This window comes from Enterococcus sp. AMC1623 (assembly GCF_058216495.1).
Genome location: NZ_CM177096.1, coordinates 15,001 through 245,686, shown reverse-complemented (window position 1 = coordinate 245,686; position 230,686 = coordinate 15,001). Strand labels below are relative to the sequence as shown.

223 protein-coding genes, 11 tRNA genes, 5 pseudogenes, 1 CRISPR repeat array, 1 riboswitch and 1 other annotated feature (2 of these 242 running past the window's edge) are annotated in these 230,686 nt (G+C 34.7%); of the genes and pseudogenes, 52 read left to right on the top strand and 187 right to left on the bottom strand.

Features of this window, described 5'->3' with window-relative positions:
• The 4 genes in view from AC4BC7_RS01265 to AC4BC7_RS01250 are tightly spaced (at most 34 nt apart) and all read right to left on the bottom strand, a layout consistent with a single transcriptional unit that may run on beyond the window.
• Positions 1–112: the 5' portion of a hypothetical protein gene (locus AC4BC7_RS01265; RefSeq protein WP_490503577.1), read on the bottom strand. It extends 98 nt beyond the left edge of the window; only the first 112 of its 210 coding nucleotides appear in the window; its start codon is at positions 110–112; the stop codon falls past the left edge of the window.
• Positions 109–285: a hypothetical protein gene (locus AC4BC7_RS01260; protein ID WP_490503575.1), complete on the bottom strand. Its 177-nt coding sequence runs from the start codon at positions 283–285 to the stop codon at positions 109–111. Before AC4BC7_RS01260 ends, AC4BC7_RS01265 begins: the two co-directional genes overlap by 4 nt.
• A 34-nt stretch (positions 286–319) precedes the next feature.
• Positions 320–613: a DNA-binding protein gene (locus AC4BC7_RS01255; RefSeq protein ID WP_490503573.1), complete on the bottom strand. Its 294-nt coding sequence runs from the start codon at positions 611–613 to the stop codon at positions 320–322.
• On the bottom strand, positions 610–810 hold the full coding sequence (locus tag AC4BC7_RS01250; RefSeq protein WP_490503572.1) for a helix-turn-helix transcriptional regulator: 201 nt from the start codon (positions 808–810) through the stop codon (positions 610–612). The genes AC4BC7_RS01255 and AC4BC7_RS01250 overlap by 4 nt, the downstream gene beginning before the upstream one ends.
• A gap of 84 nt (positions 811–894) precedes the next feature.
• Between AC4BC7_RS01250 and AC4BC7_RS01245 the strand changes: the two genes are divergently transcribed.
• A complete protein-coding gene (locus AC4BC7_RS01245) occupies positions 895–1,065 on the top strand; it encodes a hypothetical protein (protein WP_490503571.1) in 171 nt (56 codons plus the stop codon).
• On the opposite strand, the gene AC4BC7_RS01240 is transcribed toward AC4BC7_RS01245, so the two are convergent.
• Entirely contained in the window at positions 1,062–1,202 is a 141-nt protein-coding gene (locus tag AC4BC7_RS01240) for a hypothetical protein (RefSeq protein WP_490503570.1), read from the bottom strand. The two genes, AC4BC7_RS01245 and AC4BC7_RS01240, sit on opposite strands and share 4 nt — an antisense overlap.
• Before the next feature lie 52 nt (positions 1,203–1,254).
• Between AC4BC7_RS01240 and AC4BC7_RS01235 the strand changes: the two genes are divergently transcribed.
• Complete coding sequence (locus AC4BC7_RS01235) at positions 1,255–1,458, top strand: hypothetical protein (protein ID WP_490503569.1); 204 nt, start codon at positions 1,255–1,257, stop codon at positions 1,456–1,458.
• Here the strand turns inward: AC4BC7_RS01235 and AC4BC7_RS01230 are convergent.
• On the bottom strand, positions 1,450–1,662 hold the full coding sequence (locus tag AC4BC7_RS01230; protein WP_490503568.1) for a hypothetical protein: 213 nt from the start codon (positions 1,660–1,662) through the stop codon (positions 1,450–1,452). The genes AC4BC7_RS01235 and AC4BC7_RS01230 overlap by 9 nt on opposite strands.
• A 295-nt stretch (positions 1,663–1,957) precedes the next feature.
• Between AC4BC7_RS01230 and AC4BC7_RS01225 the strand changes: the two genes are divergently transcribed.
• The 4 genes from AC4BC7_RS01225 to AC4BC7_RS01210 all read left to right on the top strand — a co-directional run bounded on the left by AC4BC7_RS01225 (position 1,958) and on the right by AC4BC7_RS01210 (position 4,819).
• Entirely contained in the window at positions 1,958–2,302 is a 345-nt protein-coding gene (locus AC4BC7_RS01225; protein ID WP_490503567.1) for a helix-turn-helix domain-containing protein, read from the top strand.
• Between the two features lie 9 nt (positions 2,303–2,311).
• Positions 2,312–2,725, top strand: a complete 414-nt coding sequence (locus AC4BC7_RS01220) for a M78 family metallopeptidase domain-containing protein (RefSeq protein WP_490503566.1) — start codon at positions 2,312–2,314, stop codon at positions 2,723–2,725.
• Between the two features lie 97 nt (positions 2,726–2,822).
• A complete protein-coding gene (locus tag AC4BC7_RS01215; RefSeq protein ID WP_490503565.1) occupies positions 2,823–3,470 on the top strand; it encodes a DUF4352 domain-containing protein in 648 nt (215 codons plus the stop codon).
• Between the two features lie 170 nt (positions 3,471–3,640).
• Positions 3,641–4,819 carry a site-specific integrase gene (locus AC4BC7_RS01210; protein WP_490503564.1) on the top strand — a complete coding sequence of 393 codons (1,179 nt, stop codon included), beginning with the start codon at positions 3,641–3,643 and terminating at the stop codon, positions 4,817–4,819.
• Positions 4,820–4,946: 127 nt separating this feature from the next.
• Here AC4BC7_RS01210 and ptsP read toward each other — a convergent pair whose 3' ends face one another.
• The 3 genes from ptsP to ykzS all read right to left on the bottom strand — a co-directional run bounded on the left by ptsP (position 4,947) and on the right by ykzS (position 7,307).
• Positions 4,947–6,677, bottom strand: a complete 1,731-nt coding sequence (gene ptsP, locus AC4BC7_RS01205) for a phosphoenolpyruvate--protein phosphotransferase (RefSeq protein WP_207940180.1) — start codon at positions 6,675–6,677, stop codon at positions 4,947–4,949.
• Entirely contained in the window at positions 6,677–6,943 is a 267-nt protein-coding gene (locus AC4BC7_RS01200; protein WP_016175407.1) for a phosphocarrier protein HPr, read from the bottom strand. The genes ptsP and AC4BC7_RS01200 overlap by 1 nt, the downstream gene beginning before the upstream one ends.
• A 172-nt stretch (positions 6,944–7,115) precedes the next feature.
• Positions 7,116–7,307, bottom strand: coding sequence for a protein YkzS (ykzS, locus tag AC4BC7_RS01195; RefSeq protein ID WP_490503563.1), 192 nt, complete (start codon positions 7,305–7,307; stop codon positions 7,116–7,118).
• A gap of 205 nt (positions 7,308–7,512) precedes the next feature.
• On the opposite strand from ykzS, the gene AC4BC7_RS01190 reads away from it, so the two are divergent.
• Together AC4BC7_RS01190 and AC4BC7_RS01185 are read left to right on the top strand one after the other, a co-directional pair.
• On the top strand, positions 7,513–9,726 hold the full coding sequence (locus AC4BC7_RS01190; protein WP_207940178.1) for an ATP-dependent Clp protease ATP-binding subunit: 2,214 nt from the start codon (positions 7,513–7,515) through the stop codon (positions 9,724–9,726).
• Between the two features lie 142 nt (positions 9,727–9,868).
• Entirely contained in the window at positions 9,869–10,177 is a 309-nt protein-coding gene (locus AC4BC7_RS01185) for a DUF1827 family protein (protein ID WP_207940177.1), read from the top strand.
• Between the two features lie 58 nt (positions 10,178–10,235).
• Here AC4BC7_RS01185 and AC4BC7_RS01180 read toward each other — a convergent pair whose 3' ends face one another.
• The 5 genes and pseudogenes from AC4BC7_RS01180 to AC4BC7_RS01160 all read right to left on the bottom strand — a co-directional run.
• Positions 10,236–10,748, bottom strand: coding sequence for a hypothetical protein (locus AC4BC7_RS01180; protein WP_490503561.1), 513 nt, complete (start codon positions 10,746–10,748; stop codon positions 10,236–10,238).
• A 198-nt stretch (positions 10,749–10,946) separates the two neighbouring features.
• Entirely contained in the window at positions 10,947–12,527 is a 1,581-nt protein-coding gene (locus AC4BC7_RS01175; protein ID WP_490503560.1) for a peptide chain release factor 3, read from the bottom strand.
• A 126-nt stretch (positions 12,528–12,653) separates the two neighbouring features.
• On the bottom strand, positions 12,654–13,304 hold the full coding sequence (locus AC4BC7_RS01170) for a bifunctional 4-hydroxy-2-oxoglutarate aldolase/2-dehydro-3-deoxy-phosphogluconate aldolase (RefSeq protein ID WP_207940144.1): 651 nt from the start codon (positions 13,302–13,304) through the stop codon (positions 12,654–12,656).
• 5 nt (positions 13,305–13,309) lie between these two features.
• A complete protein-coding gene (gene hxlB, locus AC4BC7_RS01165) occupies positions 13,310–13,846 on the bottom strand; it encodes a 6-phospho-3-hexuloisomerase (RefSeq protein ID WP_490503559.1) in 537 nt (178 codons plus the stop codon).
• Positions 13,815–14,048, bottom strand: a pseudogene (locus tag AC4BC7_RS01160) (orotidine 5'-phosphate decarboxylase / HUMPS family protein); the annotation flags it as partial. The gene hxlB and the pseudogene AC4BC7_RS01160, both read right to left, overlap by 32 nt.
• Positions 14,049–14,104: 56 nt before the next feature.
• Here AC4BC7_RS01160 and AC4BC7_RS01155 point away from each other — a divergent pair.
• Both AC4BC7_RS01155 and AC4BC7_RS01150 read left to right on the top strand, forming a co-directional pair.
• A complete protein-coding gene (locus tag AC4BC7_RS01155) occupies positions 14,105–14,668 on the top strand; it encodes a helix-turn-helix domain-containing protein (RefSeq protein WP_311055572.1) in 564 nt (187 codons plus the stop codon).
• On the top strand, positions 14,554–15,498 hold the full coding sequence (locus AC4BC7_RS01150) for an IS3 family transposase (protein WP_490504395.1): 945 nt from the start codon (positions 14,554–14,556) through the stop codon (positions 15,496–15,498). Before AC4BC7_RS01155 ends, AC4BC7_RS01150 begins: the two co-directional genes overlap by 115 nt.
• A 33-nt stretch (positions 15,499–15,531) precedes the next feature.
• Here the strand turns inward: AC4BC7_RS01150 and AC4BC7_RS01145 are convergent.
• The 9 genes and pseudogenes from AC4BC7_RS01145 to AC4BC7_RS01105 form a co-directional block, all read right to left on the bottom strand.
• A pseudogene (locus AC4BC7_RS01145) lies at positions 15,532–15,951 on the bottom strand (orotidine 5'-phosphate decarboxylase / HUMPS family protein); the annotation flags it as partial.
• Entirely contained in the window at positions 15,948–16,913 is a 966-nt protein-coding gene (locus AC4BC7_RS01140) for a sugar kinase (RefSeq protein ID WP_490503558.1), read from the bottom strand. The gene AC4BC7_RS01140 and the pseudogene AC4BC7_RS01145, both read right to left, overlap by 4 nt.
• 42 nt (positions 16,914–16,955) lie before the next feature.
• Positions 16,956–18,227, bottom strand: a complete 1,272-nt coding sequence (locus AC4BC7_RS01135) for a hypothetical protein (protein WP_016175419.1) — start codon at positions 18,225–18,227, stop codon at positions 16,956–16,958.
• Positions 18,228–18,239: 12 nt separating this feature from the next.
• Positions 18,240–18,485 carry a hypothetical protein gene (locus AC4BC7_RS01130; protein ID WP_016175420.1) on the bottom strand — a complete coding sequence of 82 codons (246 nt, stop codon included), beginning with the start codon at positions 18,483–18,485 and terminating at the stop codon, positions 18,240–18,242.
• Positions 18,482–19,222 (bottom strand): sugar phosphate isomerase/epimerase family protein, encoded by a 741-nt coding sequence (locus AC4BC7_RS01125; RefSeq protein ID WP_490503557.1) that lies wholly within the window; start codon positions 19,220–19,222, stop codon positions 18,482–18,484. The genes AC4BC7_RS01130 and AC4BC7_RS01125 overlap by 4 nt, the downstream gene beginning before the upstream one ends.
• 184 nt (positions 19,223–19,406) lie before the next feature.
• Positions 19,407–20,396 (bottom strand): LacI family DNA-binding transcriptional regulator, encoded by a 990-nt coding sequence (locus tag AC4BC7_RS01120; RefSeq protein WP_207940139.1) that lies wholly within the window; start codon positions 20,394–20,396, stop codon positions 19,407–19,409.
• Between the two features lie 110 nt (positions 20,397–20,506).
• Entirely contained in the window at positions 20,507–21,934 is a 1,428-nt protein-coding gene (locus AC4BC7_RS01115; RefSeq protein ID WP_016175423.1) for an MFS transporter, read from the bottom strand.
• Between the two features lie 66 nt (positions 21,935–22,000).
• On the bottom strand, positions 22,001–23,374 hold the full coding sequence (locus tag AC4BC7_RS01110) for a hemolysin family protein (protein WP_207940138.1): 1,374 nt from the start codon (positions 23,372–23,374) through the stop codon (positions 22,001–22,003).
• 115 nt (positions 23,375–23,489) lie between these two features.
• Positions 23,490–24,617 (bottom strand): AI-2E family transporter, encoded by a 1,128-nt coding sequence (locus tag AC4BC7_RS01105; RefSeq protein ID WP_207940137.1) that lies wholly within the window; start codon positions 24,615–24,617, stop codon positions 23,490–23,492.
• Between the two features lie 111 nt (positions 24,618–24,728).
• On the opposite strand from AC4BC7_RS01105, the gene AC4BC7_RS01100 reads away from it, so the two are divergent.
• On the top strand, positions 24,729–25,163 hold the full coding sequence (locus AC4BC7_RS01100; RefSeq protein ID WP_207940136.1) for a GNAT family N-acetyltransferase: 435 nt from the start codon (positions 24,729–24,731) through the stop codon (positions 25,161–25,163).
• A gap of 24 nt (positions 25,164–25,187) precedes the next feature.
• On the opposite strand, the gene AC4BC7_RS01095 is transcribed toward AC4BC7_RS01100, so the two are convergent.
• From AC4BC7_RS01095 to recX, 4 genes are all read right to left on the bottom strand, one after another.
• Positions 25,188–25,886 carry a hypothetical protein gene (locus AC4BC7_RS01095; protein WP_490503556.1) on the bottom strand — a complete coding sequence of 233 codons (699 nt, stop codon included), beginning with the start codon at positions 25,884–25,886 and terminating at the stop codon, positions 25,188–25,190.
• Between the two features lie 210 nt (positions 25,887–26,096).
• Complete coding sequence (gene ntdP, locus AC4BC7_RS01090) at positions 26,097–26,630, bottom strand: nucleoside tri-diphosphate phosphatase (RefSeq protein WP_207940133.1); 534 nt, start codon at positions 26,628–26,630, stop codon at positions 26,097–26,099.
• 93 nt (positions 26,631–26,723) lie between these two features.
• Entirely contained in the window at positions 26,724–27,887 is a 1,164-nt protein-coding gene (gene mutY / locus AC4BC7_RS01085) for an A/G-specific adenine glycosylase (protein WP_490503555.1), read from the bottom strand.
• Positions 27,877–28,659: a recombination regulator RecX gene (gene recX, locus AC4BC7_RS01080; protein WP_207940131.1), complete on the bottom strand. Its 783-nt coding sequence runs from the start codon at positions 28,657–28,659 to the stop codon at positions 27,877–27,879. The genes mutY and recX overlap by 11 nt, the downstream gene beginning before the upstream one ends.
• Before the next feature lie 228 nt (positions 28,660–28,887).
• On the opposite strand from recX, the gene rlmD reads away from it, so the two are divergent.
• Entirely contained in the window at positions 28,888–30,264 is a 1,377-nt protein-coding gene (gene rlmD, locus AC4BC7_RS01075) for a 23S rRNA (uracil(1939)-C(5))-methyltransferase RlmD (protein ID WP_207940130.1), read from the top strand.
• Positions 30,265–30,308: 44 nt separating this feature from the next.
• Here the strand turns inward: rlmD and AC4BC7_RS01070 are convergent, their stop codons facing one another.
• The 10 genes from AC4BC7_RS01070 to rpsB form a co-directional block, all read right to left on the bottom strand.
• Positions 30,309–34,646: a PolC-type DNA polymerase III gene (locus tag AC4BC7_RS01070; protein ID WP_490503554.1), complete on the bottom strand. Its 4,338-nt coding sequence runs from the start codon at positions 34,644–34,646 to the stop codon at positions 30,309–30,311.
• A gap of 112 nt (positions 34,647–34,758) precedes the next feature.
• Positions 34,759–36,465, bottom strand: coding sequence for a proline--tRNA ligase (locus AC4BC7_RS01065; RefSeq protein WP_207940128.1), 1,707 nt, complete (start codon positions 36,463–36,465; stop codon positions 34,759–34,761).
• A gap of 33 nt (positions 36,466–36,498) precedes the next feature.
• Entirely contained in the window at positions 36,499–37,761 is a 1,263-nt protein-coding gene (gene rseP / locus AC4BC7_RS01060) for an RIP metalloprotease RseP (protein WP_490503553.1), read from the bottom strand.
• Positions 37,762–38,217: 456 nt separating this feature from the next.
• On the bottom strand, positions 38,218–38,565 hold the full coding sequence (locus AC4BC7_RS01055) for an SRPBCC domain-containing protein (RefSeq protein ID WP_490503551.1): 348 nt from the start codon (positions 38,563–38,565) through the stop codon (positions 38,218–38,220).
• 198 nt (positions 38,566–38,763) lie between these two features.
• Positions 38,764–39,567: a phosphatidate cytidylyltransferase gene (locus AC4BC7_RS01050; protein WP_490503550.1), complete on the bottom strand. Its 804-nt coding sequence runs from the start codon at positions 39,565–39,567 to the stop codon at positions 38,764–38,766.
• Positions 39,564–40,364 carry an undecaprenyl pyrophosphate synthase gene (gene uppS / locus AC4BC7_RS01045; RefSeq protein ID WP_490503549.1) on the bottom strand — a complete coding sequence of 267 codons (801 nt, stop codon included), beginning with the start codon at positions 40,362–40,364 and terminating at the stop codon, positions 39,564–39,566. Before uppS ends, AC4BC7_RS01050 begins: the two co-directional genes overlap by 4 nt.
• A gap of 185 nt (positions 40,365–40,549) precedes the next feature.
• Positions 40,550–41,107, bottom strand: a complete 558-nt coding sequence (gene frr / locus AC4BC7_RS01040) for a ribosome recycling factor (protein ID WP_207940123.1) — start codon at positions 41,105–41,107, stop codon at positions 40,550–40,552.
• A gap of 272 nt (positions 41,108–41,379) precedes the next feature.
• Positions 41,380–42,102, bottom strand: a complete 723-nt coding sequence (gene pyrH, locus AC4BC7_RS01035; protein WP_207940122.1) for a UMP kinase — start codon at positions 42,100–42,102, stop codon at positions 41,380–41,382.
• A 134-nt stretch (positions 42,103–42,236) separates the two neighbouring features.
• Entirely contained in the window at positions 42,237–43,118 is an 882-nt protein-coding gene (gene tsf, locus AC4BC7_RS01030) for a translation elongation factor Ts (protein ID WP_207940121.1), read from the bottom strand.
• Between the two features lie 105 nt (positions 43,119–43,223).
• A complete protein-coding gene (gene rpsB / locus AC4BC7_RS01025) occupies positions 43,224–44,006 on the bottom strand; it encodes a 30S ribosomal protein S2 (protein WP_207940120.1) in 783 nt (260 codons plus the stop codon).
• Positions 44,007–44,421: 415 nt separating this feature from the next.
• Between rpsB and AC4BC7_RS01020 the strand changes: the two genes are divergently transcribed.
• Together AC4BC7_RS01020 and AC4BC7_RS01015 are read left to right on the top strand one after the other, a co-directional pair.
• The gene (locus AC4BC7_RS01020; RefSeq protein WP_490503548.1) at positions 44,422–44,883 is read left to right on the top strand and encodes a GNAT family N-acetyltransferase; all 462 of its coding nucleotides are present in this window, start codon (positions 44,422–44,424) and stop codon (positions 44,881–44,883) included.
• Positions 44,884–44,974: 91 nt separating this feature from the next.
• Positions 44,975–45,439, top strand: coding sequence for an arginine repressor (locus tag AC4BC7_RS01015; RefSeq protein WP_490503547.1), 465 nt, complete (start codon positions 44,975–44,977; stop codon positions 45,437–45,439).
• A 69-nt stretch (positions 45,440–45,508) separates the two neighbouring features.
• Here AC4BC7_RS01015 and AC4BC7_RS01010 read toward each other — a convergent pair whose 3' ends face one another.
• The 8 genes from AC4BC7_RS01010 to AC4BC7_RS00975 form a co-directional block, all read right to left on the bottom strand.
• Positions 45,509–47,140 carry a DUF2334 domain-containing protein gene (locus tag AC4BC7_RS01010; protein WP_490503546.1) on the bottom strand — a complete coding sequence of 544 codons (1,632 nt, stop codon included), beginning with the start codon at positions 47,138–47,140 and terminating at the stop codon, positions 45,509–45,511.
• Between the two features lie 143 nt (positions 47,141–47,283).
• The gene (gene argS / locus AC4BC7_RS01005; protein WP_490503545.1) at positions 47,284–48,975 is read right to left on the bottom strand and encodes an arginine--tRNA ligase; all 1,692 of its coding nucleotides are present in this window, start codon (positions 48,973–48,975) and stop codon (positions 47,284–47,286) included.
• 73 nt (positions 48,976–49,048) lie between these two features.
• Positions 49,049–49,242 (bottom strand) — a binding site (T-box leader).
• A 60-nt stretch (positions 49,243–49,302) separates the two neighbouring features.
• Positions 49,303–50,310, bottom strand: coding sequence for an ornithine carbamoyltransferase (gene argF / locus AC4BC7_RS01000; protein ID WP_207940115.1), 1,008 nt, complete (start codon positions 50,308–50,310; stop codon positions 49,303–49,305).
• A gap of 18 nt (positions 50,311–50,328) precedes the next feature.
• Positions 50,329–51,072: an acetylglutamate kinase gene (argB, locus tag AC4BC7_RS00995; protein ID WP_207940114.1), complete on the bottom strand. Its 744-nt coding sequence runs from the start codon at positions 51,070–51,072 to the stop codon at positions 50,329–50,331.
• Between the two features lie 12 nt (positions 51,073–51,084).
• Positions 51,085–52,281 carry a bifunctional ornithine acetyltransferase/N-acetylglutamate synthase gene (gene argJ, locus AC4BC7_RS00990; RefSeq protein WP_490503544.1) on the bottom strand — a complete coding sequence of 399 codons (1,197 nt, stop codon included), beginning with the start codon at positions 52,279–52,281 and terminating at the stop codon, positions 51,085–51,087.
• A gap of 16 nt (positions 52,282–52,297) precedes the next feature.
• Positions 52,298–53,326: an N-acetyl-gamma-glutamyl-phosphate reductase gene (argC, locus tag AC4BC7_RS00985; protein WP_490503543.1), complete on the bottom strand. Its 1,029-nt coding sequence runs from the start codon at positions 53,324–53,326 to the stop codon at positions 52,298–52,300.
• Positions 53,327–53,503: 177 nt separating this feature from the next.
• Positions 53,504–54,592 carry an acetylornithine transaminase gene (argD, locus tag AC4BC7_RS00980; RefSeq protein WP_490504394.1) on the bottom strand — a complete coding sequence of 363 codons (1,089 nt, stop codon included), beginning with the start codon at positions 54,590–54,592 and terminating at the stop codon, positions 53,504–53,506.
• A gap of 174 nt (positions 54,593–54,766) precedes the next feature.
• Positions 54,767–55,687 carry a LysR family transcriptional regulator gene (locus AC4BC7_RS00975; RefSeq protein ID WP_490503542.1) on the bottom strand — a complete coding sequence of 307 codons (921 nt, stop codon included), beginning with the start codon at positions 55,685–55,687 and terminating at the stop codon, positions 54,767–54,769.
• Between the two features lie 130 nt (positions 55,688–55,817).
• Between AC4BC7_RS00975 and metE the strand changes: the two genes are divergently transcribed.
• Positions 55,818–58,064 carry a 5-methyltetrahydropteroyltriglutamate--homocysteine S-methyltransferase gene (gene metE, locus AC4BC7_RS00970; RefSeq protein WP_490503541.1) on the top strand — a complete coding sequence of 749 codons (2,247 nt, stop codon included), beginning with the start codon at positions 55,818–55,820 and terminating at the stop codon, positions 58,062–58,064.
• Positions 58,065–58,068: 4 nt separating this feature from the next.
• Positions 58,069–58,935, top strand: a complete 867-nt coding sequence (gene metF, locus AC4BC7_RS00965) for a methylenetetrahydrofolate reductase [NAD(P)H] (protein WP_207940629.1) — start codon at positions 58,069–58,071, stop codon at positions 58,933–58,935.
• Between the two features lie 48 nt (positions 58,936–58,983).
• Here the strand turns inward: metF and tsaD are convergent, their stop codons facing one another.
• The 8 genes from tsaD to AC4BC7_RS00925 all read right to left on the bottom strand — a co-directional run bounded on the left by tsaD (position 58,984) and on the right by AC4BC7_RS00925 (position 66,478).
• Positions 58,984–60,000 (bottom strand): tRNA (adenosine(37)-N6)-threonylcarbamoyltransferase complex transferase subunit TsaD, encoded by a 1,017-nt coding sequence (gene tsaD, locus AC4BC7_RS00960; protein ID WP_207940108.1) that lies wholly within the window; start codon positions 59,998–60,000, stop codon positions 58,984–58,986.
• Complete coding sequence (gene rimI / locus AC4BC7_RS00955; protein WP_207940107.1) at positions 59,997–60,464, bottom strand: ribosomal protein S18-alanine N-acetyltransferase; 468 nt, start codon at positions 60,462–60,464, stop codon at positions 59,997–59,999. Before rimI (AC4BC7_RS00955) ends, tsaD begins: the two co-directional genes overlap by 4 nt.
• Complete coding sequence (gene rimI / locus AC4BC7_RS00950) at positions 60,461–60,994, bottom strand: ribosomal protein S18-alanine N-acetyltransferase (protein WP_207940106.1); 534 nt, start codon at positions 60,992–60,994, stop codon at positions 60,461–60,463. The genes rimI (AC4BC7_RS00955) and rimI (AC4BC7_RS00950) overlap by 4 nt, the downstream gene beginning before the upstream one ends.
• Positions 60,978–61,691: a tRNA (adenosine(37)-N6)-threonylcarbamoyltransferase complex dimerization subunit type 1 TsaB gene (gene tsaB, locus AC4BC7_RS00945; RefSeq protein ID WP_207940105.1), complete on the bottom strand. Its 714-nt coding sequence runs from the start codon at positions 61,689–61,691 to the stop codon at positions 60,978–60,980. Before tsaB ends, rimI (AC4BC7_RS00950) begins: the two co-directional genes overlap by 17 nt.
• Positions 61,692–61,779: 88 nt before the next feature.
• Complete coding sequence (locus AC4BC7_RS00940; protein WP_207940104.1) at positions 61,780–62,781, bottom strand: substrate-binding domain-containing protein; 1,002 nt, start codon at positions 62,779–62,781, stop codon at positions 61,780–61,782.
• 17 nt (positions 62,782–62,798) lie between these two features.
• Positions 62,799–64,277 (bottom strand): UDP-glucose--hexose-1-phosphate uridylyltransferase, encoded by a 1,479-nt coding sequence (gene galT / locus AC4BC7_RS00935; RefSeq protein WP_207940103.1) that lies wholly within the window; start codon positions 64,275–64,277, stop codon positions 62,799–62,801.
• An 11-nt stretch (positions 64,278–64,288) separates the two neighbouring features.
• Positions 64,289–65,278, bottom strand: coding sequence for a UDP-glucose 4-epimerase GalE (galE, locus tag AC4BC7_RS00930; protein WP_207940102.1), 990 nt, complete (start codon positions 65,276–65,278; stop codon positions 64,289–64,291).
• A gap of 42 nt (positions 65,279–65,320) precedes the next feature.
• On the bottom strand, positions 65,321–66,478 hold the full coding sequence (locus AC4BC7_RS00925; protein WP_207940101.1) for a galactokinase: 1,158 nt from the start codon (positions 66,476–66,478) through the stop codon (positions 65,321–65,323).
• Between the two features lie 161 nt (positions 66,479–66,639).
• Between AC4BC7_RS00925 and AC4BC7_RS00920 the strand changes: the two genes are divergently transcribed.
• Entirely contained in the window at positions 66,640–66,807 is a 168-nt protein-coding gene (locus AC4BC7_RS00920; RefSeq protein ID WP_207940100.1) for a DUF3042 family protein, read from the top strand.
• Between the two features lie 91 nt (positions 66,808–66,898).
• Here AC4BC7_RS00920 and AC4BC7_RS00915 read toward each other — a convergent pair whose 3' ends face one another.
• The 6 genes from AC4BC7_RS00915 to AC4BC7_RS00890 all read right to left on the bottom strand — a co-directional run bounded on the left by AC4BC7_RS00915 (position 66,899) and on the right by AC4BC7_RS00890 (position 71,192).
• A complete protein-coding gene (locus AC4BC7_RS00915) occupies positions 66,899–67,294 on the bottom strand; it encodes a rhodanese-like domain-containing protein (protein ID WP_207940099.1) in 396 nt (131 codons plus the stop codon).
• Between the two features lie 17 nt (positions 67,295–67,311).
• Positions 67,312–68,280 (bottom strand): ROK family glucokinase, encoded by a 969-nt coding sequence (locus AC4BC7_RS00910; RefSeq protein ID WP_207940098.1) that lies wholly within the window; start codon positions 68,278–68,280, stop codon positions 67,312–67,314.
• A 1-nt stretch (position 68,281) separates the two neighbouring features.
• Positions 68,282–68,488, bottom strand: a complete 207-nt coding sequence (locus AC4BC7_RS00905; protein ID WP_207940097.1) for a YqgQ family protein — start codon at positions 68,486–68,488, stop codon at positions 68,282–68,284.
• An 18-nt stretch (positions 68,489–68,506) separates the two neighbouring features.
• Entirely contained in the window at positions 68,507–69,196 is a 690-nt protein-coding gene (locus AC4BC7_RS00900) for a rhomboid family intramembrane serine protease (RefSeq protein ID WP_207940096.1), read from the bottom strand.
• The gene (locus AC4BC7_RS00895; RefSeq protein ID WP_490503540.1) at positions 69,189–69,752 is read right to left on the bottom strand and encodes a 5-formyltetrahydrofolate cyclo-ligase; all 564 of its coding nucleotides are present in this window, start codon (positions 69,750–69,752) and stop codon (positions 69,189–69,191) included. Before AC4BC7_RS00895 ends, AC4BC7_RS00900 begins: the two co-directional genes overlap by 8 nt.
• A 372-nt stretch (positions 69,753–70,124) precedes the next feature.
• The gene (locus AC4BC7_RS00890) at positions 70,125–71,192 is read right to left on the bottom strand and encodes an IS30 family transposase (protein ID WP_490502703.1); all 1,068 of its coding nucleotides are present in this window, start codon (positions 71,190–71,192) and stop codon (positions 70,125–70,127) included.
• A 220-nt stretch (positions 71,193–71,412) separates the two neighbouring features.
• On the opposite strand from AC4BC7_RS00890, the gene rpmG reads away from it, so the two are divergent.
• On the top strand, positions 71,413–71,562 hold the full coding sequence (gene rpmG, locus AC4BC7_RS00885; RefSeq protein ID WP_002356321.1) for a 50S ribosomal protein L33: 150 nt from the start codon (positions 71,413–71,415) through the stop codon (positions 71,560–71,562).
• A 193-nt stretch (positions 71,563–71,755) separates the two neighbouring features.
• A complete protein-coding gene (locus tag AC4BC7_RS00880) occupies positions 71,756–72,094 on the top strand; it encodes a hypothetical protein (protein WP_490503539.1) in 339 nt (112 codons plus the stop codon).
• Between the two features lie 52 nt (positions 72,095–72,146).
• Here AC4BC7_RS00880 and AC4BC7_RS00875 read toward each other — a convergent pair.
• From AC4BC7_RS00875 to AC4BC7_RS00855, 5 genes and pseudogenes are all read right to left on the bottom strand, one after another.
• Positions 72,147–72,356 (bottom strand): annotated as a pseudogene (locus tag AC4BC7_RS00875) (hypothetical protein); the annotation flags it as partial.
• Positions 72,357–72,604: 248 nt separating this feature from the next.
• A complete protein-coding gene (locus AC4BC7_RS00870; RefSeq protein WP_490503538.1) occupies positions 72,605–73,369 on the bottom strand; it encodes a DNA/RNA non-specific endonuclease in 765 nt (254 codons plus the stop codon).
• Positions 73,370–73,433: 64 nt separating this feature from the next.
• Entirely contained in the window at positions 73,434–73,889 is a 456-nt protein-coding gene (locus tag AC4BC7_RS00865; protein ID WP_207940092.1) for a hypothetical protein, read from the bottom strand.
• A gap of 122 nt (positions 73,890–74,011) precedes the next feature.
• The gene (locus tag AC4BC7_RS00860) at positions 74,012–75,229 is read right to left on the bottom strand and encodes a CCA tRNA nucleotidyltransferase (protein WP_207940091.1); all 1,218 of its coding nucleotides are present in this window, start codon (positions 75,227–75,229) and stop codon (positions 74,012–74,014) included.
• A 9-nt stretch (positions 75,230–75,238) separates the two neighbouring features.
• On the bottom strand, positions 75,239–75,592 hold the full coding sequence (locus tag AC4BC7_RS00855) for a MazG nucleotide pyrophosphohydrolase domain-containing protein (protein ID WP_207940090.1): 354 nt from the start codon (positions 75,590–75,592) through the stop codon (positions 75,239–75,241).
• A gap of 131 nt (positions 75,593–75,723) precedes the next feature.
• On the opposite strand from AC4BC7_RS00855, the gene AC4BC7_RS00850 reads away from it, so the two are divergent.
• Positions 75,724–76,623, top strand: coding sequence for a YitT family protein (locus AC4BC7_RS00850; protein WP_490503537.1), 900 nt, complete (start codon positions 75,724–75,726; stop codon positions 76,621–76,623).
• Between the two features lie 143 nt (positions 76,624–76,766).
• Here the strand turns inward: AC4BC7_RS00850 and AC4BC7_RS00845 are convergent.
• The 17 genes and pseudogenes from AC4BC7_RS00845 to AC4BC7_RS00765 form a co-directional block, all read right to left on the bottom strand.
• Positions 76,767–77,404 (bottom strand): annotated as a pseudogene (locus AC4BC7_RS00845) (IS3 family transposase); the annotation flags it as partial.
• A 414-nt stretch (positions 77,405–77,818) separates the two neighbouring features.
• A CRISPR array of direct repeats spans positions 77,819–80,249; the repeat unit is 29 nt; unit sequence ATTTACATTTCATTATTTTAAATTAAGAC.
• Positions 80,250–80,439: 190 nt separating this feature from the next.
• On the bottom strand, positions 80,440–80,721 hold the full coding sequence (cas2, locus tag AC4BC7_RS00840) for a CRISPR-associated endonuclease Cas2 (protein ID WP_016175470.1): 282 nt from the start codon (positions 80,719–80,721) through the stop codon (positions 80,440–80,442).
• Between the two features lie 3 nt (positions 80,722–80,724).
• Complete coding sequence (gene cas1b, locus AC4BC7_RS00835) at positions 80,725–81,717, bottom strand: type I-B CRISPR-associated endonuclease Cas1b (RefSeq protein WP_490503536.1); 993 nt, start codon at positions 81,715–81,717, stop codon at positions 80,725–80,727.
• A 12-nt stretch (positions 81,718–81,729) separates the two neighbouring features.
• Positions 81,730–82,218, bottom strand: coding sequence for a CRISPR-associated protein Cas4 (cas4, locus tag AC4BC7_RS00830; protein WP_490503535.1), 489 nt, complete (start codon positions 82,216–82,218; stop codon positions 81,730–81,732).
• 10 nt (positions 82,219–82,228) lie between these two features.
• A complete protein-coding gene (gene cas3 / locus AC4BC7_RS00825; protein WP_490503534.1) occupies positions 82,229–84,460 on the bottom strand; it encodes a CRISPR-associated helicase Cas3' in 2,232 nt (743 codons plus the stop codon).
• A 15-nt stretch (positions 84,461–84,475) separates the two neighbouring features.
• A complete protein-coding gene (cas5b, locus tag AC4BC7_RS00820; RefSeq protein ID WP_490503533.1) occupies positions 84,476–85,204 on the bottom strand; it encodes a type I-B CRISPR-associated protein Cas5b in 729 nt (242 codons plus the stop codon).
• Positions 85,191–86,066, bottom strand: coding sequence for a type I-B CRISPR-associated protein Cas7/Cst2/DevR (cas7i, locus tag AC4BC7_RS00815; protein ID WP_490503532.1), 876 nt, complete (start codon positions 86,064–86,066; stop codon positions 85,191–85,193). The genes cas5b and cas7i overlap by 14 nt, the downstream gene beginning before the upstream one ends.
• Entirely contained in the window at positions 86,053–87,741 is a 1,689-nt protein-coding gene (cas8a1, locus tag AC4BC7_RS00810; protein ID WP_490503531.1) for a type I-B CRISPR-associated protein Cas8b1/Cst1, read from the bottom strand. The genes cas7i and cas8a1 overlap by 14 nt, the downstream gene beginning before the upstream one ends.
• Positions 87,742–87,760: 19 nt before the next feature.
• Complete coding sequence (cas6, locus tag AC4BC7_RS00805) at positions 87,761–88,489, bottom strand: CRISPR-associated endoribonuclease Cas6 (protein ID WP_490503530.1); 729 nt, start codon at positions 88,487–88,489, stop codon at positions 87,761–87,763.
• 302 nt (positions 88,490–88,791) lie between these two features.
• Positions 88,792–89,067, bottom strand: coding sequence for an HU family DNA-binding protein (locus tag AC4BC7_RS00800; protein WP_016175478.1), 276 nt, complete (start codon positions 89,065–89,067; stop codon positions 88,792–88,794).
• A 229-nt stretch (positions 89,068–89,296) separates the two neighbouring features.
• On the bottom strand, positions 89,297–90,607 hold the full coding sequence (gene der / locus AC4BC7_RS00795; protein WP_207940079.1) for a ribosome biogenesis GTPase Der: 1,311 nt from the start codon (positions 90,605–90,607) through the stop codon (positions 89,297–89,299).
• A 224-nt stretch (positions 90,608–90,831) separates the two neighbouring features.
• Entirely contained in the window at positions 90,832–92,043 is a 1,212-nt protein-coding gene (rpsA, locus tag AC4BC7_RS00790) for a 30S ribosomal protein S1 (RefSeq protein ID WP_207940078.1), read from the bottom strand.
• A 229-nt stretch (positions 92,044–92,272) separates the two neighbouring features.
• Complete coding sequence (locus tag AC4BC7_RS00785) at positions 92,273–92,668, bottom strand: DUF4430 domain-containing protein (protein ID WP_207940077.1); 396 nt, start codon at positions 92,666–92,668, stop codon at positions 92,273–92,275.
• Complete coding sequence (cmk, locus tag AC4BC7_RS00780; protein WP_207940076.1) at positions 92,668–93,339, bottom strand: (d)CMP kinase; 672 nt, start codon at positions 93,337–93,339, stop codon at positions 92,668–92,670. Before cmk ends, AC4BC7_RS00785 begins: the two co-directional genes overlap by 1 nt.
• Positions 93,340–93,416: 77 nt before the next feature.
• Positions 93,417–94,118: an SAG1386/EF1546 family surface-associated protein gene (locus AC4BC7_RS00775; RefSeq protein ID WP_207940075.1), complete on the bottom strand. Its 702-nt coding sequence runs from the start codon at positions 94,116–94,118 to the stop codon at positions 93,417–93,419.
• Positions 94,119–94,193: 75 nt separating this feature from the next.
• A complete protein-coding gene (locus tag AC4BC7_RS00770) occupies positions 94,194–95,588 on the bottom strand; it encodes a RecQ family ATP-dependent DNA helicase (protein WP_490503529.1) in 1,395 nt (464 codons plus the stop codon).
• Positions 95,585–96,574: a helix-turn-helix domain-containing protein gene (locus AC4BC7_RS00765; protein ID WP_207940073.1), complete on the bottom strand. Its 990-nt coding sequence runs from the start codon at positions 96,572–96,574 to the stop codon at positions 95,585–95,587. The genes AC4BC7_RS00770 and AC4BC7_RS00765 overlap by 4 nt, the downstream gene beginning before the upstream one ends.
• A gap of 27 nt (positions 96,575–96,601) precedes the next feature.
• On the opposite strand from AC4BC7_RS00765, the gene AC4BC7_RS00760 reads away from it, so the two are divergent.
• Positions 96,602–96,814: a ferredoxin gene (locus tag AC4BC7_RS00760; RefSeq protein ID WP_490503528.1), complete on the top strand. Its 213-nt coding sequence runs from the start codon at positions 96,602–96,604 to the stop codon at positions 96,812–96,814.
• A 71-nt stretch (positions 96,815–96,885) separates the two neighbouring features.
• Here the strand turns inward: AC4BC7_RS00760 and AC4BC7_RS00755 are convergent, their stop codons facing one another.
• The 14 genes from AC4BC7_RS00755 to AC4BC7_RS00690 form a co-directional block, all read right to left on the bottom strand.
• Positions 96,886–97,488 carry an ECF transporter S component gene (locus tag AC4BC7_RS00755; protein ID WP_207940071.1) on the bottom strand — a complete coding sequence of 201 codons (603 nt, stop codon included), beginning with the start codon at positions 97,486–97,488 and terminating at the stop codon, positions 96,886–96,888.
• Positions 97,489–97,645: 157 nt separating this feature from the next.
• Positions 97,646–97,769, bottom strand: a riboswitch (FMN riboswitch).
• A gap of 69 nt (positions 97,770–97,838) precedes the next feature.
• Positions 97,839–98,558: a pseudouridine synthase gene (locus AC4BC7_RS00750; protein ID WP_207940070.1), complete on the bottom strand. Its 720-nt coding sequence runs from the start codon at positions 98,556–98,558 to the stop codon at positions 97,839–97,841.
• Positions 98,558–99,139: an SMC-Scp complex subunit ScpB gene (scpB, locus tag AC4BC7_RS00745; RefSeq protein WP_207940069.1), complete on the bottom strand. Its 582-nt coding sequence runs from the start codon at positions 99,137–99,139 to the stop codon at positions 98,558–98,560. Before scpB ends, AC4BC7_RS00750 begins: the two co-directional genes overlap by 1 nt.
• Positions 99,132–99,884, bottom strand: coding sequence for a segregation/condensation protein A (locus AC4BC7_RS00740; protein ID WP_490503527.1), 753 nt, complete (start codon positions 99,882–99,884; stop codon positions 99,132–99,134). Before AC4BC7_RS00740 ends, scpB begins: the two co-directional genes overlap by 8 nt.
• A gap of 13 nt (positions 99,885–99,897) precedes the next feature.
• Entirely contained in the window at positions 99,898–100,788 is an 891-nt protein-coding gene (xerD, locus tag AC4BC7_RS00735; RefSeq protein WP_207940067.1) for a site-specific tyrosine recombinase XerD, read from the bottom strand.
• Between the two features lie 109 nt (positions 100,789–100,897).
• Positions 100,898–101,359: a ferric iron uptake transcriptional regulator gene (fur, locus tag AC4BC7_RS00730; RefSeq protein WP_207940066.1), complete on the bottom strand. Its 462-nt coding sequence runs from the start codon at positions 101,357–101,359 to the stop codon at positions 100,898–100,900.
• A gap of 102 nt (positions 101,360–101,461) precedes the next feature.
• The gene (locus AC4BC7_RS00725) at positions 101,462–102,325 is read right to left on the bottom strand and encodes a CvfB family protein (RefSeq protein WP_207940065.1); all 864 of its coding nucleotides are present in this window, start codon (positions 102,323–102,325) and stop codon (positions 101,462–101,464) included.
• Between the two features lie 31 nt (positions 102,326–102,356).
• Complete coding sequence (locus AC4BC7_RS00720; RefSeq protein ID WP_490503526.1) at positions 102,357–102,677, bottom strand: AzlD domain-containing protein; 321 nt, start codon at positions 102,675–102,677, stop codon at positions 102,357–102,359.
• A complete protein-coding gene (locus AC4BC7_RS00715) occupies positions 102,670–103,413 on the bottom strand; it encodes an AzlC family ABC transporter permease (RefSeq protein WP_490504392.1) in 744 nt (247 codons plus the stop codon). The genes AC4BC7_RS00720 and AC4BC7_RS00715 overlap by 8 nt, the downstream gene beginning before the upstream one ends.
• 43 nt (positions 103,414–103,456) lie before the next feature.
• Positions 103,457–105,235, bottom strand: a complete 1,779-nt coding sequence (locus tag AC4BC7_RS00710) for a cell division site-positioning protein MapZ family protein (RefSeq protein WP_490503525.1) — start codon at positions 105,233–105,235, stop codon at positions 103,457–103,459.
• Positions 105,236–105,446: 211 nt separating this feature from the next.
• On the bottom strand, positions 105,447–106,553 hold the full coding sequence (rpoD, locus tag AC4BC7_RS00705; RefSeq protein WP_207940061.1) for an RNA polymerase sigma factor RpoD: 1,107 nt from the start codon (positions 106,551–106,553) through the stop codon (positions 105,447–105,449).
• A gap of 23 nt (positions 106,554–106,576) precedes the next feature.
• Positions 106,577–108,406, bottom strand: coding sequence for a DNA primase (gene dnaG / locus AC4BC7_RS00700; protein ID WP_490503524.1), 1,830 nt, complete (start codon positions 108,404–108,406; stop codon positions 106,577–106,579).
• Positions 108,407–108,624: 218 nt separating this feature from the next.
• Positions 108,625–109,470, bottom strand: a complete 846-nt coding sequence (locus AC4BC7_RS00695) for a DUF368 domain-containing protein (RefSeq protein ID WP_490503523.1) — start codon at positions 109,468–109,470, stop codon at positions 108,625–108,627.
• A gap of 27 nt (positions 109,471–109,497) precedes the next feature.
• Positions 109,498–110,130: a lysozyme family protein gene (locus AC4BC7_RS00690; RefSeq protein WP_207940058.1), complete on the bottom strand. Its 633-nt coding sequence runs from the start codon at positions 110,128–110,130 to the stop codon at positions 109,498–109,500.
• 203 nt (positions 110,131–110,333) lie between these two features.
• On the opposite strand from AC4BC7_RS00690, the gene AC4BC7_RS00685 reads away from it, so the two are divergent.
• Positions 110,334–111,068 (top strand): alpha/beta fold hydrolase, encoded by a 735-nt coding sequence (locus tag AC4BC7_RS00685; RefSeq protein ID WP_490503522.1) that lies wholly within the window; start codon positions 110,334–110,336, stop codon positions 111,066–111,068.
• On the top strand, positions 111,055–113,592 hold the full coding sequence (gene mprF, locus AC4BC7_RS00680; protein ID WP_490503521.1) for a bifunctional lysylphosphatidylglycerol flippase/synthetase MprF: 2,538 nt from the start codon (positions 111,055–111,057) through the stop codon (positions 113,590–113,592). The genes AC4BC7_RS00685 and mprF overlap by 14 nt, the downstream gene beginning before the upstream one ends.
• Positions 113,593–113,703: 111 nt before the next feature.
• On the opposite strand, the gene AC4BC7_RS00675 is transcribed toward mprF, so the two are convergent.
• Positions 113,704–114,339: a hypothetical protein gene (locus tag AC4BC7_RS00675; RefSeq protein ID WP_490503520.1), complete on the bottom strand. Its 636-nt coding sequence runs from the start codon at positions 114,337–114,339 to the stop codon at positions 113,704–113,706.
• A gap of 107 nt (positions 114,340–114,446) precedes the next feature.
• Complete coding sequence (locus AC4BC7_RS00670; protein WP_490503519.1) at positions 114,447–114,713, bottom strand: hypothetical protein; 267 nt, start codon at positions 114,711–114,713, stop codon at positions 114,447–114,449.
• Positions 114,714–114,829: 116 nt separating this feature from the next.
• Between AC4BC7_RS00670 and AC4BC7_RS00665 the strand changes: the two genes are divergently transcribed.
• Positions 114,830–115,834 (top strand): nucleoid-associated protein, encoded by a 1,005-nt coding sequence (locus tag AC4BC7_RS00665; RefSeq protein ID WP_490503518.1) that lies wholly within the window; start codon positions 114,830–114,832, stop codon positions 115,832–115,834.
• Between the two features lie 38 nt (positions 115,835–115,872).
• Here AC4BC7_RS00665 and AC4BC7_RS00660 read toward each other — a convergent pair whose 3' ends face one another.
• Together AC4BC7_RS00660 and AC4BC7_RS00655 are read right to left on the bottom strand one after the other, a co-directional pair.
• Entirely contained in the window at positions 115,873–116,415 is a 543-nt protein-coding gene (locus tag AC4BC7_RS00660) for a hypothetical protein (RefSeq protein ID WP_490503517.1), read from the bottom strand.
• A gap of 151 nt (positions 116,416–116,566) precedes the next feature.
• A complete protein-coding gene (locus AC4BC7_RS00655; protein WP_490503516.1) occupies positions 116,567–118,975 on the bottom strand; it encodes a hydroxymethylglutaryl-CoA reductase, degradative in 2,409 nt (802 codons plus the stop codon).
• A 179-nt stretch (positions 118,976–119,154) separates the two neighbouring features.
• Between AC4BC7_RS00655 and AC4BC7_RS00650 the strand changes: the two genes are divergently transcribed.
• The 4 genes from AC4BC7_RS00650 (at position 119,155) to AC4BC7_RS00635 (ending at position 123,433) form a co-directional block, all read left to right on the top strand.
• The gene (locus AC4BC7_RS00650) at positions 119,155–120,309 is read left to right on the top strand and encodes a hydroxymethylglutaryl-CoA synthase (RefSeq protein WP_207872103.1); all 1,155 of its coding nucleotides are present in this window, start codon (positions 119,155–119,157) and stop codon (positions 120,307–120,309) included.
• Positions 120,310–120,689: 380 nt separating this feature from the next.
• Positions 120,690–121,670 (top strand): ABC transporter substrate binding protein, encoded by a 981-nt coding sequence (locus AC4BC7_RS00645; RefSeq protein WP_490503515.1) that lies wholly within the window; start codon positions 120,690–120,692, stop codon positions 121,668–121,670.
• Positions 121,671–121,733: 63 nt separating this feature from the next.
• Entirely contained in the window at positions 121,734–122,633 is a 900-nt protein-coding gene (locus tag AC4BC7_RS00640) for an ABC transporter permease (protein WP_490503514.1), read from the top strand.
• Complete coding sequence (locus AC4BC7_RS00635) at positions 122,630–123,433, top strand: ABC transporter ATP-binding protein (RefSeq protein WP_207872094.1); 804 nt, start codon at positions 122,630–122,632, stop codon at positions 123,431–123,433. The genes AC4BC7_RS00640 and AC4BC7_RS00635 overlap by 4 nt, the downstream gene beginning before the upstream one ends.
• 89 nt (positions 123,434–123,522) lie before the next feature.
• Here the strand turns inward: AC4BC7_RS00635 and AC4BC7_RS00630 are convergent.
• Both AC4BC7_RS00630 and AC4BC7_RS00625 read right to left on the bottom strand, forming a co-directional pair.
• Positions 123,523–123,594: transfer RNA gene (locus AC4BC7_RS00630), tRNA-Gln, on the bottom strand.
• An 18-nt stretch (positions 123,595–123,612) separates the two neighbouring features.
• Positions 123,613–123,685 (bottom strand) — tRNA-His (locus AC4BC7_RS00625).
• Between the two features lie 213 nt (positions 123,686–123,898).
• On the opposite strand from AC4BC7_RS00625, the gene AC4BC7_RS00620 reads away from it, so the two are divergent.
• Positions 123,899–124,870: a diaminopimelate dehydrogenase gene (locus AC4BC7_RS00620; protein ID WP_490503513.1), complete on the top strand. Its 972-nt coding sequence runs from the start codon at positions 123,899–123,901 to the stop codon at positions 124,868–124,870.
• Positions 124,871–124,919: 49 nt separating this feature from the next.
• Here the strand turns inward: AC4BC7_RS00620 and AC4BC7_RS00615 are convergent, their stop codons facing one another.
• Both AC4BC7_RS00615 and AC4BC7_RS00610 read right to left on the bottom strand, forming a co-directional pair.
• Positions 124,920–125,714, bottom strand: a complete 795-nt coding sequence (locus AC4BC7_RS00615) for an SDR family NAD(P)-dependent oxidoreductase (protein ID WP_490503512.1) — start codon at positions 125,712–125,714, stop codon at positions 124,920–124,922.
• Between the two features lie 12 nt (positions 125,715–125,726).
• The gene (locus AC4BC7_RS00610) at positions 125,727–126,566 is read right to left on the bottom strand and encodes an aldo/keto reductase (protein ID WP_490503511.1); all 840 of its coding nucleotides are present in this window, start codon (positions 126,564–126,566) and stop codon (positions 125,727–125,729) included.
• A gap of 130 nt (positions 126,567–126,696) precedes the next feature.
• Between AC4BC7_RS00610 and AC4BC7_RS00605 the strand changes: the two genes are divergently transcribed.
• Positions 126,697–127,053, top strand: coding sequence for a winged helix-turn-helix transcriptional regulator (locus tag AC4BC7_RS00605; RefSeq protein ID WP_207872080.1), 357 nt, complete (start codon positions 126,697–126,699; stop codon positions 127,051–127,053).
• A gap of 40 nt (positions 127,054–127,093) precedes the next feature.
• Here the strand turns inward: AC4BC7_RS00605 and AC4BC7_RS00600 are convergent, their stop codons facing one another.
• The 4 genes from AC4BC7_RS00600 to AC4BC7_RS00585 all read right to left on the bottom strand — a co-directional run bounded on the left by AC4BC7_RS00600 (position 127,094) and on the right by AC4BC7_RS00585 (position 132,221).
• Positions 127,094–128,299: a M20 family metallo-hydrolase gene (locus AC4BC7_RS00600; RefSeq protein WP_490503510.1), complete on the bottom strand. Its 1,206-nt coding sequence runs from the start codon at positions 128,297–128,299 to the stop codon at positions 127,094–127,096.
• 78 nt (positions 128,300–128,377) lie between these two features.
• Positions 128,378–129,613, bottom strand: a complete 1,236-nt coding sequence (gene efeB, locus AC4BC7_RS00595) for an iron uptake transporter deferrochelatase/peroxidase subunit (RefSeq protein WP_490503509.1) — start codon at positions 129,611–129,613, stop codon at positions 128,378–128,380.
• Positions 129,614–129,625: 12 nt separating this feature from the next.
• A complete protein-coding gene (efeO, locus tag AC4BC7_RS00590) occupies positions 129,626–130,807 on the bottom strand; it encodes an iron uptake system protein EfeO (RefSeq protein ID WP_490503508.1) in 1,182 nt (393 codons plus the stop codon).
• Positions 130,797–132,221: an FTR1 family iron permease gene (locus AC4BC7_RS00585; protein ID WP_490503507.1), complete on the bottom strand. Its 1,425-nt coding sequence runs from the start codon at positions 132,219–132,221 to the stop codon at positions 130,797–130,799. The genes efeO and AC4BC7_RS00585 overlap by 11 nt, the downstream gene beginning before the upstream one ends.
• Positions 132,222–132,382: 161 nt before the next feature.
• On the opposite strand from AC4BC7_RS00585, the gene AC4BC7_RS00580 reads away from it, so the two are divergent.
• Together AC4BC7_RS00580 and tatC are read left to right on the top strand one after the other, a co-directional pair.
• A complete protein-coding gene (locus AC4BC7_RS00580) occupies positions 132,383–132,634 on the top strand; it encodes a twin-arginine translocase TatA/TatE family subunit (protein WP_207872064.1) in 252 nt (83 codons plus the stop codon).
• A complete protein-coding gene (tatC, locus tag AC4BC7_RS00575) occupies positions 132,631–133,329 on the top strand; it encodes a twin-arginine translocase subunit TatC (RefSeq protein ID WP_207872061.1) in 699 nt (232 codons plus the stop codon). The genes AC4BC7_RS00580 and tatC overlap by 4 nt, the downstream gene beginning before the upstream one ends.
• 29 nt (positions 133,330–133,358) lie before the next feature.
• Here the strand turns inward: tatC and AC4BC7_RS00570 are convergent, their stop codons facing one another.
• From AC4BC7_RS00570 to AC4BC7_RS00525, 10 genes are all read right to left on the bottom strand, one after another.
• Positions 133,359–134,549, bottom strand: a complete 1,191-nt coding sequence (locus tag AC4BC7_RS00570; protein ID WP_490503506.1) for an NAD(P)H-dependent oxidoreductase — start codon at positions 134,547–134,549, stop codon at positions 133,359–133,361.
• 14 nt (positions 134,550–134,563) lie between these two features.
• Positions 134,564–135,172: an NADPH-dependent FMN reductase gene (locus AC4BC7_RS00565; RefSeq protein ID WP_490503505.1), complete on the bottom strand. Its 609-nt coding sequence runs from the start codon at positions 135,170–135,172 to the stop codon at positions 134,564–134,566.
• Between the two features lie 20 nt (positions 135,173–135,192).
• Positions 135,193–136,116, bottom strand: a complete 924-nt coding sequence (locus tag AC4BC7_RS00560) for an FAD:protein FMN transferase (RefSeq protein ID WP_490503504.1) — start codon at positions 136,114–136,116, stop codon at positions 135,193–135,195.
• Positions 136,117–136,134: 18 nt separating this feature from the next.
• The gene (locus AC4BC7_RS00555) at positions 136,135–136,989 is read right to left on the bottom strand and encodes a helix-turn-helix domain-containing protein (RefSeq protein ID WP_490503503.1); all 855 of its coding nucleotides are present in this window, start codon (positions 136,987–136,989) and stop codon (positions 136,135–136,137) included.
• Between the two features lie 231 nt (positions 136,990–137,220).
• Positions 137,221–138,303, bottom strand: coding sequence for a vancomycin resistance histidine kinase VanS (gene vanS, locus AC4BC7_RS00550; protein WP_490503502.1), 1,083 nt, complete (start codon positions 138,301–138,303; stop codon positions 137,221–137,223).
• Complete coding sequence (vanR, locus tag AC4BC7_RS00545) at positions 138,287–138,985, bottom strand: VanR-ABDEGLN family response regulator transcription factor (RefSeq protein ID WP_207872043.1); 699 nt, start codon at positions 138,983–138,985, stop codon at positions 138,287–138,289. Before vanR ends, vanS begins: the two co-directional genes overlap by 17 nt.
• Positions 138,986–139,059: 74 nt before the next feature.
• The gene (locus AC4BC7_RS00540; RefSeq protein ID WP_490503501.1) at positions 139,060–139,704 is read right to left on the bottom strand and encodes a C39 family peptidase; all 645 of its coding nucleotides are present in this window, start codon (positions 139,702–139,704) and stop codon (positions 139,060–139,062) included.
• Between the two features lie 404 nt (positions 139,705–140,108).
• Positions 140,109–142,133 carry a putative bifunctional diguanylate cyclase/phosphodiesterase gene (locus AC4BC7_RS00535; protein WP_490503500.1) on the bottom strand — a complete coding sequence of 675 codons (2,025 nt, stop codon included), beginning with the start codon at positions 142,131–142,133 and terminating at the stop codon, positions 140,109–140,111.
• A gap of 128 nt (positions 142,134–142,261) precedes the next feature.
• The gene (dapF, locus tag AC4BC7_RS00530) at positions 142,262–143,086 is read right to left on the bottom strand and encodes a diaminopimelate epimerase (RefSeq protein WP_207872032.1); all 825 of its coding nucleotides are present in this window, start codon (positions 143,084–143,086) and stop codon (positions 142,262–142,264) included.
• A gap of 17 nt (positions 143,087–143,103) precedes the next feature.
• Positions 143,104–144,258 carry a M20 metallopeptidase family protein gene (locus AC4BC7_RS00525; protein ID WP_490503499.1) on the bottom strand — a complete coding sequence of 385 codons (1,155 nt, stop codon included), beginning with the start codon at positions 144,256–144,258 and terminating at the stop codon, positions 143,104–143,106.
• Between the two features lie 238 nt (positions 144,259–144,496).
• Between AC4BC7_RS00525 and dapD the strand changes: the two genes are divergently transcribed.
• The gene (gene dapD, locus AC4BC7_RS00520; protein ID WP_207872027.1) at positions 144,497–145,198 is read left to right on the top strand and encodes a 2,3,4,5-tetrahydropyridine-2,6-dicarboxylate N-acetyltransferase; all 702 of its coding nucleotides are present in this window, start codon (positions 144,497–144,499) and stop codon (positions 145,196–145,198) included.
• Between the two features lie 74 nt (positions 145,199–145,272).
• Here dapD and AC4BC7_RS00515 read toward each other — a convergent pair whose 3' ends face one another.
• Complete coding sequence (locus AC4BC7_RS00515; protein WP_490503498.1) at positions 145,273–145,887, bottom strand: uridine kinase family protein; 615 nt, start codon at positions 145,885–145,887, stop codon at positions 145,273–145,275.
• A 133-nt stretch (positions 145,888–146,020) separates the two neighbouring features.
• Between AC4BC7_RS00515 and AC4BC7_RS00510 the strand changes: the two genes are divergently transcribed.
• Positions 146,021–146,767: a DeoR/GlpR family DNA-binding transcription regulator gene (locus AC4BC7_RS00510; RefSeq protein ID WP_207872022.1), complete on the top strand. Its 747-nt coding sequence runs from the start codon at positions 146,021–146,023 to the stop codon at positions 146,765–146,767.
• A 13-nt stretch (positions 146,768–146,780) separates the two neighbouring features.
• Positions 146,781–147,635 (top strand): HAD family hydrolase, encoded by an 855-nt coding sequence (locus AC4BC7_RS00505; protein ID WP_490503497.1) that lies wholly within the window; start codon positions 146,781–146,783, stop codon positions 147,633–147,635.
• Positions 147,636–147,721: 86 nt separating this feature from the next.
• Here the strand turns inward: AC4BC7_RS00505 and AC4BC7_RS00500 are convergent, their stop codons facing one another.
• A complete protein-coding gene (locus AC4BC7_RS00500; RefSeq protein ID WP_490503496.1) occupies positions 147,722–148,492 on the bottom strand; it encodes an ankyrin repeat domain-containing protein in 771 nt (256 codons plus the stop codon).
• A gap of 17 nt (positions 148,493–148,509) precedes the next feature.
• Positions 148,510–149,451 carry a DUF4822 domain-containing protein gene (locus AC4BC7_RS00495; protein WP_490503495.1) on the bottom strand — a complete coding sequence of 314 codons (942 nt, stop codon included), beginning with the start codon at positions 149,449–149,451 and terminating at the stop codon, positions 148,510–148,512.
• Positions 149,452–149,624: 173 nt separating this feature from the next.
• Here AC4BC7_RS00495 and AC4BC7_RS00490 point away from each other — a divergent pair, with 173 nt between their 5' ends.
• On the top strand, positions 149,625–151,100 hold the full coding sequence (locus AC4BC7_RS00490) for a sensor histidine kinase (RefSeq protein WP_490503494.1): 1,476 nt from the start codon (positions 149,625–149,627) through the stop codon (positions 151,098–151,100).
• On the top strand, positions 151,093–151,782 hold the full coding sequence (locus tag AC4BC7_RS00485; protein ID WP_490503493.1) for a response regulator transcription factor: 690 nt from the start codon (positions 151,093–151,095) through the stop codon (positions 151,780–151,782). The genes AC4BC7_RS00490 and AC4BC7_RS00485 overlap by 8 nt, the downstream gene beginning before the upstream one ends.
• A 45-nt stretch (positions 151,783–151,827) precedes the next feature.
• On the opposite strand, the gene AC4BC7_RS00480 is transcribed toward AC4BC7_RS00485, so the two are convergent.
• The 5 genes from AC4BC7_RS00480 to AC4BC7_RS00460 form a co-directional block, all read right to left on the bottom strand.
• Positions 151,828–152,580 carry an iron ABC transporter ATP-binding protein gene (locus tag AC4BC7_RS00480; RefSeq protein WP_490503492.1) on the bottom strand — a complete coding sequence of 251 codons (753 nt, stop codon included), beginning with the start codon at positions 152,578–152,580 and terminating at the stop codon, positions 151,828–151,830.
• Positions 152,577–153,602: an iron chelate uptake ABC transporter family permease subunit gene (locus AC4BC7_RS00475; RefSeq protein ID WP_490503491.1), complete on the bottom strand. Its 1,026-nt coding sequence runs from the start codon at positions 153,600–153,602 to the stop codon at positions 152,577–152,579. Before AC4BC7_RS00475 ends, AC4BC7_RS00480 begins: the two co-directional genes overlap by 4 nt.
• Before the next feature lie 9 nt (positions 153,603–153,611).
• Positions 153,612–154,622 carry an ABC transporter permease gene (locus tag AC4BC7_RS00470; RefSeq protein ID WP_490503490.1) on the bottom strand — a complete coding sequence of 337 codons (1,011 nt, stop codon included), beginning with the start codon at positions 154,620–154,622 and terminating at the stop codon, positions 153,612–153,614.
• Between the two features lie 19 nt (positions 154,623–154,641).
• Positions 154,642–155,673: a siderophore ABC transporter substrate-binding protein gene (locus AC4BC7_RS00465; RefSeq protein WP_490503489.1), complete on the bottom strand. Its 1,032-nt coding sequence runs from the start codon at positions 155,671–155,673 to the stop codon at positions 154,642–154,644.
• A gap of 161 nt (positions 155,674–155,834) precedes the next feature.
• Complete coding sequence (locus AC4BC7_RS00460; protein WP_490503488.1) at positions 155,835–156,518, bottom strand: response regulator transcription factor; 684 nt, start codon at positions 156,516–156,518, stop codon at positions 155,835–155,837.
• A 260-nt stretch (positions 156,519–156,778) separates the two neighbouring features.
• Here AC4BC7_RS00460 and AC4BC7_RS00455 point away from each other — a divergent pair, with 260 nt between their 5' ends.
• Complete coding sequence (locus tag AC4BC7_RS00455; protein ID WP_490503487.1) at positions 156,779–157,807, top strand: saccharopine dehydrogenase NADP-binding domain-containing protein; 1,029 nt, start codon at positions 156,779–156,781, stop codon at positions 157,805–157,807.
• A gap of 58 nt (positions 157,808–157,865) precedes the next feature.
• Here the strand turns inward: AC4BC7_RS00455 and AC4BC7_RS00450 are convergent, their stop codons facing one another.
• The 17 genes from AC4BC7_RS00450 to AC4BC7_RS00370 form a co-directional block, all read right to left on the bottom strand.
• Entirely contained in the window at positions 157,866–158,771 is a 906-nt protein-coding gene (locus AC4BC7_RS00450; protein WP_490503486.1) for an ABC transporter substrate-binding protein, read from the bottom strand.
• A gap of 10 nt (positions 158,772–158,781) precedes the next feature.
• Positions 158,782–160,506 (bottom strand): ABC transporter ATP-binding protein, encoded by a 1,725-nt coding sequence (locus tag AC4BC7_RS00445; RefSeq protein WP_490503485.1) that lies wholly within the window; start codon positions 160,504–160,506, stop codon positions 158,782–158,784.
• Entirely contained in the window at positions 160,490–161,299 is an 810-nt protein-coding gene (locus AC4BC7_RS00440) for an ABC transporter ATP-binding protein (protein ID WP_207871984.1), read from the bottom strand. Before AC4BC7_RS00440 ends, AC4BC7_RS00445 begins: the two co-directional genes overlap by 17 nt.
• A 9-nt stretch (positions 161,300–161,308) precedes the next feature.
• Positions 161,309–162,322 carry a FecCD family ABC transporter permease gene (locus AC4BC7_RS00435; protein ID WP_207871980.1) on the bottom strand — a complete coding sequence of 338 codons (1,014 nt, stop codon included), beginning with the start codon at positions 162,320–162,322 and terminating at the stop codon, positions 161,309–161,311.
• The gene (locus tag AC4BC7_RS00430) at positions 162,319–163,347 is read right to left on the bottom strand and encodes a FecCD family ABC transporter permease (RefSeq protein ID WP_207871977.1); all 1,029 of its coding nucleotides are present in this window, start codon (positions 163,345–163,347) and stop codon (positions 162,319–162,321) included. The genes AC4BC7_RS00435 and AC4BC7_RS00430 overlap by 4 nt, the downstream gene beginning before the upstream one ends.
• A 69-nt stretch (positions 163,348–163,416) precedes the next feature.
• Positions 163,417–164,337 carry an ABC transporter substrate-binding protein gene (locus AC4BC7_RS00425; RefSeq protein ID WP_490503484.1) on the bottom strand — a complete coding sequence of 307 codons (921 nt, stop codon included), beginning with the start codon at positions 164,335–164,337 and terminating at the stop codon, positions 163,417–163,419.
• Between the two features lie 153 nt (positions 164,338–164,490).
• Positions 164,491–165,651: a CobW family GTP-binding protein gene (locus AC4BC7_RS00420; RefSeq protein WP_490503483.1), complete on the bottom strand. Its 1,161-nt coding sequence runs from the start codon at positions 165,649–165,651 to the stop codon at positions 164,491–164,493.
• Entirely contained in the window at positions 165,648–166,328 is a 681-nt protein-coding gene (locus AC4BC7_RS00415; protein WP_490503482.1) for an ABC transporter ATP-binding protein, read from the bottom strand. Before AC4BC7_RS00415 ends, AC4BC7_RS00420 begins: the two co-directional genes overlap by 4 nt.
• A complete protein-coding gene (locus AC4BC7_RS00410; protein ID WP_207871964.1) occupies positions 166,318–167,031 on the bottom strand; it encodes an ATP-binding cassette domain-containing protein in 714 nt (237 codons plus the stop codon). Before AC4BC7_RS00410 ends, AC4BC7_RS00415 begins: the two co-directional genes overlap by 11 nt.
• Positions 167,028–167,807 carry an ABC transporter permease gene (locus AC4BC7_RS00405; protein WP_490503481.1) on the bottom strand — a complete coding sequence of 260 codons (780 nt, stop codon included), beginning with the start codon at positions 167,805–167,807 and terminating at the stop codon, positions 167,028–167,030. The genes AC4BC7_RS00410 and AC4BC7_RS00405 overlap by 4 nt, the downstream gene beginning before the upstream one ends.
• A complete protein-coding gene (locus AC4BC7_RS00400; RefSeq protein WP_490503480.1) occupies positions 167,804–168,742 on the bottom strand; it encodes an ABC transporter permease in 939 nt (312 codons plus the stop codon). Before AC4BC7_RS00400 ends, AC4BC7_RS00405 begins: the two co-directional genes overlap by 4 nt.
• 1 nt (position 168,743) lies before the next feature.
• Positions 168,744–170,303: an ABC transporter substrate-binding protein gene (locus AC4BC7_RS00395; protein ID WP_490503479.1), complete on the bottom strand. Its 1,560-nt coding sequence runs from the start codon at positions 170,301–170,303 to the stop codon at positions 168,744–168,746.
• A 3-nt stretch (positions 170,304–170,306) separates the two neighbouring features.
• Positions 170,307–170,987, bottom strand: coding sequence for a class I SAM-dependent methyltransferase (locus tag AC4BC7_RS00390; RefSeq protein ID WP_490503478.1), 681 nt, complete (start codon positions 170,985–170,987; stop codon positions 170,307–170,309).
• A 28-nt stretch (positions 170,988–171,015) separates the two neighbouring features.
• Positions 171,016–172,131 carry an NAD(P)/FAD-dependent oxidoreductase gene (locus AC4BC7_RS00385; RefSeq protein ID WP_490503477.1) on the bottom strand — a complete coding sequence of 372 codons (1,116 nt, stop codon included), beginning with the start codon at positions 172,129–172,131 and terminating at the stop codon, positions 171,016–171,018.
• Positions 172,128–172,658, bottom strand: coding sequence for a dCTP deaminase (gene dcd, locus AC4BC7_RS00380; protein ID WP_207871946.1), 531 nt, complete (start codon positions 172,656–172,658; stop codon positions 172,128–172,130). The genes AC4BC7_RS00385 and dcd overlap by 4 nt, the downstream gene beginning before the upstream one ends.
• An 18-nt stretch (positions 172,659–172,676) precedes the next feature.
• Positions 172,677–174,344 carry a nucleoside recognition domain-containing protein gene (locus AC4BC7_RS00375; protein WP_207871943.1) on the bottom strand — a complete coding sequence of 556 codons (1,668 nt, stop codon included), beginning with the start codon at positions 174,342–174,344 and terminating at the stop codon, positions 172,677–172,679.
• Between the two features lie 13 nt (positions 174,345–174,357).
• Entirely contained in the window at positions 174,358–175,368 is a 1,011-nt protein-coding gene (locus tag AC4BC7_RS00370) for a CobW family GTP-binding protein (protein ID WP_207871940.1), read from the bottom strand.
• Positions 175,369–175,528: 160 nt separating this feature from the next.
• Between AC4BC7_RS00370 and AC4BC7_RS00365 the strand changes: the two genes are divergently transcribed.
• Complete coding sequence (locus tag AC4BC7_RS00365) at positions 175,529–175,888, top strand: Fur family transcriptional regulator (protein WP_490504391.1); 360 nt, start codon at positions 175,529–175,531, stop codon at positions 175,886–175,888.
• Between the two features lie 156 nt (positions 175,889–176,044).
• Here the strand turns inward: AC4BC7_RS00365 and AC4BC7_RS00360 are convergent, their stop codons facing one another.
• The 5 genes from AC4BC7_RS00360 to AC4BC7_RS00340 are packed head-to-tail and all read right to left on the bottom strand — an operon-like array spanning position 176,045 to position 179,723.
• Positions 176,045–176,431 carry a PTS sugar transporter subunit IIA gene (locus tag AC4BC7_RS00360; protein ID WP_207871936.1) on the bottom strand — a complete coding sequence of 129 codons (387 nt, stop codon included), beginning with the start codon at positions 176,429–176,431 and terminating at the stop codon, positions 176,045–176,047.
• A gap of 13 nt (positions 176,432–176,444) precedes the next feature.
• The gene (locus AC4BC7_RS00355) at positions 176,445–177,644 is read right to left on the bottom strand and encodes a M20 family metallopeptidase (RefSeq protein ID WP_490503476.1); all 1,200 of its coding nucleotides are present in this window, start codon (positions 177,642–177,644) and stop codon (positions 176,445–176,447) included.
• Positions 177,645–177,660: 16 nt separating this feature from the next.
• Complete coding sequence (locus tag AC4BC7_RS00350) at positions 177,661–178,479, bottom strand: PTS system mannose/fructose/sorbose family transporter subunit IID (protein ID WP_207871932.1); 819 nt, start codon at positions 178,477–178,479, stop codon at positions 177,661–177,663.
• Entirely contained in the window at positions 178,479–179,231 is a 753-nt protein-coding gene (locus AC4BC7_RS00345; RefSeq protein ID WP_207871930.1) for a PTS mannose/fructose/sorbose/N-acetylgalactosamine transporter subunit IIC, read from the bottom strand. The genes AC4BC7_RS00350 and AC4BC7_RS00345 overlap by 1 nt, the downstream gene beginning before the upstream one ends.
• Before the next feature lie 12 nt (positions 179,232–179,243).
• Positions 179,244–179,723, bottom strand: a complete 480-nt coding sequence (locus AC4BC7_RS00340) for a PTS sugar transporter subunit IIB (protein ID WP_207871928.1) — start codon at positions 179,721–179,723, stop codon at positions 179,244–179,246.
• Between the two features lie 189 nt (positions 179,724–179,912).
• Between AC4BC7_RS00340 and AC4BC7_RS00335 the strand changes: the two genes are divergently transcribed.
• Positions 179,913–180,746, top strand: a complete 834-nt coding sequence (locus AC4BC7_RS00335) for a MurR/RpiR family transcriptional regulator (RefSeq protein WP_490503475.1) — start codon at positions 179,913–179,915, stop codon at positions 180,744–180,746.
• A 314-nt stretch (positions 180,747–181,060) separates the two neighbouring features.
• Here the strand turns inward: AC4BC7_RS00335 and AC4BC7_RS00330 are convergent, their stop codons facing one another.
• Positions 181,061–181,444, bottom strand: a complete 384-nt coding sequence (locus tag AC4BC7_RS00330) for a phage holin family protein (protein ID WP_490503474.1) — start codon at positions 181,442–181,444, stop codon at positions 181,061–181,063.
• Positions 181,445–181,853: 409 nt separating this feature from the next.
• On the opposite strand from AC4BC7_RS00330, the gene AC4BC7_RS00325 reads away from it, so the two are divergent.
• The 4 genes from AC4BC7_RS00325 to AC4BC7_RS00310 all read left to right on the top strand — a co-directional run bounded on the left by AC4BC7_RS00325 (position 181,854) and on the right by AC4BC7_RS00310 (position 185,032).
• A complete protein-coding gene (locus AC4BC7_RS00325) occupies positions 181,854–182,204 on the top strand; it encodes a helix-turn-helix domain-containing protein (RefSeq protein WP_207871906.1) in 351 nt (116 codons plus the stop codon).
• A gap of 9 nt (positions 182,205–182,213) precedes the next feature.
• Positions 182,214–182,627 (top strand): ImmA/IrrE family metallo-endopeptidase, encoded by a 414-nt coding sequence (locus AC4BC7_RS00320; RefSeq protein WP_207871904.1) that lies wholly within the window; start codon positions 182,214–182,216, stop codon positions 182,625–182,627.
• Positions 182,628–182,783: 156 nt separating this feature from the next.
• Positions 182,784–183,734 carry a 2-hydroxyacid dehydrogenase gene (locus AC4BC7_RS00315; RefSeq protein WP_490503473.1) on the top strand — a complete coding sequence of 317 codons (951 nt, stop codon included), beginning with the start codon at positions 182,784–182,786 and terminating at the stop codon, positions 183,732–183,734.
• 341 nt (positions 183,735–184,075) lie between these two features.
• The gene (locus AC4BC7_RS00310; protein WP_207871900.1) at positions 184,076–185,032 is read left to right on the top strand and encodes a D-2-hydroxyacid dehydrogenase; all 957 of its coding nucleotides are present in this window, start codon (positions 184,076–184,078) and stop codon (positions 185,030–185,032) included.
• 1,167 nt (positions 185,033–186,199) lie between these two features.
• Here AC4BC7_RS00310 and AC4BC7_RS00305 read toward each other — a convergent pair.
• From AC4BC7_RS00305 to AC4BC7_RS00230, 16 genes are all read right to left on the bottom strand, one after another.
• Positions 186,200–186,361 (bottom strand): hypothetical protein, encoded by a 162-nt coding sequence (locus AC4BC7_RS00305; RefSeq protein WP_207871898.1) that lies wholly within the window; start codon positions 186,359–186,361, stop codon positions 186,200–186,202.
• A gap of 26 nt (positions 186,362–186,387) precedes the next feature.
• Positions 186,388–187,092 (bottom strand): ABC transporter ATP-binding protein, encoded by a 705-nt coding sequence (locus AC4BC7_RS00300; RefSeq protein ID WP_490503472.1) that lies wholly within the window; start codon positions 187,090–187,092, stop codon positions 186,388–186,390.
• On the bottom strand, positions 187,079–187,810 hold the full coding sequence (locus AC4BC7_RS00295) for an ABC transporter ATP-binding protein (protein WP_207940626.1): 732 nt from the start codon (positions 187,808–187,810) through the stop codon (positions 187,079–187,081). The genes AC4BC7_RS00300 and AC4BC7_RS00295 overlap by 14 nt, the downstream gene beginning before the upstream one ends.
• Positions 187,803–188,789 carry a branched-chain amino acid ABC transporter permease gene (locus AC4BC7_RS00290; protein ID WP_490503471.1) on the bottom strand — a complete coding sequence of 329 codons (987 nt, stop codon included), beginning with the start codon at positions 188,787–188,789 and terminating at the stop codon, positions 187,803–187,805. The genes AC4BC7_RS00295 and AC4BC7_RS00290 overlap by 8 nt, the downstream gene beginning before the upstream one ends.
• A 9-nt stretch (positions 188,790–188,798) precedes the next feature.
• Positions 188,799–189,650, bottom strand: a complete 852-nt coding sequence (locus AC4BC7_RS00285) for a branched-chain amino acid ABC transporter permease (RefSeq protein ID WP_490503470.1) — start codon at positions 189,648–189,650, stop codon at positions 188,799–188,801.
• 16 nt (positions 189,651–189,666) lie between these two features.
• Entirely contained in the window at positions 189,667–190,941 is a 1,275-nt protein-coding gene (locus AC4BC7_RS00280; RefSeq protein WP_490503469.1) for an ABC transporter substrate-binding protein, read from the bottom strand.
• Between the two features lie 196 nt (positions 190,942–191,137).
• Positions 191,138–191,833, bottom strand: coding sequence for a beta/alpha barrel domain-containing protein (locus tag AC4BC7_RS00275; protein WP_207871890.1), 696 nt, complete (start codon positions 191,831–191,833; stop codon positions 191,138–191,140).
• A gap of 14 nt (positions 191,834–191,847) precedes the next feature.
• Positions 191,848–192,831 carry an aldo/keto reductase gene (locus AC4BC7_RS00270; protein ID WP_279381631.1) on the bottom strand — a complete coding sequence of 328 codons (984 nt, stop codon included), beginning with the start codon at positions 192,829–192,831 and terminating at the stop codon, positions 191,848–191,850.
• Positions 192,824–193,798 carry a carbohydrate kinase family protein gene (locus AC4BC7_RS00265; protein WP_207871889.1) on the bottom strand — a complete coding sequence of 325 codons (975 nt, stop codon included), beginning with the start codon at positions 193,796–193,798 and terminating at the stop codon, positions 192,824–192,826. The genes AC4BC7_RS00270 and AC4BC7_RS00265 overlap by 8 nt, the downstream gene beginning before the upstream one ends.
• Positions 193,799–193,815: 17 nt before the next feature.
• Positions 193,816–194,868 carry an NAD(P)-dependent alcohol dehydrogenase gene (locus AC4BC7_RS00260; protein WP_490503468.1) on the bottom strand — a complete coding sequence of 351 codons (1,053 nt, stop codon included), beginning with the start codon at positions 194,866–194,868 and terminating at the stop codon, positions 193,816–193,818.
• 26 nt (positions 194,869–194,894) lie between these two features.
• Positions 194,895–196,301: an MFS transporter gene (locus tag AC4BC7_RS00255; protein ID WP_490503467.1), complete on the bottom strand. Its 1,407-nt coding sequence runs from the start codon at positions 196,299–196,301 to the stop codon at positions 194,895–194,897.
• 269 nt (positions 196,302–196,570) lie between these two features.
• Positions 196,571–197,329, bottom strand: coding sequence for a DeoR/GlpR family DNA-binding transcription regulator (locus AC4BC7_RS00250; RefSeq protein WP_207871886.1), 759 nt, complete (start codon positions 197,327–197,329; stop codon positions 196,571–196,573).
• Between the two features lie 156 nt (positions 197,330–197,485).
• Complete coding sequence (locus AC4BC7_RS00245) at positions 197,486–198,325, bottom strand: class II fructose-bisphosphate aldolase (protein WP_490503466.1); 840 nt, start codon at positions 198,323–198,325, stop codon at positions 197,486–197,488.
• Positions 198,326–198,365: 40 nt separating this feature from the next.
• The gene (locus AC4BC7_RS00240) at positions 198,366–199,448 is read right to left on the bottom strand and encodes a zinc-binding dehydrogenase (protein ID WP_207871884.1); all 1,083 of its coding nucleotides are present in this window, start codon (positions 199,446–199,448) and stop codon (positions 198,366–198,368) included.
• A gap of 30 nt (positions 199,449–199,478) precedes the next feature.
• Positions 199,479–200,882 (bottom strand): MFS transporter, encoded by a 1,404-nt coding sequence (locus AC4BC7_RS00235; protein ID WP_490503465.1) that lies wholly within the window; start codon positions 200,880–200,882, stop codon positions 199,479–199,481.
• A 566-nt stretch (positions 200,883–201,448) separates the two neighbouring features.
• Positions 201,449–201,526, bottom strand: coding sequence for a JAB domain-containing protein (locus AC4BC7_RS00230; RefSeq protein ID WP_490504390.1), 78 nt, complete (start codon positions 201,524–201,526; stop codon positions 201,449–201,451).
• 654 nt (positions 201,527–202,180) lie between these two features.
• Between AC4BC7_RS00230 and AC4BC7_RS00225 the strand changes: the two genes are divergently transcribed.
• Positions 202,181–202,288: a putative holin-like toxin gene (locus AC4BC7_RS00225; protein ID WP_243430387.1), complete on the top strand. Its 108-nt coding sequence runs from the start codon at positions 202,181–202,183 to the stop codon at positions 202,286–202,288.
• Between the two features lie 193 nt (positions 202,289–202,481).
• Here the strand turns inward: AC4BC7_RS00225 and AC4BC7_RS00220 are convergent.
• From AC4BC7_RS00220 to AC4BC7_RS00210, 3 genes and pseudogenes are all read right to left on the bottom strand, one after another.
• A pseudogene (locus AC4BC7_RS00220) lies at positions 202,482–202,743 on the bottom strand (type II toxin-antitoxin system PemK/MazF family toxin); the annotation flags it as partial.
• 1,151 nt (positions 202,744–203,894) lie between these two features.
• Positions 203,895–204,104 carry a nitronate monooxygenase gene (locus tag AC4BC7_RS00215; protein WP_490504389.1) on the bottom strand — a complete coding sequence of 70 codons (210 nt, stop codon included), beginning with the start codon at positions 204,102–204,104 and terminating at the stop codon, positions 203,895–203,897.
• 155 nt (positions 204,105–204,259) lie between these two features.
• Positions 204,260–205,135, bottom strand: coding sequence for a MurR/RpiR family transcriptional regulator (locus AC4BC7_RS00210; RefSeq protein ID WP_490503464.1), 876 nt, complete (start codon positions 205,133–205,135; stop codon positions 204,260–204,262).
• A 162-nt stretch (positions 205,136–205,297) separates the two neighbouring features.
• Here AC4BC7_RS00210 and AC4BC7_RS00205 point away from each other — a divergent pair, with 162 nt between their 5' ends.
• Genes AC4BC7_RS00205 through AC4BC7_RS00195 form a run of 3 tightly spaced genes read left to right on the top strand, consistent with a single transcriptional unit; the run spans position 205,298 to position 209,338 of the window.
• Positions 205,298–207,121: a beta-glucoside-specific PTS transporter subunit IIABC gene (locus AC4BC7_RS00205; protein WP_490503463.1), complete on the top strand. Its 1,824-nt coding sequence runs from the start codon at positions 205,298–205,300 to the stop codon at positions 207,119–207,121.
• Between the two features lie 23 nt (positions 207,122–207,144).
• Positions 207,145–208,563, top strand: a complete 1,419-nt coding sequence (locus AC4BC7_RS00200) for a 6-phospho-beta-glucosidase (RefSeq protein ID WP_490503462.1) — start codon at positions 207,145–207,147, stop codon at positions 208,561–208,563.
• Positions 208,564–208,576: 13 nt separating this feature from the next.
• On the top strand, positions 208,577–209,338 hold the full coding sequence (locus AC4BC7_RS00195; RefSeq protein ID WP_207871879.1) for a formate/nitrite transporter family protein: 762 nt from the start codon (positions 208,577–208,579) through the stop codon (positions 209,336–209,338).
• Between the two features lie 330 nt (positions 209,339–209,668).
• Here AC4BC7_RS00195 and AC4BC7_RS00190 read toward each other — a convergent pair whose 3' ends face one another.
• Entirely contained in the window at positions 209,669–210,490 is an 822-nt protein-coding gene (locus AC4BC7_RS00190; RefSeq protein WP_490503461.1) for a pyruvate, water dikinase regulatory protein, read from the bottom strand.
• A gap of 13 nt (positions 210,491–210,503) precedes the next feature.
• A complete protein-coding gene (locus tag AC4BC7_RS00185; RefSeq protein ID WP_207871877.1) occupies positions 210,504–211,133 on the bottom strand; it encodes a helix-turn-helix transcriptional regulator in 630 nt (209 codons plus the stop codon).
• Between the two features lie 179 nt (positions 211,134–211,312).
• On the opposite strand from AC4BC7_RS00185, the gene ppdK reads away from it, so the two are divergent.
• Positions 211,313–213,922: a pyruvate, phosphate dikinase gene (gene ppdK / locus AC4BC7_RS00180; protein WP_490503460.1), complete on the top strand. Its 2,610-nt coding sequence runs from the start codon at positions 211,313–211,315 to the stop codon at positions 213,920–213,922.
• A 449-nt stretch (positions 213,923–214,371) separates the two neighbouring features.
• On the opposite strand, the gene AC4BC7_RS00175 is transcribed toward ppdK, so the two are convergent.
• The 5 genes from AC4BC7_RS00175 to AC4BC7_RS00155 form a co-directional block, all read right to left on the bottom strand.
• Positions 214,372–214,500 carry a hypothetical protein gene (locus AC4BC7_RS00175; protein ID WP_279381630.1) on the bottom strand — a complete coding sequence of 43 codons (129 nt, stop codon included), beginning with the start codon at positions 214,498–214,500 and terminating at the stop codon, positions 214,372–214,374.
• Between the two features lie 16 nt (positions 214,501–214,516).
• Positions 214,517–217,078: a cation-translocating P-type ATPase gene (locus tag AC4BC7_RS00170; protein ID WP_490503459.1), complete on the bottom strand. Its 2,562-nt coding sequence runs from the start codon at positions 217,076–217,078 to the stop codon at positions 214,517–214,519.
• A 585-nt stretch (positions 217,079–217,663) separates the two neighbouring features.
• Entirely contained in the window at positions 217,664–219,127 is a 1,464-nt protein-coding gene (locus AC4BC7_RS00165; protein ID WP_490503458.1) for a glycoside hydrolase family 1 protein, read from the bottom strand.
• Entirely contained in the window at positions 219,120–220,571 is a 1,452-nt protein-coding gene (locus AC4BC7_RS00160; RefSeq protein WP_490503457.1) for a glycoside hydrolase family 1 protein, read from the bottom strand. The genes AC4BC7_RS00165 and AC4BC7_RS00160 overlap by 8 nt, the downstream gene beginning before the upstream one ends.
• The gene (locus AC4BC7_RS00155; protein ID WP_490503456.1) at positions 220,568–222,445 is read right to left on the bottom strand and encodes a beta-glucoside-specific PTS transporter subunit IIABC; all 1,878 of its coding nucleotides are present in this window, start codon (positions 222,443–222,445) and stop codon (positions 220,568–220,570) included. The genes AC4BC7_RS00160 and AC4BC7_RS00155 overlap by 4 nt, the downstream gene beginning before the upstream one ends.
• Before the next feature lie 142 nt (positions 222,446–222,587).
• On the opposite strand from AC4BC7_RS00155, the gene AC4BC7_RS00150 reads away from it, so the two are divergent.
• Positions 222,588–223,391, top strand: a complete 804-nt coding sequence (locus AC4BC7_RS00150; protein ID WP_207871870.1) for a MurR/RpiR family transcriptional regulator — start codon at positions 222,588–222,590, stop codon at positions 223,389–223,391.
• 82 nt (positions 223,392–223,473) lie between these two features.
• On the opposite strand, the gene ilvC is transcribed toward AC4BC7_RS00150, so the two are convergent.
• The 3 genes from ilvC to AC4BC7_RS00135 form a co-directional block, all read right to left on the bottom strand.
• Complete coding sequence (ilvC, locus tag AC4BC7_RS00145; RefSeq protein WP_490503455.1) at positions 223,474–224,457, bottom strand: ketol-acid reductoisomerase; 984 nt, start codon at positions 224,455–224,457, stop codon at positions 223,474–223,476.
• A 1,027-nt stretch (positions 224,458–225,484) separates the two neighbouring features.
• The gene (proB, locus tag AC4BC7_RS00140) at positions 225,485–226,282 is read right to left on the bottom strand and encodes a glutamate 5-kinase (protein WP_490503454.1); all 798 of its coding nucleotides are present in this window, start codon (positions 226,280–226,282) and stop codon (positions 225,485–225,487) included.
• Positions 226,283–226,284: 2 nt separating this feature from the next.
• The gene (locus tag AC4BC7_RS00135) at positions 226,285–226,824 is read right to left on the bottom strand and encodes a YbaK/EbsC family protein (protein WP_490503453.1); all 540 of its coding nucleotides are present in this window, start codon (positions 226,822–226,824) and stop codon (positions 226,285–226,287) included.
• Positions 226,825–226,957: 133 nt separating this feature from the next.
• Here AC4BC7_RS00135 and AC4BC7_RS00130 point away from each other — a divergent pair, with 133 nt between their 5' ends.
• Both AC4BC7_RS00130 and AC4BC7_RS00125 read left to right on the top strand, forming a co-directional pair.
• A complete protein-coding gene (locus AC4BC7_RS00130; protein ID WP_207871857.1) occupies positions 226,958–227,824 on the top strand; it encodes a LysR family transcriptional regulator in 867 nt (288 codons plus the stop codon).
• Positions 227,825–228,995: 1,171 nt separating this feature from the next.
• Positions 228,996–229,103, top strand: coding sequence for a putative holin-like toxin (locus AC4BC7_RS00125; RefSeq protein ID WP_243430387.1), 108 nt, complete (start codon positions 228,996–228,998; stop codon positions 229,101–229,103).
• A gap of 224 nt (positions 229,104–229,327) precedes the next feature.
• Here AC4BC7_RS00125 and AC4BC7_RS00120 read toward each other — a convergent pair whose 3' ends face one another.
• The 10 genes from AC4BC7_RS00120 to AC4BC7_RS00075 all read right to left on the bottom strand — a co-directional run.
• Positions 229,328–229,495 (bottom strand): hypothetical protein, encoded by a 168-nt coding sequence (locus AC4BC7_RS00120; RefSeq protein ID WP_207871856.1) that lies wholly within the window; start codon positions 229,493–229,495, stop codon positions 229,328–229,330.
• Between the two features lie 391 nt (positions 229,496–229,886).
• Positions 229,887–229,971: transfer RNA gene (locus tag AC4BC7_RS00115), tRNA-Leu, on the bottom strand.
• 17 nt (positions 229,972–229,988) lie between these two features.
• A tRNA-Cys gene (locus tag AC4BC7_RS00110) sits at positions 229,989–230,059 on the bottom strand.
• Positions 230,060–230,094: 35 nt separating this feature from the next.
• A tRNA-Gln gene (locus AC4BC7_RS00105) sits at positions 230,095–230,166 on the bottom strand.
• Between the two features lie 14 nt (positions 230,167–230,180).
• Positions 230,181–230,253 (bottom strand) — tRNA-His (locus tag AC4BC7_RS00100).
• A 2-nt stretch (positions 230,254–230,255) separates the two neighbouring features.
• Positions 230,256–230,329: transfer RNA gene (locus tag AC4BC7_RS00095), tRNA-Trp, on the bottom strand.
• Positions 230,330–230,337: 8 nt separating this feature from the next.
• A tRNA-Tyr gene (locus tag AC4BC7_RS00090) sits at positions 230,338–230,418 on the bottom strand.
• Between the two features lies 1 nt (position 230,419).
• Positions 230,420–230,495 (bottom strand) — tRNA-Phe (locus AC4BC7_RS00085).
• 44 nt (positions 230,496–230,539) lie between these two features.
• Positions 230,540–230,613 (bottom strand) — tRNA-Asp (locus AC4BC7_RS00080).
• A 4-nt stretch (positions 230,614–230,617) separates the two neighbouring features.
• Positions 230,618–230,686, bottom strand: a tRNA-Val gene (locus AC4BC7_RS00075) (it continues 4 nt past the right edge of the window).

Sequence of the window (230,686 nt, the reverse complement as noted above, 5' to 3'; positions counted from 1 at the left end):
GATAAGTTAACCATTTAATGTAATCAGTTGACGTATCAAGCCTTTTTGCACAATTTTCCAAAGTATCGATGAATAGAAATGTATCGCCTTTGTAGATAGCATATTCGATCATCTACTTCTCACCTCCTTTTCGTCATACTCATACGAAATACGATCGTAATCCATCATTGCCCAAGCCAGCGCCCCACCTAATACCATAAGCGACAAAACAACATGAACTTGATTTAAGATAAAAACTAAAAATGGCAATGTGACAAACAACCACAGATTAAAATGCTTTTTCATTGCTCCACCTCTATCTTTTTACGCCCCACACGTTTTATGATTTATGTTTTTCCATGAACGCATCTGCATCTTTTTGATCAATTTTTTCTTCTCCGTCAATAGTGATGACTCGCAAACCATTAGGCATATACTTTTTCGTCAATGTAGGAAAAGACGTATTCATATACTGACAAGCTTGCTTTTTATTCATGTATCTAGGCAATTCTTTTTGTTTCATGTAATTAGCCATTAAATTATTGAAAAGACTCTCAACAATTTCACGTGCCATCTTCTCAAATTCAGCGCGTAGTTTTGGCAATATATCAATTGCATCAACTTGTAATTTCATTTGATTGCCTCATCTCCTTTCTCCAACTCTTTTAGCACGGCTTCAATAGGTGCAATTTGTTTAGCTGGACTACGACGACCATTCATAATATCAGACATGTAAGGTTTGGAAATTCCTATTTTTTCAGCTAACCAATTTTGTGTTTTATCGTGCTTCGCCAATGCAACACGAACTTTAATAATAAAATCTTGTGACATACAATCACTTCCTTTCTGTTTATTGATATAATCTCCTTATCAGCAAGTGGTCTGCTGAAATAACTGATAAGGAGGTGTGTTCGCATGGGTAAAGTTTTAGATGTTACAGAATCAAAGGTACTTGAAGTTTCAAAAGACTTAACAATTGCTTGGATACAAAAATACGGAAACAACAGTTCTTTTTATCCTGAACCTGAACAAATTGCTGAAGCTTTTGACAAAATTTATAAAGAAACTATGAAAACTATAAATTAATATTGCTTGAGGATTTCTGCTATGGCTGCAACCATGGCAGAATCTTTTTCTTTTAATGCAGTTAGAAGCGCATTTTTTGTGTCTTTCAAAATTTCCATCTTTATTTCCCAGATTTCTGTTTGCACCGAATTATCCATCTCGATTTCTCCTTTCTTTGGTATAATTCACTTATGAAAGCGAGGTGAAAATATGAGTAGAATAGACCCTAAAGAATTTGCATTTTCTGTTGTTTCTGGAAATCCTTGCCCAGGAAATAATCCAAAAGAAATTTCAAAAAATGCCATTCAACTTTACCTATCCGCTTTAGAAGAAGCTAGAGAGTTCAATGAAGCAGAGAAAGAAAAGCCATCACCTAAAGCCAAAATAGTTAAGAAATCCGATTGGTTATACTGATTTATATTTAGTGACTAGAAGTTCTGTAATTAGCAGAGCTTCTTCTTCATCTTCAGTTACGCGTCTTAAATTTGCTTCTGCTTCTAATGCTTTTAGTAAAATATTGTCTTTAGGAACAACTAAGATTTGACCATTAATAGGTATAATCGCAACATTTTCAATTCTTCTCCTGTGCCCTCTTTGGTAAGAAAATTTCTTTTTCATTTCGAATCCTCCTCTCTTTTATAGATAAGCTAATTTAATTAGCTAATTTATGTTGACAATAACTAATAAATATATTAGTATAAATTCATAGCTAAATAAGCCTAGAATATCCTTGTTAAATAAACGTTTCTAAGTTTGCCGACCTCGAACTGTTTAATTTTATTAGGTGTCTTTCTTGCACTGTTTAGCGTATTAAATTAGCTTATGAACATAGTATACTAACTATTTTATTAGTTGTCAACACGAAACTAATATTTTTATTAGTTTACTTTGATAAGCACTAAAGGTGATATTAATGGAGATATTATTAGAGCGAATTAAAGAGTTGTGTAAATCAAGAAGTATTACTGTTTCAAAGTTAGAAGAAATAATAGGGTTACCATCTAATACAATTTATCAGTGGAAAAAAAGAGTTCCTGGAACGGAAAGACTACAGTTAGTTGCTGATTACTTTCATGTATCTATTGACTACCTATTAGGTCGAACAGATAATCCTTCAACTAGTACAGATGAAACTAAAAAAGAATTAACTGTAGAAGAAGCCCTAAAATCAGTCATGAGCTATGATGGTAAAGAAGTCACTGATAACGATAGAGAAATTTTGAAAAGTATCATTGAAGCGTATTTGGATAAAAAGTAGGTGCTGTATTTGGATAGTCGTATTAAACGTATTATTAAAGAATTAGATGTGAAAATTGAGTATCGTTATGATATAGATAAACCAGGTTACTATATTCCTGTTCTAAATATTATTATCTTATATAGTGGGTTAAATGAATTAGAGGAAGCTTGTGTACTGTTACATGAACTAGGTCATGCTGCAGAACATCAAAAAAATTATAATCTATACAATCAAACGGCCGCACTCCACTCGAAAATGGAGACACAAGCAGATCGTTATATGGTAAAAAAAGTGTTAGATTTTTATTTAGAAGATCCCATGTTGCAACCTGAAACATTTAATGTTGTACGATTTTTAGAAAATAATGATTTAGGCTTAGAGCATGAAGTTTATGTAAAAGAAGTTTTATCAACTTATGTAACACATACAAAATTTGCATAAAAAATACCCCTACCAGTGCTGGAACACTGACAAGGGCCTGTCTCTTTCGAGTTTATAATAAACATACCTATATTATATCAAAAATGGAGTGAATTTAATGAAAAAAACAATTGTTAGTGGTTTGTTATTGAGTCTTTTAATACTATCAGCATGTGGAAACGAACCCAATGAGGAAAAAACGACTACACAAGGAACAGCTACCTTAAGAACAGAACAAACATCAAATGTATCAATAGATAGTGAGACTATCTCAAGTAAAGAAATTTCAACTGAACAGACGTCACAAGTCTCAAGTAAGCAAGATGGTGTAATTAAGCGTGCAGAATATACTGCTAGTTTTTCTGAAGACTGGAATGGATTGATTTCATCTATTAACAAAGTAGTTATTGTAGAGATCACTGATGAAGAAGCAGAAGAATATATGTTTGATAGTAATTATATTGTTCAAGTGTATTTTGAAATACAAAATTCTTCCGATACAGATTACAACACATACCCTGATCAATCAGTTTTAGTAATCGAAGGGCAACAAGTAGATGCTGATATGTTTGTAAGTGATTCTTTAGGGGGAGAAATATTAAGCGGTGTAACTAAAGATGGTGTCGTTACTTTTGTAGTTCCTCAAATAAACGATGTTGAAAATGTCACAGACATTAGATTAAAATGGTCTGCCGATTTTGATACTGATAACTATGAAATAGAATCTTACAAAGAATTTGATGCCACATTTGACTTAATCAAGTAATAAAAAAACACGCCCCTCACTTTGGCCGGCGAGAGCGTGTTTACCATAAATAATAATCACAATTATGTGATGCTATTTGTGTACTCTATTTTACCAAATTGAAAGGAGTGATGCAAAATTTTTTAACCTCTTAATAATACGCCCCACACGTAATACTAGGAGGAAAAGAAATGGCTACATTTAAACAATATACTAAAAAAGATGGGTCAAAACGCTGGAAATTCCAAGCGTATCTAGGGACAAATCCAGCAACAGGAAAACCCATCAAAACTACCCGTAGTAATTTTAAAACAAAAAAAGCAGCTCAGTTAGAACTTTCAAGATTAAAAGTAGAATTTGATAAAAAAGGATTACAGAAAAAATCAAATGAAACATTTCAAAATTTATATGAAATTTGGTTTGAATCGTACAAATCAACTGTTAGAGAAGCTACGAGTTTAGTTACAGAAATGAATATAAAAAACCATGTACTTCCTGTAATTGGACGTATGAGAGTGTCTCAAATATCACCAATCGTTGCACAAGACTTAGTAAATTCGTTATCGAAAAAGCTGAAACAATACAAGGTAATTGTTCAATATCTTGTGAAAATTATGGAATTAGGAGTAACCTTAGAAATAATTGAAAAGAATCCTTTTATTCGTGTCACTCGCCCAAAAGAAATAACTGATGATCCAGAAGTGAAGAAAATCAAATTTTATACGATGGATGAAGTTGAAAAAGTTTTTACTCACTTGAATAATAAAGTTTCAGAAGTAAAAAGTAATAATCCTTTGTACAAGTATTTTGCTGAATGGGATTTAGTTATGTATAGAGTGCTAGCATTCACAGGAATTCGTGGTGGCGAAGCTCTTGCACTCGATTGGGAAACAGATATTGATTTCAATCAACAAACACTTAGCATTTCCAAGACTGTCACCCGTACAAAAGATGGCTTTGAGATTGGTCCCCCAAAGACGAAAAGTTCCTATCGCACAATTCGTTTAGATAATAAGACATGTCAAATATTAAAAAAATGGCGATTGCATCAGAAAGAATTCTTTTTCCAATCGAATATTAAAAATAAGAACATTGTCTTCGCTAGCTTTGAAGGTGAATATGCTACACGCCAATCATTGTATATGCGCTCTAAAAGGCTCTCAGAAGCAGTTGGTCTTCCTAACATTGGAACACACGGTTGGAGACATACGCATGCTTCTATGTTGTATCAAGCTGGCATAGATATGAAAGAAGCTCAAGAAATCCTTGGGCATGCTTCTATCGAAATAACCAATAATATCTACACGCATGTTAGTCAAAAACAAAAAATTGCCACAGCGGATAAGCTAGCAAATTTCGCTAGTTTCTAAAAAAAGAATCAAATGGCATTTAATTTGGCATTTAGTTGTTTTTTCAGAACAAAAAAAGGCTCTACCCCCCGCTGAAAATTAGAGAGGTAGAGCCTTTCAATTTTTGAGAATAAAAGCTTAAAAAGCCTTATTCAGCAACGTATTCTTCAACTAAAGCAACGACTTCTTCCATTGTGTCGCAATCTTTAAGCGCACGATTTGCAAGTTCTTGCATTTTAGTAGTGTCTAAACGTTTCATTAAGCTACGAGTTTTTAGAATAGATGTTGCGCTCATTGAGAACTCATCTAAACCAATCCCCATTAATAATGGAACAGCCATTTGATCGCCGGCCATTTCTCCACACATACCAGCCCATTTACCTTCAGCGTGTGCTGAATCAACCACGTTTTTAATTAAACGTAAAATTGATGGGTTATATGGTTGATACAAGTAAGAAACTTGTTCGTTCATACGGTCTGCTGCCATTGTGTATTGAATCAAGTCATTTGTTCCAATACTGAAGAAGTCAACTTCTTTAGCAAAACGGTCAGCTAAAACGGCTGCTGCAGGGATTTCAATCATGATACCTACTTGGATACCATCAGCAACTGCGATACCTTCGTCAACTAATTTTTGACGTTCTTCGTCATACATTTTTTTAGCAGCGCGGAATTCTTTCAGCGTTGCAACCATTGGGAACATGATACGTAATTGTCCATGAACAGAAGCACGTAACAATGCACGTAATTGTGTACGGAACATGCCATCGCCTAATTCAGATAAACTGATACGTAATGCACGGTATCCCAAGAATGGGTTCATTTCATGTGGTAATTGTAGATATGGTAGTTCTTTATCGCCACCGATATCCATTGTACGAACAACTACAGGTTTACCATCCATGCCTTCCAATACCGCTTTGTAAGCTACATATTGGTCTTCTTCAGATGGGAAATCTGGAGCATCCATGTATAAAAATTCTGTACGATAAAGTCCAACAGCTTCAGCACCATTGTTATGGACACCAGTTAAATCTTTTGGTGTACCAATGTTTGCTGCTAGCTCAATGTGTTTACCGTCAGCTGTAACAGTTTGGGCATTTTTAAGTTTTTCCCATTCTGCTTTTTGTGCAGCGAAAGCTTCTCCAGCTTTATGGAATTCTGTAGCTTGTTCTTCAGTAGGATTGACGATAACATCGCCTTCGATACCGTTAACAGCTATAATATCACCTGCTTTTACTTTTGCAGTGATATCTTTTGTTCCCACGATTGCTGGAATCTCTAAAGAACGAGCCATAATCGCTGAGTGAGAAGTACGTCCACCAATATTAGTTACGAATGCTTTAACGAAATTACGATCTAATTGCGCTGTATCACTCGGTGTTAAGTCATGTGCAATCACAACAACTTCTTCATTAATCATAGATGGATTAGGTAAAGTTACTTGCAATAAATGTGCTAATACACGCTTCGCAACGTCACGGATATCCGCAGCACGCTCTTGCATATAAGCATTATCTTCCATTGCTTCAAACATGCCAATATACATGTCTGTAACTTCTTTTAACGCAGATTCAGCATTAACTTTATTGTCTGAAATATTTTGCTTAATTTGACCAATCATTTCTGGATCGCTAAGAACCATTAAATGAGCGTCAAATACTTGCGCTTCTTCTTCGCCTAAAGCTTGAGCAGCTTTATCACGAATTTGTTTTAATTCTTCAGTAGATTTAGCTAGTGCATCATCTAGACGAGCTTCTTCAGCAGATATGTCTTCAACTGTAACTTTTGTAAAAGTTAAGTCAGGTTGAACTAATAGGTATGCCTTCGCAACTGCTACGCCATCACTTGCCGCAATTCCCTTTAGCATTTCAACCATTATTCAGACAATCCTTCCTTTTGCATTGTTTCAACGATAGCAGCAATTGCTTCTTTTTCGTCAGCACCTTCTGCAGTAATTGTAACGTCAGAACCTTGACCAACGCCTAAAGACATAACGCCCATGATTGATTTAAGGTTAACTGATTTACCTTTGTACTCTAAGTTAACATCAGAGTTAAATTTGCTCGCTGTTTGAACTAATAAAGTCGCTGGACGTGCGTGAATTCCTGTCTCAGCAATTACGTGAAAATCTTTCTTTTCCATATTATCAATCTCCTTTAGTGATATCTAAATTTTTTGTGAGGGCTTACTTTTGTCAACTCTTGTCTAACAGACAGAATTTAACCACCCTTTCAATTGTTAAGATTACCATTTTTTTGTTAGTTAGACAACCGTTTTCCCAAATAAATCATCAAATACTTACGAAAATTACTTTTTATTTCGCATCCATTTCATAGCGATAAATTATTTTCCCATTTAAACCAGCTTCCCCAACAAAGGATGTGCGGTCTTCTCGATTAATCCACACTTCACGAAACACAAAAAAATCGTCTCTTTCTATTACAATTTCTTCAATCTCTCCATTTTGCAATTTATCTAATAAATCAACATAAGGGTTGTTTTCCATAGTTAAGCTCCTTTATTTAATTGTAATTCTTCTACCTTAAAAATTATAATTCTTTTTAAGAAAACTGCAAATTCAAATACTTGCACATCATTAAAAAGATTGTATAATAGTGTTAAAGGTCAAAGTTGGTCAATGGATTAATTGCCCTTCTTTTCCTGATTACTCACTACAAAAGACAAAACTGTATGAAAGGTCGTGAGACACTATGCTTTGCCAAAACTGTGGAAAAAACGAAGCGACAATTCATTTATATGCAAATGTCGGCGGACAAAGAAAACAAATTGATTATTGTCAAAGTTGTTATCAAAAAATTAAAGGTCAACAAACAACAAATGCGATGCCTCAAGATCCATTTGGCTTTGGTAGTCTAGATGATTTGTTTAGACAAATGTCTCAACAAATGCAACAAGGAACTCCTTCCTATAATCAGACGCCTCCTACCCAAGCAGGTGGAAATCAAAATAATTTTAATGGTGGGCAACCACCTATCAACAATACACCTGGAATTTTAGGTGAATATGGTATTAATATTACGCAACAAGCTCGAGATGGTGAAATCGATCCTGTTGTTGGTCGCGATTCAGAAATTAAACGTGTCATTGAAATTCTCAATCGACGAACAAAAAACAATCCGGTATTAATCGGTGAACCAGGTGTCGGTAAAACAGCTGTTGTTGAAGGATTGGCACAAAAAATCGTCGATGGTGATGTTCCTCAAAAACTTTTGGATAAAGAAGTAATTCGTCTAGATGTTGCTTCATTAGTTCAAGGAACAGGTATCCGTGGTCAATTTGAAGAACGCGTCCAAAAACTAATTGAAGAAATTAAGCAAGCGGAAAATATTATCCTATTTATTGATGAAGTGCATGAAATCGTAGGTGCTGGAAGTGCTGGGGATGGTAACTTGGATGCCGGTAATATTTTGAAACCAGCATTAGCTCGTGGCGAAATACAAATGGTAGGCGCGACTACACTTAGTGAATATCGTATCATTGAAAAAGATGCTGCGTTAGAACGTAGAATGCAGCCTGTTCGTGTGGACGAACCATCTGTTGAAGAAACAGTTACCATTTTAAAAGGTCTCCAACCACGTTATGAAGATTATCATCATGTAAAATATACAGATGAAGCAATCCGTGCTGCGGCTGTTCTTTCAAATCGTTATATCCAAGACCGTTTCTTACCAGATAAAGCAATCGATTTATTAGATGAATCTGGTTCAAAAGAAAACTTAACTATTCAATTTGTTGATCCAAAAGTTATCGATAAAAAATTAGCAGATGCCCAACAACAAAAACAACTAGCTTCTCAGGAAGAAGATTTTGAAAAAGCAGCTTATTATCGAGACCAAATCAATAAATTACAAAAAATGAAAGAACGTCAAATTACTGAAGAAGAAACACCTGTAATCGATGAAAAAACTATGGAACAAATCGTTGAAGAGCGGACAGGTATTCCAGTCGGTGAACTAAAAGAAAAAGAACAAGCCCAATTGAAAAACTTAGCCATTGACTTAAAAGAACATGTGATTGGTCAAGATGAAGCAATTGATAAAGTAGCCAAAGCGATTCGTCGCAATCGTGTCGGTCTTGGCAAGAAAAATCGTCCGATTGGCTCTTTCTTATTTGTAGGTCCAACCGGTGTCGGAAAAACAGAACTTGCCAAACAACTAGCTTATGAAATGTTTGGTTCAGAAGATTCAATGATTCGTTTTGACATGTCGGAATATATGGAAAAACATAGTATTTCTAAATTAATTGGTTCCCCTCCTGGTTATGTTGGTTATGAAGAAGCTGGACAATTAACTGAAAAAGTGCGCCGTAATCCGTATAGTCTCATTTTATTAGATGAAGTAGAAAAAGCTCATCCGGATGTATTGCACATGTTCTTACAAATCTTAGATGATGGACGTTTGACAGATGCTCAAGGACGTACAGTCAGCTTCAAAGACACATTAATCATTATGACAAGTAACGCTGGGTCAGGCAAAGTAGAAGCCAATGTAGGTTTTGGCGCTGCTCGAGAAGGCATCACTCGTTCTGTCTTAAATCAATTGCATCATTATTTCACACCAGAATTCTTGAACCGTTTTGACGGTATCATTGAATTCAAAGCGTTGAGTAAAGAAAATCTATTGAAAATTGTTGCGTTGATGTTAGATGAAGTAAATGGCATGTTAGAACAACAACATTTACACATCGATGTCACACCAGAAGTGAAAGAAAAACTCGTAGAACTGGGCTTTGATCCAGCAATGGGTGCTCGTCCACTACGTCGAACAATCCAAGAACAAATTGAAGATGGGATTGCCGAATTCTACCTCGATCATCCAACCGAACATTCACTTGAAGCAACTTTAAATGATGAGGGTAAAGTAATTATCGCAACAAAAAACGTTGTCGTCGATGAAAAAGAATAAACTAGATTTACTATCTAAAAAAAAGTTGGTCAAATATCATTTTTTGACCAACTTTTTTTAATTTTTTAAGAGATAATACTTTCTATTTCTTTGAAAAGAAAATATAATTATCCTATAGACAAGAGAATGTGAGGTGAGCGATATGAAGTTGGTAAATGTAACAAACAGCCACTCTCGATTAGTCAAACAACAACTCGAGAATACCGATGCTTCATTAGTTAAAGTTTTCACTGCTGGTAATACCACTGTTATTTATACTGAAGCACCGCTCCATAATGAAATTTTAATTGTAAATAATAAGAGGAAAATCCATCCAGAAGAAATCGAAGAAATCAAAAAACACTTTTTAGCTAAGATTCCTTCTGAATTGTACTCTGATAAAGATATAACCATTATTGAAGACAATGAGTTTATTGAAATATCGATTCCTAAAGCGTTACCTGTAGAATAAAGAAAAAATATCCAAACTATGGAGAGATTGTACATCATCTCCTATAGTTTGGATATTTTTATTCATAAAATCCTTTAAGTTCAGCAATTTCTTTATTATGCTTTGGATAACCTTTATCTCCTAAAACCATCACCGCAAATTCTAAACGTTCTTTTCTTCGCGGACTATTTTCTACGATGTGTTTAGCGATTGCTCGTTCATACCCTTCATGTTCCAAATCGGTGATTAATTGATAATAATTTGCAATATTTTCTTTTGCCAAACGAACTGCCTGAGCTTTTTCCATATTCGACTCTTTCAGGTAGCTCTGGAATAAATCATAAATTTCTTTTGAATGAGTAGCACTATATTTATCTTCTTCATTCATTTGTTGAAACTCTTCTTTATTCCAATATGAATCTTTACGAACTTTTTGTGCGAACAAATCATTTAATTTATATCTTTGAATAAAGGTTTCGATTGTCTCATTCACAATTTTTTCTGCTTCTTCAATGCTATCAATAGTTGCGGGATCTAGACTATTAGAAATTTCTTTACCATTAAAAATGATGGTTACTTTTAATTGATTCATTACTCTGTTCACTCCTTTAACGTTATTTTAGAATATTTGTGGCAATGTCGCAATGAATGAAAAATAATATTTTCCCTTTAAGTTCCCTAGCTACTTTTTGTTCTCTCTATATAATGTAGTTACTTTTACATAAACACAAAGCCCCCTTTATGCCTAATCAGACATAAAAGGGGACTTTAATCATTTTTCAGTAAATATTTACATCAAACCCTTCAATTTCACATCTGGATACTTGTCGGCAAACCAACGCATCGCGAATTGGTTTTCGAACAAAAACAATGGTTGATCAAAACGATCTTTTGCCAGAATATTACGACTAGAACTCATACGCTCATCTAAGTCTTCGGGTTCAATCCAACGTGCAATTTTATTGCCCATAGGCGTCATAATTACTTCGGAGTTGTATTCATTTAACATACGATGTTGGAAGACTTCAAATTGAAGTTGACCAACGGCACCAATAATATATTCATCTGTTAAATATGTTTTATATAATTGAATAGCTCCTTCTTGGACTAATTGATAAATACCTTTATGGAACGATTTTTGTTTCATCACGTTTTTAGCAGTGACTTTCATAAATAATTCAGGCGTAAATGAAGGTAACTCTTCGTAAGCTACTTTTAATTTTCCTTCATATAAAGTATCCCCAATTTGATAATTTCCAGTATCGTATACCCCAATAATGTCACCAGAAACAGCTTCTTGGACATTTTCACGAGCGTCAGCCATAAATTGAGTCACATTACTTAATTTCATTTTTTTGCCTGTGCGTCCTAAAACAACGTCCATACCACGCTCAAACGTTCCTGAACATATTCGTACAAATGCAATTCGGTCACGGTGCGCAGGGTTCATATTGGCTTGAATTTTAAAGACAAATCCAGAAAACTCTTCTTCATATGGGGTCACTATTTGGTCATCCATTGTTTTATGCCCGTATGGTGCTGGCGCAAATTGTAAGAACGTTTCTAAGAATGTTTGCACACCAAAATTCGTTAAAGCCGAGCCAAAGAAGACCGGTGTTTGTTCGCCATGAGCAATTTTATCTGTATCAAATTCATCGCCGGCTTCTTTTAATAATTCAACTTCTTCCAAAACTTGCGAATAAATACTTTTTTCAGTAAGTGGATGGGTAGATGGAATTTCACCGTTCTCATCTAGAGGAATTAAACGTTCGCCATCATAATTTTCTGGACGATATAATTCCACACGTTGATTGTAAATATCGTATAATCCTTCCATTCCTTTCCCCATACCAATCGGCCAATTCATTGGATAAGATTCAATATCTAACAATTCTTCTAGTTCTTCCAATAATTCTAATGGTTCACGGCCATCACGGTCTAATTTGTTGATAAAAGTAAAAATAGGAATCCCTCGACGTTTAACAACTTGGAAAAGTTTTTTTGTTTGTGCTTCAATCCCTTTTGCGCTATCAATAACCATGACTGCACTATCTACCGCCATTAAAGTACGATAGGTATCTTCAGAGAAGTCCTCATGTCCAGGTGTATCTAAAATATTGACGCGTTTATTTTGGTAATCAAATTGCATAACGGAACTGGTTACCGAAATTCCACGTTGTTTCTCGATTTCCATCCAGTCAGACTTAGCAAAATTCCCTGTTTTCTTCCCTTTAACAGTTCCTGCTTGGCGAATGGCTCCTCCAAAAAGCAATAATTGTTCTGTAATGGTTGTCTTACCTGCATCTGGATGGGAAATAATCGCAAAGGTACGACGGCTATCTACTTGTTCTTTTAAATTTGGATTATTCATTACTAATTTCCTTTCACTATCTAGTTAAATATGTCAGACATATTCACGAACTTTTTCAGTATACCATGAATTGTCGTATTGAAAAAGAGTCTGCAACCGTAGCTACAAACTCTTTTTCAAACATTTTTATAATTGATTGATGACTTCTTGATAACGTTTCTGATATTGTTTTGCTAAAGCTGTCATTTTATCAAAATTACCATCTTTAGCAGGTGCTAATAAATTGCCACCAACGCCTACCGCAATACTTCCAGCTGCAACCCATTCATGTAAATTTTCTAAATTTACGCCTCCAGTAGGCATGATGTCTACAGTCGGTAAGGGACCATGAAACGCTTTGATTGCATTTGGTCCCGATAAACTGCCTGGAAACAATTTGATAATATCTGCTCCATAAGTAAGTGCAGTTTTCATTTCAGTAATTGTCATACATCCAGGCAAATAAGGAATTTGATATAAATTACATAGCTTAGCTGTTTCTTTATCAAAACATGGACTCACAATAAATTGTGCGCCTGCGCTAATAGCGATTCTGGCAGTAGTTGCATCTAATACTGTACCGGCACCTAGTACGACTTCCGAATATTCTTGGTAACGCTGATGTAGTTCATAAATCACTTGCTCCGCTTGCGGAACCGTAAAAGTCACTTCTATCCCTTGAATCCCTCCAGCAAGAATCGCTTCACTGCTTTGAATAGCTTCTTTTGCTGTCTCTCCACGAATCACGGCAATAATTCCAGCACGTTCAATTTTTTTGAGAATTTCTATTTTTTTCATAATACTTACTCCACATTTACATGTTCATGCAACGCATCTTCATTAGACGTTTCATCTCTTTGTGCTAGTTTTAAGGTCAAAGCATCTAAAGTGATATGAACCGTTTGATCAAACAGCGTCGATAAGAGTTGAACTGATTTGATTCCTGCACCTGTTTTAGTCGCACCTGGAATCACGATAACGAAATCAGCTAGTTGTGCCAAAGGCGAAGTTGCATCGCTCGTTAAAACAATAATATCTAAGCCTAATTTTTTGGCAGCCTGTGTATCCGTAACAATGCCTTTAGTGGTACCCGATCCTGAAATAGCAATCCAAGTATCTCCTTTTTGAATCGATGGCGTAATCGTTTCACCCATCACATAATCTTGATAACCAATATGCATCAAACGCATTGCAAATCCTTTTGCTTGAAACCCGCTACGACCTGCACCTGTAATAAAAATTCGTTTATCTTTTTTGAAAAATGGTAACGTTGCATCAATTTGCTTTTCATCCACCAAATTCATTACTTCATTTATTTCGTTCATAATTGTTTGAATCATAACCTTTAATCTCCTTCATAAATTCATTTACTGCTTCGTTCATTGAAGAAGCTTTTGTAATTTTTGACCCAACAATGACAACTTCTACTAAATTTTGTTGTGCCAAAGCCGTTGCTTGTTTTAAATCAATTCCACCTGCAATCGCTAAACGATTGATTTGCGGAAACTTTTGATGGAAATCAGCGACACTTGCAACTGCATCTTGGGTACCGACCCCCGAAAGTTAGAGTAATAAATCTAACTTTCGGGGGTATTTTTATGGCTAAATATAGTGAAGAATTTAAAATAAAGCTTGTTACGGAGTATTTGGATGGAAATATTGGTTATAAATTATTGGCGAAGAAATACAATATGCCTTCTGCAACACCATTACAAAATTGGGTAAGAGCTTATAAAACACAAGGGATGGAGGGATTAAAACGAAGAAAAAGGAAGGAAGTATATCCTGTTCAATTTAAATTAAATACGATACAATTTATGTTAGACACAGGTGCTTCTTATCAGGAAACGACTGAACAATTCGGATTAAATAATCCTTCATTAATTTATCGTTGGATGAAAGATTTTAATTCTCAAGGGATAGAAGGCTTGAAACCAAAATCAAAGGAGCGACCTTCTATGACTAAGAAACTAAATAAACAAACGAAAAAGGAAGAAAACAAGTTCACACGTGAAACGGAGTTAGAACGAGAGAATGAACTACTGAGATTAGAAATTGCCTATTTAAAAAAGCTGAGAGCTTTTCGGGAAAATCCGAATGTCTTACTCGAAAAGCGCAAGCAAAATGGGCATTCGAACTTAAAGAAGAAGGGTTCCGATTAAAGGATATTATCCTAGTTGTGGGAATTCCCGAAGCAACCTATCACTATCATGTCAAGAACTTCGGAAAAGAAGATCTGGATATCGAACTAAAAGAACGCATTACTCACCTATTTAAGGCGTTTTATGAACGTTATGGATATAAACGGATTACAGACGAGTTAAAGAAATTAGGATACTGTATTAATCATAAAAAGGTGTATCGCATTATGCGAGAGCTAGGATTAAAGTGTGTAAAATTCATGCGAAAATCCCGTAAATACAATTCATATAAAGGAACTACTGGAAAAATAGTGAAGAATCGATTGTCACGTCGGTTTAGTACACCTATCCCATTTCAGAAACTAGTAACTGACATTACGGAATTCAAATGTCTAGGGGAAGAAAAGTTGTATTTAAACCCTATTCTTGACCTATATAATGGAGAAGTGATTGCGTTTGGAATTAAGAAACGCCCAACATTAGATTTAGTCATGGAGCCACTAAATGAAACAATAGAGATAATAAAGAATCACGCAACCTACCGTACAACTATCCATTCGGATCAAGGTTGGCATTACCAACATAATAAATGGGTAAAAACATTAAATAAAAACAATGTATTCCAGAGTATGTCACGTAAAGCAACGTGTGCAGACAATGCTTCGATGGAGAATTTCTTTGGCATATTAAAACAAGAAATGTATTATGGAGAGAAACTAGTCAGTTATGAAGAATTAAAACGACGAATTAAAGAATACATCTACTGGTATAACCACGTACGATCAAAAGTAAAATTGGCTGGACTGAGTCCGGTCGAATACCGAATTCAATCCAGCCAATCAGCTGCATAATAAAAACTCTAACTTTTAGGGGTCGCCACCTTGTTGGTCTTTTTTATCAATCGAATGATGCAATGTATAAATAGCTTGCGGAAAATCAAGAATTTGTTTTATTTTTTCATCCGAAACTTCTAATAAATCAATCATCATGGTCTTGTTTGTTTGCTGGCTAACTTCATAACACACTTGCAAAGTATCATAGGAAGCTGCTCCCATCACGGTGATAATGTCGGCACCAAATTTGAATCCTTGATTAAATTCATATGCACCTTCATCAATTGTTTTACTATCTACTAATAATTCGCTGTGATGTATGATACCTCGTAACTTTTCAATCGCTAAATTACCATAATCTTTAACTAAGGAAGTGCCCATTTCGATAATATCCGTTTTGCCATCAAGTTGCTCTGCTAAATGACACGCTTCTGTCAAACTTACACGATCAATTGCTGTTTGTAATTTCATTTATTTGCCACCTTATTTTTTGTTAAAAATTCTGTTAATTCTGTTGGTGTTGGATAACCATCATTATCACCAGGTGATTGCACTGCCAAGGCACCAATTGCGTTGGCACGAATAACTGCATTTTCTAAACTTTCTCCTTCAATTAAAGCCGTGATTAATCCTGCTGCAAAACCATCTCCAGCTCCTACAGTATCCACTACATGCTCAACTTTAAAACCTGGAATTGTAAATGAAGTCCCATCTTTTTGTTTGACATACGCCCCTTCTATTCCTAATTTGACAACTACCGTTTGGGTTTTTTCACTATTATTTAAATAAAAGTCCGCAATATCTTCTGGATTACGACTACCCATTAAAATTTCACCTTCATTAATCCCCGGTAAAATAATATCTGCATGTGAAGCTAGTTCATTAATGGTAGCGACCATGTCTTCTTGGCTTGCCCAAAGTTGCGGACGTAAGTTTGGGTCAAAAGTAGTTTGAATCTGGTGTTGTTCTAACAATTCAACAAAATGACGAAAAGCTGTTAACGCTTCAGAAGAAATCGCTGGAAAGATGCCCGAAAGATGCGCCAATTTTACTTCTGAAAAATCAATTGTATCTAAAACAGATGCCTCAAAATGTGCAGCTGCCGATCCTTTGCGGAAATAAAAAATACTCGGATCTCCATGACTAACACGATCTTTTAACTGGAAAGCTGTCCAATAATCGGATGTTTCATCAATATAATCTGTTCCAATCTCGTTTTCTTTTAATTGGTCGATAATAAATTCACCAAAGGGGTCTTTTCCTAAACGCGTAATGTATTGTGTACTGTGTCCCAAGCGAGAAACTCCTACGGTTACATTCACTTCTGCTCCGGCTAAAAATTTTTGAAAATGTTTGGCCTCTTTTAAATTTTTATCTACCTCTTTTGATCCAAATAATGCTATAGGTTCACCAATTGTTAAAAATTCACTCATTGTTCATTCTCCTCATTCGTTTTTTGTACGCGTTTACAATTTTTATAATAGATATAAAGCTGCGATTAAATTCAAAACAGTAGCACCCCACGCCCATGGAATTCCAGTAGACAAGAACGTTTTCGTATCTAATCTAGCATATTGAACTGCCCATAAATTCCAAGATTGAGTGATACATGCTGACACTCCCATCATGGATGGAACCACGAGCAAACCATATAAGAAATACTGATCAAATTTTCCTGTGCCGACTAAGACTGCTGCTGTCGCTGCACCTGCTCCATATAACATTAACGGTCCTCGGAAAAATGATAATGGTGCTAAGATGGCTATAATAATTATCATGATCACTTTACTGCTTGGAATAATTTGTTGGAAAACTTCTGTGAATCCAGACATCGCATGCACTGCTGCTGATTGAAACATTGTTAAAACAAATAACATAATCAATAAGCCTGAAATGTCACTAATAGCATGAGTTGCTGTTTCATTCATCATTTTGACAAAACGTGTATACGATTTCATATTTCCAGTTGCTAAAAAAGCAATAATTGTTGAAAGTAATAAAGCTGGCACTGCATCCCATTTAGCAAAAATGCTTAAAGCAACGGGTAATACCGGTAACACATAAGTCCAAATTGGAACTTCTGCGATTGCTTCACTTGAATCAGTTGCTACAATTTCTGGTTTTCCATTACGAATTTTCTTTGCGTTAAATAGAATAAATAATAAAACGATAAGCATTTGGATAATCATTGCTACAAAACCAAATCGTTGGTAATGCGCATCCCAAGAAACTTCTGGGAAAAATACTTGAAATTGAACAAATAAAACGTTATTAACATACATTGCTGCCCCAATCGACATCGTAAAAACACTAACGGCGATAGGTTTAGGTACACCGATTGAAAACATGATTGGGAATAAAATCACTCCTACTGCAATTGCAGAACCAACACCATATGAACTGGTGAAGATTAATGCAATAACTAAAGCAATCAAAATGGTCGCTAAAACTGGATTTTTCTTGCCAACTTTTTCGGTTCGTCGGCTAATACTTCCTGCAATTCCTGTATCAACTAACACACGACCAAACCATGATCCAAAAATAATATATGATGCAGTTTTCCCATAATTTAATACTGGGTCTGTAAAAATTTCTTTAATTGCTTGATTAAACGGCACTAAGCCTATCATCGTCCATAAAACAGCCATTACAAAAAATCCAACTGTTAAATTTCCACCCTTCATTGCATATACAACAAATGCAACAAAAGTAATCGCTAACAAAATACCTGTAATTGCTCCACCCATTTAATTTGCCTCCTAATACTGATTCAATTCACTTAAAATTCGTTGGTATGCTGAAGTACGTTGTTGATGATTTTCTTCAAAAAAAGTGTTCTCTAAATTATTGAAACGTTGTGCTAAATAATATGCTGTTAAGTATGCAGCCAAAGATTCTTTTGCTGCTGTCTCCATTTCTTCTGTTTGCACTTCAGGTCGTTGAAGACTATTCATAAATTGATAAGCAAATTTTTCCGCGTTAATTTGTGTTTGTTTTTCTATCATGCAGACCACTCCTCTAAAAGTTTTTTTGCTTGTTTAATTTCTAAATCATTTGTCGTCGGATATTCGATAGCCACAGGAACATCTTGTGGTAATTGAGCTAAAATAGTTCGCCAATCAATTTCGCCATCATCTAGTTTGGTGGCTTGTGGTTTATCCGCTTGATAGCGCACATCTTTCACATGGATATAACGAACGTATTCTTTTAATCGTTTAGCAGCATCATCTTCGTTTTCTCCTACAAAACGCCAATTTCCTAAATCATAGACATATCCAATTGGAAGCTGTTCTTCTTCCACTTTCTCCATAAATTGTCTAATTGCTTGAATCGTTCCCGATGTTTGCGTCTGATCATTTTCAATATTAATGTTGATATCGGTATGCGTTAATTTTTCTAATTCATCCAATGATGTAGAAGGTTGGAAATCACCAATATTCCATTTGATATGTTTGACGCCCATTTCTTTAGCTTCATCTAAATAGCTTTGCAAAGAGTCATTTAATTTTCCAGTAACAAATACTTCATCAGGTACACTATAAAACAGCTCAATTCCTAAGTCCGAAGCAAGCTGTTTAATAACATGCTTCTCTTGATGAATATTTTGAAAATATTCTCTTCTTATTTCGACTTTTTTAAATCCCAACTCTGCTGATTTCTGCAATATTTCGGCTTGCGAAACGCCATTTTCTACTTTTTCAGCAAATACTAATAAATTTAATACAATATTCTCTTTATCCATAAACACTATCCTCTCAATAAGTTAACCGGTTTCTATAAACAAATAGTAAACCGGTTTCCTAAAAATGTCAACGCTTTCTTAAATTAAAAACACCTGCTCAAAAAAACAAAAAGAAAAAAACGCTTTAGGAAACCGATCCCCAAAGCATCTTTTAAATAAAATATTTTTTATAAAATAACAAAAATTAAATTGATTTTCTCCATTGAACTTTTGCTGGCACGATGATTTCTTGTTCTAATTCTTCTGAATTTTTCAAAAAATTTACTAGTTTCTCTGCAGCAACCTCTCCAATTTGTTGAGATTGTTGTTCAATACTGGTAATTCCAGGTCCAACCAAAGCTGTTAGATTCCAATCATCAAATCCGGTAATTCCAATTTGTTGCGGAATATCAATCTTATTTTCGATTAGAATCGTTAATAATTCCATTAATACCCGACCATTAGAAGCAAATAATAACGTTCGTTCAGGATTCTTTAGTTCTGCAAAAATGAGTTGTTTTAAATTAGTCTCAGAGGTTACTTCAAGCAACTCTTGTTTTTTCCCCATTTTTTCAGTCACATTTTTGACTGTGTCATAACGAACTTCACGGGTAGTAACATCTTGTAACGGTTCACTAACTACCAGCACTTTTTGATAATCTTTTTGCAGTGCTTGATGTAAAATCTCTTCCACTGTTTCTTGATTATTTGTTGTGACTAATGGCCAAATAACTGGTTCAGTTTGTCTGTCCACTAACAGCAATGGAATATTGTAATCTTGAATAAATTGATAATTTTCAGCATTTCTAGAGGAAGCTTGTAAGATAATCGCCTCTACTCCTTGATCCAGTAATTTTTCTAACAAACTGCGCTCTTGTTTGACAGAATTTGCAGCATCCATAATAATCATCTGATAACCATTGCGTTCTAAAACAGCCCCAATTCCTTTCAGCAATAAAGAAGAATACATATTGGAAATATCTGCTACAACAACACCAATCAAATAACTACGTTTTGATTTTAAGGCCTGCGCTTGCCGACTAGGACGGTAATTCAATTCTTCAATTATCGAAGCGATACGTTCTTTCGTTTCTTTGGACATGTTTCCATATTGACCATTTAAAAAACGAGAAATCGTCGTTTTTGAAACACCTGCCTGTTCAGCTACTTGGCTAATTGTGACTTTCTTTTTCATCTGACAACTCCTTTGCTTTTCTCTATTTTATATGAACAATTGTTTTTTGAGAAGTTGCTCGATCGATTTCATAAAAAAAGAAGGATCTTTCTTCAAAGATCCCTCGCAAATTAGTTTGCTGGATTTTTACGAATACGCCAAACAGTTACTATTAGAGAAAAAAGACATAATAACAATGAACATAAAAAGGTAATTTTCATCCCATAGACAAAGACATCTGGTCGCTCATTTAGATAAGTGGTGACTTTTTCTCCCATTTTTTGACTCATCGCGGCATATAATACGGTTGTCGATAATGCAATTCCGATAACCATCCCTAAATTACGAGCAAAAGCATTCATACTACTCGCAACACCTAAGTCCTCCTTAGCCACGCTGCTCATGACTAACATATTATTTGGCGATTGGAATAAAGAATTTCCTAGTCCCATAATGGCTGTCGCTATCACATAATACCAAAGTGGTGTCTGTACATCCATAAACATATACATTAATTGCGTAATCGAAAGTAAGGATAATCCTGTCAACACTAATTTTGTTGGGCCAATTTTATCGGTTAAATACCCACTTAATGGTGAACCAATGACCATGACCAACGGGAAAATCATCATTAAAATTCCCGCTTGACTAGGTCCTAAACCACGCGCTTTTTGTAGATAAAATGGAATGACCACATTCACAAAAAAGTTAGAAGAAAAAATAATTACCGCACTAATTAAACTTAGCGTAAAAATTTTGTTTTTAAAAATGGAAAAAGCAATTAAAGGAATTTTTACTTTCTTTTCAATCAAAATAAATAAAACAAATGAAATAAGCGCTAAAATAAATAATGTTACTGGAACAATGTGTAGAAATCCTTCTTCTTGTCCAATAAATACTGCACCAAAAAATGTTACGATGAAAGATGCAAAACTCAAGAATCCTAATTTATCAATTTTTTTCTTCGTCATGGTAATATCTTTTGGTAAAAATTTAGTGCCCGCTATCATCGTAATGATGCCAACAGGTACATTAATCCAAAATATATATGGCCAAGAAAATTGGGACAAAATTAAGCCACCTAAACCAGGGCCGGCAATTGAACCTAAAGATACAAATGCCCCAATTGAGCCTAACGCACGTCCTCGTTCATTCATAGGAAAAACTTCTGTAATAATTCCTGAGTTCGTTGCCATCGTCATGCTAGCACCAATCGCTTGAACTACACGAGCAAACAATAAAAATGAAAGAGAATGATTAAAACCACACAGCAACGAACCAATCGTAAAAATCAAGGTACCAATTTGATACACTTTAATTTTTCCAAAACTATCACCGATTTTTCCAAATAACAATAAACACGCACACACAACAATTAAATAAATGGACACAATCCATTCTGCTTGGTTCATAGGAACATTCATGTCTTTAGAGATTGTGGGTAACGCAATATTGATAATACTACCATCTAGTGTTGACATAAACGTAAACATAGAAACCGATACTAAAATCCACCACCGATTCTTTTGCACTTCGGGATTTAATTGATAACTATTCATAAAAATAATTGCCTTCTTTCTTCAAATTAAAGAGTCTATGATCGAAATCATAGACTCCATAGTTTACTATCGTCTTGGTTCATCCTCTTCAAAATCTTTACGGAAGAAGCGTCGTTCCTCTTCAGGTTCAATATCCACTTCTTCTTCACGGAATTTTGCACGTAGCTTCAAGACACGCGTGCCTTCCATTTCCTCTGAAGTTAAAGTGACATTATCTACATCAAAGGATAGTTTATCGTCTTCATCAGGAATCGTTCCTAATGCAGTAATAAAGTAACCTGCCATTGTATCTACATCTGACATATGTAGATTTGTATGGAAAAGTTCATTAAAGTCATCGATTAACATGCGACCTTGAATAATGTATTCATCTTCAGAAATTTTTTCATATAATGATTCAATTTCATCTGACTCATCATCAATTTCACCAACAATTTCTTCTAATAAATCTTCCAGTGTGACTAAACCAACCACACCACCATATTCATCTAAAAGAATCGCCATTTGGTTTTGCGTCTTTTTCAATTCATACAATAAATCATCAATAAAGACTGTTTCAGGAACAAATAAAGGTTCTTGTAACAATTCTTTTAAATCAAGATTATCAAAACCAACATTGTATGCACTTTTTAGTAAGGTTTTTGTATGCAGAACACCAATCACTTTATCTTTGTCTTCATTGTAGACTGGAATACGTGAGAAGTTTTCAGCTAAAATTTTATCCATATTTTCTTTTACGTCATCATGAATATCAACCATAAAGGCATCGGTACGTGGAACCATTACTTCTCTGGCAACTTTCGTATCCAAAGAAAAAATCCCTTGTAACATTTCCAACTCGCTGTCTTCAAACACACCTTCAGTTTCCATCATGTAACGCATTTCATCACGCGTCATTTTTGCATCTTCATCGTCAAATGTCATTGGTGTTAATCGTGAAAGTAAGTTTGTCGAAGCCGACAACAACCATACGAACGGTTTGGCAATAATTCCAATATAACGAATTACACCAGAAGTAAATTGAGCAACCTCTTCAGACTTGTTTAAAGCGATTCGTTTAGGATATAATTCACCAAATACAATTGAGACATACGTCAAAATTGCCAAGACAATGATACTTGCTAAACTTTTTGCCGCTGCTCCGCCACCTAAATACGGTGCAAGATAGCTAGACAAACTGTCAGCTAACGAAGCCCCTGACAAGATATTGACTAACGTAATTCCGACTTGGATTGTCGATAGAAAATTCGTTGGATTTTCTAATATTTTTAATAATTTTTGGGATTTTGTATCTCCCTCTTCTGCCTTTTGTTCAACACGATTTCTATTAATCGAAACAAGCGACATTTCTGATGCTGCTAAAAAAGCATTCACCAATGTTAAAACAATTAACAACAATATTTGCGCTAATAGCGACTGACTCTCGGGGTCAGCATTCATAGTTGCATTCTCTCCTTATTTTTACAAATTATTGAAAAAAAAGCGTGGCAATCGCCACGCTAAAATCGTATCATAAAGGGGTTTTCTTTGCAATAAAAAGTAATTGAATTCTTTTTTATCCTAATAATTCCCCTTGTTTTTGCTTCGTTTTATCTTCTTTTATAACCTGAATTATAAATAAAACAATTGTACGACATACTGCATAGAAAGGTACACCTAGGAAAATTCCTAGCAAACCAGCAATATTTCCAGCAACTAATAACACAATAATAATAGTCAATGGATGGATAGCTAAACTCTTACCAATAACGTTTGGATAGATAATATTACCATCTAATTGTTGAACAATTAACACGACTACACAACATAACAATGCCTTAAACGGATCATTGAAAATGGTTACTGCTACTGCTGGTAATAAACCTAAATAAGGACCTAAATAAGGGATTAAATTAGTAATACCCGCAATAACACCAAACAAGAACGCGTAGTCTACGCCAATAATTAAATAACCTAAGAAAGTAAATGTAGCAACAAAAATACATTCAATTGCTTGACCACTAATATAATTAGACAACGTTTTGTTTAACTTCCCTAATAATTCTTCCACTTGACCACGTCGTTTTTCGGGAATTGCTTTTTCAATATTCGGAACCACTTTATCGCCATCTTTTAACATATAAAACAAGATAAACGGAGCAGTTACTAACGTCATCGTTGCAGAAGCAATTGAACCTACAATCGAACCTAGGCTACTAGATAAACCACCTAAGAAACGTTGGATAAGCGCCCCATAGGATAAATTCATTTTTTCCAATTGTTCCATAATGTCCACTTGTTGGAACATCTGTTTAACAACTTCTGTATTTGCTATACCATATGCCCAAGTCTCAACTTGCTCTACAAAATTTGGAATATTTTCAGCTAATTGTGAGATTTGAATAACCAAATTTGGAATAATACTACTAATCATTAAAACTAATGCCAGAATTAATATGAAAAACACAATAACAATTGCTATAATTCTTTTGACTTTCAATCTCTTTGTTAATAGTTCGACCATCGGATTTAACAGATAATACAAGAAACCTGCAATTAAAACCGGAGCAAACAATGTTGTAAAAAATGTAACGACTGGTTGAAAAACAAAACCAATTTTTGATAAAACTAAAATTAATGTAGCCAAGACTAATAATTCCAGCGACCAAAAAAATAATTTCGACTGTTTTACTCGTTCAAACATAACTAACCTCCTTCTAATCTGAATTAATTATATGCTATTTGACAAAAAAAATCCTCTTTTAAACTATCCAACCATTTAAAAGAAGCTTATAATAATGACGAGGTGATGAAAATGTTAGTTGCACACACAAGAGATACCATGAGCGATATTTATTTAGACGCATTAAAAATCCGTAATCAAGTCTTTGTGGTTGAACAAAATGTTCCTTTAGATTTAGAAATCGATCAATACGAAGCTCTTACAGTTCATTTTGTCTTATATGATGAAAATAGACTTCCGATGGCAACTGTTCGTTTACTGCCAATGGAAGATCAAAAAATAAAAGTTCAACGTATGGCAGTTTTAAACGAACATCGTCAAAAAGGTTTAGGCAAAATCATCATGCAAGCTGCTGAAACATTTGCAAAAGAACAAGGCTATCATAGCTTAATCTTAGGCGCGCAGTTAACAGCCGTACCCTTTTATGAACGCGTTGGATATCAAGCAGAAGGCGATGTCTTTTTAGATGCTGGGATTGAACATGTAACGATGACAAAAGAGATTTGATGGAAGGAATGATTTATAGCTAGACTATGAATCATTTCTTTTTTTATTATGCTTAATATAATGATATTTTACTGTCGAATCTTCCAGTAATTTATATGAGTTTCTTTTTATAATAATATACATTCTAACACTACGTCGTCTGAATAAAATTTCTTGTAAAGCTATTTTTATTTTCTCTTCTATTTTTTGTTTAGCTAATAATGAGTCATACACCAAAAAAAGTATAAACAAAAGTATCATTATCACAATAGTAATAGAAAGTAATGTGATCGCCCCGGTGATTAAAGCTTCATGTCCTTTGAATTCATAACTGTTCCAAATTGATACTCCAATACCTATTCCAAAAGAAACAATAGTTACTGAGATGCATTTTCCAAATATATCATATTTCCTTCTATTCTCTTCTCTATTTCCTTTTATATTTTCATCAATATATTTTATCATCCGTTCAATATCAATAATATCAAATTTATATGCCAATAGAAGATTATCAAAATTATTTATTTCATGTAACCAACTTTTTCTAGAACGAATATCATTTTTATTAAACTTGCCTAGTACTATAGCTGCTAAAGAAAATAGTATTGTTAAAATGTAAGCAGATGCCATAATCCAAAAAAATATTTTAATAAAAAATTGTAGAACTGCACTAACCACCAAGACTAAAATTGACATCATCATACCTGTCAAAATAATATACACCCATTTTATTTTTTGCCCCATATTTCTTTCAGACTTCTTTTAACACGACTTTTTTCATATAAATCTTTGATAACATAATAATATCTATTCATAAAAATACCTCTTTCTACATAAAAAATAATATTTCCAAAAAATATTATAACATTAGATATTTTAAGTATATAACATTCAATACATAAAAGGAGCTAGAAACCTTATGAAGATTTCTAGCTCCTTTTTGTGTTGTTACTCTCACTTTTGCGACAATTGCTTGTAGCGGTTATACCATATATCGACATAACCCTCGGAGAATGGTCCTTTTCCATTATTGATCCAATCAACTAAAATTTTGACATTTTCCTTTAGAATAAAATCGATGTCTTGTGGATAATGCATGATTTTGCTGTGCAATTCATATTCATCGACATCTAATAATCGTTTTTCTCCATCAGGAAATACTTTGATATCTAAATCGTAATCAATATATTTCAGTGCTTCTTCATCTAATAAATAAGGTGAAGCTAGGTTACAATAATAGGAAACCCCCTTTTCTCGAATCATTGCTATTACATTAAACCAGTATTTTTTGTGGAAATACACAATAGCTGGTTCTCGGGTTACCCAACGTCTTCCATCTGATTCAGTTACCAACGTGTGATCGTTCACACCAATCATAGAATGTTCGCTGGTTTTCAATACCATAGTATCTCGCCACGTACGATGCAAATTGCCATCATGCTTGTAGCTTTGAATGCTGACAAACTCTCCTTCTTTTGGAACTCGCATAGCAACCCTTCCCTCAGCGAACCTCATTCGCATTTGTTTGGGTGTTCATTACACCGACATCGTTAATATTATAGCAATAAAAAACGTCCTTGCCTAGAAATGTTTATCAAGTTTCTGATATTTATTGAACTGTGTAACGAGTTTTTGTTGCGGTTTTGGAAAAACAAACGTTGAAAAATCCGTTGGTTGAACCCACTGACCGTTTTCTGATGTAAAAGATTCTTTTGTTCGTCCATAAAATAAAAGAACGTGCCATTTTAAATGGCTAAAAACATGGGTTACTTCGCCGAAATGTTTTCTTTGCCAAATGACAGGCAATTCCTCAAAGACTTGTGGCGATAAATCTTCTGCCACTAAATCTAATGTCAGCTGTTGTTCCTCATCTTTTTGCCATGTACGCAATAATTCCGTATAGTCTTCTTTGGTTACCTCCTGTAATGGAAAATGCCACATTTTTGCTAATAATCCCGTTTCGGGACGTTGAACCAATAAAAATTCTTCTTTAGAATTTTCAATCGCTCCAGCAATATAATAAACATCTTTGGGTTTTACTTTTTTCGACTTTACAGGAAATGCAGTGGGATGATTATTTTTATGTGCTAAACAAAATTCTTGGATTGGGCATTCTTCACATCTCGGTGCGGTCGGATTACAAATATTTGAACCTAAATCCATAAATGCTTGGTTCATTTCACCTGGTTGTGTGTGTGAAATGATTTTTCGTGTGGCTGCATCAAATACTTTACGACTGCTTGCTTTAGCGATATCCTCTTCTATTTCGAATAAACGACTAACGACTCGCATGATATTTCCGTCAATCGCTGGTTCCGGTAAACCAAAAGCAATACTACTAATTGCGCCAGTTGTATACGGTCCAATCCCTTTTAAGGTACTAATTTCTTCTGGCGTGCTCGGAAATACACCTCCAAATTCATCCATAATTTGTTGTGCAGCTACTTTTAAATTACGAGCACGTGAATAGTAACCTAAGCCTTCCCAAATTTTTAATAGTTTTTGTTCATCGGCGTTTGCTAAATCTTGAATGGTCGGAAATTCTTCCATAAATCGATAATAATAACCAATTACCGTGTCAACGCGCGTTTGTTGCAACATAATTTCAGAAATCCAAATATTGTAAGGATGCGTATTGGCACGCCATGGTAAATTACGTTTTTCTTGGTGGTACCACGTTAAAAATATATCTTGAAAAGAGTGAAGCGTTTCTTCATCCCATTCTAGCCAGTTTTCAGTCTTCATCTAGTACTTCCTCATCAATAAATCGTTGGATTAAATCAAAATCAAATCCTTTTTGATATAATTTTTGTTTTATTTTTTGTTTATCTGTTCGATGTCTCCGAATCAATTTCGCGCCTTCTTTTTGCAACGCGTCCCATTCGTCGTCCTCATCTTTTTCATTAGGAATTTCTTCCATCACCATCGAAATAATATCGCTAGAAAACCCTTTTTGCATTAATTTCATGCGCAGTTTTTGTAACGTCTCGCGATGGCTTTTACCACGAATGGTGTTTAGCATTTTAGTTGCTGTTCGCACGCCAATTTCAAATTGATCTTCAGGTGTATACAATAATATCACCTCTTGAATGACCTCATCTTTTAATCCTTTTTTACGTAACTGCTGCATCAACGCTTGGGGGCCTTTGTCACTTAAGCGTAGCTGTGTCCGAACGTAGCTTTTACCATAACCAATATCATCTATTAATTGTAACTCTTTCAAGCGTTGAATAATTTTTTGACTATCATCGCTAGTTATTTCTTTGTCTTTTAAATAAATTCGCATCTCTTGCTCCGTTCGCAATTGATAACTGATATAGTTCATTGCCAACTGTAAGCCGATATCATACCCTGCACTTTTTTTAATTTCTTCAAAAATTTTTTCATCGATCTCTGTGCCTTTTAATAAACGATAGCGAACTAATAAATCTTCAGATACACGAAGTTCTCGTTTATCTTCAAATTTCACTTGATAAAAAGCACCTTTTTCTTTACGAATAGTAGTTATTTTCAACATGTCATCACCTCACGAACATACATTCTATTTTAAACAAAATATTCTTAAATCACCAATAAAAAGTATACCATTTTATCGAAACGTTTGTATAAGAGAAGGCAACTTCTGACTGATCTGTCTTAGCTTTTAATTGAGAAAGCATCTATCTTTTTTAAATTTCCTCATTTTTAGGCAAGTGAACTGAATTGTGTTAAAATGTATAAGATTAATTTACATAAAGGAGTACTTATGTCAACTATACAATTAAATACTGGACAAACATTACAACTGAAAATTAAACGTCTAGGAATCAATGGCGAGGGAATTGGTTATTATAAACGACTAATTGTCTTCGTTCCGCGAGCTTTACCAGGAGAAGAAATTATTGCCAAAGTGACGAAAGCAACCCCAACTTTTGCGGAAGCTGCTTTAACAAAAATCGTTAAAAAAAGTCGGGATCGTGTACAGCCACCGTGTAACTTTTATGACCGTTGTGGCGGTTGTCAGCTACAACATTTGTCGTATAACAAACAATTGGATTTCAAAAAAGATTTATTAGCACAAGCACTAGCAAAATTCAAACCGAAAAATTATCAAAAATATGAATTGCGCGACACATTAGGCATGGATGATCCTTGGCATTATCGTAACAAAGCTCAATTTCAAATACGTTATAATCCAAAACAAATGCGGGCTGAAGCAGGTTTATATGAGCAAAATTCACATCGCTTAGTTGCGATTGACGATTGCTTAGTTCAAGAAGAAACCACACAAAAAGTAATCAATACTGTTATGCAATTGGTAAATAAATATCAAATTCCAATTTATGACGAACGCAAAAATTCAGGAATTTTACGTACATTAATGGTTAGAATTGGGATTGAAACAGGTGAAACACAATTAGTATTTATTACCAATTCACCAAAATTGCCACAAAAAAATGCACTTATTCGTGAAATCAATCAGCGATTACCAGAAGTCGTGTCTATCATGCAAAATGTGCAAAGCAAAAAGACTTCTCTTATTATGGGCGATGATACTATGCACTTGTGGGGAAAAGAAGCTATTGAAGAACATTTAAATGGGTTAATTTTTGATTTATCGGCACGTGCCTTCTTCCAATTGAACCCAAAGCAAACAAGTGTCTTATATAACGAGGCAATAAAAGCACTCAATATTACAGAAAATGAAACAGTGGTCGATGCGTATTGTGGTGTAGGAACGATTGGCTTAAGCATTGCTGACAAGGCGAAAGAAGTCCGTGGCATGGATATCATTCCACAAGCTATTGAAGATGCTAAACGTAATGCCAAACGTATGGGGTACGAAAATACTCACTATGAGACTGGAACAGCCGAAGATTTGTTGCCTAAATGGCTAAATGAAGGGTTCTCACCTGATAGTATTGTCGTCGATCCTCCTCGTACAGGGTTAGATGACAAATTATTGCAAGCCATTTTGAAACATACCCCCAAAAAACTTGTGTACGTTTCATGTAATGTCTCAACTTTAGCGAAAGATTTGAAAAAATTATCAACCGTTTTTAAAGTCGATTATTTACAATCAGTTGACATGTTTCCACAAACAGCTCGTTGTGAAGTCGTCGCTAAATTAACCCGTATTTAAAAAAGGCGAACCGTCGAATATTCTTTGACGGTTCGCTTCTTTATTTATAACATATCAAATAATGATAATTGATTTTCATCTGGTAAATCTTTTAACACACCATTGTCTGTCATATATTCAATCAATGTTTTCGAAACTTTACCACGATTAGCTAAATCTTCTTTCGAAAGAAATGGACCATTTTTACGCGCTTCAACAATTTGTTTTGCTACGTTAAGTCCTAAACTTGGTACCGCACGAAACGGTGCAATTAATTTATTGCCATCAATGACAAAATTTTCTGCATCTGATTTATATAAATCAATCATGCCAAATTCATATCCGCGCTCAATCATTTCATTACATAATTCCAGAACAGTTAAAAGGTTTTTCTCTTTAGTTGAAGCATCCATACCTTTATCTGTAATTTCCTTCATCCGTTCTTTGACTGCTTCTTTCCCTTTAGCCATTGCAACCAAATCGAAGTCATCTGCACGAACAGAAAAATAAGCACAATAATATAAAATTGGGAAGTAAACTTTGAAATACGCTACACGTAGTGCCATTAATACATATGCTGCCGCATGGGCTTTCGGGAACATATACTTGATTTTTAAGCAAGAATCAATGTACCAATCAGGAACATTTTGTTTCTTCATTTCTACTTGCCAGTCATCAGGAATCCCTTTTCCTTTACGAACACTTTCCATGATTTTAAATGCTAAACCGTCATCAAGCCCCGCATGCATCAAATAAACCATAATATCATCACGACAACCAATTACGTTTGCTAGATCAGCTGTTCCTTGTCGAATCAATTCTTCGGCATTCCCTAACCATACATCGGTTCCATGTGATAGTCCGGAAATTTGCAGTAATTCGGCAAAAGTGGATGGATGCGTCTGTTCTAACATTCCTCGAACAAAGCGCGTCCCAAACTCTGGAATGCCTAAAGTTCCTGTTTTTGAATAAATATTTTCAGGATTAACGCCTAATACGTCCGTTCCTTCAAAAATACGCATAACTTCTGGATCATCTGTCGGAATTGTTTTAGGATCAATTCCTGATAAATCTTGTAACATCCGAATCACGGTTGGATCATCATGTCCTAGAATATCTAGTTTTAAAATATTATCATGGATGGAATGGAAATCAAAATGAGTTGTTCGCCATTCTGACTCTAAATCATCAGCTGGATATTGAATAGGCGTAAAATCATAGACATCCATATAATCAGGAATAACGATAATTCCCCCTGGATGCTGACCAGTTGTACGTTTAACCCCTGTAGCACCTTTGGCTAAGCGATCGACTTCAGCTCCTCTAAAATGAAGATTATGATCGCGTTCATAGCCCTTCACAAAACCATAAGCAGTCTTATCGGCGACTGTACCGATTGTTCCTGCCCGATAAACATACTCTTCTCCAAATAACACTTTGGTATAATTATGCGCTTCAGGTTGATATTCCCCTGAAAAGTTCAAATCAATATCGGGAACTTTATCCCCATGGAATCCCAAGAACGTCTCAAACGGAATATCGTGACCATCTTTTTTCAAACGAGTGCCACATTTTGGACAAGATTTCTCAGGCATATCAAAGCCCGAACCATAGGAACCATCTTCATAGAACTCAGAATATTGGCATTCTGGGCAAAAATAATGGGGAGCTAAAGGATTTACTTCAGTGATTCCTGTCATCGTTGCGACAAAACTTGAACCTACCGAACCACGAGAACCTACTAAATAACCATCTTGATTACTCTTGTGTACTAGCTTTTGTGAAATAAGATAAATAACTGAGAAACCATTTCCGATGATAGAATTTAATTCCTTTTCCAAACGTTTCTCAACAATATCTGGTAATGGATTACCATATAATTCTTTGGCGCGATTATAACTTAAATCGGTAATTTCTTGTTCTGATCCAGGAATTTTTGGTGTATATAATTCATCTTTTACAGGAACGACAACTTCACAACTATCGACTAAATTATTCGGATTTTCCACAACTATTTTCTTCGCCAGATCATTTCCTAAAAATTGGAACTCTGTCAACATTTCATCTGTCGTTCTAAAATGAACTTTTGGTAAGCTATGACGATTTAACGGATTCGCTCCACCCATTGAATTAATTAAGATTTTACGATAAATTGCATCTTCTTCATTCAAATAATGAACGTTCCCAGTTGCGACAACTGGTTTTCCTAATTCGTCTCCAATGGCGATTAATTTTTGAATAATATCTTCTAAGTCTTTTTCACTTTTAACTAATTCTTGTTCAATCAATGGAGCATAAACGGGTTTTGGCATCACTTCAATATAATCATAGAATTTCGCTTTTTCTTTTGCTGCTTCATACCCTTTTTGCATCATTGCAACAAACACTTCGCCTTTATCACATGCCGTTCCTACAAGCAAGCCGTCACGTAATTTTCCTAATTCTGAACGAGGAATACGTGGTGCTTTGTCATGAAAATAAGTGATATTCGACATGGAAATTAATTTAAAAAGATTTTTTAAACCTTCTTGAGTTTTCACTAAAATCGTTGCATGAAACGGTCGGGCTGCTTTAATCGAGTTTGCGCCACCTACATGTCGGTTTAAATCTTCATGTAATAACATTTCGTGTTTTTCTATGGCTTCTTTTACAAAAATCCACGCCAAATGACCAGTTGCTTCTGCATCATAAATCGCTCGGTGATGTTGTTCCAATGAAACACCAAATTTTTTCGATAAGACACCTAAACCAAAACGTTTAAATTCTGGATACAAATACCGTGCCAATTCTAAAGTATCAATCACGGGATTGTCAGCTTCAGGAATCCCATATTTTTTATAACTCATATTTAAGAAGCCCATATCAAAGGACGCATTATGAGCTACTAAAATAGCTCCTTCTGAAAATTCGCGGAAAAGACGTAACACTTCTTCTTCTGATTTTGAACCACGAACCATTTCATCAGTAATCCCTGTTAAATTCACAGTTGTATTTGATAAACGATGTCCCGGATCAATGAATTCATCAAAAGAAGCTTCCACATTACCTTTATTCATTTTCACTGCGGCTAATTCAATAATCGTATCGTAAACAGCCGATAGACCTGTTGTCTCCACGTCAAAAACAACATAAGTTGCATCAGTTAGCGGAACAGGTTGTGCATTATAAGCCACTTCGACCCCATCATCCACGACATTTGCTTCAACGCCATATATGATTTTAACACCTGCTTTTTTCCCTGCTTGATGCGCATCAGGAAAGGCTTGTGCGCCACCATGATCGGTAATTGCAATGGCTTTGTGTCCCCATTTACCTGCTTGTGCAACTAAATCACTAATATTATTGGTCGCATCCATCGTACTCATGTTTGAGTGCAAATGTAACTCCACTCGTTTTTCGTCCTCAGGAGCATAGTCTTTACGTGTATCATGTTTAATTTCCATTAAATCTTGCGCATTCATTACTAAATCACGCATAAATGTATCTTCTTGAATACTTCCACGAACTTTTAACCAGCTACCTTTTGAAATAGCATCGAATATTTGTTCATCTTTTTCACCATTCGAGAATTTTTTAACAATAAACGAAGATGTATAATCAGTAATTTTTAAAATTAAGATTTTTCGTTTTGAGCGTAATTCACGAACTTCTTTATCAAAGACGTATCCTTGAATTGTCACACGACGTTCTTCTTCTAAAATATTTCCCATTGGTGTCACTAATTCATCTGCCGGGATGTTGCGCCCTAACATAATTGGACCTTCCAACGCAGCAGGTGCTTGTTTTTTCTCTTTTTTGCGTTGTTCATGTGACGCAATATTTTCAGCAGCTTGTTGCATAAACGCTTCTTGTTGCTCTTGTTGGCGTTGTGCTAATTCTTGTAAATCAGCTTCTGCTTGTTTATGGTCTAAAATCGGCTGAATGCGGAAACGGTCAAACCCAAAACGTTGATAGTTGGCTTCAATAACTGGCAAATACTGCTGTTGTAAAATGGAAATCACTGCATCATTGGTTACAGGCAACACAATTTTTTTCTCCTGCATTTTGGGAAATTGCGATTTTAGCACTTGCTTGACAAGTGGCGTATCACAATTTTGGTTGGCTAACGCTAATGACCAATAGTCTTGCAGTAATTGCTCGTCAAATTGTTTGTCTTCTGTTTCGAGTTGTAATCGGACAGCTGCAATATCTTTAAAAGCAAGTTCCAAATGTTGATAAAAATTTTGATACAACTCTGCTGGCAATATTTTTTCAAATCCCAAGGTAAATGACCAACATTTAGACTGGCGATGAACCACGACTTGGGTCATTTTTCCTGTTTGTAATAAGGGATGTTTTTGTAACTCTGGATCTAAATTCATCTGATCCAATAATATTTCAAACTTCTCTCTTTCTTTAGACAAGCTGACTCCTCCCTTTTTGTTTCGTACATTTTAGTATACTCTTTTTTTCTTTAGTTTTCATTAAAGAAGTCTAGGACATTCATCATTTGATGAGTATCCTAGACTTCAATTTTTATTCTGTACTTAATAAAATACTTAGCGTCGAGGGTAATTCCTCTTTACGAACTTCTATTGCAGCACCTGTTTTTCTGATTTTAATTTCTACAATGCCTTCAACAGCCTTTTTACCCACTGTAATACGAATTGGACAACCAATTAAATCTGCTTCAACAAATTTTACTCCTGGTCGTTCCGCACGATCATCCGTTAAGACTTCATAACCAGCGACTTGTAAAGCAAGTTCAACTTCACTTGTCAAATGAGCTTGATAATCATCTTCCATATCCATTTGTAATAAATGAACATCAAAGGGTGCAATTTCTCTAGGCCAAGTAATTCCGGTATCATCGCTGTGCTGTTCAGCAATTGTTGCCAACAAACGACTCACACCAATGCCATAACTACCCATTAAAACAGGAAGTTTCGTTCCAGTTTCATCTGTTATTCTAGCATCCATTTTTTCACTATAATAGGTTCTTAATTTAAAAATATGGCCTATTTCGATTCCTCGATGAAAAACAATCTCTCCAGCACCATCTGGCGAAAGGTCGCCCTCTTGAACCAAATGCAAATCAACGTATTCAGTGACTTTAAAATCACGACTAGCATTTACATTGATGAAATGGTAATTATCTTCATTTGCACCAGTTATACTATTTACCAAATCTTGAACATATAAATCAGCAAAAATACGCACCTCTTCTGGTACACCTACTGGACCAAGGGAGCCAAAAGAAGCACCAAAAATCTGCTGTGCTTCTTCTTGAGTCCCTTCACGTAATGTTTGGCTACCTAAATAATTTTTTAACTTCACTATATTTAATTCATGATCGCCACGCATTAACGCAAGAATCGGTTGTTCATCCGCCATGAAAAAGAGTGATTTAATTATTTTTTCTGGCGCAACTTCTAACAACTCAGATACTTCTCGAATGGTGTGTACATTTGGTGTCGCTACCTTCTCTTTTTCTAAAAAGGTTGCATGTGATTTTTTAGAAGTATACAAACTAGTCGCCATTTCACGATTGGCTGCATAATCACTTTCTGTCGATGAGCAAATAACATCTTCACCCACTTCAGAAATTGCTAAAAACTCTTTGGAGTCTTTTCCCCCCATAGCACCACTGTCTCCCAAAACACTTTTGAAGACAATCTCACAACGTGTAAATATTTCACGATACGCCTGTTCATATTGACGATACTGTATTTCTAGGCTCTCTTCAGAAGAGTGAAACGAATACCCATCACACATTAGAAATTCACGGCTACGCAATAAACCAAAACGTGGACGAATTTCATCACGATATTTATTTTGAATTTGATAAAGATTCAGTGGTAAATCTTTGTATGAAAAAATCTCATTCCCAATTAATTCGGTGAAAATTTCCTCATGAGTTGGACTTAAAATGTATTCACGTTGATTTCGATCTTCCAAACGATACAATGCTTCGCCATATGAAGCATACCGACCAGATTCTTCCCATAACTCTTTTGGAAGAAGGATCGGCATAGTCATTTCGACTGCATTAATTTTTGCAAATTCTTCATGAATGATTTTCTTGATTTTTTCGATTACTCGATGAGCTAAGGGTAGATACATGTAGACTCCACTAGAAACTTGACGAATAAATCCCGCACGGACTAAAAGCTGATGACTTCTTATGTCTGCTTCTGAAGGCGTTTCTCGTAATGTTGGAATCAAAAGTTTCGACTGTTTCATTTTTATCTCCTTTACTAACTTCAACTGTTTTCATTAAAAGAAAAAGCGCTGAATATCATTCCAAGTAACAAGAACCATCAATAACATCAATAAACCAAAACCAACTAATGTGATGATTCCTTCTTTTTCTTGACTCAAAGGTTTCCCCCGAACACCTTCAATGATATTTAATAATAGTTTACCGCCATCCAAACCTGGAATTGGCAATAAATTAAAAATACCTAAGTTGATTGAAATCATGGCTGTCATCATTAGCACAGTCATCGGCCCTTGTTTAGCAGCTTCTGATGATAGTTGGAAAATTGCAACCGGTCCGCCCAACTGATCAATACTAAAATTGGTTAGTAATGAACGTAAGGCATCGATAATTTGGAAAAATGATGCGATACTATCTTGGAAACCACCAATAATTTTATCGAAAAAGCCCGTTTTCATTGGGGCTTGAATGCCCAATTGTCCCACTTTTTGTTCACCAGCTTCCACTGTTTTGGGTATAGCTGTGATTGTTTGTGTTTGATTGTCACGTTTAATTTCAATTTGTAATTCTTTGTCAGGATTCTGTTGAACAATTTGACTGATTTGTGCCCAATTGTCTACAGACTCCTGGTTAATCGCAACAATTTCATCACCATCTTTTAAACCAGCAGTTGCTGCAACATCATTTTCAATCACATTAATAGTTGTTGAATTTCTATCGACAACACCTCCGTTTAAGAACGCGATTAAAATAAAAATAGCAATCGTCAATAAGAAATTGTTCATTGGTCCGGCAAAATTAGTTAGCATTCGTTGCCATAATTTAGCAGATTGAAATTGGACATCACGTGGTGCAATACGCACTTCTGTTCCATCTTCTTCAATAAGAATCGCATCATGAGCAACAGCATACGTAACAGTTTGACGCTCATCACCGTTTACAAAACCTGTAATCGTTAATGCATCAACTAAATCTTGGTTGGCGACCTCTAAAGGAATGGCATTTGTCAGTTGTACTTTATGACTGGTATTAATTTTAATAACTGTATCATTTTCATCAAGCACTAAACCAACTTGCATTCCTGCCTTGATTTCCTCTTCTTCTTCGTAACCAGCCATGCGGACGTAACCGCCCATTGGCAAAGCACGAATTGTATATGTCGTACCGGCTTTTCCTTGATGACTGAATAATTTTGGTCCCATTCCAATCGCAAATTCTCGAACTAAAATCCCTGCTCGCTTTGCAAAATAAAAATGACCAAACTCATGAATAACTACCACGACCGAGAAGACAATTAAAAATACTAAAACAGTCTTCATCTGTTTGCTCCTCTCTTTGTTTTCCGTCTACTAATAGTAAATGGGAATTGTTTAAACACTCCACTATTTTATCATATCTTCATCAATTCACAATTGTTCCCCCACTTTGTAACAAGAATTTAACTTTAGCTTTCTTAAATAACCCACTATAAGTATAATTAAGCTTGATAAATTAACATTTTTAAAATAAAGTTAGCAAATCAATCGTGTTATTTTTTATACAAAACATCTACGCTACTAAATTGAAATAAGAGCAGACAAGGTTATCTACTCTTATATATAGCATTATTTCATTTCAATTTGCCAATTTGTAAATCAAAATGGTCCTTACTTTTCTCTATTAAATGCTTCGCTATAAATCTTAAGAAGTTTGCTTGAGTCATCAGGCCATGTAATTGGCTGCCCATGAACAATCTGAACAAATACCTCTAAACAATTATGCCACCCTATCGCAGTTTACACTGTCCATGCAACATCATCAAATGTATGGGTAAAAACCATTCGACATCCTTTATATTCTAGCAATTCTATGCGTATCAAATCATCCATTTCACTGAAAGCCAATAAATATGACTCTTCTAATGCTGTGATAGTTGCTGTATATTGTGAACCTTCACCATCATCGAAGGAAATTTTCCCACCAATTCTTAAATCCATTTCTCCTGTTGCAAAAGGATACCACTGTGAAAAATAATTAGAATTTGTAACAAATTGGAAAATAGCTTCCGGTTTATCAGAAAAAAAATGTTCAAAACGTATAACATAGCGCCCATTCAATTCATGTAGTGTTCCCAATTCATTCATCGTATCACCTTCCTTAATTTTTTTAAATCGCATGTCTCTCATTAAATTATCTTCAAGCTTGGTCAAAACTTTTCTCTAGTCATTAGCTACTTCCACTTTATCATAAATCTAGAAATGAATACAGATGGTTAAGGTCCATGCTGTACCGCTTGAATGCAAAAAAACGAAGTAGCCAAAATGGTTACTTCGTTTCTTTGATTAAAATACGCCTAAAAGACTCATAATTGGAAATACAAATAACAAACTATCAAAACGATCTAAAATACCACCGTGTCCAGGTAAAATCGTTCCTGAATCTTTAACTTTATAATGACGCTTAATAGCAGATTCTACTAAATCACCAAATTGACCGACAATAGAAAAAATAATGGTTAGTAAAATCATAACAAATGAATTATAGCCAAAATAGTCGCTTCCATGAAAAATTGCTAGATACACTGCTGCAACAACCACGGCACTTAAAATGCCACCGAGAGCACCTTCTACTGTTTTATTAGGCGAAATTTCTGGCCATAGCTTATTTTTACCGTACTGTCTTCCGACCATGTATGCGCCAATATCGGTTGCCCAAACAATAAACAATCCAAAACATAGAACAATTAAATTTTCTATACGTGCATTAACAAAACTTTCAAAACCTACACCAGTATACAAACTAACAATGACTGGAAACGCTGCTTCATCAATTGTATACGTATTTTTTGAAATTACTGAAATTCCCAATAATAACATCACAATCAAATAAAACAACATAAATTTATCAGTTTTTTCTGGTAAAAAAACAAACCATTCTCTAGGTAAAACTAAAATGACTGCACCCAGTCCTGAAAGTACACCTTCAAAGCTTAACATCGCTAGTCCTTTCATGCGGAATAGCTCATACACACCTACAACGGCTAACGCTGCGCCTAATAAAGCAACTGAAACACCGCCAAAATCAAAATAAATGATTGGTAAAAATAGTGCTAGCGCAACAACAGCTGTAATCACACGTTGTCTCATTTTTTCTCCTCCTTATGTTTCAACCCGCCAAAACGGCGATCTCTATTTTGAAAACTAGCAATTGAAGTTTCCAATAATAACTCGTTAAAATCTGGCCATAAAGCGTCAGTGAAAAATAATTCACTGTAAGCAATTTGCCAAAGAAGAAAATTACTAATACGCTCCTCACCACTGGTTCGAATTAACAGTTCTGGATCACGCAATTCAACTGGTAGAAAACCCGTCATTAAATGTTTAGCAATCATCTCTTCATCAATCAGCTCAACATCGCCTGAGTTATCAGCAACTTCCTGATAAACGTCTTTCACAGCGGAGACAATTTCAGCTCGACTACCATAATTTAATGCAAAATTCAAAATCATACCTGTATTGTTTTTGGTTTGTTCAATGGCTCGTGCTACAGCATCTTGCGTATGGATAGGTAAAAATTCTTTGTAGCCCATCACATTGACACGAACATTCTCTTTAATTAATTCAGGTACAAAAGCATCAAAAAAATCCACCGGCAGCTGCATCAAAAAGTCTACTTCTTCTGTCGGACGTTTCCAATTCTCTGTCGAAAACGCATAAAGAGTTAGTACTTTTACACCTAGATGAGAGGCATGTTTGGTAATTTTTTTGACTGTTTCCATTCCTTCCTTATGCCCCGCTACTCGAGGCAAACGACGGTTTTGGGCCCATCGTCCATTTCCATCCATAATAATTGCTATATGCTTGGGGATCGGTAATTCTTTTTGAAACTCAAACTCCCCTTCTTCCTGGATGTATTTGTTCTTTTGTGGAAAAAAACGTAGCATCTTGTTCTCTCCTATCATCCCAATTTAAAAAATTCATCCTTTACATTATAGCAATAATAAGAAATATTGCCTATCAAAAAAAGAAGTTCCGTTCATTTATTAATAGAAAACGAATAATTTCAGCTGTTTTTTAATAGAATAATAAAAAAGGTGAAACTATTTTTTACATAGTCTCACCCAAAAAATTAAACTTCTAATAGTTCTTTTTCTTTTTCTGCTGCGATTGCATCTAAGTTTTTGATGCTTTCGTCTGTTGCTGCTTGAACTTCTTTTTCTGAATCTTTCAAATCATCTTCTGTAATTTCGCTTGCTTTTTGTTGTTTTTTGTATGCATCGATTGCATCACGACGAGCATTACGAACAGCAACTTTTGCATTTTCAGCTGCTTTTTTAACATCTTTTGCTAATTCTTTACGACGTTCTTCTGTTAATTGAGGAAGCACTAAACGAATCACATTTCCGTCATTTGTTGGTGTAATTCCTAAATCAGATGCCATAATTGCTTTTTCAACTTCTTGTAATATTGTTTTATCAAATGGTGTAACCATTAATACACGCGCTTCTGGGATTGTAATTGAAGCCATTTGATTTAATGGCGTTGGTACACCATAATAAACGACTGATACGCGGTCTAAAAGGCTAGCATTCGCACGGCCTGCACGAATTTGTCCTAAATCACGTTGTAAGCTATCTGCTGCTTTTTGCATCTTTTCTTTTGCTTCTGTTAAAATTTGATCTGCCATTTTATTTCCCCTCACTAATAATTTCCAAACGTTTGCATGGAAACCCTAAATTTTATTTTAGAATAATTTCTTTGCACAAAACTTGATAAATAATGCCCTCATTTTGCGTAAAATATCGTTTATTAATGAAATACTCAAGCTTTGCCAATATCTTTATTATACGTGATTATCGGTCGAATATACAACCTTAAACCATTAAAAACTCAATTCTTCTATTTTTTAATTTTAAAAAAATCGTTAACTACCTTGTGAGTAATTAACGATTTTTCGTATTATTTTCCACGCACAGTTGTACCAATATTTTCGCCTAAAATAGCACGTTGAATATTGCCAGCTTCGTTTAAGTTAAATACAACTAATGGAATATCGTTATCCATACTTAAAGAACTTGCAGTAGAATCCATTACTTGCAATCCTTTAGCAATCACATCCAAATGTGTTAATTCTTCAAACTTAACCGCATTTGTATCTAATTTAGGATCGGCAGAGTAGACACCATCAACATTATTTTTTGCCATTAAAATAACATCAGCATTAATTTCAGCTGCTCTTAATGCTGCAGTTGTATCTGTTGAGAAATAAGGATTTCCTGTTCCTCCAGCAAAAATAACTACGCGTCCTTTTTCTAAGTGACGTTCGGCACGACGACGAATATATGGCTCTGCAATTTGGCGCATATCAATGGATGTTTGCACACGAGTTGGCACACCAGCATTTTCTAATGTATCTTGTAACGCTAATGCATTCATTACTGTAGCAAGCATCCCCATATAATCTGCTTGCGCACGTTCCATGCCCATTTGTGCGCCAATTTGTCCACGCCAAATATTTCCACCACCAACAACGATAGCTAATTCTACGCCTAAATCATGAACTTGTTTCAACTCTTTAACAATTTCTTGAATAGTTGGTGGTTTAATACCAAACCCTTCATCTCCTGCTAAAGCTTCCCCACTTAATTTTAAAACAACACGTTGATATTTTGGTTTTACCATGATGATTCCTCCGTAAATTCTCTATTCCTAATAGTAGCAATCTGCTCAGCTATGAGCGTCTTATTGATTAATCTAATTTTGCTTAAAAAAAGGGAGCGCATTTCCATGCGTTCCCATCTGCTCTAGGAACAGATTTATTTATTTACTTGGCTCATAACTTCTTCTACAAAGTTATCTTCACGTTTTTCGATACCTTCGCCCACTTCAAAACGAGTGAATGATTTCACAGTAGCGCCTTTTGAAGCTACATATTTAGCTACTGTCATATCTGGATCTTTAACGAATGGTTGGTCTACTAATGAGATTTCAGCTTTAAATTTATTTAAGCGTCCAACTACCATTTTTTCAACGATATTTGCTGGTTTGCCTTCATTTAATGCTTGTTCAGTTAATACTGATTTTTCATGATCTAATTCTTCTTGAGGAATTTGAGATTCGTCAACATAACGAGGGTTGATTGCTGCAACGTGCATAGCTACGTCTTTAGCAACTTCTTCATCAGTTGTTCCTTCTACAACAGTTAATACAGCGATACGTCCACCCATGTGTAAGTATCCACCGAATGCTGCGTTATCTTCTTTTTCAACAACGTCAAAACGACGGAAGCTGATTTTTTCACCAATTACTTGAGTAGCTTCAATCAATGCATTTTTGATCACGCCAGTAGAAATTTCTAATTCCATTGCAGCGTCCATGTCAGCTGGTTTGTTTACAGCTACAGCTTCAGCGATTTCTTTTACTAAAGTTTGGAATTTTTCGTTTTTAGAAACGAAGTCTGTTTCAGAGTTTACTTCTACGATTGCAGCAGTGTTTCCATTAACTGCAACTGCAGCTAAACCTTCAGCAGCGATACGGTCATTTTTCTTAGCAGCTTTTGCCATACCTTTTTCACGTAAAAAGTCAACTGCTTTATCGATGTCGCCTTCTACTTCTACTAATGCTTTTTTAGCATCCATCATACCTACGCCAGTCATGTCGCGTAATTCTTTTACTAATTTAGCTGAGATTTGAGCCATTTTTGAATTTCCTCCTGAAATATATGTTAGTTTTTTAAAAAAAGCTGTTTCAAAGGAGAGTACGGCTTTTCGCCTAGCCTTTGAAACAGCTCCGTCGTTTAAAAATTATTCAGCTGATGCGTTGTCGCCTTCTACTACATCAACAATTTCTTCAATTGAAGTTGCAGCTTCTTCAGCTACGAAATCTTCTTCAACTACTTGATCTTCACCTTGGTTGCCTTCGATGAAAGCATCTGCCATTTTAGAAGTAATCAATTTAACGGCGCGGATAGCATCGTCATTTGAAGGAATTACTACGTCGATTTCGTCTGGATCACAGTTTGTATCAACCATAGCAACGATTGGGATATTTAATTTGTGTGCTTCTTGAATTGCAATACGTTCTTTACGAGGGTCAACCACGTACATTACGTCTGGAATTCTTGGCATATCAGCGATACCACCTAAGAATTTTTCTAAACGTTCACGTTCTTTGTTCAAACCAGCAACTTCTTTTTTAGGTAAAACATCAAATGTTCCATCTTGTTCCATTGCATTGATTTGTTTCAAACGAGCAATACGTTTTTGGATTGTTTCCCAGTTAGTTAAAGTTCCACCTAACCAACGGTGGTTTACATAGTATTGACCAGCGCGGATAGCTTCTTCTTTGATAGCTTCTTGAGCTTGTTTTTTAGTTCCTACGAACAATGCGATTCCGCCATCTTCAGCGACTTCTTTCATGTAATCGTAAGCAGCATCTACTAATTTAACTGTTTTTTGTAAGTCAATGATGTAGATTCCGTTTCTTTCTGTGAAGATATATTTCTTCATTTTTGGGTTCCAGCGACGTGTTTGGTGACCAAAGTGTACGCCGGCTTCTAGTAATTGTTTCATAGAAATTACTGCCATTTTGTGTTTCCTCCAATTTGGTTTTTATTTTTTCCCTCTCCTACTTCATAGCTCTTTGGAGAACTGATTTTCAGCACCGCTCCGCAGATAAAGTAAGATGTGGATTGTTGACACAGCAATATTTTATTAAAGTGCCTCAACTATTATAATATGACACAAAAATAATTGCAATCTATTTACAAATCTTTTTGAGCCATCTGTAATTATATAGGATTGGACAACGCTTTTCAACTAAAAGCTTTTAGATTACTAGCATATATTATCTTTTTGCTACTATTTTTCATCAGATGCGAATTTTTCTTTTTTATAAAATATGTTTTCTTAGTTCGCTTGTATCTCATTATTTGTTTATATTAAGATTAAAAGACTGCTGATATGTTATAATTTTTATTAGTTGAAAATGGAAGGTGATTGCATGAAACAAATTGAAATTGTTACGTACGAAGAAAAATATCATGATGATTTTAAACGGTTAGGATACGAGTGGCTGGAAAAATATGTCACCGTTGAACCAGAAGATATTAAAATTTTAAATTCTCCTAAAGAGGTTATTTTAGATACAGGCGGCTGTATCTTTTTTGCAAAATATCAAAATGAAATAGTCGGCACTGTTTCTTTGATTAAAGTAGATGAAACAACTTACGAGTTAGCAAAATTAGCAGTAACAGAAAAATACAAAGGGCTCAAACTAGGAAACTTACTAATGGAAACAGCCATCCAACAAGCCAAAGAACAATATGCAACGAAAATTATTTTGTATACAGACCATAAATTAGCTACGGCACTTGCGCTTTATCAAAAATTTGGTTTCCAAGAAATTCCTATGATTAATAACAAATATATAGATTCTGATCTCATGATGGAATTATCTATTTAATTCTCAATTTTACACACCTTAAAGCTATCTATTTTAAGTATCTTTTGCTATGATAAGAAATGAATTTATATGCAAAAAGGAGCTGAATCATGTGCGTAAAGCGGATCGCCATGTATTAATTAAACAACTTGTGAATAACCATACCATTCGTACACAAGAAGAGTTGTTACATCTTTTAGAAAAAGAAGGAGTAACTGCAACTCAAGCAACCATTTCACGTGATATTCGTGATTTGCAAATTGTGAAATCACCAGATGGAACTGGACAAGCAAAATTTGAGTTGTTTCAAGAAAGTCAAGGTCAAAAAGAAGAAACCGAAAATCAACGCTTAACTCATATCATTCAGGATGTGGTAACTAAAGTTGACCGTGTACAATTTTTAACATTAATTAATACAATTCCTGATAATGCCCCTATCTTATCTGCAGCCATTGATGAAGTTTCAATGAAGGAAAAAATCTGTACATTAGCTGGTTTTGACGTTGTGGTTGTTATCTCGCGTACCGAAGAAGATGCACAAGTTATCGAAAATTATTTCAAAACACATGCTGTCTAATAAAAATACCCGACGATAGAATACGCTTTCTATCACCGGGTATTTTTTTTAACCGCTAGATATCACCTTTTAATTTCTTTTCTTAAAAAATAAGACCAGAATCCCCACAAATACCACAATACCTGCGATACCATAATACATGAACTGTTTCTTGTGTGTGTTTAATTGTGAAACATCTGTGTGATTAACACGAACTTGACCTTTTTGCGAAGTAATTAAATAGTCCTCTATTTGAACTTGATTGTTTTCTTCTTTCAAATCTAACCATGTGGCTTGTTCTGCCGATTCTAATATACTTACTACTTTTTTTAATCCATCCAATCCTAAATAAGGATGATAAAACGCTGAAATATAAGCTTGACGATAATTGGAAAGCACGTGTACCCGTCCTTCCATAGCAGAAAATGCTTGTTTATCCCCTTCTTCAATAAAACCAAGTGTCTCTGGATAAACAGTCATACCGTGTAAAAAGGATGGTTGTGAGACATATGTCGGCTGATATTCGCTTTGATAAGTTTGATCCGTTAATTGAAGACGTCCAATATATGAACTAAAGTGTTTTGCAACAACTTCATATCCTTGTTGAGAAATAGCATAATGTGGCGCTTCAAACCCTAGCGGATATAAACCTTGCTCAACTAGTTCAGATACACCTTTAGTGATAGCTTCTTCTATATAGCCTCTTTCAAATTCTTCTCCAGATTTTATAAATTCTTGGTATTCTTGTTCCGTTGAAAAATCACTTTGTTTTTTTGCAGGTGCTTCATCCTCTTGATAAATAGGTCGGTCATTTTCGACATCCCAAAATTCAAAGCCTTCACCTGTTTCCGAACTGCGATATTGATGTTTGTAACCGTGTAAGATAATGCTTGCTCCGTTTTCTTGCATGTATTTGAGCGTATTTAATAATTGGGGTGAATCAGAAAAATGAATCGTCTCACCATCTTTATTCGTATATATAGGAATAACCGCCACCATGTAAGGAATATTTTTGTCCTTTAAATATTCTGCTTGCTCGCGTAATTGCTGGGCATCTACTTTGGGATGAACATCTTCCAAACGTAAATAACGAACAAATCCTTGTTGACTTTCACCTAAAAAATCATATAGAGAGTCTGCTACTAATGGACCAAATGGCGCAAACATTGTTTCTGCAGCAAAAAAATAATTCCCATCATTTTGAACGATTAAAGGTACTTGCTGTTCTTTTTCAAAGGTAGCCAACGCTTTTTGCTCAACCTCATCTTTTGATGCTTGCACATGATAAATAATCCTTTGTTCAGGTAATTTTTGAATGAAATCGGCTAAAATAATCTGATCAACCAATAGCTCGCCTTCTATTTGAAATACGTTCATTTTAGCCAATTGCTCTGCATTATGGCCTATCACATAAAGCTTTCCCTCAAATGTGTCTAATGCTTTTTTTGTTTCTAAAGAAAAAGTCGTTTTGTCTAATCCAAAATAAATAATATGTGAACTATTTTGAATTGCATCACTTTGGATGTCTGATTCATTAATAAATTGATAGTTTATATTAAATCGACCTAAAATAGTATCTAACATGCGTAATTCATTTAGCTTTTGCTCGTCTTTTGTTGAATAAATGACTAAAACGTCTTGTTTTACATTTTCTTGAGCAAAAATTTCTTTAGAATAAAAAAAGCAGATTGGTATTAAAAAAAATAATATTATTTTACGCATCCGTTTCTCCCTCGACAATAGTATTGACTAAATCTATAATACATCCAAATTAAGTTTTGCATGATTTTAAATAATTGTCCATACAAAAAAAATTATGCCATAAATTTGTTTAAAAACAAACTTATGGCATAGACTATTTTTACTTACATTTTTTCTGGTGCATGTAAACCTAAGAGACGTAAATCTTCTTTTAACAAGACAGTAACAGCAAAAACTAACGCTAAGCGCGCTTCTTTTTGCTCGTCTTCTGCTAAGATTTTCGTATTGGCATAATATTTGTTAAATGCTTGTGCCAATTTAATTGAATGTTTCGCAATAACAGATGGCTCATACTTATCTGCTGCTTGTTGGATTGTTTCTGGGTAACGTTGAATTAATTTAATCACTTCCCAGCTTTCTTCATCATTTAAAGCATACGTTTTGGTTTCGTCTGGTGTAAATGCAGCTTTTGCTAAGATACTCATCGCACGCGCATGTGCATATTGAACATACGGTCCTGTTTCACCTTCAAAACGAACAACTTCCTCTAAAGTGAAGTCAAAATTGTTTAGACGATCATTTTTCAAATCATGGAAAACAACTGCGCCTACCCCTACTTGTTTAGCTACTTCTTCTTTATTTTCTAAAGTTGGATTTTTTTCACTAATTTGTTCTTTGGCTGAATCAATTGCTTCATTCAATACTTCTTCTAATAAGACAATTTTCCCTTTACGTGTGGATAATTTTTTACCATCTTTGGTAATTAAGCCAAATGGAATATGATACATATCATCAGCCCAATCAAAGCCCATTTCTTTTAATACAGCTTTTAATTGTTTGAAATGATAACTTTGTTCATTCCCAACAACGTATAATGATTTGCCAAAATTATACGTACGTTTACGATATAACGCAGCGGCCATATCACGTGTAATATACAATGTTGCACCATCTGATTTACGAATTAATGCAGGATTCAAGTCGTAATTCGTTAAATCAACAATCTCTGCACCTTGGTCTTCTTTTAATAAATGTTTTTCTTCTAACATTTCAACAACTTCATCCATCTTGTCGTTGTAGAAAGCTTCGCCATTTAATGAATCAAAAGATACTTCTAACATGTCATAAATTTTGTTAAATTCTTTCATTGATTCATCGCGGAACCATTGCCATAATGAAATAGCTTCTTCATCGCCATCTTCTAATTTTTTAAACCATGCACGTGCTTCATCTTCTAACGCTTTATCTTCTTCAGCTTTTTCATGGAATTCTACATATAAACGCAATAATTCAGTGATGGGTTCATTACGAACAGCTTCTTCTGAACCCCATTTTTTATAAGCTACAATTAATTTCCCAAATTGTGTTCCCCAATCTCCTAAGTGGTTAATACGAATTGGTTGGTAGCCTACTTTTTCTAAAATAAAGCCAATTGAATTCCCAATGACAGTTGAACGTAAATGTCCCATTGAAATTGGTTTAGCAATATTAGGAGAAGACATATCAATTGGGACACTAGCGTTGTTTCCTTCGCTACTATCACCAAAATGATTTTTTTCTTTTACAACGGTTGCTAAAACGTTTTGACTAATTACTGCTTTATTCATAAAGAAGTTTAAATACGGTCCAACTACCTCAATTTTTTCAAATGATGAACCATCAATTTTTTCAGCTAAATCAGCAGCAATTTGTTGTGGTGCTTTACGGTAAACTTTTGCCAAGGCAAATGCCGGAAAAGCCACGTCTCCATGATCGGCTGATTTGGGGTTTTCTAATAGCTGTTGAACTTGTTCTAATGACAAATCTTCTTTGACCACATCAAAAATTGCTTTTGATACGATATCTTTGTTATTCATAAATTATTTCCTCCTAAAGTAGTCTCATTGATTTTTATGCGACAGCAAACAAAAAGTCTCTAGTGTAAAAAACACTAGAGACGAGAATTCCCGCGGTACCACTCTGATTGTTCGACAAATCGAACCCACTTTATCTGATAACGGTAGATGCCGTTTGCTTAGCAAATTTTCACAAGTGCGCTTCACTTCTCTTCTTTATTTCGGCTTCCACCTTCCCGAATTCGCTAGTAAAAAATGAAAAGTTACTCTCTTGATCACTAAATCATGTATGAAATGTACACTGATTATAGCAAATCTTTTTTTATTGCGCTAGTCTTGTGTTTAATTTTAACTATTCGGAATAAATAAATGTCCTAAAGTTGCTGCCATAACCGCTTTAATTGAATGCATGCGATTTTCAGCTTGTTCAAATTGTTTGGCATGTTTACTACGGAAGACTTCATCGGTTACTTCCATTTCACTTAGATTGAATTTTTCTTGAATATCTTGACCGTAATCTGTTTCTGCATCATGAAAAGCAGGTAAACAATGCAAGAAAATGACTTGCTCGTTTTTGGTTTTCTCAATCATCATTTGATTCACTTGATAAGGAAGTAATAATTCAATTCGCTCAGCAAATTTATCTTCTTCACCCATTGATACCCAGACATCGGTATATAAGACATCAGCGCCTAAAACGCCTTCATCTACATTGTCTGTCACCAAAATTTCAGCACCTGATTGTTGCGCATACTCTTTTGCCAAAGCAATTAATTGTTCGTCAGGATGCAATTCTTTTGGTGCAACAATTCGCACATTTGTCCCTAAAATAGCCCCAGTGACTAACAATGAACGTGCCACATTGTTACGACCATCGCCACAATAAACGAGATTAATGCCTTTGACTTTTCCAAAGCTTTCTTGAATCGTTAGATAGTCAGCAATCATTTGTGTTGGATGCCATTCATCAGTGAGACCATTCCATACAGGGACACCCGAATGTTCAGCCAATGCTTCAACTACTGCTTGACTGGATCCACGAAATTCAATCCCATCAAACATACTACCCAACACTTTTGCCGTATCTTCCACGGATTCTTTTTTACCCAATTGAATATCATTTGCGCCTAAAAATTCTGGATGAGCGCCTAAATCGACCGAAGCCACTGTAAAAGCTGCCCGTGTTCGCGTTGATGTTTTTTCAAACAATAAGGCAATATTTTTCCCTTCTAAATAACGATGTGTAATCCCTTGTTTTTTTAGTTTTTTCAAATGCTGGGATAAATCAATTAAATACTGTAATTCTTGTTGTGTAAAATCTTTTTCTGCTAAAAAACTTTTCCCTTGAAATTCCATCGTTTTCCTCCGTTCAGTTCAACCTACAGCTACTTTTATTTCTGTTCCAAATGAATCAATCGTATTACTGATAAAGACTGATTTCACGCCTGCTAACAGCGCTTTATGTGCACTGTCTAATTTTGGTAACATGCCACCTGTAACTACTTTTTCTGTTTTTAATTGAGAGATTTCTGCTACAGAAATTTCTTTTAGCCATTCAGATTCTTTTTTTATTCCTGGAACATCTGTTAATAGATATAACTTTTCTGCTTTAATACTTGCCGCAACTTTACAAGCTACTTCATCAGCATTGATATTTAACCATTGTCCTGATTCAGTAATCCCTAATGGCGCAATGATGGGAATGTGATGTTTTTCAATTAAGGTATTTAAAAGCTCGCTGTTCACTGCCGTCACTTCACCAACAAAACCTAATTTTTCTTCATCAATAATTTTTCCTTGAATCAATTGATCACAACCAGCATTCATACCTAGTGTAGGAAAACCTGCTTGTTGAAAATGAGTGGTAATCATCGGCTGTACTTGTCCTAATAAAACCATTCGCGTAATTTCTAATGTTTTTTCAGAAGTAACACGTAGTCCTTGCTTCACTTCTACTTTAATTCCTAAAATATCCATCATTTTAGAGATATAGTGTCCCCCTCCATGAACAATAATCACACGATAACCTTGGTTTTGCCAAGAAGAAATTTTTTGAAAAAAAGCATCATTTAAGTTATCTGAAGCAACGCCGCCCATTTTTACTACGATTGTTTTCATATTCATTTCCTCCTATGTGTGATAAAGTGCATTGATTTTAACGTAGTCATACGTCAAATCACAGCCCCATGCTTGTCCAAATGCATCGCCTTCATTTAGATAAACAGCGATTTTAATCTCTTCTTCACTTAAATTATCTTCCATTTGTTCTACATCAAATCCAAGTGGTTCACCCGCTTTAAATACTGGAATCCCTGCAAGCTCAATCGTTACGTTTGTTGGGTCAAATTCAACGCCACTATAACCAATCGCACATAAAATACGTCCCCAGTTTGGGTCTTTTCCAAAAATAGCTGATTTTACTAACATTGAACCAACAATTGCTTTTGCAATCATTCGAGCATCGCTAGCTGTTTTTGCTCCAGTTGCATCTACTTCAATTAATTTAGTTGCCCCTTCGCCATCTTTCGCAATTAATTTGGCTAATTCTGTCAAAACGATTGTTAGCATTTCTTTAAATTGTTGATAATCGGTATTTTTTTCAGTGATTTCTTGATTTTTAGCTAATCCATTTGCCATCACAACGACCATATCGTTTGTCGAAGTGTCACCATCCACTGTAATTTGATTAAACGTTACTTCTGTTAATTCTTTTAATAAGTCTTGCAACAACGTAGATGAAATCGCCACATCTGTAGTAATAAAGCCTAACATAGTTGCCATATTGGGATGAATCATCCCTGAACCTTTACTACAACCAGAGATTGTTACTTGCTTACCATCAATGACTGCTGTAATAGTGATAGCTTTTTCAGTCGTATCTGTCGTTAAAATGGCTTTTTGAAAATTTTCTGGTTGTTGTTCTGTCGATTGATCTAACAATTCAATGCCTGCTACAATTCTTTCCATGGGTAATTGATGTCCAATCACACCCGTGGAAGCAACAGCCACTAATGAAGCATCAATCCCCAATTTTTCGCTGGCTAACTGTTGTATTTGTTGCGCATTCGCAAAACCTTCTTCACCCGTACAAGCATTGGCATTTCCTGAATTAACAATAATTCCTTGAATTTTACCACCTTGTATAACTGCTTTACTTAATTTAATAGGAGCTGCCTGTACTTGATTCGTTGTAAAAACCCCAGCAACACTCGCTGGTACTTCTGAATAGATCCAACCTAGATCTAATTTTTTTCTTTTTAATCCACAATGAATGCCATCCGCATAAAAACCAATTGGACTAGCAATTGTACCTTTAATTTTTTCCATTTAGTTCACTCGCTCCTTACGGGAACAATGGGACTTGCGTTAAACCGCAAGTCTCTTCAAGTCCCGCCCATAAGTTAAAATTCTGAATTGCCTGACCAGCAGCACCTTTCATCAAATTATCGATGACTGCCACTACAGTTAATGTTTGATTTTCTTCGTTTACACCAAAACCGATATCACAAAAGTTTGTTCCTGTTACTTGGCGTAGTTCTGGTAAACAGCCAGTTGGTTGTACTCGGACAAACGGTTTGGATTGATAATGTTTATCAAATGCTTGTTGGATTTGTTCACTTGTTACGTTTGGTTTGATTTTGGCATAAAGAGTCATAAAAATACCACGCTTAATTGGAATCAAACTCGTTGTAAATTGAATCGTTGATAAATTTGAATCAAATGTTTGTAAAAATTGAATAATTTCTGGAATATGTTGATGTTGGTTTAATTTATACATTGTCATATTTTCGTCAACTGTCACGTAATGACTACTATCTGATAATTGTTTACCTGCACCAGATAAACCCGATTTCCCATCCAAAATAATGGTATCTAAATCAATAAGTTGTTCTTTAAGTAATGGCACCAAAGAAAGAATCGCTGCCGTAGCATAACAGCCTGGGTTCGATAATAAATTTCCTTTGATTGCTGAAAATTCTGGTAAAGCATAGATTGCTTTATCTACGATATCTTGAGTAGTGGGGTCTTTTTTATACCACTTTTGATAACTCTCTAAATCCTTTAAACGAAGATCGCCAGATAAATCAATAACTGGAAAATCTTGTGCCACAAATTCATGGACTAAGTCTTTACTAATTCCTGAAGGAGTAGCAAAAAAGACAATATCATTATTTTTCATGATTTTTTCTGCATCGTATGCTTCAACTTCTTGCTCACAAAGCTGTTGTAGATGTGGATATAACTCTGAAATTGAGTTTTTATGCATCGAGTGACTATGTAAGGTCCCCAATGTCAATGAGGGGTGTTGATGAATCAAACGCACCAATTCTATTCCTGTATATCCTGTCACACCAACGATTGCTGCTTTCATCCTCTTCACTCCTTCTATAAAGTAATTAGAATTATAGAGAGTTATTCGTTAAAGGTCAATGGTTTTTTATAAAAAAATATGTATTTTTTTGTAAATATATGTAAAAAGACGAATATTGACTACATTTTTATACAAAAAAGAGTTATTTTGCGTATATATACAAAACAACTCTTTTTCTTATTTTTCTAAAACCTTAGTTAATTTTTCAAGTCCTAAAGTAACCTCTTCTTCAGAAATAATTAATGGTGGTAATAAACGTAAGGTATTAGCACCTGCCCGTAGAGCTAACAATCCTTCTGCTTCTAAATCTTCTACTATTTCAGCAACAGAAATATCCGGTTGAAGTTCAATACCAATCATTAATCCTTTCCCACGAATTTCACTAATTTTGTCTGACTTAATTTTATTTAAACCAGCAAATAATTGCTGACTTCTTTGTTGACTAGCAACCAAAATCTCCGAAGACAAACTATCTAGGATTTCACTTGCTACGACCATTCCTAATTTATTTCCGCCAAAGGTTGTACCGTGACTACCTGGGCCAAAAGCTTCACCTAAAGCCGTTTTTCCTAGCATTGCTCCGATTGGAAAACCATTGCCTAATCCTTTTGCTAACGTAAAAATATCTGGCTCAATGCCAAATTGTTCAAAAGCAAATAAACTACCCGTCCGGCCAATTCCAGTTTGGACTTCATCAACAATCAATAGAATCTTTTTCTCTTGACACAGTGTAACAATCTGCTGAATCCATTCTTGGTTAGCAACCGTTACGCCACCTTCGCCTTGAATGAGTTCAAGCATAATCGCTGCTGTCTGATCTGAAATTTGCTCTTGTAATGCTGAAAAATCATTATAAGGAACATATATAAAACCAGGAACTAATGGTTCAAATCCAGTATGAATGGCTGACTGTCCAGTCGCTGACATAGCACCATATGTTCGTCCATGGAACGAATTGGTAAACGTAATAATCTGAGATTTACCTGTTGCTTTACGAGCTAATTTAATCGCTGCTTCGTTTGCTTCTGCCCCCGAATTACAAAAGAATGCTAAATAATCTTTTTCTTGAATCAATTTTTCTGCAACAACTTCTTGTAAATGATTTTCATAAAGATTAGGCGTATGCCAAATCTTTTGCGCTTGCTCTGCTAAAACTTGATTTAAGTGAGCTTGATTATAACCTAAATTCATAACTCCAATTCCACTGGTAAAATCTAAATATTTTTTTCCATGATTATCGGTAACGTAACAACCATTGCCTTCCATAATCTCAAAAGGTTTTCTTGCATAATTTGAAAATAAATAATTACCCACTATCCATCACTCCTAATTTGTATTAAAGTATCGCCTCTAGCTCTTCTTAAGAAACGCATATTTTATTAATTAGACGGCATCTTTTGAATAAATATACACTTATTATCCAAATTAAGCAACTCCTCTTTATAAAATTTCAAAGCCATATCCCTGAATATGGTCTTCTAACATTTGTAGATATTGTTGAGCGATTGGCGATAATTCCTTTTGTTTATGCTTTAAATAGCCAATCGTCATTTCATCTTTGATATTTAAAGGGACAGCAATAATCTTGTCATCATTTAATTTTTTGCTTAAAACTCCTGAACTAATTGTATAACCATTCACTCCCACCATTAAATTAAAAATAGTTGCCCGATCACTCACTTTAATATCTTTTCGATGCTCTAAGGTACTTAAAATTTCTTCAGCAAAATAAAATGAATTACGTTCGCCTTGCTCATAAGATAAATAAGGATAATCTTCTAAATCCGATAATTCTACTAAGTCTTTCTGCCCTAAAGGCGAGGTATTACTTACAAAAACATGCGGTTTCGCATGAAAAAGAGGTTGAAAAACTAATTCGCGCTCTTTAAAAAGCTTCATCATAACTTTTTCATTAAAAGAATTTAAATATAAAATACCTAATTCACTTTTAAAATGACTTAAATCCTCTAAAATATTTTCAGTCTCTGTTTCTCGCAATTTAAACTGATATTCTTCTACATCTAAGCTATTGATTAATTCGACAAAGGCATGGACAACAAAAGCATAATGTTGTGCTGAAACTGAAAAAGTTTGCTTACGAGGACGTGTATCTTTATATTTTTCTTCTAATAATTGAACTTGATCCATAATCTGTTGTGCATAGGACATAAACTCACGTCCTTCTTCTGTCAAACGGACACCCGTCTTACTTCTAACTAAAATTTGAATATTCATTTCATTTTCTAATTCTTTAATCGCGCTAGACAAGCTTGGTTGTGTCATATACAAGGCTTTAGCCGCTTCATTCATTGAACCCAACGCGACAATTTTTTCTAAATATTCTAATTGTTGTATCCTCATCATTACTCCTCCTTATATAAACCCTATATGTTATAGATTTTATTTATAACCTACCATAGAAATCTTCACTTATCCAATCTTTTTCTTTCATGATACATTATCTTCAACACAAAAAAAGGAGTGTTGGTTAATGACAACAACAATTATCGGATTTCCTCGTTTAGGCGAATTTAGAGAATTAAAATTTGAAACAGAAAAATATTTTAGAAATGAAATTTCCGCAGAAGATTTAAAAGCTTTTGCGAAAGATTTACGCAAGAAGCATTGGAATGTTATCAAAGAAGCTGGCATCGATCAAATTCCAAGCAATGATTTTTCTTTCTATGATAATACATTAGATACATCGGTTTTATTTAATATCATCCCTAAAAAAGTGAAAGACTTAGATTTTGATGAGCTAGAAGAATATTTTGCCTTAGCCCGTGGTTATCAAGGAGATAAAGGTGATGTTCATGCCTTGCCAATGAAAAAATGGTTCAACACAAATTATCATTATTTAGTGCCTCAATTTGAAAAAACAACCAAAATTCAATTAAATACAACTAAAATTGTCGATGAATTTATCGAAGCAAAAGAATTAGGAATTATTACTCGTCCAGTAATCTTAGGACCATTTACGTTATTGCAATTAGGTCAATACCACGATGGCACAACAAGTGCAGATTTTTCGGCAGATTTATTAGCAGCTTATCAAGAAGTATTTTCAAAATTAGCTGAAGCTGGAGCAGAATGGATTCAAATTGACGAACCTGGTTTAGTTTTAGATTTAACAGCTGATGATATTGCTCGTTTTAAAGAGTTTTATCAAACATTACTAGCAAATAAACAAGGATTAAACGTCTTATTACAAACTTACTTTGGTGATATTCGTGATATTTATGAAGAGGTCATTGCTTTAGACTTTGATGGCGTTGGTTTAGATTTTGTTGAAGGCAAAGAAACACTAAACCTAATCACGAAAACATCTTTCCCAGAAGATAAAATATTATTCGCTGGTGTGGTAAATGGTAAAAATATCTGGACGAACAACTATACAAGTACCTTTGATTTATTAGCTAAATTACCAAAAAATGTAGTCTTAACAACGTCATGTTCTTTGTTACATGTTCCATATTCTGTTGAAAATGAAGTTTTCTCAGACGAAATCAAGCAATATTTTGCTTTTGCGAAAGAAAAATTAGCAGAATTAGTGGCTTTAGACAAAACCGATCAAGCAGCAATCGAGAAAAATAATCGTATTTTCAAACAGGAACGAATTACTGCTAATAAGGCCTTACAAGAAAAAATTACGCAACTAACAGACGCTGATTTCGTTCGTTTACCTGCATTTGCAGAACGTGAAGCTTTACAAACTGATTTATTACAATTGCCAACATTACCAACAACAACCATTGGTTCCTTCCCACAAACAAAAGAAGTTAAAATTACGCGTGGGAAATTTAAACGTGGTGAAATCAATCAAGAAGAATACGATGCCTTTATTGCGAAGAAAATCGATGACTGTATTACTTTCCAAGAAAAAGTTGGCTTAGATGTTTTAGTTCATGGAGAATTTGAACGTAATGATATGGTTGAATTCTTTGGTGAAGCGTTAGATGGGTATCTTTTCTCTAAAAATGGTTGGGTACAATCTTATGGAACTCGTGGTGTAAAACCACCAATCATTTGGGGCGATATTGCTCGTTCAAAAGCAATTACCGTGCAATGGTCTAAATACGCACAAAGTAAAACGGATCAAATTGTTAAAGGAATGCTTACTGGTCCTGTAACGATTTTAAACTGGTCGTTCACACGTGAAGATATTTCTATTAAAGAAAGTACCTACCAATTAGCTCTTGCCATCCAAGAAGAAGTTTTAGATTTAGAAGCAAATGGCATCCGCATCATCCAAATTGATGAAGCTGCCTTACGTGAGAAATTGCCTTTACGTCAAACAGACTGGTACAGCGAATATTTAGACTGGGCTATTCCAGCATTCCGTTTAGTTCACAGCAAAGTGCAACCAGAAACACAAATTCATACACATATGTGTTATAGCGAGTTTGAAGATATCATTAAAGCGATTGATGATATGGACGCTGATGTTATTAGTTTTGAGGCTTCTCGTTCAAACTTAGCCTTATTAGATGCCTTAAATCGTAATAATTTCCAAACACAAGTTGGACCTGGTGTTTATGATATTCATTCACCGCGTATTCCATCAATCGAAGAAATTAAACAAACTATTGGTAAAATTTTAGAGAAAATCCCAACAAATAAAGTTTGGGTAAATCCTGACTGTGGATTGAAAACACGTGGTGAAAAAGAAACCTATGCTAGTTTAGAAAACTTAGTATTAGCTGCCAAAGAAGTACGAGAGGAGCTTGTGAATGACTGATAATGTGGAGAGGCAACGTCCTTCCCTTTCTTTTGAAATTTTTCCACCAAACACCAAGTCGTCAAACGAGCTACTTTTAGACACACTAGATGAATTGCAGGACTTAGGTCCGCATTTCATCAGTGTGACTTGTAGTAATAAAAATGCTGATTTAAAAACGACTACGTTGAAATTAGCAGGTTACATTCAAAAAAACTTGAATGTGCCAAGTATCGCTCATTTAACAGCAGCTTATTCCTCAAAAGAAGATATTCGGGAAGCAATTAATATTTTAAAACGCTCTAACACGAATCGAATTTTAGCCTTACGTGGTGATATTTATGCAGATAAACCACCTTTGGAAGATTTCAAACATGCAAGCGATTTAATTCATTTTATTAAAGAAGAAGAACCCACTTTCCAAATTAGTGGTGCATGTCATCCTGAAGTTCATCCTGAAGCTAAAAATCGCGTAGAAGATTTACAAAATTTAAAGAAAAAAGTAGATAGCGGCTGTGATGATTTAATCACACAATTATTTTTTGATAATGATACTTTTTACCGCTTTCGTGAAAACTGCGACATTGTAGGTATTGATGTCCCCATTTATGCAGGGATTATGCCCATTGTTAACCGTAACCAAGCGCTACGATTAATAAAAACAACTAAAACTGCGCTACCACGTAAATTTATTGCTATTTTGGAAAAATATGAACACGATCCAGAATCATTGCGAGCGGCAGGGTTAGCTTATGCTATTGATCAAATTGTCGATTTAGTTACACAAGATACAGCTGGGATTCATTTGTATACAATGAATCAATCTCAAACAGCACTCAATATTTATCGTGCGACCAAAACGCTATTTAAGGAAGAAGTAATTGTTGTTTAGATAAAAAGAACAAGCCTAATCAACTAGACTTGTTCTTTTTATCTGATTCTATTTTTTTACAGGAAATGCTAAACTTGGAACAGCATTTAAGGACATCTTCGCAAAGTTGCCTTTCGCTAGTTCAACATGCGCAGCTGCGCCAATCATCGCAGCATTGTCACCACACAAACGTAGCGGTGGGACTACTAACGTAACATCTGGTAATTGTTTAACAGCTTCTTCTAACGCTTGTCTTAATCCCTGATTAGCTGCTACTCCCCCAGCAACAATTAACTGTTTGACTGGATATTGCTGGCACGCATGTATGGTTTTATGAACAAGTACATCAATGACACTTGCTTGAAAACTAGCCGCTAGGTCCTCTGTCGATAATGCTTCACCACGTTGCTCAGCATTATGCACTAAATTAATAAAGGCACTCTTCAAACCGCTAAAGCTAAAATCAAAATTATCCTCATGAATCATAGCTCGTGGAAAATGATAGGTATCTTTTCCAATATGAGCTAAACGATCTATCTCTTTCCCACTTGGATAGGGTAAACCTAAAACACGCCCCACTTTATCATATGCTTCTCCTGCGGCATCATCGCGTGTTTCTCCAACAATTTCATAAGACCCGTCTTCTTCCATCAACACTAATTCCGTATGTCCACCACTAACTAATAACGCCATTAATGGAAATTCTAATGGTTGAACAAAACGTGCTGCATAAATATGCCCGGCCATATGATTGACTGGAATCAATGGTAATTGATGCGCCCAAGCAAAGGCTTTTGCTGCTGCTATTCCAATTAATAATGATCCCACTAAGCCTGGACCTTGTGTCACAGCCACAGCAGATAATTCTTCAATTGAAATTTCCGCCTCAGCTAGTGCTTCTTCAATACATAACGTAATTTGTTCAACATGATGACGGCTAGCCACTTCAGGAACAACACCGCCAAAACGTTGATGACTTTTAATTTGTGATGCAACAATGTTACTTAAAATTTTAGCACCATTTTCAATGACTGCCACGCTTGTTTCATCACAACTGCTTTCAATTGCTAAAATCAATTCTCTCATTTGACCAACGTTGGCCTCACTTTCTTTATCATAATCAATGCATCTTCTGTAGGTGCTTGGTAATAATTTTTTCTTCGAGCAATAATCTCAAACCCATGACTCAGATATAAATTTTGAGCTGAAAAATTAGAAACTCGGACTTCTAATAAAATCTGAGCAATTTGCTCTTCATTCGCCACTCGGAATAACTCTTTTAATAACGCCGCACCGTATCCTTGTTTTTTCTCTTGTGTATGCACAACTAAATTAAAAATCTCCATCTCATCTAAAAATTGATGATAGCCTAAAAAACCAGCAATATACCCTTTTTCTAAAATCAGATAGTCACTTTGCTCATTATGGATATCTTCTATAAATTGCGCCATCGTCCATGGTGAACCATGCGTATAACTTGTTTCTGCTAATTGATGTAATTCAGACGCTAATGTTGTTGTTTCGAAAAAATGTTTACTTGTTATCTTCATTTTAATTCTTTCACCATATCTAAGGCATCTTCCTTGCCTTCACTATAATATTCCGTCAAAACTTGACGTGTTGTATATCCTAATTTTGTATATAGTCGTTGGGCATCTACATTGCTGATACGCACTTCTAACGACATTGTTTGACACGCATACTGATTAGCAAACTTTTCCGCTTCCATCAATAAATAATTACCCAAACCTTGATTTTGATAATCAGGAATCACGGCAATATTCGTAATATGTGCATCTGTTGCAACCACACGGATACCAATAAATCCAATAATTTGGTTATTGCTAACGATACATAAATAACGATGACTATGCACCGAATACAATTCGGACAAAAAAGCGCCTCGATGCCACGGTTGATAGTCTTTATATACCAACTGTTGGACACGCATCAATGCCCTAATATCTTTTGGAAAAACCTCACGAATTTGATAAACACTTGCATCAATGGTAATTGTTTTTTCTTGATAGCCACTTTGTTCACGTAAAAAAGAAAGAAAAGTCTTAAATCTTTTCAACATAACTTTCTTCTCCAATTTCGTGGGTTTCCAACCATTTTTCTTCTGCTTCCACACGTTTTAAGTAGTTTGGCAAGAAAGGATGGCTTGCTACAGTAGGTGCTTGTTTACCAAGCTCAGACAGTGTAACGCCACTTGGGTAATTCCAGGAAATAATCGAATTACAAATGGCATTGGGTAATGTCTCTGTAATGATTTCTTGAAATTTTTGAACATCCTCTCCTACAAAATAGACTTCCTGTCCTTCTAATTGAGCCAATAATGTAGCTAACGCAATGTGCTGATCTGCCAAAACGTTCACTAATTGTCCATTCTGCCATTGATAGGCTCCTGCATAAACATTTTGACGACGAGCGTCAAAAAGAGGAACAATCCATTCTTTTCGTCCATAACAGTTGCCCGCAATTGTTTTTAGGCTAGAAATACCGACTAATTCAGTTTTTAACGTATTTGCCAATGTTTTGGCGGTTGTCACACCAATGCGTAAGCCTGTATACGAACCAGGACCTTGTGCCACAACAATGCGATCAAGCTCTTGGGGCGTTAATTCAAGTTCTTTCATCAATGTCTCAATAGCAGGCATCAACGTTTTACTATGATTTTTATTGACAGTTGTTTGCAATTGTCCCAACAGACGATTGTCATCGGTAACAGCGACTGCCATGGTTTGATTAGATGTATCTATTGCAAGTATCTTCATGTTTATTCCCTACCTTATTCAAGTTCTCTCATATTCTACCACAAAAGTTAGAATTGAGACCAAAGTTTCTATTCAAAATAAAAAGAGTCTATAACAGACTCTTTTGCGTTTTTAATGTTGATTGGCGTAAGATCAATTCGGTCGCTAAGACACTTCGCTTTGAAACAGGTGGTTGCTCTTTAATCAAATCAATCAAGGTTAAGACTGCCAGTTCTCCCATCCATTCTGTATAGACACGAACAGTTGATAATGCTGGACTAACGTATTTTGCTACACTGACATCGTTAAATCCAATGACAGAAATATCCTCTGGCACTTTCAGACCGTGCTCCTGAATGGCACGCATTGCACCAATCGCCAACGCATCACTTGAAGCAAATAAAGCGGTTGGATACTCCTTTTCTTGTTTCAAAAATTCTTGCATCGCTTGATACCCACCCTCTACCGTAAAAGCTCCTTGTAGATGATAGTTTTCTTGATACAATTTTAATTGAGTCAAACGCTCCTTAAAAGCACTGAAACGCGGATCATTAATTTCATAATTACTGCGTTTGGTATATTCGATTCCTGATAGAATCCCAATTTTTTCGTGCTTTTCTTGAATAAAATGATCCAGCACTTGTTCGATGCTTTGAGTAAAATCAACCACAATGGAATCATGCCCATGAATGGTATCGTTTGTGTCCACAAATAATAAGGTTCCTTCTAATTCCTCTAACAAACGAATCTGTTTAGGATCAAATTTCCCTAATGCAATCGTTCCCGCAGTAGTCGTTTCCGACAATTGATCAAGCGATTCTTTTAGCAACTGAATATTTAACTCTTCTGCTTTTTTCTCAATCCCTAAACGAATCGATAAATAATATAAATCTTCCAGTTCTTCCGCTGTGTCATACCATTGAACCAAACGAATCACAAACTGTTCACGCCGTTTTTTCTTATGTTTGGTATAATTCAATGATTCAGCTACTTCAAAAATCTTTTGCTTCGTCTCTTGTCCAACAGACAAATCTGGGTCGTAATTGAGGACACGTGAGACCGTAGCAGGAGAAACCCCTGCTTTATCTGCAATATCTTTAATGGTTGCCACGATCTCTCCTCCTTTTATTAAAGTGTTTGGGTAAAGGCTATAAAAGCTTGTTGCCCTTGTTCGTCTCGTTTAAAAACACCGGCATCTTCTAACACGCGTATAAATATCTGGCCAATTTCTTTTTCCATTATAGCCCGAACATTTTCTTCAGAAATTGTATAGCTTACTTTCATTCGTTCTGCCCAGATACGGTGACTTTCTGCTAAATGATTTTCTTGATTTAATAAGAATTTTTCTACTTCTTGCAGCTCTTTTTCCAGACGAGGTGGTAAAATGGCTAGTCCCATCACTTCAATTAAACCAATATTTTCTTTTTTAATATGGTGAACATCTTGGTGAGGGTGAAAGATTCCATCTGGGTATTCTTCTGATACATTATTATCACGTAAAACTAAATCCAACTCAAAGAATTCACCTTTTTTACGAGCAATTGGTGTAATGGTATGATGCAATGTTCCATCTTCAGAAAATGCCACAATGTCTAATTCTGGTACAGAATAGGTACGCCAATTGGCTAACACATGTGACGCAGCAGCAATCAATTGCTCTTTATCTGTTGCTTGTAACCGAATAACTGACATTGGCCATTGAACTGTTCCAGCAACAATCGTTGGAAAATCTTTTAAGGCAAATAAATGTTCAATTGGCGCCTCGGCCATCGCAAACGTATGGTTACCGCCTTGATAGTGGTCATGAGATAAAATTGACCCACCGACAATTGGCAAATCAGCATTTGAACCTGCGAAATAATGTGGTAAGACTTCGACAATCTGTAACAAACGTTCAAAAGTTTGGGAGCTAATTTCCATTGGACGATGTTCTTCTGATAAGATAATACAATGTTCATTATAATAGGCATATGGTGAATATTGAAAGCCCCACGATTCACCAGCTAGATTCATTCTAATTATCCGATGATTGGTTCGTGCTGGATAATTCACGCGACCTTGATAGCCTTCGTTTTCCATACAAAGCATGCATTTCGGATAATGACTCGTCGTAGCAGTACGTTCTGCCGCAATTTGTTTTGGATCTTTTTCAGGTTTGGATAAGTTAATAGTGATTTCTAATTCACCATAAGATGTTTGCACAGGAAAATAAATATTCTTCGCAATGGCACGTGTTTTGATGTAATCATTATTTTTACATAGCTCAAAAAAGTAATCGGTTGCTTCTTTAGGCTTTTTAGCATAATGCTGAGCAAAAAAAGCATTGACCACAGAAGGCGGTGGCGTTAGGAAATCCATCAACTCTCCTTCTAAAATTTCAATAGCCGATAACGTAGTATCAATCACTTGATTTGCTTGTGCAGTTTTTATTAATTCATCTAACAATTCAGTTGATGGACGTGTCACAGGACGCACCTCAAATTCTTCCAACTGATTTTCACCAATCATTCCTAAAATACGATTATGCAAATATAACCGATCCATTTCCATCCAACCACCTGCTGCAATCGCAAGCGTGGCAAAATCAGCAATTGTCTGACTTAACATCCCCTCAACTCCTACTCTTCATACCCATTTGGATGACTCACATGCCAATTCCAAGCAGTTTCAATAATTTTCTTCACATCTGTATACTGTGGTTCCCAACCCAATACGTCTTTTGCTTTATCACTTGAAGCGACCAATGTGCTTGGATCGCCTGCACGACGTGGGGCGATGATTGCTGGGATTTCTTTTTGCGTGACTTCTCGAGCGGCTTCTAACATTTCTTTTACAGAGTAACCATTGTTGCTACCTAAATTAAAGACATTGCTTTCATTCCCAGCTTTTAAATAATCTAAGGCTAATAAATGTGCCGCAATTAAATCTTCTACGTGGACATAATCACGAATACACGTGCCATCTGGTGTATTGTAGTCGTCCCCAAAAATAGATAATGCTTTGCGTTGCCCTAATGCCACTTGTAAAATAATTGGAACTAAATGCGTTTCGGGTGTATGATCCTCACCAATCGAAGCATCTGCTTTTGCCCCAGCAACATTGAAATAACGTAAAGCTACAAACTTCATACCATATGCGTTGTCACACCAGTTCATCATTTTTTCCATCATCAACTTACTTTCACCATATGGATTTTTCGGATTCGTTGGGGTCGTTTCTGAAATCGGTGATACTTCTGGTTCGCCATACGTAGCGGCTGTTGAAGAAAAGACAATGTGTTTCACCTCATGTTCTTGCATCACTTCTAACAAAATTTGCATGCCATAGACATTATTATTGAAGTATTTTAATGGTTTTTCAACGGATTCTCCAACTAACGAACTTGCTGCAAAATGAATGACACCATCAATCGTTTCCTTTTCAAAAACTTCTGCTACAAATGCTTTGTCACGAACATCCCCTTCATAAAAGCGTGCGTCTTGATGCACAGCCGCACGGTGCCCAGTCAATAAATTGTCAATCACTACAACATCTTCACCACGTTGAATTAATTGATTCACAGCGTGCGAGCCGATATAACCAGCTCCACCTAATACTAAAATAGACATTTGTTGTCCTCGCTTTCGTTTTTTAAATACTCTTGTCTTATCTTATAACTTTCTTGCACCATCATCAATGCTTGCTTGATAAATATCGGTCGCATAACCAATTTTGTCTAAATATTCGTTAGAAACAGTTTCTACAAAATCTTGCCAATCGGTTTGTTTGACTAAAGCAATCGCACATCCACCAAAGCCAGCACCGGTCATTCGTGCCCCCAATACACTCGGATGCTTTTGAGCCGCTGTAACCAAGGTATCTAATTCCATTCCGGTCACTTGATACGCTTCTTTCAATGATGCATGCGAAGCGTTTAATAATTCTCCAAAAGTCACTAGATCATCTTTTTGTAATGCTTGACGGGCTTTTAACGTTCGCTGGTTTTCTGTTACAGCATGTTTTGCACGTTTGATTAATGTCTCATCGCCAATTAGTTCAGTATTTGCCAAAAATGTTACTTCATCAAGCTCACCTAATGTTTGAATAGCTAACTGTGTTTGTAATCGGCGTAACGCTTCTTCGCATTCTCCACGGCGTTCATTATATTTGGAATCAGCAAGTTCTCGTCTTTTATTCGTATTCATAATAGCCACCACATATTCACCAAAAATTGCTGGAACGACTTCATACTTTAGGGTAGTTGTATCTAACAATAATGCATGGTCTTTTTTGCCCATTCCAATAGCAAATTGATCCATAATTCCTGAATTAACACCAATGAATTCATTCTCCACTTGTTTGCCGATTTTAACTAAATCTAAACGTTCGATACTTAAAGCAAACAAATCTTCTAAGATAACTCCTGTCAAAAGTTCAATCGAAGCAGAAGATGAAAGACCCGCACCGTTTGGAATATTGCCATAGAAAACGATATTTACTCCCGAATCAATCAAATGTCCTGCTTCTTTTAAAAAGCGGATCATCCCTTTCGGATAGTTCGCCCAATCATGCGCCTTTTCATAATTCAGTTCATCGATTGAAAAAGTAATCACGCCTTTCTCTGGAAAATTTTCAGAATACAAGCACACAAGCTGATCCTCTCGCTTGCTTGCTAAACCATATGTTCCTAAGGTGATTGATGCGGGAAATACATGACCGCCATTATAATCTGTATGTTCACCGATTAAATTGATACGTCCAGGAGCAAAGTAGTTGCCCGTGGCATTTGTTTCAAAAATATCATTGAAAACCTTTTCTAATTTTTCCATCTTATTACCGGCTCCTTTTTTATTAGTAAATACATTGTATAATATTTAGTAAATATTTTCAAATTTTTTATTAAAATAAATTTAACATGGTATATTACTTTGCAAAATTCCCATATTCATTCATAATGTAAGTAAGATAAATGAAGTGAGGTGAAGGAACAATGAAAAAATTTGTTACAGGATTTGTCGTAGGTTCTCTTGCTACAACTGCAGCAACAATCGGCTTGATTGCCACAATAAAAAAACAAGTCATTGATCCAATTGAAGAAAAAGAAGCAGTCAATGATGAAAAACGCCGCAAAGCAAATCGTAAAAGCTTCGCAAGATAATTAAAAACGAGAGATGTCTGTGTTTAACCCCAAAGTTAGATTTTTGATCTAACTTTTGAGTCTCACAACAAACATCTCTCGTTTTTTTATTTTAATTTTTCTGCTTAGTCTTACCCGTCCAGCTATCATAGCCATCTTTTAAGATATAAATATTTTTATATCCTTTTTTACGTAATTTATTCGCCGCACGAACACTTAATGCTTTTGAACGATCATAAAGATAAACTGGTTGATCTTTACGAATTGCTGAAATCGAAGTATCCAACACGGTATAAGGAATGTTACGGGCACCTAAAATATGTCCCGCATCAAATTCAGCTTTCTCACGAACATCAATCACTTGCGCTTTACGCATACCTTCGCGAAATTCTTCTTCTTCAATAATTGTAGCCGAACGTTTTCCTAAGATATAGTAATATAACCAATTTAATCCCATGAAAACTAGAACTAAAAGTAAAACTAGTGTTAACGTATTAAAAAAATTCATGTTTTGTTTCTACCTTTCTATTTTATAAATTGCAAAGCCAATGAAGCCGCACCAATTACACCGGCATCATTTCCTAGTTGTGCTAATTTGATTTGTGTACTTTCTCTTACTTGTGGGAATGTGTATTCATTGAAATATTTTTCAACACGGCTTCGTAAGAATTCCCCTGCAGCCGATACACCACCACCTAAAACAATACTTGATGGATTTAACGTGTTCCCTAAGTTTCCACAAGCTAGACCTAGATAGAAACAAACTTTGTCAACAACCATTAAGGCAAATGGATCATTTTGTTCAGCTAAAACAAACACATCTTTGCTTGAGATATCTTGACCATCATCTAAACGGCGTTTCAATTCAGAGTCACCTGCGTATTCTTCTGACAATTGACGAGCAACACGTACAACTCCCGTCGCACTTGCAACTGTTTCTAAACAGCCTACTTTGCCACACGTACATTCAAAACCATAAGGATCGACTGTCACATGACCAATTTCTCCCGCACAGCCTGCGACACCATGTAATAAGTTTCCTTCTGCAATAATACCGCCACCAACACCGGTTCCTAATGTCATGAAGATAACGTCTGGGTTATTTTCACCCGCACCTTTCCAACGTTCACCTAAAGCAGCCACATTCGCATCATTATCTAATGTAAATTGAATTCCTGTACCTGATTCAATTTGTTCACGAACGGATTGTAACGTTTTCCAGTTTAAGTTATAAGCACCAATAACTGTTCCTTTTTCACGATCAACACTTCCTGGAGTTCCCATACCAATCCCAACAAAGTTTTCAGCTTTCAAATCATACAAATCTAAACGATGATTAATTGATTCAATAATTTCTGGAACAATGTGTGAACCTTCATCCAAAATATTTGTTTCAATACTCCATTTTTGTTGGATTTCTCCTTCAAGTGTCACAATCGCAAATTTGACTGTGGTACCTCCTAAGTCAATTCCAATGATTTTCTTTTCTTCCATCCTAAAAACCCTTCCTGCTTTCTTCGATGCGATGTTCTCGATTTAAGATACCACGTGCTTTTAAATATGTTTCTCGGTCAATCACACGCGCTTCGAATAGCTTTTTTAATTCAATTGCCATCAGTTCAATATCATAAATACGTTTGCCGACATAAATATACAAACCGAATTGTTTAAATAACTGTTGGACATCATATAAAGTTTCCATAAAGACACTTCCTAAACATTATACAAGTATTTCGTATTTTTTGAAACCGTACACGATACAAAAAATAAGCAAAAATACTAAAATCATACCTGAAATAATTCGAAGATGAATCGAATAGCTTTTTGAGTTGTTTGGCACGCTCAAAACATTGCCCAATAACAAACCACCAAGTAAGCCGCCTATGTGTCCCCACATATCTATTGAACGGTCAAAAACGCCAAACAGTAAACTCATTCCAATAAACAAAGTAAATTGTCGAACCATCCCTTGAATTGCTGGATGTCCTTTAAAATGAACACCTAAAATAACAAATGCACCGAATAAACCAAATAACGAAGTACTCGAACCTGCTGACTGCACACCTGCTTGATTAAAAGCAAAACTCAAAGCATTTCCTGCAAAACCACTGATTAAATAAATAATTAAAAAGCGCACATGCCCATAGATAGCTTCAATTTGTTGTCCCATAAAATATAGAACCACGGAATTGACTGCAAAGTGCATCAATCCATAATGAATAAAAATGGGCGTAATAAAACGCCAATACTCATGTCCATGTACCACTAACGGTCCAAACATTGCTCCTCTAAACTCGATATATAGACTTGGAAACAGAAAAGCTAATAGATAAACGACCACCTGGATAGTTAAAAAAGTATACGTCAAAAAAGGTGTTCGTTTTAAACGATTAAACGATAAATTATTCATACGTCACTCCTTTATAGCTATCTGTAAAAATCCGCGCTACTGGAAGGTCAAAGGAATCCGGTTGCCATTGATTATTTAATTGTTCCGAAAAAACCAAGCTACACGTTTGTCCTTGATATTCTGCTAAGTATCGGTCATAAAAACCACCACCAAAACCGATACGATACCCTTCTTTGGAGAAAACAATGCCTGGAACAAGCAAGACATCAATTTCTTCTTTAGAAACATGTAAAGCACTGACTGGTTCATCAACACCAAACTTCGTCGTCCGATAAGCGGTTCTTTTATCTACTTCATAAAAAGCTAATTGCCGTTTTGGTAATGATTTAGGAATAACGACAACTTTATTTTCTGCCCATGCACGCTTCATGATTGATTCAGTATTAAATTCAAATGATGTTGAACGAATCATCCCAATAACTTTGGCTTCTTTCCAAATTCGTGAAGCAAAAAAGAGAGCTAAAATCGTTTCTTCTTTTTTTAATTTCTTTTTAGGATGTTCCGCCAGCTTTTTTAATACAACTATTCCTGACTGACGTAGTTCCGCTTTTTCCATAAATTCACACTCCTTTAACTATAATCAAAGCCTTACACACATCCTTTATTTTAACATGGAACCCCTCTTCCGCCTATAACTAACCTTCAATTAAACGCGGAAGAATCGTCAAGTAAAATTACTGCTTAATTGCAATATCAAATGCATAAAAAATTTTAAAAACCTTTATAGACAGCGAATTACTCAATAATCCAGTATTACCAATGCTTTGAAGCCATTGACGGCAGGGAGTGTTTCATCCCTTACCATTTTTCAGGTGAGTTGTTGGTGGTTCTGACCCAAGAGGATAGGTTAGCTGAGTCAAGAGAAGGAGCAAAGCGGCTCTTGACTCAGCTAATCTATTCTCTTATCCTATAGAACCAACAAAACACCTTAAGCTGCTTGTAAATCGGCCAGTTCTTCCTGAAGGCGTTCTGCAGGTGTTGTATAGCCCATTATTTTTCTTGGTTTGTGGTTGATCGTATCGGTTACTTCCAGTAAATACGAATAGGACAATGGACGCAGAGTGACTCCCTTTGGGATAAATTCTCGGAGCATGCGGTTATGCCTTTCGTTCGTTCCTTTCTCCCAAGAAGCATACGCATGAGTAAAGAAAACCTGAACGTCTTCAGCAATGCTTTCGATAAGAGACAGACTTGAAAACTCAGAGCCGTTATCAGTTGTGAGTGACTTGAACTGTTCTAGCCCCTGTTTTTTCATCAAGTCAAGCACGCCTTTTTGAACCAGCGCTGCGCCTTTTCCCCAAACTTTCTTAGTGAGGCAGTAGCGTGTTTTCCGTTCAACCATAGTGATGATGACAGGCTCATTTTTTGTTTTCTTACCTAATACTAAATCAACTTCCCAATGCCCAAATTCTTCCCTCGAGAGTACTTCTGGAGAGCGTTCTTCGATACTGCGTCCCAAGTGTTTAGCGTTATGACCTTTAGGTTCAGAAACGGTTGTTTTTCGTGGCCGCATCCTAGTCTTCATAGGCAAATCGATATTACGGATTGGAAGTACGGCAGCATTTATCAAAGCGTAAACGGTCTTCGTGCATGGTACGCGTTCGTCAGGGTGCAACTTTCTATAAGAGTGTACAAAAGTATCCACACTATAAATCCGCAACCCCTTCTTGGGTGCTAGATTTTCAGGTAAGGCAGCAAGGAAAGCCGCAGAATATTTATTATGATCCCGCGCATGCGAGTTCTCACGATTTTCTTTATAAACCCGTGCGCCTGAGGCGGCAATATACTGCTCGTAATAATTGCGCTTATAGTCAAGCTGGCGCGTTCTACCGCGTTTCAACTCACGAGAAACAGTGGGTTGGCTGACCCCTAATTCTCGCGCCATTTCAGCTTGTTTATAGGTGCCGCTTTTCGCCATCTGTTCCAGCATTCCGCGTTGGATGTCAGTAAGTTGTTTGAAGGTGCGCTTTTCTGTGATACAATTATTTTTGGTCATGTAGATACCCCTTATACTTTTGGTTTGGTTGCTAACAAGTATATCGTATCTACATGATTTTTTCGTTTATTTCCTTATGCATTTCATTTTACAATTTACCAAGTAAAATTACTTAACAAAATTTGCTAAAAAGGCTAGATTTCTCTGAACAAACGTGATATTATAGTTTGGTCTGAGAGAGAGATCTTGGAATATTCTAGATATATGGGAGGGAAAACAAATGCGCGTAAACATTACTTTAGAATGTACTTCTTGTAAAGAACGTAACTACCTAACAAACAAAAACAAACGTAACAATCCAGATCGTTTGGAAAAACAAAAATATTGCCCACGTGAAAGAAAAGTTACTTTACACCGTGAAACTAAATAATAGTTTGAAAATAAGCGTCGAATTCTTGATAAACAAGTGTTCGACGCTTTTATTTTTCAGGCTTTTCAAAAGTCTTTAGAATATGTACTTTCTTATTTTTCTAATTTATCTGATCCAAGTCTTTATTTGGTTTCATTAGCTGATAAAATAAGAAGTAATGATTACATTGTATTATGTTAAAGAAGGGATTTATATGGAACTTTTATTAGAATTTTTAAGTAACTTTGTAATTTTTGCTGATGAGCTTATTTCACCTGATTTAGAAAGCAAAAAAAAGAAACGAATCGCTGTTCTTCTCTCCCTTTTTTCTTTTCTTATATTTTTGTCCTTTACTTTATTTTTAATTTTTTTGACATTTGGACTATTAAATCTATTAATTAGTGATTTTGATATAATAATTGCTTTTTTAGCCATGCTCCTTCTTTTATGCAATTGTTTTTTGGTATATAAAAGCTACGCATATTCATTTGGAATTGTAGTCACTATAAAATTATTTATGAAAGAATCTAATATCAATAAAAAAGAAAACTAAATATTTTTAATTGCCCTTTATACATCAACCAATCTAGTCATTTTACTTGTAGATAGTCTTTCACAATTCTCGCTTGTGTAATCATTCTTCTCACATATCCACTACCATTAGTTATAGGAGTTCCCACTAGAGGATATGCTGAACCATCCCGTTGAACGATTCCATAAGTAGGTCCATGCATCTCATAGATATCCGGATCCATACTTATTCCAACTTTCCCTTGAATATTTCCTAAAATTCCAGCAATAGCTTCTTCGCTATAGTTTTTCTAATGTAAAAAATTCCTAATAACATTGACATGTTCACTACTCATAAATCTCTCCTATTTTCCCATGCGTCCATGGTAGATATATGCCTTACATAAGAAGTTTAATGCACATCCTGAAGTCAAAAAGAGTAAACCGATACTCATCTTAGATATCCTATAATTTCTTTATAAACCATTATCATTCCTTTTGACTGTGTATTCACTAAAAAAAGCCACGACTACTCATAGTAATCGTGACTTTTTTAAATTTTTCTAGAATTACCTGTAGCATAATCAATGCTATAACCATCTTGTATATTATAGATAAAAATATTAAAGCATAATTCTTGATCCTCCACACTATGCGCTTCAATTTGAATCCCTCGCGGAACAAGTTCTTCGCCTTTGAAGTACGGTGTTACCCGATAACGTACATGATTACCGGTCTCTTTCAAATAATTAGCTACTTTATCTTCATATTCTTTCATGGGTTTTTGATTCATTTGTTGCGTACCAGTAAATAAGTTTTGCCAATTATCATTTTCTCCAGTAAAACGAAAAGCAATCAAATGCGAACGATTGTATAACCATTTTCCATCATCTAGTTTCTTTTGTTTCCAACCTGATGGATAGACCCTCGAAATATCTCCTCGCTCTTCTTTTGGCATCATGCTTTTATGTAATAACGCATTTGCCGAACCAACACGGTTGAGAGAATCAAGCGGAGAAAAAGTTTGCCAGGATCCATTGGCAAGTGATAATTCTTGTTCGGTAAACGTCGTATGATTGTCATTTAGTGTCACCACAATATTTGTACCATCATACTCTGGTAACACATCAAGCTGCGGATAATTTGCTAACTGTTCTGGTGTATCATCAAACGCATCCAAAATAGTTGTTGGATCGGACCAATCCACTTTTGACAAGTCAATTTGTCCAGCTGTCGCCGTGAAAACAAGCAACGCAACAAGTGAATACAATACCCCTTTAACAGTATTTGTCGGTGTATTGTTTTTTTTCTTTGCCATATCATTCCACCTTATATTTTTTCAGAAAGAAACGAGAATTCTAAAAAGAATTCTCGCCTGTTGTTTATTCGAAGTGTTTGCCGTAGATATCATCTACAGTATTTTCTGGATCGATAACAATGTAAAGATTTTTAGTTTTTTCACTGATTTTTGTTGATTGGTATGCATTATCCAATCCATCAGTTGATTTATCTTTGTATGGGAAATAAATAACATCAGGATGACCTGTTTCGTATAATAATTCCATACGTTCGATATCTTCATATTTTAAGGCACGTGCAAACATTCCTGATTCCAAACCACCTAAGTTGATATCGTGTGTTGATACATGGTCGCCTTCTTGGAAGATTTCAATTTTAAATGCTTCACATGGGTGAATTTCTACAAAGTCACTGCCTTTAATACGACCAAAGCTTGTTGAAACCTGCTTGATCCATAAATCACCAATGTAACGACGATCGATTGTCCAAGTTTCTCCATTTCGGAAAAGTAATTTTAACGCTTTCATTTGTCTAGCCATATTGAACTCTCCTTACCTTATTGGTTAATAAATTCCACATACTTAGTGTAGCATAACAATTGTCTCTAGTAAATATAATACACAATGAGAAGAACTAGTTTTTCTCATTGTGCATCAAATTCTTAACATTCGTTTTTTTCAATTGCAGCTGCTGCATAGTTAAGCAACTCTTTTTTCTCATTAGGAATTACTTGTTCTACCACAGCTTGCTCACAAAGCGTCAAGATTTCTTTCATCCATTTTCCAGGTTTTTTATCAAAATAAGCCAATAAATCATGCCCACTAATTGCTAAATCTTGCAAAGAGTGAATAACTAATTGCCGATACGCTTCTTTTACAGCAGTTATATCATTTTCTAAACCAAAATACGGCAGTAATTCTTCTGTTAAAATAGCTTGTTCTTCACCTAATACATAAAGTAATGGTTTCGTAAAAGCTTGTGTTTTTCTAAATTGCAAGCCCATAAATACGGCTTGTGTCGTACGAATACTATCATTCGAACACTTCCATGCTTTCATAAACGGTCGAATTTCTTTATTTGATAAGCCTAGTTGGTCAATTAACAACACCCACGCATGAACTTCTTTGTTAATTTGCTGATCGGTTAATTCCGCAAAACGTAATAAGGATTCACCATACGCCCGCAGTTTAGGGCAATAACTATAACATTCTGTTTCAACAAACATCTGCAAGCCTTGTCTGCGATATTTCCCAAGCAATAATTTGATAAATTCAATATTGATACGTTCAACTGAAATTTTTTCTAATAACGCATGGTTATCATAAATCGATGCAAACGTTTCTTGCTCTAATTGAAACCCTAACTGACTAACAAATCGCAAACCACGCATCATTCGCAAAGCATCTTCATGAAAACGTTCATGAGGATTTCCAACCGCACGTAACACTTTATTTTCAAGATCAGCTAAGCCATCAAATAAATCAATAATTTCACCATCTTCTTTTAAAGCAAACGCATTGATCGTAAAATCTCTCCGTTTCAAATCTTCTTCTAAAGACCGAACAAATTCAACATGATCGGGACGGCGAAAATCTTGATAAGTAGATTCTGTACGAAATGTCGTAATTTCATATTGCTCTTCCTCATCTAAAACCAAAACCGTTCCATGTTCAATTCCTACATCAATGGTTCGAGGAAATATCTCTTTAATTTCAGCTGGGAAAGCACTTGTCGCAATATCAACATCATGAATGGCGTGGCCTAATAAGACATCACGCACACTCCCCCCTACAAAGTAAGCTTCAAATCCTGCATCTTCAATTTTCTTCAAAATAGGTAATGCTGTTTGATATTCTTGAGGAATTACTTCTAATTTCATCAGATCACCTCATTTATCTTCCGCAGTTTGTTTCCCATCTTTTCGTTCAAAACGGTAGCTATCTCTGCGATTAAATTTTTCCATATTTTCTTCAAAAACTTCTGTCAAATCAATATCTAAAGAATTCGCCATAATCATTGTCACAAATAAAACATCACCTAGCTCTTCTGCGACTGTTTTGGCAGCTTCTGTTGTTTTTTTAGATTTCTCACCGTAATGATGATTAACTTCTCGAGCTAATTCCCCAACTTCTTCTGTTAAACGCGCCATTTGTGCTAACGGGCTAAAATAACCTGATTTAAATTGTTGAATATACGCATCAACTTCCTCTTGCATTGATACTAAAGAACGTTGCTTATCCACATTCATCCACTCCTCTAAATTTCTCCTTTTCTATCTTAACAAATTGAGAAAAGAATTCATAGAAAAGAACTATTGTCTATTGAATATTTACATGCTACATTAAGAACGATTCTTTTATAAGGAGGAACAGTATGCAAACAATTTTTTCATTTCGAACTATTCGAGATATTTTAGTTATTCTTCTAGGCACAGCTATTTATGGATTTGGTATTGTTTTTTTCAATATCCCTAACGATTTAGCAGAAGGTGGCATCACCGGAATTACATTAATCTTGCGCGCCTTATTTTCAATTGATCCTGCAATTAGCACATTAGTTTTAAATATCCCTTTAATAATTATTGGTGGACGAATTTTAGGTAAACGTGCTTTGTATTACACAATTTTGGGAACTGTGGGATTATCTTTTTGGTTAAGCTTTTGGCAAAAAATCCCACTAGTCATCGATTTACAACACGACTTGCTCATTGTAGCTTTACTAGCTGGTGTCATTACAGGAATTGGTAGTGGCATGATTTATAAAGTTGGGGGAACAACAGGTGGTAGTGACGTTATCGCACGTATTGTAGAGAAAAATTTTGGAATTTCTGTTGGAAAGTCATTACTAATTTTTGACGTAATTATTTTGATTCTTTCATTATCTTATATCAATTTAAATCGTATGATGTACACCTTAATTTTCGCTTATGTCTTTACTAAAATCATTGATTCCGTTTTGGATGGCGGTTACTCAGCTAAAGGTATTTTAATCATGTCTGACAAAAATCCAGAGATTGCGCCTTTATTAATGCAGCAACTCGAACGCGGTTTAACTTATTTCAATGGTGAAGGTGGTTATTCAAACCAAACAAAAAATATCATTTATATCGTTGTCAGTCCACGTGAAATTTCTGAAGTAAAACGGATTGTCCACGAAACAGATGAAAAAGCCTTTGTTTCAGTTATCAATGTCCATGAAGTAGAAGGCGAAGGATTTAGTTATTTGAAGCCTAAAAGACAGAACTTATTATCAAGAAAATCAACATCTATTTAATCGAACAAAACACTTTTAAAGATCGTTAGAAAGGTAACTTATTAAAGTATTTTAGGTTATTACTAGCGATGATGTTACTCGTTTAATTTCTTCTGAAAAATATGAATATTAGGAAGTGGAGTTTTCAAGAAAAAACTAGACACTTAATTAAGAGAATAAGCGGAATTTTTTTCAAAGTCTCTAGGAGATTGATAGCCAAGGTCAGAATGTATACGTTTTGTATTATAGTAAGTTTCAATATATTTAAATATCTCTATTTGAGTCTGATCGATATCTCTGAATTGAGCATCATTGATCAGCTCTCTTTTTATCGTTTGGTAAAAAGATTCCATTAAAGCATTATCATAGGGGGTTCCTTTTCGACTCATACTAGAACGTGCTTCTTTTTTTCTTAACACTGCTTGGAATTTAGTACCTGTGTATTGTGAGCCTTGATCAGTGTGAATAATCAGCTCTGGTTCAGGCTGCTCTTTTCCAAATGCTTGAAGAAAAAAATCCACAACTAATTGATCTTTCATTCTAGATGACATAGACCACTCAACAATTTTTCTCATGTAGACATCAATAAATACAGATAAATAAAGTGTTCCTTCTTTCAAAGGGATATAGGTAATGTCTCCTAACCAAATTTTATTTTTTCTGTTGCCTTAAACGTTTGATTAATAAGATTGGGTCGTGAAAGAGAGGGTGATTTTCGATTAACGAGAATTCCTTTTTTGTTTAATACTTTTGTTATTCAAATCGCTCCATATCTTCCATTTTTCTTTTGGTTGGTTTTCTTTTAATGAACGTCTTGGCATAATCTAGATCCTCGCTTTCCCTTAATTTTTTGTCTAGTTTATTATACCAAGCCCAATTTCTCCACTCCAAAAAAGCCTAACTTTTTGAGGTCTCTACACTGTAGAATAACTAAATAGAACTGATTTTTCTAATTGTCTCATTTCTTTCATCATAATTACTTCACGGGCAGTATTTGGTATACACTCGAATGAATAATTAGTGATAGCCGTTGAAGCCAACCAGCAATTCATTAAGATAGTATTTAAACTTTAAGTGTTTTGACATAATATTGAACTTTTTTTATTAAATTATATCAGACTTTTTTTATTAAATTATTATGAATTAGATCCACACATGTTCCATTATTTTAAATTAAGATAAAGTAGTGAGCATATTCATCAGCATCCTGAAAAGAATTTACATTTCATTATTTTAAATTAAGACTGCCCGCAGGAGCCTATTACAAAGGGCTACGACTCGATTTACATTTCATTATTTTAAATTAAGACCTGAACGAATATGGCTCTTGCCTTCCATCAAATTTCATTTACATTTCATTATTTTAAATTAAGACCAAAGTCGGGATTTAACTTTAAAATTTATGTTGAGATATTTACATTTCATTATCTTAAATTAAGACAGTGTAGCTTGCCCTGCTCGTTAAAAAGGTCGATAATTTACATTTCATTATTTTAAATTAAGACTCACCTGTCCAAGTATAAATATCAGGGGAAACAAGATAATTTACATTTCATTATTTTAAATTAAGACTCGGCACAGCGTGACTTGTACGACGCACTAAAAAGATTTACATTTCATTATTTTAAATTAAGACTAGCGCTCCTCGGCTACGGTATAGTTCGTGATGTACATTTACATTTCATTATTTTAAATTAAGACACACCATCTTGGACACGTTCTAGTTGCTTTTCCCGGATTTACATTTCATTATTTTAAATTAAGACTGCCGTACCTTATACTTGGGAATACGCATGGAACGAATTTACATTTCATTATTTTAAATTAAGACAAGGTACTCCTTGCCAATCCGGCGAGCACTAAGTTATTTACATTTCATTATTTTAAATTAAGACTAAATAACCGACTGTTACTCTTAATCTAAATTTATCATTTACATTTCATTATTTTAAATTAAGACTAAGATGACTGAATTATTACAATCTCAAGTTTATAATTTACATTTCATTATTTTAAATTAAGACGGTGGTCATCAACGTGTTGCTGTGGCTAAAGATTTAATTTACATTTCATTATTTTAAATTAAGACGTTCATCACAGCGACTATACAACTGTGCCAGCTGAAATTTACATTTCATTATTTTAAATTAAGACGGCGTGCTGGCTTCCGTGATAACTTTCCAAAAATTAATTTACATTTCATTATTTTAAATTAAGACTCCGATGAAAAACAACACCGTATAAAACCCATGAAAATTTACATTTCATTATTTTAAATTAAGACCACTAACCCCCTTGCTAATTAAAGTTTGATAGTAGTATTTACATTTCATTATTTTAAATTAAGACATTACCAGTTTTAACACGAGCATATTTAACTTTTTTATTTACATTTCATTATTTTAAATTAAGACAGCTAGTGATCCGTTATTAAAAGCAGAAGCAACAATATTTACATTTCATTATTTTAAATTAAGACGAATTGAATGTACATTTGGTTTTAGCAAATTAATGAATTTACATTTCATTATTTTAAATTAAGACTGTACCCTCGATTCAACAACTCTTTATATTCATCTTCATTTACATTTCATTATTTTAAATTAAGACTAACGGTACTAATTTAACTAAAGGGATTGAATACAAATTTACATTTCATTATTTTAAATTAAGACAAAATCATGGAACTGACTAAAAAAGGGTTAGAGTTTATTTACATTTCATTATTTTAAATTAAGACGCAAACGACTAAATACTTTTTCATCATTTCACCATGATTTACATTTCATTATTTTAAATTAAGACCTGTGGTACGGCGCTAGCTACTGTAGTCATAATCAGATTTACATTTCATTATTTTAAATTAAGACTAAAGGCGGCCATTTAATAAATGGTCAAGCGATTGTATTTACATTTCATTATTTTAAATTAAGACTTAGAATTTTGTTTAATATACTTCATCATTACTCAAATTTACATTTCATTATTTTAAATTAAGACCACGTCGTTTAAGGTCTTACGCAACAAATGATACTTATTTACATTTCATTATTTTAAATTAAGACGTTTAGCGGTTTTCCGTAAGGCGTATCATTATCTGTATTTACATTTCATTATTTTAAATTAAGACTTGCAACCTAATTTTATAAATAGGATTGCTACGGATATTTACATTTCATTATTTTAAATTAAGACGAGGGGTAACACTAATGAGATTACTAGTAAATCAGATTTACATTTCATTATTTTAAATTAAGACAAGGTGTAGAAGAATTTTATAACTTATTGGATGGTTATTTACATTTCATTATTTTAAATTAAGACAAAAACGTGACAACTCAAATTCACACGCGCAAAGATATTTACATTTCATTATTTTAAATTAAGACTGCGCAATACAGTAAGCAAACCGATGTTATTATTGATTTACATTTCATTATTTTAAATTAAGACTATTTGTCATATACCCTAATGCTTTGCGATAGATGGATTTACATTTCATTATTTTAAATTAAGACAAGTGCTGTAACTGTCGTCACGACTTGCTCTGTGTAATTTACATTTCATTATTTTAAATTAAGACATAAATCACATATCTTATTAAGGAGCGATGACCTAATTTACATTTCATTATTTTAAATTAAGACTCCGTTGCATAAGAATATTGATACATATAGGATTCATTTCGCATTTCTGTTGATAGGTCCTTTTTTACTCGCAAATTTAATTTATTGATGGTAATATCATTAAATTTTTATAGTTAAAACCTTGATTTATCAATAGTTCAACTCATTCTGTCGAACTATTATTAATTTTACACTATTAACGATAGACAGACTAGAAAAATGTAGAAGTTTTTTCTTCTTCATTCATTCCCCAAAAGTCTTTTTTCAACCATCTGCGTTGAGTACTATTGAAAACAACTACAGAATCCATATCATCGCGAATAAATTCAGATAGCTCTATTTGTAACTTCTTTAATTTACTTTGAGTTAATTCTCCTTCAAAAACAGATTTTTGAACATGAGTTAGATATTTCTTGCAAATTTTAAAAACATTTCTAGAGATTCTTGCACCAGAACCCTCAGTAGAAATATCATATATTAAAATAATATACATCTATTACCACCATATTTTAAACCCTTCATAATTTTTATCATTCATTAAATGTTTAATTAGTTTATAACATTCTAAACGCATTAAGCGACGATAAGATATATGTCGTTTTAATTCTCTATGTTTAATTGTTTTTTCTAACCGTTCATTATATGCTTTTAAAATTTTTTGTTGTGCACTTTTTTTTAGATAACAAAAATTAGATTCTGTATCAAAATCTGATTCAGAAATAACTTTTTTATTCAATAACGAAAATATTAATCGATCTACCAATATAGGTTTAAAAATTTCTGCAATATCTAACGACAATGAAAATCTTCTATCACTTGCACTATGCAAATAACTGATTGTCGGATTGAGTTGAGAGACATAAATTTCAGAAAGACAACTAGTATAAACAAGAGAATTCAAGAATGAAATCAAAGTATTAATCATATTATCCGGTGGACGCTTTACACGTTTTTGAAAATCTATTTTTTGATTTACAATAATTGCCCAACATGTATAATAAACCTGATGGATATTTCCTTCAATTCCCATCAATTCTTGAATATTTTTTGCACGACTAATCAGTTTTCTCAACGCTTTTAGTTGATTCAACTGTGTCTCTAAGTCTTTCCCTCTCTGATGATAATAACGAACATTGCGATAAATATTATAACTTGCAGAATAAATAATTTCTTTAGCAATAATCAGTCGACGTGTTTCATCAGTGTAATGTTCTACTTGACGAATCAATAAGTTACCCGATATATTAACTTCTTTCGGATAGAAACTTCCTGTATAATAACCATAATAATTAAAAAGATGCATGGGAATTTTGTTTGTAGAAAGAAAGTTCAAACATTTAGTATTCATACTCGTTTCACCAAATAAATAAATATCTCTAGTCATTTCTATCTTTATATCCTTGAAACGTCCATCTGGTGCAGTCATTCTCACAACGTTGTCTTTCCTTTTTAATTCTCCACTGCTAAATAAATAATAACTTTCCACCATTGAATATCCTCCTTAAGAAAAACAATATTCATAAAATGCACACTTCTTACACCATTTTTTATTTATTGTAGCGGGTGCATTTTCTTGGTTACTTATATATTCAATATCTAATAATATATCTTTTAATTTCTCCTCTTCTTCATCATTCAATAATATTTCCTTGCGTTTTTTTAATAAAGGATAATCTAAGATTCCTCGTTCAACAGCTATTCCTTTTTTACGTAAATAAGAAATATAGTATCGAACTTGCCATTCTGCAGATTCTTCCATCGATTTACTTTTTTTCACTTCATGAATAATTTTCCAATCTTGTAAGAAATCAATATTCACTGTTTCGTCAATCATAATTTGCTTTTTTTCTCTGGTGTAACTTGATTGATCCAATAATTTACCCAATTGAACATTCTCATGTTGTTCTTCAAAAGATAGATGATGAACATGTAGCCATAGTTTTCTATGACAAACAAAATAATAATTAATCATTGTACCTGTAATTTTCATAAATATTCTCCTAGAAAAATTGATCCTCCACGTCAATATCTGCTTTTTTCTGTCTTTTATGCAATTCTATTCCATTGTTACTATCATAATTGCAACTGATTAAAATATTTATTTTTTCATAATCATTTATTTCCAGCTCTTCTATTTCTAAACCTTTGATTGCATACATAGGTAAATCTACTTTGTACTCATTTAATAGAATACGTCCTTTTTTCTTTTCTATTTTTTCTTGAGATGTTGCTATTTTGCTTGGAATTTTTAAAAGTTGAACAAGCTTTGTAATTACTTTTTTATTTTCTTCATAAATGCTTGAAGGGATTACACTCAAATTATGGATGTTCCGAAACTCATTCAACACCTCATTTTTACTTTTTTCTCCTTCAAATAATAACTCTAAGAATTCTAAGTGATCGTTAATCGACTGATAAAAAGTTGAGGTCTTGACTTTATCAGTTGTAAACGCTTGAGAAATTAATTTTATTTTTTCTAATTCTGTTAATGGACCCGAAACTTGTAGTAATGTATTTTTAGACAGTTCATAAATTTCTTTGTCAATTACTGTTCCAATTCCCGAACAATTTTTGCTTCCTCCATCATATACATAGACATTTATACCTATTTCTGGAATCCAGGGTCTTTTACGATAACATCTACCCATTCGTTGAAATAACCCACTCAAATCAGAAAGTTCTGTAAATAAGATATCAAAATCAATATCTAGGGAGGCTTCCACAATTTGCGTGGAAATCCAAATACCTACATCTGTATTTCCATTTTGGGCAAAATTAAGAATATCTTTTTCTTTTTGCGTACGATCTCTACGAATAAACGCACTATGCATTAAGTGTACACATTCTGTTCCTACTTCATCCGAAATTTGTTTATACATTTGTTTTGCTTGCTTTATCGTATTACAAATAACTAGAATTTTATTTTTAGAAAATGCTCGAATTATTTTTGAAGTATTCATTGTCTCATGTAAAATCTCTACACTATGGCGAATCATTAAATTTTCATCTATAAAGCCTTCTTTAGGTTGCTTAAAACGTAATCCTTCTTTAATCATTAGATCTGTAATATATGGTGGAAGTGTCGCTGTTAAAACAGCAAAACTTCCACCATAATCTGTAATCATTTTCAAACCATAAACCAAATAAGCCAATAAATCAGCAGAATACATTTGAATTTCATCAATGATCACTTTGGAATACGACAATGTAGCAATTTTTTGCTCATACCCTGGATAGCGAAAAACTATATCAAACAATTGATCTAGTGTACACACTGTTAATGGCAATGATAATTGTCTTGTTCTATTTACATAATTATCTACATCTAACAACTCTTCAAAAATGCCCTCATCTTTGGCTCGTAAATATTCTTGATGAATACTAGAATGTAATAAACCTATTTTTTGTTCTTGTTTATCTTTAACAACTTTTGTTACTATTCGATTGTATATAGCATTAATAGCAGCTTTAATTGGTAAAGTAAAAAAGCCTTTATTATTACCTAACCATAGTAGTCCTGCTTCAGTTTTCCCTAGACCAGTTTGTGCAGTAATCACAAGATTTTCCTTTTGATGTGTTAACATATATTTCTGTAACTCATTCCATTGATACCCTAAATTCCCCATCGAATCTATAAGAAAATCATTAGGATGTTCCACTTCTATATGACCACTTGCTGCATAGTCTAATCGATTAAGCAATCCTTTTAACATAACATAATCAAAGTACGCATCACCAAATTGAATAACTGTCATGTGAATATCATGTTCAAAATATTTTTTAGATAACACTCGTATATGCAATTCATCAATTCCCAATTGTTGATATGGGAAATCAGTAATATCTAAAGTGCTTATTTCTCGTTTGATATCCGCTATACTCACCTTACTAAAATCCCGCTCATGATGTCTTCCAATTGCATAAGCTAAAATTTCCACTTCTTCTTTACTAAATCCTTTATGAATCAATTCTTTTGCAGGAATAAAAGCTGTGCTTAAGAGACCGTGTGGAACTTCTCCAGCTATGGTACGTAAATTTTTGTCAACTTTATATTGAAATTTTTCGTTTAATTTTCCTAAATCATGATATATACAAGCCAATTTTAATAACTCCCAATTTACATTGATATCAGGATAAATTTCTTTTAAAATATCTAAGTTTTTCAAAAGTAACTTCGTATGTTGAATGATAGTTTCTCCATCAGATTTGGCTAAAAAATTTTTCCCTTCCATACACGTACCTCTCAATTAACTTGCAAATACTACTTCTCCATCTTCATCACAAACTATAATAGTATCTTCAACTATTGTTGTTTTAGTAACATATAATACTTCTTTTTTCGGTAACCATTTCCGAAATACTTGCGGTTTCTTTTTTGTACCATAATCAACTAGCTCATATTCTTTAGAAATAAAATACCTTGTCCCCTTTACTGCATGCTTTTCAATATCACCAAAGTATGATTTGGGAATATAAGCGGCCTGAGTAACATCTTTATCCTTTTGAAGTTCTACTTCGCTCAATTCTACTATTTTTACTTCATCAATAGTTACAAGGTCTTCTCGTCTTCCCAAAGAAGGATATTCATACGGAAATAAAAATGCTTGCTCAATAACAGATATTAATTCTTGGTTATTAGGGACAATGTGTAACATTAAATGAACATCAACTAATAATTCGGCAGTGGCGATACCACGTGAAACACCAAACTCACCAGCTTTAATTTGATGTCTCCCTTCTTCATACTTCATTCCATTACTAAACTCATAGCGTGTATATAAATCATTAACTTTTGAAAAATAGCTTCCTTGAATACTAATATCCATTTTCTGATATTCAGTAAATTGACATACCGCATGCACCATTCCGATGACTGTTGAATAAGGTGGAAGTGGATATGTCTCTTTTAATTGTGTGCTTGTTGCTTTTTTATAATTAACTAAATCTTGAGATAGTTTTAATCTAATTGCTTTCATAATACTCAGCAACTTTCTTTCTGATATTCTCTAAGCATTCTGCAATATTTACCGCAAACAATTCATTTTTTATTTCCTCTGTATTTTTAAATTCATCGTCAACAATTCCGCAAAACGTATCGTCAATAACTCGTTTGCTTAATACAGATTTAATTGGATTAATCTGAACAATTCCTTCTTCTACATTCACAACATTTTGGAAAATTGGATTCTTTACATCATAAACACCACCAATAATGAACAACGGTTTTAAATCCTCTCTTCGACCACGAATATCTCGATACAAATACTCAATGGTTCCTAATAATTTGTCTACACGTCGGTTTTTTTCTGTATTATCCAATTCAATGCCATCTACTACATCAATACCAATCTGATCTAAATCTATCGTAAGTGTATAGCGATAATACGAACGATGAATTTCAGCTTGTGCCAAATTCATTGGCTCATTATCACGATCAGCTAACCCTTTGTTTGTTAAGAAATCGGTATCATTTTTGAATGTATCTAAAGAAATTGCATTGGATAATCTAACTTTCGCAGAACGTTTTTTACCATTAGAACCTTTTTGTGTTTTCAAATAACCAAAGAAATCTAATTCTGGATACTCAGCAATAGTTGTTTCTGCCTTAAATTGCATGACTTTTTTATCCCCACTACCCTCGCCTTTTACAGGAGTCAATGGTTCACCTAATTGCTCAACAATGTTATAACGTAGAGCTTGACGAGAAATATAAGTATATTGTTCGCCTTTTCCACGAGTGATTTTTTTCAAAGATGCCACATTCCCTAATGATTCTCCATAATTAGCACTTTCTGCTTCAAAAATAATTGTAACCGTTAATCCTTTATTTTCCATCATTTTCTACCTCCGAATTTTTAGTTTCAACTGGTCCAATAATACCTGATACGAAGCTATAACCAATCGTTTTAAAGGTCTCTCGATCTCTAAAAATATATTTAAATTCAATTGGAACTGTTTGATTCATATATGCATAACAATTTAAAATAATATCCATAAAAGTATCACGGTCATTTGCTCGTAAAGCATTTAATAATTTGTGAGAAATCCCTGCTACTTTACTCGGATTGTTATAACCTTTTTTGAATAGCTGACTAACATACCATACACGATTTACAATGTTTTCATCTAATTCTGCCATTGCATTTATTCCTCCTTCTAAGAATTTTTGATTAATTTTAATTAAATTTCTAATATGAATTGATTGATAATATAAATCCGAGCGATTCGTCACTTTTAAAACAATTAACTGATGAATTAAACTGAATAAATTTTGACTGTTAAATAATCGTTCAAGAACTAATTGATAGATATAGAAACGTTCCTTATTACTTGAAAAAGTTGCTCTACGTAATAATTCTAATTCTCTCTTACTCTTAACGATAACTCTTATAATATTTTTAGAAAGAATATTAAAACGATACGTTTCATTTTGATAGCGAATTACTTGCACATCTTCTAACTCATATTCATATCCTCGTTCTTCCTTCTCATTTAACGAACGAATCAAAGCACCATAAGTATTTAAATTCAAAGTTGTTTCTTTATTGAGAACATGTACTTCTTGTTTAATTAGATTATTAGTTCTTTTCAAAACATCTAAACTTGAATTTGCATTGACAAATATCCCTTGATTCCCCACATACGTCATTCCTGCAGGTAAACAAGCATATAACAATTTGCATAGTGGACAAATAGCTAAATCATTTTGAAATTCCCACGCATGAGCATTTTTTCTTGCAACATCATAACCAGTCTTTTGTAAAAAAGATAAGGTATCATTTTTCAAACTTTTGATGGGCTGCTGGCATGAACAACACGAAAATTTATATTTACTTTTATCAACTCCTAAATATTCTTTCAAGGGTTGAACAAAATATTTTTCAAATTCAATATAACTATCCTTTTTTGAATTTCCGGTATTTAAAAAAGCTACACCGTCCCACCCTTTGTTAATTACTGTATAGATAACATTTTTAGCAGCAAGATATTTTCTACCATCATCACTAGTAATATAATCAATAATTTTTGTTAATTTTTGAAACCTATCTTTTACTTCAGTAATGACTTCATTCTTTTTATCAGCAAATTTATCTTTGGTTTTTAAAATAGATACAACAGTTAATTCTTTACCAGCTTGTTCAATATCATAATTTAATTTAATAAAAGGATATGCTGCCTTATAACTACTACTTTTCAAATAATATTTTACTGTATCACGAATATAACTATTTAAATGATTGAGACTATCTTCTGTAAAATTCTCAAAATTTGTCTGTTCAAAGTATTCTATTTGTTTTCTGTAAGATACTATTTTGTAATAAGATAAACTTTTTTCATAGATATTAATGAAATAATCGAAATATTTAGTCGAAAAATTGTCTAACATAGATTCAGAAAATATAATTCCATCCTTATTTTGTTTAACATTTTTATCTCCTACAATATTTATAAAACCTAAGATAGCAGCATTTTTATTCCATTCGTTTAGATATACATTAGTTTGCTCACTCATTTTTTCACCTCCTATATGACTAAATTTTTTCCAATAAACCAAAACCACTACCACACATAGAACCTAGTCCGTTAGATATTAATTCTTCCAATAGATATGGTTCCCCAGATAATTTCAATCTTCCAAGGGATACATTGATTTTCTTTTCATAATGACTAACTACTGTTTGTTTCATTGCTAATGGTTCAATCTCTAATTTGTCAATATCATATACGACGTGTGGGCCTAGTTTATCAGTTAATTTAATTTTTAAATTTCTTCTTAGTATTTCTTGAAACTCTTTATCGCGATAATCAAAAAACCAGTCTTTTCTGGTTTCTCTATTGTGATCTCTACATATAATAGGAGATAATGTACGACAAATTACTGTCTTTTCATTTATTTTTGGTGTAGATAATGTGTTCACTTGAACCACTTTTACCTCTCCTGTTTCGTCTCCCCAATCAATCACTTTATTCTTTAATGTCTGAAATACATTGTAAAAATGTAGCAATATCTCTGCATCATTCGTTGAAAAATTCACTAAGAGCTGTGACTTATCTTTAAGATAAACTTTATTCTGTACGAATTTAGCGTTTGGCAAAAAAACAGAAAATGTATAATGCTTCATTTGATTTGAACTGAACAAATCATGAAACAGTTCTTTATCAATTTCAGATAATGACATTTTAATCATCATCATGATTTTACGACGATAGTCAATAGGTAAGACTTTACTTGGAACATCCATTACAAGTTTAATGCGCACTCCATTGCAACCCCTTTCAATATTCGTAGTAATTGTTTTGTTATCTTCATCAAAGATTATCTATAATTTATCAAATATTTAAGTTAGAGTCAACAAGTAAATTTAAGTATGTTTATTAAGGTTTTAAAAATAACAAAAAAAGAGAAAATAAATATTCTCTCTTTTTTCTCATCACATTATTTTAGATTAATATTGCTTTGAAACTTAAGTATGTTTATTAATTTACATTACATTTTATTAAATTAACTTTCCTGTTATTTTAAACAAAAACCCCCGATTGCTCGAGGGCTTAAAAAGCTGTCTTATTTAACAGCGTCTTTCAATGCTTTACCTGGTTTGAATGCAGGTACTTTGCTTGCAGGGATTTTGATTTCTTCACCAGTTTGTGGGTTACGACCTTTACGTTCTGCGCGAGAGCGTACTTCGAAGTTACCAAAACCGATCAATTGAACTTTTTCACCGTTAGCTAAAGCTTCTTGAATAGTTGAAAATACAGCGTCAACTGCCGCAGTTGCGTCTTTTTTAGTTAAATCAGTAGCTTCTGCAACTTTTTCGATTAATTCTGCTTTGTTTGCCATGGATGGTTTCACCTCCTGAAAAATTTTATGATGCTTTCCATCAATCACAAGAACTTGAGTGGTCCAAGGCTTGCGACAAATATTGATTGTCATCATCAATATTCTGCTATAACGTTATCATAAGAACCTTATAATATCAAGGGATTTAACGTTTTCCAATCGTTTTTTTAATTTTCTCCACTAATAAACAACTATTTTTGTCAAATAACGCAAACTATGGTAAAATTTGTTATTTTCTTCTACGTGGAATAATTCGAATTGGTGTCCCTTCAAACGTGAAGGCTTTGCGAATTTGATTTTCTAAGAAACGTTCGTATGAGAAATGCATCAATTCTTCTTCATTTACAAAAATAACAAATGTTGGCGGTTTAACAGCAACTTGGGTACCATAGAAGATTTTCAATCGTTTCCCTTTATCAGTTGGTGTTGGATTGATTGCGACAGCATCCATAATCACGTCATTTAACAACGCAGATGGAATACGTAAGTTTTGATTCATACTTACTTCTTCAATCAAGTCTGGCACCTTATTCAAACGTTGTTTTGTTTTTGCTGAAACGAAAATAATTGGTGCGTAATCTAAATATTGGAATTCTTTACGGATTTCTTCTTCAAAATCGCGCATTGTGTTTGTTTCTTTTTCTACTAGATCCCATTTATTAACAACAATTAGCATACCACGGCCTGCTTCATGCGCGTAACCAGCAATACGTTTGTCTTGCTCGCGAATTCCTTCTTCTGCGTTCAAGACCATTAAGACGACATCTGAGCGTTCGATGGCACGCATCGCACGCATCACACTATACTTCTCTGTACTTTCATACACTTTTCCACGTTTACGCATTCCTGCTGTATCAATCATGGTAAATTCTTGTCCACTATCGCTGACAAAATGTGTATCAATTGCGTCACGAGTTGTTCCTTCAATCTCTGAAACAATCACACGATCTTCACCTAAAATTGCATTAATTAATGACGATTTCCCAACGTTTGGACGACCAATTAAACTAAATTTGATAACAGAATCGTCTTCCTCTTCTTGTTCAGTACTAAAATGTTTGACTGCTTCATCTAATACGTCCCCAATTCCTAAACCATGACTTCCAGAAATTGGATAAGGTTCACCCAATCCCAAACCATAAAATTCATAGATTTCAGAACGCATTTCCGGATTATCTACCTTGTTAATTGCTAAAATTACTGGTTTATTGCTCTTATACAGAATACGTGCAACTAATTCATCGGCATCAGTAATTCCTTCTTTTGCGCTTGAAACAAAAATAATGACATCTGCTTCTTCAATTGCAATTTCTGCTTGATGTTTGATTTGATCCATAAATGGTTCATCGCCCAAATCAATTCCACCTGTATCAATAATACTAAACTCTCTACCTAACCATTCCCCTGTTGCATAAATACGATCACGTGTTACTCCTGGAGTATCTTCTACAATCGAAATTCGTTCACCAGCAATACGGTTAAAAATTGTAGATTTTCCGACATTCGGACGACCTACAATCGCTATCGTTGGATTTGCCATTTTTTTACCTCCATCTTAAAACGCATAACGAATTCGTTTTTTCAAAAATACCTAGTTCTGTATATTAAGTGATTCTTATCCATTGTTATTCGTCATGCGGACATCTTTTAACCTTATTAGTTTAACCAATGAAATAAGAACTTGCAAGTATTGTGAAAAGATTTAAAGTAAATACTTAATGAAAACGGCAATAAAAAAAAGGTTGCACAAGGCAACCTCGTTTTTTATTCTTGTTCTTGGTCTTTCAAAGCATCGCCTAAAAGATCACCCATTGTGAAACCAGTTGACTCTTCAGGCAACTCATAGCTGTCTTCTTCTTCAACTACTGCTTCAGTTTCTGGTTTTTCTTCTAATGCTTTAATACTTAATGCAATACGATGTTCTTCTGGGTTTACTTCCAATACTTTCACTTGTACTTGCTCGCCTTCACTTAATACTTCATGAGGTGTAGCAATATGTTTGTGTGAAATTTGAGAAATGTGAACCAACCCTTCAACACCAGGGAAAACTTCTACGAATGCACCAAAGCTTGTTAGACGTTTTACAGTACCGTCTAAAACAGTATCTTTAGCAGCTTTTTCTTCAATATTTGCCCAAGGTCCAGGTAATGTATCTTTAATAGATAAAGATACGCGTTCTTTTGTTGGATCAACAGATAAAACTGCAACCTCAACTTTGTCACCTACATTTAAAACATCGCTTGGTTTAGCAACGTGTGCATGTGAAATTTCTGATACATGGACTAAGCCATCAATACCACCTAAGTCGACAAATGCACCAAAGTCTGTCAAACGCGCAACAGTACCTTCTAATTTATCGCCTTCTTTGATTGATTCAAGTAATTCTGCTTTTTTCGCTGTTTTTTCAGCTTCAACAACCGCTTTATGTGAAAGAATTAAACGGTTTTCTGAAGGTTCAATTTCAATAATTTTGAATGTTAATGTTTGACCTTTATAGCTTTCAAAATCATCTACAAAGTGATCTTCTACCATTGATGCTGGTACAAATCCTCGTACACCAACATCTACTACTAAACCGCCTTTAACAACGTTCGTAACTGGTGCTTCGATAATTTTTCCTTCTTGGAAATCTTTTTCAATATCTTCCCAAACTTTTTTCGCATCTAAGCGACGTTTAGAAAGTAAATAGCTTCCATTTTCTTTATCTTTGCCAATCGTAGTAATTACAACTAAGTCAAGGATGTCCCCAACTTTAATTACATCATTGATATCTTCCACAGGTAATGTTGATAGTTCTTTCGCAGGTACGACACCTTCCACGCCAGCGCCCTCGATACCAACGACTGCTTGCTTATCTTCAATAACCAATACTTCACCTTTAACGATGTCGCCAACTTTTACTTCTTGAACGCTGTTTAAAGCATCTTCCATTGTTTCGTTAGCATTTTCTACTTGGTTGTTTTCTAATTCTGTCATAACATATGTCCTCCTAACCAACAATTGTTTTATAATTGCACTACACTATCTAGTTTATGCTATTCTCGAAAAAAAATAAAGCGATTTCTATTTTTTTTATAAAAAAGCCTTGAATTTATTGGTTTTCGCTACTTTTTCTTTAATTATCTAAACACTATGTGAAAAACGAACAAACTATCGCTCAAAAAAAGCAAAACAAACATTGCTGGACGTTTGTTTTGCTTTTAATCTAGAATTTACTATAAGTAAAGACAACTTTATCGCCTTCATGAAGTTCAGTTTCGTTAGCACCTGTCATAATCATTTCATCATTAATCGTGTATGTCCAAAAATAGCTTTCTTTGGTATCTTGTTCAATTCCTTCAATAGATGTAATCATCCCATTGTCTTCTTTTATTTCGAAGTTTTCTTTGACTGCATCCATTAAATTGCTACCTTCTGCGACAGTTATTTCTTTTTCATCAATCACTTCGTCTTCTTTAATCAATGAAATAGTTAAGCTGATTTCATTTTCTTTACTTTGACTTGTTGATGTTGTTGTATCATTTGTTTCTGGTGTAGAAGTACATCCTACAAAACCTAACATACTAACAAATACCGCAACAATAACTAAACTTTTTTTCATTATTTCTCTCCTTGTTCAATCACTTCTTTAATGGCAACAACCACTTCTTCAATACTTAATCCAGTCGTATCAATCCGAACAGCATCTTCAGCTTGTTTTAGCGGAGATACTTCACGATGCGAATCTAAATAATCGCGTTGCTCAATTTCTTGTTTTAAGGTCTCAAAATCAGTATCAATTCCTTTTGATTGATTTTCTTTAAAACGGCGTTCAGCCCGTTCTGTAACACTTGCCACAAGAAAAATTTTCACTTCAGCGTTCGGTAATACTACCGTACCAATGTCACGACCATCCATCACGACACCGCCATCTTCTGCAATTTTTTGTTGTTGGCGAACCAATTCATGACGAACTTTTTCATGTGCTGAAACAATCGAAACATTGTTGGTCACTTCCGGTTGACGAATTACTTCTGTAACATCTTGACCATCTACGAAAATTAATTGTCCCGTTTCTGTTTGTTTAAATGTAATTGGATAGCGTTCAATTAATGCGACTAATTGTTGCTCATCTTCAAAATCGACTTGATGTTGAATTGCTAAATACGTCACACTACGATACATCGCACCCGTATCCGTATAAATATAACCATACTCTTTCGCTAAAATTTTTGCTACTGTACTCTTACCTGATGATGCAGGACCATCAATGGCAATATTGATTTTCTTCATACTTCGTCTCCCTATACATAAACATTGTATTCAAAATTTTGATAATTTCCATAAAAAAAACCGCCGGAGCGGTTTTTTTATTTCACTCTTAATTGATCTCCTGGGTGAATCAAGAAGTTGTTTGGATCCATTCCATTTAATTGGAATAATTCATCCAAGCTAATTCCATTACGTGCAGCAACTTGTTGAGGGCCTTCACCTGGTAACACTTCACTATATTGTCCAGCACCTTGTTGCTCTTGTGGTTGTTGTGTTTGAGCTTCTTGTGTAGGTTGTTCTGTTTGTGGTGTTTCAACTGGTTGTTCTTCTACGTAAGTATCATCTGCGTCAATTTGAACTTCAGGTTCTACAGCAACTTCCTCAGAAGAAGGTGTTGGTTCTGCAACCGTTTCGCTTGAAGCCGGTGCTTTTGATTCCTCTGTAGAAGAACTTGATTCTGAACTTTCAACAGTAGACGATTCTTTTGTTGATGATTCTTCTTTCGTTGATGACTCTTCTTTTGTTTCTTTAGTAGAAGATTCAGTTGATTCTACAACACTTGATGATTCTGCAGTAGCAGCTGTTTTTGGTTCATTGTTACGGTTCATAACTAAAAATCCAGCAACGGTTGGAACAGCAATAATAAGGAACAATAAAATCAATACAATAGTTAAAAAGGCACTATTTCCTTTTTTCTGATTATGTTGATTGGTACGAGAATTTTGTTCTTCTGACTCAGCCTCATATATTGGTTGTTCCCAAGGTTCTTGTGCATTTTGTTTCTTATTTTTTTTACTCAATTTTTTCTTACCTCCTGCTATGGTTTCCGCTGTATTATATCATAGAAAAATACTCTCTGTCTCAAAAAAACATCTTCATTTTTTTTCTTTAAACATTTTTAGTAAAATATCTTGCCAATTTATCATTTCTTTTGCTTTTTTTTCGACTTCTACTGATTTTTCAGGTAAAAGACATCCATGAAAATCACAACATTCGTCTGGAATTTCTGCTAGTGATTCTTCAAAATACTGCAATAAGTATTCTCGTCTACAACCATCGTGATGAATATACGCTAGCATTTGCTGTAATTTCAACCATTTTTCTTCTTCGTTTCGTTTTAAATGCGCTAAAAACTGTTCGGTTCCTTCACGCTTTGTTTGTTGTAACCATTTTTCTTGAATTTCACTTAATGATGCCATGGCTTGATATTGTAGTCGGACTTCAAACGTTTCTCTTGCTTCTTGGGTTGTTCGTTGTAAAAAATGATGAATTCTTTCATCACCAGTCTGATACAACAATACTCCGTAGCTTTGAATACCATCTCTTCCTGCCCGACCAATTTCTTGCATATAATTTTCTAAACTATCTGGTAATTCATAATGAACTACTAAACGGATATCGCTCTTATTAATACCCATTCCAAATGCATTTGTGGCAATTAAAAATTGCAATTGATTATCTAAAAACTGCTGTTGCAACATCCGTCGTTGATTGCTTTCCAAGCCACCATGATAATAGCCTACAGCAAATTCAGCTTGCAATTCTTCATATAATGTCTCCACTTGCCTTCTTGTCGCACAATAAATAATTCCTGGACCAAGCTGTTGTGAAAGTATTTGACGTAGTTCACTAAGCTTATCTTCTGGTTCTCTTACCATTAAAGCAATATTGGGACGATCCATTGAATATACCCACTCTGTTGCTGTAGCTGTCAGCAATACTTCTTTAATCTCTGTACGAACCTTCTCTGTTGCACTAGCCGTCAAAGCTAGCGTTAAAGGATTTCCTAGACGATGTTGGGCTTCACTTAAATTACGATATTCTGGCCGAAAATCAACGCCCCACTGTGACACACAATGTGCTTCATCAACGACAAACAGTCCTATTTTTTGGCGTTGTAAGCTACTTAAAACTTGTTCTTGTAACAACATCTCTGGACTTAAAAAAATAAATTTATATTTATCCAAATGCTTCAAAATAAACTCTTTTTCTTGTGCTTGTAAGGTCCCGTTTAAAGCAATCACACGCTTTTCACCGATGCGCAATAATGATAAAACTTGATCTTCCATCAAAGAAATTAATGGCGAAATGACAATCGTCAAACCGTCTCTTAAATAGCCTGTTAGTTGGTAACATAAGCTTTTTCCAGTCCCTGTTGGTAAAACTGCCAATGTATTTTGACCTGAAAGCAAGGTGGATACGACCTCTTTTTGCCCCTTTCGGAAAGAATCGTAATGAAAATAATGTTGTAAAGCTGCTTCTAACTTCATACGTTTTTCTTCCTCCAAATTTGATATAACCGAATCTCTAAAAAGGCGACGTCATATTGTTCCACCAGATCCTTATAACTATATTTCCAAGAATCATCAGGTAAAGTGGCTAATATTTCTTGATGTGTAATGAATTTTTCAAAAGGAAACTGCTCATCTACCAATGCCCATTCAATCACATGATCTTGAATCGTTCCTGGTTTTAATCGGCGAAGCTCCATGACTTGCTCAAATGTATACTCTTGCTTAAATAGTTTGCGTGTTTTCAACATACTGGTATTGATGTTTTGTGCTAATAATGGTTTGATAAATTGGTACAATAAAAAGTCTGGATATTGTGAAATCTCTTTAAAGAATAGATGGGTTGCACTAGCCATCGCCACATTCGACCAAGGCGGTTGTTGCACATCTTCTGGTAAAATTTGAAAAAAAACTGCACCATTTTGCTCAAGTCCTGTAAATGTTTGGGCAAGTAAATCAGCTTTGTCTTTAGGTAAGTTAGTAAAAACTGTAACTAACTCTTGATACACTGTCTCTTTCATTACCTCTCGATAGTGATAGACGAACTGGCGAACACGTTCCGTATAAAAAGGCGAACTTTCCAAAGGGATATATTTTTCGTTGCTCCCTAAATATGATGCTACTTGAACTAAAAATTGAATCGAACGCCATATTTCTTGCTCTTTACGACCAAATTTAAAAAAGTCTACTCCTGCTAAATATTTTTTTGCTTCACAATTTATTTCTTGCGACACTGTCAATAAACCATCTATTTCGATTAGTTGTTGTTCTTTTTTCAGTTGATTAATGATTGTATAAAATGCTGTTTCAGTTAATTGAGGACAGACGCCTGAAAGATGTAATAAATTATGAAAAAAAGCATAGGTCAAAACCGAAGACGTACGTTTTCCACTAAGCACTTGATAAAGAGTACTAGGCTTCAGCTTGTCTTCTGTTGAAAACAGCGATAAAATAAATGTATCCATAATAAACCTCCAGAAAGTAGTGACAACATGTCTCAATTATGTAAAATCATCCCCGAACGCTGTATCGCTTGCGGGTTATGCGCAGTCTATGCGCCCAATATATTTGATTATGATGAAGAAGGAATTGTTCTATTTGCTCAAGAACCAGCAGCACATCAGCAATTTATTCAAGATGAACAAGACGCAGTATTAAAAGCCTATCAAAAATGCCCTGTACGTGCAATCATCTTAGAAAAATAATTCTTCTATCATTATTATACGCAAAAAAAGAGTAAAGGACATCTCACGATTGTGAAATGTCCTTAATTTTTTTATTTTGAAAATGTTTGATGTTGTGAGAAAGCTTGTTTTTTTGATAACCACGGCAATAATTTTGCATGTAGGACTAAGAACACTACAGTTACAATGCCACCTTTAATTAAATTAAATGGCAAAATTCCCATTACTACATAATTTGCAAGTGGCATTCCTAAGAATGTATCTGCCGTAACACCAAAGAAAAATAAGTAAAGTGGTGTAATAACAAAATAATTTGCAACACTCATAAAAATACTCATCGATAAAATACCACTTAAAGTACCATAAATTTTGTTAATTAAGCTATTACCTTTTTTAAAGAAATAATACATTGGTAGCGTAAAAGCTGTGGTAGCAAGGAAACTTGCAACATCTCCCACCAAATTAGGTGCAGAAATCCCTGTTGTTAATAGGTGCAACGATGAACGTAAAAACGCTGTGGTGACACCAGCCAACGGACCGAATAAGAACATGCTTAACATTACCGGAATATCACTAAAATCAATTTTTAAAAAACTAAACATTGGTATAACCGGAAATGCGACATACTGTAAAACCAGCCCCATCGAAGCAAAGAGTGCAATTGAAACCATTTTTTGTACTTTGTTGTTTTTCATTATAAATCCTCCTAAGTGTAAGGACCCATCTTCAAACGAACCTATTAAATTTTCCTTTTTGTTTTCTTATCGGCGCCAGATAAGAAAAAATACCCTATTTTTCCGTAGGGGAAAAATAGGGTATCTGATTATAACAAAATTAGGTAAATCAAATACGCCCTATCTTCTTTATCCAGACTATACTGTCGGTATCGGAATTTCACCGATTCAGCCACTTATAAAAAGTGGGTCGTGGACTATAACCACCGGTCGGGAATTACACCCTGCCCCTGAAGACGAACCTTTATTAAATTATTAGTACAAATACATATACATCTTTTGTGTGTAGATTCAACCATTTCAGCTCAAAATTATTTTTTTGCTTTTCCTAATAGCTGACTCACTTCTTTTTTATTTAGTTCACGATATTCACCTGGACGTAATCCGGCTAAGGTTAAATCACCGTATTGCTCGCGTTTTAGTTTTTGTACAGGCAGCCCAACTGCTTTTAGCATATTTTTTACTTGATGGTTTCGACCTTCATGAATCGTTAATTGGACAATACTTGTTTGAGCTTTAACATCTGTTGATAAAATTTCAAATCGAGCAGGTGCGACTCTTTTACCTTCAATACGCATCCCTCTAGTTAAAGGTAGCAGCGCTTTTTTCTCAGCAATTCCTTTGACTTTAGCAACATATACTTTATCAACTTCATGTTTGGGATGAGTCAAAGTTTGTGAGAAGTTGCCGTCATTTGTCAATAGTAATAATCCTGATGTATCGTAATCTAGACGCCCTACTGGATAAATACGTTCTGAAACATCTGATAAATAATCAACTACTACTTTGCGATTTTTATCATCAGATACAGCTGAAATGACCCCACGAGGTTTGTAGAATAAGTAATAGACGGGTTCTTCTTGATAAATAGGAACATTATCGACTTCAACCCGATCTTTCGCACTTACTTGGGTCCCTAATTCTTTCACTATTTGACCGTTTACTTTTACACGGCCATCTAAAATATATGTTTCTGCTTTTCTGCGTGAAGCAATTCCCGCATGAGCAATTACTTTTTGTAATCTTTCCATTAGTTATCTCCTTCTAATTCTTGGTAACGATCAAAAAACAAATCGTTTGGCATTTCGTCTGCTAAATCATCTTCCATTGTTTGAATATCAGGTAATTCATCTAAGTTTTTCAAACCAAAAAAGTCCATAAAATAGGTTGTCGTCCCATACAAAATCGCACGTCCCGGGCCTTCTACTCGACCTTTTTCTTCAATGAGTTGGCGGGCAACTAATTTTTGAACAGAACCAGCTGATTGGACACCACGAATTTCATCAATTTCCACACGTGTGATGGGTTGCTTGTAAGCAATAATTGCTAATGTTTCTAAAGCTGCTTGCGATAAGCGATTAGACATAGGTGACTGCGCATATTTCTTTAATAGCGGGGCAAATTCTTTTTTTGTGGTTAAAATAAAATGATTTCCTACTTCTAAAATATTTAAGGCTGCATCGTTATTCTCTTGATATCTTTGATTTAACGTTTGAATATATTGATAAATTTTAGGCGTAGCTTCTTCTAACAAATAGCTTAGTTCCTCTAATCCGATGCCTTCGTCGCCAACGATAAATAAAATCGCTTCTAATTGACTTAATTTACTCATGTTTCTCTCCTACTGGGTATAACAAAATGGTTGCATAATTACCAGTCTGCTCGACTTTAATTTTTCCATTCTTCATTAATTCCAATAATGCCATAAACGTAATAACAATTTCTGGTTTATTAAAAGAAACGAAAAATGAATCTAATGCCTGACCAGAATGATTGATATCTTCTAACATTTTCTTTTCAATAAATGCCATTTTTTCTTCGATACTACTCTCATCTGCACGAATCGTCGTTTCAAACGTTTGACGTTTTTTCTTTTTTTCTAACATACTATGAAATGCTAAAAATAAATCAATCGTGTTTAAGTGATTTCCATCTAATTCTTGCTCAGTTTCTTTATAGTCATCCACGTCCATTGGATCTTTTGTAAAATATTGACTACGTTCTTCTGCTTTTTCGGACAAACATTCTGCTGCATATTTATATTTGCGATACTCTAATAATTGCGCAACTAAAGCATCTCTTGGATCTTCTTCATATACATCATCGTATTCTTCTTCCAGTTCGGCTTTTGGCAGAAGCATTTGACTTTTAATGGCCATTAAAGTTGCCGCCATCACTAAATATTCGCCTGCAACTTCCAATTCAAGTGTTTTCATCGCATGGATGTAATTCATATATTGTTCGGTCACATTTGCAATCGGAATATCGTAAATATCTAATTCCAATGATTTGATTAAATGCAGCAACAAATCTAATGGTCCTTCAAAAACATCCAATTTTATTTTAATTTCTTGCATAGACTTCCTTCCTTTATGCTCGAGGGAAATGTTGTTTATAGACATCCGTCATTCGTTTTTTTGTAATGTGTGTATAAATTTGTGTCGTTGAAATATCCGCATGTCCTAATAATTCCTGCACTGTCCGCAAATCCGCACCATTTTCTAACAAATGTGTCGCAAAACTATGTCGAAGCGTATGAGGCGTGACATTTTTAGTAATTCCAGCTTTACGCACTAAAGCTTTTAAATTTTTCCAAATACCTTGTCTAGACAAACCTGTTCCATGACTATTTACAAAAAGATGTGGTTCTTCTGGATGTTTGGCTGTTAGGAGGGGACGTGCTTCTTCTAAATAACATTCAATCCATTGAATCGCTAAATCACCAAGTGGAACAATTCGCTCTTTATCCCCTTTGCCGATAGTATGCAATAAGCCCATACTTAAATGCAAATCGTTTAATTTTAACCCAATTAATTCACTGACACGTAAACCTGTCGCATACATTACTTCTAAAATTGCTCGGTCACGAATGCCCAATATTTCGTTGGTATCTGGTGTTTCAATTAAACGTTCAATTTCATTTAAACTCAATGTATCAGGTAGCTTTTGGGCTTTTTTAGGAGAATCAATATGTTGCATTGGATCATGGTCAGTGAAACGTTCTTGACGAAGAAATTGATGAAATCGACGTAAGCTAGTTACCATGCGTGTAATCGTAGCTGGTGATTTTTTTTCTTCTTGTAATTCTTGTAAAAATTGCACAACCGTAAAACGGTCTACCTTGTTCCAGTCATCAATTTTTTGTATGTTTAGAAAAACTAAATAACGTTCTAAATCCCGTTGGTAACTTTTTCTAGTATTTTGCGCAAGTCCACGTTCAATCGTCAAAAAATGTAAATAATCAACCACTTGTTCTTCCATTTTCTTCTCCTCACTTTCGCCTTATCTATCATAACAAATTCCGTTAAGTAAGAACAGAAAATCTCCTTTAGTTTACATAAAAATTTTCTCGCAAATAAAAAACCGAGACTTACGCCTCGGTTTGCTCTTTGTTTTGACAAGCTTGACAGATACCATGGAACGTTAAGCGATGATCTTTCACTAAAAAGTGAAAACGTTGCTCAACGATTTCTTCCACGCTCCCCAACAAATCTTCTTCAATTTCTTCAATACTACCACATTCTAAACATAATAAATGATGATGAAAATGTTTAGCGCCTTCTTTACGTAAATCATAACGTGCCACGCCGTCATCGAAACTAATTTTATCAACAATTTTTAATTCGGTTAAAATCTCTAACGTTCGATAAACCGTCGCTAAACCAATGTCTGAATTTTTTCGCTTTACAAAAAAGTAAATTTCTTCTGCAGATAAGTGGTCTTTCTCATTTTCTAATAACACTAACAAGGTTGCTTCTCTTTGTGGTGTTAATTTAAATCCAGATTCATGGAGTTGTTTTTTCGTTTTTTTCAAAGCTTCAACTGTATTCATACAATCCTCCATCTTAATTATAATTATTCTAATCTAAAGAATTTCAAATCCTTTAAACATTAAAATAATTATAAATTAGAAATCAAAATTATACAAGTATTCTCAATTAGATTCCTTGATTAATTTAGTAATGCCATCTTTTTGTGTGATACGACGCTGTTTCATTAGATTTCCTAAAGCACGTTTAAATTGGCCTTTACTGATACCAAACATTTGTTGAATTTCTTCTGGTGACGATTTATCAGTATAATTCATTTGATTCTCAGGTGCACGTTCTAAAAAGGCAATAATCATCGCCGCATCATCACTAATTGCTTCATGCGCACGTGGTTTCAATGATAAATTTAGAGCGCCATCTGGACGAACCCCAATCACACGTCCATTCACACGTTCACCTAAGCGTGGTTCTTGAAAACGTTCAGAAGGATGGATAAAACCAATATAAAAATCATCTGTTAAAAGATATGTTCCTGCTAATTTCAAACGATAAACCGTTCCTGAAATATCTTGATTTTTCAAAGCTTCACTTCCACGTTTACTTAATGCTTGGAAGATTTTCTCATCTGCAAGCGTTCCCCAAATACGGTCTTTATGATCCACTCGTAAAGAAATCATAATGCGATCACCTTTTTTAGGCCATAATTCGCGCATTGTTGGCAACTCATCCAAAGACACAGCGATGTCTTTATCTGGCAACCCGATGTTTACAAAAACACCTAAATCACGACGACTATCGGTTACTTCACCGAATGCGTAATGTCCTTTACGACTTTTGGGAATTTCCGTTGTAAAACATAATTCTTGTTTTTGATTTTGATAACCAAATCCTTCGACACCTTCGCCTAGACGATGTTCGCCTTCTGATTTTGCTAATTTAAACGTTAAACCATTTTTTTGAACAAAATAATGGGTATCATTTTCATCAATAATTAATCCGCTAAACACAGATGCTAATAACTCGTTCATATTTTTCTCCTTTAGAAGTGCTCATTTTTATTCATAAAATTAAGCGAATAACCGCTATGGTAATAATACCTGTAATCACAATCTTCATCAAATCTTTCGTATAATAACCAACAATTAATGTGGGAATACATGCCAAAGTTTCTTCAAATTTTAAGACAGGCGCTTTTCCTGTTGGGACGACCAATAAGCTTTGGACAAATAACGCTGCTAAAATACATAAAGGTAAATAACTTAAAAACAAACGCAACTTCTCTGGAAACTCTAATTTCTTTGCAAAAACAAACGGCAAGATTCGTGGAATCCAAGTTACAATACAACACCCCGCCAATAATAATAAAAAGCTACTACTCATTGTGCGTCACCACCCCTACAAAACAACCAATTAAAGTCGCTACAATAACCGCAATTTCAGGCGTTGTCCACCACATAAATAAATACAAACTGATAACAACACTAGCCAAAACCAGAATTGTTTGTTTCGTTCGTCTTTTTAATGGTAATTCTGCTTGAAATAAAAATAGACCTAAAAACATCGCAACTAAGGCAAAATCTAAGCCAAATACTTCTGGATTAGGAATAAATTTACCTAATAATGCCCCTAAAACAGTCGCAATAATCCAAGAAATATAAGCACAAACATTTAAACCATTCATCCAGCTTAACGAAGGTTGTTTGCCATTTTGTAAAGCAGTCGTTAAAACACCATAAGATTCATCTGTCAATAAAGTGCCAATGCCAACATTACCAAGCATACTTTCTTTACGGAAGGCTGGTGCTACTGATAAACTCATCAAAAAATGGCGTAAATTAACTAAAAATACGGTGACAATAATTGATGAAACCGGTGCGCTGATTGCTAATAATCCACATATAATAAATTGGGCACTTCCGGCATACACTAATAAGGACATTAAAAAGATCTCAAAAACACTCAAACCAATCCCTTTTCCAACGACTCCCATTGCAAATCCAATGCCGACATAACCTAAAATTGTGGGCACGCACGCCTTGACACCATCTAAAAAACTTTCATATTTTACTTCTTGCAAAAAGAATCCCCCTTTTTTCGATTGATATTTTTCTATCATATCGAAAATAAGGGGGCGAGACAAGAGTTGCTTGCTTCTTTTTTTAGTTGCTTCCATTTCCTCGGAAGAAACCTGTTTTCGCGTTAATAGTAAATAGATACATTGGTAAAGCTGATTCTGAGGTTCCTTTTAGTAAGGACGATTTATTTGACGTTGCGTATAGATTGTAATAGCCTTCACCATTTTCAATTCGGACACGTTCAACATAGAAACCACCTTCAACAATATAACCTCGTTTAATCGATTCGTTAATTACTTTGTCATATACACCTGGCGCCCAATTCCATGCGGGATTATTCGCATCATCAATATCACTTTGACGGGAAGAGATAATTGGTTCATTGTTACTATTTTTCGGTGTATTTGGTCCTAAAATTTCTGAACCTGCATTGTTTTGTGGTGTAGTTGGTGTTTGCTCTTGAACAGGCGCTTCTGGTTCAGCTTGCGGTTGTTCAGTTTGGGCAGGTTGCTCAGTCTGTTGATTTGATGAAGCTTCATTTTGTGCTGCTTCTGCCGCTGCTTGTGCTTGCTGTTCAGCTAATTCTTGAGCTTCTGCTTCACGTTTATCGAGTGCCTTCTCAATAGTTGCTAATTGTGCCAAATAAGCTTTTTTCTCTTCGCCTTCAAATAGTTTATCAACTTTTTCTTTTGTGTCTTCATAGTCTTTACGCGTTACTGAATCGCTTAACTGTTCCTCTTTATAGTTTGATGTTAAAGATTCAACAGCAGCATTTGTTGCTTGTAATTCTTTAAATTCTTCCTTGCCTTGTTTGATTGCTTGATTAATTAACTTAGCAAACGGTGTATCTTCGGTTAATAATGCCATATCTACTGAATCTCCGTCTTTGACATGAACATTTTCTTTTAGTTCATCGCCAACAACAATTGGTTCTGCAAAATGACTATTAATTTGATCAAGAACAGCAATTTTAACTTGTAGTTTTTGACCTTTATCCTTCAATTCCTCATATTTCGGCTCTGAAGAATATTCTTCTAATTCTTGCATTAGTTTCTCAACATCTGCTGCTGTTTTGCCTGGAACTACGAATTGTTCCTCTTGATCCAAATAAAAGTTCCCTAATTCTGTTTCAATACGAGCAACTGCTGTATCGACACGCAATTGTTCTTGACGAGCCGCTTCAGCTTTTTCTTTTTGCTGATTATCGTAATACATCCACGCTCCACCTGCAACAACTACTAATGCTGCAGCAGTTAACCAATATTTTTTCTTAGATTTTTTTGGTGTTGTTGGTTGTTTTTCAGGTTGCGGTTCAATATTTTTCTCCGGTTTCACTTCTGGTTCAGATGCTTTGATTGGTTCAGGAATCGGATCTATAACAGGGACTGCTGTTATTTTTTCTTCAGAAATTTCTTTTACTTCTTCTGGTTCCTCTGCTGGTGTCTCTGCAACTTCATCAGAATCTTCCGTTACTGGTACAACAGGTATTTCTGGTTCTTCGGTTGGTTGCTCTTCAACAGGTTCTGGTTCTGGTTCTTCTACAACTTCTGCTGATTCTCCAACGGGTTCTTGCAGTTCTTCTGCAGCTGCTTCTTTATAACCATCTTTATGTTTACGAATATACTCAGCTAAAATTGGGTTATCCGCAAATTCATCCGTTTCTGCCTCTTCGTCATCATTTCCATCATGCAATTCAGAAAAATGCTCAATAACGGATTCAATTGGTACATCTTGATATTCTGACCATTTAATATTATCATTTTCTGGTTTTATTGCGATATCATCAATCAATTTAGCGCCGCAATTGGGACAAAACTTCTGATCAGCAATTAATTCAAATTCGCAATGTGGACATTTTTTCATCAATCTATTTTTGCTCCTTTTACTTTCTCAAAAATAATCTACCATATATTGAAAAGTTAGCCAATACCCCTCACATTACGTTTTTGTTAAGTTCATATTGAAATTTCCTAAAAAGCGAAAAATTACTCCTAATTTTCAGGAAATTATCTATTTTTTTAACAAAAAGACTTTTAAAAGTCTAAGGAGCTTTTAAAAGTCTTCGTATGTGTGTTTATTCTAAAAAGTCTTTCAATTGTTTTGAACGAGATGGGTGGCGTAATTTTCGTAATGCTTTTGCTTCAATTTGACGAATACGTTCTCTAGTTACCCCAAATACTTTGCCTACTTCTTCTAATGTGCGGGTACGACCATCATCGATTCCAAAGCGTAAACGTAGCACGTTTTCTTCACGATCAGTTAACGTATCTAGCACATCTTCTAATTGTTCTTTCAACAATTCATAAGCAGCATGTTCAGCTGGACTTGTTGCTTCTTGGTCTTCAATAAAATCACCTAAATGAGAATCATCTTCTTCACCAATTGGCGTTTCTAAGGACACTGGCTCTTGAGCAATTTTTAGAATCTCACGAACTTTTTCAGTAGGTAAATCCATTTCAGCACCAATTTCTTCTGGCGTTGGTTCTCTTCCTAAGTCTTGCAATAATTGACGTTGGATACGAATCAATTTATTAATTGTTTCCACCATATGAACTGGAATACGAATCGTTCTCGCTTGGTCAGCAATCGCACGCGTAATCGCCTGACGAATCCACCATGTAGCATAAGTAGAGAATTTGAATCCTTTACGGTAATCAAATTTTTCAACAGCTTTCATCAAACCCATATTTCCTTCTTGAATTAAATCAAGGAATTGCATACCACGTCCAACATAGCGTTTAGCGATACTTACTACCAAACGTAAGTTAGCTTCTGCTAGACGTTGTTTTGCTTCTTGATCGCCTTCTTCGATTTTTAGGGCTAAGTCGACTTCTTCTTCAGCAGTCAATAATGGCACACGTCCGATTTCTTTTAAATACATACGAACCGGATCGTTAATTTTCACACCTGTTGGCGCAGATAAATCTTCTTGGGTATGTTCTGGTGCTTTTTTTTCAGTTGTCTTTAGACTATGAATTGATGGTTCACCATTTTCATCAACGACGCTAATTCCAGCATCCTCAACTTTTTGGATTAATTTGTCCATTCCATCTGCATCTAACGAGTAAGGTGTTGCTAATTGATTTGACAATTCATCATAGATAACTTGTCCTTTAGGTTTGTTTGCGCGGATAAATTCGGCAACTGCTTTTTCATATGTTTTGTTTGTTTCTTCTGCCATGAAAGAAGTCCCCCTTCAATGTGCTATTTGGCTTGTTTCAATTGCTTAGTAAGATTTATTATTTCAACTGCCAATTCCAATTCCAATTGTTGATTCCCTTTTTGACTAGCTTCTTGTTGCTGAATTCGTTTTTTATTTATTTCTTCAACAATGCTAGACGTTTGGATAATGCGTACAAGGTCTTGAAACTCCTGTTCCGTACTTTCTTCCGGAACATTGAGCCTGGCAATTGTAATGACTAGATGTTTCATTTGCTCATCTTTGAGAAAATCGAGAAATTTTGAAACAATAAATTCTCCTTCCATTTCAACATAAGCGTCGAAAAGGACATATAATTCTTGATATTTCTCATGAGCAAAGGTTAATTGTAATGTTTTGAAACGACGATTCAATGAGTCTTCATTAAATAATCGATACAAAAGAAGTTCTTCCGCCTTTTCCAACTGAGTTTTGCGAACCACACTTGGTGGTGGAAGTGGAATTTGTTCTGGTTCAACATGCGTAGGTGTTCTTGCTTCATTGCGCCGTGCTTGTTTAAGCTGACGTAATTGTTGTTGCAAGGTTTCCCGACTAATTTGAAATTCAGTTGATAGTTGTGTTAAGTAACGATCTTGTTCAAGCAGTGAATCTACTTGTAACAAATCTTGTAAAAGTTCTTGCACGTATTCTAACTGTTCTTTTTCATTTGCAAGATTACGATTTAACTTGCGATATTTCATTTTAAATGAAAAAACCGTCTCACGACCATGGTAAGCTAACTCACGAAAAGCTTCACTACCATACTTTCGGACGTAATCATCCGGGTCTAAACGCTCTGGAACACTCACAATAGTTAAATTAAGATGGCTATGCTCTTGTAAAAGTTCAATGCCTCGATTGGTCGCTTCGATTCCGGCTTTATCACCATCATAGCAAAGAATTAATTCTTTTGAAACACGTTCAATCGCAGCAATTTGTTGATTCGTTAAACTTGTTCCCATTGAAGCAATACCATTTTGAATACCTGATTGCCAGGCAGCCAAAACATCCATAAACCCTTCAAATAAAAAGACAGAACCTTCTTTACGAATGGTACTACGTGCTTTATCAAAGTTAAACAATACTTCACGTTTATTAAATAAACTTGTTTCTGGACTGTTTAAATATTTGGGTTGGTCTTCACCTGGAAAAGCGTCTGTTTGTAACCATCGTCCTGAAAAGCCAATAATTTTCCCTTGAAAATTACGAATAGGAAACATAATTCGCTGATAGAAACGATCAGCTAAACCAGCATCTCTTTCAACAAATAATCCCGATTCAGCAAAATACTGAGGATCCAAGGATTCATTGTGAAAAATTCGTTCCAAAAACTCTCGTTGATTTGGCGCAAATCCGATTTGAAATTCTTCAATCAATTCTTCTGTCAAACCACGCTGCAACAAATAATCCAATGCTTCTTGACCAGCTGTCGTATGGACGAGCATATGATGATAAACTTCACTAGCTTTTTCATGCAATTTAATCAGTTGCTGTGTTTTGGATGATTCTGGATTGGTTTGTGGCGCTTGTCGGTAATTTTCAGCAACGGGAATGTCTTCAATCTCCGCAACTTTGACAACTGCTTCACTAAACGAAATGCCCTCTAGCTCTTGAACAAAACTAAAGACATTGCCACCACGTCCACAACCAAAACAATAATAAAATTGTTTATCTTCAGCGACTGAAAACGACGGTGTTTTTTCATTATGAAACGGACATAAACCAGTGTAATTTTTACTACCCGACTTTTTTAACTGAACATATTGTCCAATTACTTCAACGATATTCGTTCGACTACGGACATCATCAATCACGTGCTGTGGAATTCTTGCCACTGACACTCACCTCCTGTATTTACTGTAAGATGAGCTTATCTATCGGTAAAAAATCGCACTAATCGAAATCAGCGCGATTCTAAAATAGACAGTTTTTCACATCATTCATTCTATCACATTCTCAGTTCTTTTCAAGTTATTTGTTTCTATCTATAGAAAATAAATTAACTCTAGATAACTAAAAAACAGGAAATACCCTAAAGCATTTCCTGTTTGTCTTATTTGTATTGTTCTTCTAAACGACTCATCCAAGCACCTAATACGATACCTGCTAAACACAAGACACCACACATCACAAAATTCATCGCAGTAAAACCAGTATAATTTGTTGGTATAATCATTACAGTTGAGGCAAAAACAATACCTAAAATGAAATGAAATAATTGCGCGTAAGCTTTACTAAAGATATAATCCATTACTCGAGATAAACCTAATACGGTAACAATCCCACCAATTGCAATCGGAATAATTACACTGAAATCGACATTTTTTATACCATCAGACATCGCTTTATACATGCCCATATAAACTAAGAAATTTGAAGGACTTAGACCCGGAACAATCATTCCCAATCCAATTAAACCACCTGCAATAATCCATGTCCAAAAGTTTTGCGGCACTTCAGAGAAAAGGCTTGACCCTTGCCATAAGAAAAGAAAACCAGCAATGAAACTAACAATCATAATGATTATATCACGGGTTGAACGCCCTTTTTTTCCGGCTTCTTTCCAAAGAGCAGGAACTGTTCCAATAATACAACCGACAAAAAACCATAAAATAATTGTTTCATATGCACCTAATAGAAAGCTTACCGCAAAAGATAATAAGAAAACGCCAGTAATTCCGCCTAAACCAACGGGAATAAAATATAAGACATTTTCTTTAAAGTTTTTTGTAATATGGGCCAAAAACGAAATGATTCGTTCATAAATTCCGAAGATAGCTGCTAAGGCTCCTCCACTAACTCCTGGTAAAATAAATCCTGAGCCAATGAACATCCCTTTCACAAAGCGCAAAATCCAGTCTGCTCCACCGCTTTTTGTGTTGTGACTTTTGTTTTCCATAAATGATATACTCTCCTACATTTGTTTTTATTCAAACAAAAAATTGGTCCATTTAATTTTCTGTTCGTTTAATTTCACTAATTCTGCATAAAACAGGTTGCCCCCATTATGATATAAATAACCACCATTGTAAATAAAAGAATGCAGACCAATATAGCGGTATTTGGTTTGATCGTCATTTCCTAATAGCGGTGATAAAATATCTCGAGAATATTTTTCAGCTAATTCGAGTGTGTTTTTCCCACCATTATCCGCAACATAATCAATGTATTCCAAACCGAAATTATAAGCTTGAACAGCTGTCCATAAATCAGTGTTTGCTGCGTTGGACTTTGCAATAGCTTCAGATAAATAACTTACACCTTGTTCAATACTACGATCTGATTCTGTAATTTGGTTGGGTTGTCCATGGGCACTTTCAGAACTTTGCATAGGATCATCGCCCACTCCTTTAGTTTCAGTAAAAATAATACTTAAAGCTAAATCTTTATATTCAGGAATTCCTTGCTCTTTTACTGCTGCTTCTACTTGTGCATCATACTGATGAATCTGTTTTAGAATTCGATAATTACGATACGCTAAATAGCTACCTATTACTAATAATAAGAGGAGCACAATTTGAAATAAATAACGAATCCAAGATTTCTTTTTTAATTTCATACTAATCATCCAAACTTTTTAATATCAGATTTCAGACTACTATGTCTCAGTAAAGATGTCCATCTCCATTAAAGAAATTTACAAAATTTAAAAAAAACACAACCTTTCTCTAACTTACAGAATTGTTCGCTGGTTTTCAGTATCAAAAAAATAAAAAAATCGCTATACTTTACTCTAAGTGGAAAAGAAAACAGGTGATTAACATGGAAAGTAAAAAAAGATATTTAGAGGTAGCTGATGGTAGTCTCCTCTTTTATGAAATTTATGGACAAGGTTTCCCACTTTTTTTACTACACGGTAATAACAACGATGGAACCTATTTCCATTACCAAATTCAAAGTTTTATGAAAGAGTTTCAAGTGTTTGTCTTAGATAGTCGTGGTCAAGGGCATTCAACTAACACTGCTAGAAAAATTTCTTTCCAACAAATGGCTGATGATTTAAATGCCATTATGGAACATGAAAATATCACTCGTGCTAATATTTTAGGCTTTAGTGATGGAGCTAACATTGCAATGGTTTTCGCACATACTCATCCTGAAAAAGTAAATCGAATGGTTTTAAATGCAGGTAATACGAAAGTAACTGGGTTAAAAAATTATTGGGTTATTTTGACTTATTTACAGTATTTTGCCTACTGGTTCCTTGCTTTTTTCTTTGAACGTGCACGTGAAAAACGACCAATTATCGGGCTGATGACCCATGATATTGGATTAAGTCAAAAGGATTTAACAGAAATTACCGCTCCAACTTTGGTCATCGTAGGTAAACAGGATGACATTAAACTGAAACACACGCTAATGATTGTCAATCATCTCCCGCAAGCTAAATTTGTTTTAGTGCCAAAGCAAGGTCACACATTGGCAAGGAAAGACGCCAATAATTTCAATCAAGAAGTTCTTTCATTTTTAGGAGGAGAAGAAATTGAAAAAAATTAGTCAATGGGTCGTTCAACATAAGACCTTATTAAAAACTTTATTTGTTGCAATTTTATCAATTATTGTCAGTGCCGAGCTGTTATCAATTGCCAAAACAATTTCATTTGAACAACTAACGACATTATTTAAAGAAATACCCTTTTGGCGAATTGGTGCGATGATTTTGATTAGTCTGCTCGCTATTTTACCAATGTCTGGGTATGATTTTACCTTAAAAAGAATGCTGCAATTAGATTACAAAGCGAGTTACATTTTAGAAACAAGCTGGGTGATTAATACCATTAATAATATTGCTGGTTTTGGTGGTCTAGTTAGCATGGGCTTGCGCTCTGAATTTTATGGAAAAAAAGCGAGTAAAGAAATTTTTAGCGCCTTAACTAAAATTTTATTGTTTGTTTTATCGGGACTCTCGATTTACAGTTTCTTTTCATTTGCTGCTATCCATTTATTCCATACTAATGACTATCTCAAACAATATTGGCCTTGGTTGGTAGGTGGAAGCTTATATTTCCCAATTGTGTATTTTGTTACCAGTTTAAAAAAAGAAGGCTTGCTTGGTGGTCTCGAGCGAAAATTCCGCTTGTCATTGTTAGCCTCTTCTTTTTTAGAATGGACTGGAGTTGTCGTTAGTTTCTTAAGTATTGGTTATTTGTTAGGTGTTCATTTTTCAATATGGGAAGTCTTACCATTATTTATTTCTGCAATTATTATCGGAATTGTATCGATGATTCCGGGAGCATTAGGTAGTTTTGATGTCATGATGATTTTAGGTCTCTCGTCATTAGGAATTGAACGTGAGATGGTCGTTTTATGGCTCTTATTATTCCGTGTGTGTTATTACGGAATTCCAGTTGGGATCGGTATGGTTCTCTTCTTTAAACATATTTTCAAAAATTTTGATGAAAAATACGAAGGCATTCCTAAACAACTGACCTTAGAAATTTTCCATAAAATAGAAACTGGTTTACTGTATTTTTCTGGAATTATGATGGTACTTTTAGCAACTATTCCGCAAGCCTTTACTGATTTTCCATGGTTAAGTCACTTAAATCCTTTCCGCTTTCATTTTGTTGTCCAATTTCCGAGCATTTTAATCGGATTTACGCTTTTAATTATGGGACGAGGAATTGCTGCTCAGGTTAAACGTGCATATTGGCCAACTATTTTATTAATTAGTGCCGCTATTGTGTATTCATTTGTGATCGATTTTAGTTTTATTACTATCTTTTATCTGATTTGTTTATTGCTAATTGTAATGGTTTCAAAATCAGAATTAACTCGAGAACAATTTGTGTATTCTTGGGAATGGTTAACGATTGATGGGTTTGTCTTTGGCGTATTAACTGTTTTATATTTAATTATTGGCGTCTTTCAATTACCTGAGATTCCTCATCGTCCTCATCATTTTATGAGCTTTTTCTTATTGCCTTCTGAAAAAATTTGGCTTTCTGGCTTCGTCGTTATTAGCGTTGTCGCAGCGTGTATGTTATTGATGGTTCGCTATTTACAAGGACCTAAGAAAAAAATTGGCGATGACATCCAGCACGCCGATGTGCAAACGATTCTTGAAACATACGGTGGTAATAGCGATAGCGAGTTAGTCTTTTTAGAAGATAAATCAGTCTTTATTTATAAAAATAACGACGAACCAACTGTCTTTTTACAATTTAGTACCATTAATAATAAATGCGTCGTCATGGGCGATCCTTCTGGAAAACGTGAAGATTTTGCAGATGCTGTAGATGCGTTTATTCAAGAAGCAGATCGTTGGTGCTATCTACCTGTTTTTTACGAGTCACGTGAAGAAATGGTCATGATTTTACATGATTTTGGTTATGATTTTATTAAAATGGGTGAAGAAGCTTTAGTTGATTTAGAGACATTTACAACTTCTGGCAAAAAAATGCGGGGAACACGTGCCGTATTGAATAAAATTAACAAAGAAGGGTTTTCTTTTGATGTCTTACAGCCTCCGTTTTCAAAAGAAACTATGGTAGCCTTACAAGCTATTTCTGAAGAATGGTTAGATGGTCGCAAAGAACGAGGCTTTTCATTAGGCTTTTTCTCAGAAGCATATTTGCAAAGAAATCCGATTGCTGTCGTAAAGAATTCGGAAAATGAAATCGTCTCTTTTGCCAATATTATTCCTAGCTACACTAAAGAAATTGGCACGATTGATTTAATGCGTCACCATCCAACAAAAGCCCCTTCTGGCAGTATGGATTTCTTATTTATTCATTTATTTGATTACATGAAAGAATCGAGAATTCAGTATTTCGATTTAGGAATGGCACCGTTAGCTAATGTGGGACAATCACGGAAAAGCTTTCTACAAGAACGCATCGCCTCATTAGTCTATTCTTTTGGCAGTCACTTTTATTCTTTTCAAGGTTTACGTGACTATAAAGAAAAATATGCTAGTCAATGGATTTCTCGCTACACGTTGTATTCACGAGATAGCTGGATTGCGTATGTGATGATTGCGTTACTCATTTTAGATAATAAACCTATCGAAAACGAGTAAAACAATATTCTGATGATAAAAAAATATCCGAACTACTAGAGTAAATTTGTCGCAAATTCATTAGAATTGGCACTGTCCACTCTTGATAGTTCGGATATTTTTAGTAATTTATTAGCGATTGCCAATTGATGTTTGCGCAAAAGCTTCAATAATCGGAATTACGTCTAATTTTAGTTTGTATTTGCGTTCCAACGCAGATTCAATAACAAATTCATTTTCTTTAACAGCAGAAATAGTTGCTAGCAAGCGATTTTCTTTGGCTGTTTTTTCAATCACACGAATTTCTTCCGCTACTTGCTCAACTTGGAATTTAGGAAAAGCTTGGATTTGTTCGTTAAATTCAACAAAAGTTAGTCCATCTATTGATTTTTTTCCTTCATCTTCATTTGATTCAGGTACTTCTTTAGCCACTTTTGGAGTTGCAGGTGTCCAGTAGCTTGCTACTTCATCCGCTAAATTACTACTGAAGCGCTCTAGAAATCCCTTTTCTTGACTTTGAATACGTTTGACAGCAACATTGAAATTTTCATCTAATGGTACCGTAATCACATAATTGTTTACCGCTTCATTATCATCCACAAGTTCAATCGCTAGTTCTTGTTTGTTTTCAGATTTAATGTACACTTTTGTTGTTAAGTTGTATTTCTCAACCGTTTTTTCTTCTAAACTTTCAAAGAGCATTTTACGTGCCACTTCAAAAGAAGGACGAAATTGTTTTTTTAATTTTGCTAATTGTTTCTTTTTCATGATGTTCCCCTTTCAATACCTTTTCGATTATATGAAAAAATTTATGAATTGAACAGAGATTTTCATGAAAAAATGCAAAAAATGAGAGTAATATAAAAATAAAGCGTTTATTTTAACTGATTGATGTACTGATATTTAGGAATAATCGCTAATAAGTCGCGTGTTTTATTAATTGCCAGCACGGTGTTTTGCCATTCTTCAAGCGTATACTCACTTCCTAATCGTTCTGTTAACGATGCTAACACTTCCTCTTTCGTCCAATCACGTGCAGGATAATGTTGAATTTTATTTGCGTCAACTAAGAAAATAAAATTATCACTCAACGCATTGGTTACTGCTTCTGGAAAATTGGCTAATCGTTCTGTAATGTCCATGTAAATGGCCTCCTTTTTATTCAGTGTAGCAAGCACATCTTCTTTTGACAACTGTCATCTTTTACTTCCTAGAAAGCCATTTTTCTTGTACACTAGACTTTGAAGGAGCGAAGCAAATGGATATTTATTTAAAACGTGCCATCTTACACATCATTGATCGTGAAGCAGGTGATCCTGTTTATTCGCAAGTTGAATTAGATTTAACGGCTGAATATATACGCGATTATTTAACAAAAAAAATTCAAAAATTATCAACAGCACAAACTAAAACAGGTGTTTTAGTTGAGGACTCTACTATTGGCCAATTAGCCAACGTGGCGGAATCAGACTTCACTCAATTTAGCGAACACTTTGTTGCTCGTTGGTATGACATCTACCATCAAAGCGAAGATGCCCCTAGTGCAGACGTCTTTATCGTTTTATACGAAATGGATACAGAAATGTATGTTGCCTTTCTGAAAGTCAATTACACGGATGCTTATACGCATTTCGTTGAGGCTGATGAAACCGGCATCCAAAACAAATTAATCATTAACCGTGCTATTTTAGGTGGAAAAACACAAAAAGCAGATGAAGGCTTAACACTGAATCTAACAAGTTTAGCTTATGAGCTAATCGAAAAAAAATACAGCTTTTCAGGTGACAAAGGTTTCTATTTCTCGACGAAAGTTATTGAATCTCAACCTGTTCCTTCTCTAGAAGAAAATGTCAAAGTCATCAAAAAAGTGGCGGAAAAAATTGGGCAAAAATTTGAAGCCCCTTCTTATGATATTATAGCGGATGTAAAAGAAGCGGTCTTTGATACGATTGAAGAAACGGGACAAATTGACGCGAAAGAAATTGCCGAAAAAGTGTTCAAAGATAATATTACGGCACAAATGGCATTCCAAGAAGAAGTCGTGGATAAAGGGTTTGTTAATCGCGCGCCCATGTTACGAGAAGTGAAAGAAATCTCTGAAAAAAAATATGGCAAACAAAAACTGAAATTGTCTAACGGTATTGAATTAATTGTCCCTTTAGATGTTTACCGTAATCCTGATTTAATCGAATTCGTCAATAATCCTGATGGAACAATTTCCGTCACAATTAAAAATGTCGATGAAGTGATTAATCGTCTATAAAAAGAAAGACTGACGCAAAAAATTTAGCGTCAGTCTTTTTACTTAATTACTATTTTTTGTTTTTGAATCGTATCTTCAGTGCTGATATATTTTTCAGCATTTTCAGGATCCTGTTTAACTTTATTTAAGATTTCTTCATCTGTCGTTGTCAAAACAATCCCCACTACACCATCATTGATTTTTTCATAAGGAATAAAGGCTGTCATGCGATCAGTCGCTTGTTTTTCAGTTCCGATTTGAACAGTTTCTTTGGCATCGTATAAGCGTACAGAGTAATAGCCTACATCGGATTTATATTCTAAATAATACGTTTTTTCAATAGGTCGAGTTAAATTGGTTGTGTTGAACACTTCTTGCTCTAACTCTCGATTAGCAAGATTAATATTAATTAAATAAATACTTTTTTCTTTTGGTTCAACAATTTCATAGGTAACAACTTTCTCCTCATTACTAGGAATCGGCTTAACAATAGTCGATTCTGCACTGTTCGAATGACGATTATTATTTATGATAAAAAAGAAAGCAAACGCAATTAATAAAACAAGCGCAGCAAGTAAGCATTCTGGTTTTCTCTTTTTCATATTGTTCCCGCCCTTCTCCCGATAATTTCTTATTATATCATCTGAAATTTTTTAGAACCGTTTTTGCCCCAAACGTTAGAAATTCATGCCTGAACGTCGAAATCAAAAAAACGATTGACAATTTCTCAAGGAATTTGCCAATCGTTAGCGTTTATTTTTGAATGGATGCAAGAATCCTTCGTGCAGTTGCTTCATTCATTGTCGTTTTCTTTAATTCGTCAGCAACTTTTTGAATGTCTTCACCTTTTGCGCCAACGCTTAATGCTAAAGAGCGAGCTTGTAATGACATATGCCCTTTTTGAATTCCTTCTGATACTAAAGCACGTAAGGCCGCTAAATTTTGTGCTAAACCTACTGCAGCAATCACTTCTGCTAACTCTTTGGCCTGATCTACTGCCAATAGTTGCAATGCAATTTGTGCTTTAGGCAAAACTTTTGTTGCGCCACCTACAGTTCCTAAGGCTAAGGGAAGTTGAATCGCCCCATGCAAATGAGTATCCGTCATTGTCCATTGACTCAACCCTCGGTACTGTCCATCACGCGCCGCATATGCATGAATAGCAGCTGATGCCGCACGTGTATCATTACCTGTCGCTAAAATCACTGCTTCTACGCCATTCATAATGCCTTTATTGTGAGTGGCAGCACGATAAGTATCTAGTTGGGCAAACGTTGATGCGGCTGCAATTTTTTTAGCGACTTCCCGACCATTTTTGCCCAAAGCATCAAAAGAAATAGCACAAGAAGCATTAACTACTGCTTCTGTTGGGTAATTACTCAAAATACTGAATAAAATTTCTTCATCAAACCATTCACGAAAAACATTCGCAATACCTTCTACTATCGTATTGACTATATTAGCACCCATCGCATCTTGTGTATCCACAAGTAAATCCACGGATAGAAAACTTTCATTTTCTGGAAAATCACGAATAAGAATTTCTCGTAATCCTCCGCCACGTTTAACGATAGAAGGATAGACTGTTTGAGCTGTTTCAAATAAGACCGCTTGCTTGTTCTCAATTGTTTGGCGAATCATTTGTGCATCGTGAACATTCATAAATACAATTTGTCCACGCAATAATTTTTGTGTCATTTCACTTGTGAAACCACCGAATGAAGAGGCCATTTTAGCACCATTGCTGCATGCAGCAATCACAGAAGGTTCTTCTGTTGCCATGGGTACCACATAGGATTTTCCATTAACAATAAAGTTTAAGCCAACTCCCAAAGGCGTCGATACTTCACTAATTTGATTTTCAATCAAATGATTGGCAATCTCTTCTGATAATGCCATCGTCATCAATTCTGGTTTTTCATTGACAGTCAGCACTTTTTTTTCAATCAATTGATCTAAGCGTTCTTCTCTAGACAGCTCATAAAACTTTTTTTCAGATTTGCCTGCTCTTTCTAATAAAACAGCTAACCCTAGTCCTCCACCTACACATAAAGAAGCAATTGCATAGTGGCCATTTATCCGATTCAATTGATGCGCCGCAGTTGTCACAATACGCGTCCCACTTGCACCAATTGGATGACCTAAAGAAATGCCACCACCACAAATATTGAGTTTTTCATCAGGAATAGCCAATTCTTGTTGAACCACAATAGAAGATGCTGCAAAAGCCTCATTAATCTCAAACAAATCAATTGCATCTATCGATAAAGCGTTGCGTTCTAGAAGTGAACGAATCGCTTTAATTGGCGAAATCCCCATAATACTTGGATCAATGCCGACTTCTGTAATATCTTTAATCACAGCAAGATAGGGCAATTGATGCTTTTCAGCAAATGATTTTGATGCAAGTAAGACACCTGCTGCACCGTCGTTTAATGTAGACGCATTACCAGCAGTCACTGTGCCTTCTTCTTTAAAAACAGTGCGAAGTGTTCCTAATTTTTCAAGAGTCGTTTCAGGACGAATGCCTTCATCTTTTTCGTACACTGTCTCTGCTATTTCTACTGGTAAAATTTCTTCTACAAAATAGCCTTTTGCTTGTGCTGCTGCTGCTTTTTGCTGTGAATATAACGCAAACGTATCTTGTTGTTGGCGTGTAATAGTAAATTGTTCCGCTACATTTTCAGCGGTCAAGCCCATATGTTTGCCACTAAAAGCATCTGTTAAACCATCTTTAATCATCACTGGTTTTGGTTGGCTATAAGAGTCTGTTTGTTTATCATATTGCGACAGATAAGGTGCTTGACTCATACTTTCAACGCCACCTGCTAATACAACCTCCGCTTCACCTAATTGAATTGCTTGTCTAGCTAAGGCGATTGCTTTCAAACCAGATCCGCAAACCTCATTGATTGTTGACGCTGGAATGTCATAAGATAACCCACTATTTAACGCAATTTGGCGTGCAGGATTTTGACCATTCCCTGCTTGTAAAACATTCCCAAAAATAACTTGTTGTACTTCTTTTTGTAGCATTGGATTTCTTTTTAATAGTGCCTGTGTGACGGTTGTCCCTAACGTAACAGCCGAAACTTGATTAAATTGACCTCGATACTTTCCAATTGGCGTTCTCAAGGCATCAATAATTACAACTTCTTCCACTTTGCCACCTCCAAAATGAACTATAGCATTCTTCTGTTGAAAAAAAAACTTTCTCTTTATTATAACCATTTTTTACTAAAGATTCTTTAACAATCTTTAAATTATCTGCTATTTTTTCCCTAATTTTCACAAAAATATGTTACTTTATAAAAGTAAACTATCGTTAAAGGAGATTAACTATGACTGTTGGTATAGATAGAATCAGTTTTTTTGTTCCGCCTTATTTTATTGACATGACGGATTTAGCTCATGCTCGTGATGTTGATCCAAATAAATTCCATATTGGGATTGGCCAAGATCAAATGGCTATAAATGCCAAAACACAAGATATCGTAACTTTTGCGACCAATGCAGCCAAGCATATTTTGACAGAGGAAGATTTAGAAACAATTGATACAGTAATTGTGGCAACTGAATCAGGGATTGATGAATCAAAAGCCGCTTCTGTTGTCCTTCACCGTTTGTTAGGAATTCAACCTTTTGCTCGCTCATTTGAAATCAAAGAAGCTTGTTATGGGGGCACGGCAGGTTTGCAATTTGCAAAAAACCATGTGACTCTTCATCCTGAAAGTAAAGTCTTAGTCGTCGCAACCGATATTGCGCGTTATGGTTTAAATTCTGGTGGTGAACCAACACAAGGTGCTGGGGCAGTTGCGATGTTAATTACCGCTAATCCTAGAATTTTAAGTTTGAATGATGACAATGTGATGTTAACGCAAGATATCTATGATTTCTGGCGACCAGTTGGCCATGATTATCCACTAGTTGATGGACCACTATCAAACGAGACGTATATCAATGCCTTCCAAAAAGTTTGGCAAGAAAATACACGTCGAAATGGTTATACACTAGCCGATTATCAAGCCTTAGCTTTTCATATTCCTTACACAAAAATGGGCAAAAAAGCCTTACTTGCTATTTTAGAAAATGAAACAGAAGACGAACAAGCGCGCATTCTTGCACGCTATGAAGAAAGTATCGCTTATAGTCGCCGAATTGGGAATCTTTATACGGGTTCATTATATTTGGGCCTCATTTCACTCTTAGAGCATGCCACAAGTTTAAAAGCTGGGGATCGAATTGGGCTTTTTAGTTATGGCTCCGGTGCTGTTTCTGAATTTTTCAGTGGTCATTTAGTTGAAGGCTACGAACACTATTTGTTGGCCGATGTTCATACTGCTCTATTAGAACAACGTGTTAAATTATCAATTGAAGCCTATGAAGAATTATTTAATGACAAACTAGATACAACTATTGATGGAACATTTGATGACGATACTCTATTTAGTATCTCAGAGATTCAACATACCATTCGTTCATATCGGACAAAATAAACAGTGACATCCTTTCATGTAATATGAGGGGATGTTTTTTATTGACGAAAATTTCTGAAGATTTGAAATTTTCGATTGACTTAACGCCCCTTTTTCTCTTATACTGAATACATTCAATGTGGAGGGATTATTATGACCAATCTAAATACGCAAACACAATTGAATTACTTTTACTTTAGCTATTTTAGATAGGCTTGTAGTCGGCAATTTGGGTACAGGCGGAAAAATTATTTTCGTATCTATTTGGCTAGGGTCTTTTGTTAGCCATGTAGACACTTCCTAAATGGCTGAAAATGTTGATTTTAAGATGTTTTTCATCCATTTAGACACTTGTCTGAATGGATTTTTTATTTTTAAAAATTATTCTAGGGGGAAAAAAAATGAAAATGAAAAAATTAGTTACAACTAGCTTTGTTGCGTTGAGCGTATTTGCTTTAGCTGCTTGTGGTACACCTAACGAGGAGTCAAAGGGTGACAGCGATGCAAAAAAAGTTGGTGTTTTACAAATTGTGCAGCATGGTTCATTAGATGCAGCATACGAAGGTTTTAAAGAAGGTTTAGCTGAAGGCGGCTATAAAGAAGGCGAAAACTTAGTCATTGATTATCAAAATGCTCAAAACAATCAAGACAATTTGAAAAGTATGAGTGAAAAATTAGTCAAAGATAAATCCGATTTATTATTAGGGATTGCTACTCCTGCTGCTCAATCGTTAGCCAATGAAACCCAAGATATTCCAATTGTTGTAACAGCAGTTACGGACTTAGCAGAAGCAAAATTAGTTGATTCCAATGAAAAACCAGGTCGTAATGTGACAGGAACAACCGATATGGTCCCAGATATTAGCAAACAAACCGATCTATTATTAAGCATCATTGATAATCCAAAAACAATTGGTATCATGTACAATGCTGGTGAAGCAAATTCAAAAATTCAAGCGAGCTTAGCCAAAGAAGCCTTGGAAAAAGCTGGTGTTGAAGTCAAAGAATTAACGGCAAACACTACCAATGATGTGCAACAAGTTACTACAAGTTTAGCCAAAGACGTTGATGGCATTTACATTCCAACCGACAATACCTTTGCCAGTGCTGCAACTGTGGTTGGTGAAGTAGCGAAAGAAACAAAAACACCAATCGTTGCGGCTTCTATTGAACAAGTAGAAGCTGGCGGTTTAGCAACATACGGTATTGATTATGAATCATTAGGTAGACAAACTGGTTTAATGGCAGCAAAAATCCTTGATGGCGATGCGACACCTAGCACCACGCCTGTAGAATACGCTAATGAATTAAAATTAGTCGTAAATGAAGAGATGGCTGAAGCGTTAGGTATTGATCCAGCAAGTATTAAAGCACCTGAATAAGGCGTTTGCGAGGACGATACTCACTCGTCCTCGTTATTATTTTATAAGATTTGAGGAATGAGTATGGATATATTAATTCTAGTACAGTCAGCGACTTCCCAAGGGGTCGTTTGGGCATTGTTAGCGATTGGTGTTTTTATCACCTTTCGAATTTTAGATATTGCAGATTTAACCGCCGAAGGAAGTTTTCCACTTGGCGCGGGGATTGCGGCAATTAGTATCACAAATGGTTATTCACCATGGATTGCCACCTTATTAGGATTTTTTGGTGGTGTATTAGCAGGTTTGGTTTCTGGATTACTTCATACGAAATTAAAAATCCCTGCTTTGTTAGCGGGAATTATTACAATGACTGGCTTATATTCTGTCACTTCACGTGTAATGCAAGCTCCTAACATCGCATTATTAGGAGAAAAAACAGTTTTTAGTTGGTTTCAATCATTAGGTTTAAACAAAATTAATGCCACAATTATTGTTGGTACATTAATTGCTGCACTGGTTATTTTATTGCTATTTTTATTTTTCCGCACAGAAACTGGACTAGCCATTCGTGCAACTGGCGATAATATTGATATGAGTGAGGCAAACGGTATTAATACCGACAACATGAAAATGATTGGTTATATGATTTCAAACGGTTGTATTGCCCTATCAGGTGCGTTAATTGCACAAAATAATGGGTTCGCTGATTTGAACTCTGGTGTTGGGACAATTGTTATTGGATTAGCTTCGATTATCATTGCAGAAGTTTTATTCCGTAATCAACCGTTATTGTTCAGACTAATAACGATTGTCGTTGGTGCAATTATTTACCGATTCATTTTAGCAATTGTTTTCGAATTAAATGTCGAACCAGCCGATTCAAAAATTGCCTCTGCCATCGTCCTAGTTTTATGTTTATCGTTACCACAAATTCGTGGAAAACTAGGGCTAAATAAATCAAAAGGAGGCATGAAAAAATGACTCCCGTATTAGAAATTAAAGATTTACACCAAATTTTTGAACAAGGAACTATCAATGAAAATCACGTCTTAAAAGGCATTGATTTAACTATTCAACCTGGAGAATTTATTACGATTATTGGTGGAAACGGTGCTGGTAAATCAACTTTATTAAACAGTATTGCTGGTGCGATTCCTCCAAAACAAGGAACTATTTTACTAAATGGTAAAAATGTGACGAAAGATTCTGTCATCAAACGTTCAAAATCAATTAGTCGCGTATTCCAAGATCCAAAACTGGGGACTGCGGTTCGTTTAACAGTGGAAGAAAATTTAGCTTTGGCTTTAAAACGTGGGAAAAAACGTGGATTTAGCTTGGCTGTTAAAATGAAAAATCGTCCTTTCTTCAAAGAACAACTTGCTACGTTAAATCTAGGATTGGAAAATCGTTTAACTGCTGAGATTGGGTTACTTTCAGGTGGACAACGTCAAGCTATCACGCTATTAATGGCAACTTTGGTTCGTCCTGACTTAATTTTATTAGATGAACATACCGCTGCATTGGATCCTAAAACCTCCATTACAGTGATGGAATTAACGGATCGTTTAATTAAAGAACATCAACTAACAGCTTTCATGGTTACGCATGATATGGAAGATGCCATTAAATATGGTACTCGATTAATCATGCTCCACCAAGGACAAATTGTAGTGGATATTTCCGAAGAAGAAAAACGTCATTTAACCGTGCCACAATTAATGGAAATGTTCCAAAAAAATAGCGGTACTGAATTAAAAGATGACCAGTTATTATTAAGTTAACCAAAATTGCCCGTAGTGATTTTTTTCATCACTGCGGGTAATTTGTTATAAAAAAAAGACAATTACCAAAATGATAATTGTCTTCACAACTGGGGTAGCTGGATTCGAACCAACGCATGAGGGAGTCAAAGTCCCTTGCCTTACCGCTTGGCTATACCCCAAGATTAAATATATTAAAGGGCGACCGATGGGAATCGAACCCACGAGTGCCGGAGCCACAATCCGGTGCGTTAACCACTTCGCCACGGTCGCCATCATGTCATCTTATCTAACAAATTTACTGTTAAATTCGCAACGACTCAACTATTATAACATCGTCTACTTTATTTGTCTACCTTTTTTCTGTTATTTTCCATAAGAATTTCAGTTCTTCCGAGTAGACGCAAAAAAATATTTCATCTCCTACTCTCATGGCGATGAAACATGTTATAATTTTTTTATCTTAATAAAAGGAAGTGTGACACAATGATAGAAGTTGGAATTATTGGTTATGGTAATTTAGGACGCGGTGTGGAACGTGCGTTAAAACAAAATAAAGATATGGAATTAGTAGGTGTATTTACGCGACGTGCTCCAGAAACAGTTACAACAGAAGGTGCCTCAGCTTACACAATGGAAGATTTAACTGCTTATCAAGATAAAATCGATGTTTGTATTTTATGTGGCGGTTCTGCAACTGACCTACCTATTCAAACACCAGAATTAACACACTTATTTAATACAGTGGATAGCTTTGACACTCATGCAAAAATTCCTGAACATTTTGCTAATGTTGATAAGGTTGCCAAAGAAAATCAAACCGTTTCGATTATCTCTACAGGTTGGGATCCAGGTCTCTTTAGTTTAAATCGTTTATACGCACAAAGTATTTTACCAAATGGCGAAACCTATACTTTTTGGGGCAAAGGTGTGAGTCAAGGACATTCTGACGCGTTACGTCGTATTGCCGGTGTGGCTGATGCTACGCAATATACTATTCCCAATACAGAAATTATTGAACGTCTAAAAGCTGGTGAAAAGCTAACTTTAACAACACGTGATAAACACTTGAGAGAATGTTTTGTTGTTTTAGAAGAAAACGCGGACGCTGAAAAAATCAAAGAAGAAATCGTGACGATGCCGAATTATTTTGCAGATTACGATACAGAAGTTCATTTCATCTCGCAAGAAGAATTAAATCATGACCATAAAGCAATGCCTCATGGAGGTACTGTTTTGCATACTGGAACGACACATGAAAATACTAAGCAAGTGATTGAATACAACTTATATTTAGACAGTAATCCTGAGTTTACAGCAAGTGTTTTAGTTGCCTATGCTCGTGCTTGCGCTCGTCTAGCAAATGAACAAACATTTGGCGCATATACTGTGTTAGATATTGCACCTAAATATTTATCACCTATTTCAGATGAAGAATTAAGAAAAGAGTTACTATAAAATAGCAACAAACTGGAAAAACCGAGTGTTTTCCAGTTTGTTTTTTTATTTAAAAAATCGTAGGAATCATGCCTCCATCTAATCGCAAGGCAGCTCCTGAAAATGAACGAGATGCCTGACTTGCTACGAAGACGACAAAGCGTCCAATTTCTTCTGGACGAATCAAACGTTGAATTTGCGATAAGGGTCGATGATTTTTCATGAAATCTGCTTCCCAGTCGGCTTCATCTAAACCACTTCCTTGATACATGGTAACTAACATGTCGTGCACACCTTCAGTTAAGGTTGAACCTGGCAAGATTGTATTCACAGTGACATTGGTCTGTTTTGTTAATCTCGATAAACTTTTGGCTAAGGATAAATTCATGGTCTTCGTCATACTATATTGTGCCATTTCACCTGAAGGCATCAAAGCTTCTTCACTAGCTATAAATAAAATACGACCGAAATCATTGGCAAGCATCTTTGGTAAATAAAATTTCGCCAGAGCATTTCCAGCTAAAACGTTTGTAGTAAAATACGTTTTCCAAACTTCATCCGTAATCTCAAAGTAATCTATTGGCTGAAAAATCCCCATATTATTAATCAAAATATCAACCTCTGGAAATGCAACGAAAAGTTGTTCTCTTTGTGTGTCTTTGGATAAATCAAATGGTGCCGCTTGCGGATTAGTTTCAGGAAATTGTTGTTTTAATTCGTGAACTACCTCTGAAACAGCTTCGGTCTGTCGTCCATTAATAATCACACTAGCTCCTTCACGTGCAAATTCTATTGCAATAGCTTTCCCAATCCCTTTCGTTGACCCTGTGACTAAAACTGTCTTATTTTTTAAATATAACTCCATGTTTTCCCCTCCTTAAAAATCAAATATATCTGGATCTGGTCCCACACGTAAGTTTTCGTTCAATTCGTTCAATCGCGCCATATCTTCCAAAGCTAATTCAAAATCAAAAATTGCAGCATTGCTCAACATTCGATTGGAATGAATGGACTTTACCACTAATAAAATATCTTGTTGCACCTCCCAACGCAAAATAACTTGTGCTGCTGTTTGATGAACTTTTTCAGCAATTTCTAAAATCGTGGGATGAGTTAACAACTCGCCTTGCATTAATGGTGACCAAGCTTGAACATGAATGTCATGTTTCCGGCAAAATTCTCGTAATTCGTTTTGTGCTAACTTAGGATGTAATTCAATTTGATTCAATACAGGTTTCACTTTAGCAAAAGAAAATAACCTTTCTAAATGATGAATTTGAAAATTACTTACACCGATAGCTTTAATTTTTCCTTCATCATACAATTCTTCCAATGCAGACCAAGCTGCTTCAAATGCATTATTTCCTGGCCAATGAATCAAATACAGATCTACGTATTCCAATTGCAAACGTGCTAAACTTGCTTCGAAAGCTGCTTTTGTTTCTTGTTTTGTTAAATGATTATTCCAAACTTTAGTTGTAATGAATAAATCTTCACGTTGTAAACCAGTTGCCTTTAGCCCTTCTTGAATTCCCAAACCTGTAGCCGTTTCATTGCCATATATTTCTGCTGTATCAATTAAACGGTAGCCATTCACAATGCCAGTTTTAACAACTTCGGCAGTTTGTTCTTCAGGAATTTGAAAGACACCTATTCCTAATCCCGGTATTGATGTTCCATTATTTAGTTTTATTCTATCTGTTAACGATTGAATCATGTGTATCATCTCCTTGAAAATTTCTATGTGTATCATATAATGAAGATACTTAGATGTATAGTACGTACTTTTTTGTATGATACACACTCAAAAGTATGTATTGGATAAATAAAGGAGTTTGGAATAAAAAATGACAGAAAAAATTTATAATATTGGTGTTGAAGCAACAATGGACGTTATTGGAGGAAAATGGAAACCGATTATTTTATGTAATTTACGTGAAGCACCGTTACGTCCAAGTGACCTTCAACGCAAAATTCCTGGTATTAGTCAGAAAATGCTCACACAACAATTACGCGAATTAGAACAATCAAATATCGTTCATCGCAAATCGTACAATCAAGTTCCGCCTAAAGTCGAATATGCCCTAAGTCAGTATGGTCAAACCTTAAGTACTGTGTTAGATAGCTTGTGCGAATGGGGTAAATTACATGTCAATACCTTACAAAAACAAGGACACCAGATTATTCTTTTGGAAGAGGAATAAAAAAACTGATTTGAGTCTTGTTACTCAAATCAGTTTTTTATTAATACGCTAGGCGATAAATAAATTCTTTCAAAATTTCTTTGCCGCGTTCTAAATCTTCCGCAGTGGTATACTCATACGGAGAATGTGAAATGCCATTGCGACTTGGAACAAATAATAACGCTGTTTTGGTCACAAGATTCATGACCTGGGTATCGTGGCCAGCACCACTTGCCATTTTTTCGTAGCTACTATTTTTATCGTGGCAAATTTCTTCTAATAATGATAAGAAACCTTCATCCATTTTTTCAGAAGGTTCATTTAACCAGCGTTCTACGATAATCATTGTTTCTTGTTTTGCAACATACGCCTGTAGTTTTTCTTCAAAGTCATCCAATACCTCTGCATTGATATGACGGACATCAATAGAAAAAACAGCTTTTCCGGGAATAACATTGACTACATTAGGGCTTAACTGTATTTCTCCAACGGTATATACAAAAGGCTCTCCAATTTGTTGGGCAACATTTTCTAAATAAGTAATCAATTGAATCGCATGTTTGAAAGCATCTTTACGCATCGACATAGGAGTTGTTCCTGCATGATTCGCTTCGCCATTAATTGTTACAGTAAATTTCTTTTGAGCCACAATTCCTGTTACAAGTCCAATTTGTTTTTGTTTGAGTTCTAAAACAGGACCTTGTTCAATATGAATTTCAGCAAAACTGATAGGCATTTGTGCTTTCCCTATCGGAAATTTGGCTTTTAACGGTGCCAATGCCTTTTCACGCTCCTCAATAAAAGAGAAACCTTCTCGATCTTGCAGTTGTTTTATATCCGGTAAGGCATCAATCACATTCAATGAACCTGAGAAATTCATGGGAAAACGACTACCTTCTTCTTCAGAAAAGATCAATACTTGCAAATCATATGTCGGTTGACCATATTGCTCAACCAATTCTTTTACAGAAACAATAGCTGCTGCGACACCGTATACCCCATCATATTTACCAGCATTTACTACGGAATCAATATGACTACCTAAAGTCACAGCGCCTTCTTTTGTGCCTTTAATCGTTAAAATACCATTGCCCATTTCATCAATAGCCACATCCATACCTAATTTTTGAGCAAGTCCTAAGAGATAGTCTTGCGCTTGTGTCCAGCTTTCTTGGTAAACCAACCGCGTGATTTGCGGTACTGGATCATTCGTAAAAGTTGCTATTTTTTCGATGATGTCATGAACCGTTAATTCTGATTGAACCATTTAATCACATCCTTTTAGCACTAGTATAACGTAAACAAAAGAAAAACTCTCAAAAATTTCTTTTCGAGAATTTTTCCGTTAATTCGCAAATAATTGTTGGCCAAAGTACTCACCTTTTTTTAAGCCTTTTTGGCAAGCATACAAGCCATTACCAATCGGAATTGTGTATTCGTTTAGTTTATCTTTTCTACCCATTAGTTGTAGCATGGGAATATATTGTTCTTCAGGATTTTGAGTAAACGCAATAAATAACAAACCAGCATCAATAGTACCGGTTATCTCGTCAATCCCATTTTGATAAGAATACGCCCGCCGATGCATTTTCTTTTTAACATCTTTGGCTAATTTAACATGAGAATCAATCGGCTGTTTAGACAAAATGACCGGTTCAAACTCTTCTTGACGCCCGTAAGCTGCCCCAGATTCTTTTTTACGTCCAAAGGTATCTTCTTGATCTAATAAACTTGAACGATCCCAAATTTCCAAAAGCATCTTGATTTTCCGATAACCGAGATAGGTCCCTTCTTGAAACCACGTTGGTTCTGTCTGGTCGGCCCACACAACTGCGTCATAGCCTGTTTTTGTATCATGTTCAACATTTGCTGTTCCATCTTTGAAACCAAATAAATTACGAGGTGTTTCGTCTTTGCCACCTTTGATAAATCCGTTTTCTAAAAAACGAACTGTTGCTCGTCCCGAACTCATTCGAATTAAATTACGCACGGCGTGGAACGCAACTTGCCGATCATCAGAACAAACTTGGAATAAAATATCTCCATCCGACAACTCTGTTTGCAACGAATCGTGCGCCATCTTAGGCATTGAATTGAGATAAATAGGTTTCTTATCGCGAATGCCAAAACGGTCGACACCATCTTTTTCAAACAAAGACAGACCATAACCAATCGTAATCGTTAAATTTTGTGCATTTAAGCCTAAACTATCGCCAGTGTCATTCGGCGGCAATAGCTCATTGTTAGGGTTCTCCATAGTTTCACCTTTAGTAACGGTTTGTGCAAGCATAGTCCAATCTCTTAATAATTGTTTTACTTCTTTCACAGTGTTTAAGGTCAAATCAAATGCAACAAAATAACCATATTCTTGTTGCGGGGTAACAATCCCTGCTTGATAGGTTCCAAAAAAATCAACGACTTGCTGTGCATTTGTCTGTTTAGTCGCTTGTTGCAACAAGTCTATTGAAGTTGTCACGCCAGAAGTAGCCGCAACAATTCCTACACCAGTCAGAGCAGATAATTTTAACATGTCACGCCGAGAAATCTTTTTTTCAAATAACTTGTCTTCTTTCTTACTCATTTTTTTCAATCCTTAATTAAAAATTGCGCCGGTTTTCGCCATCAATTCAGCTAGTGTTGATAATTCTGTACTGATTTCACGAATCTGTTCTTTACTCAATTCTGTATAATCCACATAACTATCACCAGATTGATAGGCTGCTAATTTTTCTTCCATTGTGTTGAATTGCGTGTCTAATTGGTTTGCTAATTCTTCGTCATTTTCATTCAAGGCAGGAATAATTGCTTGATAAACAACTTTTGAGCCTTCTACGTTAGCTGCTAAATCGGATAAATCGGTATGTGAGTAGGCTTCTTCTTCCCCAGTAATTTTTGTTGTCGCTGCTTCATTCAGTAATTCCATCGCCCCAGCAACCATTTGTGTTGGTTCCATTTCCAACGTTTTTACTTGGTCGTCTAATTTTTTAACATCAGCATCTAATTTATCCGCAAATTCTTTCATGCCTTCTGTCGTATTATTTTCCCACAGCGCACGTTCAATTACATGGAAACCAGTCCAATCGGCTTCAGAGTCAACATCATTAATACGTGCATCAATATCAGGATCTAAATCACCAAAGCTTTCTGCTACTGGTTCAATTCGTTCATAAAATACACGTGATTTCACATATTCTGTTTTTGCTGCCTCAATGTCATTATTGCGTACCGCATCCGTGAATTTTTTTGTTGCAGTGACTAATAAATCACTTTGTTCTTGCAAATAGCTTTGATAATTTTGAACTGCTTGATCTAGAACTTCTGATGTTTTTGCTTTTGTTTGTTTGGCATTTTCTAATTTCGTTAATGAGTCTTCTAAACCAGTAACATTTTCAGCAATCACTTCAAAATCAGGTTTATCGTATTGTGCACCATAAAAGATTGGTGTTTCATATTTTTCGACCGTGCTGTATTCTAACGGATAGGCTTTACGAACATCATTTTCAAACGCTAACCAATGTTTGTGCATCGCTTTTGAATTATCAAGTAACGCTTTAGCATCTTGTTTATCTACGGCATCTTTAACTGTTGCTAATTCATCACGCATCGTTTGAATTTCTTTTTTTAAGGCTGCGTCATCGACATCGGTTGCAGCAACTTCACTAGTTGTTGTAGATGTTGCTTGTTCTTCTGTTGAATCAGCAGATTTAGTTGTGGTTCCACATGCACCTAACACCATTGTTGATACGAATAAGATACCTAAAATTTTATTTTTCATGAGAATTCTCCTTTTTTCTTTGAAGTAGATAGACAATAATAATCCCAATAATTAAGAGTTGCGGGATAAATGAAATCCATGATGGATAGATACTCAATGCCGTCACAGTTGGTAAATAGGTTTCTACCTGATTTGGCAATTGGTTGGCTAATTGTAAACTATGAATTCCCGAGCCCATAAATTTAATTGCTAAGTAAAAAATCACTAAACTAGATAATGTGAAGAAAGCTTTTAACGGTAAGCGACGTTCAAAAACAAATAAAACAATCGCAACCACAGCTAATAAAAATGTCCCCAATAAAAATCCAGCAATCAATTGTTGCATAGAAACTTTTCCTACTAAACCGATAATAAAAATAACAATTTCTAATCCTTCACGAATCACTGCTAGAAAGGCTAACGCGGCCAACCCTACAACTCCACCAGTCGCAGAATTTTGACTTTTTTCTTTGTAAAAGCTTGTCATTTTTTGTACATCCGATGATTTGTGCATCCAGATTCCAACAAATACTAGCATTACACTTGAAAAAACACCTGAATAGCCGTTAATCAACTGACTATTAGTCCCAAAGGCAACCACTGATAAAACATAATAAACCAATACACCAATCGCTAAACTCGTTAAACCACCTAAAACACTGCCTCCTAGAATCCAACGTTTTGCTTTTTTACTGTTTTCTCGTTGTTTAACAACTGAAAGCAATAAACTGATAATCAACATTGCTTCTAAACCTTCGCGAAAAGGAATCATTGCTACATCAATTATCGAATAGTCAGCTGAATCAATCGATGACAACTCTTTTTGCATGTCGTCAATGGTTGCTAGAATGGCTTCTTTATTTTTAGTTTCAGCAGCATGTTTTAAATCCAATAAATTTTTTTCTGAATGATCGTAAATCGCTTGTGAACGACTAACTACATCTCCTTCTACAGATAACCATTCGGAAGCTAATTGCTCGGTTGTCACTTGTACTTCTTCCCAAGATTCCTCTTGAACCATTGTCTTTAGTTGCACCAACTTATTGATATATGCTCCTAGCGAATGCTCTTGTTGATTCATTGCCACAATAGCTTGTTCCAGAGCAATTAGCTCTTTTTTGGCTTCAGTTGAATCCTCCAACAATAAGGCAATTGATGCTTGTCCAACTTTTAAATCAATTTGTTGAGCGACAGTTGTATTTTTCTTTTTGGCTGCTTGCTTTTCCATAGTCCACCACTTTTTTACTTCCTGGTACGTTTGCTCGGCTTTATCAAAATCAGCTTGACCCACCCAAGACAGCGTTTCCTCAATACTCGCTGTCGGTTGAGCAATATCGAACGCTATTTCGTCAGCACGATGATTTGTCGTAGTCAAAAAAGCAAAAAATAAACTCACACTAAGGAAAATTTGCACAAGCATTCTTCTCTTGTCCACGATGATTTTCTAACCTCCTATCCATTCAATTGAGAATCATTCTCATAATAATCCTTTAACATTTTATTTGTCAATACTTTTTAATCGTTGACATTAAAGTATTTTAGGATTAAAATTTCATTAATTGAGAATGATACTCACTTAGAAAGAAGGAAATTATCATGGCATTAGGACCAGGAAGTATTGCATTGATTGTCACTGCAGGTTTAATTGTTTTTGGACCAAAAAAACTACCTGACTTAGGTCGTTCAGTTGGTGAAACATTACGTGAATTTAAAAAGGCAACTTCTGGCATGTTGAGTGACGAGGAAAAAATAGCGTCCAAACAAACGTATCAATTGAAGCGAAATTCTACGAAAAAAACAGCCCACTATGTTGTAAAAAAATCAGAGAATCATGATTTAAAACAATGACCATTCTTGAACATCTCGCAGAATTACGGGGACGATTGATTCAAGTTGCTTGTTTCTTTTTTATCGGATTTTTTGGAGCTTTTTTCTTTATCAATCCAACTCTCGTTCATTATTTAAAAGCACAAATTCCCTTTTCTTTAACGTTATATACGCTACGAATTACAGAAGGGTTAGAATTATCTTTTGAATTGGCGGCTCTTTTAAGCACGATGTTCATTTTTCCCATTATTTTATGGAATATTTGGGCCTATATAAAACCTGGCTTATATCCTGAGGAACAACAGCTTGGCAAAAAATATTTTCCCTATATTTTGTTTCTATTCATCATCGGAATTGTATTTGGATATTTCGTAGTTTTCCCTGTTACAGTTGAAGCAATGTTACATTTTTCAATTAATCTAGGGCTCACACCACTGATCACCTTAAAAGATTATGTCTTACTACTAGTGAAACTAGTATTTTCATTTGGTGTCTTGTTTCAGTTACCAGTTTTATTAGTATTGCTAGCAAAAACGGGACTAATCACTTCCCTATTTATGAAGAAAAAGCGAAAATATGCCTATTTTATTATTTTAGTCATCGCAGGTATTTTAGCACCACCAGAATTGACTTCTCACCTCGCAATGACCTTACCACTCATTGGCCTATATGAATTGAGTGGCATTCTTGTACAAAAAATGGAAAAAGACTCGTAGTTTCGTGAATGAAACTACGAGTCTTTTATTTATGCATTTTCCGATGCACCTGATACTGCGTCAACGTCACCATCTTGATGATCATTAACCGTAGCGCTTGTTGCAGCATCTACATCACCAACTAATTTTTGACCCGTTTGTTGTAAATACCAATCAATCGTTGGTTTTAAATCCCAAATATATTCATTGATACCAACATAATTCCCTTCGTCATCATGAATTGCTTGATAATTGTGGACCACATATTTATCTGGACCATGTGTTGGTACATGAACTTTTACGCAATCTTGTGCGCCTGAACGTAGTTGTTGGATGACCCATTCCACACCTTTATAAACACGTTCTGGATGGCACTTAGCTAACGGGTTACCAACTTGGCCTGGCGTACGAGACGCCAGCATATCTTCTGCTTCTTTTGTATAATTGTAATATAAGAATTGATTATTATTGTCGGCATAAGTCAATTCCATCGGCATAGAGGAAAGGAAATAATTTAATTGATCTACAGTTAATAAGCCACGATTCAATTTCACATACTCGCTACCTTCTGCGGGTTGAACAATTTCTGATGCTTGTTCTAGCCAATCATCAGCATACATATCGATACCTTCAACCGTCGTATCAACGGTGCCTGTAGCGAATAAATCTTCTGGTTCTGCCACTGGTGCTCCTTGTACTACTGTTACAACATTAATAAATTGAATGAATTTTTCTAACGTTGTTTGTAAAAAATCAACGGTACGTTTTTCTTTTAACTCACCTTTTTCATCAAAAGCTTCTTTAACTTTGCCTAATAAAAATTCATTTCCTGGCATCACCATTGCATTCACACCCGGTGCATCCAAAATTTGGCGTAAATGAAGCTGCGCACGAGAGGAGCCTTGATCGTAATAGGAAGCTCCTACAATCATCACAGGTTTATTTTCTAGTGGATGAATTTTGAATGATAACCACTCTAAAACACTCTTCAACGCTGCTGGAATAGTATGATTATGTTCTGGTGTCGCGATAATAACGCCATCTGCTTGCAAAATTTTATTACTTAGTTTTTGAATTGGGGCACTATTGGTTTGATCGTCACTTTGGTTAAATAATGGGATATCTTTAATTTCTAATACTTCTAATTCAAATAGATTCCCAAAATGTTTTTTGATATACGTTAATAACTTTCGATTATACGATAATTCCGCATTTGATCCGACAATACCTACTAATTTCATATTGATTCACTCCTTTATACTTCTTCCCAAGAAAAGTTTTCTGCTGCTTTTTTGTTCATCTCATGTGCATGGGTTAATTGCTTCATAATTTCGACAAAAACTAAGAAATCAGTAAATAATCCTTCTAATTGCTCAATTTGTTCAGGATTTTTCAATTTGTTTTCATCGTCAAAAGCTTGTAAAGAATGGCTTAACAAAAATTCTGAACTTGGCATGATACGTGCCTTTAATTCTGGAGCATCTAAAATTTGACGTAAGTGAATTTGAGCGCGTGAAGAACCTAATGTACCATATGAAGCGCCTGTAATCATGACAGGTTTATCGACAAACGGATAAATTCCATACGACAGCCAACTTAATGCATTCATCAAAGATGCAGGTACTGCATGATCGTATTCAGGTGTACTGATAATTACGCCATCCGCCGCTTCAATTCTATCTGCTAATTGTTGCACGGTTTCAGGAACCTGAATTTCTGCTGGTTTATTAAAAATTGGAATGTCTTTAATCTCGACAATTTCAATTTCTGCTTTATCAGCAAAATGTTGCTGCATAAAATGTAATAACTGACGATTTGTTGAATGTTCTGAGTTTGTGCCAACGAGGCCAATAAGTTTAACCATGTAATAACTTCCTTCCTTTTTTATAAATATTTTTCAATCCCGTTTGAATACAGGATGTGTTGATTTTTAGTAATAATGATGCCATCTATAGCGGGTAATTGATTTAGTTCACTCAAAATGTCTGCTGCTGTTTTTCCGAATAAACGTGTTGTCCAAATTTCACCATCCAAGGAAATCTTAGAGACAATTGTCAAACTCACCACATCCGTTTCAGCAGGATAACCCGTTTTGGGATCTAAAATATGATGATATGTTTTGCCATCTTGCTCTAATTGCCGTTCATAGATTCCTGAAGTCACAATCGAACAATCTTTCACTTTTAAAGTCAGTGCATATTGATTTCGTGCTGCAAAAGGGTTTTGTACGCCAATTTTAAAATAGCCTGCTCTTCTCGTTGGACAAGTACCAAAAACGACTAAATTTCCCCCAAGATTGATAATTCCTGATTGTGCACCTTGTTCTTTAAAATATTGAACCAATAAATCAGCAAAATAACCTTTTGCTAAAGCCCCTAAGTCAATCGCCATCCCTTTTTCTGTTAAATAAACTGTTTGATGTTCTTCATCAAGCTGAATATGACGCGGATTGGTTTTTCGTAACAAAGCTTGAATGTCATTAGTTGTTGGGATATGTGCATCATCAAAACCGATGCGCCAGCTTTGCACTAAAGGACCAATCGCAATATTTAAGCGGCTACTGGAAGCACAGCTATGATGCGTACCAACTTTGATTAATTCATATAATTGTGGATGAACTTTTACAGGTTCAACACCTGCACATTGATTCACAAACGCTAGTTCAGAAGCCATAGAATTTGCACTAAAGCGTTCTTCATAAATCTTTAGTCGTTGATCAGCCTCTTCTAAAAGTGGTTCTGGGTTTGCGTGATTGATTGTTAATTGAATAATCGTTCCCATGCGCCGAATGATTTTCGTTTGCTGCATGTTTTCGCCTCCTTCAATCTAGCCTTGTTTCACTTGTTCTTCAAGGAGTGCAAGTTCATTTAAAGCAATTTGATTCCGATTGATTTTGGAATAGGCGCGTGCATCGTAAATTAATTCAAGAATAATGGCTTGCTCTTCACTTGTCAAAATAGCATTTTTAGCTAATTGAACAGCAGCTCTGGCTAAATAATAAGTTACGTGATTATCTGAACAAATAGTTACAGCATAGTGTAATAACGCATTACTTAACTCTAACTCTTGAATGTGTGCATAAAATACCCCACTTTGAAAAACAATGTGTAAAACACGCCAAGTATCTTCCATATCTTTAATTGGGTATTGATAAATTTGTTCTAAAACCTTGTTGAAATAAAATTCAGCTTTTTCCTCTTGCTCTTCTCTCAAATAAATCATCCCAATTCCGGTATAAGCTAATAAACGAAAAATAGGTTGGCTTTCTGTTAATAAAATTTGGTCAAAGACAAACATAATATCCATGACTGGTTCATTTTGAAAAAACATGATAAAACCTTTTAAATAATAATAGCGTAAAACGGCATTGGCTTCTTCGGCTTCAATCAATGTAATACTTGCTAACAAATCAGCAGCTTGCTGATATTCACTCGTAATTAAGAAAAATTCTACTTGATTCATTTTTTCTGTAATTTCTGAATTAGGAATTTCAACTTTCGGAAATAATTCACCTAAGGATAGGTTCAATCGTTTGCATAATTTTAATAAAATTTTCAATGTCGGTATTTGTCCATTGTTCTCAAAACGACTTAAAGTTGCTTGGGTACAAATACCATCTGCTAATTCACTTTGAGAAATCCCTAATGCTTTTCTAGCTTCAACAAAACGTTCAATATTCATTGCCTCACCTCTTTAAGAAAACATAAGATTGATAATATTTTCACATTACTTCATAAAACAAATTCTACTATTCACAAACTTATTTGTCAACGCTCTCATATAATTTTTTATATAAAAAACAATTACTATAAAGTAAAAAGTGTAAAAAAACATTATGTATCAACAAAAATCTATTATTTAATATAATTTATTATATAAAAAACGAATAATGATTTTATTCTCATTACTCGTTTAATCGATGGTATCCAAATAAATTGTGAAAATAATTTCATTTTCTTCACTTTCTACATGAATGGTTCCTCCATGTAGTTCAACCATTTCTTTCGTAATTGGTAAACCTAGTCCTGTTCCCCCAGTTGTTGTTTGTCTTGCAGTATCAATGCGATAAAAAGGTTCAAAAATACGTGTCAGCTTTTCTTTAGGGATAGTTTTCCCACGATTCGTTAATTGAATACTGATTTTCTCATCAACAATATTTAAAGATAAGTGCAATCTTGTATTTTCATAACTATAATTAATCGCATTACGAATTAAATTATCAAATGCACGTTCCATTTTTTCTAAATCAATTAAACAATGCACCTCTTTTTGCAATGATAATTCCCAGGTTAATTGTTTTTCTTGCATCACAGGTAAAAATTCATAACTTAATTGTTCTAACATCACACTCAAATCGACTTCTTCTTTTTCCAAAGTCATTGAGGTTAAATTGAATCGAGTAATTTCAAAAAATTCACCAATCAATTGTTCTAAGCGCTCGGCTTTTTCTAAAGCAATATTAGTATAACGGGCACGCAAGTCCGTCGATAATTGTGGCTCTTCACGTAATAACGTTAAATACCCGATAACGCTAGTCAACGGTGTACGTAAGTCATGTGCTAAATAAACAATCAAATCATTTTTTCGTTGTTCAGCTTCTTTCGCTGCTCGCTGGTCCAATAAATTGCGTTCACGAATTTCATTCATTTCATTTTCTACATCAACTAAATTCGTCGATAAATGAATGGGGCGCTCTGGTTCTGTCACTAATTGATTCGTGGCTTGAATCGTTTCGTCCAGATAACCTAGAGCTTTTTTGATAAAATAAGTCGTCAGGATAATCCAAGCACCTAATCCATACACCACGATACTTGGATACAAAATGGCTTCAATGAATTTCAACAATTCGTAAATAGGATCTCCATCATACCAGACACGAAAACGAGCGAAGTATTTAATAACCACAGGAACGATAATCATTGGAACGACCAGTACTATCAAACTTAAAAAGTACCTAGTCAATAAATTTTTAGCTAATTTACTTTGAATTTTCAATCATATAACCTACTCCCCAAACCGTTTTAATAAATTTTGGTTTTCGTGGTAATTCATGGAGTTTTTCTCGAAGTCGGGCGATATGTGCCATGACAGTATTGTTATTTTCTAAATATTTTTCTTGCCAAACTACTTCAAATAATTCTTCTGAAGTCACAACTTTTCCTTGCTGCTCAAAAAGATAGACTAAAATTTTAAACTCGATGGGTGTTAATTTAATTTCTTCTCCATATAACCAGCATTGATGACTTGCTGTTGAAACGATTAAGCCTTCTTTTTCAAATTCATCGATCGATTCTTGCTTTGATGAATTGTATCGTTGATAACGACGTAATTGTGTTTTAATACGCGCTACCACTTCTAAGGGGTTGAACGGTTTAGTAATATAATCATCTGCCCCTAAACTCAAGCCGGTAATCGTATCTATCGCTTCTCCTTTAGCCGTCAGCATTAATACTGGGAAAAAATATTCTTGACGAAGTTCTTGCAAAATCGAAAAACCATCTTTATCTGGTAACATCACATCTAATACTAGTAAGGAAACAGGATATTTTTTTATATAAGCAAGTGCATCCAGACCATTATAAAAAGTAACAACTTGATAGCCTTCATTTTGTAAAAACGTGGTTAATAAATTGGCAATTGCTTGCTCGTCATCGACTACTACTATTTTATCTGTCATTTTTTCACCTCATGTTTCTTCTCTAGGTCTATTATACATGAGGACCGTTCATTTGATAGTACCGATTTTTCTCATTAGCCAAATGCCCAATAAGCAATTCCTTCTTGTTGAAACGTTTCGTCTGAAAATACTTGCTGATAATGATTTTTTTCAGGTGAATCATTCGGATCAAGTACTATGATTTGTCCTTGATCATTCATCATAAGTACCATAATATGACCCGTTGTTGTAAATGTTCCAGGATTAACAGAAACGATCACTGCCTTATGATTACTCGCTTGTTCTTTTGCGGCTTGGAAATCATTACCTAATGCTTGATAATTTATTTGATAATGCCTACTAAAATCTTCAAATATTTGCCAAGATGTTCCTTGTCCAGCAACGAAATAATTATTTTGTGCCCAATCTAAAATATCTGTCGGTAAAACTTCTTTTCCTTGTACATAAGCTAATACCATCGCCAACGAAACAATTGCACAACCATTTGTTGCTAAATCATCTTGTTTTGAATCAAAACCATACGCAATATCGGCCCAACGTGGGTCTTTTTGTAAAAGTAACGGTATTTTTACGTTTAATTCTTGATTGGCTTGTTTTTGGAAAGCAATTAGCTCCTCTTTTTGATACGTTTGTTGCGTGGGCTTTTTCAAATAAAAATAACCGGCTCCCCCAATAATTAACACAATTAACCAAATGATTGGCGTTTTTTTCTTTTTCATTTGCGCTCCTCCTCTACTTCTTTAGAATAACAAAGTTTTTTAGAAGAGTTATTGCTGTTTTGCTGTGATTTTCTCCGATTTTTATGATAAATTCTTACAAATTTATGACAAAAATACGCTAAGTGTAACCCTTTTAGCTAACCTACCTCTCAATTTTTGTATTTTATAAGCTCAAGCGGAGGATGTTTTATAAATCACAAAAGTATTAATCCCATTAATAAAGGATAGTTTTATGTCAATTAGTAGGACAAGCGAATTTACTTGATGAGCAGACTGATTTTATTCATTAGTTGAACCATTATGAAAATGCCTATGAAATTTAGAAGTCTACGGGAACTATCTAAAACTTGGATGACCGACTTGCTAAAAATGATAAAAATAATGAAGCACACTAAGTTTTGCGCTTAGTGTGCTTCGTTATTTTTAGGTAGCTGTCTTTTTATTAATAATTTTTCTGTCTCTACTAAATTTAATGGTCGACTATAATAAAAACCTTGAATTTCATCGACATCATTGATAAGTAAACTGTCAAACTCTTCTTGTGTTTCTACGCCTTCTGCAACTACGTGTAAGCCTAAATCTTTTCCTAACTGAATTACTGTATGAACTAGCTTTTGTTCTTTAAAATTTTGAGAAATCCCTTGAATTAACGACTTATCAATTTTCAAAATATCTAAATCTAGTTTCAATAGATACGATAGTGAAGAATAGCCCGTCCCAAAGTCATCCAACGCAACTTTAATCCCATTTTTTTTCAAAATATCTAGGGCTACTTGAACCTGTAATTCATTGGTCATCAAAATGCTTTCAGTAATTTCAATTTGAATCCACGTTGTTTCAACATTAAATTCAGCTAAAATGTCTAAAAATTTTTCTGCAAAACATGGTTGCACAAATTGACAAGCCGATAAATTCACTGAAACAGGAATTGGTGTATAGCCTTTGTTCACCCAAAGCTTAATTTGTTTACATACTTGCCGTAAGACCCATTCGTTCAATTCACTAGACATGCCAATTTCTTCAGCAAGTGGAATAAATTCTCCCGGAGAAATACATCCTAATGTAGGATGCTGCCAACGAATTAATGCTTCTAATCCGGTGACATAATCATTTTTAGGACAAACTTTAGGTTGATAAACAATATAAAATTGTTCATCATACGAAGCTTCTCTTAAATCGTTTTGAATTTGAAATAGCCGCTGATCGGAACTGTCAATTAAACGCGTTGAAAATAGATAGGCATTTTTTCGTGTGTTTTTCACTTCATACATTGCTGCATCCGCGTTTTTCATCATATCATCTTTGGTTTCACCTGACTCTGGAAAAATGGCCACCCCCACACTACACGTCATCCAAATGGTTAAGTTTTGAATGACAAAAGGTTCCTTAAATTGTTGTAGAAGTTTTTCTGCCGCTTGTTTTAGAGAAGCGATATTTTCTGTTTGATAGACAATCATCCCAAATTCATCGCCACCGATACGAGCAACTAGTCCTGTATCCCCCACAAATTCCATTAAACGTTGCGATACTTTAATTAATAATTGATCACCAATCGCATGCCCTTTCGTATCATTGATGTATTTAAAACTATCTAAATCAATAAATAAAATACCAAAATGTTGGCCATTTTTGTGAGCTTCTTCAATACAAGTCGTTAATTTATGGTCAAACATGCGTCGATTAGGGATTCCTGTTAAAGAATCCGAATTGGCTAACTGTTGAATTTTTTCCTCATTGTTTTTTTGGCTAGTTATATCATAGCGAATCGCCATATATTGAAAAATTTCGCCTTGTTCATCAAGCATCGGAACAATCGTGGCATCTGTCCAATAGTAAGAACCATCTTTTTTTCGGTTTTTTATTTCGCCATGCCAAGTTTTTCCTTGAAGAATCGTCTCCCACAGCTCTGTAAAAAATTCTTTCGGGTGATACTTAGAATTAAGAATTCTATGTGTATGCCCAATCAATTCATTTTTTTCATAACCAGACATTTCACAAGAATGCCTGTTTGCATAAGTAATTCTGCCAGCAGTGTCTGTAATAACTAAAATAACTGAATTATTCAATGCTTGATGAAGATAGGATAAATCATCCAACGTATGGAATAATTCTTGGTCTAATTGATCGGTTTCAATGATTGTTCCAAGAATCATCCATCCTTCATTTGTATCAATGCCATAACTAAATATAATTAAAGGTATTGTCCTACCGTCATATCTATTGATAACTACTCGTTTATAACTTGCTCGTTTTTTCTTTGTCATTAATTTAGAAAAATAATGAGCAACCTCATTATTAATATAACGAGATAAAATTGAACGATAATCTTTTCCTTGAATTTGTTCAGCTTTTCCGTCAACTAATTCAAAAAAATGATTATCATAAAAATAAATGTTCCCTTTTTGAATTCGAAAGACAATTTGTTTCATCTGTGCACACTCCAAGTTAATAATTTAATTATTATAACATGCAAAAATAAAATTTATAAATCATAATATATTAAAAACTACTGAGAAATAATTCATATCACCCAGTAGTTTCCTAAAAAATAATTATTTTACAATACAAAATCCTCGTCACGGATGATTCCTTCAATAACAATGTTGGTATCGCCAATTAAATTCAATGCTTGATCTGAAACTTCAACTTTTAAGACACCGCCTAACACATGTAAAACAACAGGATCTTGTTGAATCAGTTCTCTTTTTCTTAAAGCATAAGCGGTGGAACCTGAACCAGTACCACAAGCTAATGTGAAGTCTTCCACACCGCGTTCAAATGTGCGCACGATAACTTCTTGATTATCTAAATCGTAAAAATTAACATTGGCACCTTTTGGTAATTTTTCCCAAAAACGTAATTTTTTGGCTAATTCACGAAGTTCTGCCAATTCAGTTGTTCCTAAATTTGGATAATGAACCACTAAATGTGGAATACCGGGATTTCCAAGTTCAATGTAATCAATAACTAATTCTGGATTTTCTGAAAATTCACAATCAAATTCAACGGTTGTCGGTTCATTCAATTGAACTTTATACAAACGTTCATCCAAACGCCAAGCTTTGACATCGCCTGCAATGGTTTCAATGGTCATCTCTGCTTGTGCCAGACCTTTTTCATAAGCATATCGAGCAATACAACGTGCGCCATTCCCACACATTTCAGCTTCAGTGCCATCCGCATTGTAAAAACGCATGCGGAAATCGCCCCTATTTTCAGGAAAATCAACCGCCATCACCGCATCAGAACCTACAGAAATTCGATGTTGACAGACTCTTTTAGCTAACTCTGATAATTGTTCGCCAGAAAGATTTAATTCCATGTTGTTGATGACAATAAAATCATTTCCGGTACCTTGCATTTTATAAAATGGAATATTCATAAAGGTTCCTCTTTTCTTTACTTATTTAATTCTTGAATCAAATCGACATAGCAAGCAATCCCATTGAGTAAATTTTTCTCATCAAACTGCATTTTGCCGCTGTGTAATGGATGAATATACCCTTTTTCTTCATTTCTAGTTCCTACAAAGAAAAATAGCCCTGGTACAACTTGTTGGTACATAGAAAAATCTTCTGCCAGCATATATGGAGGTGTTTCTTGATACGAATCCTTGGCTACTGTTTCAAGTGCAGTTACCATTGCTGTGTCATTTTCTACTACCCGATACATATGATTAAACAGCACTTCTGCCTCGCAATCATATCCATGAGCAATTTCTTTAGCCAGCGTCTCGATTCGTTCTGTCATTCGCTGATAAACTGCATCATCAAACGCTCGCATCGTGCCTTCTAAATGAACCTTTCCAGCAATAATATTCATTGCTTCGCCGCCGCTAATTTTCCCAAAAGTCAAAACGGCACTTTCCATCGGACTAATATTACGAGAAATAATGCTATGCAAGCCTTGTATCACCGCCGCTGCTGCTAAAATAGCATCTGCGCCTTGTTGGGGTTGCGCTCCATGTGCGCTGCGACCTTTAATTGTAATCGCAACTTCACCATTGCGAGCCATCATCGCTCCTGGACGACACGCAATCACTCCTTCTGAAAAGTCAGGAAAGACGTGTAATCCTACAATTTGATCAATCTGATAGGTTTCAATTAAACCTGCGTCAATCATCAACTGAGCGCCTCCTGGACCCTCTTCTGCTGGTTGGAAGATTAAAATAAGCGTTCCTCGACGTTTTTCTGGATGTTCGCTTAAATATTTCGCAAAGCCTAACATGGTCGCCATATGGCCATCATGACCACATGCATGCATTTTCCCAGGCGTTTTTGAAGCAAAGTCGGCACCTGTTTCTTCTGTGACTGGTAACGCATCGATATCCGTTCGAAAAGCAATGGTTTTACCAGGAATATCGCTACGTAAAACAGCGACTGTTCCTGTATGAATCATTGGATAAACTTCTGTAATGCCAAAAGAAGCTAATTTTTCACGTAGGTAATGGGCTGTTTGAATCTCTTCTAAGCCTAACTCAGGAATTTGATGCAATTCTCTGCGAAATTTCGTAACATCAGGTAATAAATCTTGAATTTCTTTGGTTATTTTCATAAAAAATCGCTTCTTTCATTAAAATAAGTGGTTTTTTTCATTATTTTTCAGTAAAAAAATCATAACAATTGATATGTGTTTATCATATAGTATATAATTCCAATATTCTACTCATAAATTTCCAAATCTACAAATTTTGTTTATGACTAGACCAATAATTAGACCTATTTATAAAATGAATCCGTCATTCTTTTTATAAGTATGCCTAATTAACTAAGAAGGAGGCGCAAAAAAACTTATGTCAGAATTACAATTTTCAGATCCTTATCAGTTAGCAAAATACATCAAAGATGCGACAAAACAAACGCCAGTTAAAGCTTACATCGATGGTGATTTAACAAATGTTTCAAGCGATACAGTCAAAATTTTTGGCAATATTGTAATTGGCGATGCGACAGACATCGAAACGTTCTTAAACGAAAATAAAGCTGTCATTAACGACTATTATTTAGAAAATGATCGTCGCAATTCTGCCGTACCAATGTTAGATATCACTAAGGTGGATGCACGTATTGAACCTGGTGCATTTATCCGTGATCAAGCGATTATTAACAAAAATGCGGTTGTAATGATGGGCGCTGTCATCAATATTGGGGCAGTTGTTGGAGAAGAAACCATGATTGATATGGGCGCAATTTTAGGTGCCCGTGCAACTGTTGGAAAACGTGCACACATCGGAGCAGGTGCTGTCTTAGCTGGCGTTTTAGAACCACCTTCAGCAAGCCCAGTCATTGTTGAAGACAATGTGTTGATTGGTGCCAATGCAGTTGTTTTAGAAGGTGTTAGAATTGGTGAAGGTGCGGTTGTTGCAGCCGGTTCAGTGGTCACAGAAGATGTTCCAGCTAATGCTGTAGTTGCCGGTTCACCAGCTAAAATCATCAAAATGAAAGATGATAAGACCTTAGCAAAAACAGAATTTTTAGACGATTTGCGCGGTTAACAATCATCAAAAACCATGGAGAACAGAAACATTCTCCATGGTTTTTTTAGTTTATGTTTATCTCTTTGACTCGATCAAGCATTTTGAACAATTAAATCAAATGTTTCTGGTGGACGTAAAAAGGTAAAATAATACTCTTCTACTGAATCCCAAAGTTGGTGCCATTCTAAATCATCGGTACCCTCTCGTTGATTATGTCTCTTATAACGCAAATCAGGTACCACATCAACAAGAATTTTCAACTGTCCCACTTCAAATAAATTCAAAAGCGAACTATAAATACCATCAAGTATAATAACTTGAGTAGGATTTACTTCTACGATTTCCGAAGACAATCCATCCCTATTTTCAAAAGAAAATGGATGATAATAGACCGTTTCTCCATTAATAACTGGATATAAAACTTCTTTTTGTAAACGTGACCAATCAATGCAACGACGGCACCTCTTTTCTAAGGAAGCTGTTTCCCATTCAGCATTAGAAATTGTTGCATCAAAAAAGTCATCGCAGTGAATAATTGTTGCATCCACTTGAGAAGCAACTTCTATTGCCAAGGTCGTTTTACCTGCACCGCTTCCTCCATCTAACGAAACCACTACTATTTTCTGATTGCTCAAACATTGACGAATTGCTTCTACAATGGCATCACTTGCTCTAAATGAGGAATTTAAAGGATTATTTTTTTTCAAGTGTATTCCTCCTTTTATTTACTTTATCATATTTCTTAAAGAAACACTAAACGCTTATAAAAACTTATAAATAATTATAAACGCTTGTAAATAATTTTATAACCTGTTACATTACTACTAAAGGAGGGAAAACATGTATCAAGAACAGCGACTTTCAAAAATATTAAGTTTATTAGATGAACACAAAGAACTTTCTAGTAAAGAGATGATGCATTATTTTAACGTCTCAAGAGATACAATTCGTAGGGATTTTACTATTTTAAGCGAAAGAAATTTAGTGAGAAGAACTCATGGAGGTATTATTCCTATTGAAAAAGATAATCAAATCCCCTCCTTTAACGATCGGATCAGTGAACTAACACAAGAAAAAAAAGCCATTGCTCAAAAAGCAACGACTTTTATCCAAGAAAATAACATCTATTTCTTTGATGTGTCTACAATTATTTTGAATGTAGCTCAATTAATTGATTCGCAAATAACCATTTATACACATTCATTAGACAATGCAATTGTATTAAGTCAACCTAAGAACCACACTGTTCATCTATTAGGAGGAAAATTTTATCCAAAAAATCGTTTTTATTATTCTCTAAATGAATCAGAACTTCTTCAAAAGACTAACTTTGACGTAGCTTTTTTTGGGGCAGCTGGCTTGAAAAATGGTGAAGTTAGTTTTGAAGATAGTGAAGATGCTTATTTGAAACAATTAGTAATGACACGTGCAAAAACAAAAATTTTATTAGCTGAACAAAAAAAATTTCAACAATCATCCAATTATGCAATTGGCACAGTTAACGATTTCGATTATTTAATTACTGATGAAAAACCACAAAAACATCTTCAACAATTATTTTCAAAAGAAATAACAATAATTTATTAAAGGACGTGTGAACATGAACTCCCCAACAATTGAGTTAATTTTAAGTGATATTGATGGAACTATATTGGATGAACAACATCGCATTGACCAGAAATTACCGCAAACAATCCAACAGTTAAAAAAACAAGAGATTCCTTTTATTTTAGCCTCCGCTCGTTCTCCTCGAGGAATATTTCCCTTAGCAGAAGAACTGCAATTAGGTGATACCCCTATTGCTTGTTACAATGGTGCGCTTATTTTAGAAGGAAACGCCACTAACTATCAAACAATTACTGAACACGCATTACAATCAGATGATGTCGTCCTCATTCTAGATGTGATTAAAAGGAATTTCCCTCAAGTTTCCATTAGTTTATATTCCGGAATAGAATGGTTTGTTGATCGTACAGATAAGTGGACAGACATTGAAGCTGCTATCACCAAAGATTCACCAACTGTTCAGGATTTACAATTGTTTTTATTAGAAAATAATCAACCTATTCATAAACTCTTACTAATCGAAGAATCTGCAATTATTCAAGAATTGCATAAATTTTTACAAAAACTGTCACTTAATGATACTTCATTCTATCTCTCAAAAGACAACTACTTGGAAGTCACTTCAAAAGAAGTCTCAAAAGAAAAAGCTTTGATTGACATTGCAAACTATTATCAAATTCCACTAGCAAAAACAATGACATTAGGTGATAATTTCAATGATATTCCAATGTTAAAACTAGCTGGCATAGGGATAGTAATGCAAAATGCACCACAAGAAGTTAAAAATAGTGCTGATATAGAAACGTTAAGTAATAATGATTATGGTGTTTCGCATGCTATTCATAAATACGTGTTGGCAAAAAAGAACGAACAGCAAAGATACACATAAAACAAAATAAATATATCCGAACGAATGAAAAGCACGTACTCTTTCAATCGTTCGGATATTTTGTATCCTATTTATATTAGAATTTTTTATTTTTGTAATTCAACTAACATTGCTTGATAGCCTAGTTCCTTGGCATAATCTTCAGCCGTTTTTCCATAGTTATCACGAAGCGTTTTATCAGCACCATAAATTAAAAGTTCTTTGACGATGTCTTGATAAACTTTTGAACCATCACGTAAAGCAACTGCTTCAATTAATGCTGTATAACCATAATTGTTTTGATGATTAATATTTACCGCCCCATCCTCTAATAAGAGCTTGACGTTATCTAAATGCCCTTTTTCAGCAGCGGGAATTAAGGTATTCCCTCCAAAACGATTATATACTTGCTGGTTTGGCTGACTATTTTCTAACATAAATGTCAAAATTTCTGTTTTTCCTTGTGCCCCTGCATATAAATAGGCGCTATCTTGAATATGGTCTTGGAGATTGACATCTGCACCTGCTTTAATCAATGCTTTGGCAATTTCTACTTGGTTATTGTGAGTCGCAATCAACAACGGGCTTTCACCTCGATCATTTTGCTCATTGATGGGATAATCCGCACTTGCTAAAATTGTTTTGACTTTTTCGCTGTCATTTGCTTCAACAGCTGTTAGTAAACTTCCTGCTTGATACATTTCAACACTCCTTTTCTCAATTTCTGTCGTTGATTCTGTGACTCTTTCGGTCGACTGAACGGTTGGACTTTCAACAACTGATGAGTCTGTTTCTTCAGTCATTGGTTTCGTTTGATTCATGCAACCGGTTAATACTAGTATACTCGTTAAAAGCAAATTTCGATAAATAGAATGCATGAAACTTCCTCCTTGATTTAAAACGTAAATTCTGGCGTGAAGTTACCTTGATAAGGCTCATGCTCAACAAAAATCTCAATTTCATTTCCAGCCTGATCTTTTCCTAAACGTTTATACGTAAATTTTTTATCATTTAATTCGGTAATTTCTAATACTGCACCATAGTTGTTTTCACCAATAGATACATGCGCTCGTAGCTTATTGTCTGCTAATACATCATAATAACCAAAATCTCCACGTGTTTCTCCTGTTTCTAAATCAAAAAATTCATATTGATTCGTAGTCACGTCAAATTTAGCCAAGCTGATAAATCCTTGGTTTTCATTTGTCACATCATTGCCATCCACGTCTAAAACTTTAGTGCCGTTCCATAATGTTTGACTAAGCAGTTCGTTACCAGGCATTTCAACGATTTCACCTGTTGTAGTTGTTAACGACTTACGTCCATTGGTAAATGTCAATTCCTCAGCAACAGGTACATGTTCTACAAAAACTTCAATATCATTACCTTCTTTGTCTTTCCCAAGGCGTTTATATGTGAAAAGATCCTCTGTTAACTCTGTAATTTCAACAACGGCTTGATAATTTAATGTTTCAGAAATCAGAATACGATGTTGACCATCATTCGTAATGAAAAATGTTCCTTCATCTTCACGTGATTCTTTTTCTTTAGTAAAAAATTCATAAAAGCCAGTTTCTGCATCGTATTTTGCTAAACCAATAAAGTTTTGATTTTCTTGCGTTAAATCAGTTCCTTCTTTATCATAGACACGTGTTCCTTCCCAATTTGTGGCAGTAAGAAGGGCTGTTAAATTAGCACCTTTAGAAGATTGTTCTTCGAATTTTTCTGACGATTGACTCATACTGGTTGTTTCTGTAGTTGTTTGTTCATTTTGTGCACAACCTACCAGCAAAGTTCCTAAAGTAATCAGTGTCATCGCTACTATTTTTGTTTTCATTTTTTTGTCGCTCCTTTTATTTTAGTAACTCTATCCTAACAAGAAATGATAACGAGCAACTTTCCAAAAAATGAACAAAAAATAAACTATTCTGAATAACTATAACTTTTGCTTCCCTAAATTCCCTACTCAGTGTATGGTTACGGTACCTTAATTAAAAAGCAGGTGAACGGATGACCATCAAAAAACGTTTTTTATTTTCTTATTTAAGCGCAATTTTAATTACTGTAGGTTCTTTACTACTGATTTTTTCTTTCATTTCTTATACTACTTTGGGAGAAGTTCCTTCCATTTCAAAAATCTATCGGATTCTAACGACACAACGTCCTCTGACATCCGAAGAAAAAGAAAGTTATATGAAAATGAATCAGTTACTTCAAAAATCACCACAATTACTCGAAGAACCCTTTAATAATGAGTTACAAACACTCATTCAACAAATTGAACAAAAACAATTAAATGTTGTGATTCGAAAAAATCAAGCATTTACGTATTATTCTTCTCCTCTAGTTGAAAAATCATTGCACGCACATGCGCCTGCATTTGAATTGAACAATTTTGAACCCACAGGAACAATTGATAACAATGGACGTTTCTTCCATTATATCAAAAATGATTTCCAATATTTAGATGGTTCCAAAGGCAGCTTTATTATTTTGAAACGAGAAAGTACCCTCTTTGAATTTTTTATTCGTTGGGGTATCTGGGTTATTTTGATTATTTTCGGCATTGCTATTTTTGCTTTTTGGTTTATTAGTAAACAATTATCCAAAACAACCATTGAGCCCTTAATGGCATTAGAAAAAAGTACACGACAACTTATACAAGGCAAAGAAATTTCGCCATTTAATACATTAACGAACCAGCAATCGTCCAAAGAAGTCGAACAACTCCAACAAAGCTTTCAGACAATGTGGCTGGATTTGCAAGCGGCACAAACTGAACAGCAAAAAATTGAAGAAAATCGCAAAGAACTTATCGCCAATATTTCACACGATTTAAAAACACCGATGACCTCTATCATTGGATATGTTGAAGGGTTATTAGACGGTGTGGCAAATACGCCTGAAAAACGTGCGCATTATCTACAAACCATTCATGAAAAAAGCTTAACGCTGAATGACTTAATCGATGAACTCTTTTTATATTCCAAATTAGACTTAGAAGCCTTGGCATTTTCTTTTGAAAAAGTAAATATAATTACGTATATGACACACCTTTTAGAGGAGGGTCAACTTGAAGAGGTCATCGTCGTAACGGATTTTCCTAATCATCCTTTGTATGCGATGATTGATAGGACGCAATTTAATCGCGTCATTAGTAATCTCATTCAAAATAGTTTAAAATTTCAACACCCTGAACGACAATTACAACTAACCATGCGTATCCAACAAAGCAATGGGATTCAACTGATTTTTACAGATAATGGTCTAGGGATCACTCAAGAAGATTTACCGCACGTGTTTGAACGTTCGTATCGCTCTGATAAAGCTCGAAGTTCTTCTATTAAAGGAAGTGGCTTAGGATTAAGTATTGTGAAACAAATTATTGACGCTCACCAAGGAACCATTGGGATTACTAGTCAACTAAACGAAGAAACCACTATCACGATTCATTTACCGTTTGCAAAGGAGTTTTACCATGAATAAAATTTTGATTATTGAAGACGATGCTAGTATTGCCAATCTACAAAAAGATTATTTAGAAATTAATCAAATGGACGTGACCATTGAAAACGATGGACAGCTTGGCTTAGAAACCGCCTTAACCAATTTCTTTGACTTAATTATCGTTGACGTTATGTTGCCAAATTTGGATGGCTTCGAAATTTGTAAAAAAATTCGGGCGAATACCCAGATTCCAATCATGATTGTTTCTGCAAAAAAGGAAGACTTTGATAAAGTACGCGGACTAGGCTTAGGCGCAAATGATTATCTCGTTAAACCATTCAGCCCGAATGAATTAGTCGCACGTGTCAAAGCCCATATTAGTCGCTATCAGTCCTTACAACCGCAAACAGCGAATCATTCAATCATTGAAACACCAGATTTACGTATTGATAAAGCAGCTCATAAAGTCTGGGCGCTTGAACAGGAAGTTTTTTTGACTCATAAAGAATTTAATTTGCTCGTTTTTCTAGCAGAACATCCCAATCGCGTATGGCGAAAAGAAGATTTGTTTGAAACACTCTGGGGCTTTGATTCGCTTGATACGGAAATGGCAACAGTTGTTGTACATATCAAACGAATTCGTGAGAAATTGAAGAAAGCTAATCTCGCAAATTCACCTATTGAAACAATTTGGGGTAGCGGTTATCGCTTTAATTTGTAAAAAAATAAACCACCTAAACAGATATCGTTTGGGTGGTTTATTTCACTAATAAATAGCTAACGGACCATATGGACCTTCAATAACATCGATTTTAGTTTCAAAAATATCTGTTAATATTTCCGACTTCATTACTTCTGTTACTGTTCCATTAGCGGCAATTTGACCATTTTTCATTGCGCAAATTCGATCTGAATATTTCGCTGCAAAGTTTATATCGTGCATAACTGTCAACACCGTTCGCCCTAGCTGATCCACAACTTCTCGTAAATAATTCATCATCTGTACTGAACGAGCAACGTCTAAATTATTGAGAGGTTCATCCAGTAAAACATATTCTGTTTCTTGACATAATACCATCGCAACATACGCCATTTGTCTCTGCCCACCAGAAAGTTCGTCAAGATAACGATTTTCTAGCGCTGTTAAGTTCAAGAAATCAATATATTTAGATATGATTTGTTCATCTGATTTCGTTAGTCTTCCTTTTGAATAAGGAAAACGTCCAAAACTGACTAATTGTCTCACGGTTAATCGCGTGATGAAGTGATTTTCTTGTCGCAAAATAGTCAATATTTTGGCTAAATCTTTCGAATTGGAAGAAGAAATATCCATGTTGGCGATTTGGATTTGTCCTTCATCCATCTTTAAAAGTCGGCCAATCATTAATAATGTCGTTGACTTCCCTGCGCCATTCGGACCTATTAAAGACGTCAAGCAAGATGTAGAAATATCAAGATTTAATGGTCCTATCTTCACTTCTTCTGTATATGTTTTTTTTACATTGTTTATTTTTATCATAATGATCGCTTCCTTAACACTACTATTAAAAAGATCATGCCCCCGAATAATTCAATAATGACTGAAACAACTCCTTGAGCATTGAATATATGGTACATAAAAAAATAAGCACTCGTTATTATCAAAAAGCCGATCGCCATCGCCATTAAAAACAAATGTTTATGATCGTAAGTTGGCGTGACTTGATAACTTAACGTTGCGACTAAAAATCCAAAAAAAGTAATTGGACCAATTAAAGCCGTTGAAATAGACATTAAAATGGCCACCAGTACCAAAACATAAATCAAATTTAATTGGTAATTCACGCCTAATGAAACAGATACATCTTTTCCAAGAGATAATAAGTTCAATTTTTTTGCTTGTAAAAAAAATAATACAGTAATCAAAATGACTACTGGTATAACAATTGGAAAGTAGCTAGACTCTGCATTATTCACTGAACCAAATAAACGGGATTGTAATAAATCAAATTCAGAAGGAGCTAAAAGACGGCGCATAAAACTTGATACAGAGCTCAATCCTACACCAATAATAATCCCTACTAGAAGCATTAATTGTAAATTACCGTATTTCCCTGACAATAACCATCCATACAGTACTAAACTTAATAGCACCATCATAAAAACTTGAAAGATAAAAACACCGATTCCTTTAAAATTAATTAAAGCTGTTGCGCCAAACAAAAAAATGACACTGGTATTAATTGTAGAATAGAGTGCTTCAAATCCTAAAAGCGATGGCGTGATAATCCGATTATTAGTGACAGATTGAAATGTTACTGTCGACAAACTATGACAAACAGCCGCTATCAGCATAGCGATTAGCGCCACGATTCTTCTTTTCACAATAGGAACAAATGACGGTGAATGAATAGGAACAGGATTATTAAAAACCAATAATCCATAGGAAGCAAACAATCCTAAAGCAATAAAAATTAATAGCCATATCCAATATCGTTTTTGTTCTTTTTTTGTACGAAAAACTGAAGATGAGCGATTTTCTAGTGTTTTGTTTTTTTCCATTAACTCAAATCAGCTCCTTAACTTTCGTTGACTAAATAATATAACGATAAATAAAATGGCGCCTACTGTTCCTAAAATTAGTGATACTGGTACTTCAAAAGGCATGATAATTGTTCGAGAGATGATGTCGCAAATAATGATTGTTGCCATCCCTATCAGACAAACCCACGGTAAGTTACTTCTTAAATCATCGCCTCGAAACATCGAGACAATATTAGGTACGATTAAGCCTAAAAATGGCAGATTTCCAATTACAGCAGCCACAATTCCCACTGTAAAAGAAATCAATAATGTTCCTACAAGAACAATCCCATTATAATTCGCGCCCAAATTCGTAGTAATGTCTTCACCTAACCCCGCTAAAGTTAATTGATTTGCAAAAAGATAAATTAAACCAGCCGCTAAGACAATTAACCATAGATATTCATACCTACCAATTTGGACAGCTGCAAAAGAACCGATATACCATGTTTCAATATTTTGTGTCATTTGAAACAATAAACCAATAAAAGTTGAAATAGCAGAGATTACGCCTTTTAACATCATACCAATAATAGGTACGATTAAAGACGAGCGTAGTTTCACGCGTCGTAAAAATAAAAAGAAAACCATTGTTCCTATAAAAGAAAAAATGATTGCTCCAGTCATTCGCAAGACTAAACTAGGAGAAGGAAACAACAAATAAACCAATAACAAGCCTAGACCTGACCACTCAATTGTCCCAGTTGTTGTTGGCTCAACAAAACGATTTTGTGTCAGCAACTGCATAACTAAACCCGAAATCGCCATTGCTGCTCCTGTCAGCATTAATGCAAAAGTTCTTGGTACTCTTGTAATAAAGAACATGTCTAAGCCATCTTCTTGTCCACGAATGTCATAAACTCCTGTAAATAAAGACACTACTGCTAATCCTAGAACTGCAATCAAAGTTAAAATAAAAGATTTTGTCCATAATTTCCTAGGATGATAAAACTGGGGTTGAGAGAAACTCTCAACCCTAGTAAATTTATTTTTTGACACTTTGATACGCTCCTTTACACTACTTCGCTAAAGTAGTTGCAAGATTTTCAAACAATTCTAAATAAGTTTGAATAGATTCATTTGTATAAGTATCTGCCGGTGCATAAACGATTTGTTTTTCAGTAATAGCGGTTGTATTTTGAAGTGCAGGTGATTCATCAATCACATCTTGTGCGGGTACTGATTCACTTGCTTCAGACGTTGCAGCATCTCGATCTAAGACAAAAATCCAATCTGGGTTGCTTTGAGCAATAGCTTCAACTGAAACTTCGTCACCTTGATGATCAGAAGTCGAACCATCTGCTTCTAATGCTGGTACCCAACCAAAGATTTCATACATTGGCCCCCAGACACGACCAGAATGTGGTGCAGAAAATCCAATATTTCCACCACTCACAATTACACTCATTATAGTATCAGTTCCGTTATAAGCATCCTTTGCTTTGGCAATAGCCTCGTCAAAATCAGCATTCAATTGTGTTGCTTCTGCTTCTTTATCAAAAATCTGTCCTAAACTCACCGTTGCATCTTTTAAGCCGTTTACTAAATTTTCTCCAGGTTTATCTGCTTCTTCAGATACATCAAAGGTTAAATCAATCACCGTTGCATTTGGAACTAATTCTTTGATTTCTTCATAATATCCAGCAAATCTTTGACCAACAATTACTAAGTCTGGTTCAGCAGCAGCTAAGATTTCTAAGTTTGGTTCACGATGATTACCAATATTTTGAACAGCTTCATCACTGACATAAGGCGAATCTGCATACATAACATCTTTAGGAGCTGCAGCTAACTCAATTCCCCAATCTGATAATGTTTCAAAAGTTCTATTATCCAATGAAATGACTGTTTCAGGATTGACAGGAACCGTAACTGTTCCATGAGCATCCGTAATTTCGACAGTCTTATTGGTATTTTCTGATGTTTCAACAACCGCGCTTGAACTTGATTCCTTGCTTGTGTCGCTTTTTGTATCATTTGTATTTGTACAAGCTGCTAATACTAAAACAGATAATAACCCCATTACTTTTAAACCCAAACTTTTTTTCATAGACATTCTCCTCAACTTTCTATCTATACTTGTGAACGAACACAACAATCACTGATAGTGATAATCATTTTCATTTAGTATAATTAAAAGTATAATCGGTAATTCTGTGAAAATCTTGTGAGACAAACAATCAATAAAAAAAAGAGAAATAGTCGATTTCTCTAAATCTGTTCAAGCATGGCATAGCCACGACCATGAACTGTTTGAATATAGCGATTGCTTTTTTCGCAATTGATCTTTTTCCTTAAATAGCCAACATATAAATCAACAACATTCGGATTGACAACAACTTCATATCCCCATACTTGATTTAAAATTAATTCTCGACTTAAGACACTATTTTTATTTTTTATTAGAAACAATAGCAATTCATATTCTCGCTGTGTCAATGAAAGATTTTCGCCATTTTTTATCGCTAAATTACGTGCTTCATCAATAAATATATCTCTAAAATAATAAAAGTTTGTAGTGTTCAAATTTGCAAAATTTCCTCTACGTAAAATCACTTTTATTCGTTCAATTAATTCTTCTATTACAAAGGGTTTTCTTATGTAATCATCGGCACCTGCTTGCAAGCCAGCAATACAATCCTGACTTGAAACATTATCAGTTAAAATAATTACTGGAATCATGGTACTCATTCGAATCTGTCTACAAATTTCTGTACCAGGTATACTTAAATCATCCCAATCCAGAATAATAATATCCCAATGTTGTTCAAAAACTATACGTAACCCCTCATTTTCATTATGTAACGTTAAATCAAAACAGCCTTCTTGCGACAAACCACTAACAATTTTCTTTGAAATGGAACGCTCATTCTTGATAACTAATACCCTCTTCATCTCATTTCCTTTCTATCATCTATTTATTATACACTCTTATCATAACCAACAATAAATCGACAGACAACATTTATGTTTTAGTAAAAACTATTGAAAATCTATGTGCGATTGCCTTTTCTAAATTTCAACTTGACATTTTTAAGTAACACCTACTATTATAGACAAATAGAGTCTTTAATCTAAACAAGAGACATTCTCTTGTTTTTTATTTTTAAAATAAAAGATATAAAATGTCTTTTATATCTTCTTGGAGGTGTAAAATGAAAAAAATTGCAATTATCGGCGGTTATGGCCAAGTCGGTAGCGTTATTGTGCAACAGCTGATTCATCATGGAAAACAAAATCTTTTAATTATGGGAAGAAATCAAAAGAAAATGACTTATTTTGCACAATCTTTACCTATTGCTATTGAAACTCGACAAATTGATTTGAACCAGTCCATTGATGATACCCAGTTAGCGGATATCCAGATGGTGATTGTTTGTCTTGATCAAAAAAAGACTCGTTTTATTCAACAATGTCAAAGACTAGGAATTGATTATTTAGATATTACTGCTAACAGTATTTTTCTAAAAAAAGTTGATCAGTTACCTAGCCCTTTCTCTCGTACATTAACAGGAATTGGCTTAGCACCAGGAATTACCAATTTAGCTGTAGCAAATTATTTAGCGGCGTACGAAAATACAAAATCAGTTGATATTGATATTTTATTAGGCATTGGTGATCAGCATGGACAAGCAGCTATTGATTGGACTTTTTCACAGTTAACAAGTTCTTATAGCCTCCCTCATTACCAAAAATCAGTGTCTAATTTTACAATAGGAAAAAATGCAACATTTGGACCGCGCTATGGAAAAAAAACAACCTATAATTTTGATTTTGCTGACCAACATCTTTTAGCACTAAATGATTCTACTCGTCATTATACGACCTACTTAGGGTTTGATGTAAGCTGGATAACCAAAAGTTTAGCTCTTTTAAAAAAGACGAAACTTGCAACAATTTTAAAAAATAAACAAGTCTTAGATTTCTTGGCTTTAACCATGAGAAAAGGAATAATCGGGAGTAATGAATTCGTAGTAAAAATTTCTAGTCCTCAAGAAATGCCTTCCAAAATGATTGTTGTTTACGGAAAAGAAGAAGCAAAAATAACTGGCGAAATTGCAACATTAATGGTTCTTAAACTTCTAGACTCATCTGTGCCTGCAGGAAACTATTTAATCAATGAATTGACTACCTTAAATGAAGTAGTCACTAAGTTACCTCGACTCACTTATGAGGCATATTGAAACCATACTAAGATTAGCGGGGAAACATATCAATGGATGCATTTCCCCGCTAATCGTTTTATTTAACTGTTTGAATCATTGCATCCACTAAGTAATCTAATTGTACTCTTGATGAATAAATGTCAATATCATAAAATAAGTCAAAGTCGATAGGCACAATTTTTCCTTCTTGAACAGCAGGTATTGCTTGCCATACTTTATTGTCTGCTAAACCACCTTGTTCACCAGAAAAGACAATAAAATCACCCGTATATTCTGGCAAGACTTCCATTGATAATTCTCGATATTGGTCTTTCCCAATAATTTCATCTTCAACCACTTTTGGTGCTTTTAAGCCTAAATGACTATAAATTAAATCGCCACCACGTCCCCATTTATCACCAAAAACCCAGATACTGCCACTTCCATCATAATCTCCTTCAAAGATACTGACTGTTTGATCCAAGATATCATTCTCTTCAAGCTTAGCTTTGGCATCTGTAATTTGCTGATCAAAATCAGCTAACAACGTTTTCGCTTCTTCTTGTTTATTAAAGACTTCTCCTAAAAATGTTAATCGTTCTTCCATTGACATTTCCGTAAAAGGAACGAAAATCGTTGGTGCAATTTTCGACATTTTCTCCACATCATCTTCAGAAATAACTAGGATTAAATCAGGTTCATACGCCATAATTGTTTCTTCATCAAACGTATCCCAAACAGGTATATCCGCGACTTCTTTTTCATAGGCTTTGCCAGTTGCATCATAGGTTGCGACTGGTTTTACTCCTAACGCCAAAACATCACCTAAGTTATACGTTACAATGACGCGTTGTGGAACATCAGGTATCTCTACATCACCTAATGTTGTTTCAATTGTACGAGTTTCGTTACTTTCTTTTTCGGTTCCTTTATTTTCTTGATTGCTACAAGCACCTAAGAACATTAAAAATAGTGCTAATAAAAAAATGCTAACTTTTTTCATTTTTCTCCCCCTAAATTTGTTGATTTTGACATAATTGTGCATAAACACCTGCATGTTGCAACAACTCATCATGCGTACCGACTTCCGCAATTTCACGATTAGCTAATACGACAATTTTATCTGCATGACGGATGGTGGATAAACGATGAGCAATAACAATCGTTGTACGATCAATAGCGATTTTATCTAACGCTTGTTGGATTTCCTTTTCAGTTTTGGTGTCCAAAGAGGATGTTGCTTCATCCATAATTAAAATCGGTGTATCTCTTAAAATCGCACGTGCAATTGATAGTCTTTGTTTTTGACCTCCTGATAATTTAAATCCCCGTTCACCAATCAAAGTATCATAACCATTTTCTAATGATTCGATAAAATCATGGGCATTCGCCGCTTTAGCCGCTTGTATTACTTGTTCTTTTGTTGCGTGTTTCAATCCGTAGACAATGTTTTCGAAAACTGTTCCATTAAATAAAAAGGTATCCTGTAATACCATACTGATATTGTCGCGAATAGTACTTAATTTTAGTTGCTTCAAATCCACACCATCAAATAAAATCCGACCTCGTGTAGGATCATAAAAACGATTCAATAAATTACTAATCGTCGTTTTCCCAACACCAGTAGAACCGACTAAAGCCACTGTTTCTCCTGGTTCAATGGTCAAATTAATGTTTTGAAGTACCGGTTGCTCTTTTTTATATGCAAAACCTAAATCTTGTAAGTCAATTCTGCCAGTTAATTTAGCAATTGTTTGTGCGTCACTGCTTTCTTGAATTTCAGATTCTTCATCCAACAACTCAAATACTCGTTGACAACTAGCAATCGCATTATTGGTGCTTTCATTGAGAGACGATAAAACATTGATGGGCGCATAAAAGAGATTTAAATACAAAATAAATCCAACTAGTTCTGAGACAGCCATTTGATTAATTGAAACCAAATACCCACCATAAATAATGACTCCTACTAAGCCCACAGAACTAAAAAAGCCAATTAACGGACGAACGAATTCATCCATTTTTATCGCTTGTAACATGGCATCGCGTTCTTTGTTGATAGCTTGTGACATCCGTTCTTTTTCACTGGCTTGTTGATTAAACGCTTGAATTTCTTTCATTCCCGATAAATTATCTTGTAACGTGCCACTCATTTCAGCCATCACTTTGGCATTTTTTCCCCATAAAGGAAATGCTCGCTTTGAATAAAGGTAGTTGGCGAAAATAATTAAAGGCACACTTGCTAAGCTTAAAAGTGCTAATGGCACATTAATTGTAAACAACATAAAAGCAACCGCGATTAACGTTAAGCCATGAACCACAAAATCTGGAAAAACATGGGCAAATAAACGTTCTGCGCCTCCTGCATCATTCATCACGTAACTCATCAAATTTCCTGTTTGTTTGTCGCTATAATAGCGTAAAGATAAATGTTGCAATTTGTCGTAAATTTTTAGTCGTAATTCTGCTACGTATTTATATGCGCCTAAATGTGTATAATACCCTTTGATATAATTAAATACGCCTTGTAAAATATAAACACCGAGTAGCGTTACCCCCATAATCAAGGATTTGCGTGCAACATCTGGATCTCCACTGGTAATTAAAGCAATTAAGCGTTGCATCGCCCAAGGAGCATACAGACTAGCAATCGTTGCACATCCGCTAGCTAAGATGCCTAAACCAATGTATCCATGATACTTTTTTGAATCTTTTAATACCCTAAATAAAACTGTCATTCGCATTCTCCTTAATTAAGTTATAAGTTAAGCAAATTGGTCGTTGTGTATTTTCTTCAATAACTATTTTGGCATCAATCTGAAAAACTGTTTTTAAAACAGATGGCGTGAGAACTTCCATTGCTGTTCCATGACGGACGATTTTACCTTTACTAATCGCAACCATATAATCCGAAAAACGAGCAGCTAAATTCAAATCATGCAAGACCATTGCAATCGTACAATTTTGTGTGTGATTCAATTGCTGCAGTAATTCCAAAATCTCCAATTGATGTGCTAAATCTAAATAAGTTGTTGGCTCATCCAGCAAAATCAGCTCTGTTTGCTGAGCCAAAGCCATGGCAATCCAGACTCGTTGCCGTTGCCCTCCTGACAAACTATCGACTTCACGATATTGAAATTCAGTTAATTTTGTTACGTTTAATGCCCAATCAATTAATTCTTTGTCTTCTTCTTTTAATTTTCCAAAGCCTTTTTGGTGAGGGAAGCGACCATAAGCAATTAATTCACTGACTGTCAGTCCATTAGGCGCAGTTGGCGTTTGTGGTAAAATCGCCATTTTCTTAGCAATCTCTCTCGTTGACAATTTATTGATATCACTACCATTTAAATAAACAACGCCTGCTTTTTTCTTAATAATGCGGCCAATAGCTTTTAAAATGGTTGATTTTCCACAGCCATTTGGGCCAATAATCGACGTGATTTTTCCAGTTGGAATAGCTAAATTTAACTCATTAACAATCAAAGCATCTTCATACGCGATTGCTAATGACTTGGTTTCAATGTGATTCATATAACCCTCCTAATTGGCTTTAGCCAACAAATATAAAAAGTATGGTGTACTTAACACCGTAATTACAATCCCCGTAGGAACATCACTACCAAAACTAATTGAGCGAGTAATTGTATCTGATAATAAAATAATAATAGCACCGATAATTCCTGAAACTGGCAAGAAAAATTTATGATTGGGTCCCACTAATTTTCGTGCCATATGTGGTGAAATCATCCCCACAAAGAAAAAGTTGCCGCCTAATGCGACACTACCAGAAGCTAGAGCAATTGAAGCTAACGATAAACCAATAAACTCTGGTTTGACAGCGACACCCAGCCCAGTTGCTGTTTCATTTCCCAGGTTTAAGGTATTTAACACTCGGGATTTATAAATGGTATAAATTAACAGTAAAATTACCCATGGTGCCAAAATAACCAGATACCGCCATTCATCGCCCCATAAGTTTCCTGCTTGCCAGCGTTGAATAAATTCCATATCTTGATCGTCTAATTTTAATGTCACTAAAGTTGTTAATGCACTGTATCCACTACTCACAGCAACTCCAGTTAAAATTAAGCCGGTCGGTGAAATATCACGCCCTCTATTGTAGGATAAGAAAAAGATAATCAATGCTGAGATAATCCCTCCAATAAAAGCCAAAATTGGAATCGCAAAAGGCGAAGAAAAACCTTTTGTTGAAAAAATTCCAATATACAATAAGACAAATAAGCCAGAGCCGGAACTGATACCTAATGTTCCTGGGCTTGCCATATCATTGCGCAATAAGCTTTGCATAATGGTTCCTGATGCGCCCATACCGATACCAACCAAAATAGCTAACACAATTCGTGGCAAACGAAAGTCGTATACAATTAATTCTTGCTGGCTAGTGCCATTTCCCAACAACACTTGCCAAACTTCACTAGGTGCTAAATTCATTTTTCCAGAATTAATGCTAATTACAGCAACAAAAACCGTTAATAAAATTAACCCAAATGTCATTAGGAGGTTTCTTCGTAAGTTAAACTTCGACGTTTTCATTCAAATTCCCTCCGTTGTTTTCTTACTAAGTATAAAAAGAACGGCACACCAATCACGGAGAAGATAATCCCAATGGGTGTTTCAAAAGGGCGATTGATTAAACGTCCAACTAAATCCGCCGCAACAGTTAATACTGCACCATATAATGCGCTAGCAGGAATGATATATCGATAATCGACACCGACTAAATAACGCATCATATGGGGAATAATTAACCCAACAAAGCTGACAGGACCCACTACGATAACGGATAACCCTGTCAAAATAAGCACTACTATTGTCGAAATGCCTTTCACCAATTTGGTATTCAACCCTAAACCAATGGCGACTTCATCACCTAAACTCAACATAGTAATTGAAGGAGACAAAGCAATAGCAACTAAGACGCCAAGTACAAAAAATGGCGTAATTACCATTAATTCACTCCATTTCGCCCCCGCTGTTCCGCCTGCGCTCCAATAAGTCAAAGCATGACCTAAACGATAACGAATCGACAGATAAGAACTTAATGCCCCAAATAACATCGAAATGGATAACCCTGCTAAAACTAATCGTTGCGGTGTCATTCCGCCACGACCAACCGAAGCAATGAAATAAGTTAATCCTGTTGTCACCGCAGCACCTAAACAAGCATAAAACATCATTTGCCCATACGTTCGATTCACTAAAAAAGATAAACATAAAGCAATCGCAAATGTCGCTCCCGAACTAATTCCCATCAATCCTGAATCAGCTAATGGATTTTTGGTTGTTCCTTGCATAATCGCCCCACAGATTGCTAAACTACAACCTACAATAATATCTGCGATGGTCCGCGGAAGACGCAATGTACGGATGATTTGATGCTCAGTTAAACGACTGTCAAAATTAAAAATAGCTCCCCAAGCCGTCGTAAAGTCCATTTTTGCCGCACCAAAAGAAATAGATGCTGCCGTAATCAAAATCAATAACAGCAATCCTATCGCCATTTTAAATGTAAAATTCCAAGAACCATTTTGTTGTCTTGGTTTTACCAAATTTTGCATACTCTCACTCCATTACTGAATAATTAGAAAGAAAGACTCCCCAAGATAATCAGGAAGTCTTCTTTAAAATCATTCACTGATGTTTAGATTTTCAACTACATAATCCAATTGTGCTGTTAAACTGGTTATATCAGAATAATAGAATAAACCTGCGTATTCTCCAGGCACAGTTGTGATGTTTCCTTTTTCAACTGCTGGGATTGTTTTCCAAATTTCTGTTTTTTCAAATTCTGATTCTTTGCCTTCTTGTAAGAACCAGATAATATAATCACCAAAATAATCAGCAGCTACTTCATAAGACAAAGAACCGCGACCTTCGCCAGAAGACTCAATCAACTCTTCTAACTTAGGTGCTAATTTCAAGCCTAAATAATCGTATAACAAAGTCCCTCCACGTGAACCAGTTTCATAATAGACACCATAAGAATCACTTCCCCAGTCTTCAAAAATACTGAACGTTTTATCTTTGAAAGCATCGGTTGAAAATTTTTCTTTTGCATCTGCCAATTTTGTTTCAAATGTATCAATCGCTTCTGTAGCTTCTTCCTCTTTACCTAAAACTTCCCCTAAAAATTCCAAACGTTCTTCTGAACTCTTATCTTCAGAAATCACCACAACCGGCGCAACCTTTGATAATTTTTCATAATCTTCCGGATTATAAGTAACAATCAAATCAGGTTCATAAGAAAGTAATTCTTCTTTTTCCCATTTTTCAATAGCAGGGACATCTTTTAATTCATCATAAAAAGGCATTGTTTCTTGAGCCCAACCAGAGTAGCCCACTGGTGTTACATCTAAGGTTAAGACATCTCCAACATACCAATTCACCAAAACATTTTTCGGATTGATTGGAACCTCTACTTCACCCATTTCTGTCTCAACTACTTTAGTTTCTGGTTCAGCACTTTCTTCTGAACCACTCTTATTTGTACATGCAGCTAAAAAACTGCTTAAACCTAATAAAGCAACAAACAACGTTAACTTTTTCATTTCATCCACTTCCTTTTCATTTATAAATTGAGAATGATTCTCATTATCAATGAAAAAGATTATAATTTACTTATTAACAAATTACAAGCTATTTTTAATTTAATCTGTGAAATCATTCAAAAAGTGTATAAAAAAAGACAAGTAGTGCTTTCCCTACTTGTCTACTTGAGGTTGAAACGGGTCTTTTAAACCAACGATTGTTTCTTCTTTCTTCATCAAGCATTCATCTAATTCATGAATCATTTTTTGTTGATTAAGGTTCGTTCCAATAAAGACTAATTCAATCATACGATCGCCGTAATAATCATCCCAAATATCAGTTAAATGCTGGCGAATTATTTTCATTTTTTCAATTTCCCAATTTTTTAAAGTCGCAATCCAGTAACCACTATGTGTGATATCCATTGCTCTACCAGCTTGCGAAATGTTGATAACATTCTCCGGTTGTGTTCCAAACCAAACGACTCCTTTACAGCGAATAACCTCTTTAGGCCAATGATTTAACCAAGCATCAAATCGTTCAGGATGAAAGGGTGCACGCCTTCGATAAACAAATGTTTGTACCGTAAATTCAGAATTCTCTTGTTGAGCAATCACAGGATTATGCTCAAAATAATCAAACACTTTTTGTTGATTAAACAGCTGCGTATCCATCACTTTGCGAACGGGTACTTGACAATACGTACTTTCAATAATTGCTACGTGCGGATTAATTGATTTAATTAGAGCCCTTAAATACTGCTTTTCTTTTTCTTGAATTAAATCAATTTTATTAAATAAAACCACGTCACAAAATTCAATTTGATGCATAATTAATTGATTGCTATTTTGAAATTCTTCATTGAATTTCCCATTTTCAGGAATAACTTGTTGCAATAAACGGTATGCATCCACAACACTTACCATCGTATCCATGTAGCAAAATTGATTAAGGGGTTCTTGTTGACGAGTAGTTCCTTGTGATAAATAGTTAGCGATTAAATCCGGTTGAGCAATTCCTGAAGACTCCACCAAGATATAGTCCACACACTGTGATTTCGCTAGATTCGCTACTGCTTCAATTAATTCCTCACTTAAATCACTGCTGATACTACCCGCTTGCAACGGAATTAACTGATCTTCTTCAGTAAAATACGGTGATTTTTCAATAATTTTCGCATCAACATTCACTTCAGCAACATCATTAACAATGATACCAATACGACGCTGCTCTTTACATTTGAGTAAATGTAAAAGTAAGCTCGTTTTTCCTGAACCTAAATAACCAGAAATGACGGTGATGGGAAGTTTATCAGAATTGTTTTTTATGCTCACTCTATTAGTCTCCTGTCTTTATCGGATGAATGAAAATCCTTCATGTAAATAACATCATCGCAAGTTTTTTTCACTAAGGAAGGGTTATGTGAAATAAAAAGAACAGCCATATTTTTTTGTTTTTTTAGTAGATTAATTATTCGTTTCTCATTGATTTTATCTAAATTAGCAGTTGCTTCATCGCAAATTAAAATCCTGGGTTTAACTAATAAAGCTACTGCTAAACAGATTCGTTGATATTGTCCGCCACTTAATTCATGAGGACGTTTTGAAAGAGTCTTTTTTGATAAGTCGCAATCCAATAAAATTTTTTCAATCGTCATTTTTATTTGTTGTTTCTGACATAACTGAAATTGTATCAATGGTTCACTTAAAATCTGCTCAATTGTTTTACTCGGATCCAATGATCTACGTGTGTATTGAGAAACTAATTGAATCGTTTGTACCCATTTTTTCATTGAAACATCTTCTTGCTTTTTTCCTTCTAAGTAAATGACTCCTTTCGTATACTTTTCTAAACCAACAATCATTTTTACAAGTGTCGATTTACCTGAACCATTTTTGCCAACAATACCTAACCACTGTCTCTGATTCAATTGGAAATTACAGTCTTCAATCACTAATTGATTGCCATACTTTTTTTCTAAATTTTTCACTTCTAATAAATTAATTGTCATCAAAAATCTCAATCAACTCCTTAGTATACTGGTTTTTAGGATGTGTTAAAATATCGTTCACTTTGCCTGTCTCTAATAAACACCCCTCTTTAATAATTCCTACATGGGTTCCAAATTGTCGCACTAATTCTAAGTCATGTGTAATAAAAAAAATAGTTTTATTGGCTTGTCGATTCATTTTTTGCAAAAGAGTTAAAATTGTCCTTTGACTTTGAACATCTAAAGCACTCGTTGCTTCATCAGCAATAATAATTTCCGGGTTAGAGACAAGTGCCAAAGCCAAGGCAGTTTTTTGACACATTCCACCACTCAATTCATATGGATAGTTGTCTAATATAGTCAAATTATCAATAAAACCAACTTGATGCATAGCTCGCTTCATCATTTTTTCACGTATTCCTTTTTCTTTAATCCCTTTAGATTTTAATAAATGATGAAATTGTGTGCGAATCAATACATTACTTTGCATACTGTCTAGCGGATTCTGCAAAATAAGTTCCATTTTTTCAGTAACACAGCATTTCGTCCCTCTAGTTTGAAATTTCGATGGAAGTAAATCCAAAATAACCTTACTTAATAATGTTTTTCCTCCACCACTTTCTCCAATCAAACAGAAAAAAGCACCTGCCTCTACTGTTAAATTAATAGACTGGAGTAATTCTTCTCCACTTAAAAATACGGAATAATTTGTTAATTGAATCATAATGAAACACCCCACTTATTTCTAAAGTGTTTACCTAAGGACTGTGTTCCTAAAACGATGATACTTAGAATAATTCCTGGAAAAATAAAAATCCAAGGAGCCACAAAAAAATACGCTTTGCCATCGAATAAAATAGTGCCTAATTCAGGAACTGGCGGTTGTACCCCAATTCCTAAAAAAGATAAACCAGAAATACTTAACATAATTTTTCCAATATCTGTCAAAAATAAAGACACTAATTCGATAATAATGTTAGGCACAATATGATGAAACAATGTATGTTTGCCATAAGAACCTCGCAATGGTGCTAATATGATAAATTCTTCTTTGCGTATATTTAAGACTAGGTTACGAATGTAGCGAATATACTTCCCCGACCAACTAATAACGAGAGCGATTAAAACAGTCATCAAAGAATTAGCAAATAAACCAGCAAAAACTAACGTTAAAATCAAGGTCGGAATGCTTACTAGAATATCAGCAAACGTTGTAATAATGAGGTCAATTAATTTTCCACTATATCCTGCAAAACCACCTAAAATTAAACTAATAGTGATTACACCTATCAAAGAACAAATTGCTAGAAGTGAGGAATAAATAGTGCCATAAATTATTCTAGAAAATAAATCTCTCCCTAAATAATCTGTACCAAACCAATGTTTTAGATTCATACCTTGCAAGGCATTCTGTTTGTCAATCAGATAGGGGTCTTTTAATTGCCAAATAATAATGATAACTATAATTCCTATGCTAAAGACAGTGCCATACTTTTTCATGCCTGACCTCCTCGTTCAAGTTGAATTCTACGATCAATCTTTTGAATTAACAAATCAACCACATAATTGAGGACAAATGTTACACAGGCAAGTAATAAAGTGATACCTTGAATAACTGGATAATCTCTAGTAGAAATGGCCTCCATTAAAAGCTTTCCAATACCAGAAATGCTAAAGATAATTTCAATCATAATAACCCCACTGAATAGATGAATCAAACTCGTCATACTTAGAGTTAACAACGGGACAAACACGTCTTTTAATTGATAAAAAAGGCGGTAATACCATTTAATATGACGAAATTTAGCAATTGTTTGTCGCTCACTAATAGCTGAGATTGAAAGTAGATCACCTGTCATTTTCGTTAAATAGCAACCTTCTGATAGGCTAAGTACAAAAATCGGTAATACTAAATGCCAAGTGGTACTGCTACCAACAAAAGGAAACAATTTGAGTTGTACACCAAATAAAAAAATAGTAGCAATGGCCATCCAATAAATTGGAAATGATAACACGACTGATACTATTTGATTCAACCAATTCAAAGCAGGAAAATTTCCAATTAAACTTCCAATTGTTACTGCCATAAAAAGACAAATAATAAATGCACTACTCACAAGTTGCATAGTAATACTCAATTTTTCTACCATTAACTGTCTGACTGCTATATTCGATTGAAAAGAATAGCCAAAATCTCCTTGTAAACATTGTAAAAGCCACTTAAAATAACGTTCTAAAAAAGCACCATCCATTCCTAATTTTACTCTTGTTGCTTCCAAAGCTTCAGGTGATACATGATTTACACCTAACCTCCGCAGAACACCTAGAGCTGGATCCCCAGTTGAAAGAGCTAACAAGCCATATAATAGGAAAGAAAATAGTAGGAGACTTATCAACAAACGGAGAGTTTTTTTTATAACAAAGGAGACACTCATTTTATTTCACCTTAATATTTTTAAAATCAATAGGTGCATCAGACAACCCTGAATAAGAAAATTCTGCAATTTTTTCTGACGTAACAAAAATTTCATCTTTATAATCGATTGGAATTGCCAATGTTTCTTGATTTATTCGTTTTAAAATTCCATCAAAAATCTCTTGTTGAGTTGTTTCATTAATGGTTAATGCAGATTGATCTAAAAGTTTTGTTAATGCTACATCATCTGCCAATACACCATGACTCTCTGCGGTATTATGAAATAAAGAATTCAAAAAATTATATGGCAATAATGCGTCCGTATACGTACGATAAAAAATCAAATCAAAATCTTTTGTATTCCATAGGACATCATAATAACTTTCACTGTCTAAAATTGTAATCGTTACTTTGATACCAGCTTTTTTCAACTCACTTTCTATCACTTCGGCTTGTTCTTTCCATTCAGGAAATTCAGTCGTTTGAATAACTAATTTAAAAGCTAGTTCTTTGCCCTCTTTTTCGTAATAGCCTTTAGAATTTTTTTGAAAGCCTTCTTGTTCCAAAATACTTTGTGCTTTTTTCAAATCATAAGTAGACGTTGGTTGATTGTCTGAAGTGACGTATTCTACATTATCTCTAAATAGTCCATTGAGTTGTTTCGTGGACAACTCTTTTTTATTAATAGCACTATCCATTGCTTGGCGAATGGGCGATTTTAATGCCGGATTTTCTGGATTAAATGCTAAAAAGTGAGACATTGTTCCTTTAAACGCATGAACAGTAAATGAAGCATCTGCTTCTAATAATTCACTATCTTTTTCTGTAATATTACCTAGAGTGCCACCTACAATATCGACTTCACCACTTTTTAAGGCCAATGTACGAGAACTACCATCTTCAATTGTTTTAAATTTAATTTGATAGGTCACAGGTTGATTTCCATTAAAATAAGGATTAGGTTCCATTGTTACCTGCTCAGAAGTAAATTCTTTTATTTTAAATGGTCCTGTTCCAATTGCTTCTTTAAATACTCCTGTTACTACGTTATTTTCAACGGAATGAGGACTCATTATCCGTAGTGGTCTAGTTTGACTCAATTCGGCTAAGACCTGATTCGAGGGTTCCTTAAAATATAAAACAATGGTATACGAATCAAGTACTTCAATTTTCTCTAAATTGATTAATGTTTGAAGAGTAGTCGTCTCATTTTTGATTTTTGCGCGTTCAATGGTAAATTTGACTGCTTCTGCATCAAAGGTGCTGCCATCAGAAAACTTACTATCTTTTTTTAAATGAAAGGTATATTTTTTTCCATCCTCACTTATTTCCCAGCTATCAGCTAATCCAGACGTATATGCACCTTTTTCACCATACTGCACAAGCGATTCATAGACAGCACCGTACAAAGGCATGTCAGAATCATAACTTGTCGCATCCAGTTTTTCAGCGTTTGCATCTCCCGAAATGGCAATACTAATCGTTGGGATCCCATGAGATGATTGCTGATTAGGAGTTGCGCAACTCGCTAAAAACACAAGTATAAGTACCGAAAGAATTATTTTTATGCCTATTTTCATCTTTTATTTTCCTTTCCTTCGCTTTTTAGCTTTAATCAAATAGGAACTATCAAGTGATAATATATAATCATCTACTGAACGATAAAATTCTTGATAATTTGTCACATCATAAATAGAATCTGTGTATTCCTTGATTAGCTCTACGGAAAAATCCTGTGCAAGCAACTGATTAACTACTTCAGTTAATGTTTTATTTTGCATTTTTGTGGCACCATACTGATTAATTTGAGCTTCCATATAGTCAAAACTAGGATTTTGTGATTGATCTGCAAATGAGGCGTAATAGGTCCCCTCCTCTTTTAATACTTGAGCAATCATTTGAAAATGTGCTGCTAAATCTTCAATTAAATACAAAACAGATGTACTAATTACCGTATCAAATGACTGTTCCAAAGCTAATGCATCTCCTGTAGCTCTATAAGTAATCGGATAATCTCCTACTCTTTCGTTAGCAACAGCAATTGCTTTTTTTGCTAAATCAATACCGTATGCACTTTGATATGGAAGCTGATCATACAGTACTCGTAAAAAGCCTCCTTGGTTACAGCCAAAATCTAATATCTGCTTATTTTCTACATCGTTAGGATTCAAAAGTGAAATAACATTTTCCCATGCTTCTTTATGGCTGTCTTCCATTTCTTGATCCCCATGTATTCCTTTTTGCCACCAGTTATCGTATGCCATATTTTCTCTCCTCCATTGAAATTTTCTCTTAACATTGACAATCCACTGCACAATTAGCGCAATCGTCTAAATAAAAAGCTTGTTGTTTATAATAAGCCAAGCGTGTTTGATTAATTGGTACATTTTCTCTTTGTGCAATTGCTTCGGCAATAATTGCAAATCGTTGACGGAATTTATAAATATAACAAAAAATCACACCTTGATTGCGAACACTGGGACCTATCAAAAAAGCATTGTTTGAAATAGTTGATTCATCAATAGCATTTAAAACAAGCTTTCCTGAGGTAGTATCAAATAAATGTGGTGCTAGTATAGCTGCACCATTCATAAACCCTGTACACAACAAGGGACGATTTTTCGAAAAAATACTTCTACCATCTGTCGTCTGTATTTCATACCCTTCTGAATTGGGCTGAATGTTTGCAATACAAACTTTTTGGTACACTTTAATCTCACCTTGGTTTGTTTCTTTAAATTCCATAAATCGTTGACGAGTAATTGGAGCTAACCGAATGCTAGGATCCGCTTCTTTTGCAGTTAATCCTGTGGTATTGGTATAGACAGACACTTTTTTACCAAGTTTTGCTAAGTTTAATGCGGCATCAATCCCACTTTCATTCCCACCAATAACGACTTGTTCATTACCAGTCACTTGCTTCCATGTATCAATTTCACTATAATGCAGTGCATGTTCACTACCAGCGAAAGAATGTTTAGGAAATGAATATTCACCTACTGCAAAAATTAAATAATCTGCGATAATTTCACCTAAATCAGTCTCTAAAATATATTGCTCTTTAACTTTTTTCACATGATTCACACTACTATTTGTAAAAATAGGTAAATGATATTCTTTTGCGACTAGTTCAAGGTATTCTGCATAATCTTTTCCTGATAGTCGTTCTTTGCCTAAAGTATATGCTGGTGAAGTATCCACTGAAATAGCATTTAAATCAGGCATACCAAAGCCATTACTTGAAAAAGAAGGTGTAATAAAACGGGTTTCTTGAGGCCAATTTTTAAAACTATGACCGATTTCCTTTTGTTCAAGAATAAGAAAATCACGAATACCTAGCTCAACTAATGTAACACCCATACCAATACCTGCTGCGCCAGCTCCAACAATAACAATTTTTTTATTCATCTACTTCTCTCCTCAAAATCCAAATATAACTTACTTCCCTGAATCCCTTGATTGTTCGCATATTTGCCTGATACATAGTCGTCATAGTCACCTTCAATTGTATGATAATAGATTTGGCAGATATCAATCTCAGGGTAAATCCAAAGTGGTTTTAAACAATGCATTTCAAGCGTCCAATAACCAGAAAAACCGACATCACCAAAACCAGCTGTTACATGCACATTTAAACCTAATCGTCCAACTGAAGAACGTCCTTCCAACATCGGAACAAAGCCATTTGTTTCTGTCCGTTCGATTGTTCGACCAAGATACAATTGATTGGGTTCTAAAAGAAAACCTGTTTGAGGTATCTTAAAAAATTGAAGTTCATTTTCTTTCTTCATATCTAAAGTTGTTGATTTATAAATAGCTAATTCATTGTGTAACCGTAAATTGTAACTATTCGGATTAATTTGTTGCAGACGAAATGGTGTAATGTGAATAGTACTGCCTTGTAGTTCTAAAATCTTTTTTCCTGATAAAATCACTTGTTCATTCCTCGTTTCTTAAAAAATAGTGATACTCCAAGCTAAAATTGCTGTACTAACAATACTTGTTATCATTTGTTTACTGGCAATCGCAAATGCATTTTTCCACCCTAACTCTTTACCAATAGTCAATAAAGTCACCAAGCAAGCTGATAGAGTCGAAGCCAAATAAACAAAAACAAATAATTGTGAAGTTGAGATTGTCGCTAATAAAGCTCCCTGTCCTTCATTTAAAATCAATAAACCATCTTTTCTGATAAAGGAAAAAAGTAATCCTGGCGCCGCTTCAACGGGTAGTGAAAGAAACCTTAATAAGGGAAAAGCTAAACCATTTAAAAATGATAATAGATTGAACATTTGTAAAATTGATGCGATGAAACAAATAATCAAAAAAATAGGCATGGCTTGTACAATGAATTGTTTCATAGAGCTTGTAATTTTCCACCAAAATGTCTGCCAATTGACTGATTGAATATAAGGTAACGGAGCAACTCGTGTTAACTCAGTGGTTGTTGAATGCCAAATTCGAGTATGTATGGCACCAACAATAAACAATAAAAATAAATAAGGTACAAATAAAAAGGGGACCTTAGCTGTATTAAAAATAGACAATGTGGCTCCAATTTGATAACTACAAGCTGAACCAAAAGCAATTAAAGAAACACATGAAGTTCGAGTACAGCTACTACATCCTCTGCTTTGAAAAACAGCGACTACATTGCAACCAAATCCAGTAATCACAGGCAATAAATCTCTACCCGTTAAACCAATTTTACGAAGCCATGGATCTAATGTTGTCGTCAAATGTTCTTGTAACCCTATTTCTTCTGTTAGAGTCGTCATAATACTGATTAAAAAAACGACTGGAAAAGCCCATAAGAAAGAATATGAGCCTAACGTAATCAATCCGTAATCGCCAGTAAGTAATTCTTGGACAGGATAAGGCGCATCGTACAACCAAGTAATTAATGGATTTAATAACGAACGCTCGACAATCGGTTCTAACCATCCAGTAAACCAGTAAGCAATTACTACTGGTAAAGCAAACATCAAAAAAATCGCACTACTTGCACAAATTGGGCCAAAAAACGAATGACGAAAAAGAGGCAGCAAGTCTCGCTGTCCTTCAGCAGAAGTAGGTAAAAAAGTAAGGATACTTCGTGAAGCTCCCCACACGACTGCTCGTGTGATACATTGAATCACTTTTTTTTGTTGCTCTACAGTTATTTTTCTTGTATTAATCCAGATGACCGGTAGCTGTAATAATTCTTGAATTCGTTTTTTCTCTGTATTTGTCGGCTGGTATTTATCACTATGTGTCGCAATGACAGCTACCTTTTGACCTTTTAAACGTAAATTATCGTAAAGTGCCAGTAATTCTTCTTTCAAACGTGGTGCTTTTACCACTAGTAATAATGTATTTTCCTGTTCCAAATAATCTAACGTCGTTTGCATATTTTGACTATCTATATCCAATTGCAACCCTGGTAAATCTGTCAATTGAATTAATTGATTCAATTGACAGGTTCCTTTTGTAGCTGAAGTAGTTGAACCTTTAACATTTTGAGGCAAAGCACTTTTATCACCAGTCATTTCTCGAAACAATCCTGATTTCCCAACCGATTCAAAACCTACAAGCAATGTTTCTATAGAAGATACTGGAAAAGTTTGACTATTTTCTAACATCGAAATTTCTCCTTTATGTTAAATGCTGATTGACTAATAGTGCTCTAATCTCAGCTTCTGGTAACTCTTTTCCGATTAAAACAATTTTAGTTATGGGCTTTTCTTGCCAGCATTCTCCTTCTTCTAGCCGAAAAGCCATATTAACCCCTTGCAAAACAACCGGTTGATCGTAACCTTCTATATTTAGCAGACCTTTATAACGCATTAAATCCATGCCATATAGCTGAATCAATTGACGAATCCATAGAATAACTTGTTTTTCAGGTAACGCTTCTTCCAGGCGAATCACAAAACTATTTACTGGTGTATGAACGTGATGATGTTCATGTGACTCATGGTCGTGATGATGGTGTTCGTGATTATCAATCATATGATCAATGTCTGCTTCAATATCTTCATTGTCTAATCCATGGTCAAATAATTGTAACCCAATTAAATCTGCAAATTGTAAATTTCCATGGACATACTCTTGATCAATAAAAGGATTAATTTTAGCTAATTTTTGCTTTAATGCATGCAATTCTTGTTTGGGAACAGCTTCTGTTTTAGTTAGAAGTAAGCGATCTGCAAAAGCGACTTGCTCCGTTGCTTCAGGATAATGATCTAATTGATATTCAGCATTTTTGGCGTCAACTAAGGTCAAAATACTATCAATCATAAAATGTTCATTCAAAAGTGGCGTACGAACAATCGTTTGAGCAATCGGACTTGGTTCGGCTAAACCACTTGTTTCAATAATAACTCGGTGAATCGCAATGCCACTTTCTTTAACAATTGTTAGTATATCTAAAAACATTTCAGCCAAATCTTCTCGTAAGATACAACACATGCAGCCATTATTCATTTGAAAAATTCGTTCGTCTTCATCGACTAAAACTAATTCATGATCAATACTCGTATCGCCAAATTCATTAACGATAATAATGACTTTTTCATCGCCTTTTGATTGCATCAATTGATTCAGCAGCGTTGTTTTTCCAGCTCCTAAAAATCCAGTTAAAATTGTCACAGGTATCAAAGACATGGATATTCCTCCTTATACGCAAAACAGTTTTTGCGAATCGTTTGCAAGTATTCTAAACTATCAACTTCTATTTCGTCAACCATTAATTGCAAATCATTTGCATTTAATATATAATCAGTTTACAGAAAACTTTAAACGACAGGAGATGATTTAAGTGCGAATGACTAAGCAGCGTAAAGCAATCATTGATTTATTCAAAGAAAATTCTGGAAAAGCATTAAGCGCTGAAATGATGTATCACTTAGTCGGCGATGACAAGATGAACTTATCAACTGTTTATCGAACAATGGATAAGTTATTGAAGGCTAAATTAATTAACAAAACGGTGGTCAATACCGTCGCTTATTTTTATCTAGCAGAATCTGAACATAACCATTTTATGATTTGTACAAATTGTCAAAAAATGATTCCCATTGGTTGTGTAATCAAAAAATTTCTCCCCGATTTAGCTACTCAAAATCATTTTAAAATTACTGGGCATGACATTACGATTTTTGGGTTATGTGAAGAGTGTATATAAAAAATAAAAAAACCATCTCATTGAAATAAATAAGATGGTTTTATACTATTCAGTTTAGTTAATTCAAACTATTTTTTGATTATGATGCTCATCTTATTTTTATAAGAGTCGAGATTTTTCTATCAATATCCATATTTGCTGATAAAATACTTAAGATTATTTTGATAGATTACTCAATGTCGCTGGAAAAAGTTCTTCTAAATAAGAGACTAAATCCGTGACATTCTTTTCTCTATTTAGCAAAGCTTCAATTAGTAAAGGTAAATTGAAACCAGCTAAAGCATACGTGTTTTCATTTTTTCTTTGAATTACCATCGCCACATTAGACGGAGTTCCTCCTTGAATATCTGTCAAAATCAAAACGCCTGAGGTTCTATCTAATGATTGATAGGATTCCTGTGCACTTAAAATGGTTGCTTCTAAATCCATTTGTTCTTCTAACGAAAAACTAGCAATATTTTCTTGATTGCCAACAATCATTTCTGCACTAGCTAATGCTTCTTTAGCAAAATATCCATGACTTCCTAATAAAATTCCAACCAACTTTATCTGCTCCTTATCTGGGTCTTGTATTTACATTCATTGCATTCTGGTTTTCTTGATTGGACGCTTCAATGATAGTCGGATTCAAGAAGCTCTCAATCACGGTCATACTCATGGCTTTTGCCGAACGCTCAATGGCAGTATGACCAATAGGTGAACCTGCTAACTTTTCATATTCGGGCGTGTGAAGAGATACTCGCGTTTTATTCAAACTAAAATAAGGATTGGTCGTCGGAATAAGTTGACTTACATTACCGAAATCAGTTGAACCGAAATCATCTGGAAAATCAGGTAAAACTTCTTCGCCTAAACTTTCTAATGCTTTACGACAAATATCACCTAAAATTCGACTGAATGTTCTTGCACCATAGCCTTTTTCTTCTGTTATTTTCACTTCACACCCAGTCGCCAAAGCGCCTGCTTGAATACAGTTACGAACACGTTCTATTAAGCTAGGAAGTTCGTCTTCCTCCATACATCTAATACTATATTCAATTTTAGAATAGTCAGGAATCATTCCCGTAGCTGTTCCACCTTCCACCAAAATACCAGATAAGCGAACATCTGAAGTAACTTGCTGACGTAACATTGATACTGCGTTAAAAAATAAATTTGCTGCATCCAATGCGTTAACTCCTTTAAAAGGTTGACTTGCTGCGTGGGCAGAGCGTCCTGTATATTCAATTAAAAATTTATATGTGGCTGTACAACGACCAGCAATACGAGTGGTTCCCGAAGTTGGATGAACCATTGTTGCAGCATCTACATCTTGAAATGCGCCTCGTTCAATTAGTTTGATTTTACCGCCACCACCTTCTTCAGCTGGTGTACCGATAAGAGAAACTTTTCCTGAAATATTAAATACTTCCATTACTTTTTTGGTTGCTAGATAGGCACCCACAGCAGAAGTCGCAATAATATTATGTCCGCAAGCATGACCAATTTTGGGTAGGGCGTCATATTCCGCTAAAATAGCAAAATGTACGCCCCCTTCACCTTGGATGTGCGTTGATTTAAACGAGGTTTCCAGATCACAATAATTGGATTCAACTTCTGCACCTTGTTGTTTCAAATATGTGGTGATTTTTTCAACAGCTAAGAATTCCTCATATCCTAACTCTGGATGACTATGAATATAATTGCTAATCTCAATTAATTCAGGTTTTCTTTCATCAACCTCTCGTTCAATTCTATTTTTTACTTCCTCTAACATTCAAATACCCTCCAAACTAAAATAACCCAATTAATGCACCTAGTAACGAAATTGCTAATACGCCTAATAAAATATTAGTGTATTTTACTTTGCGATAGCGAATCAAATAGTACATGATAAATACTGCAGTCACTGGTAATAAGCCTGGTAGAATTTGATCCACGTAAGACTGAATTGTGGTCGTTTCATTGTTTACTACAATTTCTGGTTTCAAAGAAATTTTTACATATTGTGAAGATAAAATTCCCATCATAAACATTCCTAGTACACTAGATGCTGTAATAAATTGATTGATGCGCCCGTCTTTTAATACTTGAAGGATACTTTTACGTCCCACACGATAACCTAAATGCCATAGATAATAACTGATTGAAGAAGTAATTAAACTAACAATGACAAAAGGTCCTAAACCAGCAATCCAGCTACCAGCAGAAGCTAATGGCAGAAATAAGCCAATTACGATAGGGCGAATTGTTCCCCAGTCTACGGTGTCACCAATTCCAGCCAAGGGTCCCATGAATCCGGTTTTTAACCCTGTGATCATTTCATCTGAAATATCTTCGCCACGTGCTCGTTCTTCCTCCATAGCAATGACAATTCCGTGAATTAAGCTTCCCCAAATTCCTTCCGTGTTGAAGAAAGTTAGATGCCGTTTCAAAGCTAATTTTAATTCCTCATCATCTTTATATAACTTCTTAAAGATCGGAGCTAAACATGCAGCGAAAGCAAGCGTTTGCAAACGTTCGAAGGAATTAGAAAGCTCACATGTACCTAACCAATACATCCAAGAACGTCGTATATCTTTTTTAGTGAGTAATTTTTCTTTTTGTTCCATTATAAAGCCCCCGCTTCCTCAGTTTTATTTTTAGTAAATGTGATATGCAAGAATGCTAGGAACATTCCAAACAATGCAAAGGCAATTGTATTCACTTGTGAAGCGTACTGGAACAAGAAGAAACCAAATAAGAAATATGGAATAACGTTTCCTTTCCCAATCACTGAAATTGTAATAGCAAATCCTAACGCAGGAAGAATCCCGCCAGCTACTTGTAGTCCAGTCATAATCCAATCAGGAACAATCTCCATAAAAGCGTTAACTGCATTTGGCCCTAGATAGATTGCAATTGCGACAGGAATGATATAAATACCAATTAACGCCAACGTAGGATATAGAAAATGCGCGCGCATGATACCGTTCGTATTGCCTTTTTCAGCATAAGAATCAGCCATATGAATCCAAGCCGCATTGACAGTTCGACGAATATAATCTAATAGCACCCCCAACAACCCAACAGGCACAGCTAAAGTTACGGCAACAGCCGGTTCCAGATTAGATTGCAATGCAATTGGTACAGCAATAAAAGTGGCTAACACTTGGTCTGTCGGAATATTTCCACCTGGTTGAATCACACCCATATAAATCGCTTGAATCGCTGCGCCAATAATCATTGCTTGTGGGACATCTCCTAAAACGATTCCAATTAACAGTGCTCCAAATAATGGAATATTTTTAGGCCACGTATATAAAATCCCCATTCGACAAAAACAAAATAAAACACCTAAAATAATAGCTTGTATAATTGTCATTTACTTTCCTCCTTAGAATTTATTGGCAATATTTGTTAATTTGACTTCTCTTTCTTCTGGAACCGTTTGCAAGAAAATGTGTTTTCCATCTGCTTCTAATTTTTTTAATTGTTCATATTCTTCTTTCGTTAAAGTAATATTTTTAAATACAACCACACGTCCTGCACCGCCACCAATACCACCAATCTGAATCTCTTCTAATGGTAAATCATGAGCAATTCCATCTAATAATGAAGGGATTCCTTTAAATAAAATAATTGATTTTTCTAAATTCTTTGCGTCCAAAAATTCTTTTGCTTCAGCAACTGACTTCACAATTAATTTCACACCTGCCGGAGCTGCCATTTCAAAAACTTCAATCATAAATTCATCTTTTGCTAAAGTATCATCAATGATAATCACTTCTTTAGCACCAACCTGTCCGATCCATCTAGTGACAACTTGTCCATGCAATAACCGACTGTCTACTCTTACTAATCCAATTTTCCCCATCAAAAAAACCTCCATTTTTCCTTTTAATTTAGCAACCATCAGTAAAGCCTTTTCATTTTATGTTATACTAAACAATATAAAATAAAAAAAATTCGATTTTTGCTAATTTATTTAAAACTTATTTTTATAATATCAAATTTTTTCGAAAAGTAAATGTTTTTTTCGAAATTTTTTTAAAGGGGAATACATATGAAAGATTTAAAAAGTAAAATTCAAATCAATTATCTATCATTTACTAAAAAAGAAAAGCTAATTGCAGATTACCTGCTAGATCATGCACAAGAGGCAAAAAATATGACAATTTCTGAATTAGCAACAGCTTGCGGTGTAGCAGAATCTACCATCTTTTTATTTTCTAAGAAATTAAAGCTTTCTGGATTTAAAGAGCTCACCGTTTTATTAGCCAACGACCATAACAAATTACTACTCGATAGTGTTGATGGTAATGAAGATACGCAAGCGTTGGTAAAAAAAGTATTTGATTCAAATATTCGAGCATTGGAAGATACCGCACAGCTAATCGATTACGAAAATCTAACGAATGCCGTACAACTTTTAACAAACAGTAACAAAATTGTATTTTTTGCGTTGGGTGGATCAACCCCTATTGCCTTAGATGCCTATCATAAATTTTTACGAACACCGTTAGATGTCGAATTCAACTTGGAATATCATATGCAGTTATTAAAAGCGGGTAAACTAAATGAAAATTCTTGTGCATTTATTATTTCTCATAGTGGTAAAAATCCAGATATTCTCCGTTTAGTGGAACTGTTGAAAAAAAATAAGGTCCCAATTATTTCAATTACTAGCTTTGACAATACACCTCTTGTGAAAAAATCTGATGTTGTTTTTCTAACACCAACTGAAGAGTTAGACTTTAAAAATGCTGGAATCTATACGCGACGTGTTTCTCAGTTAGTTTTAATTGATATTTTATTTACGCTGACAATTTCATCTGATCCAGAAAAAACTATTTCTCATTTGGAACAGTTCCGCCACGCCTTACCTTATACAAAATAAATAATCCTATATGAAAAAAACTATCAATGTTGTTGCATAAGTATTGATAGTTTTTTAGCGTCCTTTTATAATTTAAGTACTATTGATAAATACAAATACTACTAAATATTAGATAGCAGAAAAATGAATAACACTTGCGTTCAGGCATGAATTTGATACGTTTGAGATATTTTCGGTTATAACGTGTCTTTTTATGTTACAACTAACTCATATACAGACAACAACCAATCCCATCCCCAAAATTCTTATGTTGTTTGTAAGTTTATTATGTACATGCCCTCTGGTAGACAGAGGGCTGTTTGTTTTGTATTTTTCTACTCATTCTTATTGGTTAAACGCTTAATAATTGGATCAAATATATCAGTAGTAATACCTAATTTATTCAAATTTTTCAGAATGCTCAGCAGCTCATTAATTGTTTCAAGTAGATATACACTAATAATTGCATTAACAGAAAAAACATCTGCTAATAAAATCGGCAATGGTATAAGCGCAATCAAAACCATGACAAGTGCAAACTTTTTAAGTAATTCAGTTCTCACTATTGCTAAATGTAAATTTTGATTATTATATTCTTGAATAACTTTCGTGATAATCTCAATCACCATTAAACATACAATAAATACTAACCACATAATTACTCTCCCATACTCTTCTTGCATCATAGCTTCTCCCCATATAATCATATTCATTCCCATTAAATTCACTTTCCTTTCCATAAATTTTACATGTCAGTTCTATAATTTTCTGAAATAATGATTCTTTTCATATTTCGCTAAAGCAACCCGGACTTTCATAATAAACTCTTGTGACATACTTACACCTCTTACGATTTATTAGCTAATACAACTATTGCTTTCATTGACAAAAAGTATCGAATGCTGTACTATCAATCTATAGCTAAATAAGCATAGAGTTTCTCTATAAAATTAACATTTCTACGCTTTTCAGACTCGAATTGGTTCTTTTATTAGATATTTTTCTTATACTATTTAGCATATTGAATTAGCTTACAAGATTATAATATATCGAATACGATACTTCGTCAATTAAAAATGTATTTAATTCGATACTTTATTAAAAGATTTTATTTCGGGAGGGATAGGAATGTCTGAAATATTGTTTAATCGTATCAAAGAGACTGCAAAACGAAAAAAAAATATGAATGTAAAAGAAGTCGGCCTTCAATTGAAAATTGGGGAAAATGCGATTTATTCATGGAAAAAAAGTAATCCTAGTATAGATAAAGTAGAAAAAGTATCAGATTTTCTAAATGTGTCTACGGATTATCTTCTAGGACGCACAGATAATCCTTCTGTTTTATCAGATGAACAAAAAAGAGAACAGACCGTCGAAGAAGCGTTACAATCAGTGATGAGTTACGACGGTAAAGAAGTCACTGAAAATGATCGAGAGATATTAAAAAGTATTATCGAAGCGTATTTGGATAAAAAGTAGGTGTTAGATTTGGATAGTCGAATTACTCGGATTATTAAAGAACTAGATGTAACTATTGTCTATCGTTATGATATAGATAAACCAGGCTATTATATTCCTGTTTTAAATACAATCATTTTATATAGTGGATTAAATGAATTAGAAGAAGCCTGTGTATTATTACATGAATTGGGTCATGCAGCAGAGCATCAAAAAAACTATATTTTATACAATCAAACTGCTGCTCTCCATTCTAAAATGGAAACAGAAGCTGAACATTTCATGGTGAAAAAAGTATTAGATTTTTACTTAGAGGATCCTACGTTACAACCAGAAAATTTTAACGCCATTAGATTTTTGGAAAATAATGATTTGAGTCTCGAGCATGAATTCTATGTAAAAGAAGTCTTAGCTTCTTATATAACTCATACCAAATTTGCATAAAAGACTCTAATGATTTACTCAAAACGAGATTAAAAGGACCAGTTTAGTCATTTTAATCTCGTTTTTTAAGATATATTGTATCTTTTGTAATTCATCATTAAAACTATTAAACTAGTCATATAAGCATTATTAATTAAATTAACAGGAGGATAAGTAATGAATGATAAAACAGTTGTCTTAAATGGAGATGTTGTAAACTACGATGGTCGTATTGATTTTTCAACAATTGCGTCTGAAGTAATTATATACGATGAAACACCGGAAGATAAAATTGTCGAACGTGTTCAAGATTGTGCTATTGTTGTCACCAAAGAAATGAAAATGAGCAAAGACATTATTCAACGTCTTCCTGACAGCGTAAAAATGATTTGTGAAGCAGGAACAGGTTACAATAATATTGATTTAGATGCTGTCCGTGAAAAAGGAATTATTTTATGTAATATTCCCGCGTACAGTAGTGAACGAGTAGCACAAACTGCGGTTATGTTTATTTTAAACTTAGCAAGTTCTATCCAAAAACAAATTCGAATGCTTGCAGCAGGAAACCACGATAATTTCCATAAACATTTAATGGTCGATCATGTAGAAGTGAATGGGAAAACTTTAGGTTTAATCGGTTATGGTCATGTTGCAAAAGAAATCATCAAAATCGCTCAAGCTTTAGGAATGAAAATTTTAGTCTCGACTAGAACTCCTCGAGAAGATCAACATGGGATTCACTTTACAACGAATGAAGAAATTTTTAAACAAAGCGATTTTATCTCACTTAATTGTCCTTTAAACGAATCTACGAAACATATGATTAATACAAAAACGTTGTCAATGATGAAATCGACAGCTTATCTAATCAATACGGCACGTGGTGGGCTTATTGATGAAAAAGCCCTCATTCATGCGTTGCAAAATAAAGTCATCGCTGGTGCAGGATTAGATGTACAAGAAGTTGAACCATTAGATGATGCTAGTCCATTATATACAATGGATAATGTAATAATTACTCCCCATATAGGATGGCGAGGATTAGAAACTAGACAACGTTTATTGTCTATCTTACGCGAAAATATCCATGCTTTTTCTGAAGGCAAACCCATTAATAGAGTAGATTAACTCTTCGCGTTTAAATGATTGTTCAAAAAAGCCCGCTAACTTTTGTTGCATTCAAAGTTAGCAGGCTTTTTATGTTATTTATTATGCTGCTCCAAATAATCTTTTATCGCTTATTACTCATTTGTTTGAAATTTGAATCACTGCCATTTTTATTATTAAATAATGTATTTTTTGAAAATAAAAAATAAAAGTGCATAAACACTCCTTCTTAAGGTGAAATGGATGCGTTTTTCTTTTATAATAAAACGTAAGCGGATTCATTCCACCTTTTTATTTCCCTCTCTACCTTATCTACACCTGTTCTCAAATATTGCTTTTGAATAAAGAAAGGAAGAAAAATTATGAAAATAGTCATATTAGATGCTTATGCAACGAATCCTGGCGATTTCAGTTGGGATAACTTACGTGAATTTGGAGAATTAACCATCTATGATCGCAGTAACTCCGATCAATTAATTGAACGTATTGGTGATGCCAAAGCTGTGATTATTAGTAAAGTGCAATTAAGTCGAGCTATTCTTGAAGCATGCCCCAAACTCAAATATATCGGATTATTATCAACTGGTTATAATGTTGTAGATATCACAGCAGCAAAAGAGTTAGGAATTGTTGTTTCAAACATTCCTACGTATGGGACAGATTCCGTAGCACAATTTACCATGGGACTATTACTTGAGTTATGCCATCAAATCGGTTATCATTCTGAAACGGTGAAACAAGGTGAATGGCAAAACTGTATTGATTGGTGTTATTGGAAAACACCCCAATATGAACTACTTAATAAAACCTTAGGAATCATAGGACTCGGAAGAATTGGTCAGCGCTTCGCAGAAATGGCTTCTGCATTCGGTATGAGACTTATTGCTCATGATGATTTTATCGATCCCAAACTACATCCAACAATTGAAATGGTCACGCTTGAAGAACTCTACCAACAATCGGACGTCATTGCATTATTTGTTCCCTTATTACCAACAACTCAAGGAATGATTAATAAACATTCGATTGCGAAAATGAAAGATGGCGTATTGATTCTTAATAGTGCTCGCGGACCTTTAATTGTTGAAGAAGATCTTACACAAGCGTTGGAAAAAGGCAAAATTGGTGGAGCTGCACTTGACGTTGTTTCGACTGAACCCATTCGTGCAGATAATCCACTCTTAAAAGCACCAAATATTATCCTTACGCCACATATAGCATGGGCTACTAAAGAAGCTAGAACGAGTCTAATGAACACCGCCTATACTAATTTAAAAGCTTTTTCTGAAGGTCAACCAGTAAATAATGTTGCTGAGTAACCCATTGAATGTTCTTTTTGATAATACATTAAATGCAACTTTAAACATTCTGTGAGAAGAATCTTTAAAGTTGCTTGTTTGATTCGTTAATCCATTTCAATCAGTCCACTATACTGTAACTTTCAAGTAAATTCCCAGTGTTTTTTTCATAGATTATCTTTTGAATTATTTTTGATTAGTAGACAGTCTAATGATTCTCTGGTTAAAAAGCCATGACTCATCGATTTTTTTATTTTTTCTGTAGTATTTCCCATGTGTATCAATTGCTGCATGCCATTCTCGACATAGATTGTGAGGTACATGATCTGCTAAATGATTAAATTCTTTTCTCATTTCATCATAAGTTTGAAACTTCCAAATCTTAATCTTGTAAATAAGCGCATTGCATATTGATTACAAATAAAAACATTACGTTCAAAATGTATAGTAGCATCACATCTGCCGTCTCTGGACCAATACCTTTAATCGCTAATAATTCTTTGCGTAGTTTATCGGTAGAAAAATCTGTAAATTTATCTAAATCTGCCCCATTGCTTATAAACCAAGAGACTAATTCTTTGATTTAAACACTTTTTTGTCTGTAAAATTCTGCTGGGAAAATTAAGGTTTGAAGCATTTCAATCCCCATATCTTGTAATACTTCAATAGTCAAAAATTCTTCCAGATTAGATAGTACTTTTTTAGCATTTTTTTCCATAGTCTGCTGTATAAGAATCATTGATAGCAAATCTGCAAGACGAGTTTCATTTTCCCACTAGTGTTGAAAGTCATATTTAGAAACTAAGTTGTTTAATATGTGAATTTTTCTTTACGATAAAACACTACTACTGAAAAAAGCCTCAAAAATAATATAATGGAAATGAAAAAAATGCTGTATTTTCCAACCAGTGAAAAGTTATTCGGTAATGGTAGCTATGGCAATAGTCGAAGTTACTGCTAAACGAATACCAATAAAAATAACTTTTGTAGCAAATGGTAGCTGTATTTTGAAAAAACTTATTTGTCAGTCATTCCCACACCAATAGCTGATTCGGATAGAGTGACGATTTTAAATGCTTTGTCAAATAAATGTCTTGGTATAACCCAGACCCTCGTTTTCTTTATCTTTTTGTCTAATTTATTATACCAAGTTCACCCACGCCAGAAACACCGAAATAAAGCTGTGTTTTAAGAGAAAAAGCAAATTTTTTGTTCTGATCTACTATCTTCTTTTTTTTTATTCTGATTTTTTTCTTCTTCTCTGGCCTGCTTAAAAATCTCTTCTTTTTGTTTTTTGTAATTGTCCTGACGTTCTGCATAAACTTTTTCTTTTGTATTTTCTTTACTCATATTTCGTCCCTCCCTAATTTAATTATTCAAAGCCCTAGATAAATCTTTTGAATTTGTAAATCTTTCAATAACTCCTGACCAGTCCCAGAAATAGCCGTCTCTCCATTGGTAATAACATAAGCATAATCGGAAAATGTCAATGTTTTTTCTGCATTCTGCTCGACAATCAAAATTGAGATTCCCTGTCTATTGATGTCTTTAATGAATTCAAATATCTCATTTACTAATTTAGGCATAATTCCCAAACTCGGTTCATCTAAAATTAAAAGTTTAGGACTGCTCATGAGAGCTCTTCCGATAGCTACCATTTGCTGTTCACCACCAGAAAGTGTACCAGCTAACTGATTTCCACGTTCCTTCAGCTGAGGAAATATCTTAAAGATATTATTTAAAATCTCTTGTTTTTTTACACGATCGGAAATAGTGTATCCACCCAGCATCAAATTTTCTAGCACTGTCATTTTAGGAAATAAATGTCTTCCTTCAGGAACCATCGCAATTCCCATCTTAACTAAGTCATGTGTCGCAACATTATTTAAACTCTTTCCCTCGTACTCAATAACTCCTTTACTCTTTGAAACAACGCCCATCAAAGAACGTAAAATCGTTGTTTTTCCGGAACCATTTGATCCTAACAAAGCCACGATTTGTCCTTTACTTACTTGCATAGACACATTCCTAATGACATCAATACCATCATACCCAGCACTTAAGTTTTCAATTTTTAACATGAAAGTCTCCTCCTAGGTACGCACTTATAACTTCTGGATGTGAAGTCACTTCTTCAGGTGAACCTTCCATAATTTTTTTTCCTGAAGCTATGACAATAACCTTTTCTGATACTTTCATAATTACTTCCATCACGTGTTCAATCATCAAAATTGTGATTCCTGATTCGTTGATTGCATGTATCAGTTGAATCGCTGCCTGACGCTCAGTTCCATTTAGTCCTGCCATCGTCTCATCTAGCAAGAGTAGCTTTGGTTCTCCTGCTAAAGCTCGAGCAATCTCTAATCTTTTTTTTTGCATAACATTCAAAGTTTCAACAAACTTTTCATTCAAATGACCTAATCCACAAAATGTTGAAATATTTTCTGCAAGTTCTCTTGCGTCACTGATTTTTTTATTTTTTGCCAGTCCACCAACCAAAATATTGTCCAGAACTGTCATCCCCTCCATCGGTTTAGGAATCTGGAATGTACGGCCTATTCCATAGTTGATTGCCTGATGAGCTTTGATTTTTGTAATATCATGTCCTTCAAAAAAAATACGACCTGAAGTTACCATTTGTGAACGACTAATCGAATTGAATAATGTTGTTTTTCCTGCACCGTTTGGCCCTACGATTCCCACGATCGTTCCTTTTTCTATTTCAAAGGAGATATCTTCATTCGCAACTAATCCACCGAATTTCTTGGTAAGTTTTTTTACTTTAAGCAAACTAGTCATGGCTTTTTCTCTCCTTTTTGTAAAATTTATTAAATCGAATAGAAAGCAGTCCTTTGGGTAAAAACAACACAATCAGAATAACCAGAACTCCATATACCACAAAATTCATTCCATTGATATGAACAAATAAAGAACGTGAATATTCATTGATGAATGTCATTAAAAACGCTCCTAGCACAGGGCCCCAGACAGTTCCGATTCCACCCATTACACAGACTAAAACAATCAGCATACTTGTGGACAACGGAAGTAGCATCATTGGATCAATATATTGGATATACTGTGCATAGAGCGCACCACCAATACTAACAACTGCTGCACTCAACATGTATGCAATACTTTTATATTTTGTCGTGTTAATCCCTACACTTTGCGCGGATTCAGGATTAGCTTTGATTGCCTGGCAATAAAAACCAAAACGGGTATTTTCCAGTGCTTTACTTAAAAGAACCATTAAGGCAAAAAAGATAAGACAAACATAATAGAATGGATGTTTAGCAACAAGCTGTAGTGTAAAGAAACTAGACATGTTTTTTTCTAAAAATGTGACGCCTGTAGCCCCTCCGATTAAACCCCAGTTTAGAAAAATAATTCGAGCAGATTCGACAATTGCCATCGTTGCAATAGCAAAATAATGTCCACTCAAGCGGAGCAAAGGCATTCCGATTACAAAAGCAACAAGTGCTGAAACTGCTGCACCTATCCACATAGAGATCCAGGGGGTGATCGAGAACCATTTTAAAAGCAATGCTCCCGTATAAGCCCCTATTGCAAAATACAAAGCGTGTCCATTTGAAACCTGACCAGTATACCCTCCTATAAAATTCCAGCCAATTCCCATAATAGACCAAATAAGGCACAAGATAAGAACATTTACGGTGAATGGGCGCTGAATAAATATTGGGACAATGACCAGAACTGCTATAACACTGAAAAAAGTCATCAAAAATCGTTTGTCAAACAACTGATTCTTTTTCATACACATCTATCACCTTCCAAATAAGCCTTTGGGTTTCCACGAGACAATTATTATAAATAACATGCAAATGGCTAAGTATTTGTAAGAAACACTCAAATATGTCCCAGTAAATAAATCGATGAATCCCATCAGTAATCCGCCTAAAAATGCCCCTATGATACTGCCAAATCCACCGATACATACAGCAATAAATCCATAAATAAGAAACGGCGCGCCAACTGTAGGGTTGATATAATAAAAATAAGTCAAGGCACATCCTGCTATACCAGCAATAGATGCAGACAATCCAAAAGCGATCATATAAGCTCTGTTTGTATTGATACCAATCAGTTCTGCAGCCATTTTATCTTGAGCCGTAGCACTTATCGCATTACCTAGCGTTGTTTTTTTCATGAACCAAAACAGTAAAGTCGTTACAACTATACAAATAACTAATGGAACTAGTTTTTGCTTACTGATCGTCAATACGCCTAAGTCTATTGACCCCTGCACCAAAAGATTTGGAATATTTTTGTATTGTCCTCCAGCCAACATCAACATGCCATTAGTTAGTACAAGCCCTAAAGAGAACGTTACCAACCGCTGAGAGAGAAGTGGTCCTTTTAGCGCCTTTTTTATCAATAAAAGATAGATCATTACACCAAAGAAAAACATCACCACAGCCACAATTGGTATAGAAAGGAGCGGATCTAATTTTAATGATTGATTAAGATAAAATGCTAGATACATGGAAATCATCATAAATTCACCTTGAGAGAAACTTAAAATATTCATCACGCCCCAAACTAAGGCAATACCCATCGCAATCAAAGCATAAATTGCTCCCATCACCAGCCCTTCAAACAATACTTGCACAAACATTTTTGTGTTCCTCCAATCATCTCTTTCGTTCTCGCCAATTAGGTGAAGGATAAATCTCTTTCTGCATAGACAAAGCTTCAGGATATACTGTAACCATTTCCATATCTTGTACTTGGACAATTATTGCTGAAGCTAATTGATTTTGCCCTGTTTCATCATACTGATATCCTAATAGCCCTGAAGGATCCTCTTCTTTTGCCACATCCAATCCTTTCCTCATTTCCGCTCTAATTGCATCCGATTCTGTACTACCTGCCTGATTTGCAGCTATCGCTAGCAGATAGGCATTCCATCCAACTGCCATCACATCACCGATAAGCTCTGTTCCATCTGAATATTCCTGAAAAGCTTCCGCTAAATCCTGAGCTGCCTGATTATCCATATCTGTGTTCCATCGAGCCGTGGAAAAAACATAATTTGCATCTTCACCTAGGTTTTTTACAAAGTCGCTAGATGCAAAGCCACCTCTTTGCCCAAATAAAACAGATGGAAAATAGTCTTGTTCTCTGAATGTCGACATAAACAACAAGGCATCTGCAATATAAGAGCTCATAATCACTGCGTCTGGTTTTGCTTGTCGGATACGCAAAACCTCAGATGTGACGTTTGATGCGAGTGCACTATAAGAAATATCTTCTACCAGCTCAAAATCATATTCGTTCAGCCATTTCCGTTCAATCAAAGCAATATTTGCACCAAACTCAGAATCTTCACTAACCAGAGCTACTGTATTGATTGGTTTATCAGACGCGTTCGAGATTTCTCGAAGATACGAAAAGGTATCCTCAATAAACGTATCATCTCCTGGATAAGTCCTACCAAAATACTCATAGCCTGCATCTGTCAGTGTTTCTGAAGTTCCTTCACCTAATAAAACAACTTCGTATCTTTCAGCAGGTACCATAATAGTTTTTGTGGATGAACTGGACAGTAAACCTGTCAGCCCAATAACATTTTCCTCCGTGATTAGTCGTTCGGCTTCTACCATGGCAATATCAGGTGTACTACTGTCACCAATCACAAAACGTATTTTGACTCCATTTAGATTGGGAAGTCCAATTCCTTCATGAAACGGCAAACTAAGATCTGAAGGTCTATTAACCACATCTTCAATCAATTCAAGTAATTGCGTTACTTCTTTTCCAGCTTGTGTCTGTGCCCCATTCAAGGGAACTAGTACACCTATCGACACTTCATTTTTTTCTTCTGTATTTTTTTCAACACTACACGCAGTGTTGAAAAAAAGTAAAAAGAGGAACATTAATATCCAAATTTTTCGCTTTTTTAACACCATATTTATCACCTTAAACTTCTTGTACTGCTTCGTCACGATAGAATAGAGAAGAGGACACTCTTATATAGATATGTACAGCCGTTCTACAATCTCACACTGTATGTCTTTACATAAATCAAAGAGAAGAGTGGTTATATTAATCTGTATACTGAATGTCCTCTAAACAATTTACATTTTTGAAAAAATTTAACTATTATTTGTATGCGACAATTCTAGTGGCTTCCTCAATTTCTTTCTCCATAATCGACCATGCTTTTTCAAGATTTGCATCTTTATTCCATAAAGCTGGAGGTCCTAATACAACAATATCTGCACCTGCATCATACAATCCTGCATACAAATTTTTGTTCATCGAACCATCAGCTTCGATCAGAAAGTCCAGTTCTAACTCTTCCCGCCACTTAGCCAACATTCGAATTTTGTCATACATTTCAGGAATAACTGACTGTCCCGCGATACCGGCATCAACAATCATGATCGTTACTTTATCCAAGTAAGGTAAATAATAACGAATACTTTCCAGTGATGTTGCTGGATTCAGTGCGACGCCCGCTTTACACCCTAATTCTTTGATGCGATTAATTGTTACAAGTGCAACATTTTCGATTACATCTGTATGTGGTGTAATATAGGTAGCACCAGCTGCGGCACAGGACTCCAAGTAGTCCCAAGGTCTTTGGACCATTAAATGAGCATCCATTGGTTTTTTAACAATATCTTTGATTGCTGCTAAAAAGTCCGGTCCGATTCCAAAAGTTCTTACATAATAACCATCCTTGATATCCATATGCAGATAGTCTGCGCGTTCGTCAATAAATTCGACCTGATTTTTCAAATCTAGCAAGTCACAACATCCCATTGACGGAGCTATTTTTAATTTTCTTTCCATCCTTTGCCTCACTTTCAAGAAATATATTCAGCAAGTTGACGCATGTAGGCTACATCTGCTTCTGATAACTGAATTGCCATTGCTTTGCTGTTTTCGTCAAGCTCCTCTGGTGTTGTAGAGCCACTCAATACATTTAGATTTTCACCTTGTGCCAAAATCCATGCAATGCCTAGATTGGCAATACTACATTCATATTTTTCACATAATGGCTTCCATTTTTCCAACATGTCTACAACATTTGCAAGATTTTGTGGTTCAAACCATTTCTTACCATAGCGGGCAGTTCCTTTAGGCGCTACATAATCTTTATCGATTGTTCCTGTTAAAATTCCCATCTCCAATGGCGAATATGCCTGCAGCGTAATCCCGTGTTCATGGCATAGAGGTAACAATTCTTCTTCCACTTGACGATCAAGAATACTATATTTCGCTTGAACGATATCCAGTTGTCCATGCTTCAAATATTCTTTTACCTCCGCTACGCTAACATTAGCAGCCCCGATTGCACCAATCTTCCCTTCTGCTTTTAACTCAGATAAAACTTCCATTGTTTCAGAAATTGGTGTGAAATGAGGCTCTACTGACTGCCAGTGAGACATGTACACATCAATGTAGTCTGTCTGTAGTCTTTCGAAGCTAGATTCGATTTCTAAACGAATAGATTTTTTAGAAAGGTTCTTGTACAGACTTCTTTCCCCGACTTTATTAAAGAAGCTTCCTTCTCTTTCCCAGGTAATCCCAAATTTGGTAATAATTACATATTCATCACGACGATTTTTAATTGCTTCTCCGACGATTTTTTCACTGTTTCCGAAATTATATGCGGGCGCAGTATCTAAGAAATTGATTCCTAAATCCAACGCATGCTGAATTGTTTTGATTGAGGCATCCTCATTGTCTTGATTTTCAAATGCCGGTCCGCCTCCAATTGCCCATGTTCCTAAACCAATACGTGATACTTCTACATCTGAACTTCCCAATTTCATTTTCTTACTCAATAGATTCTCCACCTTTATTTTTGTATTTTTTAATCATGCGTTCGACTTGTTCTCTGCTTTTAACACCAGCGGTTGCGCCCAACGATTCAATTGAGACTGCTGCTACAGCATTACCAAAATAAGCACATTCTTCAAAAGACTTTTCATTTAATAATTCTGCGATAAATCCTGAAGCAAAATTGTCTCCAGCTCCGATCGTATCTATTTTTACAGAAGGATCTTTTTTAAAGGCTGGCACAATTTTTGCTATTTCTTTATTCTTGATATAACAGCCTTCTTTCCCAATCTTGACAATGACATTCTTAACTCCCATAGCTAGAAAAGTATCAGCGATTTTATCAGTGTCATACTCATTTGTAATTTCTGCAGCTTCTTCATAATTAGGAAAGAAATAGTCTACATAACTTAGAGCTTCTGCGATATCATTCAATGTTTCACCTAAACGGCTTTTTACCATATCCGCACAGATAATCATATTTTCCGCTTTTGCTTTTTTAAAAATAGTGACTAGTGTCTCGTTGTCTAGCAGCGGATTATTAAAAATACTTGCTAAAGATAAAATTTTTGCATCACTGATGTTTTCCAAATTAATGTGCTCTAAACCCATTTTCCACAAGCTGCCGTTTCTATTTGTAACAAAAGTGCGTTCTCCATCTTCTCGTACCATTCCAATGTTCAATGATGTCGTTAAACGATCATCTACTTTTAAATCATCAGTGATGATTCCATTTCTCTCAGCAAAGTCCTGAATATACATTCCTGGACCATCATTCCCAATTGCACTCATCAAGGAAACTTTATTTCCTAGACGAGTAATAATGGTTGCTTCGTTGATCGCATCACCACCAATCGTCATTGATATATCATCTAGTGGATAAGAGACATTTTCAAAAATGAACGCTCCTACCGGATACAATGGAATATCAACAATCGCTGCTCCCACACAAATCACATCAACTTTTACCATTCAAAACCACTCTTTCTTTAATTCATATCTTTTGATACCCGAATAACTCCTTTGATCAACTCTTGTTTATTATTTACTGAAAACTCAAATGCTTCTTGTGTATTTTCATATTCAAAATAGCGGTCAGCTATATTTTCTACATCGAAAACACCTTTAGAAATCATGCTGATTGTTTTAGGATAATCATTCGCATAACGGAAAACCGTTTGGATCGTTACTTCACGATTGATTTTGAGAAAGTCCACTGGCGTTTCACCTGGAATCGTTCCAACAATAAGAATTTTCCCTCTACGTTTTACTAGCTGCAAGGCCATTTTTGCTGTGGCGATTGCTCCAGCAGTTTCAAATACCACATCTGCCCCGTATTCTCCTACAATTGCTTTTGTACTTTCAATCACTGAAGGTTCCCTTCCGTCAAAAATGGCCGTTGCACCTAATTTTTCAGACATTTGTAATCGATTTTCTAATACATCTATCACTACTATTTCCGCAGCTCCCATTAGTTTAGCTGCCTGAACAGTCATTAAACCAATACAGCCTGATCCCAAAATAACTACTTTCTTACCTAACAATTCTCCAGCCATCTCTGCAGCATGGACACCAACAGCTGCTGGTTCAACTAAAGCACCTTCAATCAAACTCATATTATCCGGCAAAGCAAATGTCATATCTTCCGGATGGGCTAAATAATTAGTTAGCGCTCCTTTATAGTTAGGCTGAGTTGCCATAAAATCAACATCTGGACAGACATTATAATGCCCTTCTAAACAAAATTCACATTTATAACAAGGAATTCCCGGTTCTATACATACTCGGTCACCGACTTTGAATTTTGTCACTTTATCGCCTACCGTTTCAACGATACCTGCGATTTCGTGCCCCAATCCTATTGTTTGGTTTGGATCTTTTGGTGGAATATAGGGACCGTATTGAAAGCCGTGTACATCTGATCCGCAAATACCTACGTATCCAACTTTGATTAATACTTCATTAGATTTCGGAATTGGAACTTCCGCATCTTTGATTACCATTTTTCCCGGTCGTTCTAAAATTGCTACTGTGTTTTGCATTGATAATTCTCCTTTATAAAAAATTTTTAATTAACTTCCTCGATTAAATCATTTTCAAAACTATCTATACTGTTCTCTCTTTCAATTGCAATTTCTTCTACTGATTTACCTCTTGTCTCAATTCCAAAAACTGAAAGAACTAATGCACACAAGCTCAAGAGTATTCCCAGAACAAGAAAGACTGCTGTTACACCAAAATCTGTTAAAAGCCATGCAATGAGATATGGCATACATATTGCCACAATTCGACCAATTGCGTTTGAAATTCCTGACCCACGCATTTTTGTCTCTGTTGGCCATAATTCCGGAGCATAAACTGCTGAGGAAAAACTGTTGTAAATATACAATATGAAAATTAAAATACCGCCTATTAAAACGATTCGCCATTCTGTTCGTTGTAATGAATAGATATAACCTAAAACTGAAAGTAACAATATCAAGACAACTCCCAACCATTTTCTTGGAAATTTATCGATAATCAAAGAAGAAACAAATACTCCCAGTGGAGCACCGATCATCATGATTGTCGTCATCAGCAATGACTTAGAAATATCAATGCCGCTCTGGACAAAAATCGTTGGTAACCAAACAGTGATGGTATATAATGAGATGTTCATTGCAATCAGAACGGTTGCAGAAACAAGTGTCCTTCGACCTAAATCTCCTTTGAAGAAAAGACGAAAAGGTATTTTTTTAATTTCATTTTCTTTTTTAGGACATCGAGCTTTCTGTTCAAAAACAATTTGAGTATCTTGTTCTTTTTCAATGTTTTGAATTGCATTTCTTAATATTTCCTGACTTTTCTTCAGCTCACCTTTTTGTGCATACCATCTAGGTGATTCTATTAAATATTTACTAACTAAATACAACATTGTAAACGATGCCAAAGAACTAATCAGAAATATCATTCGCCAACCAAAGTTAGGAATAATCAAATAGCTGATCAATGTTGCAAGTAAGGGAGAAAAATTTCCTAACAAAGACATTCTTGCAGACCAAGTCCCTCGAACTTTCGCTGGAATAAATTCAGTGAAAGACGCATAACCGATTACGATTCCTGCCCCCATCCCTAATCCCATTGCAGCTCGACAAAAAATCAAGAAATAGATATTAAATGCTAGACTTGATAAAAGAGAAAAAATAGCGAAGGTCAACAAACTTATTTGATAAGCCTTTTTTCTACCAATTTTATCTCCTAGCATGCCACCAATGATTGATCCACCAAAGAAACCTACCATCATCCCTGAGGAGAAAAGAGCATTATAGAAATTATTTGACCATCCTTTGTTTACTAAATCAGCCAGAATCGTATTGCCAGAAGAATTTAAAAATCCATTGACTTGTAATCCAAAACCAATCAATAAGAAAATTTTCCAATGCCATCTAGATATAGGCAGCTGATCTAGTTTTTCTCCAATTTCTTTTTCGTTCACATGATCCCTCCTTTTTGTTTCCGCTTTCACTTCACAGAATTATATTACTTCAAAACAAACATCATGTCAACGTTTTCAACAATTTTTCTTTAAAACAAAGAAAAATTGTTGTGTTATATTAATTTTAAGCCCTTGATAAGCGTAGAAATGAAGTGAATAATCACTTATTTATTCTGACCTTAGATAGTTAATTAATGTATCTATAGAAACAAAAAAACTGTTTAAAAATTGCTTATTGCAATTTTTAAACAGTTTTTTCGTCAACAACTTCAATAATAAATATGAATACCTTTATTCTTCAAAAAATCAAGCCATTCTTTACTCGGCTTTTGATCCGTTATAATATACGAGACGTTTGAAAAATCAGATAAATGTATGAACGCTTTTTTTCCAAATTTAGAATGATCAACAAGTAGCACGACTTCATTTGCTTGCTCAATCATTTTTCTTTTTATTCTACACTCGATTTCATTCGTATCGGTTACACCTGCATGGAAATCAATTCCTTTACAGCTAAGAACTGCCAAATCAACATTATAAACACTCGTTGCATATTCCGTTAGATCACCTTGTAAAGACAATGTTCTTTTATTCAAAGTCCCTCCGGTAGACAAGATATTCACATCTGATACGATCAATTCTTTCAATGCTTCTGAAGAATTAGTAACTATCGTCAGATCATCTCGATTTTTTAATAATTTTAACGTTTCAATTACGGTCGAACTAGCATCTGCAAAAATAGTATGTGCAGACTGTAGAACTTCTTGAGCTGTAATTGCAATCACCTGTTTTTGCTGTAAATTATGTTCTGCTCTTTTATAAAAAGGAACATTCGACACTATTTCTTCAGCATTTAAAACAGCTCCACCATATGTTCTTGTCAAAAAACCTTCTGCTTCCAACTTATCAAGATCTCGTCGAATTGTTTCTTCTGTTACCGAGAATTTTTTGCTCAAATCAGATACAACTACTTTTTTTTCATTCAGCAATAATTGTTTGATCAGCAGCACCCTATCTTTTCCTGCCATTTATTTCACTCCTTTTATATTCTACATTCTAGCATATCAAAGATAAGATCAGGAAATAAAAAAGCTTGAAAACCAATTTTTTTCTTTTTTTATAACGAAAAACACAGAAAAAATCTGTAGTTTTAACGGAAAAACTACAGATTATATATTTACATATTATAGATGTGCTTTATTATCCGTACCAAACAGTTTGATTTTTTCAATTGCACGTTGTTTGACGGCTTTTCTTACAGCTCGCTCTAATTCTAAGAATGAACTGTCTGTATGCTCTCGTACAGCATCCATTGCAGCCAAACATAACTCAGTATGAATATTAATTTTAGATACTCCCATAGAAATGGCTTTCTTGATATCCTCTTCACCAATACCAGATGCTCCATGTAGTACAATTGGAATAGCTACTGCTTTTCGTACTTTTTCCAATACATCAAAAGCAATTTTAGGTTCCGAAGTATATTCACCGTGGATATTTCCAATCGCTACAGCTAGAGAATCACAACCTGTTCTCTCAACAAATTCTGCTGCCTGATTTGGATCAGTATATTTATAGCCAGCTAATGCTTCTTCATAAATCGTTTCATTTCCTAAATGACCCAATTCTGCTTCTACAGGTACACCTAGTGGATGAAAATAATCTACAACTTCTTTAGTTAAACGAACATTCTCTTCAAATGGAAATGATGAAGCATCACGCATGATTGAGTTCATTCCATGATTATAGGCATTTTGAACAATTTCCATACTACGACCATGATCCCAATGGGTAATAACTGGTACAGTCGCATTCTTTGCCATTGACACCATCATATGTGAGAACTCCTCAAAGATAGTATTTCCTGTAAAACCTGTTCCAAATGAAATAATGATTGGCGCTTTTGTTTCTTCAGCTGCGTCAATTACTCCCATTAACATTTCTGCATTCCATACATTGAAATGAGGAATCGCAAATCCATTTTCTTGTGCTGTTTCTTCCCAATATTTAATATTTGCTAACATATATTTCTCTCCTTACAAATTAAATTAATTTTAATACTTATTAGTCTTCATCATCAAAGTCATAATGGAAAATAACTTTAATGGCTTCTTTACTAGCCATCAAATCAAAACCTTTTTCCCATTCAGATAAACCCAATCGATGTGTAATCATTGGCTGAACACGTACTGCTCCTGATGCAAGTAGGCGAATAGCATTACGCCAAGTCTCTGAATCATAAGCCATATGTCCAATAATACTGATTGCCCATGTTGTAATATCGTTGATTGGATAATTAAATGGCTGGAAGCCCATTCCTACACGAACAACTTCACCATTCGGACGCAACATGTCGATTGCTTGTTTCAAGGCAATGTTTGCACCTGAACATTCTACAACCAGTCCTAAATTGTCTTTTCCACAAATTTCCTGGCAACGGGTAACTACATCTTCTTTAGAACCGTTGACTACGTGAGTAGCACCTAATTCTTTAGCCACAGCAAAACGTGTTTTTGTGTCTTCTTCCAACCCTACAACAACAATATTTACCGCGCCCATAATACGAGCGATCTGTACTGAGAACAATCCTAAAGGTCCAGTTCCCATCACAACTACATCTTGTCCTGGTAAAAGTTTAGAGCGTTGCGCAATCGCTTTGTACGCATTGCTAATCGGATCTAATACACAAGCGTCCTCATAGTCAAGATTTTCAGGAATTTCCCAAATCGCACTCTTATGAATGCGCAGAATTTCTCCTGGAATTACACAATACTTAGTAAAGCCGCCACCCCAGCGATTGTTGTCCAAACCTAAGTTAACTTTTTCTTTACAAGTTAGAAAATCACCTTTTTCACATGATGGACATTTACCACATACATGTCCTGAATTATCAGATACAATTCGCTGACCTACATGCCAGTCAGTTACTTTTGATCCAACTTTTACGATATCTCCAGCAAACTCATGTCCGCGAATAGAATTGAATTCATCAGATCCGTTTTCTACTCGAAAATGTTTCATATCAGCTCCACAAATAGCTGCAGCTCTGATTTCTACAAGAATATCTTCTTCCCCAATTTCGGGAACTGGTACGTCAATCAGTCTGTATCCTCCAAATTCTTTACCATATCTAGCTAGTGCTTTCATTTTATCTCCTCCAAATTATATTTTTATACTTTATTCAGCTGTTACTGTTTCTTCATCTTCAAGATCTACATTACCAATATCTTCAACAGAAGCACCCCGTGTTTCAACTCCAATGAGCACTATCACAACCGCTGTAACAATCGCAGTTATTCCCAATAAAGTAAACACTCCTGTTGCTCCAGATGTGTCCAGAAGATAAGCGACCGCATACGGAGATAAGATACCGCTTACACGACCGACTGCATTGGCTAAGCCAGCACCTCTTAACTTTGCAGCTGTTGGCCAAATCTCAGGAACATAAACTGCTGAAGCATACATTACATACATATATACAAAAATCATTAAGAAAAATCCTAACATAGAAATCATTCTCATGCTTGTCTGCATTGAATACACATAGCCCAAAACAGCCATCGTAATCAATAAGAATGGACCAAAGATTTTACGCGGTAAACGGTCGATTAGAAAAATTCCAATAAAAATACCGATCGGTGCCCCAAACATACTCATCGTATTCAGTAACACAGAATCTTTTAGGTCGATTCCTTGACTTAAAAAGATAGTTGGAAGCCAGTTAATCAATGTGTACTGCACAACATTCATGGCTATCAATACGAAGGAACCTAAGATAACACGTTTCAACAATTCACCTTTAAACAGTTCCGAATATTTGATGACTACTTCTTTTTTCGATTGTTGACCTGCTGTAATTTCTACTGCTGGTAACGGTTTGCCTGTAGATTTCTCCACATTTTGTTCGATCTCTGACATCAATTTTTCCGCTTCTTCGTATCTGCCTTGTGATTCTAGCCAGCGGGGAGATTCTGGGAATTTTTTGAACACAAGTAGTAACAGAACGGTAGACAATGCAGCTGGTATCAAAAATTGAACTCTCCAATTCATATCTGCTGAAAGATATGGTGCAATGAATAATGCGATTGTTGAGCAAATAGGGTACGACCAATTTCCGATAAATGAAGCTCGTGCTGACCATGAACCACGAGTTTTACCAGGTACATACTCTGTGAAACCGGCAAATAGCGTAACTAGTAATGCACCCAAAGCGAATCCCATCACCACACGAACTACAATTAGAAAAGTTATATTTGGTGAAAGTGCAGCTATAACCATCGAAATAACATGGATAGCAACGAATAGCAAGTAACTATTTCTACGACCAATTCTATCTCCAATCATTCCACCTATCAATGCACCTAAAAACATTCCTGCAGTGGTCATAGAAGAAAAAATCGCACTAGTACTATTATTCGTCCAACCTATTTCAGCTAACTGCGCTAAAACCAAACCACCTATCGCATTACTCCAGCTAACTAATAGTCCCATCGCGACTATTCCAAATAATTGCCACTGTACTTTACTTGTAGGAAGCCGATCAATACGTGCTCCACAATTTGGCTTGACTGTTTTTTCCATTTCTTCCTCCAATTTATCAAGTTATTTTTTCACTAATTCTACTCATTTTACAAATAGACATACAATTACAGAAAGCGCTATCAAGAATTCATTACTATCTATTGCAATTTGAATTTTACAACCTTTTTATATTGTTGTCAACACTTTATTTAAGAAACAAAGAAATAAACCTTTGTAAAAATGTTTAAAACAAAGATTTATCCGATTTATATATAAACAATTTCTATAAATCATGTACTGAAAAAAATAAAAAAACCACAGTATCTCTAAAAAGATTTCTGTAGTCTAAATGACTTATTAATTTATACATAGACCATTTTTTTATAATTCCATGTAGGTCAGTTCCCGTAATTCAAACGAAGCCTCCAGAAACATCCACTCAAATTTTTCCCAGTAATATTTCTTTTCTGCTAGATAGACCATGTGTCCCAAATGAAAATCAATGGCTGAATAACAACATAAACAATTTTCTCTTTTGACAATCAAAAAACGTTCATTATCAGAAGAGTACATTCTATCCTGGATTACTTACAGGAGAATCCGACTGAATCCTCCTGAACTTTTCTTTACAACCAACTTTCTTCTCGAAAGGAGGTATAAGAATCTTGTCCAACGATAATATGGTCTAACAAATCAATTACCATGAGTTCACAACATTGTTTCAAGCAATTGGTAAATAATCGATCATTCTCACTCGGCAAAAAATAAACAAAAGATGCTTGCGACTTGCCTTGCCCTTGCTTATTTTTGAAGATTCTTGTGAGAAATAAAGGATAGACCTTGCTGTAAACTTTGCCTTTTTTCGCAGCTATCGATTGTTCGAGGTGATAAAAATGGCGCACAAAACAAAAAAATGAACAATGAAACAATCGTGCAACGATTGTCCTACATGCTTGCATCCTGAGAAGTTAAGTGTATGCTTTAAATGACATCCTTTTTGTCTTTTTATGGTACTTCCACAAAATTTAATTCTTCTCTATGTCCGACTTTACGGACGAAAATAGCAAACCAAGGCAACGATGACTAGCGAATGAAAGAAGTCACCAAATCGTTGAATGGATCACAAAAAAGAGATTGTACTTGAGGAATGGGCGACTGCACCGTCTCCGAATCCTCTTCTTTGTTCCATCTATTTTGTAGCAAATAAAAAAGAAGAACCCTTATATATCATCGAATTCTCCTTAAAATCATGGTATAATTTAAGTGGCAGTAGAGTTTGTGACGGTGGCTAATCTTATTCGAAAGGTGGTGGTGCTTATGAAAATAAGTGCTAAAATCTTTAGAGAGGAGACGCCTTTTTGTCAGTCGCTGAAGCGTTAGGGCTAATGATTGCGTTCGGTTCTTTTACCGCAACGATTATCTTTGGTATCCTATCCGCAGTAAAAGACGACAAAAAAAAGAAATAACCGTCTGACTTTAGCAGGTATGACGATTATTTCTATAAGTAATTAAAACCTGTCACCGTCTTAAACGGTGCTGCTGGAAGGGTTGTTGACGCAACTCTTCCTTACATAAAAAATTATACCATGGAATACCTATAATTTCAATTTAGAGAAATAGCTATCTTTCTGTTTAGATGGCTATTTCTCTTTTTATGGGTTAATCTTTTTCAAAATTTACTTTAGCAATTTTCAATAGTTGTCTGATAAATTCCTCACTGACTGTTTCAACGTATCGATACTTTCGAGCATTGAAATCAATCGTTACTAATCTGGTCTAATAAAACTTTTCCAGTGGTCTCTGTGTCTTTTAACGGAACATATAATGGATAGTTTCGTTTGGTGTTACTGATTGGCGCAAAAATCGCTACGTTGGAGAACTTAATGATTCCTTTATAACTTAAACAAATATACAAATCATATCTTTCCAACTTTTTTGAAAGAAAATATTAAGAACTTATCTTGCACTGGTAAAATAACACCATGATCCGTAAATTGCATATAAAACCCATGTAATGAAATCAGTTCAATTTCTAATTCAGTCTTCTCTGTTGGTGAAAATTTCCCATTCTTCAAAAACGCACCAATTTCAATGCGCGTACAACAATCAAATCACAAAAGACCAAAGCTGGCGAACGATTTGTAACAGTGAACAGACACTTAATGGATGATTTATTGGAATGGAGACATCCCCAATACAATTGGTTATCTAAATATCAAATCATTACTTCTGAAATACAAGGAAAAATACAAATCTTTCAAAAGGATAATAAATTGTTGCTTAAAGACAATGTGCGTAAAAAGTATGATGCAATTTTTAGAAGAGATACTTCTCTCACTAAAATATTTACAACACTCTCATGTCGCACTATTAATCAATAATGGCGAAGATCCATATATGATTAAAGAGTGAATCGGACACGCATCTATACAAATAATTTATGATTTATATGGTCACCTTTATACTAGTAAGCAGATATCAACAGCAGATAAATTAGATAGCATGTATTAAAAATTGGAATTTCTTGGCAAACTTAAAATAACAATAAAAAGAAGAAAAATGCTTCATTAGCAGCAATGAGGAAAATAAAATAACACGGCTTGCTTCAGAAACATAGATTTTTGGCATATCATAAAAAAATACATTCGTTTAAATTTAGCTTGTTACTTTTATCAAAAAAATTATTTATTAATAACACTTGAATGATTGAAGTTATTAAACTCAAACTGACAATATTAAACTTATTCTTCAACAATTACCTCTATTCTATTTTCTTTTCACAACATACGAATATCTTTTAAAATTGTAACGAATTTACACTCGTTATATTTTCTACTATACTCAACTAAAATAAAAAAGAAGAAAATTATAAGAGCTACAGCAGCATAAGCTAAAATATCAATTCTATTAGAGTACAGAACGTCCTCTCTTAGAAAAACCCAAGCCAGTACCACTCCTAAACCAGTTAGCATAAATTTAATCAACCTAACCATATGATCAATAAATTTATGATGAACACTAAGAACTCGTATCAATATTATTTGGTTTATCTAAATACATTGTTGAAATTCTTTACGAAAGAATTGTTGCCTTTGTTTCATTGGAGGCTGGTGATTCTTTTGTCAAAATAAAACGAGTTCCTATAAACACCGAATTTCCCAGTGCAGTTGCTACTTTCACGCCACGAGCATCGTTTATCCCTCCAACAGCTAGAATAGGTATATTTAATAACTCCGCCATTGTTGGTAAAACAGTAAATGTTCCATATCCTCTAGCAGGAATAATCCCACCTTCAACATAACCCTTGCAGCCATATCTGCTCCTAATCTTTCTGCTTTTATCATGTTTTCAATTGTTGGTGTCAATGACCGATGGATGATAATACCGTCATGCTTTTTATTTCATTTCGTTAGACAAACAAAAGTATTATATTATCATTACTGTTCTTCCATCGGTTTAGCAGTCGCCCTCCGATAGTTTGCCATTCTAGAAGTTTCAATAGTATGTTTCATATTCTTTTCGAAATTTTTTGCAAAGATAGCAGAATATAAAATATCGAGAAGATGCAAAATAGAAGTATTAGTGGAATACTGCCCAATTTTAGAATATAATTTTTCTCTTGTAGCCATATGCAGAATAACATCTGCATTTTTAGTTAATAAATTTTCAGTGAGGCTAGTTATTGCAATAATAGGGATTTTCCTAGATTGAAGAGTTTGCATAATTTCATCCATTTTTTTACTACTTCCACTATAGGAAATGACTAATGCAATCGCTCCTTCTCTCGTGTTTAATGCATCATAGATATGTTCTCCTTCAAGAGAACTTAGTGAAACTGATTTTTGTATGCGATTCATTTTAAACTGGAATTCTTTTGCTAATAAAATATTGACATTACTTGCAAAGATTTTTATTTCATTGGCATTATGTAACATTTCAACAGCAGAATACAGCGTTTGGTAAGAAAGTAAATCAATTGTATCTTTTAAAGCTTCTTTTTTTATTTCTGTAATTTTATTAGCAATACTAAGAATGGAATCCGTATTATCAAACGGAATATTTAAGTCAATATCATTGGCCTGTCTATCAAAATAAGCCATTTCTTTTAAAAAATCCGTTTTAAATTCATTCCATCCTTTAAATCCCAGCCTCTGAGCTACTCGAACAAACGTCGCAGGAGAAGTGTAACTCTCTTTTGACATTTGTTTTAATGTTAAATTATGCACATTATAACCTTGAGACAGAATATAACTCACTGCTTCTTTTTCAGAACTTGAAAAAGTGGTTTTTTCTATTAAATCGATAATTGACATATTTTTCTCCTTCTAATACTGAAACGCGATTTCAATAAAAATTTAATTAGGATAACAAAATTGGAAACGCTTTTCCAATTTGTTTAAAGAGGATTCTAATTGGCTATTAAAGAAAGTATACTTCACTTTGTAAACAAAACAATCTAGAAAGGAGTTTACAAAATGAATTATGAAAAATTAGCAACGGAAATATTAGCTAATGTTGGAGGAAGTCAAAACATTCTAAATGTTTGGCATTGTGCAACAAGATTACGTTTTAAATTAAAAGACGAAACACAAGCGGATACTAAAACAATTGAAAATCTAGAAGGTGTTGTCACTGTTGTACAAAGTGCTGGACAGTATCAAGTAGTCATTGGAAACTCTGTTTCAAAAGTCTATGATGCGATTACTTCGCTTCATTCAGAATTAGGTGAATCTGACAGTAAGAAAACTCAGGAAGACGAAAAACAATCCCTGATTAATCGCCTACTTGCTTTTGTTTCGAGTGTTTTTACTCCTTTTTTAGGCGCGTTAGCTGCATCTGGTATTTTAAAAGGTCTATTGGTTTTAACAACCACCTTAAATATTTTTTCTGAAAGTGACGGCGCCTATCAGGTTTGGAGTGCAGCATCAGATGCTATTTTTTATTTCTTACCTTTGTTTATTGGCTTTACCGCAGCGAAGCAATTAAAAGTGAATCAATTTGTTGCTGTCACCATTGCAGGTGCGTTGGTTTATCCGAACCTAGTTTCACTTTTAGCTGAAACTGGCGGAATTGACTTTTTTGGATTACCGATTCAAGCAGCCACCTATTCGGCCTCAGTAATCCCGATTTTATTAGCTATTTGGTTACTCTCTTATATTGAACCAATATTTGACAAAATATTTCCAGAATCAGTTAGAAATATTTTTACACCGCTACTATCTATTATGATTATGGTTCCTTTGACCCTATTGATTGTTGGTCCTATTGGAAATATCGTTAGTACGATTTTAGCATCTATTTTAGCTTCATTATACAATTTTTCTCCTACAATTGCTGGCTTTATTCTTGGTGGTATCCATCAAGTCATTGTTATTTTTGGTGTGCATTGGGCGCTAATCACTTTAATGATTAATAATATTTCAGAATATGGACAGGATCCTTGGCTACCAATTGTTTGTATTGCTGTATTCGCACAAGCTGGTTCTGCACTAGGTGTTTTCTTAAAGACAAAAAATAAAAAAATGAAGTCCCTTTCAGGTTCTGCCTTTGTGACTGCCATTTTCAGTATTACTGAACCAGCTATTTATGGGGTTAACTTGAAGCTAAAAAAACCAATGTATTTTGCTCTAGCTTCCAGTGCTATTGGTGGCGTAATTGCTGGTTTTGGCGAAGTAAAAGCTTCCACATTTACTTTCCCAGGAATTTTAGCTATTCCAACATATTTAGGTGAAGGATTTATCTTTGAAATTGTTGGTTTATTGACTGCGATTTGTCTAGCAGCAGGATTAACTTATTTTTTTGGCGGCGTAAATAACACTCCTGAAAATGCAGATGATTTAAAAGCGAAAGACGATGAGACTAATAGAGATGATTTTAAAGTACTACCTATTAAAGGAAAAACGATTCACTTATCAGAAGTAAATGATGAAGTATTCGCATCGGGTGTTATGGGTAAAGGCTTAGCTATCATACCAGAAGAGAATATTGTTCGTTCACCTATCCAGGGTACAATAACAACTATTTTTGAAACCAAACATGCAATTGGCTTAACCAATAAAAACGGTGTCAAGGTATTGATTCATATTGGAATAGATACTGTCAATTTAAAAGGGCAATATTTTGACGTACTAGTTAAAGAAGGCGAGCAAGTTGCTTTAGGTCAAGAACTAGTGCAATGTGATTTTACTAAAATTAAAGAAGCGGGCTATGATCCGACAGTGATGATGGTTATTACAAATAGTACGGATTTTCCCAATTTATCAATAAATTTTGAAGACGAAAAACTAGTAACTTTTTAACTTAAAGTAAAGGAGATATCGTAATGAAATTAAGAAACAATTTTCTATGGGGTGGTGCAACAGCCGCAAATCAATATGAAGGAGGCTATTTAGAAGACGGTAAAGGTCTAACGATTAATGATGTCGAAATGGGTGCTGAACATGGTAAAAAACGTGAAATACACGATTTTATTCAAGCGGATAGTTATTATCCTAGTCATGAAGGAACTGATTTTTATCACAGATATAAAGAAGACATTGCGTTGTTTGCCGAGATGGGATTTAAAAGTTTTCGATTATCTATTTCTTGGGCACGAATTTTTCCTAACGGAGATGATGTAACACCCAATGAAGCGGGCTTACAATTTTATGATCATGTTTTTGATGAGTGCTTGAAATACGGTATTGAACCAGTCGTTACATTACATCATTTTGAACTACCATTAAATCTTGTAAAAAAATATGGCGCATGGAGAAACCGAAAATTAGTTGAATTATCTGTTCACTATGCACAAACTGTAATGGAACGCTATAAAAATAAAGTGAAATACTGGATGACTTTTAATGAAATCAATGCTTTATTTATTTCCTCTGCTCCTTGGCATATGGCTGGAATTTTATATCAGGAAAATGAGAATAAAGTAAACACTATGTTACAAGCAGCACATCATCAATTGGTTGCTAGTGCCCTAACAATAATTGAAGGGAAAAAGATTAATCCTGATTTTCAATTTGGGTGTATGCTGTTATATCCGTGTACGTATGCAGCGACTTGTAAACCGGAAGATCAAATTGCAGCACGTAATAAATTATTACCCACTTATTATTTCGGTGATGTGCATGTTAAAGGAAAATATACTAATACATGTTTATCCTACATTGAATCATTAGGTGGCAAGATTGAATTTGAATTAGGCGATGATGCAATTTTAGCCGAGGGCGTAGTTGATTATGTTGCATTTAGTTATTATTTTTCTGGCATTGAAGGAGTTGGTGAAAACATTGAGGTGGCAGAAGGAAACTTATCTAGTGGTGGAAAAAATCCGTATTTAGATATGACTGAATGGGGATGGCAAATTGATCCGATTGGTTTAAGAAATTCATTAAATAGCTTATATGATCGCTATCAAATCCCACTATTTATTGTAGAAAATGGAATCGGAGCAATTGATGAGTTAACTGAGGATGGGACAATTGAAGATAATTATCGAATTGATTATTTAGAAAAGCATATCTCTGCAATGATTGATGCCGTCGAGAAAGATCAGGTAGATTTACTCGGTTATCAAGTGTGGGGACCAATTGATATTGTTTCAGCAGGCACTGGAGAAATGCGCAAACGTTATGGTTTCATTTATGTTGATAAAGATGATTTAGGACGAGGTACTTTAAATCGTTCTAAGAAAAAATCATTTGATTGGTACAAACATGTCATTGAAACGAATGGAGAATCTATAAGATAAAGGGAGTATTATTTTGCAAGATTTTAATTTAATTATTGATTCTGGAAATAAAAAATTCGATTTTTTTCTACAAAGTTTTTTTAAGTTCTTTTTAAAATCAGTCATGGCGGGTTGTTACTTGGGGATTGCAATGATTCTATCGCTCTCTCTAGGTAGTATATTAAACACTTTTGATACTAATCTCGCTAAAATAGGTTATTCTCTCTTCTTTGGCCTCACATTTGTTTTGATTGTCTTTTTAAATGGTGAGCTTTTCACAGGAAATTGTTTAACAACCCTATTTCCAGTTTTGCATAAAGAACGTTCTATTTTTATAATGAGCAAGATGTGGCTGGTCTGTTTAATAGGGAATTTTCTAGGAGTAATGTGGATTGCTTATTTGTTTGTTAAAAGTGAGTCACTAGTTAATCTTGTTACACCTTATATAGCATTATTAGTAGAAACAAAATTAGATTATAATTTTGATACCCTTCTAATCCGTTCGATACTTTGTAATTTTATTGTATGTATCGCGACATATATAAGCATTAAAATAAAAGATGAAATGGCTAAAACTACGATTATGTTACTGGTTATCTCTACTTTCGTTATTACTGGATTTGACCATTGCATTGCAAATATTGGTTTATATACTATGGGAATCACTTTAAATTTAGTAGACAGTTCATTTTCATTAGTCAATAATATTCTAATTTCAATTCTGGGTAATATTATTGGTGGTTCGCTTATGTTGGGGTTGCCTATATATTGGATTCTTTTCACTTCCAAAGATTAGTTTAAATTTAAAGAAGAGTACTAAAATGATAAAAAAATATTATAATCAATATTCCGATCTTACGGTGCTTCTTGTGGATAGCACTAAATTTAACAATAGCTATTTTTATGAAACTTTGCCTCTGAGCTCTATTGATTTTATAGTCACTGATGCAAAACCTGAAAATCAGTTCTTAACATCTGCTGAAAAAAATAAAGTCGAAGTTATATATTAATTTTTTAACCTTTCCTAATAAGCATAAAAGAACCAAAAGTCATATTGAAAACAGATGACTTTTGGTTCTTTTCTATACAAAAATAATACGGAACAGATTTATTCACAGCAAATTTTTTAACGTAAACTATTTGAGTTTTTTAAATAATCCTCCACCACATACGCTGTTTCTTCGATGGATTTATCCGTCACGTCAATCACATAGGCGCCATATTTTTCAAACACTTGCTTGGAGTATTCTAATTCCTCATAAATCTTTTCTAAATCTGTATATTTTGAGGTATGATTCAACCCTAATGAATCGAGACGATTGGTTCGAATTCTCGAAAGATTATCGGGATGACAAGTTAAGCCAATCACTTTCTTTTTCTCTACTTTGCTTAACAATTGAGGTAACAGCACTTCTGGAATAAGAGGTAAATTAGATACTTTATAGCCCTTATTCGCCAAATACATACTCAAAGGTGTCTTTGATGTCCGAGAAACCCCAAGCAAAACAATATCTGATTCTAGAAAACCATGTGGATTCTTTCCATCGTCATATTTTACTGCAAATTCAATAGCCGCAATTTTATTGAAATATTCCTTATCTAACTTATGGACAATGCCTGGTTCTTCAATCGGTCTTTTACCTGTTCTCGCTTGAATGAGTTCAAAAAATGGATTTAATAGATCAAGATATTGGAGACCTGTTCGACGGCTAAATTTTTGAGCAACTTGTGCTAAGCCACTATTTACTAATGTACTCATGACAATTGCTTTGTCCTTTAATGCATCTTGTAAAATTTCCAACAGCTCTTCTTCTCTATTCACAAATGGAAATTTGTAGCTATTGTTAAAAATCAAATCCGGATATTGCACACTAACAGCTGATAATAGCTTTTGTGATGTTTCCCCTAATGAATCAGACACGGTGTAGACAACGATTTCATTTTTCATTTTTCAATCTCCTCTATTTGTTTAATTCTGCATCTCTTGCATGTTTTGTTATAAAATTCAATATTCTTGTTTTTGTAATTTTTCCTACGACACATTTCTCATTTGCTTCTTCGACTACAGGAAGTGAATCCACTTCAAAGTCTTGTAAAATAGATGCAGCCTCTAAAATACTCATTTCTTTTGTACAAGTTTTGATATGTGGAACACGTGTCATGCACACTGCAACAGGTGTTCCATCAATATCTGAATTAAGCGAAGCTCGCAATAAGTCTTTTCGAGATAAGGTTCCTACCAAAACTTGTTCTTCATCCACCACATATAATGAACCTACATCATACATAAACAAACTTGTGATTGCTTCTCGAATGGACGTTTCCGCCTTAATCATGACGGGTGGCATCATAATTTCTTCGACTTTTGTACGAAAAGTTCGATAAAAAAATAAGGATTCTAAACTAGCTCCCGAATACGTATAGCCTACTTTAGGGGTAGCCTGTAAAATTTCTGCCATTGTCAAAAAAGATAGATCTGAACGCAAGGTTGCTCTGGATACATCCAATAACTCAGAAATTTTTTCTCCACTTACAGGTTGATATTCTTTTACTATTTCTATAATTTTCTTTTGTCTATCACTTAGCTTCATTTTCTTCTCCTACTTTTTTTATAATATGCATATATAAACTTTATGCGTATTATTATACACAATATTTTCTTTTATTCAACCTATTTATGTTTTTATTTTAACTATTGACAATTATATATGAGTCATATTAAGATGATTAAGAACTATATGTGACACATATATAATTTAGGAGGTATATTATGAGTAAATGGATTTCCTTTTTTGAAGAAGGTAGTAGTAAAGAGAAAGAATTATTAGGTGGAAAAGGAGCAAACTTAGCTGAAATGACCAATCTTGGCTTACCTGTTCCTCCAGGGTTTACCATTACAACGAAAAGTTGTATGAATTTTTTAGAGAAAGAAACTTTTTTTGATACAGAGTTAAAACAAGATATTTTGAAAGCGATTAAAAAATTGGAACAAATAACTCAAAAGTCTTTTACAGAAGAAACGAATTTGCTGCTGGTTTCAGTTCGAAGTGGTGCTGCTTCTTCTATGCCTGGAATGATGGACACTATTTTGAATTTAGGGTTAAATGATCAAAGAGTACAGACTTTTGCAGAGTTGACGAACATTTCTTTTGCTTATGATTGTTACAGCCGTCTCTTACAAATGTTTGGCGACGTTGTCTACGGGATCAACAAAGATAAATTTACTCATTTACTACGTAATTTAGAAAAGAGATTAAATAAAACGAAACAAGAATTTGCTAAGAATGAACAACAGCAACTCATTGATTCCTATAAACAGCTGTTTATTGAAAACAATGTGACCTTCCCACAAAATCCATTGGATCAATTGTTTGAAGCAATCAAAGCAGTCTTTAAATCTTGGAATAATCAACGAGCTAAAGTCTATCGTGAATTACATCAGATCCCTCATCACTTGGGAACGGCAGTGAACATTCAGTCAATGGTTTTTGGCAATAGTGGCAACCACAGTGGGACCGGTGTCGTGTTTACCAGAAATCCTGCGACTGGTGAAAATAAGCTTTTCGGAGAATTCTTAATGAATGCTCAAGGTGAAGATGTGGTTGCGGGGATTCGAACACCTGAACCAATCGATTCTTTGCAAACCATTCTTCCTGATACCTATAACGATTTTGTTACCTATGCTGAAATTCTTGAACAACACTACAAAGACATGCAAGATATTGAATTTACAGTAGAAAATGGGCAATTATTTATCCTACAAACTAGAAATGGCAAACGTACAGCCAAAGCAGCCTTAAAAATTACGTTAGATTTAGTTGCAGAAAATCGCCTGACCAAACAAGAAGCCCTCTTACGTATCTCACCAGACACGATTGATCAATTAATTCATCCTATTTTTGATGAGAAGGAAGTTACACAAGCGAAATTATTAGCTACAGGACTTCCCGCAAGCCCAGGTGCAGCAACAGGTGAAATTGTTTTTACTGCAGAAAAAGCAAAAGAATACCATGCCCTCGGAAAAAAAGTTGTCTTGGTTCGTCAAGAAACATCACCAGAAGACATTGAAGGGATGATTGTTAGTGAAGCAATTGTAACTAGCCGAGGTGGGATGACTTCACATGCTGCTGTTGTGGCTCGCGGCATGGGGACTTGTTGTATCACTGGATGTGAAGCTTTAAATGTACATGAAGAGTCAAAAACAATTCTTTGTGGAAATACACGATTAGTAGAAGGGGAAGTAATTTCTGTTGATGGTAGTTCTGGTCGTTTATACTTGGGAGAAATTCCAACTATCGTTGTTGAAAACGATCAAAATTTACAACAATTGCTCACTTGGGCGGATGAACATGCAGAATTAATGGTTCGTGCAAATGCTGAAACTGTTTCAGATTTACAAACAGCAATCGATTTTGGTGCCTCTGGTATTGGCTTAGCGCGTACAGAGCATATGTTCTTTGGTGAGGAACGCGTACTAGAAATGCGACGATTGATTCTAGCAGAGGATAAACAGGAATTTGACTTTGCTTTAAATAAATTACTAGGCTTCCAACAAGAAGATTTTTATCAAATGTTTAAAGCTGTACAGGATAAACCTATGGTTATCCGATTATTAGATCCACCCATGCATGAATTTCTTCCACATGACACGAATGAAATAAAAGCTTTAGCAGAACAGTTAAATCGATACCCATCTGAAGTCAGTAAACAAATTGAAAAACTTCAAGAAACGAATCCAATGTTAGGACATCGTGGGTGTCGGCTAGGAATTACCGAGCCTCGCATTTATCAAATGCAAGTGAAAGCTATTTTTAATAGTGCCATTCGATTAATGAAAGAAGAAATCATTGTCTGTCCAGAAATCATGGTCCCTCTCGTCTCAGAGAAAAATGAATTGGATACTGTCAAAAACTTCCTGATTGACACGATTAACCAAACATTCAAAGAAAACCAGGTCCAACCTTTCCCATATGAAATCGGCACAATGATTGAATTACCTCGTGCGTGCATCATCGCTGATCAATTAGCAGAAAATGCAGATTTCTTTAGCTTTGGCACAAATGATTTAACTCAAATGACCTTTGGTTTCTCACGAGATGACATTGGAAAATTCATTAATAGCTACAAAGAAAAAGAAATTATGATTCAAGATCCTTTCCAAACACTGGATCAAACAGGTGTTGGCGAATTAATTAAACTTGCCGTCACGAAGGCCCGGCAAACAAAAAAAGAGATGCTGATTGGTATTTGTGGAGAAGTTGGTGGTGACCCTCACTCCATTCCGTTCTTCCAGAAAATCGGTATTGATTATGTTTCTTGTTCTCCTTACCGAATTCCAGCTGCTCGTTTAGCCGTTGCTCAAGCAAGTTTGAGTAAATAATATTCAATTATGAGGCAAAGTATTCAATTTAAAATACTTTGCCTTCTTTTATAAGCTTTTTTAATCCTGAAGGACAAATTTTTTGATTGAAACGATTAGAATTTCCATACATTCTTGGTACCAACCCTCGTCAAAATAACCTTTCGCTGTAGCTTTCTTGATGACTAATGGCTCAAACCGTTGAGTAATTTTCCAACTGACCAATTAATCTCATCTCTAGCTAACAGATTAATTTTTTAGCTGATTCTTTACTAAAAGCTATCTTCTTCTCTTTTATATTTCAATGAAACAAAGTTTATTTCAGAAGTAATCAATACTAAAATAAGTTAGCTAAAAATAATCTCTTTTGGTCTACTAAAGAATCCACCAATCTAGCTTTTTTTCCAGATTTGGTGGACTTTTAAACAGGTTGTTTTTCTATAGATTTTGTAAAAAATGATCTAAGCAAACTAGATAAAATAAGTGATTTTACTATCAAAAGCTCCTCGCCATTGAATATTGCTTTTTCCAGCAACTCCGCTTGATAGAGAAACAAGAGCTACAGTATCTCCTGCTCGTAATATTTTTGGTTTCTTCATTTTCATTCTCTTCCTATTAAAATTTATGAAGCATTTTTTTTATCTCTATATATACTAATGGACAGATAGATAGAAATAGTACCCATAACCAGTTGGTAAATCCAATATTCACAAAACCTAATATCATCTGAGTTTGTGGAATTAGAACTAGTAATAAGAGAATAACTGCCCCTAATACAGTTGTGGTTACTAATACTGGATTACCTAAAAATCTCAATTTAAAAATAGATTCTTTGCTTCGGCAATTATACATATGCACAATGGTAGACCATCCTAAAACAAGGAAAGTCATTGTCCTAGATACTTCTACAGAAGTCATTCGTCCAATCCCTATGGCTAATAAAGTAACCACAGTAAATACAATGGAAATATCAATAATTTTTGCCAATAAACCATCTGAAAAGATACTGTCTTTTTTATTCACAGGTTTGTTTTTCATTATATTTCGTTCTGCTGGTTCTACACTCAAACTGAATCCAGGTATTCCATCTGCCACAACTTTAATAATCAATAGTTGAACCGCAGCCACAGGAGAACCCCAACCAATGATTAAAGAAATAAGAACAATTGTCAACGCAGAAATATTACATCCTAACATGGCATACAATGATTTTCTGATATTACTGTATACTCTTCGCCCTTCCTCTACAGCTTTGACAATTGTAGCAAAATTATCATCCACTAACACCATATCTGATGCTTCTTTAGCCACTTCTGTTCCACCGCCCATCGCAATACCAACATCAGCTGCTTTTAAAGCTGGCGCATCATTCACACCGTCTCCTGTCATAGCAACTACCTCACCATTGCTTTGAAAAGCTTTAACAATTCGGATTTTATCTTCCGGAGAAGTCCGAGCGAAAACACGGTAATCTTCAATAATTGATGCTAATTCTTCATCTGTATATTGATTTAATTCACTTCCACTCATTGCTTTTCGACCGTCAGTCAGAATCCCTACGTCTTCCGCAATTTTAGTAGCAGTTAGTAAATGATCTCCTGTAATCATGACTGTATGAATACCTGCTTGTCTAGCAATCTTTACAGCGCGATAACTTTCTTTTCTTGCTGGATCAATAATTCCAACAAAACCAGCAAAACTTAAATCCGATTCTAATTCTTCCTCAGTCAATTCAATTGGGTTTGTAGGAAAGATTTGATAGCCTACTCCTAATACTCGAAAAGCCTGATTAGCTAAATAATCGTGTTCTATTAAGTAAGATTCTGTATTAGAAGAATCTTTTAAATTTAAGCGGTCAAATGCCCCTTTTGTAACTGAAAGATATTGTCCATTAATTTCATACAGGACCGTCATACGCTTTCTACTTGAATCAAAAGGCAATTCTCGGATTTTGTTAAAGTTTGAAGAAATTTTTTGAAGCTCTTCTTTTGAGAAAGTTTCATCCAAAGCTTTTTTGATTGCTAATTCTGTTGGGTTGCTTCCCGCAGTGGAATTTTCATCAATAGTACTTGCTAGATAAAATAAGAAAAGTAAATTATTTTTCTCATTATACGTAACATTAAAAACCGTCTCGGACAAATTATCTAATGGACTAATTCGTTTAACAGTCATTTTATTTTCTGTAATAGTCCCAGTTTTATCTGAACAAATTACTGAAACACTTCCCACTGTTTCAACAGTTGAAGGAGTGCGTACAATTGTTTTTTTGAATGCCATGTTGCTCATACCGATAGCTAAGGAAATTGTTACAACGACTGGTAGGACTTCAGGAATAGCTGCTACTGCCATTGAAATAGCTGTCATAATACTTGTTTCTAATGCCAGCCCTTTTATTACACCAATGATGATAGCTAGAACTCCTGCCGTAATTGCGACAACTCCTAAAGCTTTCCCTAATTTTTGCATTCTAATCTGTAAGGGAGCCACATTAGCAGCTTCATTATTAATTAAACTTGAAATTTTCCCAATTTCTGTATGCATCCCTGTTTTTTCTACTACAGCTTGAGCTGTTCCTGTGACTACTAATGCTCCTGAAAAAATAGAATCTTTTCGATCCCCAATCGGAGCTTCTGGATTAGATCTTGCTTCCGCATTTTTTTCACTTGGTTCACTTTCCCCAGTTAGGAAAGACTCATCCACAAAAAAATTACTACAAGATAAAATTTTTGCATCTGCTGGTACACGGTCTCCTAACTTTAATTGGAGAAGATCTCCCGGAACAATTTCTGTACTCTCCACTTCTTGTAATTGTCCATCTCGAATCACTCTACTTGTTGGCACACTCATCTTTTTCAATTCATCCATTGATTTTTCTGCGTTCTTTTGCTGTCGAATAGACAAGTAAATATTTAAAAGAACAATAGAAAAAATCACAATAGGTTCCGTAAAATCATCTGGATGTGATTTAAAAGCAACATAACTAGATAAAACAGTAGCAAAAAGCAATATGAGTATTGTTATATCTTTAAGAGCCTCCGTAAGATAGACAAAAAACGATTTGCCAGACTGACTTTCAATAGTATTAGGACCATGTTCCTGTAATAATTGATTAACCTCTGATTGGGATAATCCTTGTTCTCTACCTTCGAATTGATTTTTCTTTTGTTCCTTTAACATATGCCTAAATCCCTCCTAAAACAAAAAGGAGCCAGTCAAACTAACCACAAAAGCCTACGGTTAGTTTGTCTGACTCCTACAAGATTGTTCCGGCGAACAAATCTTTAGTCGTTTTTTTAATTATGTCAATCATTATTTCACATTTGATTTTGGAGGTCAAGAAATTCCTATAAAAATTTACTTTAGTGTGGAATTAAAACTTATCCTTATCTATCAGTAATAGACTTTTATTAGTTAGATAAACTTATTTATGATTAATTTAAGTTGCTCATAGATATATTTTCTCTCATTATTAGTGTCCATCATTCTTACTTCTCCTTTAACTATAACGAACAAAATAACGGATTAAAAAGACACGATTTTAATAAAAAAGAAACAGATAGCCTACATTAGCCTATCTGTTTTCTATAATTGAAAAAAATTCTATTTGAAATAGCAACTATTTCTTCATAAGATTAGTGTAGTTCACACTAATTATTTTAGATCTTTCTATTTTCAATAGAGTTTAAATAGTGTATTTATTACCTAATGATAAGTAACTAAATATCAAGGTAGAATAATACTCTCATTAAATAAAGATATATTTTAAGAAGTTAAATTTTCTCCATTTGTTCTAATTATATGCTGGTACCATTCAAACGAATCTTTTTTTACACGATTATAGGTACCATTTCCCAAATCATCAACATCGACATAAATAAAACCATACCGTTTGCTAATTTGATTTGTTGAAGCACTAATGATATCAATACAACCCCAAGCTGTATAACCAAATACATCTACACCGTCATGCAATGTTTCGTTGATTTGTTTCAAATGTTTTTCTAAATATTCTATACGATATGAATCGTGAATTTTTCCATCTTCAATAATGTCTTCGGCGCCTAAACCATTTTCTGCTACAAATAATGGTTTTTGATAGCGATCATATAATTGATTCAAAGCAATTCTTAAGCCTTTGGGATCAATTTGCCAGCCCCATTTACTACTTTCTAAATATGGGTTTTTAATTCCTCCAGTAATTAAATTCCCTTCTGCTCCTTCTAGATTTTCAGGATGTGCGCTGATTGCACTAGACATGTAATAACTAAAGGAAATAAAATCAACGGTATTTTCACGAATTAGTTCTAAGTCTCCATCTTCTATTTTTAAATGGACACCTTTTTCCTCAAACATCCGCTGCGCATAGAAAGGATATGTCCCTCTTGATAAAACATCTGTAAAGAAAAGAGAGGTACGTTGGTTTTCTACCGTTTTTTGAACGTCATCTGGATTGCAACTATAAGGTACCAATAATTGGTAACTAATCATACACCCTACTTTTGCCTTGGGAATAATTTCATGACATAGTTTCGTAGTAAGTGCACTAGCCACAAATTGATGATGTGCACCTTGATACTTCGCTTGTTCTATATTAGGATGATTTTCTTCAATAATCCCTACACTTACATAAGGATGGTGTTTCACACAGTTAATTTCATTAAAAGGAATCCAATATTTCACCTTACTTTTATATCTTTCCAAAACTGTTTTTGCAAAATTAACATAGAAATCAATTACTTTACGATTCGGCCACCCCCCATATTCTGTAACTAGATACAACGGCATTTCGTAATGGGATAAAGAGACTAACGGTTCTATTCCATATTTTAGACATTCATCAAAAACTCTATCATAAAAATTTAAGCCTTCTTCATTCGGCTCTAGCTCGTCTCCTTTTGGAAAGATTCTTGTCCATGCAATGGACATCCGATATGTTTTAAAACCCATCTCGGCAAATAATGCAATATCTTCTTTGTAGCGATGATAAAAATCAACACCAGATCGTTTGGGATACAATTTTTTACTATTTGGATCTTGAGCTTCTTCTACTTGAGCATGGGTCATCATATGCCATTGATCTGTCCAATTTTTTTGTGGTAAAGTCGGGTCAAACGTGTATACATCTGAAACTGAGAGTCCTTTTCCTCCTTTATTCCAACCGCCTTCTACCTGATTAGCAGCTGTGGCGCCACCCCATAAAAAATTTTCTGGAAAATAATTAGTCATAATTCCTTCCTCCATTCAGATAGTTTTCGTAATTTAAAGCTTGTCCATTAGATGCAATAACTTGCTTATAATAATTAAAACTTGCTTTTTTGGTTCGTTTTAAACTGCCTGTACCATCATTTTGCTTATCTACATGAATAAAGCCATAGCGCTTTTCCATCTCACCAGTTCCTGCAGAGACGATATCAATTGGTCCCCACCAAGTATAACCTAGAATAGTGCAACCATCTTTGATTGCTTCGCCCATTGCTTCCACATGTTCTTTCAAATACCACATTCTCTCTGAATCAATAATATTTCCTTGAGAATCAAATATATCTTTCAAACCAATTCCATTTTCAACAATAAAGAGTGGTTTTTCATAACGATCAGTTAACTCATTACACACATATCTTAAGGCTAACGGATCAATCGGCCATCCCCATTCAGTCTCTTTTAAATAAGGATTTTTCTTCCCTATGAGTCCCCCTGTATTGCCTAAAATCTTCATCCCAGATTCGTGTAAAGAACTTCTATAGAAACTAAATCCAAGATAATCACAGGTTCCTTTTCGAATAATATCTAGATCTCCTTTTTGAATATCTAAAATCAGCTTATTTTCCTCTGTTATTCTTTGAAAATATGCAGGGTATCTTCCTCTTAGTTGAACATCACTATAAAACAAAGAGCGGCGTCTTAGCTGGTAAGATTCAAATACATCATTGGGATTACATGTAGCAGGATAAATAGGACTTAACGAAAGCATACAACCAATCTGATTTTCATTATTCGCTTTTTTTCCATTAAGAACTGCTTTACCGCTAGCCACAAACATGTTATGGCTAGCTTGGTAAAGAATTGTCAATTTTTCTTGCTCTGTAGCAGTATCCATTACATCAACTGCAGCTGCAATCAACGGTAATGCATGTGTATGATTAATTTCATTAAAGGTCATCCAATACTTCACCTGTTTTTTATATCGATCAAAAATAACCTTTGTGTATCGATCAAAAAAATCAATTAGTGCCCTATTTTGCCATCCACCGTACTCAGTTACAAGATAAAGTGGTGTTTCGAAATGTGAGATAGTGACGATTGGCTCAATTCCTTTAGATAATAGTTTCTCAAATAATCGATCGTAAAACTGAAGCCCCTCTTCGTTGGGTTCTAATTCATCCCCATTTGGAAAAATTCTAGACCAAGCAATCGAAGTTCTGAAGCACTTCAATCCTAACTCTGCAAATAACTCAATATCCTCTTCAAATTTATGATAAAAATCAATAGCTGTATGATTTGGATAATACTCATTTTCATTAATTTGAAGAGAAACTTTTTGTATTCTTGTTTCGCCAACTGGCAAGATATCAGCAATACTTAGTCCCTTACCATTTTCTAAATAAGCCCCCTCAGCTTGGTTAGCAGCAATCGCACCTCCCCATAGGAAATTATCTGGAAATTTTGTCATGAATTCTCTATAACTCCTTCCAAAGTTGTATGTGCGACAAATTTTGTTACATCATTCATTGCTTTGTCTAAAACAACTAATTTTTCTTCTTTGATACCATTTGTAAAAATCAACATTGTCGTTGGATCATATCCCTTTGCTTTGATTTTTTCAAGATTAAATGAACCGATTTTCTGACCATTAGCCACTTGATCACCTTGCTTAACAGAAATATTAAATATGCCTTTTTCCAAATCAACTGTATTTAATCCGATGTGGACTAACACTTCCGTTCCAGTAGTTGATTTGATTCCTAAAGCATGCCCTGTTGGAAAAACAGTGACAATTTCTCCAGAGATTGGTGCAAACAAATCCCCTGTTTCTGGATAAATTGCTAAACCATCACCCATTGCTCTTGAAGAAAAAACTTCATCTTTTACGTCATCTAATGTAATAACTTCTCCTTCAACAGGAACCACCACATCGAGCGTATTTGAATCTCCTGTTTGAGTTTCTTCTCTTTTCCCAACTTCTCCTAAACCTAAAATATAAGTCAAAGCTGCACTTCCAAAGAAAGCTGCTGTAATGCCGAACAAATAATAGATGAACGTATCACCAAAGAAAGCTGGCAAAGTAGTTAAAGCTGGAAAGACATAGACAATAGCTTTAATTTGTAAAGCTCCCATAAAAGCACCCGTAATTGCACCCACAATCGTTTGAGCAATAAGTGGTTTCTTATATTTCACAGATAAACCATACACAATTGGTTCAGTAATTCCACCTAATAAGGCTGGTAACAAAGAGGATAGCGCTAATCCTTTGGTATCTTTATTTCTTGAACGTAAAAATACACCTAAAGCAACACCTGCACTAGCAAAAGTTGCAGCAGCAATCATGGGGCGTAACGTATCATAACCATAGGTTGCTAAATTATTGACCATAATTGGTACAACACCCCAATGAATTCCCATCATTACTAAGAAAGTCCAGCCACCGCCAATTAGCAGACCTGCTAATAAGCCACTCTTATCACTAATAAAATTCATTGCATTTCCAAGTCCATCCCCCAACATAACACCAATTGGACCAATGACTAGTACCGTTAGGGGTACCATAATTAATAACGCAACTAGGGACAAAGCAAAAATTTCCATGCTCTTTGGTATCACTTTTTTCAATAACTTTTCCAAATGAGAATAAATATAAACAGAGACAATTGCTGGAATAACTGTTCCAGAATAACCCATTAAAACTGCTGGAATCCCAAGAAAATCAACGACCACACCATTTTCAGTAACCATTCCCGTGAAGTTAGGCTCCAACAAAGCAGCTACGATTGCCAATGCAACAAATATATTTGCTTTAAAAATACGTGCTGCACTAATTGCTAAAAATAAAGGTAAAAAATAAAATACACTATTCCCTGCAGCAGATAATATTTTATACGTACTACCTTCACTACTTAGCAGATTATAGGTAGTCAATACAACAAGCAATGCTTTTAGCATCCCTGCACCAGCCAAAGCAATAATAATCGGATTGAATATTGATGACAAGATATTAAAGAAACGAATCAGTATGTTTCCTGATTTTTCCTCTTGTTCTTCTTCATCTCCCTCATTTTCTAATGCATTTTTTATATCGTAATTATCTATAATAGTTTGAAAAACATCAGAAACTTGATTACCAATTACTACTTGGAATTGTCCGTTTCCTTCAATAACAGACAAAACCCCGTCCAGATTTTGTATTTTATCTTTATTTTCTCTGGCAACATTCACATCTTTTAATTTAAATCTTAACCTTGTAATGCAATGATATAGACTACTAACATTTTTTTCGCCACCGACATATGCTATAATATTATCAGTAAGTTTTTTGTAATCTTTTGCCATAATAATTTTCTCCTTTGATATTTTTTGTAAGTTGATTAGTAAGTTTTTTTGTAAAAGCACTTTACAAATTGACTATATCATCTTTTTTAAAGATGGTTTAAAAGTTCGAAATTTGGAAACTACAAAGAAAGGAAAGAAAATTATGGGATTACTTATTATTAGATTAATTACTTTTTTAAATAGTCAGGCGCCAGAAACTACTAACTATCATATCGCTATGACTATGTTAGCAAATTATTCAAATCTTCACTTGATTAGTATTGGAAAGATTGCCAAATTATGTAATGTATCAAAATCAACTATTTCGAAATTTGCTCGACAATTAGGATTTGATGATTATTTAGACTTAAAGGATAACGCTGCTTTTATTGAAAATAGATTCAACAATCCGTTGAATTATCTTTCGAATATTTTAACTTCCATTGAGACAGATGGCTTTGATAACTATTTGAATGCCGTGACAACAGACATTAATTTTTTACGAGTAAATCTAGACTTTGATGCAGTAGATAATATTGCTAAAGCGATTAATGACTATGACAATGTGGCAGCCTTTGGTTTAGTTTTCTCTGAATCAGCAGCAATTGATATGCAATATAAATTAGCTTACAACGGTAAGTTCATACGTACTTTTCAAGATGATGTGATTCAAGAAGACTTTTTACGCAATGCTGGAGAAGATACGTTAATAATTATTTTGACAAATTCCGGAGACTATTTGACAAAACAACAAATTAAATTGGGAACGCCACGAAAAGATATTTTTTCGAAAACAAAGGCGAAAATAGTTGTAATCAGCTCTAACCCTGTCGTTAAAAATTTCTCATTCGTTGATGAAGCACTCATTTTCCCTCATCAAACAAAATATCAGACACATTCGATTATGTACCAAATTATTACTGACCTTATTGTTTCAAGGTATCGTTACTTTAATTCTCTTCTGTGATTTAATATCTTATAATTAACAATAAAAAGTTGCTTATCAAAAGACGATAAGCAACTTTTTGTTTAGATAATAAATTTTATTATTATTGTTTGAACATTGCGCTTCTCAAAACTTCACCAACTTGTTCAATTTGTAAGTCAGCTGCATTTTTTCTATATTCATTAAATTTAGGGAACCCATTTTTATAATCTTCAATAAATTCATCTGAAAATTTACCCGTTTGAATATCTTTTAACACTAAGCGCATATTTTCTTTTACCGATTCAGTAATAATTCGTGGACCTGATACATAATCACCAAATTCTGCTGTGTTTGAACACGATTGACGCATTTTTTTGAATCCACCTTCATAAATCAAATCTACAATTAATTTCATTTCATGTAGTACCTCAAAATAAGCTAATTCTGCTGAATATCCTTCTTCGACTAACACTTCAAAACCTGCTTCAATAAGCGCAGTTAACCCGCCACATAATACTGCTTGTTCTCCAAACAAATCTTCTTCTGTTTCTTCTTTAAAGGTCGTTTCAATTAAACCTGCTCGTGCAGAACCTACGCCCATTGCCCATGACATCGCTATATCACGACAGTTTCCAGTAAAGTCTTGATGACGAACAAATAAAGCAGGAACACCAAAGCCATCTTGGAATGTTCTACGAACTAAATGTCCTGGTCCTTTCGGTGCCACCATAAAGACATCCACATTTTCAGGTGGAACAATATGATTAAAATGTATATTAAACCCGTGTGCAAAACCTAAAGCGCTGCCTTCTTTTAGATTATCTTTAATTTCATTTTCATAAATTTCTTGTTGCAATTCATCCGGCGTTAAAAACATAATTACATCTGCTTTTTTAACTGCTTCAGATACAGAGTATACTTCAAAACCATCCTCTTGTGCACTATCAAAAGATTTCCCAGAACGTACACCAATAATCACATGATGACCTGTATCTCTTAAATTTTGAGCATGTGCATGCCCTTGAGAACCATATCCAATAACAGCAATATTCTTACCTTGTAAAACGGCATTGTTTACTTCATTTTCATAATACATCTTAACCATATTTAATAACCTCCATCTATATGATAGAAATATCATATAACAGAAAATTCTAAAAAATCTGGAAGTTCGCAATTCTAAAACTTTACATTTAAAAACAATTTTAATGATAATATTAATAGTTACATTGTCTCCTAATCTTAATTATGCTAAAGTAACGTAGCCAAATGAAGACGTTTTATTTTTATAATAACATTAGGCAATTGTATTAAATAAGAACAAAACAGTTTTCTAAAAAGAAATTTTTTTAAACTTCGATTAATATATCCACATTCCTTGTCAAAATACCTCATATCCATTAGCTTTCTTGGTGATTATCATTTGGCAATTTTTCAATAGCATGATTATTATGTTCCTTAGCATTAGCAACCTATCTTCATCACTAAGATAATGATAATAATCTGTATGAAAATATTCGGTATTTATAACTCTGATTAGTTAGAATACTGATCTGTATTTCTACATAAAAACCACTCTTATTGAATCAATAAGAGTGCGATTCATAATTTTAATTTGATTGTTCCAGCTTTTCAAAAATAGCTTCTAAAGTATCCAGCATATGAATATCCAGATTTTACAACCACAGTAAGTAATTTTTTTCTTTATCTGTCCATTGAATATGCTGGTGCTTCTTTATTAATTTCCGATACCGTTCTTGTTGTTCGTTAGTTGCATGCGTTCATCGGTTCTCAATGGGGATCTATTTTCTACAGTAAACCCTTCTTTTCTACTTTTTTTAGTTTCTTCAATATTTTTACGTATATACAATGCTATTCATGGTGGAGCAATTGCAGAACATACAACTAAATAGACATTTTGTTGAAAAATTTTGTTGAAAAATTTCTTTGGAAGAAAACTTTCTTTATGCACTAAAAAAAATACGAATAGTAAAAAACAAATCCAATACCACTACTAATGAAAGAAATCTCACTAGGTTCCATTAAGTTGTTCCGAACAACTAAGCCAATTGTTCCCAAAACAATCATTGAGCATATAAATTTAATTTTACTAATCACTTGCGTTTCCTCTTTCATATACATGATTTAAAAATAGTGCCTACAGCTTTATTTTGAATAATGTCATACAATGAATCCGGATTGTTGCCATTAGTAATGATGGTTTCTATACCATGTTCTGTTGCCAATTTTGCTGATTGTAATTTTGTAATCATGCCCCCTGTCCCTCTTTGTGATCCAGCTCCACCTGCTAACAAATGGATATTTTCATCAATTTGTTCAACTTGCTTGATTAAGTTAGCTGACGAATCCATTCTAGGGTCTTTATCGTAAAGTCCATCAATATCTGAAAGAATAACTAACTTATTTGCTTTACATAAAGTAGCTACAACTGCAGATAACATATCATTATCGCCAAACAATCGGGCTTCTGATTGAATTTCTGTATAACTTACAGAATCATTTTCATTGACTACAGGAATAATGTTCATTTCAAGTAATGTGTCAAATGTATTTATTAAATTTTGCTTCTTTTCTTCTACTTCAATATCTTCTGCATTCAACAAAATTTGTGCGATAGTTTTATTGTAGTCCGCAAAAAATTTATCATAGAAAAACATAATCCTACATTGCCCTACTGCTGCTGCCGCTTGTTTGAACTTTAGTTCTGTAGGTCTGGTTTTTAAATTCAATTTATTACAACCTACGGCAATTGCGCCAGAAGATACTAAGATCACTTCATACCCTAAATTTTGAATATCCGACAGTACATAAGCTAAACGATCAAAAATTTTTAAATTATTTTGTCCTAAATCATTGGTCAAAGTAGATGTTCCTACTTTGACTACGATTCTATTTTGATATAATCTCATATCTACACCTCAATAATAATCGGTTGAGGATTAGTAGCTGGCAAAAATTTTTGAAGAATATCCGCTGTTTTCACTTTCATATAACCGCTTGTTGTACCATAACTACACCCGTAATATTCTTCTGACACCACATCTTTGTCGATAACAATTTGAATTTGTTTTTTATCATCAATCAATGCACTATAAACAGTTGCGGTACCAATTTTAGTTTGTAGTATTTCTTCAAATAACTCTTCAGGTGCAAACGAAACGCGTGAAATTTTAAGAACTTTGCTAAAATCTTTGGATTTAAACGTTTTACTACCTGTTGTAATAAACAAATAAAAGGTAGTTTTTTGACGATTACATAAGAACAACGTCTTAACCATTTGCATGGTTAATTTATCATTAATCAAAATACAATCAGTCATCGTAATTGCTTCATCAGTCTCCACACGTTGATGCTCAATTGCTAATTCTTCTAATTTTTTATAAACTGCTTCTTGTAATTTGGTTTTAAATTCATTTGGTTTTTCTGTAATTACTTCACTCACATAAAACATACTGACTCTCCTTTTGTATTTTCGTTGTATTTGAAACAAAAATATCGTATCATAAATCAAATGATGATAAAAACGAATATTTATCATGCTGAACATTACAAAAACAGATAGTAATGCTAAAAGGAGAAATTTAATGGAAACAAATATTCAAAAATATCTTGCTCTGGTAAAAACGGTGGAGCTAGGAAGTTTTACTAAAGCCGCAAACGCATTGAATTATTCACAATCGGGAATTAGTCGTATGATTAATGACTTGGAAAAAGAAAGTGGTGTCAATTTATTAGAACGCAATCGAAATGGCTTAAACTTAACTTCTGATGGCATGAATATCTTCCCATTTATTCAAAACATGGTCAATGAATACTTGCTATTGCAACGTAGAATGGATGAACTAACAGACTTAGACACAGGAATTATACGAATTGGCACTTTTTCCAGTGTTGCCACACACTGGATTCCTAAAATGATTCAACAATTTCAAAAGCGTTATCCCAATATAGAATTTGAACTTTTATTAGGGGACTATACAGAAATTGAAATGTGGATCAATGAGGGACGAGTTGATTTTGGGTTTCTTAGACTACCGACCATCAGCCATTTTCAAACAAAATTTTTAGAACAAGATGAATTGCTTGTTGTTCTGCCAGAGAATCATTATTTAACGAAGTACGACAAGATACCTTTAAATGAGCTTTCGCATTTTCCATTTGTTTTACTAGAAAAAGAAAAAAATTCAGATATTTTGGAATTATTTGAACAATTAAATTTTATACCTGCTATTCAATTTCGTACGTGGGATGATTATGCAGTCATGTCAATGGTCGAAAGTAATTTAGGAATCAGTATTTTACCTGAACTGATATTAAAGCGAATCGCTTATAACATCGTCACCAAATCATTAGACATTCCTCAATATCGAAAAATTGGTCTGGTTTATAGAAATAAAGAAACCTTATCTTTAGCTACAAAAGAATTTTTGAAATTTATTGATTATAGGTAAAGTGCAAATGCCGCTTTAAATAATATTAAGCTCTCTTCATCATAAAAAAAAGCTACACTTTTTAGCTATGATAAGTAACTACCATATTATCAATCGCTACAAAGAATGATTTCAAAAAAACTTGCTATTTTCTATACACTTTTAAAAGTATTCTATGATGGATTAAATTTTATGGACTTGACTTAAAAACATAAAAAGTAACCTATTTATTTTGGGAGTATTGGTGTTTTTATTGCTATGAAAAACTTAATTCCGAGTGTTTCAACATAAAACCCTATTCTCTCGTACATAAAACAAAGATAAATGAGTTTGCCCATTAACTAATGTTGATAAAATACCAAAATACACCAGACAATGGCTTTTTTCTTCTAAGCGTTGTACCACTTCTAACATTTCTTCTGTCATCCAGTAATTCATACTTGGATATTATTGTTTTTCTTCAAATTATCGGATAGTTTCTGCGTGTATATTCAAATTTTTCATCCGTTAAATGGTTTCGTGTTTCATTTTCGCTCTTAATCTATTCATGATTCTCGCTCCTTTTTAAACATATTTTTCCAGCCACGTTTTGTGTGCACCACCTACTAGTCGAAAGGCTGAAATTTTTGGGTTTCGTTGCAGAAGCGTTTACCATTCGACAAAAAAATAGCAAGGGGCGCGTGCGACTTGCCTTGCCCTTGCTATTTTTTAAGATTCTTATGAGAAATAAGGGGAACAGCTTCGACTTGCTTTCGCAGTTAGTATCGTTCGAGATGGTAAAAATGGTACACGAAATCAAAAATTGGCTGAACAAGAATTAAAAATTCAGGGAAATGAATTTATCCATATAACTTTGTTTGGCGCAGTCGGAGCTATGCTGTGCCAAATAAATTCAATCCCTGTTGCTTTTTTGTGATTCACCACAAAAATGACAAACTGTCCATGTTCGACTTTGCGGACACAGGGAGCAAATCAAGACAAGGTGACTGGCGGATGAAAAGAGTCACCAAATATTGAATCGATTTTTTGTCACTACAAAAGAAAAGAAGAACCCTTATATATCATCGAATTCTTCTTAAAATCATGGTATAATTTAAGTGGCAGTAGAGTTTGTGACGGTGGCTAATCTTATTCGAAAGGTGGTGGTGCTTATGAAAATGAGTGCTAAAATCTTTAGAGAGGAGACGCCTTTTTGTCAGTCGCTGAAGCGTTAGGGCTAATGATTGCGTTCGGTTCTTTTACCGCAACGATTATCTTTGGTATCCTATCCGCAGTAAAAGACGACAAAAAAAAGAAATAACCGTCCTCTTTAGCCAGTCGACGATTATTTCTATAAAATAATTAAACCTGGTCACCGTCTTAAACGGTGCTGCTGGAAGAGTTGTTCGCGCAACTCTTCCTTACATAAAGAATTATATCATGGAATGGATCAAATTTCAATTTAGAGAAGTAAAAATCGGCCTGTTTAGGTTGCTACTTCTCTTTTTTAATTTACAAATCTCTCTCAAAATACACTATGATAATCTACTTCGATACAGGCAGATTGACGCTGTGTCCTTTTTTCGTTAAGTAATAACAAACTTGTTTTCCGTTATATAATTTATCTATCATTTCTTGTTTAAATAATTTTTGGATATGATGATCATTTGATTTATTCGCCAGAACAAAATAATTATAGAGTAATGGATTCATCTATGTCCTCCTTTCAAATTTCTTACCGGTCGACAGTCCCTGACTACAAGACTAGGTGAAAGGGCGTTGTCGCAGGGGTAGTTATGAGTTTTCTCTTTCAATTTTGAAAGAGAACGGAAAGAGATAGTTGAGACCCCACAGACTGGGGTAGGAGTTGATTCCCTTCTCACTACACCATATGATAAAAGAGCAACTCGGACATGCGTCTATACAAACAATTTATGATTTATATGGACATCTTTATTCAAACAAATTGATACAGCGAATCGATTAGATGCTCTTTATTAAGAAAATTTAGCTAAACTTGAAAACTTTAAAATAACATAAATAGCCCTAAAAAACAAAAAAAGATATAGCTACGAATCATCTAGAAACGTTGCTATATCAGTTATACCGGCGGCCGGGGTCGAACCGGCACGCCCTTAACGGGCACTGGATTTTGAGTCCAGCGCGTCTGCCAATTCCGCCACGCCGGCAAATTAAAAATGTACTAAGGCGGTAACCGGATTTGAACCGGTGATGAAGGTTTTGCAGACCTCTGCCTTACCACTTGGCTATACCGCCATTATGTTAATGTATTTACTTTGTAATGAGTAAAACTGGGGTAGCTGGATTCGAACCAACGCATGAGGGAGTCAAAGTCCCTTGCCTTACCGCTTGGCTATACCCCAATATTAATTACAAAGGCGAACGATGGGAATCGAACCCACGAATGCCGGAGCCACAATCCGGTGCGTTAACCACTTCGCCACGATCGCCATGGCAGGGGCAGCAGGAATTGAACCCACACCAACGGTTTTGGAGACCGTTGTTCTACCTTTAAACTATGCCCCTAATTGGAATGGAGGAGAGTGGATTCGAACCACTGAACCCTAAGGAACGGATTTACAGTCCGTCGCGTTTAGCCACTTCGCTACTCCTCCATGGTGGCGCGGGACAGAATCGAACTGCCGACACATGGAGCTTCAATCCATTGCTCTACCAACTGAGCTACCGAGCCATACCAATAAGAAAATATTCAATTATTTTACAAAAATAATGAAACGGTCTGGACGGGACTCGAACCCGCGACCTCCTGCGTGACAGGCAGGCATTCTAACCAACTGAACTACCAAACCGTAATGGAGGTTAACGGGATCGAACCGCTGACCCTCTGCTTGTAAGGCAGATGCTCTCCCAGCTGAGCTAAAC

Bases quoted from the DNA above. Each gene is read 5' to 3' on its own strand.
- AC4BC7_RS01200 (WP_016175407.1), bottom strand. From the start codon at position 6,943: ATGGAAAAGAAAGATTTTCACGTAATTGCTGAGACAGGAATTCACGCA.
- AC4BC7_RS00175 (WP_279381630.1), bottom strand. From the start codon at position 214,500: ATGAAGAAACCAAAAATATTACGAGCAGGAGATACTGTAGCTCTTGTT.
- AC4BC7_RS00500 (WP_490503496.1), bottom strand. From the start codon at position 148,492: ATGCATTCTATTTATCGAAATTTGCTTTTAACGAGTATACTAGTATTA.
- cas4 (WP_490503535.1), bottom strand. From the start codon at position 82,218: ATGAAAATTACAGGTACAATGATTAATTATTATTTTGTTTGTCATAGA.
- AC4BC7_RS00890 (WP_490502703.1), bottom strand. From the start codon at position 71,192: ATGACCAAAAATAATTGTATCACAGAAAAGCGCACCTTCAAACAACTT.
- AC4BC7_RS00375 (WP_207871943.1), bottom strand. From the start codon at position 174,344: ATGTTAGAAAATAGTCAAACTTTTCCAGTATCTTCTATAGAAACATTG.
- AC4BC7_RS00650 (WP_207872103.1), top strand. From the start codon at position 119,155: ATGACTGTTGGTATAGATAGAATCAGTTTTTTTGTTCCGCCTTATTTT.
- AC4BC7_RS00635 (WP_207872094.1), top strand. From the start codon at position 122,630: ATGACTCCCGTATTAGAAATTAAAGATTTACACCAAATTTTTGAACAA.
- AC4BC7_RS00770 (WP_490503529.1), bottom strand. From the start codon at position 95,588: ATGAAGTTAGAAGCAGCTTTACAACATTATTTTCATTACGATTCTTTC.
- AC4BC7_RS00190 (WP_490503461.1), bottom strand. From the start codon at position 210,490: ATGAAAAATGAAATCGTTGTCTACACCGTGTCTGATTCATTAGGGGAA.
- xerD (WP_207940067.1), bottom strand. From the start codon at position 100,788: ATGGAAGAACAAGTGGTTGATTATTTACATTTTTTGACGATTGAACGT.
- argF (WP_207940115.1), bottom strand. From the start codon at position 50,310: ATGGAATTTCAAGGGAAAAGTTTTTTAGCAGAAAAAGATTTTACACAA.
- AC4BC7_RS00370 (WP_207871940.1), bottom strand. From the start codon at position 175,368: ATGTCTTTGATACCTGTGACAATTTTAACTGGATTTTTAGGAGCTGGA.
- AC4BC7_RS00915 (WP_207940099.1), bottom strand. From the start codon at position 67,294: ATGAATTTTTTTAATACGTTAACACTAGTTTTACTTTTAGTTCTAGTT.
- AC4BC7_RS00405 (WP_490503481.1), bottom strand. From the start codon at position 167,807: ATGAAAAAGTATGGCACTGTCTTTAGCATAGGAATTATAGTTATCATT.
- AC4BC7_RS00265 (WP_207871889.1), bottom strand. From the start codon at position 193,798: ATGGTAAAAGTTGATGTGATTTGTGTGGGAGCAGCGATTGTTGATATT.
- AC4BC7_RS00645 (WP_490503515.1), top strand. From the start codon at position 120,690: ATGAAAATGAAAAAATTAGTTACAACTAGCTTTGTTGCGTTGAGCGTA.
- rpsB (WP_207940120.1), bottom strand. From the start codon at position 44,006: ATGGCAGTAATTTCTATGAAACAATTACTAGAAGCCGGCGTACACTTT.
- AC4BC7_RS00565 (WP_490503505.1), bottom strand. From the start codon at position 135,172: ATGGTTAAACTTATTGGCCTCGTTGGCACAAACTCAGAACATTCAACA.
- AC4BC7_RS00430 (WP_207871977.1), bottom strand. From the start codon at position 163,347: ATGCAAAATTTGGTAAAACCAAGACAACAAAATGGTTCTTGGAATTTT.
- AC4BC7_RS01240 (WP_490503570.1), bottom strand. From the start codon at position 1,202: ATGGATAATTCGGTGCAAACAGAAATCTGGGAAATAAAGATGGAAATT.
- AC4BC7_RS00395 (WP_490503479.1), bottom strand. From the start codon at position 170,303: ATGAAAATAGGCATAAAAATAATTCTTTCGGTACTTATACTTGTGTTT.
- AC4BC7_RS00610 (WP_490503511.1), bottom strand. From the start codon at position 126,566: ATGATTCAATCGTTAACAGATAGAATAAAACTAAATAATGGAACATCA.
- argS (WP_490503545.1), bottom strand. From the start codon at position 48,975: ATGAATAACAAAGATATCGTATCAAAAGCAATTTTTGATGTGGTCAAA.
- AC4BC7_RS00525 (WP_490503499.1), bottom strand. From the start codon at position 144,258: ATGAAAATAACCAAAGAAATTCAAGATTTATTACCTGATGTTACGAAA.
- tsaD (WP_207940108.1), bottom strand. From the start codon at position 60,000: ATGAGAGAATTGATTTTAGCAATTGAAAGCAGTTGTGATGAAACAAGC.
- AC4BC7_RS00250 (WP_207871886.1), bottom strand. From the start codon at position 197,329: ATGGCAGGAAAAGATAGGGTGCTGCTGATCAAACAATTATTGCTGAAT.
- AC4BC7_RS00715 (WP_490504392.1), bottom strand. From the start codon at position 103,413: ATGATAGAAAAATATCAATCGAAAAAAGGGGGATTCTTTTTGCAAGAA.
- AC4BC7_RS00675 (WP_490503520.1), bottom strand. From the start codon at position 114,339: ATGAAAAAGAAACAATTAGCAAAATTAAAAAAACAATTTCGTCCTTCT.
- AC4BC7_RS00230 (WP_490504390.1), bottom strand. From the start codon at position 201,526: ATGGTAATTGATTTGTTAGACCATATTATCGTTGGACAAGATTCTTAT.
- AC4BC7_RS00460 (WP_490503488.1), bottom strand. From the start codon at position 156,518: ATGAAGAGGGTATTAGTTATCAAGAATGAGCGTTCCATTTCAAAGAAA.
- AC4BC7_RS01065 (WP_207940128.1), bottom strand. From the start codon at position 36,465: ATGAAACAGTCGAAACTTTTGATTCCAACATTACGAGAAACGCCTTCA.
- AC4BC7_RS00350 (WP_207871932.1), bottom strand. From the start codon at position 178,479: ATGGAACAAAAAGAAAAATTACTCACTAAAAAAGATATACGACGTTCT.
- AC4BC7_RS00570 (WP_490503506.1), bottom strand. From the start codon at position 134,549: ATGAAATTAGTAGGTATTGTCGGATCAAATGCGGAATTATCGTATAAT.
- AC4BC7_RS00865 (WP_207940092.1), bottom strand. From the start codon at position 73,889: ATGGCTAGACAAATGAAAGCGTTAAAATTACTTTTCCGAAATGGAGAA.
- AC4BC7_RS00200 (WP_490503462.1), top strand. From the start codon at position 207,145: ATGAAATTAAGAAACAATTTTCTATGGGGTGGTGCAACAGCCGCAAAT.
- AC4BC7_RS00510 (WP_207872022.1), top strand. From the start codon at position 146,021: ATGTATCAAGAACAGCGACTTTCAAAAATATTAAGTTTATTAGATGAA.
- AC4BC7_RS00740 (WP_490503527.1), bottom strand. From the start codon at position 99,884: ATGCAAGAAATTAAAATAAAATTGGATGTTTTTGAAGGACCATTAGAT.
- AC4BC7_RS01095 (WP_490503556.1), bottom strand. From the start codon at position 25,886: ATGGGGCAAAAAATAAAATGGGTGTATATTATTTTGACAGGTATGATG.
- AC4BC7_RS00880 (WP_490503539.1), top strand. From the start codon at position 71,756: ATGGAACTTTTATTAGAATTTTTAAGTAACTTTGTAATTTTTGCTGAT.
- cmk (WP_207940076.1), bottom strand. From the start codon at position 93,339: ATGAAGAAAATCAATATTGCCATTGATGGTCCTGCATCATCAGGTAAG.
- AC4BC7_RS00870 (WP_490503538.1), bottom strand. From the start codon at position 73,369: ATGGCAAAGAAAAAAAACAATACACCGACAAATACTGTTAAAGGGGTA.
- AC4BC7_RS01260 (WP_490503575.1), bottom strand. From the start codon at position 285: ATGAAAAAGCATTTTAATCTGTGGTTGTTTGTCACATTGCCATTTTTA.
- AC4BC7_RS00295 (WP_207940626.1), bottom strand. From the start codon at position 187,810: ATGACTAGTTTGCTTAAAGTAAAAAAACTTACCAAGAAATTCGGTGGA.
- AC4BC7_RS00755 (WP_207940071.1), bottom strand. From the start codon at position 97,488: ATGAAAAACAACAAAGTACAAAAAATGGTTTCAATTGCACTCTTTGCT.
- AC4BC7_RS00130 (WP_207871857.1), top strand. From the start codon at position 226,958: ATGGAAACAAATATTCAAAAATATCTTGCTCTGGTAAAAACGGTGGAG.
- AC4BC7_RS01225 (WP_490503567.1), top strand. From the start codon at position 1,958: ATGGAGATATTATTAGAGCGAATTAAAGAGTTGTGTAAATCAAGAAGT.
- AC4BC7_RS00355 (WP_490503476.1), bottom strand. From the start codon at position 177,644: ATGTTAGAGGAAGTAAAAAATAGAATTGAACGAGAGGTTGATGAAAGA.
- AC4BC7_RS00620 (WP_490503513.1), top strand. From the start codon at position 123,899: ATGATAGAAGTTGGAATTATTGGTTATGGTAATTTAGGACGCGGTGTG.
- AC4BC7_RS01210 (WP_490503564.1), top strand. From the start codon at position 3,641: ATGGCTACATTTAAACAATATACTAAAAAAGATGGGTCAAAACGCTGG.
- AC4BC7_RS01180 (WP_490503561.1), bottom strand. From the start codon at position 10,748: ATGAATCAATTAAAAGTAACCATCATTTTTAATGGTAAAGAAATTTCT.
- tsf (WP_207940121.1), bottom strand. From the start codon at position 43,118: ATGGCTCAAATCTCAGCTAAATTAGTAAAAGAATTACGCGACATGACT.
- AC4BC7_RS00300 (WP_490503472.1), bottom strand. From the start codon at position 187,092: ATGTTAAAAATTGAAAACTTAAGTGCTGGGTATGATGGTATTGATGTC.
- AC4BC7_RS00465 (WP_490503489.1), bottom strand. From the start codon at position 155,673: ATGAAAAAAAGTTTGGGTTTAAAAGTAATGGGGTTATTATCTGTTTTA.
- metE (WP_490503541.1), top strand. From the start codon at position 55,818: ATGACAACAACAATTATCGGATTTCCTCGTTTAGGCGAATTTAGAGAA.
- AC4BC7_RS00535 (WP_490503500.1), bottom strand. From the start codon at position 142,133: ATGAAACAAATTGTCTTTCGAATTCAAAAAGGGAACATTTATTTTTAT.
- rpoD (WP_207940061.1), bottom strand. From the start codon at position 106,553: ATGGCAGAAGAAACAAACAAAACATATGAAAAAGCAGTTGCCGAATTT.
- AC4BC7_RS00785 (WP_207940077.1), bottom strand. From the start codon at position 92,668: ATGAAAAAAAGTTTAGTTATTGTTGCGGTATTTGTTAGTATGTTAGGT.
- AC4BC7_RS00555 (WP_490503503.1), bottom strand. From the start codon at position 136,989: ATGAATATTGAACGTTTTGTTGAAGCTAGAAAAGCATTAGGGATTTCT.
- AC4BC7_RS01230 (WP_490503568.1), bottom strand. From the start codon at position 1,662: ATGAAAAAGAAATTTTCTTACCAAAGAGGGCACAGGAGAAGAATTGAA.
- AC4BC7_RS00205 (WP_490503463.1), top strand. From the start codon at position 205,298: ATGAATTATGAAAAATTAGCAACGGAAATATTAGCTAATGTTGGAGGA.
- argJ (WP_490503544.1), bottom strand. From the start codon at position 52,281: ATGGAAAAAATTAAAGGTACAATTGCTAGTCCAATTGGTTTTTATGCG.
- AC4BC7_RS01100 (WP_207940136.1), top strand. From the start codon at position 24,729: ATGTTAGTTGCACACACAAGAGATACCATGAGCGATATTTATTTAGAC.
- ppdK (WP_490503460.1), top strand. From the start codon at position 211,313: ATGAGTAAATGGATTTCCTTTTTTGAAGAAGGTAGTAGTAAAGAGAAA.
- AC4BC7_RS01020 (WP_490503548.1), top strand. From the start codon at position 44,422: ATGAAACAAATTGAAATTGTTACGTACGAAGAAAAATATCATGATGAT.
- AC4BC7_RS01250 (WP_490503572.1), bottom strand. From the start codon at position 810: ATGTCACAAGATTTTATTATTAAAGTTCGTGTTGCATTGGCGAAGCAC.
- proB (WP_490503454.1), bottom strand. From the start codon at position 226,282: ATGAGATTATATCAAAATAGAATCGTAGTCAAAGTAGGAACATCTACT.
- hxlB (WP_490503559.1), bottom strand. From the start codon at position 13,846: ATGATTCAAACAATTATGAACGAAATAAATGAAGTAATGAATTTGGTG.
- AC4BC7_RS00390 (WP_490503478.1), bottom strand. From the start codon at position 170,987: ATGGCATACGATAACTGGTGGCAAAAAGGAATACATGGGGATCAAGAA.
- AC4BC7_RS00415 (WP_490503482.1), bottom strand. From the start codon at position 166,328: ATGACAATTAATTTATTAGAAGTGAAAAATTTAGAAAAAAAGTATGGC.
- AC4BC7_RS00165 (WP_490503458.1), bottom strand. From the start codon at position 219,127: ATGACTAATTATTTTCCAGAAAATTTTTTATGGGGTGGCGCCACAGCT.
- rseP (WP_490503553.1), bottom strand. From the start codon at position 37,761: ATGAAGACTGTTTTAGTATTTTTAATTGTCTTCTCGGTCGTGGTAGTT.
- frr (WP_207940123.1), bottom strand. From the start codon at position 41,107: ATGGCAGATCAAATTTTAACAGAAGCAAAAGAAAAGATGCAAAAAGCA.
- tatC (WP_207872061.1), top strand. From the start codon at position 132,631: ATGACCATTCTTGAACATCTCGCAGAATTACGGGGACGATTGATTCAA.
- tsaB (WP_207940105.1), bottom strand. From the start codon at position 61,691: ATGAAGATACTTGCAATAGATACATCTAATCAAACCATGGCAGTCGCT.
- AC4BC7_RS00120 (WP_207871856.1), bottom strand. From the start codon at position 229,495: ATGAATCCATTACTCTATAATTATTTTGTTCTGGCGAATAAATCAAAT.
- AC4BC7_RS00850 (WP_490503537.1), top strand. From the start codon at position 75,724: ATGCAAACAATTTTTTCATTTCGAACTATTCGAGATATTTTAGTTATT.
- argD (WP_490504394.1), bottom strand. From the start codon at position 54,592: ATGGAAGGCAATGGTTGTTACGTTACCGATAATCATGGAAAAAAATAT.
- AC4BC7_RS00310 (WP_207871900.1), top strand. From the start codon at position 184,076: ATGAAAATAGTCATATTAGATGCTTATGCAACGAATCCTGGCGATTTC.
- fur (WP_207940066.1), bottom strand. From the start codon at position 101,359: ATGAATACAGTTGAAGCTTTGAAAAAAACGAAAAAACAACTCCATGAA.
- AC4BC7_RS00690 (WP_207940058.1), bottom strand. From the start codon at position 110,130: ATGAAATTAAAAAAGAAATCTTGGATTCGTTATTTATTTCAAATTGTG.
- rpsA (WP_207940078.1), bottom strand. From the start codon at position 92,043: ATGACAGAATTAGAAAACAACCAAGTAGAAAATGCTAACGAAACAATG.
- AC4BC7_RS00285 (WP_490503470.1), bottom strand. From the start codon at position 189,650: ATGTTTGTGCAAGTATTGTTTGAAGGGCTGGTGATGGGAGCAATTTAT.
- AC4BC7_RS00540 (WP_490503501.1), bottom strand. From the start codon at position 139,704: ATGAAAAAGAAAAAAACGCCAATCATTTGGTTAATTGTGTTAATTATT.
- cas7i (WP_490503532.1), bottom strand. From the start codon at position 86,066: ATGATGGAAAATAAAGGATTAACGGTTACAATTATTTTTGAAGCAGAA.
- AC4BC7_RS00455 (WP_490503487.1), top strand. From the start codon at position 156,779: ATGAAAAAAATTGCAATTATCGGCGGTTATGGCCAAGTCGGTAGCGTT.
- AC4BC7_RS00235 (WP_490503465.1), bottom strand. From the start codon at position 200,882: ATGGAAAAAACAGTCAAGCCAAATTGTGGAGCACGTATTGATCGGCTT.
- AC4BC7_RS01115 (WP_016175423.1), bottom strand. From the start codon at position 21,934: ATGAATAGTTATCAATTAAATCCCGAAGTGCAAAAGAATCGGTGGTGG.
- AC4BC7_RS00335 (WP_490503475.1), top strand. From the start codon at position 179,913: ATGAAAGATTTAAAAAGTAAAATTCAAATCAATTATCTATCATTTACT.
- der (WP_207940079.1), bottom strand. From the start codon at position 90,607: ATGGCAAATCCAACGATAGCGATTGTAGGTCGTCCGAATGTCGGAAAA.
- rimI (WP_207940106.1), bottom strand. From the start codon at position 60,994: ATGTTGAAAAGATTTAAGACTTTTCTTTCTTTTTTACGTGAACAAAGT.
- argC (WP_490503543.1), bottom strand. From the start codon at position 53,326: ATGAAAGCAGCAATCGTTGGTGTGACAGGATATACAGGAATAGAATTG.
- AC4BC7_RS00290 (WP_490503471.1), bottom strand. From the start codon at position 188,789: ATGAAAAAGAATCAGTTGTTTGACAAACGATTTTTGATGACTTTTTTC.
- AC4BC7_RS01010 (WP_490503546.1), bottom strand. From the start codon at position 47,140: ATGCGTAAAATAATATTATTTTTTTTAATACCAATCTGCTTTTTTTAT.
- AC4BC7_RS01110 (WP_207940138.1), bottom strand. From the start codon at position 23,374: ATGAATGCTGACCCCGAGAGTCAGTCGCTATTAGCGCAAATATTGTTG.
- AC4BC7_RS00210 (WP_490503464.1), bottom strand. From the start codon at position 205,135: ATGTCAATTATCGATTTAATAGAAAAAACCACTTTTTCAAGTTCTGAA.
- AC4BC7_RS00400 (WP_490503480.1), bottom strand. From the start codon at position 168,742: ATGAGTGTCTCCTTTGTTATAAAAAAAACTCTCCGTTTGTTGATAAGT.
- AC4BC7_RS01140 (WP_490503558.1), bottom strand. From the start codon at position 16,913: ATGAGTGAATTTTTAACAATTGGTGAACCTATAGCATTATTTGGATCA.
- AC4BC7_RS00410 (WP_207871964.1), bottom strand. From the start codon at position 167,031: ATGATTCAATTAACAAATTATTCCGTATTTTTAAGTGGAGAAGAATTA.
- dapF (WP_207872032.1), bottom strand. From the start codon at position 143,086: ATGAATATTCCATTTTATAAAATGCAAGGTACCGGAAATGATTTTATT.
- AC4BC7_RS00760 (WP_490503528.1), top strand. From the start codon at position 96,602: ATGTCTCAATTATGTAAAATCATCCCCGAACGCTGTATCGCTTGCGGG.
- cas3 (WP_490503534.1), bottom strand. From the start codon at position 84,460: ATGGAAGGGAAAAATTTTTTAGCCAAATCTGATGGAGAAACTATCATT.
- scpB (WP_207940069.1), bottom strand. From the start codon at position 99,139: ATGAGTAAATTAAGTCAATTAGAAGCGATTTTATTTATCGTTGGCGAC.
- cas8a1 (WP_490503531.1), bottom strand. From the start codon at position 87,741: ATGAGTGAGCAAACTAATGTATATCTAAACGAATGGAATAAAAATGCT.
- recX (WP_207940131.1), bottom strand. From the start codon at position 28,659: ATGTTGAAAATAACTACTATTCGTAAAGAAAAAGGTGCTTTTTATCAA.
- rlmD (WP_207940130.1), top strand. From the start codon at position 28,888: ATGTCAACTATACAATTAAATACTGGACAAACATTACAACTGAAAATT.
- AC4BC7_RS00435 (WP_207871980.1), bottom strand. From the start codon at position 162,322: ATGAAAACGTCGAAGTTTAACTTACGAAGAAACCTCCTAATGACATTT.
- cas1b (WP_490503536.1), bottom strand. From the start codon at position 81,717: ATGGTGGAAAGTTATTATTTATTTAGCAGTGGAGAATTAAAAAGGAAA.
- AC4BC7_RS01245 (WP_490503571.1), top strand. From the start codon at position 895: ATGGGTAAAGTTTTAGATGTTACAGAATCAAAGGTACTTGAAGTTTCA.
- AC4BC7_RS00900 (WP_207940096.1), bottom strand. From the start codon at position 69,196: ATGAATAATTTATCGTTTAATCGTTTAAAACGAACACCTTTTTTGACG.
- AC4BC7_RS00340 (WP_207871928.1), bottom strand. From the start codon at position 179,723: ATGGGGAAAATTGGATTAGTAAGAGTAGACAGTCGGTTATTGCATGGA.
- AC4BC7_RS00240 (WP_207871884.1), bottom strand. From the start codon at position 199,448: ATGAAAGCACTAGCTAGATATGGTAAAGAATTTGGAGGATACAGACTG.
- AC4BC7_RS00895 (WP_490503540.1), bottom strand. From the start codon at position 69,752: ATGGAAAAAGCGGAACTACGTCAGTCAGGAATAGTTGTATTAAAAAAG.
- AC4BC7_RS00440 (WP_207871984.1), bottom strand. From the start codon at position 161,299: ATGAATCACATTGAAACCAAGTCATTAGCAATCGCGTATGAAGATGCT.
- AC4BC7_RS00450 (WP_490503486.1), bottom strand. From the start codon at position 158,771: ATGAAAAAAGTTAGCATTTTTTTATTAGCACTATTTTTAATGTTCTTA.
- AC4BC7_RS01185 (WP_207940177.1), top strand. From the start codon at position 9,869: ATGAAGTTGGTAAATGTAACAAACAGCCACTCTCGATTAGTCAAACAA.
- AC4BC7_RS00305 (WP_207871898.1), bottom strand. From the start codon at position 186,361: ATGAGTAAAGAAAATACAAAAGAAAAAGTTTATGCAGAACGTCAGGAC.
- AC4BC7_RS00685 (WP_490503522.1), top strand. From the start codon at position 110,334: ATGGAAAGTAAAAAAAGATATTTAGAGGTAGCTGATGGTAGTCTCCTC.
- cas2 (WP_016175470.1), bottom strand. From the start codon at position 80,721: ATGTATATTATTTTAATATATGATATTTCTACTGAGGGTTCTGGTGCA.
- pyrH (WP_207940122.1), bottom strand. From the start codon at position 42,102: ATGGTAAAACCAAAATATCAACGTGTTGTTTTAAAATTAAGTGGGGAA.
- ykzS (WP_490503563.1), bottom strand. From the start codon at position 7,307: ATGGAAAACAACCCTTATGTTGATTTATTAGATAAATTGCAAAATGGA.
- AC4BC7_RS00475 (WP_490503491.1), bottom strand. From the start codon at position 153,602: ATGGAAAAAAACAAAACACTAGAAAATCGCTCATCTTCAGTTTTTCGT.
- AC4BC7_RS00560 (WP_490503504.1), bottom strand. From the start codon at position 136,116: ATGCAGCAAACGAAAATCATTCGGCGCATGGGAACGATTATTCAATTA.
- vanR (WP_207872043.1), bottom strand. From the start codon at position 138,985: ATGACAGATAAAATAGTAGTAGTCGATGACGAGCAAGCAATTGCCAAT.
- AC4BC7_RS00385 (WP_490503477.1), bottom strand. From the start codon at position 172,131: ATGAATAAAAAAATTGTTATTGTTGGAGCTGGCGCAGCAGGTATTGGT.
- ilvC (WP_490503455.1), bottom strand. From the start codon at position 224,457: ATGGTTAAGATGTATTATGAAAATGAAGTAAACAATGCCGTTTTACAA.
- AC4BC7_RS01155 (WP_311055572.1), top strand. From the start codon at position 14,105: ATGGCTAAATATAGTGAAGAATTTAAAATAAAGCTTGTTACGGAGTAT.
- AC4BC7_RS00665 (WP_490503518.1), top strand. From the start codon at position 114,830: ATGGATATTTATTTAAAACGTGCCATCTTACACATCATTGATCGTGAA.
- AC4BC7_RS00495 (WP_490503495.1), bottom strand. From the start codon at position 149,451: ATGAAAACAAAAATAGTAGCGATGACACTGATTACTTTAGGAACTTTG.
- AC4BC7_RS01170 (WP_207940144.1), bottom strand. From the start codon at position 13,304: ATGAAAAAAATAGAAATTCTCAAAAAAATTGAACGTGCTGGAATTATT.
- AC4BC7_RS00315 (WP_490503473.1), top strand. From the start codon at position 182,784: ATGAATGATAAAACAGTTGTCTTAAATGGAGATGTTGTAAACTACGAT.
- ptsP (WP_207940180.1), bottom strand. From the start codon at position 6,677: ATGGTTGAAATGCTAAAGGGAATTGCGGCAAGTGATGGCGTAGCAGTT.
- AC4BC7_RS01105 (WP_207940137.1), bottom strand. From the start codon at position 24,617: ATGTTTGAACGAGTAAAACAGTCGAAATTATTTTTTTGGTCGCTGGAA.
- AC4BC7_RS00600 (WP_490503510.1), bottom strand. From the start codon at position 128,299: ATGGTTCAATCAGAATTAACGGTTCATGACATCATCGAAAAAATAGCA.
- AC4BC7_RS00765 (WP_207940073.1), bottom strand. From the start codon at position 96,574: ATGGATACATTTATTTTATCGCTGTTTTCAACAGAAGACAAGCTGAAG.
- argB (WP_207940114.1), bottom strand. From the start codon at position 51,072: ATGAAAACAATCGTAGTAAAAATGGGCGGCGTTGCTTCAGATAACTTA.
- AC4BC7_RS00330 (WP_490503474.1), bottom strand. From the start codon at position 181,444: ATGGGAATGAATATGATTATATGGGGAGAAGCTATGATGCAAGAAGAG.
- efeB (WP_490503509.1), bottom strand. From the start codon at position 129,613: ATGAGTAAGAAAGAAGACAAGTTATTTGAAAAAAAGATTTCTCGGCGT.
- AC4BC7_RS00605 (WP_207872080.1), top strand. From the start codon at position 126,697: ATGACAGAAAAAATTTATAATATTGGTGTTGAAGCAACAATGGACGTT.
- AC4BC7_RS00365 (WP_490504391.1), top strand. From the start codon at position 175,529: ATGACTAAGCAGCGTAAAGCAATCATTGATTTATTCAAAGAAAATTCT.
- AC4BC7_RS00135 (WP_490503453.1), bottom strand. From the start codon at position 226,824: ATGTTTTATGTGAGTGAAGTAATTACAGAAAAACCAAATGAATTTAAA.
- galE (WP_207940102.1), bottom strand. From the start codon at position 65,278: ATGTCTATTTTAGTATTAGGTGGAGCTGGTTATATCGGCTCGCACGCT.
- AC4BC7_RS00905 (WP_207940097.1), bottom strand. From the start codon at position 68,488: ATGGAAACTTTATATGATGTCCAACAGTTATTTAAACAATTCGGTTTG.
- AC4BC7_RS00910 (WP_207940098.1), bottom strand. From the start codon at position 68,280: ATGGAAGAAAAGAAAATCATTGGAATTGACTTAGGAGGTACCACAGTC.
- AC4BC7_RS00150 (WP_207871870.1), top strand. From the start codon at position 222,588: ATGGGATTACTTATTATTAGATTAATTACTTTTTTAAATAGTCAGGCG.
- AC4BC7_RS00580 (WP_207872064.1), top strand. From the start codon at position 132,383: ATGGCATTAGGACCAGGAAGTATTGCATTGATTGTCACTGCAGGTTTA.
- AC4BC7_RS00245 (WP_490503466.1), bottom strand. From the start codon at position 198,325: ATGTTAGCAAATATTAAATATTGGGAAGAAACAGCACAAGAAAATGGA.
- AC4BC7_RS00725 (WP_207940065.1), bottom strand. From the start codon at position 102,325: ATGAACGAGTTATTAGCATCTGTGTTTAGCGGATTAATTATTGATGAA.
- AC4BC7_RS01255 (WP_490503573.1), bottom strand. From the start codon at position 613: ATGAAATTACAAGTTGATGCAATTGATATATTGCCAAAACTACGCGCT.
- AC4BC7_RS00260 (WP_490503468.1), bottom strand. From the start codon at position 194,868: ATGCAAAACACAGTAGCAATTTTAGAACGACCGGGAAAAATGGTAATC.
- dapD (WP_207872027.1), top strand. From the start codon at position 144,497: ATGTCAGAATTACAATTTTCAGATCCTTATCAGTTAGCAAAATACATC.
- AC4BC7_RS00720 (WP_490503526.1), bottom strand. From the start codon at position 102,677: ATGAGTAGTAGCTTTTTATTATTATTGGCGGGGTGTTGTATTGTAACT.
- AC4BC7_RS00505 (WP_490503497.1), top strand. From the start codon at position 146,781: ATGAACTCCCCAACAATTGAGTTAATTTTAAGTGATATTGATGGAACT.
- rpmG (WP_002356321.1), top strand. From the start codon at position 71,413: ATGCGCGTAAACATTACTTTAGAATGTACTTCTTGTAAAGAACGTAAC.
- AC4BC7_RS01050 (WP_490503550.1), bottom strand. From the start codon at position 39,567: ATGAGACAACGTGTGATTACAGCTGTTGTTGCGCTAGCACTATTTTTA.
- efeO (WP_490503508.1), bottom strand. From the start codon at position 130,807: ATGAAAAATAAAATTTTAGGTATCTTATTCGTATCAACAATGGTGTTA.
- AC4BC7_RS00615 (WP_490503512.1), bottom strand. From the start codon at position 125,714: ATGGAGTTATATTTAAAAAATAAGACAGTTTTAGTCACAGGGTCAACG.
- ntdP (WP_207940133.1), bottom strand. From the start codon at position 26,630: ATGCGAGTTCCAAAAGAAGGAGAGTTTGTCAGCATTCAAAGCTACAAG.
- AC4BC7_RS00185 (WP_207871877.1), bottom strand. From the start codon at position 211,133: ATGAAGCTAAGTGATAGACAAAAGAAAATTATAGAAATAGTAAAAGAA.
- AC4BC7_RS00695 (WP_490503523.1), bottom strand. From the start codon at position 109,470: ATGGAAAACAAAAGTCACAACACAAAAAGCGGTGGAGCAGACTGGATT.
- AC4BC7_RS00325 (WP_207871906.1), top strand. From the start codon at position 181,854: ATGTCTGAAATATTGTTTAATCGTATCAAAGAGACTGCAAAACGAAAA.
- AC4BC7_RS00660 (WP_490503517.1), bottom strand. From the start codon at position 116,415: ATGAAAAAGAGAAAACCAGAATGCTTACTTGCTGCGCTTGTTTTATTA.
- AC4BC7_RS00445 (WP_490503485.1), bottom strand. From the start codon at position 160,506: ATGACAGTTTTATTTAGGGTATTAAAAGATTCAAAAAAGTATCATGGA.
- rimI (WP_207940107.1), bottom strand. From the start codon at position 60,464: ATGAAGATAACAAGTAAACATTTTTTCGAAACAACAACATTAGCGTCT.
- AC4BC7_RS00920 (WP_207940100.1), top strand. From the start codon at position 66,640: ATGAAAAAATTTGTTACAGGATTTGTCGTAGGTTCTCTTGCTACAACT.
- AC4BC7_RS00860 (WP_207940091.1), bottom strand. From the start codon at position 75,229: ATGAAATTAGAAGTAATTCCTCAAGAATATCAAACAGCATTACCTATT.
- AC4BC7_RS00345 (WP_207871930.1), bottom strand. From the start codon at position 179,231: ATGACAATTATACAAGCTATTATTTTAGGTGTTTTATTTTGTTTTTGT.
- AC4BC7_RS00425 (WP_490503484.1), bottom strand. From the start codon at position 164,337: ATGAAAAAGTTAACGTTGTTTGTTGCTTTATTAGGTTTAAGCAGTTTT.
- AC4BC7_RS01135 (WP_016175419.1), bottom strand. From the start codon at position 18,227: ATGGGTGGAGCAATTACAGGTATTTTGTTAGCGATTACTTTTGTTGCA.
- AC4BC7_RS01125 (WP_490503557.1), bottom strand. From the start codon at position 19,222: ATGGATAAAGAGAATATTGTATTAAATTTATTAGTATTTGCTGAAAAA.
- AC4BC7_RS00710 (WP_490503525.1), bottom strand. From the start codon at position 105,235: ATGAAAAAATGTCCACATTGCGAATTTGAATTAATTGCTGATCAGAAG.
- AC4BC7_RS00640 (WP_490503514.1), top strand. From the start codon at position 121,734: ATGGATATATTAATTCTAGTACAGTCAGCGACTTCCCAAGGGGTCGTT.
- galT (WP_207940103.1), bottom strand. From the start codon at position 64,277: ATGTTAAGTCAGACAATTGCTGATTTTGCCACGCTTGCGATTGCAGCA.
- AC4BC7_RS00155 (WP_490503456.1), bottom strand. From the start codon at position 222,445: ATGGCAAAAGATTACAAAAAACTTACTGATAATATTATAGCATATGTC.
- AC4BC7_RS00670 (WP_490503519.1), bottom strand. From the start codon at position 114,713: ATGGACATTACAGAACGATTAGCCAATTTTCCAGAAGCAGTAACCAAT.
- AC4BC7_RS01235 (WP_490503569.1), top strand. From the start codon at position 1,255: ATGAGTAGAATAGACCCTAAAGAATTTGCATTTTCTGTTGTTTCTGGA.
- AC4BC7_RS01175 (WP_490503560.1), bottom strand. From the start codon at position 12,527: ATGAATAATCCAAATTTAAAAGAACAAGTAGATAGCCGTCGTACCTTT.
- AC4BC7_RS00490 (WP_490503494.1), top strand. From the start codon at position 149,625: ATGACCATCAAAAAACGTTTTTTATTTTCTTATTTAAGCGCAATTTTA.
- AC4BC7_RS00800 (WP_016175478.1), bottom strand. From the start codon at position 89,067: ATGGCAAACAAAGCAGAATTAATCGAAAAAGTTGCAGAAGCTACTGAT.
- AC4BC7_RS00160 (WP_490503457.1), bottom strand. From the start codon at position 220,571: ATGACAAAATTTCCAGATAATTTCCTATGGGGAGGTGCGATTGCTGCT.
- cas5b (WP_490503533.1), bottom strand. From the start codon at position 85,204: ATGAAAGCAATTAGATTAAAACTATCTCAAGATTTAGTTAATTATAAA.
- AC4BC7_RS00275 (WP_207871890.1), bottom strand. From the start codon at position 191,833: ATGGAAAGAAAATTAAAAATAGCTCCGTCAATGGGATGTTGTGACTTG.
- AC4BC7_RS00975 (WP_490503542.1), bottom strand. From the start codon at position 55,687: ATGAGGATACAACAATTAGAATATTTAGAAAAAATTGTCGCGTTGGGT.
- mutY (WP_490503555.1), bottom strand. From the start codon at position 27,887: ATGAAGACTGAAAACTGGCTAGAATGGGATGAAGAAACGCTTCACTCT.
- AC4BC7_RS01190 (WP_207940178.1), top strand. From the start codon at position 7,513: ATGCTTTGCCAAAACTGTGGAAAAAACGAAGCGACAATTCATTTATAT.
- AC4BC7_RS00170 (WP_490503459.1), bottom strand. From the start codon at position 217,078: ATGTTAAAGGAACAAAAGAAAAATCAATTCGAAGGTAGAGAACAAGGA.
- uppS (WP_490503549.1), bottom strand. From the start codon at position 40,364: ATGCTACGTTTTTTTCCACAAAAGAACAAATACATCCAGGAAGAAGGG.
- AC4BC7_RS00750 (WP_207940070.1), bottom strand. From the start codon at position 98,558: ATGGAAAGATTACAAAAAGTAATTGCTCATGCGGGAATTGCTTCACGC.
- AC4BC7_RS01120 (WP_207940139.1), bottom strand. From the start codon at position 20,396: ATGAAAAAGAAAGTCACAATTAGCCAAGTAGCTGAACAGGCAGGTGTT.
- AC4BC7_RS01055 (WP_490503551.1), bottom strand. From the start codon at position 38,565: ATGAATGAATTGGGAACACTACATGAATTGAATGGGCGCTATGTTATA.
- AC4BC7_RS00485 (WP_490503493.1), top strand. From the start codon at position 151,093: ATGAATAAAATTTTGATTATTGAAGACGATGCTAGTATTGCCAATCTA.
- AC4BC7_RS00480 (WP_490503492.1), bottom strand. From the start codon at position 152,580: ATGATAAAAATAAACAATGTAAAAAAAACATATACAGAAGAAGTGAAG.
- AC4BC7_RS00925 (WP_207940101.1), bottom strand. From the start codon at position 66,478: ATGGAAAAATTAGAAAAGGTTTTCAATGATATTTTTGAAACAAATGCC.
- AC4BC7_RS01215 (WP_490503565.1), top strand. From the start codon at position 2,823: ATGAAAAAAACAATTGTTAGTGGTTTGTTATTGAGTCTTTTAATACTA.
- AC4BC7_RS01130 (WP_016175420.1), bottom strand. From the start codon at position 18,485: ATGATAGAAAAACAAACACAAATTAACGCGGAAAAATTTGCTTATCAA.